We start from the raw sequence: 224640 nt of genomic DNA, 5'->3' as shown, positions 1-224640 counted from the left end.
AGAAGTCGGTAAAGGCAATCCGCAGCAACGCCGAAAGCGCACTCAAACATTCGCGCAGCCTGCTGAGCGACGCCTACGAGGAAGTGAAGACCCGCACCCGCCAGACAGGCATCGCCACCCGTGACTACGCCCAGGAGCACCCCATCACCACCGCCGGAGTGGCCGTGGGTGCGTTGGGCCTGTTGGCGGCATGGCTGCTGTACAAGCGCAACTAAGCAATCTGCAGCTGCAATTCCTGGCGCAGCCATTGCGCCAGTTGCTCGGCGCGCCCATCTGCGGCGCGCCGGGGCACCCACAACGCCAGTGCCGCATGCGTGGGTGAGAACCCCCAAGGTGCCGCCAGCCGCCCAGCCCGCAGATCGTCCGCCACCAGCTGTTGTGGCGCAATCGCCACGCCCAGCCCAGCCACTGCGGCCTCCAGCAGGTAGTACAGGTGCTCGAATGCCTGGCCGAACGGCAATGCCGCAGAATCCAGCCCCTGCTGCGCCGCCCAGGCAGGCCACGCCTGCGGGCGTGAGGTGGTGTGCAGCAACGCTTCGCCCAGCAAGGCCTGGGGCGGCGCACCGCGCAAACGCTCGAACCCGGCAAAGTGGGGGCTCAGTACAGGCCCGATGCGTTCTTCGGCCAGCACGTGCACCTGCATGTCCGCTGGCCACGGCGGCTCGGCAAACACCAGCAAGGCGTCCAGGCCGGGGCGCCGTGGGTCCAGGTCACCTTCCCCGGCTGACAGGTGCAGGCGCAGCTCCGGCAGGTCGGCCTTGAGCCGCCCAAGCCGGGGGATGAACCAACGCGCCAGCAGGCTCCCAGAACAACCGAGGACGAAGGGTGCCTCGCTGACATCCCGGCTCAACTCGGCGCACACGCCACGCAACCGGTCGAATGCCTCGCCACTGGCATCACGCAGGCGCACACCGGCATCTGTGAGTTTGATGCCACGCCCGTCCTTGACGAACAGCGCGATACCCAGGTGCTCTTCAAGTACCTTGATCTGCCGGCTGACTGCCCCGTGGGTCACATGCAGCGCTTCGGCAGCCTGACTGACACTGTTTAACCGGGCAGTGGCCTCGAAGGCCCTGAGGGCATTGAGCGGGGGAAGGTCCTGAGCCATTGTCTTGTGAGTTTTCCTGACAGGTTTGCGCAATCTTATCGGTTTTCAGCCGGGCGTTGCGTGGTTAGAGTAAAGCCCATCACTCATTCATTACGCCTTGGAGCGCCCCATGACCCAGACTCAATACCGCCCTGGCCCAGACGCCAACGGCCTGTTCGGCTCGTTCGGCGGCCGCTACGTGGCAGAAACCCTGATGCCACTGGTGCTGGACCTGGCCCGCGAATACGAAGCCGCCAAGGCTGACCCAAAGTTTCTCGAAGAGCTGGCCTACTTCCAGCGCGACTACATCGGCCGCCCGAACCCGCTGTATTTCGCCGAGCGCCTGACCGAGCACTGTGGCGGGGCAAAAATCTTCTTCAAGCGTGAAGAGCTCAACCACACCGGCGCGCACAAGGTGAACAACTGCATCGGCCAGGTGTTGCTGGCCAAACGCATGGGCAAAAAACGCCTGATCGCCGAAACCGGTGCCGGCATGCACGGCGTGGCCACCGCCACCGTGGCTGCCCGCTTCGGCCTGCCTTGCGTGATCTACATGGGCGCCACCGACATCGAGCGCCAGCAGGCCAACGTGTTCCGCATGAAGCTGCTGGGCGCCGAAATTGTCCCGGTCACCGCCGGCACCGGCACCCTGAAAGACGCCATGAACGAAGCCCTGCGCGACTGGGTCACCAACGTCGAAGACACCTTCTACCTGATCGGCACCGTGGCGGGCCCGCACCCGTACCCGGCGATGGTCCGCGACTTCCAGTCGATCATCGGCAAGGAAACCCGTGCTCAACTGCAAGAGAAGGAAGGGCGCCTGCCCGACAGCCTGGTCGCCTGCGTCGGCGGCGGCTCCAACGCCATGGGCCTGTTCCACGAATTCCTTGAAGAGCCAAGCGTACAGATCATCGGCGTCGAAGCTGGCGGCCACGGCGTGCACACCGACAAACACGCCGCCAGCCTGAACGGCGGCGTGCCGGGTGTACTGCACGGCAACCGCACCTACCTGCTGCAGGACGCTGACGGCCAGATCACCGACGCCCACTCGATTTCCGCCGGCCTCGACTACCCGGGCATCGGCCCGGAACACGCCTACCTGCACGAAGTGAAGCGTGTCGAGTACGTCAGCATCACCGATGACGAAGCCCTCGATGCGTTCCACGCCACCTGCCGCCTGGAAGGCATCATCCCGGCCCTGGAAAGCTCCCACGCCCTGGCCGAAGCGATCAAGCGCGCACCGAACCTGCCCAAGGACCACTTGATGGTCGTGTGCCTGTCCGGGCGCGGCGACAAAGACATGCAAACCGTGATGAACCACATGGCCGCCCAGGAGAAACAGGCATGAGCCGTCTTGAACAACGCTTCGCCGAACTGAAGGCCGAAGGCCGTTCGGCACTGGTCACCTTCGTTACCGCGGGCGACCCGGGCTATGACGCTTCGCTGCGCATCCTCAAGGGCTTGCCAGAGGCCGGCGCCGACGTGATCGAGCTGGGCATGCCGTTCACCGACCCGATGGCCGATGGCGTGGCCATTCAGCTGGCGACCCTGCGTGCTTTGGAAGCGGGCCAGACCTTGGCCAAGACCCTGCAGATGGTTCGCGAATTCCGCGTGGGCAACCAGGCCACGCCAATCGTACTGATGGGTTACTACAACCCGATCCACCGCTTTGGCGTGGAAAAGTTCGTCGCAGAAGCCAAGGAAGCCGGCGTCGATGGCTTGATCATCGTCGACCTGCCGCCAGAGCATGACGCCGAGCTGGCCACCCCGGCCCAGGCTTCGGGCATCGACTTCATCCGCCTGACCACCCCGACCACCGACGATGCACGCCTGCCGCGTGTACTGGAGCGCAGCTCCGGGTTCGTCTATTACGTGTCCGTCGCCGGTGTGACCGGTGCTGGCTCGGCCACCACCGAGCACGTGACCGAAGCCATCGCCCGCCTGCGTCGGCATACCGACCTGCCGATCAGCGTTGGGTTTGGCATTCGCACGCCGGAGCAGGCCGCGGCGATTGCCCGCCTGGCCGATGGTGTGGTGGTGGGGTCGGCGCTGGTCGACAAGATCGCTCACGCCAAGGATGCCGATCAGGCGGTTAACGATGTGCTGAGCCTGTGCTCGGCGCTGGCTGAAGGGGTGCGCGGCGCTCGACGCTGATTGGCGTTGCATTCTTCGCGGGGCAAGCCCGCTCCCACAGGTTCACTGCAATCTGTCAGAAAGCACTCGACCTGTGGGAGCGGGCTTGCCCCGCGAATGGCCGCATAGCGGCCCCATCTACCCGCCAAAAATCGACAGCTTCAGCGGCCGCACAGCCCCCATCCAGATCGCATGGTCGCGGTGATCCGCCAGCTCATCCCCGGTCAGCGGGTGCAGAAACACCACCAACCCCTTGCGGTACAGCGCCAGCCACGGCAACACCACCCCCACCACCTCAGGCCCGAAAGCCAGCTGGCAGCTCCAGTCCGGATGCGGCCCGACCGGCTGCTGGTGCATGCGCCCCATGGTCACGGGGAACAGCCGCGCGGCCTCTTCGCACAATTCACGCGCCTGCTCGATGGTCGATGCGTCGTAGTACACGTGGGCGTGATACCCCTTGATCCTCTGCACGATAACTCCTGATTGCGGTCAAACCATCACCACCTGCAAAGGGAGTGATGCAGTGAAAAATGCCGAAACCCCAGTGTTCAAGCTGGTCCTGTTCGGGGGCGAGTGCGCCCTTGGCAGTGCGCTGATGGCCGAGCTGCTGTCACGCCAGCACGAAGTGACTGCCGTGGTCGAAGACCTCAACCGCCATGCGCCACGCCCCGGCCTGCATTTCAAGATAGGCGGGCTGAAGAGTGCCGACCAGGCGGAGCAGGGGGCTGCGGGCGGCTCGGCGGTGGTTGCCTTGCTGTCAGCGCTGGCACCGGCTGACCTGCCCACGCAATGGCGAATGAGCGAGGCGCTGGTGACCGGGCTTGCGCGTACGACTATACGCCGGCTGTTGCTGGTGGGCGATTTCGATGTGCTGGACAGGCCCGGTGATTACACCGATGCAGAGCGCGAGGGCGTGGACCAGGTTGTCGATGGGCTGCAGCGCAGTGCGCTGCACTGGACGTTGATCAATGCCCCCCAGGCATTGGCCGACCCGGCGAGCGTGGCGGCGGGGATGGTCGATATGCTCGACCTGGGTTTGCATCGGGGCGAGCATTTGAACTTCGTATCCTGAGGCCTCTTCGCGGGGCAAGCCCGCTCCCACAAGTACTGCACAGCTGTCCAATCCTGTGGTGTACCGGTGGGAGCAACTGTCTTCTTGTGGAAGCTGGCCTTGCCGGCGATGGGGCGCGTAGCGCCCCAGGCCCGGCTGTGCCGGGCATCGCCAGCAAGGCTTGCTCCTACGAATGAGCTATTTGCTCCTTCCAGGGCGTTCCGGTCTTGAGCATCGCATTTAGCCTCACTATCAATACTCGCATACACGCCACCACCGATACTTTCGCGCACTTCCCTTGGGCTCGCAGTGCTTTGTAGCGCTCGCAGAAGTCCTTGTTGTGCCGTATCACCACCCAGCAGGCCATATAGAGCGCCCGCCTGACTTGTGAGCGCCCCCCCCAGATTGAACGCTTGCCCGACTGCTTGCCGCTGTCCTGGTTGAACGGCGCAACACCGACCAAGGCGGCAATTTCCTTCTTATCCACCTGGCCCAGCTCTGGCAGCAAGGCCATCAGCTTTCCGGCAGTAATCAGACCAATTCCTTTGACTTGAGTGAGCTGTTTAACCCGGTCATCAGGCAAAGCTGCTGCCTGCTGTGCGATCTCTTGTTCCAGCGCTCGAATTTCACCCTTCAGATAGGCGATGTGTTGTTCCAACCGCAAACAAACACTGGGAGCCCGCGCCTGCTTCAGGCGCCGCTTGTCATCGTCGCGCTGTTGGACGAAGCGATCCCGCTGCATAAGCAGTTCGCGCAGCAAGGCCCGCTCGGGTGTCATCACCTGGCAAGGCCGTGGGGGCATAACTTCAGCCAGGTGAGCCAAAACCGCTGCGTCAATGGGATCGGTCTTGGCGCGTTTACCCATCGACTTGGCAAAGTCCCGGGCACGACTGGGATTGATCCGGCAAACCGGAAAATCGGCATCCTGCAGCGCTTTGAGGACATTGCACTCGTAGCCACCGGTAGCTTCGAGCAAGACCATTGAAACTGCATACCCGCCAAGCTTTTCGACGAGCAGTTGGAATCCCTTCAAGTCATTGGAAACACTGAAGTTCACCCCCTCAGGGCGGATGTGAACAGCAAGTGTGGCACTGGAAACATCGATGCCGACAGAGGAAGACATGGCCAAACCCTCTTAAACTCAAGGAGTGAGAGCGCTTTGGCTTGGCCCACGCTTGTGATTCGAGATTACGCCCCTCATCCAACTGTTCGGGCTCTCGCCAAAGTGGAACGGTGAATGGCAGCTTTTGCTCCCACACGTGCTCTGGGCACCTCGGGCTATCAGCTTGCCATTCACCGCTCTCACTTCAGATTCTATTCCCTCTCCAAGACACAAGCGGGCTTGCCCCGCGAAGAGGCCCTCAAGCCTCACGCTCATTTTCCAGCCAATCAACAAACCGCTCGATCAACGCCCCCCGCCGCTTGCGCGGCGGCAGCACCACGTAATACCCCCGCGTCGACCGCAAACTGCCCTCCAACGGCCGGCACAGCAGCCCCTGTTCAACCAGCCCATCCACAAGGTGCCCCCAGCCAATCGCCACCCCTTGCCCGGCAATCGCTGCCTGGATCAACAAGGTGTAGTTATCAAAGCGCAATTGCCCCGGCGGCGGTGGGCTGTCTACGCCAAACCCCCGAAACACCCCCGCCCAATCAAACCAGCGGCTGGCCTGTTCACCCCGCAGGTGAAGCAACGGCAAACGCTGCAAAGCCACGGCTGACAAGGGTTTGCCATGAATAAACCGTGGGCTGCAAACCGGAAATACCTCTTCATCGAACAGCCACCGACTTTCGCCTTGATGAAAGCGCCCATCACCAAACAGCACCGCCACATCAATATCCGGCCGCAGCATCGCCTGACTGCGCTCACCCGTCACCAGGCTCACATCCACCTGTGGATAAGCCTCATGAAAGCGTTGCAAGCGGGGCATCAGCCAGAACGACGCGAAGGCAAAGTCGGTCGCCACCTGAAGCACCTCGCGCTGGCCCCGACCACTGGCCAGGGCCAGCCCATCGTCCATGGCCTGCAGCCCTTGGTGCACCTGCTCGAACAGCAACTGGCCGGCCTCGGTCAGCGCAATGCCCCGGTAGATCCGGTCGAACAGCCGGGTACCCAGCTGGGCCTCCAGGCGCTTTACCTGCTGGCTCACGGCGGGCTGGGTGGTCCCCAGCTCAAGCGCCGCAGCAGTAAAGCCCCGCAACCGTGCAGCGGCCTCGAACACGCGCAGGGTATCGAGCGACAGCTCGGCAAGGCGCTCAAACATAAGCTCAGCTAATCCCAGTCATTGCCCGGCATGGGCTTTACCCATGTTATCCACAGTCGCATCTTGGTAGGCAAGCGGTTCGCATAACCTTCAACGATGGAAGCCAACCATGACACGCCCCAATATCCTGTTCATCATGGCCGACCAGATGGCCGCGCCCATGCTGCCAATCTATGCCCCTTCGCCCATCCACATGCCCAACCTCGCCCGCCTCGCCGAGCAGGCCGTGGTGTTCGACTCTGCCTACTGCAACAGCCCGCTGTGCGCACCGTCGCGCTTCACCCTGGTCAGCGGCCAGTTGCCCAGCCGCATCGGCGCCTACGACAACGCCGCCGACTTCCCCGCTGATGTGCCGACTTATGCTCATTACCTGCGCCGTCTCGGCTACCGCACCGCGCTGTCGGGCAAGATGCACTTCTGCGGCCCGGACCAGTTGCACGGCTACGAGGAACGGCTGACCAGCGACATCTACCCCGCCGATTACGGCTGGGCCGTGAACTGGGACGCCCCCGACGAGCGCCCGAGCTGGTACCACAACATGTCGTCGGTGCTGCAGGCCGGCCCCTGCGTGCGCACCAATCAACTGGATTTCGACGAGGAGGTGGTGTTCAAGGCCCGCCAGTATCTCTACGACCACGTGCGCGAAGACGATGGCCGGCCGTTTTGCCTGACCGTGTCGATGACCCACCCCCACGACCCGTACACCATCCCCAAACGCTATTGGGATCGCTACGAAGGTGTGGATATCCCCATGCCCCGCGCCGAGTTCAGCCAGCACGAGCAAGACCCCCATTCGCAGCGTTTGCTCAAAGTCTACGACCTGTGGAACAAGCCCCTGCCTGTGGACAAGATCCGCGACGCCCGCCGCGCCTACTTCGGCGCCTGCAGCTACATCGACGACAACATTGGCCAATTGCTGCAAACCCTTGAAGAGTGCGGCCTGGCGGAAGATACCTTGATCGTGTTTTCAGGCGATCACGGCGACATGCTTGGCGAGCGCGGCCTTTGGTACAAAATGCACTGGTTCGAAATGTCGGCGCGCGTGCCACTGCTGGTCCACGCACCCAAACGCTTTGCCGCCGCACGCGTGAGCGCCTCGGTATCCACCTGCGACTTGCTGCCGACTCTGGTCGAACTGGCCGGCGGCACTGTGGACAAATCCCTGCACCTGGACGGCCGCTCGCTGCTGGGCCACCTGCAAGGGCAGGGTGGCCACGACGAAGTGATCGGCGAATACATGGCCGAAGGCACGGTCGGCCCGCTGATGATGATCCGCCGTGGGCCATACAAGTTCGTGTACAGCGAAGACGACCCATGGCTACTCTATGACCTGAGCCGCGACCCGCACGAGCGGGAGAACCTCGCCAGCAGCCCGGACCATCAGGCGCTGCTGCAGGCATTTGCCGATGAAGCCCGGCAGCGTTGGGACATCCCCACCCTGCGCCAGCAGGTGCTGGCCAGCCAGCGCCGCCGCCGCCTAGTGGCCGAGGCCCTGGCCATCGGCAAACTGAAAAGCTGGGACCACCAACCGCTGGTGGACGCCAGCCAACAGTACATGCGCAACCACATCAATCTCGACGACCTCGAGCGCAAGGCCCGTTATCCACAGCCCGCCCCTCTGGATTGAGAAGAGAGTTCGCCATGCAAAAGTTCTCCATCGCCGTGCTCGCCCTGGCCCTGAGCCTGGGCGCTGTCACAGCTCACGCCGAAGACGCGCAATGCAGCACCGTGAAGATGGCCGACCCCGGTTGGAGCGATATCGCCACCACCAACGCCATCGCCCGCCTGCTTCTGGAAAGCCTCGGTTACCAGGTAAAGGTCGACAGCCTGGCAGTGCCGATCATCTACGGCGGCCTCAAGGACGGGCGCGTCGATGCCTTCCTCGGTAACTGGATGCCGGCGCACCAGGGGTTTCATGACAAGTTCATCGCCAATGGCGATGTGCAGCAGCTGTCGCGCAACCTCGAAGGCACCGAGTTCACCCTCGCGGTGCCCGACTATGTGTGGAACGCCGGGGTAAAAGACTTCGCCGACCTGCAAAAGCATGCCGACCAGTTCGACAAGAAGCTGTATGGGATCGGCTCTGGCGCGCCCGCCAACCTGTCGCTCAAAGCGATCATCGACAAAAATGAGTTCGATCTCGGCCAGTGGAAGCTGGTCGAATCGAGTGAGCAGGCGATGCTCGCGCAAGTAGACCGCGCCGTGAAGAAGAACCAGTTCATCACCTTCCTCGGCTGGACACCGCACCCGATGAACGTGAAGCTGAAAATGCATTACCTGACTGGCGGTGAAAAATGGTTCGGCAGCAAGGGCGAGGTCTATACCCTAACCCGCAAAGGTTATGCACAAGCATGCCCGAATACGGCGAAGCTGCTGGGCAACCTGAGATTTACCCTGGGCATGGAAAACAGCATCATGGCCGAGGTTGTGGATAAAAAGGTGAGCTTCGATGATGCGGCCAAGGCGTGGGTGAAGGCGCATCCCGAGGTACTGCCAGGGTGGTTGGCTGGGGTCAGCACCAAGGCCGGTGGGGATGCCCTCGCGGCCGTCAAAGACAAACTCTGATTAACTGCACACTGCAATCCCCTGTGGGAGCGGGCTTGCCCGCGAATACCGGCAAAGCCGGTGCCATGCACCACGGTGGCTTCTTCGCGGGCAAGCCCGCTCCCACAGGCGGACAGCGCAACTTCAGGAATATGGATAACCCATGCACCGCCTCATCCAGCTACTGCCTTTCCTTGCCTGGCTCCCCCGTCAATCGGGCCGCAGTCTGCGCCAGGACCTGCTGGTCGGCCTGAGCGGTGCCATCCTTGCCCTGCCGCAATCCATCGCCTACGCCCTGATCGCCGGCCTGCCCGCCGAATATGGCCTGTTCGCCGCCATCGTCCCGGTGCTCATCGCCTGCTTGTGGGGGTCTTCCTGGCACCTGATCTGCGGCCCGACTGCAGCCATCTCGATCGTCCTTTACGCCAGCGTCAGCCCACTGGCGGTGCCGGGCAGCGCCGACTACGTCACGCTGGTCCTGCTGCTTACCTTTCTCGCGGGCATCTTCCAGCTCTTGCTTGGCCTGCTGCGGTTTGGCGCCGTGGTCAATTTCGTTTCTCACTCGGTGGTGCTCGGCTTCACCCTGGGCGCCGCCATCGTCATCGCCCTTGGCCAGTTGCCCAACCTGCTGGGCATGGACCTGCCGAGCCAGGCCACGGCATTGAAAACAGTCCAAGACCTGGCCAGCCACGCCGGTGAGGTTGACCTGCCATCGCTGATATTGGGGCTAACCACGGTGCTGATCGGCATGGCCTTCAAGCTCTGGCGGCCACGCTGGCCGAGCCTGTTGATAAGCCTGGTTGTGGTCAGTTTGCTGGCCTGGGCACTGCCTGGCTTTTTTGGCCATGTGCCGCGGGTACCGGCCTTTAGCGGCCAGTTGCCCCCGTTGAGCCCGTTGCCGCTGCTGGACGTGGAGCTGATGCTGCGGCTGCTGCCGACAGCGGTGGCAGTGGGCATGCTCGGCCTGGTCACCAGCCTGTCGATTGCCCGCGCGTTGTCTGCGCGCTCCGAACAGCTGATCGACGCTGACCAGGAGATCCGCGCCCAGGGCCTGTCGAACATCGTCGGCGGGTTTTTCTCCGGTTACCTGTCATCAGGCTCTTTCACCCGCTCGGGCCTGAGCTACGACGCAGGCGCCCGCTCCCCCCTGGCAGGGGTGTTCTCGGCCCTGTGGGTCGCGCTGTTTGCCGTTGCCGGGGCAGGGCTGATCGCTCACCTGCCGATCCCGGCCATGGCAGGCAGTATCTTGCTGATCTGTTGGGGGTTGGTGGATCACCGTGGCATTCGGGCGCTGTTCAGGGTCAGCCGCTCGGAGTTTCTGGTCATGGCCCTGACCGCCGCCGCGACCTTGCTGCTGGAGCTACAGACCGCGATCTACGCCGGGGTGCTGGCTTCGCTGTTCTTCTACCTTAAGCGCACTTCACGGCCACGGGTGCAGCAGAGCCGCGAAGGGCAGGCCGATGTACTGCGGGTGGGCGGGTCGATTTTCTTTGGCGCGGCGCATTACCTGCAAGTGCGCTTGCAGCGCTGCCAGGGGCCACATGTGGTGATCGATGCGCGGCAGGTGAATTTTATCGATTATTCGGGTGTGGATATGTTGCACAGGGAGGCACGGCGGTTGCGGCGAGCGGGGGGGAGTTTGACCTTGCAGCGGGCGCGGCCGCAGGTGGTCGAGGAATTGCAGAAGCTGGAAGGGGTGGAGTTGTGTCCGATCAGGTTTGAGGATTGAGGTTGGGTTGAGATCTTGGGGCTGCTTTGCAGCCCATCGCTGGCGAGCCAGCTCCTACAGGGATATCACAAGGCCCGAGGTCGGCGCTGTACTTGTAGGAGCTGGCTTGTCGGTGCGCCGAACCGCTGCGATGGGCCGCGAAGCGGCCCCGACGGCGTCAACCCCGAGCGAGCTGCCGGCGCAGTTCAGCCAACACCGGCGTCGTATCCGGCCTCACGCCACGCCAGATAAAGAAGGCTTCAGCCGCCTGCTCAGCCAGCATCCCCAGCCCATCCAACACCTTGGCCGCGCCAAGGTTGGTAGCCCACTGGCAAAACGGCGTCGGTTCCTTGCCATACATCATGTCGTAGCAAATCGTGCGCCCAGGCTCGACCAAGCTGTCGGCAATCGGCGGCATTTCGCCCGCCAGGCTCGCCGAGGTGGCATTGATGATCACGTCCACCGGCTCTTGCAACCAAGCAAAGCCGCTGGCCACCACCGGCCCCATGTCATCGAATTCTCGCGCCAGCTGCTCGGCCTTCTCCACGGTGCGGTTGGCGATCACCAACGACTGCGGATCGTGCGCCAGGATCGGCTCCAGCACCCCACGCACCGCGCCACCGGCGCCCAGGATGAGGATACGCTTGCCCGCCAACTCCACCCCCGCGTTCACGGTCAGGTCGCGCACCAGCCCAGCACCGTCGGTGTTGTCCCCCTGCAGCGTGCCGTCGGCCAGCTTGCTCAAGGTATTCACCGCCCCCGCCCGCTGGGCACGCGGGGTCAGGCTGTCGCACAGGCGGTAGGCTTCTTCCTTGAATGGCACGGTGACATTGCCGCCACTGCCCTGCTTGAAGAAGCCACGGGCGCAATCGCTGAACTCGTCCAACGGCGCCAGCAGGGTGGTGTATTCCAGGTCCTGGCCGGTCTGTTCGGCGAACAGGCGATGGATCAGCGGCGACTTGCTGTGGCCGATGGGGTTACCGAAAACGACGTACTGGTCCATTGGGGGCTCCTCGGTTATCCACAGGCTTTACTGGGCGAGCCAGTCGCGATCTTGCAGGAAGTACTCGGTCAGGCGCGCTTCTTCGCTGCCGGGCGCGGCCTTCCAATCGTACCCCCAGCGTACCTGCGGTGGCAGCGACATGAGGATCGACTCGGTACGGCCACCCGATTGCAGGCCGAACAAGGTGCCACGGTCATAGACCAGGTTGAACTCCACGTAGCGGCCGCGACGGTACTCTTGGAACTCGCGCTGCTCGGCGGTGTAGGGCGTGTCCTTGCGGCGCTGGACGATCGGCAGGTAGGCCTGGACATAGGCATCGCCAATGGCACGGATGAAGGCGAAGCAGGTGTCGAAGTCCCACTCGTTCAGGTCGTCGAAGAACAACCCGCCGATGCCGCGAGGCTCGCCACGGTGCTTGAGGTGGAAGTATCGGTCGCACCAGGCTTTGTAGCGCGGGTACACATCGGCGCCGAACGGCGCGCAGGCCTGCTCGGCCACGCGGTGCCAGTGGATGCAGTCTTCTTCATTGCCGTAGTACGGGGTCAGGTCGAAGCCGCCGCCGAACCACCACACCGCCTCTTCGCCCTCTTTTTCGGCGATGAAGAAGCGCACATTGGCGTGGGAGGTTGGTACATGTGGGTTGTGCGGGTGGATCACCAGCGACACACCCAGGGCCTCGAAGCCACGGCCCGCCAGTTCGGGTCGGTGGGCACTGGCCGAGGGCGGCAGGCCGGCGCCGAACACGTGGGAGAAGTTGACCCCACCTTTTTCGATCACCTTGCCCTCTCCGATCACCCGCGTACGCCCCCCGCCACCGGCTTCACGCGTCCAGGCGTCCTCGACGAAGCGGGCGCCGCCGTCCTCGGTTTCAAGGGCGGAGCAGATGCGGTCTTGCAGGTCGAGCAGGTAGGCTTTCACGGCCTCGGTGCGGCTGGTCATCGGGTCACCTGGAGCGGGCAGAGAAGAATTCGCCGCGTAGCATACCACCGGCGGCTGACGCGTCGCAGTTGACGGCGATCAAGCAAAGGCGTCCGATAGAGGGCTGTTACCAATCCCGACAACAGGAGTGCGAGATGGCCAAGCGTATCCAGTTCAGCCAGCATGGCGGCCCAGAAGTGCTGCAGCTTGTAGAGTTCGAACCCGCCCCGCCTGGGCCTCAGCAAGTTCGCGTGCGTAACCATGCGATCGGCCTGAACTTCATCGACACCTATTTCCGCAGCGGCTTGTACGCACCGCCGTCCTTGCCCTCCGGGCTGGGCACCGAGGCCGCTGGTGTGGTCGAAGCGGTGGGCGAGGGCGTCACGCGCCTGAAGGTTGGTGACCGCGTTGCCCATGCCGGCGGCCCGCTGGGTGCCTACAGCGAGGTGCACACGCTGCCCGAGGCCAACCTGGTCAAGCTGCCTGACAACATCAGCTACGAACAGGCGGCGGCGGTTATGCTCAAAGGCCTGACCGTGCAGTACCTGCTCAAGCAGACCTACGCGGTGCAGCCGGGCGACGTGATCCTGTTCCATGCCGCTGCCGGTGGCGTGGGTTCGCTGGCCTGCCAATGGGCCAAGGCGCTGGGTGCAAAGTTGATCGGTACCGTCAGCTCCGCTGAGAAGGCCGAGCGGGCGAAGGCGCTGGGGGCGTGGGAAACCATCGACTACAGCCGCGAAGACGTGGCCAAGCGTGTGCTGGAGCTGACCGACGGCAAAAAGTGCCCGGTGGTATATGACGGTGTGGGCGCCGATACCTGGCTGACCTCGCTGGATTGCCTGCAGCCGCGCGGGTTGATGGTGAGCTTTGGCAATGCTTCAGGCGCGGTGAGCGGGGTTAACCTGGGGATTCTGGCGCAGAAGGGCTCGCTGTATGTCACCCGGCCGACCCTGGCGAGTTATGCCAACAATGCCGAGAACACCCAGGTCATGGCCGATGACCTGTTTGCGATGATTGCCAGCGGCAAGCTGATTGTGGATATCCAGCAGCGGTATCCGCTGAGTGAGGCGGCCAAGGCACAGGCTGAGTTGTCGGCGCGGCGGACGGTGGGGTCGACTGTTTTGTTGCCTTGATGTAGGCACGGGATTGCATCAGGGCGGCCAGGTGCTTGCCTTGAGAGTTTCAGCGCCTGTGAAATCGAGCGCCGCCCGCGCGGCGCTCGATTTCACAGGCGCTAGAACCCTCAAGGCAGACACCTGTCAGCCCTCACACTTTCTTCTGCGGCTGTGGGGTCGACTCGATGCCATCGAGTATCGCCTCAATCACACCCTCTGCCATTTCAATCGCATGCAGGTTCGACCAGAACATGCCACGGCCTTCTTCGCGCATGTAGTCCAGGGCTTTGTAGCCGGTTTCGTAGGCGCTGCGCAGGTACAGGGCTACGTGGACAAGAGCGTCCTCGGCGGAAATGTTCGGGTTGACGGTGAAGAGCGGGTCATGGCCGGCGTCGCAGCGGCCGAAGGAGCGGGTGGAGGTGCAGGGTAGGGGTGGATCTGGAACAATTTTATTCATCATTAGATCTCGCTTCATGGCCCCACCCAGTCGTTACCACACGAATGGGTGGCAGCTGTACGCAGGGTGGTAAACCGGGTGAGAGATCTAAAACCCAGCAGGCACGAAGCCTCCTGCGAACAGCCGCCATGGACTGCCAAGATCACTCTGAACCCGGGTTACCACACCCGATCGCCAAGTTATTCGGCGACGGATGAAGCCTAAGGGCAGAGGTTCCCACTGAGAAGGTGATGGCAGGCGACGCGACTCGTAAGATATTTCCCAAGCCGCAGACTGAACAGCCGTTCGCGGAAAAATCAGAAAACCCCGACGCCGGTGCTTCTGAAGACTAGCCGACTCACCACGACGAAAATTTTGTCTCGGGACGTTTGAGGCAGTGGGCAGCGCCGCATGTCATGCAAACAAGCACCAGCTTGACCCACTAGATTCGCAAGCGTAGCCTTCACTACGAGGTTGTGCTGGTGCGCCGGTTGAGTTTCAAGTTATCCGGGCGAGCGCATCCTTACCCTTTGGCCGCGTAAGCGGCCTTTATTTTTTGGGCTTGTTTCTATCTCCTTTGGGGACAATGGAATAGAGCTCTGCCTTGGGCTTACGAGCCGTCAGTTCAAAAATCGCCTCATCAAAGACTTCATTGCCATAGCCATCGTTTCGGCCAATTGTGCTGCGAAGGGCGGTCATGTGCGTGGCGCTTTTCCAGATTGATGTCGCCGCCAGTGCTGCCTTGATTTGCAGAACCATGTCATCAATGGTGTATCCATCTCGCACCACCCGGGAACGGTACGCATGGCTGCCAATAAAGACGATGCCCGGCTCCTTCAGCAAGGGCAAATCCTGCCCTTCTTTCTGCCTGTTGATCGCTTCGAACTGAGCTGCGGTAAACCTACCTATTTCCACCACTCGGACCCGATGGTTGGACGCAAGCTGCTCCAGATTCGCCCTTATCAGGTATTCGGCATTCTCGAATAGCGGCATTCTTCCCAATGCTCCCGCCGATGTGCGACGTCTCTTCCTGGCGAGACGAACCCGCGCCGCCCATGCGACGCATACCGAGCAAGCTAGAGGCAGGGGTTCCTGCAGGGAAGGTGACGGATTAGGTCGGGAGGAGTAGGAGGTTTCCCAAATGGAGGAAGGGTCAGCCATTTGGGTAAGGATCAGAGAAATTCCAGGCGACTCATCCAACTGTGGGAGCGGGCTTGCCCCGCGAACCAGGGCGAAGCCCTGGCCATACACACTGGCCGCCTGGGCTGGCCTCTTCGCGGGGCAAGCCCGCTCCCACAAGGAGGGGTATCGGCGCTTGGCAATTTAGCCCGGGCGAACGACTTCGCCAGTCGCCAGGTTGCGAATCACACTCGGGTTCTTCCGCCCGCCCAACGCCCCACCCAGCACCATATCCAACTGCCCATGGAAGTACTGCTCCACCCGTAACCGGGTCTTGGCAGCCGGGCGGCCGCCTGGGTTGCAGGAGGTGGAAATCAGCGGCCCGACCAGCGCGCACAGTTCACGCACCTGTGGATGGTCACTGACCCGCAGCGCCACCGTGTCGTGCTGCCCCGTCACCCACTCCGGCAACAAGTCCTGGTGCGGCACCAGCCAGGTATTCGGCCCCGGCCAGGTGCTGCCCATGCGGTCGATCCAGTCTTCAGGAAAATCCTCGAACAAAAAGTCGAACTGGCGGATATTGTCGGCGATCAGGATCAGCCCTTTATCCACAGGCCGCGACTTGAGCGCCAGCAGGCGATACACCGCGTCCTCGTTCCACGGGTCGCAGCCCAGGCCCCAGACCGCTTCCGTCGGGTAGGCGATCACCGCACCCGCCCGGATCTCACGTGCGGCTTGTTGCACACGAAAACTGCTCACCATTGCTGTCTCTCCACCTATAAACCTTGCTTGTGAGCAGTGTACTTAGCCCGCGCGGGCAAACCAACGCCCGGCTTCATTGCTGACCCGCCCTTCGAGCTCCAGTTCGGTGAGCTGCGCCATCACCTGGGCCAATGGCTGTTCGCTGCAGTGGGCCAGGCTCTCGGTCGTCTGTGGCGCGGCATGCAGCAAGGCGAGCAGGGGATGATCGAGCGTTTCCACCACGGCCGGAGGCAAATTCTGCCAGCCCCGCAGGCTTTCCAGTATCTGCCCCACGCTCTCCACCAGTAGCGCCCCGTCACGGATCAGTTGATGACAGCCTTTGGCGCCTGGGTGGTGGATGGAGCCAGGGATGGCATACACCTCGCGGCCCTGCTCGGCCGCCAGGCGCGCCGTGATCAACGAGCCACTGGCCAGGCTCGCCTCGACCACCAGCACGCCCAGCGACAAGCCACTGATGATGCGATTACGCCGTGGGAAGTTGCCCGGCAGCGGCCCGGCATCCAGGGGGTACTCGGAAACCAGCGCGCTACCGCTGTCGATCATAGCCTGGGCAAGCTCGCGATGGCGCTGTGGATAAAGTTTTTGCAACCCCGTTCCAAGCACCCCAATCGTGCTCCCTCCAGCCTGCAGAGCGGCCCGATGAGCGGCACCGTCGATACCCAGAGCAAGACCACTGGTGATGGTGAAACCGGCCTGCGTCAGGTAGCGGGAAAATGCCCTGGCGGTGTCGAGCGCGGGGGGTGAAGCACGCCTGCTGCCCACAATTGCCAGCTGTGGCTTTTCAAGCAACGCGGGGTCGCCGGCGACGAAAAGCAGCGGCGGTGGGTCGTCGATTTCTGCCAGCAGAGCAGGGTAGCCAGGGCTGTCCCACATCAGTAAATGCTGGCCGGGACGCTCTAACCAGGCCATCGCAGCCAATGCGCCGTCACGCACTTCGGCACTGCGCCGGGCATCGATGCTGGCCTGTGGTAAGCCCAGTGCCCGCCAGGCGGCGGCTGGCGCGCTGAGCGCCGATGACGCGCTGCCAAAGGCTTGCAGCAGGCTGTGAAAACGGCGCAATCCTGTCTCCGGCAGGCGGTGCAGGCGCAACCGCGCTTCCAGTTCGGCAGGCGCACAAGGCGACGAATGGTGCATTGGCATAAAGATCATCCTTGATCGAAACAGGGCCATCGACGTGGCACAACCTGTGGATAACTGTGTTGATAACGCTTTGACAACCTGTCCATCAAATGGGTGATAAGCCGTCCGTTAAAACCCTAGCCGAGCTTTGCCAGGTGCCGAATCCCCCGATTACCTTTATTATGTGTGCTCAGTTTTCAACCGAACGCACAGTGACTGCCCGACCTTATGGCCATCTTGAACATTCTCGAATTCCCGGACCCGCGCCTGCGCACCCTCGCCAAACCGGTGACGGTGTTCGACGACGCCCTGAGCCAGCTGATCGACGACATGTTTGAAACCATGTATGAAGCGCCTGGCATCGGCCTGGCGGCGACCCAGGTCAACGTCCACAAGCAGGTTGTGGTGATGGACCTGAGCGAAGACCGCAGCGAGCCACGGGTCTTCATCAACCCCGTCGTCGAGGAACTGACCCACGACATGGGCCAGTACCAGGAAGGTTGCCTGTCGGTACCTGGCTTCTACGAAAACGTCGACCGCCCACTGCGGGTGCGCGTCAAAGCCCAGGACCGCGACGGCAAGCCGTTCGAGCTCGAAGCCGAAGGCCTGCTGGCCGTGTGCGTGCAGCACGAATTCGATCACCTCAACGGCAAGCTGTTCGTCGACTACCTGTCCACGCTCAAACGCGACCGGATCAAGAAGAAGCTGGAAAAGCAGCACCGCCAGCAAGCCTGATCCCCACCTTCCAGAAGGCTTGCTCCGGCAAGCCTTTTTCTTTTTTGCAGCGAGAACTCCATGCGCATCGTCTTCGCAGGCACTCCAGAGTTTGCCGCCGAACACCTCAAGGCACTGCTCGACAGCCCCTATGAGATCGTGGCCGTCTACACCCAGCCGGACCGCCCAGCAGGCCGTGGCCAGAAGCTGATGCCAAGTGCGGTCAAAGCACTGGCCGTGGCCCATGACATCCCGGTGTTCCAGCCGCAAACCCTGCGTAACGCCGATGCCCAGGCCGAACTGGCCGCGCTGAAGCCGGACCTGATGGTGGTGGTCGCCTATGGCCTGATCCTGCCGCAGGTGGTGCTGGATATCCCGCGTCTGGGCTGCATCAACAGCCACGCCTCGCTGCTGCCACGCTGGCGCGGTGCAGCGCCGATCCAGCGCGCCGTGGAAGCCGGCGACGCCGAGAGCGGCGTGACCGTGATGCGCATGGAAGCAGGCCTGGACACCGGCCCGATGCTGCTCAAGGTAGTCACCCCAATCAGCGCCGAAGACACCGGCGGCACCCTGCACGACCGCCTCGCCGAAATGGGCCCACCTGCGGTCATACAGGCCATCGCCGGCCTTGCCGACGGCTCGCTGCAGGGTGAAATCCAGGACGACGCCCTGGCCACCTATGCTCACAAGCTGAACAAAGACGAAGCGCGCATCGACTGGAGCCGCCCAGCGGTAGAGCTGGAGCGCCTGGTCCGTGCCTTCAACCCGTGGCCGGTGTGCCACAGCACCCTGGACGGCGAAAGCGTGAAGGTGCTGGCCGCCAAGTTGTCCACAGGCAACGGCGCCCCTGGCGAAATCCTGTCTGCCAGCAAGGAGGGCCTGGTGGTCGCCTGCGGTGACCAGGCATTGAGCCTGACCCGCCTGCAACTGCCGGGCGGCAAGGCCCTGAACTTCAGCGACCTGTTCAACAGCCGCCGCGAGAAGTTCGCCAACGGCAAGGTGCTCGGCCAATGAACCCACGCCTGGCCGCCGCCCGTGCCTTGGCCGCTGTGCTCAGCGGCAAGGCCTCGCTGAACAGCTCGTTGCCGGCGCAACTGGACAAGGTCGACGAACGCGACCGTGGCCTGACCCAGGACCTGGCCTTCGGCACCGCCCGCTGGCAGCCGCGCCTCGACCTGCTCGCCGCGCAGTTGCTGCAAAAGCCGTTCAAAGCCGCCGATGCCGATGTGCAAGCGCTGCTGCTGGTCGGCCTGTACCAGCTGTTCTACACGCGCATCCCGGCGCACGCCGCCATCGGCGAAACCGTTGGCTGTGCCGATAAACTGAAAAAGTCGTGGGCCAAGGGCTTGCTCAATGCCGTGCTGCGTCGCGCCCAACGCGAAGGCGAAGCGCTGCTCGCCGGCATGGAGCGCGACCCGGTGGTGCGCACTGCCCACCCGCGCTGGCTGCAAAAATCGCTGAAGGCCTTCTGGCCCGAGCAATGGGAAGCCATCTGCGCCGCCAACAACGCCCACCCGCCAATGATTTTGCGGGTCAACCGCCGCCGCCACAGCCGCGAGGCCTACCTGGCCTTGCTGGCTGAGGCCGGCGTTGGCGCCAGCGCTTGCCAGTACAGCCGTGACGGCATCGTGCTGAATGAGGCCTGCGATGTGCGCAGCCTGCCTGGCTTTGCCGAGGGTTGGGTGAGCGTGCAGGACGAAGCCGCGCAGCTTTGCGCCGACCTGCTCGACCTGGCCCCCGGCCAACGCGTGCTCGACGCCTGCTGCGCCCCAGGTGGCAAGACCTGCCACCTGCTCGAAGCCGAGGCCGGCCTGGCGCATGTGGTGGCCATTGACCTTGAGGCCAAGCGCCTGACCCGCGTGCGCGAGAACCTCGATCGCCTGCAACTGGACGCCGAACTGATCGCCTGCGATGCACGCGACACCGCCAGCTGGTGGGACGGCAAAACGTTCCAACGCATCCTGCTCGACGCCCCGTGCTCGGCCACCGGTGTGATCCGCCGCCACCCGGACATCAAGCTGACCCGTCAGGCCGACGACATCCCGGCCCTGGCCACGCTGCAAGGCGAGTTGCTCGATGCCCTGTGGCCGACCCTGGAAGTGGGCGGCATGCTGCTGTATGCCACCTGTTCCAGCTTGCCGACCGAGAACACCGAGGTGATCGAGGCCTTCCTCGCCCGCACCCCGGGCGCCCGTGAGCTGGACCTGGCCACCGAGGCCGGCCTGCGCCAGCCACATGGCCGCCAGTTGCTGGCCCAGGAAGGCGGCCACGACGGTTTCTACTATGCCAAGCTGATCAAGATCGCCGCGTCACGCGGATAAGCACAACGGTTAGGGAGTAGCGGATGAAGATCATCATCCTCGGCGCAGGGCAGGTGGGCGGTACGCTGGCAGAACACCTGGCCAGCGAGGCCAACGACATCACCGTGGTCGACACCGACGGCGAGCGCCTGCGCGACCTCGGCGACCGCCTGGACATCCGCACGGTGCAAGGCCGCGGCTCGCTGCCAACGGTGCTGCGCCAGGCCGGCGCCGATGACGCCGACATGCTGGTGGCGGTGACCAACAGTGACGAGACCAATATGGTGGCCTGCCAGGTCGCCTACTCACTGTTCCACACCCCGACCAAGATCGCCCGGGTACGTGAATCGGCCTACCTCACCCGCGAAGAGCTGTTCCACAACGACCACATCCCGGTGGACGTGCTGATCAGCCCCGAACAGGTGGTGACCAACTACATCAAGCGCCTGATCGAGCACCCAGGCTCACTGCAGGTGATCGACTTCGCCGAAGGCAAGGCGCAGCTGGTGGCGGTCAAGGCGTACTACGGCGGCCCGCTGGTGGGCCAGCAACTGCGCCAGATTCGCGCGCACATGCCCAACGTCGATACCCGCGTGGCAGCAATTTTCCGCCGTGATCGGCCGATCACCCCACGCGGCGACACCGTGATCGAAGCCGATGACGAAGTGTTTTTCATCGCCGCGAAAAAAGACATTCGCGCCGTGATGGGCGAGCTGCGGCGCATCGACGAGACCAACAAACGCGTGGTCATCGCCGGTGGCGGGCAGATCGGCGAGCGCCTGGCGGAGGCCATCGAAAGCCGCTATCAGGTGAAGATCATCGAGATGAACCCGGCGCGTTGCCGTCACCTCTCCGATACCCTGGAAAGCACCGTGGTGCTGCAGGGCAGTGCGTCGGACAAGGACTTGATGCTCGAAGAGAACATCGCCGACGCCGACATTTTCCTGGCCCTGACCAACGACGATGAGGCCAACATCATGTCGTCGCTGTTGGCCAAGCGCCTGGGCGCACGCAAGGTGATGACCATCATCAACAACCCGGCCTATGTCGACCTGGTGCAGGGTGGTGAAATCGACATCGCCATCAGCCCCCAGTTGGCCACCATCGGCACGTTGCTGGCCCACGTGCGACGTGGCGATATCGTCAGCGTCCACTCCCTGCGCCGCGGCGCCGCCGAGGCTATCGAGGCCGTGGCGCACGGCGATTCGAAGTCGAGCAAGGTAGTTGGCAAGGCCATCGAAGACATTGCCCTGCCGCCAGGCACCACCATCGGCGCGATCATTCGCGACGAAGAGGTGATGATTGCCCACGACGACACGATGATCGCGTCGGGTGACCACGTGATTCTGTTCGTTGTGGATAAAAAGCACATTCGGGATGTGGAGAAGCTGTTCCACGTCGGCTTGAGTTTCTTCTAGGGGAAGAGGGCATGCGCGAATCGCTGGAGAAGATGCTGGCCAAGGGTGTGGATAACCCGCTGCTGAGGTTCGGCCTGGGCAAGGCTTGGCTGGACGAGGGCAATGGCGCTGAAGCGGCGGTGCACCTGGCGCGCTGCGTGGAGCAGGATCCGAAGTATTCGGCGGCTTGGAAGTTGCTGGGTAAGGCGTATCAGTTGCAGGGTGATGTGGCGGCGGCGCGCCAGGCCTGGGAGGACGGGATCGTGGCGGCGCAGGCCCATGGGGACAAGCAGGCCGAGAAAGAGATGGCGGTGTTCCTCAAGAAGCTCAACAAAACTTCAAGCTGACGCCGCCCCTGTGGGAGCGGGCTTGCCCGCGAACACCGGCAAAGCCGGTGCCATGTTCCGCGGTGCCTTCTTCGCGGGCAAGCCCGCTCCCACAGGGAAATGGTGAAAGACTCAGTACCAGCGCGCTTCGCCGGCGGGCCGCTTCTTGAAGCGCTTCATGCTCCACATGTACTGGCTCGGGTACTCGCGCACATACCGCTCGACCACCTTGCTCATGGCCGCCGCCGACTCAGTCACATCCGTGCTGTACATCGCCTCCGGCGCCGCCTCCAGAATCACCCGGAACCCAGACCCATCCGGCAGCCGCAGGGCATGCAGGAACACCCCCACCGCCTTGCCACCGGCCAACATGTTCGGCACGAACTTGCTGGTCAGCGCCTGGGTCCCCAGAAACGGCACGAACACCCCGGCCGACTCTGCCGGCTCCGGGTCGGCAGGAATCCCCACCTGGCCACCGCGGCGCACTTCCTTGATCACACTGAGGATGCCTTCCTTGGTCGAAGGCGCCACCCGGTTGCCCATCTGCACGCGCTGTTCACGCAGCAAATCATCCACAGCTTTCAGCTTCGGCGGACGGTAGAAGATGATCGGTTTGCACTGGTTGCAATAGAAGTGGTTAAGCACCTCCCAATTACCCAGGTGGCTAGTGATACCCACTACGCCCTTGCCCGAGGCCAGGGCCTGCTCCAGCACTTCCAGGCCGTGCACTTCCTTGACCAGCTCCAGCGAACGCTGCGGCGGCCAGATCCAGGCACAGGCACTCTCGACAAAGGACTTGCCGATATCTCTCAGCGCGTGGCCGACCAATTGCTCACGCTCGGCCGGGTCCATCTCCGGGAAGCACTTGGCCAGGTTGATACGCACGACGTTGCGCGAACCGTTGGGGATTTTCCACATCAGCCAGCCGATCCCGGCACCGACGCGCTGCACCGCGCCCCAGGGCAGCTTGGCGAACAGTCGAAGCACCCCGACCATCAGGGCGCCCTTGAACTTTTCCACAGGCGAATTCCTTATTTCAGCAAGGCGCGCATTGTAACCCTTCAACGCGCCAAGGCGGCGTAGCGATCACAATCGGTGGTGTGGTCCATGACCATGCCGGTGGCCTGCATGAAGGCGTAGCAGATGGTCGGGCCAACAAAGGTGAAGCCGGCTTTTTGCAGGGCTTTGCTCATCGCCTTGGCCTCATCGGTGACCGCCGGCACATCGCTGCGGCCCGTGAAATGGTTGACCTTGGGCGCGCCGCCCACGAACGACCAGAGCCACTCGGCCGGGTTATCCACAGCCAGCCAGGCCTGGGCGTTGCGCCGGGCAGCCTTGAGCTTAAGGCGGTTACGGATAATGCCGGCGTCGAGCATCAATTCTTCGATCCGTTCATCGCTCATCTGCGCCAATTTCACCGGATCGAAGCCGTGCATGACCTCGCGATAACGCTCGCGTTTACGCAAAACCGTGATCCATGAAAGTCCCGCTTGGAACCCTTCGAGCAAAAGCATCTCGAACAGCAACGCCGGATCACGCTGCGGTGCTCCCCATTCCTGGTCATGGTAGGCCTGGTACAACGGATCGTCGGTACACCAAAAGCAGCGTGGCATAAGGCTCCAATGAGTAGAGGGCGAGGCGAATCAGGTTATACTCCCGCTCTTTACATCCGCATCCCCAGATACAGGTGAATTTCGTGAGCCAGCCTACGCCAGCCGTGCGTACCTTCCAAGACCTGATCCTCGCCCTGCAGAACTACTGGGCAGCTCAAGGTTGTGTGGTGCTTCAGCCCTACGATATGGAAGTAGGCGCCGGCACTTTCCATACCGCCACGTTCCTGCGCGCCGTCGGCCCAGAGACCTGGAACGCCGCCTACGTGCAGCCTAGCCGTCGCCCTGCCGACGGGCGGTATGGCGAAAACCCAAACCGCCTGCAGCACTACTACCAGTTCCAGGTAGTGCTCAAGCCGAACCCGGCCAACTTCCAGGAGCTGTACCTCGGCTCGCTGAAAGCCATTGGCCTGGATCCGCTGGTCCACGATATCCGTTTCGTCGAAGACAACTGGGAATCGCCGACCCTTGGCGCCTGGGGCCTGGGCTGGGAAATCTGGCTCAACGGCATGGAGGTGACCCAGTTCACCTACTTCCAGCAAGTGGGCGGCATCGAGTGCTACCCGGTCACCGGTGAAATCACCTATGGCCTGGAGCGCCTGGCCATGTACATCCAGGGTGTCGACTCGGTCTACGACCTGGTCTGGGCCGATGGCCCGTTCGGCAAGGTTACCTACGGCGATGTGTTCCACCAGAACGAAGTGGAGCAGTCGACCTACAACTTCGAGCACGCCAACGTCGAGAAACTGTTCGAGCTGTTCGACTTCTACGAAAGCGAAGCCAACCGCCTGATCAAGCTGGACCTGCCGCTGCCGACTTACGAAATGGTCCTGAAGGCCTCGCACACCTTCAACCTGCTCGACGCGCGCCGCGCTATTTCGGTGACCGAGCGCCAGCGTTACATCCTGCGCGTACGTACCCTGGCCCGGGACGTGGCGCAAAGCTATCTGCAAGCCCGCGCACGCCTGGGCTTCCCGATGGCCACCCCTGAACTGCGTGACGAAGTGTTGGCTAAGCTGGAGGCTGCACAATGAGTGCTCAAGATTTCCTGGTAGAACTGGGCACCGAAGAGCTGCCACCCAAGGCCCTCGCCAGCCTGGGCGACGCCTTCCTGGCTGGTATCGAGAAAGGCCTGCAGGCCGCTGGCCTGAACTACGCCAGCAAGTCGGTATACGCCGCACCGCGTCGCCTGGCGGTACTGATTCGCCAGCTCGACGTGCAGCAGCCTGACCGCAGCATCAACATCGACGGCCCGCCCTTGCAGGCTGCTTTCAAAGACGGTGAGCCGACCCAAGCTGCCTTGGGCTTTGCCAAGAAGTGCGGTGTAGAGCTGTCGGAAATCGACCAGAGCGGCGCCAAGCTGCGTTTCTCCCAGCACATCCCGGGCAAGTCCACTACCAGCCTGCTGCCGACCATCGTCGAAGACTCGCTCAACGACCTGCCGATCCCCAAGCGCATGCGCTGGGGCGCCAGCCGCGAAGAGTTCGTGCGCCCGACCCAGTGGCTGGTGATGCTGCTCGGCGACCAGGTCGTCGATTGCACCATCCTCGCCCAGCAGGCTGGCCGTGAGTCCCGTGGCCACCGCTTCCATCACCCGGAGAACGTGGTCATCACCACCCCGGCCAACTACGTCGAAGACCTGCGCAAAGCCTACGTGCTGGCCGACTTCGCCGAGCGCCGTGAGCTGATCGCCAAACGCACCGCAGAACTGGCCCTGCAGCAGGAAGGCAGTGCCATCGTGCCGCCGGCGTTGCTGGACGAAGTGACCGCCCTGGTCGAATGGCCGGTGCCGCTGGTGTGCTCGTTCGAGGAGCGTTTCCTCGACGTGCCGCAAGAAGCCCTGATCACCACCATGCAGGACAACCAGAAGTACTTCTGCCTGCTGGACAGCGAAGGCAAGTTGCTGCCGCGCTTCATCACCGTGGCCAACGTCGAAAGCCGTGACCCGAAGCAGATCATCGAAGGCAACGAAAAGGTCGTGCGCCCACGCCTGACCGACGCCGAGTTCTTCTTCAAGCAAGACAAGAAGCAGCCGCTGGAAACCTTCAACGAGCGCCTCAAGAACGTGGTGTTCCAGGCTCAACTGGGCACCGTCTACGACAAGGCCGAGCGCGTTTCCAGGCTGGCCGCGTTCATTGCCCCGCTGATTGGCGGCGACGCCCAGCGCGCCGCGCGTGCCGGCCTGCTGTCCAAGTGCGACCTGGCCACCGAGATGGTCGGCGAATTCCCTGAAATGCAGGGCGTTGCCGGTTACTACTACGCGCTCAACGATGGCGAGCCGCAAGACGTCGCCATGGCCCTGAACGAGCAGTACATGCCACGCGGCGCTGGCGCTGAGTTGCCAGAGACCGTTACCGGTGCTGCCGTGGCGATCGCCGACAAGCTCGACACCCTGGTCGGCATCTTCGGCATCGGCATGCTGCCTACCGGCAGCAAAGACCCGTACGCCCTGCGCCGCGCCGCGCTCGGCATTCTGCGCATCCTGATCGAGAAGCAACTGGACCTGGACCTGACCGGTGCCGCCGAGTTCGCGGTCAAACAGTTCGGTGCCAAGGTCAAGGCCCCTGGCCTTGCCGAGCAGGTGCTGGAGTTCATCTTCGATCGCCTGCGTGCGCGCTACGAAGACGAAGGCATCGACGTTGCCACCTACCTGTCGGTGCGTGCCCTGAAGCCGGGTTCTGCCCTGGACTTCGACCAGCGCGTGCAGGCGGTGCAGGCCTTCCGCAAACTGCCGGAAGCCGAAGCCCTGGCTGCGGTGAACAAGCGTGTGTCGAACCTGTTGAGCAAAGCCGAAGGCGCCATCGCCGAACAGGTCGAGCCCAAGTACTTCGACAACGCCAACGAGTTCTCCCTGTACTCGGCCATCCAGCAGGCCGACCAGGCCGTGCAACCGATGGCCGCTGCACGTCAGTACAGCGAGTCGCTGGCCCGCCTGGCGGCCCTGCGTGACCCGGTCGACGCCTTCTTCGAGGCGGTGATGGTCAATGCCGAGGACGCCAAGGTCCGCGCCAACCGTTATGCCCTGCTCAGCCGCCTGCGCGGTCTGTTCCTGGGTGTGGCCGACATCTCGCTGCTGGGGTAAGCCTTGAAACTGCTGATTCTCGATCGTGACGGGGTGATCAACTACGACTCCGACGCCTACATCAAGTCGCTGGAGGAGTGGGTCCCCATTCCCGGCTCGGTCGAGGCCATCGCGCAGTTGAGCAAGGCGGGCTGGACGGTGGCCGTGGCCACCAACCAGTCCGGCATCGCCCGCGGCTATTACTCGCTGGATACCCTCGAGGCCATGCACGCGCGCCTGCGTGCGTTGGTGGCCGAGCAGGGCGGCGAAGTGGGCCATATCGTGTATTGCCCGCATGGGCCGGACGAGGGCTGCGCTTGCCGCAAGCCCAAGCCAGGCATGCTGCAGGCAATTGCCGACCATTACCACGCCGACCTGAGCGGCGTATGGTTCGTCGGCGACAGCCAAGGGGACCTTCAGGCCGCCCTGGCCGTCGGTGCACAGCCCGTGCTGGTCAAAACCGGCAAGGGCGAGCGGACCCTGGAAAAAGGCGTCCCTGAAACTACACTGATTTTCGACGATCTGGCAGCTATCGCCAGAGAACTAATTTAAACGGTGCGCCTTCGGGCGCATTTTCTGAGGCGGGCAAGCCCCGCAACGGTACATGCCACTATGTCGATCCTGCAGGCGATCAGAATCTTTCTTTTTTACCTGCTGCTGGGCACCAGTTCGCTGCTGTGGTGCTCCCTGAGCTTCTTTGTCGCGCCATTCTTGTCGTTCCCCAAGCGTTACACGTTCATCAACGTGTACTGGTGCCGTTGCGCGTTATTTTTGACCCGCACCATCCTGGGCATCAATTACAAGATCACCGGCGCCGAGAACGTGCCGAGTGAGCCGTGCGTGATCCTGTCCAACCATCAGAGCACCTGGGAGACCTTCTTCCTTTCCCAGTACTTCTCGCCGCTCAGCCAGGTGCTCAAGCGCGAGCTGCTGTACGTGCCGTTCTTCGGTTGGGCCATGGCCATGCTGCGGCCCATCGCAATCAACCGCGACAACCCCAAGGAAGCCCTGCGCCATGTGGCCAGCAAGGGTGACGAGCTGCTCAAGCAGGGTGTGTGGGTGCTGATCTTCCCGGAAGGTACGCGTGTGCCGTTTGGGACGGTCGGCAAGTTCTCCCGCGGTGGTACCGCATTGGCGGTGAACGCCGGGCTGCCGGTGCTGCCGATCGCGCACAACGCCGGCAAGTTCTGGCCCAAGGCTGGCTGGGGCAAGCGTGCGGGCACCATCGAGGTGGTGATCGGTGAACCGATGTATGCCAACGGCACCGGTCCTCGTGCAATTGCCGAGCTCAATGACCGCGCCGCCGCCTGGAACGAGGCCACGCAAAGGGCCCTGGGTTCGCTGCCGCCGGTGGACGAAAAACCGCAGGAGCAGATTGCCTGACGATCTGTGGATAACTTGTGAGCAATTTTTCCGACACCTGTTTGAAGTATGCAGTAAGTGATTGAATTAGCTGTTTATTTCTTCACATGACAGATTTGCGAAAAACGTGCATAAGTTTTTCAGAGGCATAAAAAAACCGGCGCTTAAGCCGGTTTTTTTGTGGGTGAGCCTAGGGCTCGTCAGACCTTGTCGATATCCACATCCTTGGTTTCTTTCAGGCAGAAGATACCCACTACCAAGCTGATGCCGGTGACCAGCACCGGGTACCACAGCCCATAGAAAATATCCCCGGTATACACCACCAGCGCGAACGACACCGTCGGCAGGAAGCCCCCAAACCAGCCGTTGCCGATGTGATAGGGCAGGGACATCGAGGTATAGCGGATACGGGTCGGGAACAGCTCGACCATCACCGCTGCCAGCGGGCCATACGTCATGGTCGCGATCAGGATCATGGCCACGATCAGCACCACCACCATCACTTGGTTGACCTGCCCAGGGTCAGCCTTGGCTGGGTACCCCGCCTGCTCGATCGCCGAGCGCATGGCAGCCTCGTCGAAGCCATTGATGCTCTTGTCGCCGATGTTGACCACCACCTCGCTGCCCGCCACGCTCACCGAGCTGTAAGGCAGCCCCTGCTTGACCAGGAACGTCTTAACCTTGTCGCACGGGCTGTCGAAACGCGCCTTGCCAACCGGGTCGAACTGGAAGGTGCAGCCCTGCGGGTCGGCGGTCACAACGATCGGCGCCTGGCGGCTGGCTGCGTCGATCTGCGGGTTGGCGTAATGGCTGAGCGCCTTGAACAGCGGGAAGTACAGCACGGTCGCCAGCAGCAGGCCGACCATCAAAATCGGCTTACGCCCGATGCGGTCCGACAGCCAACCGAAGAACACGAAGAACGGCGCGCCGATCACCACACTGATGATCAGCAACGTGTTGGCCTGGGCGGGGTCCATCTTGAGCATCTGGGTCATGAAGAACAGCACGTAGAACTGCGCGGTGTAGAAGGTTACGGCCTGGCCGGCGTTGATGCTGAACAGGGCAGTGAGCACCACCTTGAGGTTCGGCCAGGAGGTGAACGATTCACGGATCGGCGATTTGCTGATCTTGCCCTGAGCCTTCATTTTCACGAAGGCCGGCGACTCGTGCATGCTCATGCGGATCCAGGTGGAGATCGCCAGCAAGAAGATCGACAGCAGGAACGGCAGGCGCCAGCCCCAGGTTTCGAACTGGTCACCACTGATGTAACGGCTACCCAACACGACCAGCAACGACAGCAGCAGCCCGAGCGTGGCGGTGGATTGAATGAAACCGGTATGGAACCCGCGCTTACCGGGTGGCGCATGCTCGGCCACGTAGGTTGCCGCGCCGCCGTACTCGCCCCCCAGCGCCAAGCCTTGCAGCATGCGCAGGATCACCAGGATGATCGGCGCCGCGATACCAATGCTGGCATACGTGGGCAGCAGGCCAACGGCAAAGGTCGAAAGGCCCATCAGCACGATGGTCACCAGGAAGGTGTACTTGCGCCCGATCATGTCGCCTAACCGGCCAAACACCAGCGCACCAAAAGGGCGGACCAAAAAGCCCGCAGCGAAGGCCATCAGCGCAAAGATGAAGGCCGTGGTGTCGTTGACCCCAGCAAAGAACTGCTTGCTGATGACCGCCGCCAGCGCGCCATAGAGAAAAAAGTCATACCACTCGAAAACTGTCCCGAGGGATGACGCGAAAATGATCTTTCGTTCTTCACGACGGCTGGAGCTGCTGGCCGTCGCACCCTGCTCTTGGATGTAATCCGACATCGTTGCTGTCCTCGGCCCACAGGCCACAGTGATTATTCTTTTTGTTCCACTGTCGGCAGCCTCCGACCGCAAGCTGCCGGTGTTGCACGCACCCGGGTCAGGGCGTCGGTATTGCGTCTTCGTTTAGGTAGGTCTGGGTTGCAGCTCCTCTGAGGATAAGTTGCGCGGCCTTCTCGGCGATCATCAGCGTGGGTGAACAGGTATTGCCGGAGGTGATCTGCGGCATGATCGAGGCATCCGCCACCCGCAGGCCGGGTATGCCATGCACCCGCAGTTGGTTATCCACAACATCCAGCGGGCCACTGCCCATGCGGCAGGTACCCACAGGGTGGAAGATGGTGGTGCCGATCTTGCCTGCAGCCTCGAACAAGTCTTCTTCGCTTTGCAGGGCAGCGCCCGGCAGGTATTCCTGTGGGGCGAAAGCCGCAAGGGCAGGGGCCTGGACAATGCGCCGGGTCATACGGATGGCGTCGGCGGCGACACGCAAGTCCTGTGGGTCGCTGAGGTAGTTGGGGTCGATCAGTGGGGCGCTGTGCATATCTGCAGCGCGGATATCGATGCGCCCGCGGCTGACCGGGCGCAGGTTGCACACCGATGCGGTGAATGCCGGGAAGCGGTGCAACGGCTCGCCGAACCGCTCCAGCGACAAGGGCTGCACGTGGTACTGCAGGTTGGCGGTGGCATGCTCGGGGCTGGAGCGCACAAAGGCGCCCAGCTGGCTCGGCGCCATGGCCAGCGGGCCGCTGCGGTCATAGAGATAACGCAGGCCCATGCCCATCTTGCCCCACAGGCTGTTGGCCATCTGGTTAAGGGTGCGAGTGTTGCGAATCTGGTAGATCAGGCGCAATTGCAGGTGGTCCTGCAGGTTGCCGCCGACGCCGGGCATGTCATGCCGTACGCCAATCCCCAGGTCTTCCAGCAGCTTGCGTGGGCCGATGCCCGAACGTTGGAGGATGCCCGGCGAGCCTACGGCACCCGCGCACAGAATAATCTCGCGACGTGCAGCGAACTCATGCCAGGCACCTTGCCAGCGGGCTTTTACCGCACGGGCACGGGTGTTGTTGAGCAACACCTGATCGACTTCCACGCCGGTCAGCACGGTCAGGTTCGGCCGGCTGAGCACGGGCCGCAGAAACGCCTTGGAGGCATTCCAGCGCACACCGCTGCGCTGGTTGACCTGAAAGTATCCACAGCCCTGGTTGTCACCGGTGTTGAAGTCGTCGACCTTGGCGATGCCACTTTGCTCGGCCGCATCGCGGAACGCGTCGAGAATCGGCCAGCTGTAACGCTGGCGCTCGACCCGCCATTCACCGGCAGCGCCATGGTGCTCGCTGTCACCGGCAAAGTGGTTTTCGCTGGCTTTGAACAGTGGCAGTACGTCCTTCCAGGCCCAGCCTGGGTTACCTTGCTCGGCCCAGTGGTCATAGTCGGCCGCCTGGCCGCGCATGTAGATCATGCCGTTGATCGAGGAACAACCGCCAAGCACCTTGCCCCGTGGATAACCCAGGCTACGCCCGCCCAGGCCATGTTGCGCCTCGGTCTTGAAGCACCAGTCGGTGCGCGGGTTGCCAATGCAGTAGAGGTAGCCGACGGGGATGTGGATCCAGGGATAGTTGTCACGGCCACCCGCTTCCAGCAGCAGCACGCGGCAGGAAGGGTCGGCGGACAAGCGATTGGCCAGCAGGCACCCGGCGGGACCGGCGCCTACGACCACGTAGTCGAAGACAGAATCGGCTGATGGCATGTGCAACCTCGCGCCTGATTATTGTTCTTGTCCCGCCCCATCTTATTGATTAATTTCGCTGTGGAAACACGAGATTTCGCGCAGCCGCTGTGCGTTTTAGCACAGCGGCCACCATGGGAAATACACGCGCCTACACAAGGACCGCGTAATCGGGATGCACAGGGATCAGCATGTTCGACTGGAACGATCTGCGGTTTTTCCTAGAGTTGCAGCGCAGCGGCCGCCTGCTAACTGCTGCCAAGCGCCTCAACACCACCCACAGCACGGTCGCCCGGCATATCGAGAGCATCGAGAAAAGCCTGGGCACGCCACTGTTCGTACAGCACGCCCAAGGCTACGACCTGACCCCGTCCGGGCAGGCCCTGCTCAAGCACGCCGAAGCCATGGAAAACGTCGCCTTGCTGGCGCAGGAAGAAATCACCCAGGCCATCACCCCGCTGGGCAAAATCCGCCTTGGCGTGACCGAAGGCATTGGCATCATGTTCTTCACCCCACGCATGAATGCGCTGTTCGAGCGCTACCCAGGCCTTGAGGTGGAACTGGTGGCCGTGCCGCGTTTCGTCAGCATCCTCAACCGCGAGGCCGAAATCAGCATCCACCTGGAGCGGCCCAACGCCGACCTGCTGATCACTCGCAAACTCACTGACTATCGCCTGGCGCTCTACGCAAGCCAAGCTTACCTCGACCGCGCGCCGCCGCTGCGCAACCGCGAAGACCTGGCCCGGCACAGCTGGATCGGCTACGTCGATGACCTGCTGTTCAGCCAGGAGCTGCTGTTTCTCAACAGCTTCTGCCGCGCCCCTAATGTGGCGTTTCGCAGCACCAGCGTGATCGCCCAGCAACAGGCCGCTCGTGCAGGCCTCGGCATTGCCGTGCTGCCCAACTTCATGGCACGCCATGACCCGACGCTGGTGCGTGTGCTGCCCAGCGAAACCATCCAGCGCAGCTATTGGATCTGCACCCGGCGTGAGCTGCACAAGTCGGTGCGCCTGCGGGTAGTGTGGGACTACCTGCTGGCGCTGTGTGCCGCTGAACAGGGCGAATTGCTAGCTCCATAGTGCCTTGCCGGCCAGCAGTAGGGCAGCCAGCCAACCCGCCACGGCAAACATCTGTTGCACGCGCGGCCCTGCCAGCCTGGCCGCCAGGGGCCGCGCCAGCAGCAGGCCGATCACCGCCCCAGCAGCAAAAGGTGCGCCGACCTGCCAGTGCATGACGCCTGCCAGGCTAGCGCTGACCACGCTACCGGTGGATACCAGCGCAATCACCGCCAGCGAGGTGGAGACGATGCTGGCCATGCGCAAATTGGTGTAGCGGTTCAAGGCTGGAATGATCACGAAACCACCGCCCACCCCCAGCAGGCCGGACAACAAACCCGACAGTGCACCGGTCATTGCCAAAGCACGTGCGCAGGGTAGCGTCCAACGCAAGCGCCCTTGCAAGGGGTTGAGCACGCACGGTTCGATGTACCGGTGAGCGTCGTTGGCTGCGCCGCGCAGCTCCCTGGCCGCCTTGCGCCAGATGCGCAGGCAGGCATAGACCAGCACGCCGGCGAATACCAATTGCAGCGGCGTATTAGGCACGCGATGCGCCAGCATCAACCCCAAGGGCGCGACCGCTACGCCGATCAGGGCAATGAACAACGCCGCACGATAGCGCACCAACCCCTGGCGCAACCCCAGCACGGCACCTACGGCTGCAGCCAGGCCCACCGCCAACAGGCCGACCGGCGCCGCTTCGACCATCGACAGGCCAAGGCCGAACACCAGCAGCGGCACCGCGAGAATACCGCCCCCTGCGCCGGTCAATGCCAGCACAGCCCCGATGATCGCCCCCAGCACCGCGCCCAACAGTTGATGTTCGATCACTTCCCAGCCTCGGCTACCAACGGCTGCGGCCGCGCCATCCATTCACGCCCCTTGAGCATGCCTTTCCAGTACAAGGGCGGCAGCACCCGCGCCTTGAGCAGCCAGGCCAGACGCGTCGGCTGTCGGCCATCGAGCAACCAGCGCGGGAAGCTCGGCGCCACCTTACCGCCATACGTGAACTCGGCCAGCACGATCTTGCCGCGCTCGACAGTCAGCGGGCAGGAGCCATAGCCATCGTACATGGCGAGGGTAGGGAGCCTGCCCAACGCCACCAGCACATTGTTGGCCACCACCGGCGCCTGCTTGCGCGCGGCTGCAGCAGTCTTGGCATTGCTGGTGTTGGCCACGTCGCCCAAGGCATGGATGTTGGTGAACTTTCGGTGGCGCAAGGTCTGCGGGTCGACATCGACCCAGCCAGCGGCATCCGCCAGCGGGCTTTCGCGAATGAACTCGGGCGCCACCTGCGGCGGCACCACATGCAGCATGTCGAAGGCCTCGATGCGGGTTTCAGTACTGCCATCGGCCAATGTACGCACGAACGTCGCACGCTTGCCGGGGCCGTCCACCGCCGCCAGGCGGTGGGCGTAGTTGAGGTCTACAGCGTACTTGTCGATATAAGCCATCAGCGCAGGGACGTAGTCGGCCACGCCAAACAGCACGGCACCGGCGTTGAAGAAGCTGGCTTTTACCTGCCCTAGATGACCGTGACGCAACCAATGGTCGCAAGACAGGTAAAGCGCTTTCTGCGGCGCACCGGCGCACTTGATCGGCATCGGCGGCTGGGTGAACAGGGCACGGCCTTGCTTGAGCTTCTGCACCAGTTGCCAGGTGTAAGGGGCCAGGTCGTAGCGGTAGTTGGAGGTCACGCCGTTGCGGCCCAAGGTCTCGCTCAGGCCATCGATAGCCTGCCAGTCGAGTTTCAGGCCTGGGCAAACCACCAGTTGCTCGTAGCTGATGGTGCGGCCACCTTCGAGGACAACGAGCTGGCCCAAGGGGTCGAAGCCCTGCACCCGCGCCTTGATCCACTGCACGCCCCGGGGAATGGTCGAGGCCATGGTGCGCGCCGTGCTCGGCGCCTTGAACACACCTGCGCCGACCATGGTCCAGCCGGGCTGGTAGTAATGCACTTCGGCAGGGTCGATCAGCGCAATATCCAGCGATGGATCACGGCTGATCAGGCTGGACGCCGTGGCGATACCGGCGGCGCCGGCACCGACGATGACCACTTTGTGGTGGTCGCAATTGGAAGCGTTGGTAGGGGACAGCAAGGCAGGCATGGCGGTATTTCCTGGAAATCTCGTTATGGGAAAAGCGATCACAACTTGTTCAGTGGAATCTTCAGGTAGCTCACGCCATTGGCCTCGGGCTTCGGAAAGTGGCCGCTGCGCATGTTGACCTGCACCGATGGCAGGATCAGCACTGGCATGTCGAGGGTCTTGTCGCGGGCTTCGCGCATGGCCACGAAGCTGTCTTCGTCGATGCCGTGGTGGATGTGAATATTGCTGCTGCGCTGCTCGGCCACGGTCGTGACGTACTGCATGTCGCGCCCGCCCGGCAGGTAGTCGTGGCACATGAACAACCGGGTCTGGTCGGGGTAGGCCAGCAGGCGGCGGATCGAGCGGTACAGGGTACGCGCGTCAGCACCGGGGAAGTCGCAGCGGGCCGTGCCGTAGTCAGGCATGAACAGCGTGTCACCGACGAACACCGCCGTTTCACCGCCATCCACCACCACATAGCTCATGCATGCCGGTGTGTGCCCCGGCGTGTGCAAGGCACGGGCATGCAGGTTGCCGATGCGAAAACCTTCTTCGTCCTCAAGCAGGGCATCGAACTGGCTACCATCTCGGGCAAAGCCGGGTTCGGCATTGAACAGCGCGCCGAAGACTTTTTGTACCTGAGTGATGTGCGCTCCGATGGCTGTGTGGCCGCCGAGCTTTTGCTTGAGGTAGGCCGCTGCCGAAAGGTGATCTGCGTGAACATGGGTTTCCAGAATCCACTGCACCTGCGCACCCAGCGCCTCCACCCTGGCGATCAACCGGTCTGCCGAGGCGGTGCAGGTACGCCCTGACTTGGGGTCGTAATCGAGGACGCTGTCGATCAACGCGCACTTGCGCGTCTCGCCGTCCATGAGCAGGTAGCTGATGGTCGAGGTCGCCTCATCGAAGAAGGCTTCCACGTGAAGGTTGTTACCGATGATCATCACGTTCTCCAAAGTTTCCTCCACCCCTAGTAGAGGCGTAGGCAGTGACCGGAGGTTTATCAAGATGCATGCCAGGGTTTTTCACAGGTCTTGGCCAATGAATGCGGGCCTGACTGGCGCTTGCCCGGCAACATGGCAGTGACACTGGCAGTCGACTGTCAGCCAATGGCAGTGTTTGGCAGTCCTTGCTACCCTGCGCCGGGTTATCACATCGGTGCCCTCATGCCTCAAGCCCATCCCATCATCCTAGCGCTGGTTTCCTACCTCGAACACGATGCGCTGCCTACCATCGTGCTGGATACCGACTACAACATCCTCGCCGCCAACGCGGCCTATCGCCGTCAGTTCGGCCGAGACGACCAAGCGCCGCTGGGTGAAAAGTGCCACAAGGTCTCGCACCACTATGCCGTGCCTTGCGACCAGGCCGGTGAGCATTGCCCGATGCGCAAGGCATGGGACAGCAAGGTTCCGGAGCGTGTGCTGCACATTCATCACACGCCACGAGGCCCTGAGCATGTAGATGTCGAACTGCGGCCGATCCTGGATGAGCAGGGCAGGGTGGTGGCCTTCGTCGAGCGCCTCACCACGATCACACTCGCCTCGGCGCAGCCTCAGGAGCAAGGGTTGGTAGGGCGGGCGCCAGCATTCAAGACGGCACTGGCCAGCCTGCAGCGCGCGGCGCCCGCGCAGATCCCGGTTTTACTTCAAGGCGAATCGGGTACCGGTAAAGAGCTGTTCGCCCGCGCCATCCACATGGGCAGCCCGCGCGCCAACGGGCCGCTGGTGGTGGTCGACTGCACCGGCCTGACCGAGTCGCTGTTCGAGAGCGAGTTGTTCGGCTACGAAAAGGGCGCGTTCACCGGCGCCAACCAGCGCAAGATCGGCCTGGCCGAAGCGGCGCATGGCGGCACGCTGTTCCTCGACGAAATCGGTGAAGTGCCGATGGCGATGCAGGTCAAACTGCTGCGCCTGATCGAGTCTGGCAGCTTCCGGCCAGTGGGCAGCCTGCGCACCGTGCACTCGGATTTCCGTTTGGTTTCGGCCACACACAAGCCGCTCAAGAAAATGGTTGCCGAGGGGACGTTCCGAGAGGATCTGTATTACCGCATCAGCGGTTTTCCTATCCGGCTGCCCGCACTGCGTGAGCGTGTGGACGATCTGCCGTTGCTCGTCGAAAGCCTCCTTCAGCGCATGGGGGGCAAGCCAACGCCACGCTTGACCGATGAGGCACTGCAACAGCTTGGCTTGCATCCGTTCCCAGGCAATATCCGCGAGTTGCGTAACATCCTGGAAAGGGCTCGGCTGTTTGCCGATGACGGGCTGATCCGTCCCGAACACCTACCAGAAGACATCGGCCCGCCGACCTCACCCGGCTTGGCCAGGGGCCGAAGCCATAGCGCCCTGGGTGAGCTGGCGCAGGCGCTGGAGCAGTTTCAGGGGCCACGCAGTGAACTGGCGCGCCACCTGGGCATGAGTGAGCGCACCCTCTATCGACGCTTGAAGGCACTGGGCTTGGGTTCTGAATGAGCCTCACCTTATCTCGGGCTGGCAAAACCGCTGGCTCAATTTTCAGCGGCTACTGAGGACGCCGATTCGCACACACAAAAAAGCCCGCTTTCGCGGGCTTTTCCATGGCGGTCAATCTACACCGGATCAGAAGTCCAGGTTCGATACCGACAGCGCGTTGCTTTCGATGAACTCGCGGCGAGGTTCCACCGCGTCACCCATCAGGGTGTTGAAGATCTGATCGGCAGCGATCGCGTCTTCGATGGTGACCTTGAGCATGCGGCGCACGGTCGGGTCCATGGTGGTTTCCCACAGCTGGTCCGGGTTCATCTCACCCAGCCCTTTGTATCGCTGGATGGTATGGCGCTTGGTGCTTTCGTTCATCAGCCAGTCCAAGCCTTCCTTGAACTCGACGATCGCCTTGCGACGCTCGCCACGCTGCACATAGGCACCTTCGCCCAGCAGGCTGGACAGCTTGGAACCGATGTTGACCACGGTGCGGTAGTCGTTGCTGCCGAAGAAATCGCGGTTGAACGTCACGTAGCTGGCCAGGCCGTGCGAGGTGATTTCCACTTCCGGCAGCCAGACATTGCGCTCTTTGTCTTCGCGAAGGCTGGCTTGATAAGCCAGGCCCGACTTCTGGCTGTTGCTCAGACGTTCCTGGAACTTGGCCAGCCACGCCTGCATCACAGCGTGGTCGCCCAGTTGTTCCAGGGTGACTTCCGGCAGGTAGATGAAGTGCTCGGTCAGCTCCTGTGGGTACAGGCGCGACAAACGCTTGAGGGTCTTCATCACGCCACGGAACTCGTTCACCAGGTTTTCCAGCTGTACACCGGAAACCGCTGGCGCCGACTCGTCCAGGTGTAGGCTGGCATCTTCCAGGGCCGATTGGGTCATGTATTCTTCCATGGCCTCGTCGTCCTTGATGTACTGCTCCTGCTTGCCTTTCTTCACCTTGTACAGCGGTGGCTGGGCAATGTAGATGTAGCCACGCTCGACCAGCTCTGGCAGCTGACGGAAGAAGAAGGTCAGCAGCAGGGTACGGATGTGCGAACCGTCAACGTCAGCATCGGTCATGATGATGATGTTGTGATAACGCAGCTTGTCGATGTTGTACTCTTCGCGACCGATACCGCAGCCCAGCGCGGTGATCAGCGTGCCGACCTCCTGGGACGAAATCATCTTGTCGAAGCGAGCCTTCTCGACGTTGAGGATCTTGCCCTTCAGCGGCAGGATCGCCTGGGTGCGACGGTTACGACCTTGCTTGGCCGAGCCACCTGCGGAGTCACCCTCCACCAGGTACAGTTCGGAAAGGGCAGGGTCCTTCTCCTGACAGTCGGCCAACTTGCCTGGCAAGCCAGCGATGTCCAGTGCACCTTTACGGCGAGTCATCTCACGCGCTTTACGCGCGGCTTCACGCGCACGGGCAGCGTCGATCATCTTGCCGACAACGGCTTTGGCTTCGTTCGGGTTCTCCAGCAGGAAGTCCGAGAAGTACTTGTTCATCTCCTGTTCCACGGCGGTTTTCACTTCCGAGGAAACCAGCTTGTCCTTGGTCTGGGAGCTGAACTTGGGGTCGGGGACTTTGACCGAGATGATCGCGGTCAGGCCTTCACGGGCGTCGTCGCCCGTGGTCGCGACCTTGTTCTTCTTGGCCAGGCCTTCCTGCTCGATGTAGCTGTTCAGGCTACGGGTCAGCGAAGAGCGGAAGCCTACCAGGTGAGTGCCGCCATCGCGCTGCGGAATGTTGTTGGTGAAGCACAGCAAGTTCTCGTTGAAGCTGTCGTTCCACTGCAGAGCGACTTCAACGCCCACACCATCATCACGCTGGACGTTGAAGTGGAACACCTGGTTGTTCACGGGGGTCTTGTTGGTGTTCAGGTACTCGACGAAAGCCCGCAGGCCGCCTTCGTACTTGAAGAACTCTTCCTTACCGCTGCGTTCATCCTTGAGCAGAATGCCGACGCCCGAGTTAAGGAACGACAGCTCACGGATCCGCTTGGCCAGGATGTCCCAGCTGAAGTGGATGTTCTTGAACGTTTCAGCCGAAGGCTTGAAGTGGATGTGGGTACCCGTCGTTTCGCTGTCACCTACAATCGCCATCGGCGCTTGAGGGACACCATGAACGTAGGTCTGCTCCCAGATCTTGCCGCTACGACGTACTGTCAGCACCAGCTTTTCGGACAGGGCGTTCACCACGGAAACACCAACACCGTGCAGGCCGCCGGATACTTTGTACGAGTTGTCGTCGAACTTACCGCCGGCGTGCAGCACGGTCATGATGACCTCGGCTGCGGATACGCCTTCTTCTTTGTGCACGTCAACCGGAATGCCGCGACCGTTGTCGCGCACGCTGATGGATTCATCCGTGTGGATGATGACGGTGATGTCATCGCAATGACCGGCGAGGGCTTCGTCGATCGAGTTGTCGACCACTTCGAAGACCATGTGGTGCAGGCCGCTACCATCATCGGTGTCGCCAATGTACATGCCGGGACGCTTGCGTACGGCATCCAAACCTTTCAGCACTTTGATGCTGGAGGAGTCGTACGTTTGATTTTCGCTCATGCCTTCACTCCCGATGGTCGTGGGTCTGGGTGATACGGCCCTGTTCCACGTGGAACAAAGCAACTGGCGTTTCCGTCTGCCAGCCTTCCCTCAGTAATTCGTGATCTACACAGGTGATGAACACCTGGCAGCGTAATTCTTCTAGCAAGCGGCACAATGCGCGGCGGTGTTGCTCGTCCAGTTCTGACGGCAAGTCATCCACGAGATAAATACAGTGACCGCGGCGAGCCTGACTGACGAGGTGCCCTTGGGCAATGCGTAGCGCGCACACCACAAGTTTCTGCTGCCCTCGCGACAGAATGTCGGCTGCATTATTGGCAGCCAATCGAAGACGCAGATCAGCACGCTGCGGACCGGCCTGGGTATGTCCCATCTGCTGATCGCGAAGAAGAGAGGAGGCGAGTACTTCGTTGAGTTCCCGGTCCTTGTCCCAGCCTCGGTAATAGCTCAGGGTCAACCCGTCAAGCTCGACCAGTTCGCTCAGGGTTCGCTCGAAGACGGGCTTCAAGGCCTTGATGTAGTTGCGACGGTATTCATCTATTTCCGCGCTGGCCAGGCACAATTCCCGGTCCCAGGCGGCTTGCGAAGCTGGGTCAAGTGTACCATGCCGCAACCACGAGTTCCGCTGCCGGAGCGCCTTCTGCAGACGTTGCCAAGCAGGCAGGAATCGAGGTTCCACGTGGAACACTCCCCAATCCAGGAACTGGCGGCGAATTTTCGGAGCGCCTTCCAGCAGCCGGAAACTGTCCGGGTTGATCAGTTGCAGCGGTAACAGTTCGGCCAACTGCGCAGCACTTTTGGCATTCTGCCCGTCAATACGGATGGTGAAATCACCATGCCGTTCACGGGATACCCCAAGGTTGCTGGTGCCTCCCGACGTCAACTCAACCTCGCCGAACACCGTGCAAGCCGGCTGCTCGTACTGAATAACCGGGTTCAGTCGTGTACTGCGGAACGAACGCGCCAAACCAAGCAAATGCACAGCTTCGAGCACGCTGGTTTTGCCGCTGCCGTTATCACCGTAGAGGATGTTGATGCGGGGAGAAGGTGAGAGGGTCACCGGGTGCAGGTTGCGCACCGCGGTGACCATGATACGTCGAAGGGACATTCGGCCTGCTACAGGTTACAGACGCATAGGCATGACAACGTAGGAAGAGTCATCATTGCCAGCCTCCTGCAGCAGCGCACTGCTGTTGGAGTCGGACAGAATCAGACGCACCTGCTCGGTCGTCATGACGCCCAGCACATCCAGCAGATAGCTGACGTTGAAGCCGATTTCCAGCGCACTGCCGTTGTAGTCGACGCTGATTTCTTCCTCAGCTTCTTCCTGTTCCGGGTTATTGGCCTGGATCTTCAATTGGCCGGCGGCCAGTTGCAGGCGAATACCGCGGTACTTTTCGTTGGACAGAATCGCGGTACGGCTGAATGCCTCACGCAGTGCCTGACGATCACCCACCACCAGTTTGTCGCCACCTTTGGGCAACACACGCTCGTAATCCGGGAACTTGCCATCCACCAGTTTAGAGGTGAAGGTAAATTCGCCAGTGGTCGCGCGGATATGGTGCTGCCCGAGGACGATGCTGACCATGCCCTCTGGGTCGGTCAGCAGGCGCGCCAGCTCCAGGATACCTTTGCGCGGCACGATCACTTGATGGCGATCATCCTGCTCGATTGGCGCGCTCATGGAGCACAGCGCCAAGCGGTGACCATCGGTAGACACTGCACGCAGGGTGTTACGCGACACCTCCAGCAGCATGCCGTTGAGGTAGTAGCGAACATCTTGCTGGGCCATGGCGAAGCTGGTGCGCTCGATCAGACGGCGCAGCTTGCTCTGTTCCAGGTTGCAGGTCAGCGAACCCGGGCCTTCTTCCACAGTCGGGAAGTCATTGGCGGGCAGGGTCGACAGGGTGAAGCGGCTGCGGCCGGCCTTGACCAACAGTTTTTGCTCGTCGACCTTGATATCGATCAGGACGTCGTTCGGCAGGCTTTTGCAGATGTCCATCAGCTTGCGAGCCGGGACAGTGATTTCGCCAGGCTCAGCTGGCTCTTCCAGTTGCACGCGGCCTACCAGTTCGACTTCCAGGTCGGTACCGGTCAACGACAGCTGCTGGCCTTGCACAACCAGCAATACGTTGGACAGGACCGGCAAGGTCTGACGGCGCTCGACGACACCGGCGACCAGTTGCAGGGGTTTCAACAGGGCTTCGCGTTGAATGGTGAAATGCATGGTCTAGTCCCTTGCCTTCAATTAGCTGCGCAGACGGCCATCAGGTCGTCAGCGTCCGCAGCAGGTTCTTGTAGTCCTCGCGGATGTCCGCGTCGGATTCCTTCAGTTCGTTGATTTTGCGGCAGGCGTGCAGCACGGTCGTGTGGTCGCGACCACCAAACATGTCGCCGATTTCCGGCAGACTGTGGTTGGTCAGCTCCTTCGACAGGGCCATGGCCACCTGGCGCGGGCGCGCGACAGAGCGCGAACGACGCTTGGACAACAGATCGGAGATCTTGATCTTGTAGTACTCGGCCACGGTGCGCTGGATGTTATCCACACTGACCAGCTTGTCCTGCAGCGCCAGCAAATCCTTGAGCGACTCACGAATCAGTTCGATGGTGATGTCGCGGCCCATGAAGTGCGAGTGGGCGATTACCCGCTTCAATGCACCTTCCAGTTCGCGGACGTTGGAACGGATGCGCTGGGCAATGAAGAAGGCTGCGTCATGCGGCAGCTCAACTTTGGCCTGGTCGGCCTTCTTCATCAGAATCGCTACACGGGTTTCCAGCTCTGGCGGTTCTACGGCAACGGTCAGGCCCCAGCCGAAGCGGGATTTCAGACGTTCTTCCAGGCCTTCGATTTCTTTCGGGTAACGGTCAGAGGTAAGGATCACCTGCTGGCCGCCCTCGAGCAGGGCGTTGAAGGTGTGGAAAAACTCCTCCTGCGAACGCTCCTTACGGGCGAAGAACTGGATGTCGTCGATCAGCAGCGCATCGACCGAGCGATAGAAGCGCTTGAACTCGTTGATGGCATTGAGCTGCAGCGCCTTGACCATGTCGGCGACGAAACGCTCCGAATGCAGGTAGACCACCTTGGCATTCGGGTTTTTCTTCAGCAGATGGTTACCCACAGCATGCATCAAGTGGGTTTTACCCAGGCCAACACCGCCATAAAGGAAGAGCGGGTTATAGCCATGCTTGGGGTTATCGGCGACCTGCCAGGCAGCAGCACGCGCCAGCTGGTTCGACTTACCTTCGACGAAAGTGTCGAAGGTGAACGTGCGGTTCAGGTAACTGGTGTGCTTGAGCGCACCTTCGACCTGAACGGTGCGTTGCTCGGTGCGGGTACTGGTAGCCGGCACCGGCGCGGGCTCGGCCATGGCATCAAAGCTGTCGCGCGAAGACGGCTCGGCCACCTCGTTGATCAGCACCGTCTCTACAGGCGCAGCAGCGGGTTCCGCTGACACAGCAGCGGGGGCGGCTTTCTGTACCTGGGTGTGCGCCAGCGAAGCTGCCACGGCGGCACTGACAGGCGCATTGGGAGCGGCGCGCGGAGCCGAACTGCGACGGCTGCCTATTAATAAGGAAAGGGCAGGTGCGATGCCGCTGCCATTTTCACCCAACAGCTCGAGCAGACGACCCAGGTACTTTTCATTGACCCAATCGAGAACGAAACGGTTAGGCGCATAGACGCGCAACTCGTCGCCTTCGGCTTCGACCTGTAGCGGACGGATCCAAGTGTTGAATTGCTGGGCAGGCAGTTCATCGCGCAGAAGCTCCACGCACTGCTGCCAAAGTTCCACTGACACGGATATCCCCTGAGTTTGAAAGCCGGATGAGGCAAAAGCAAACCGCCATTGTACCGGTCGAGCGGTCAGTTATCCACATGTGGATACGTTCGGATCCGTGACAAAACAGCCATTTATCGACCAAAACGTCTTCATCACGCTGTGCATAAGCCCTGTGGATAACCGCACCTGAGGGCTATGCACAACCCTGGGTTGAGATCTGTTGATAACTCACCTGTGGATAATGAGCATTTTAATCCACAGATTCTGCGCAGGCGGAGCACAAGCGCAGCACCGGATACCGACAGGGTTTCAAAACTCTGTACAGCATGAATTTACTGGCCTGCAGAGGTTTATCCACAGAAAGTTATCCACTTAAGATTTATAAGTTCTTTAAAAAAGCTTTTTAAATGTCTCTTCTTTTTTTTCATGTTATCCACGATCGCGTTTCCCGAACAGGTCGCGTCTGGGCAACCTTAGCGCGGGCAAATCCAGCACGCCTTCTATAAGGAATGATTGGTTGGAAATTGACCTATTGCCTTGCTTTCTCTAGAATCGCCGGTCTCTTAAAAAGGGGGCCATCCCGGCCGTCGTCGACAAACCCAGGTAACACGCCATGAAACGTACTTTCCAACCAAGCACCATCAAGCGCGCGCGCACTCACGGTTTCCGTGCCCGTATGGCTACCAAGAACGGCCGCGCTGTTCTGTCGCGTCGTCGTGCCAAAGGCCGTAAGCGTCTGGCCATTTGATTTTTCGGCACAGGTGGTGAGTCAGGACTTCAGTCGGGAAAAGCGACTGCTTACACCCCGACATTTCAAAGCGGTCTTCGACTCCCCAACCGGCAAGGTTCCAGGGAAAAACCTGCTGATCCTTGCTCGCGAGAACGGCCTCGATCATCCACGCCTTGGCCTGGTGATCGGCAAGAAGAGCGTCAAGCTCGCCGTTCAACGCAATCGCCTCAAGCGCTTGATGCGCGATTCCTTTCGTCTGAACCAGCAGATGCTCGCTGGCCTGGACATCGTGATCGTCGCGCGCAAGGGATTGGGTGAGGTAGAAAACCCGGAATTGCATCAACACTTTGGCAAGCTCTGGAAACGCCTGGCGCGCAGCCGGCCTTCTCCAGCGGTTAGCGCCGATTCCGCAGGGGTAGACAGCCAAGATGCGTAAACTGGCACTCGTTCCGATCCAGTTTTACCGTTATGCCATCAGTCCTCTGATGGCCAATCACTGTCGTTTCTTCCCCAGCTGCTCCTGTTACGCTTACGAAGCCATCGAAAACCATGGCTTATGGCGTGGTGGGTGGCTGGCCGTTCGTCGCCTGGGGCGTTGTCATCCGTGGAACGACGGCGGTTTCGACCCCGTTCCACCCGCTCCTTCCTCCCGAACTTCTTCGATAGCCGAGTAATCATGGATATTAAACGCACGATCCTGATCGCCGCGCTGGCAGTCGTGTCCTACGTCATGGTCCTGAAGTGGAACGATGACTACGGCCAAGCTGCCCTGCCGACTCAGAATACTGCTGCCAGCACTGTTGCTCCGGGCTTGCCCGATGGCGTGCCGGCCGGTAACAACGGTGCCAGCGCCGATGTACCGAGCGCCAACGCCGAATCGAGCCCTGCCGAACTGGCACCGGTCGCACTCAGCAAGGATCTGGTCCGGGTCAAGACCGATGTTCTGGAACTGGCTATCGACCCGGTTGGTGGTGACATCGTCCAGCTGAACCTGCCGAAGTACCCACGCCGTCAGGACCACCCGAACATTCCGTTCCAGCTGTTCGACAACGGTGGCGAGCGTGTGTACCTGGCCCAGAGCGGCCTGACCGGCGCCAACGGCCCGGACGCACGTTCCACGGGTCGTCCGCTGTACGCAGCCGAGCAGCGCAACTACCAGCTGGCCGATGGCCAGGAACAACTGGTGGTCGACCTGAAGTTCAGCGACAACGGTGTGAACTACATCAAGCGCTTCAGCTTGAAGCGTGGTGAGTACGACCTGACCGTCAGCTACCTGATCGACAACCAGAGCGCGCAGGCCTGGAGCGGCAACATGTTTGCCCAGCTCAAGCGTGACGCCAGTGGCGATCCGTCTTCGAGCACTGCCACCGGCACCGCTACTTACCTGGGCGCCGCCCTGTGGACAGCTGCCGAGCCGTACAAGAAAGTGTCGATGAAGGACATCGACAAAGGTAGTTTGAAAGAAAATGTGTCCGGCGGCTGGGTCGCCTGGCTGCAGCACTACTTCGTCACTGCCTGGATCCCTGCCAAGTCGGACAACAACGTTGTTCAAACCCGCAAGGACAGCCAAGGCAACTACATCATCGGTTACACCGGCCCTACCCTCAGCGTACCTGCTGGCGGCAAGGTCGAAACCAGCGCCATGCTGTACGCCGGTCCGAAGATCCAGTCCAAGCTCAAAGAGTTGTCCCCAGGCCTGGAACTGACCGTCGACTACGGCTTCCTGTGGTTCATTGCTCAGCCGATCTTCTGGCTGCTGCAACATATCCACAGCCTGCTGGGTAACTGGGGCTGGTCGATCATCGTGCTGACCATGCTGATCAAAGGCCTGTTCTTCCCGCTGTCGGCTGCCAGCTACCGCTCGATGGCGCGTATGCGTGCCGTGGCGCCGAAGCTCGCCGCGCTGAAGGAACGCTTCGGTGACGATCGCCAGAAGATGTCCCAGGCGATGATGGAGCTGTACAAGAAAGAGAAGATCAACCCGCTGGGTGGCTGCCTGCCGATCCTGGTTCAGATGCCGGTATTCCTGGCCCTGTACTGGGTACTGCTGGAAAGCGTCGAGATGCGCCAGGCCCCATGGATGCTGTGGATCACTGACCTGTCGATCAAGGATCCGTTCTTCATCCTGCCGATCATCATGGGCGCCACCATGTTCATTCAGCAGCGTCTGAACCCGACGCCGCCGGATCCGATGCAGGCCAAGGTCATGAAAATGATGCCAATCATCTTCACCTTCTTCTTCCTGTGGTTCCCGGCTGGTCTGGTGCTGTACTGGGTTGTGAACAACTGCCTGTCGATTTCGCAGCAGTGGTACATCACCCGCCGTATCGAAGCAGCGGCTAAAAAAGCTGCTGCTTGACGGGCTGCTAGTCTGTGAATAAAAACGCCCCCTAGTGGGGCGTTTTTGCTATCTGTCGTTTTTGTCGTAGAGGCTTTCGAGCATGAACACTGTGCGTGAGACCATCGCTGCCATCGCTACCGCCCAGGGCCGCGGAGGCGTGGGTATTGTCAGGTTGTCCGGCCCGTTAGCGGCCAAGGCTGGCCAGCTCATCACCGGCCGCACCCTGACGCCGCGCCACGCGCACTACGGCCCCTTCCGTGATGAGCAGGGCCTGGTCCTGGACGAAGGCATTGCGTTGTACTTCCCTGGGCCTAACTCGTTCACGGGCGAGGATGTGCTTGAGCTACAGGGGCATGGCGGGCCGGTGGTCCTGGACATGCTGCTGCAACGCTGTGTGCAACTGGGTTGCCGCCTGGCCCGTCCGGGTGAGTTCAGCGAGCGAGCATTCCTCAACGACAAGCTCGACCTGGCGCAAGCCGAGGCAATCGCCGACCTCATCGAGGCCAGCTCCAGCCAGGCTGCGCGTAATGCCCTACGCTCGCTGCAGGGGGAGTTTTCCAAGCGTGTGCACAGCCTCACCGAGGCGCTGATTGCTTTGCGCATCTATGTCGAGGCAGCGATCGACTTCCCGGAGGAGGAGATCGACTTCCTGGCCGATGGCCACGTGCTGTCGATGCTCGATGCGGTGCGCGGCGAGTTGTCCACAGTGCAACGCGAAGCCGGGCAGGGTGCATTGCTGCGTGACGGCATGACAGTGGTCATCGCCGGTCGTCCGAATGCGGGTAAATCCAGCCTGCTGAATCGCCTTGCCGGCCGCGAAGCCGCCATCGTCACCGACATCGCCGGCACCACCCGGGACATTCTGCGGGAACATATCCACATCGACGGCATGCCGTTGCACGTGGTCGACACTGCGGGCCTGCGCGATACCGATGACCATGTGGAAAAAATAGGCGTCGAGCGGGCGCTCAAGGCCATTGGCGAGGCCGATCGGGTGTTGCTGGTGGTCGACTCCACGGCACCTGAGGCCATTGACCCGTTTGCCCTCTGGCCGGAATTCCTCGATCAGCGGCCGGACCCGGGCAAAGTCACCCTGATCCGTAACAAGGCTGACCTCAGTGGTGAGGTCGTGGGCTTGGAACAGTGTGATGACGGCCATGTGACCATCACCCTCAGTGCCAAGGATGACGCCAGTGGGCTGCAGTTGCTGCGTGACCACCTCAAGGCCTGCATGGGTTATGAACAGACCGCCGAGAGCGGTTTCAGCGCCCGCAGGCGCCATCTGGATGCCCTGCGCCAAGCGAGCGATCACTTGGAGCATGGTCGGGCGCAGCTGACCCTGGCGGGCGCCGGAGAACTGCTGGCAGAGGACCTGCGCCAGGCTCAGCACGCCTTGGGAGAGATCACAGGGGCGTTCAGCTCGGATGACCTGCTGGGGCGGATCTTCTCCAGTTTCTGCATCGGTAAGTAATCCACAGGCCCTCAAAAGGCCACTCGCTATACCAGGCCGCTCCTCAGGGAGCGGCTTTTTTTGTCCGGCGATTAGCGAGGAGGGCCTGTGAATGCCAAAAGGGTCGTTGCAGACATGCTTTTTTTCATCCACAGGTGGAAAAAGCCCAGCCTGTACCCTGTGGAAAACCATCCATCAGCTCTCTTGATAACCCCCTCTTTTTCTTGAGGAAAAAACCGCCTGTGTATAAATAGGCATTTAATCCACAGGCTAAAGGGCGTTATCCAGAGCCCTTATGGCACTTGAATAACAGGGTTTAATTTCTCTGTACACAGCGCACAATAAGGGCTACAGAACCTTATCCACAGAAAGGTGTGTGCATAAGAATAAACATAAAAACAAAGCTTTATTAAATTTCTCTTCTTTGATTTTGTTGTCTGCCACTCATCCACAGCCTGATCAAATTTTGCGCAAGCGGTTCCTTTGCAAGGGGGTAAGTCCCTATACTTGTCCGCTTACCTTCTCTATTCGCAAAAACAGGCACGAGGTGCGTGGTGGATTTCCCTTCCCGTTTTGAAGTGATCGTCATCGGCGGCGGCCATGCCGGTACCGAGGCTGCGCTTGCGTCTGCACGCATGGGTGTCAAAACCCTGCTGTTGACCCATAACGTGGAAACCCTCGGTCACATGAGCTGCAACCCCGCGATTGGCGGTATTGGCAAAAGCCATCTGGTCAAAGAGATCGATGCGCTCGGCGGTGCCATGGCATTGGCCACCGACAAGAGCGGCATCCAGTTCCGCGTTTTGAACAACCGCAAAGGCCCGGCCGTACGCGCCACCCGAGCGCAAGCTGACCGCGCCATCTACAAGGCAGTGGTTCGCGAAATCCTGGAAAACCAGCCCAACCTGTGGATATTCCAGCAGTCCTGTGACGACCTGATCGTCGAGCAGGACCAGGTCAAAGGTGTGGTGACCCAGATGGGCCTGCGGTTCTTCGCCGAATCCGTGGTGCTGACTACTGGTACCTTCCTCGGTGGCCTTATCCACATTGGCCTGCAAAACCATTCCGGCGGTCGCGCCGGCGATCCACCTTCGATTGCCCTGGCGCACCGCATGCGTGAACTGCCGCTGCGCGTGGGCCGTTTGAAAACCGGGACCCCGCCGCGTATCGATGGCCGGTCGGTGGACTTCTCGGTCATGACCGAACAACCGGGCGACACTCCGATCCCGGTAATGTCGTTCATGGGCAATGCCCAGATGCATCCGCGCCAGGTGAGCTGCTGGATTACCCACACCAACGCCCGCACCCATGAAATCATCGCGTCGAACCTCGACCGTTCGCCGATGTACTCGGGTGTGATCGAAGGCGTAGGCCCGCGCTACTGCCCGTCGATCGAAGACAAGATCCACCGCTTCGCCGACAAGGAAAGCCACCAGGTGTTCATCGAGCCAGAAGGCCTGACCACCCATGAGCTATACCCCAACGGTATTTCGACTTCGCTGCCGTTCGACGTGCAGCTGGAGCTCGTGCGTTCGATCCGCGGCATGGAAAACGCACATATCGTGCGCCCAGGCTATGCCATCGAATACGACTACTTCGACCCGCGTGACCTGAAGTACAGCCTCGAGACCAAAGTCATCGGCGGCCTGTTCTTCGCTGGCCAGATCAACGGCACCACCGGTTACGAAGAGGCCGGTGCACAAGGCCTGTTGGCCGGTACCAACGCCGCACTGCGTGCGCAAGGCCGCGAAAGCTGGTGCCCGCGCCGCGACGAGGCGTACATCGGGGTACTGGTCGACGACCTGATCACCCTGGGTACCCAGGAGCCGTACCGCATGTTCACTTCGCGCGCCGAATACCGGCTGATCCTCCGTGAGGACAACGCCGATCTGCGTCTGACCGAGAAAGGCCGTGAGCTGGGTTTGATCGATGACGACCGCTGGGCCGCGTTCTGCGCCAAGCGCGACGGTATCGAACGTGAGGAACAGCGGCTGAAATCGACCTGGGTGCGCCCGAACACGCCCCAAGGCCAGGCCGTTGTGGATAAGTTCGGTACCCCCCTGAGCCATGAATACAGCCTGCTCAACCTGCTGGCGCGTCCAGAAATCGACTACGCCGGGTTGATCGAAGCGACAGGCGGTGAGGAAATCGATCCACAGGTAGCCGAGCAGGTCGAAATCAAGACCAAGTACGCCGGATACATCGACCGTCAACAGGATGAGATCGCTCGCCTGCGCGCCAGCGAAGACACCCGCCTGCCTGTGGATATCGACTACACCACGATTTCTGGCCTGTCCAAGGAAATCCAGGGCAAGCTCGGCCAGACCCGTCCCGAGACGCTGGGCCAGGCTTCGCGTATTCCTGGTGTGACACCGGCGGCCATTTCGCTGCTGCTGATTCATCTGAAAAAACGCGGCGCAGGCCGCGAATTGGAGCAAAGCGCTTGAGTTCCCAGGTCACCCCGCAACACGCCGAAGAATTATCCACAGGCGCGCGCCAGCTCGGCATCGAGCTGAGCGCGCAGCAGCACGAAATGCTGCTGGGCTACCTGGCCCTGTTGATCAAATGGAACAAGGCCTACAACCTCACTGCCGTGCGCGATCCGGACGAGATGGTTTCCCGGCATCTGCTCGACAGCCTCAGTGTCATGTCGTTTATCCACAGCGAGCGCGATAACTGGCTGGATGTCGGCAGTGGGGGTGGCATGCCGGGTATTCCCTTGGCTATCCTGCACCCACACAAGCAAGTGACGGTTCTGGACAGCAATGGCAAGAAGACCCGCTTCCTGACCCAGGTGAAACTGGAGCTCAAGCTGGACAACCTGCAGGTTATCCACAGCCGGGTCGAGGAATTCAAACCGGCGCAACCGTTCAGCGGAATCATCTCGCGTGCCTTCAGCAGCATGGAGAACTTCACCAACTGGACCCGCCATCTGGGCGACACCGGGACGCAATGGCTTGCAATGAAGGGGCTGCATCCTGCCGATGAACTGGTAGCATTGCCCGCAGACTTCACAGTGGAAAGCGAGCAGGCCCTGACCGTTCCAGGTTGCCAGGGCCAGCGCCATCTGCTGATACTGCGCCGCAAGGCATGACTGGGAACACGCGCATCAATGGCTAAGGTATTCGCAATCGCGAACCAGAAAGGTGGTGTGGGCAAGACCACCACCTGTATCAATCTCGCCGCTTCGCTGGCCGCGACCAAACGTCGTGTGCTGCTGATCGACCTCGATCCGCAAGGCAACGCCACCATGGGCAGCGGTGTCGACAAGCACGAGCTCGAGCACTCGGTATACGACTTGCTGATCGGGGAATGCGACCTGGCCCAGGCCATGCATTACTCCGAGCACGGTGGTTTCCAGCTGTTGCCGGCCAACCGTGACCTGACCGCCGCCGAAGTGGTGCTGCTGGAAATGCAGGTCAAGGAAAGCCGCCTTCGCAACGCCTTGGCGCCGATCCGCGAGAACTACGATTTCATTCTCATCGACTGTCCGCCATCGTTGTCGATGCTGACGCTCAACGCGTTGGTCGCCTCCGATGGGGTGATTATCCCGATGCAGTGCGAGTACTACGCACTGGAAGGTCTCAGCGACCTTGTGGATAACATCAAGCGCATCGCCGCCCGGTTGAATCCGGAGCTGAAAATCGAAGGCCTGTTGCGGACCATGTTCGACCCGCGCCTGAGCCTGAACAACGATGTTTCGGCCCAGCTCAAGGAACACTTCGGCGAGCAGCTGTACGACACGGTCATCCCGCGCAACATTCGCCTGGCCGAGGCCCCGAGCTTCGGCATGCCGGCCCTGGCCTACGACAAGCAATCGCGTGGCGCGCTGGCTTATCTGGCCCTGGCTGGGGAACTGGTGCGCCGTCAGCGCCGTCCATCCCGCACTGCACAAACAACTTAAGGAATCCGTATGGCCGTTAAGAAACGGGGTCTCGGACGTGGGTTGGATGCACTGCTCAGTGGTCCTTCCGTCAGCGCGCTCGAAGAGCAGGCTGTCAAGATCGACCAGAAGGAACTGCAACACCTGCCGGTCGAGCTGATTCAGCGTGGCAAGTACCAGCCGCGTCGCGACATGGACCCGGTGGCGCTGGAAGAGCTCGCGCACTCGATTCGCACCCATGGCGTGATGCAGCCCATCGTGGTGCGCCCAGTGGGCGACAACCGCTACGAGATCATCGCCGGTGAGCGCCGTTGGCGCGCCACCCAGCAGGCTGGCCTGGACACCGTCCCGGCCATGGTCCGCGAAGTGCCTGACGAAACGGCCATCGCCATGGCGCTGATCGAGAACATCCAGCGCGAAGACCTCAACCCCCTGGAAGAGGCCCTCGCCCTGCAGCGCCTGCAGCAGGAGTTCGAACTGACCCAGCAGCAGGTGGCGGATGCCGTGGGCAAGTCGCGGGTTACCGTGGCCAACCTGTTGCGCCTGATCACGCTGCCCGAAGCGATCAAGACCATGCTCGCCCATGGCGACCTGGAAATGGGTCATGCCCGTGCTTTGCTCGGCCTTGAAGAGAATCGTCAGGAGGAGGGGGCGCGTCATGTTGTCGCACGTGGCCTCACCGTGCGCCAAACCGAAGCACTGGTGCGTCAGTGGCTCAGCGACAAGCCTGATCCGGTCGAACCGAGCACACCTGATCCGGATATCGCACGCCTTGAACAGCGGCTCGCAGAGCGCCTGGGCTCGGCCGTGCAGATCCGTCATGGCAACAAGGGCAAAGGGCAGTTGGTTATTCGCTATAACTCGCTTGACGAGTTGCAAGGCGTCCTTGCTCACATCCGCTGAAACAATTCCTGTTGTAGCGCGCAGTCGGAAATCACTACCGAAGAGTTGAATAGGGGTTAATCCACCCCTATACTCTGCGCGCATTTTGTCGGCACAAATTATGCCAAGTCATAGCTGACTGGTTGGTCGACTTCCGAGGAGCAGTTGTGATGGAAATCCGCACGCCAAACCGCTTGCCTTTCCATCGCTGGGCGGTTTTTCCGGTACTGCTCACTCAATGTGTAGTACTTCTGCTGGCAACCTTGGTGTTGTGGCAGTGGAAAGGGACGGTCAGTGGATACTCAGGTCTCTGCGGAGGTTTGATTGCCTGGCTACCCAATGTGTACTTCGCCTGGAAGGCATTTCGCTTCAGCGGAGCCCGGGCAGCGCAGGCCATCGTCAAGTCGTTCTACGCTGGCGAGGCAGGCAAAATGATTTTGACGGCAGTGTTGTTTGCACTGACCTTCGCAGGAGTGAAGCCATTGGCGCCGTTAGCAGTATTCGGCGTCTTCCTGCTGACCCTAATGGTCAGCTGGTTCGCGCCACTGCTAATGAATAAAAGACTTTCGAGACCTTAGGGCGTTTGAGGCAACCATGGCAGCAGAAACCGCTTCGGGCTATATCCAGCACCACTTGCAGAACCTGACCTACGGTCAACTACCAGACGGCAGCTGGGGCTTCGCCCATTCGGCTGCAGAAGCCAAGGCAATGGGCTTCTGGGCGTTCCACCTGGACACCCTGGGCTGGTCCGTTGCGCTGGGTCTGATCTTCCTGTTCATCTTCCGCATGGCGGCGAAGAAGGCGACCTCCGGCCAACCCGGCGGTCTGCAGAACTTCGTCGAAGTGATGGTCGACTTCGTCAACGGCAGCGTGAAGGACTCCTTCCACGGCCGTAGCCCGGTGATCGCCCCGCTGGCGCTGACCATCTTCGTCTGGGTATTCCTGATGAACGCCGTCGACCTGGTACCGGTCGACTGGATTCCTCAGCTGGCCATCCTGATCTCCGGTGATCCGCACATTCCGTTCCGCGCCGTGTCGACCACCGACCCGAACGCGACCCTGGCCATGGCCTTCAGCGTCTTCGCCCTGATCATCTTCTACAGCATCAAGGTCAAGGGCCTGGGCGGCTTCATCGGCGAGCTGACCCTGCACCCGTTCGGCAGCAAGAACATCTTTGTTCAGGCCCTGCTGATCCCGGTGAACTTCCTGCTGGAATTCGTCACCCTGATCGCTAAGCCGATCTCGCTGGCCCTGCGTCTGTTCGGCAACATGTATGCCGGCGAGCTGGTGTTCATCCTGATCGCCGTCATGTTCGGCTCCGGCCTGCTGTGGCTGAGCGGCCTGGGTGTGGTGCTGCAATGGGCGTGGGCTGTGTTCCACATCCTGATCATCACCCTGCAAGCTTTCATCTTCATGATGCTGACCATCGTCTACCTGTCGATGGCGCACGAAGATAACCATTAAGACCGCCTGGCGTGTCTGATAGCCTTCCCCGCCTGTTCGGGGGGAGGGCTTAAAAAGTCCGCAAGGGCAGCTGTACTCACGATTTGTTTTACCGCTTCAAACTAAAAACCTAACCAATACGACGTAAAAGTCGGGAGGAAAGATGGAAACTGTAGTTGGTCTGACCGCTATCGCTGTTGCTCTGCTGATCGGCCTGGGTGCTCTGGGTACCGCCATTGGTTTCGGCCTGCTGGGCGGCAAATTCCTGGAAGGCGCTGCGCGTCAACCAGAAATGGTTCCGATGCTGCAGGTTAAAATGTTCATCGTTGCCGGTCTGCTCGACGCCGTAACCATGATCGGTGTTGGTATCGCTCTGTTCTTCACCTTCGCGAATCCGTTCGTTGGTCAGATCGCCGGCTAATCACTCGTCACTACGAGTTGATTTGCTGTATGAATTAAGACCGAGCGAGGTGTTGGCGTGAACATTAATGCAACCCTGATTGGCCAATCCGTTGCTTTCCTGATTTTTGTACTCTTCTGCATGAAGTACGTATGGCCTCCGGTCATCACTGCTCTGCAAGAGCGCCAAAAGAAGATTGCCGATGGCTTGGACGCTGCCAACCGCGCAGCTCGCGACCTGGAGCTGGCCCAAGAGAAAGCGGGTCAGCAACTGCGTGAAGCTAAAGCGCAGGCAGCCGAAATCATTGAGCAAAGCAAGAAACGCGCTGCTCAGCTTGTCGAGGAAGCCCGTGACCAGGCCCGCGTCGAAGCTGACCGTGTGAAGGCTCAGGCTCTGGCCGAGATCGAACAGGAACTGAACAGCGCTAAAGACGCTCTGCGTGCCCAAGTGGGTGCTCTGGCCGTTGGCGGTGCTGAAAAGATCCTTGGCGCCACAATCGATCAAAACGCGCATGCGGAGCTGGTTAACAAACTGGCCGCTGAAATTTAAGCGAGGGCGATCATGGCAGAACTGACCACGTTGGCCCGACCTTACGCTAAGGCTGCCTTTGAGCATGCCCAGGCCCATCAGCAACTGGCCAATTGGTCAGCCATGCTCGGCCTGGCTGCTGCGGTGTCGCAAGACGACACCATGCAGCGCCTGCTCAAGGCCCCGCGACTGACGAGCGCAGAAAAGGCCGCCACGTTCATTGACGTGTGCGGTGACAAGTTCAATGCACAGGCACAGAATTTCCTTCATGTTGCCGCGGAAAACGACCGTCTCCTGCTTCTGCCGGAGATTGCCGCTCTGTTCGACCTGTACAAGGCCGAGCAAGAGAAATCCGTGGACGTGGAAGTCACCAGTGCCTTCGCGTTGAACCAAGAACAGCAAGACAAACTCGCCAAGGTTCTCAGTGCACGGTTAGGCCAGGAAGTGCGCCTGCACGCGTCGGAGGATGCCAGCCTGATTGGCGGCGTCGTCATCCGCGCTGGTGACCTGGTAATCGATGGCTCTGTTCGCGGCAAAATCGCGAAACTGGCCGAAGCATTGAAATCTTGAGTTTGAAGGGGCAGCAGAGCAATGCAGCAACTCAATCCTTCCGAAATTAGTGAAATCATCAAGGGCCGCATCGACAACCTCGATGTGAGCTCCCAAGCCCGTAACGAAGGTACCGTTGTTTCGGTTTCCGACGGTATCGTGCGGATCCACGGTCTGGCCGACGTCATGTACGGCGAAATGATCGAGTTCCCTGGCGGCGTCTACGGCATGGCCCTGAACCTGGAGCAAGACTCCGTAGGTGCAGTGATCCTGGGTGCCTATGACACCCTCGCCGAAGGCATGAGCGCCAAGTGCACCGGCCGCATCCTGGAAGTTCCAGTTGGTAAGGAACTGCTGGGTCGCGTCGTCGACGCGCTGGGCAACCCGATCGACGGCAAAGGTCCTCTGGGCAACACCCAGACCGACGCGGTCGAGAAAGTAGCTCCAGGCGTGATCTGGCGTAAGTCGGTAGACCAGCCTGTACAGACTGGCTACAAATCCGTCGACGCCATGATCCCTGTCGGCCGTGGCCAGCGTGAGCTGATCATCGGTGACCGTCAGATCGGCAAGACCGCCATGGCCATCGACGCCATCATCAACCAGAAAGACTCCGGTATTTTCTGCGTTTATGTTGCTGTCGGCCAGAAGCGTTCCACCGTTGCCAACATCGTTCGCAAGCTGGAAGAAAACGGCGCCCTGGCCAACACCATCGTGGTGGTTGCCAGTGCTTCGGAATCCGCCGCACTGCAATTCCTGGCGCCATACGCCGGTTGCACCATGGGCGAGTTCTTCCGTGACCGCGGTGAAGACGCACTGATCGTTTACGATGACCTGTCCAAGCAGGCCGTTGCCTACCGTCAGATCTCCCTGCTGCTGCGCCGTCCACCAGGACGTGAAGCGTACCCAGGCGACGTGTTCTATCTCCACTCCCGTCTGCTGGAGCGTGCATCGCGCGTTTCGGAAGAGTACGTCGAGAAGTTCACCAACGGTGCTGTCACTGGCAAAACCGGTTCCCTGACCGCGCTGCCGATCATCGAAACCCAGGCTGGCGACGTTTCCGCGTTCGTTCCGACCAACGTGATCTCGATCACCGACGGTCAGATCTTCCTGGAATCGGCCATGTTCAACTCGGGCATCCGCCCTGCAGTGAACGCTGGTGTTTCGGTATCCCGCGTAGGTGGTGCCGCTCAGACCAAGATCATCAAGAAGCTGTCCGGTGGTATTCGTACCGCGCTGGCTCAGTACCGTGAACTGGCTGCATTCGCCCAGTTCGCGTCCGATCTGGACGAAGCGACCCGCAAGCAGCTGGAGCATGGTCAGCGCGTTACCGAGCTGATGAAGCAGAAGCAGTACGCGCCGATGTCCATCGCGGACATGGCCCTGTCGCTGTACGCCGCTGAGCGTGGCTTCCTGACTGACGTAGAAGTCTCCAAGATCGGCAGCTTCGAGCAAGCACTGATCGCCTTCTTCAACCGTGATCACGCTGAACTGATGGCGAAGATCAACGTGAAGGGTGACTTCAACGACGAAATCGATGCAGGCCTGAAAGCCGGTATCGAGAAGTTCAAGGCCACCCAGACCTGGTAAGCCGCAGCGGGGGCTCAGGCCCCCGCTTGCTAACCTGATAGGTGATACATGGCAGGCGCAAAAGAGATTCGCAGTAAGATTGCGAGCATCAAAAGCACGCAAAAAATTACCAGCGCCATGGAGAAAGTGGCGGTAAGCAAAATGCGCAGAGCACAAATGCGCATGGCTGCTAGCCGTCCTTACGCGGAGCGTATCCGCCAGGTGATCGGTCATCTGGCCAACGCCAACCCGGAATACCGCCACCCGTTTATGATCGAGCGCCCTGTAAAGCGCGCCGGTTATATCGTGGTGAGCAGTGACCGTGGTCTGTGCGGTGGCTTGAACACCAACCTGTTCAAGGCCCTGGTCAAGGACATGAGCGCAAACCGCGAACAGGGCGTGGAAATCGACCTGTGCGTGATTGGCAGCAAGGGTGCGACTTTCTTCCGCATCTTTGGCGGCAACGTCGTAGCCGCGATCAGCCACTTGGGCGAAGAGCCATCGATCAACGATCTGATCGGCTCCGTCAAAGTGATGCTGGACGCCTACCTGGACGGCCGTATCGATCGCCTCTCCGTGGTTTCGAACAAGTTCATCAACACCATGACCCAGAAGCCAACGGTCGAGCAATTGGTACCGTTGGTGGCAACCCCGGATCAGGATCTCAAGCATCACTGGGATTACCTGTACGAACCCGACGCAAAAGAGCTGCTGGACGGCTTGATGGTGCGTTACGTGGAGTCGCAGGTTTACCAGGCGGTGGTCGAGAACAACGCTGCTGAACAAGCGGCCCGGATGATCGCGATGAAGAACGCCACAGACAACGCCGGTGATTTGATCAAAGAGCTTCAGTTGATCTACAACAAGGCGCGTCAGGCTGCGATCACCCAGGAGATCTCGGAAATCGTCGGCGGCGCTGCCGCGGTTTAACGGTTCACATATTCAGAGGATCCAGCTATGAGTAGCGGACGTATCGTTCAAATCATCGGCGCCGTCATCGACGTGGAATTCCCACGTGACGTCGTGCCGAGTGTATACAACGCGCTGAAAGTACAAGGCGCGGAAACCACCCTCGAAGTCCAGCAGCAGCTGGGCGACGGCGTGGTTCGTACCATTGCGATGGGCTCCACCGAAGGCTTGAAGCGCGGTCTGGATGTCGTCGACACCGGTGCTGCCATTTCCGTTCCAGTTGGTAAGGCCACTCTGGGCCGTATCATGGACGTACTGGGCAACCCAATCGACGAAGCCGGCCCGATCGGTGAAGAAGAGCGTCGCGGTATCCACCAGCCAGCGCCTTCGTTCGCTGACCAGGCAGGCGGCAACGACCTGCTGGAAACCGGCATCAAGGTTATCGACCTGGTTTGCCCGTTTGCCAAGGGTGGTAAGGTTGGTCTGTTCGGTGGTGCCGGTGTCGGCAAGACCGTAAACATGATGGAACTGATCCGTAACATCGCCATGGAACACAGCGGTTACTCCGTGTTCGCTGGTGTGGGTGAGCGTACTCGTGAGGGTAACGACTTCTACCACGAGATGAAGGACTCCAACGTTCTCGACAAAGTAGCCTTGGTCTACGGTCAGATGAACGAGCCACCAGGAAACCGTCTGCGCGTAGCGCTGACCGGCCTGACCATGGCTGAGAAGTTCCGTGACGAAGGTAACGACGTTCTGCTGTTCGTCGACAACATCTATCGTTACACCCTGGCCGGTACCGAAGTATCCGCACTGCTGGGCCGTATGCCTTCGGCAGTAGGTTACCAGCCGACCCTGGCTGAAGAGATGGGCGTTCTGCAAGAGCGCATCACCTCCACCAAGGAAGGTTCGATCACCTCCGTTCAGGCCGTATACGTACCTGCGGACGACTTGACCGACCCGTCGCCAGCGACCACCTTCGCCCACTTGGACGCCACCGTCGTTCTGTCCCGTGACATCGCCTCCCTGGGTATCTACCCAGCGGTCGACCCACTGGACTCGACTTCGCGCCAGCTGGACCCGAACGTGATCGGCAATGAGCACTACGACACCGCTCGTGGCGTTCAGTATGTTCTGCAGCGCTACAAAGAGCTGAAGGACATCATTGCGATCCTGGGTATGGACGAACTGTCCGAGACCGACAAGCAACTGGTAGCCCGCGCTCGTAAGATCCAGCGCTTCCTGTCGCAGCCGTTCTTCGTGGCCGAAGTCTTCACCGGTTCGCCAGGCAAGTACGTTTCTCTGAAAGACACCATCGCTGGCTTCAGCGGCATCCTCAAAGGTGACTACGACCACCTGCCAGAACAAGCGTTCTACATGGTCGGCAGCATCGACGAAGCGATCGAGAAAGCCAAGAAACTGTAATTCCTGCGCCCCGCAAGGGGCGCTATCAGGTTGAGGCAAGCAGATGGCTATGACAGTCCATTGCGATATCGTCAGCGCGGAAGGAGAGATTTTCTCCGGTCTGGTCGAGATGGTGGTTGCGCACGGTAACCTGGGTGATCTTGGTATCGCTCCAGGCCACGCGCCGCTGATCACCAATCTGAAGCCAGGTCCGATTACGCTGACCAAGCAGGGTGGCGCCCAAGAGGTGTTCTACATCTCTGGTGGTTTCCTCGAGGTTCAGCCGAACATGGTCAAGGTGCTTGCCGATACCGTGCAACGTGCTGCAGACCTGGATGAAGCTCAGGCTCAGGAAGCCCTCAAGGCTGCCGAGAACGCCCTGAATCTGAAAGGCGCGGACTTCGACTACGGCGCCGCCGCCGCACGTCTGGCCGAGGCCGCAGCTCAGCTGCGTACCGTCCAGCAAATGCGCAAAGGCAAGTAATCGGCCCCGGCTGATGACTTCTGTTGCGATTGAGTAAAAGGGTAGCCTCGGCTACCCTTTTTCTTTTTTCGATTTTCTCCGGTCATTTCACTGACCGCCCAGGATTGGTAGCCAGTAATGTCACTCGATATCGTTATTCTCGCCGCCGGCCAAGGCACCCGCATGCGCTCGGCGTTGCCCAAGGTGCTGCACCCGGTTGCCGGCAATTCCATGCTCGGCCATGTTATCCACAGCGCTCGCCAGCTCCAGCCGCAAGGTATCCACGTGGTCATTGGCCATGGTGCCGAGCAGGTGCGTGAGCGCCTGGCAGCAGACGACCTGAACTTCGTCATGCAGGACAAGCAGCTGGGCACAGGCCACGCCGTGGCCCAGGCGCTGCCGGCATTGAGCGCCGACACCGTGCTTGTACTGTACGGCGATGTGCCGTTGATCGAAGTCGAAACCCTGCAGCGTTTGTTGGCCAAGGCCAACGACCAGCAGTTGGGCCTGCTCACTGTCACCCTCGAAGACCCGACCGGCTACGGCCGTATCGTGCGTGACGAGCAGGGCAAGGTAACGGCCATCGTTGAGCACAAGGATGCCAACGATGCACAGAAAGCGATCAAGGAAGGCAACACCGGCATTCTGGCCCTGCCAGCCGCGCGTCTGGCGGACTGGATGAGCCGTTTGTCGAACAACAACGCCCAGGGCGAGTACTACCTGACCGATGTCATCGCCATGGCGGTATCCGACGGCCTGGTGGTTGCCACCGAGCAGCCTCATGACCCGATGGAAGTGCAGGGCGCCAACGATCGTCGCCAGCTGTCCGAGCTTGAGCGCCACTATCAGCTGCGTGCTGGCCGCCGCCTGATGGCCCAGGGTGTCACCCTGCGTGATCCGGCGCGGTTCGATGTGCGCGGTGAAGTGACCGTTGGTCGTGACGTGCTGATCGACATCAACGTGATCCTCGAAGGCAAGGTGGTCATCGAGGACGATGTTCAGATCGGCCCTAACTGCGTCATCAAGAACACCACCCTGCGCAAAGGCGCGGTGGTCAAGGCCAACAGCCACCTCGAAGGCGCCGTGATGGGCGAGGGCAGCGATGCCGGCCCGTTCGCCCGCCTGCGCCCAGGCAGCGTGCTGGACGCCAAGGCCCATGTGGGTAACTTCGTCGAGCTGAAAAATGCCCACCTGGGTGAAGGCGCCAAAGCGGGTCACCTGAGCTACCTGGGTGATGCCGAAATCGGCGCACGCACCAACATCGGCGCTGGCACCATCACCTGCAACTATGATGGCGCCAACAAGTTCAAGACCGTGATGGGTGAGGACGTGTTCATCGGTTCCAACAACTCGTTGGTGGCCCCTGTGGATATCCAGTCCGGCGCCACCACTGCTGCCGGTTCGACGATCACCCAGACAGTAGAAGCGAGCCAGCTTGCTGTAGGCCGTGCGCGCCAGCGCAATATCGAAGGCTGGAAGCGGCCGGAGAAGATCACGAAGAGCTGAGTTATACACAGTTGTTTCGATCGAAAGCCGACCTGTGTGAATGGGTCGGCTTTTTTTTGGCTGTAATATGACCGCGCGTAGCGGGCCCTAGGGAGTTATCCACACCACGTCAGGCTTGACGAAATCACTGTCTTAGGTTTTGATTGCACCTATTATCTTTCGAATCGAAACTTAAGCACTCATGTCGAAACGTAACACGCCTCAACGCCGCCACAATATCCTGGCCCTGCTCAGCGAGCAGGGTGAGGTCAGTGTGGACGCGTTGGCCAAGCGCTTCGAAACCTCGGAAGTCACTATTCGCAAAGACCTCGCCGCCCTGGAAACCAATGGCCTGCTGCTGCGTCGCTACGGCGGTGCGGTGCCGGTGCCACAAGAGTTGCTTGGCGAACCTACCCAGCCTGTGTCCGCCTACAAGAAGGCCATTGCGCGCGCTGCGGTAGGGCGTATCCGCGAACATGCGCGGATCATCATCGACAGCGGCAGCACGACAGCGGCCATGATTCCTGAGCTGGGCCGGCAGCCTGGCTTGGTGGTGATGACCAACTCATTGAACGTGGCCCGTGCCATCAGCGAGCTGGAGCATGAGCCGGTGTTGCTGATGACCGGTGGTACCTGGGACCCACACTCCGAGTCGTTCCAGGGCCAAGTGGCCGAGCAGGTGCTGCGTTCATACGATTTCGATCAGCTGTTCATCGGTGCCGATGGCATCGACCTCAACCGGGGTACCACCACCTTCAATGAACTGCTTGGGCTCAGCCGGGTCATGGCCGAGGTGGCCCGAGAAGTGATCGTGATGGTCGAGTCCGACAAGGTGGGGCGCAAGATCCCTAACCTCGAGCTGCCCTGGGGCAGTGTGAATACCCTAATTACAGATGAACGCCTGCCCGCAGCGGCACGCGAACACATTCAAGCCCGCGGCATCAACCTGATTTGCGCCGCGATCAGCCAGGAGCAATAAACATGTGTGGAATCGTTGGTGCCGTAGCCGAGCGTAATATCACAGCCATTCTGATCGAAGGCCTCAAGCGCCTCGAATACCGCGGGTACGACAGTGCCGGCCTGGCCGTTTACAGCCAGCAGGGTGAACTGGAGCGTCGCCGCCGTATCGGTAAGGTCAGCGAGCTGGAAGCCGCCGTTGCTGCTGAGCCGCTCGTCGGCCAGCTGGGTATCGCCCACACCCGTTGGGCTACTCATGGCGCGCCGACCGAAGGCAACGCTCACCCACACTTCTCGGGCAGTGATGTGGCGGTTGTGCACAACGGCATCATCGAGAACCACGAAGAGCTGCGTGAAGAGCTCAAAGACCTGGGCTACGTGTTCACGTCGCAGACCGATACCGAAGTCATCGTCCACCTGATCCACCACACGCTCAAGACTGTTCCAGACCTGACCGACGCGCTCAAGTCCGCAGTCAAGCGCCTGCATGGCGCCTATGGCCTGTCGGTGATCAGCGCTAAACAGCCTGACCGCCTGGTAGCTGCTCGCAGCGGCAGCCCACTGGTGATCGGCCTGGGCCTTGGCGAAAACTTCCTGGCCTCGGACCAATTGGCTCTGCGCCAGGTCACCGACCGCTTCATGTACCTGGAAGAAGGCGACATCGCTGAAATCCGCCGTGACCAGGTCAGCATCTGGGACCAGGCCGGCAATAAGGTCCAGCGTGAAACCGTGCAGTACCACGAAGGCGCTGAAGCGGCGGACAAGGGTACCTACCGCCACTTCATGCTCAAGGAAATCCACGAGCAGCCAAGCGTGGTCCAGCGTACGTTGGAAGGCCGCCTGGGCAAGGACAACGTGCTGGTCCAGGCCTTCGGCCCGAACGCCGCCGAACTGTTCGCCAAGGTTCGCAACGTGCAGATCGTCGCGTGCGGTACCAGCTACCACGCCGGCATGGTTGCCCGTTACTGGCTCGAAGGCCTGGCTGGCATCCCATGCCAGGTCGAAGTGGCCAGCGAGTTCCGTTACCGCAAGGTAGTGGTGCAGCCCGACACCCTGTTCGTCTCGATTTCGCAATCCGGTGAAACCGCCGATACCCTGGCTGCCCTGCGCAACGCCAAGGAGCTGGGCTTCCTCGGCAGCCTGGCCATCTGCAACGTCGGCATCAGCTCGCTGGTGCGTGAATCCGACCTCACCCTGCTGACCCTGGCCGGCCCAGAGATCGGCGTTGCCTCGACCAAAGCGTTCACCACCCAGCTGGTTTCGCTGATGCTGCTGACCCTGGCATTGGGCCAGGTGCGCGGCACCCTCGAAGCCGGTGTGGAAGCCGAGCTGGTTGAAGAGTTGCGTCGCCTGCCGGCCCGTCTGGGCGAGGCACTGGCCATGGACGCGACCGTCGAGAAGATCGCCGAGCTGTTCGCTGACAAGCACCACACCCTGTTCCTGGGTCGTGGCGCCCAGTACCCGGTGGCGATGGAAGGTGCGCTCAAGCTCAAGGAGATCTCCTACATCCACGCCGAAGCCTACCCGGCAGGCGAGCTGAAGCACGGCCCGCTGGCGCTTGTGGATAACGACATGCCGGTGGTTACCGTGGCGCCGAACAACGAACTGCTGGAGAAGCTCAAGTCCAACCTGCAGGAAGTGCGTGCCCGTGGTGGTGAGCTGGTGGTGTTCGCCGACGAACAGGCTGGCATGACCAACGGTGAAGGGACCCACGTGATCAAGGTGCCGCACATTTCTGACGCCCTGGCACCGATCCTGTACACCATTCCGCTGCAGCTGCTGTCGTACTACGTGGCCGTGCTCAAGGGCACCGACGTTGACCAGCCGCGCAACCTGGCGAAATCGGTGACGGTGGAATAACCAACGGGCAACACTTGAAGAGCACCAGCCCCTGCTGTGGACAACAGCAGGCGCTGGTGCTTTTTTGCGCAAAAAAAATGTTTTTTGGTATAACTTTTGGCCGGTTCAAGGGATTGAACACATTCAAACGCGCCTCAATGGAATGACTGATGCCTGCTGTTCCCCCTTCTTTGTTCGCTACCGCCGTTGTCCTGACGGGTAGTACACGATCATCCGCAAGTCAGCCCAAAGCCTAGCCATCACTACTTGGCCACGCCTGCAACAGCGCGCGGGGCGCGTATGCAACGCTCTGAAACCTCCCTAGTCAGCGTTTGCTCAAGGCCAAAGCACTTCTTCAATCATCTGTAAGGTTGTCCATATGAAAGCTCTTCGTATCCCTCAAGAACGCGACGTTTTAAGGGGGGGACGGCTGCGGCGCTCTTGTCTGCACAGCGCTGCGGCACAGGCCTGCCTGGTGACCGGGCGACCCCTGCCACCATCAGTCGGCATATCGGCGAGCCTTTGTAACCTGCTCTATATTCACTAGCGCGGCACAGGCAATGAGCCAAGCCGTCTAGCCGATGACAGGGAGGTCGTCTCATGGCGCGCCAGGCTAATGCACCCCTGCCAGCATGGGTGCGCGACACCTGCAATGACCCGCTCAAGTGTGCGTTATGGGCTGCCAGCCTCGTGGCATTTGTGTTGATGGCGCTCAGTGACGACAGCCACCACGATCTTGAATCGTTTTGTATTTCCGGCTCGCCTTCGATGCTCACCGAGGGATGGCTGAACGTGCGCCTCTATTACTCCAGCATGGACATCGCCGTCTTCACCGGTGCGGTGGGGCTGATGCTGGTCGCAATGATGCTCCCCGCGCTGCAGGGGCCATTGGCGCATCTGTGGCGTCAATCAAGCCCCTACCAACGTGGGCCTGCTGTCACGGCATTCCTGCTGGGGTATTTTTGCGTGTGGCTGGCGGGCAGTGCACTGCTGCTCATCGTTGCGTTGTTACTGGTTTCCTTCACAGGCTCGCAACTCGTGGCAGGGTTGCTGGCGCTGATCGGGGCAGGGGGGTGGCAGTTGTGCACGATCAGGGCACGTTGCCTTGCGCGCTGCCATCGGCGCGACAGGGTCGCCAACCCACTGGCAATGGGGGCGATGCATGGGGTGTGGTGCTGCGCCACCTGCTGGCCGTTGATGCTGATTGCGTTTTGCCTGCCGGCTGTTCATCTGCCCGTGATGATCGCCGGGGCAATCATCATTGCCCATGAGCGCAGGGCCGCCCACCCGGGTCAGATAGACCGAACGTGCTCAAGCGCCTGAGCGCAGCGCCCGAAACCAGGCTTCGGGCGCTGCGCCGGCGGTGGTTCAGTAGGTCTCCAGTTTGAACGGCCCGTCTGTGGCAGCGGCGTTGCTGCTGTTGAGCCTTGTCCCCTGTGGCTGCTTCAGGACGGTGTCACGGGTCTGCACTTGCACCTCGATAGTGCTTTCATCAATCGCCGAGTTATCAGCGTTGAGTGGCAGCTTGAAGGTGGCGGTGGCTTCCAGATGGGTCTGGCAGTTCATGCAGCCTTCCACGTGCCAACGGCTGAGAATCGGCCGGGTACCCAGGTACTCACGCTTGCCATCGACCTTGGCGTAGGCGCTGATCAGGAACGATCCGCGGATCTTGCCCCGGTTGATACGGCTCACCCGCAAGGTCTTGCCGGCGGGCTGCACGGCCTCGGCTTTGAACAGCAGCTGCTGGGTGGGTTGGACGTAGGCGTCCAGGGAACCTTTGCCGTAGCCATAGCCCAGCTGGGTCTCGATGTTGAAGCAGTCCCGTGTGGTGAAGGGGCTACCGTCGGCTTTCACGAACGGGTCGAGCGTGGTGTCCAGGCTAAGAATAGCGTTCGGGTCCAGGCCTGCGGCCCCTGCTGGCGGTTGCACGTCAGCGGGTTTGTAATAGCTGGCGCCAGGGTCGCTGGCATCGATGCTGAATTCATCGGTCGCGCCTTGCCGGCGTTGCCAGGTCCAGAACACATAGTCGATGAAGCAGTGGTGGAAGAAGAAGATCGGGTCCAGGCCCGCGGTCTCATTCTCGCCCATGTCGCCGTTGGCACCCGGGATCGCCGAACTGTTGCCCTGGCCTGGGTAATCGAAGCCACCGACTGCCAGGTGCATGAAGTTATGCGGCTCTTCCAGGGATACATGGTGAGGGCCTGCGGGGTCGGATTTGTTTTTCGCGGCGGCCGAGGTGGTATTGGAGAACAGGGTGTAGGTCGGGGCATCCAGGCAGTTTTCGAAGCGGGTGAACACCTCACCACGCCACTTGCCACCGATCTTGATCTTGCCGTTCAGCCAGGTACTGATGTTGTCATTGAGGTACCCGATGTTCTGCTCAGCGTCAGGGAATTGCGCATTGTGTGCGTCGGTCTTGGCGCGGTCCTCATCAGTACCGACCAAGCCGGACAGCGGGTAACGCACCGTCTCATAGCCTTCCGGCTTGCTGTAGATGATCGGGGTGTCCTTGACCTCGTCGGTAATGGCTTGGGGGAACACGAATGAGCGCAGGGGGTTTTCGATCTTGTGGCCGTCGAGCACGAAGTGCTCTTGGGTCAGGGCCGAAGGGATGCCTTTTTCCCGTGATTGCTCACTGCATTCATCCCAGAATGGCAAGGTCACGTCGTTACAGCCGGGGATACTGCGCAACGCTTCTTCCAGGCGCCAGAGGTAGGCGCGGTGCCAGCTTGGGAACAGCACCGTCCCGTGCTGGCAGTAGCCACCCCACCAGTTGGGGTCGGTCTTGCCTTGGTCACGGAAGGGCTCGCCGTGCAGGCCACCGAGGGTGAAGAATGAGTTGGGGTCATTAGCGGGGAGATCCTTGATGCCCTTCCAGGCACGGATCAGGTTTTCAAGTTCTGCTTTATTGCCTTGGTCGTAGTCGGCCTGGATATCGCTGAGCGAACGACGGACACGCGGGGTGGATGACATGGTGAACCTCCTTGTTGCCACTGGTCCCGAAAACTCGGGGGTTTACTGCTCCATCGTCCAGCATATCCGGGTTGTAAAAATCTGCCTGGGCGGGCGCCAGACGGTTGATCCTGTGGTGAGGGGAGCTAGCGTAGGCGCCCTTTGAGTACGGTTTTGCTGCCCTGCGGTGAGGGTCCATTCAACCCCAAGCCAGCTCCCACAACGCCTTCATCTTGGCCCCTATGAGCGTGCCGCCACCTTGATAGCGCCTGCCTTGACTTGCTTGGCATCATCCAACCCGGCTGCATGCCGGGCCACTCGCCAACCAAATACAATGGCAGGCCCCAGGGTGGTACCTGGGCCTGGGTAGGTGCCGCGAAAGATCGAGGTCAGGTCATTACCGCAGGCGTATAGCCCCTCAATCACCTGGCCTTGAGTATCCAGCACCTGGCCGTCGGAGTTGCCGCTCAAGCCTGCGCTGCAGGCGAGGTCGGCTGGTTGCACGGTGACTGCATAGTAGGGCCCCTCGCCCAGCGGGCGCACGCAGGGATTGGGTGTTTGCTGTGGGTCGCCGTTGTGACGGTTCATGGGGCTGCTGCCACGGTTGAACGCGGGGTCTTCACCGTGTGCGGCCGCGGCGTTGTAGGTGCTTACCGTGTTCGCGAGGCCCGCGGCATCGATCTTGAGCTTGCTGGCAAGCTCGGCCAGCGTGCTGCCTTTGACCAGGTAGCCGGCCTTCACGAAGCGGGCGATGTTGGCGGCGGTGCGCAGTGGCATCACCAGGCCCAGGCCATAGCGGCGCAAGAAGGCCTCGTCGCAGATCAGGTGAGCGGTAGGGCTGCCATCGGCGAGCATGCCCATGACAAAGTCGTGGTACGAGTCCGACTCATTGACGAAGCGCAAGCCCCGGCGGTTGACAGCGATCAGCCCTGGCTTGGCGCGGTCTAGCAGGATGTGTGGCCAGACGGCCTGATATCCATCCTTGGTTGTGTGTATCGAGCAGGGCATCCATAGACCGGGGCTGTCGTGGCCGTTGTCGAGCTGGGCGTTGGCCTTCAGCGCGCGATCGATGCCGTCGCCGGTATGGGTCAAGGGCGCCAGTGAAAGGGGCTGGGCCGCAGCCGGGAACAACTGCTTACGTAAGGTCGGGTGGCGGGTTACGCCGCCGGTGGCCATTACCACGCCCCGGCGGGCTCGGATACGCTGGAGCTGACCGTTGTGCAGGACTACCGCGCCCACCACCTGGCCGTTTTCCTGGATCAAGTCGTGCAAAGGTGTTTCAAAACGAATGCTGACGTTGCGCTGGCGCAGGCTGTAGAACAAGCGGGCAACCAAGGCGTTGCCCATCACCAGGTTCGTGCCACGGGGGTGGCTCAGGCGGTCGATGCAATAGCGGCCGACCACACTCAGGGTACGGCTCAGGTTTTTCAACGAGGCAAATGGCGACAGCAGCGCGTCCAGGTCGGCGCGGGGCACCATCATGCCGCCCAGCCCCATGAACTCCGGGCGTGGTGGCCGCACGCGGGCGAAGTCTTTGCCCAGTAGCCTGCCGTCGAACGCGAGCGGTGCCAGGGCCCGGCCACCGAATGCAGCCCCTGGCCCGCTGACGTAATCGGGGTGGGCGGAGGCAGCCACGAATTTGACTTCGCTGATGCGCTCCAACTCGTCGATTGCCTGCGGCCCGCTGGCTAGAAAGGCTTCGCGTAGGGTTTCACCACCGCGCTCACCAACCACCGCCTTAAGAAAGGTTGCAGCATCTGCCACGTTGTCCGCTACCCCGGCGCGCTGGCTCTGGGTGGTGCCGGGCACCCATGTCGTGCCGCCCGAAGTCGCACTGATGCCGCCCACGACCGCAGTTTTTTCACACAGCAGCACGTCCAACCCGTGGTGGCTGGCCATCAACGCGGTTGTCATACCTGCGGTGCCTGCGCCGAACACCAACAGGTCGACTTCCTGGTCCCAGTGTGGAGGGAGGGGGGTGATGGAGCTCATCATAGGTTCTCCTGAGTGGTAAGGGAGGAGGTCTTGGAAGCTAACGACATGGAGGATCCTGAGGATTAAGGCCTGTAGTCCGGGCGCTATTCGTAGGCTGTGGCGCCAGCCAGGTGGCGCCCGGCGATATAGCCAAACGTGGCGGCCGGCCCCAGGTTGATTCCGCCGGCCGGGTAATGCCCGCCCATGATGCTGGCCATATCGGACCCCGCCGAATACAGGCCTGCGATCGGCTGCCCTTCAGTGTTGAGGACTTGCGCATGGGCGTTGGTCTTGAGGCCCGCGAAGGTGCCGAAGCAGCCTGCCTCGACTTTCACCGCATAAAATGGGCCCTGCTCGATTGGCGCAACGCAAGGGTTTGGCGTGTGCTGCGCATCACCCTGCTTGCGGTTGTAGGGCGTAGTGCCGCGACCGAACTGCGGGTCTTCACCATTGCGGGCGTGGCGGTTGTATTCGGTCACAGTCTGGCTCAGCCCTACGGGGTCAATCCCGCACGCCAACGCCAAGGCCTCGATGGAATGGCCGGTCTTCAGGTAGCCGGAGCGAATGAACGGCTCAACCGGTAGAGGGAAAGGCCGGGATGCTCCCAGCCCATAACGCCGCTGAAACGCGTGCGTGCAGATCAGCCAGGAGGCAACCTCGGTGCCGGGCGCGACCGCAACCATGGCTGCAACATAGTCATAGTAGCCATTGGCTTCGTTGACGAACCGTTGGCCGTTGGCGAGGACGCCGATGATGCCTGGCTTGCCGCGTTCGATGATGTGCGGGAAGTGCCCGTAGCTGCCGTCCTTGTAAGGCACGCGAGACACGGGTGCCCAAGCGGCAGCACTGGCCAGGTCATCGGCGACTTGGCCGCCGACGCTTTCGCCCAGGCGCAAACCATCGCCATTGACGCCCAGAGGCGGCAGCGCCAGATGCTCATGGCCGGTTGGCGTGCGCGGGAACAGTGCCTTGCGTCGTTCAATGTCATTGGCAAAGCCACCCGCAGCTAACACCACACCTTTGCGTGCCCGAATGGCAATGCGGCCCTTTGCAGTTTCAACCACGGCACCGGTTACCCGGTCGTGTTCATGTATCAGCTCGGTGGCTGGCGCCGACTCCCAGAGCTGTACGCCAAGGTCTTCGGCTGACTTGGCCAGACGGGCGATCAAGGCGACGCCGTTGACCAAGTGCATGGCGCGCCCCTTGAGCGCCAAGTCGATCACGTGCTTGCCGAAGCGCTTGGTCACGTGCAGCAGCGAACGCCAGGAACGCGTCAGGGTAAGGAAAGCCGTCAGGTCATGGCCGGCCATGATCGGCATGCCCATGAACGAGGTTTCGCGCATTGTCTTGCGCAGCCGCTTCAGCAGTACGCCTACCTCGTAGGCGTTGTAGGGTGCAGCGATCACCGATCGACCGCCGGTTCCGGCGCCTGGCGTGTCTCCGTGAATGTCAGCAATTGCGTTACCGTCGGCGAATTGCAAAGCGGTATGGCGCTCAAAAAAGGAGACCATATTGGGCGCGGCTTCCAGAAAGGCATCGATCATGGTCGGGTCGAAGTGCTTACCCAATACATGTTCAAGGTAGGTGCGCGGCAGCGAGCGGTCCTCAACGATCCCGGCGCGCTGAGCCAACGGATTGCCGGGGACCCACATCCAGCCACCCGACCACGCCGTGGCACCGCCGAACACTTCATCTTTCTCGATCACGATCACCCGCTGGCCATGCCATGCGGCAGTCACGGCTGCGCTGAGCCCGGCTGCGCCAGAGCCGATGATCAGGACATCGCAGTCAACTGTGGTGTGCAAGGAAGTGTCGGCAAGCATCAAGAGGTCTCCTGGTGTGGTGGGCGTGGTCAAGCGTCAATGATTTACAGCGGCTCAATGATTGCCTTGGCTGCCGCCAACGCCTCTCGGGCCCAAGCCTCCACCCCCACCTGCGCTACCCTTCGGTTATTCGGGATCTCGACACTGACCGGAACCGCGGCGGTCAGGCTGCGCCAGATCCTGGCCAGATCAATGTCACCTTCCCCAGGCAACAAACGCTCACAGCGCGCCGCCTGGATCAGCCCCTCGTGGGTGTCGGGTCGCATCGCAGGGCCGTCGCAAATTTGTGCGTAGTGCAGCCACTGCGCCGGGATTCGTTGTAAATCCTCGAAGCGGCTGTCTGAACGATCAAAATGCAGGGCGTCCACCAGGACGCCCCCGTTGGCGCGATCGGCCTGCTCCACAATATGCAGCGCGCTGGCCAGGTCACTGACGGCCGTCCAAGGCATGAATTCGAGGTCTGCTGAGAGGCCGAAGGGTTGCATGGCGTCGCATAGCCGAGCGTAGTGCTCTATAAGTCGGCCTTGCTCCGGATCGTCGCCGGCTACCAGTACAGCTTTGGCCCCCAGCTGGGCACCGACCTCAAAAAAAGGCAGGTAACGTTGCAGGTCGAATTGCCCATCAAGACGAATCAGTTCCAGATCGAAGACCTTCACGCCGGTGTCGTTCATCCGCGCGAGCGTTTCACGCAGCATGGGGGCGTCATCCATCAACGAATAGGCGATGGCCCCTGGCGCGACAGGTAACAAGCGCATGCCAGCTTGGTCATAGCCGGTGCGGGCAGCCAATTCGATGATTTGCGGCGGGCTGAAATCGAGAGCGGTCAGTTGGGCGATGGAATAGCTGGCTTGCATGGCAGATCTCCGTTAGGGGTAAAAGCGCGCTGGAATTCAATTGACTGGGCTAGGAATCGCCGACGTTCTGCGCTTACGGCCTTTGATCCATAGCGCCGTGACCCCGATCAAGGAAGGGATGGCGAGGAATAGGAAGACCTGACTGAAGTCCCATTGGGCGGCCAACATGAGCGCGCCGATCCCGGCGCCGCTGATAGCGCCCAGACGACCGATGCCGGTCGCCCAACACACCCCAGTGGCACGGATCTGGGTTGGGTAGAAAGATGCCGCCAATGCATAGCCACCGACGTTGACGCCGTTGAGGAAGTAGCCCAGCAACAGGATCAGCGGGCAGAGGACTTGCATCGTCGGCTGCTGCAGCGCGATGAGTACTGCGCAGGCGCCACCGCAGAACACCGTCATGCCGACCACTTTATGGTGGTCCCAGCGATCCATTTTCATGCCGACGGTGAAGTTGCCCAGCATCCCGCCGAGTTGCAGCAACGAGCCCAACAGTGCCGCCTCGCCCATGCTAAGACCCGCATCGCGGCTAAGCAGCGGCAGCCAGCTCGATAGCAGGTACATGGTCAGCAGGCCCATGAACAGCGTGATCCAGATCATGCAGGTACCGAGGCTATAACCGGACGCGAACAACGCGCTGACCTTGCCAGCCTTTTCGACCGACGCTTCGCTGCTAAGAAACCGGGTACGGGCGTTGGCCAAGCCAGGGGCAACTCTGTTGATCTCCTTGATCAGACGTTCCTTCAAAGCACTGTTCTGGGCCAAGAAGCGGATCGACTCTGGAAGGCTGAAAAGCAGCAGAAGCGCAAAGGCAATGGGCAGCACACCGCCGACCACCAATACCGATCGCCAGCCAAAATGTTCGATCAGCCACTCGCTCCCCAAGCCGCCCAGCGCCGCGCCAAAGGCGAAACCGCAGTAGACGAAAGAGACCATATGAGAGCGGTAACGCTTGGGTGCAAACTCGGAAATCAGTGTTGCGGTATTAGGCATTGATGCACCTAGACCGACCCCGGTCAGAAACCGCAGCACGGTCAGGCTGACGACCCCGGTGGCCCAGGCTGAAGCGAGGCTCCAGAGACCGAACAGCAGCACAGAACCGATGATTACCGGCCTGCGGCCAAACCGATCAGCCAACGGGCCCGCAGTCAATGAACCGAAGGCCAGCCCAAGCAGGCCGCTCATCATCACGGGGCCAAGGTCTTGTCGCTGCAAACCCCAGTCGTCGACCAGCGCGGGTGCAATGAAGCCAATCGCCGTCGTATCGAACCCATCAAACACAAGCACCATGAAGCCCAGGAACAGCACCAGCCATTGCCTGCCGCTCATCTTTCGAGCGTCCATAAAGGTGCTGACATCGAGGTTGGGAGAATTCGACATAGATGACTCCTGCTTTTTGTTTTTATGAGAACGCTTTTTCTAGCCGTGGCGTTTCTTGGAAAACACCAGGGCATGTTCAGAGGGGCGGTAATGACACTATCACAAATGGAAAGCTATTCCAAAAGTAAAATGCATTCCATATGATTTTTGAAAAACGCGAATCTGACCCTAGTCGTTAAGCACTAGGCAGAGCTTCAGGAGGGGAGGCGGCCAGCTCGGGACGACAGGCCGCGTTGTTCAGGTCCGATCAGTCGGTATGTTCGGTGACTCGGGAGGTCATCATCGACAGCTTGGGAAGACTGTCCAGACTGATTGCGGTGATTTCTTCGGCGGCCTCGAACAGTGCCGCTTTGAGGGTTTGCATACGCTCTGGGGTCAGCCGAACGCTTGGGCCGGCGATGCTGATCACGCCGATGACTTGTTGCTGTGAATCGCGGATTGCTGTCGCCATTGCCGCCGCGCCAATTTCAAAACTTTCGTCAACGGACGCATAGCTTTGATCACGTGCAAGCTGCAGATGTTTAAGAAGCTGATCGATCGTGGTCGCCGCGTTGGGCCCATATTCACCCGATTTGGCCAGGCCTTGGCGATAGACCAGCTCTAGTGCGCGTTCGTTGCTCAGGCAGCTCAGCCAGGCAAGCCCCGACGCTGTGCAACAGAGTTTGGCTTCGGCACCGGCATCTGGATCGTAGCGAAGCCCGGAGCGCGTGCCTTGCGCCTTGGATATCCAGACCAGATTGTCGCCATCGACAATGCTCAAACGCACCAGTTCGCCAGACACACGGGCGAGGCGTTCAAGTACCGGTTTGGCGAGGTCGACGATGTCGCTCTGGGACAGGTGCTTTAGCGCAAGCGATACCACCTTCAGGGCGAGAACATAATTACCGTGCTGAGGGTCTTGGCGTACAAAACCCTGTTCAACCAAGCAATTAAGCATGCGATGAGTGGCGCTCGGCGGAATGTCCAACGCTTCAGCGACTTGCGCAAGCGGTAGCCCCGTGCTTTTTCCGGCCAGTAGCTCAATAGCGTGCAGGCCGCGTTCCAATGCATTGCTCATGGTTGTTCCTTGATTTGCGAGGGATGAGCTCCCGCAGAAAAATGCGATGGAATAGTATTCCACTCACTGGCAGGCTACAAATGAAGCGGCCCTCCCGCTCTAGCGTTAAGGTCTCAGATCTTGAAAAACTGCCTGTAGCAGCCTAATTGCTCACTGAGCATGTGGCTGCCTGGGTGCACAGGATGCCCCGCAGCTTGCGCCACGCGCAGTAGGCGAGTCTCCACGGGTTGCATGATGATGTCTGCCACCAGTGTTCCGGGGGACAGGGCGGTAAGGTCAACAGGAAGTGGATCTTCGTCTGAGAGACCCAACGGCGTTGCGTTGATCACGACATCGGCTAACCCGAGGTGTTGCGGCTGGGCAGCCTCGCATCGCCCCGGCCAATGTTGCTCCAGCCTGGCGAGCAGCGCTTGAGCTTTGACGGCATCCGGCTCTTGCAGATACAGCTGGCCAATGCCTGCTTGCAGTAATGCGACAGCAATCGAACTGCCTGCACCACCGCCTCCGGCCAGTACGACACGTTTCCCCGCCAGCTCGTACCCCTTGCGCTGCAGGCCCAGGGTAAACCCTAGCCCATCGAAGTTGTCAGCTTCCCACACGCCTTGTTCGTTGCGCCGCAATGCGTTGGTGCTGCCGGAGACCTGGACAGCCAGGCTCACCTTATCCGCGAATTCACGAGCAGCAAATTTGTACGGAATGGTGATCAGCATTCCCGAGAAGTTTTCCATCGCTTGCAGGCCGCGTATTACCGTCGCGAGCTGTTCAGGTCGGGCATGCACTGCAATCATCACCGCGTCCACAGCGTGCTCAGTAAACACCTGGTTGAGTAGCTGTGGAGCCTTCACTTGCTTTACCGGGTCACCTACAACCGCATAGATTCGGGTATTGCCTGTAGGACTAGGTATCAACAATTGAGACATCGAGTTCTCCTTGGGTGCGATTGAGGCAGACAAAAGGCGGCTGCGGTACAAACCTACCATAGAGAAATCGGAATTTCATTCCATTTGAGAAGCTCGTTCCTGTAGTGATGTTGGTGGGGATTGGGCTGCGTGGCAGCCCAACGTTTCCATCAAATCTGCATCGCCATCCCATCCACATTCATCGCCGCCTGACGCAACGCCTCGGAGCGGGTCGGGTGCGGGTGGCAGGTGAGGGCGATGTCTTCTGCCGAAGCCGAGAACTCCATGGCTACACAGAACTCACCGATCATCTCGCTGACACTCGGGCCCACCAGGTGTACGCCCAGTACTTCGTCGGTGTTGGCATCGGCAAGGACCTTGGCGAAACCTTCGGTCTCATGGTTGATCTTGGCGCGGCTGTTGGCGGTGAAGGGGAACTTGCCGACCTTGTAGGCGCGGCCTTCGGCTTTGAGCTGTTCTTCGGTCTTGCCGACGGTGGCCAGTTCCGGGCGGGTATAGATGACGCCGGGGATAAGGTTGTAGTTGACCTCATGGGCCTTGCCGGCAATGCGCTCGATGCACGATACCGCTTCATCCTCGGCCTTGTGCGCGAGCATCGGGCCAGAGGTGACGTCGCCGATTACCCAGATGCCGGGCACCGAACTGCGGTGGTGATCGTTGCCCAGCATGCCGCGCTTGTCGGTCGCCAGGCCCACGCTTTCCAGGTTCAAGCCCTGGGTGTAAGGGCGACGACCGATGGCTACCAGCACGTAGTCGGCCTGCAAGGTTTGTGCGTCGCCACCGGCGGCAGGCTCCAGGGTCAGGCTGACGCCGTCGGCTGAAGGCGTGGCTTGTGTCACTTTGCTGCCGAGCTTGAAGCTCATACCTTGCTTGGCCAGGGCCTTCTGCAGGGTTTTGGCGGTTTCTTCATCGGTGCCCGGGCAAATGCGGTCGAGGTATTCGATGACGGTAACCTGGCTGCCCAGGCGCCGCCATACCGAGCCCAGCTCCAGGCCGATGACGCCGGCACCGATGACGATCAGGTGCTTGGGTACCTGGGGCAGCGACAGTGCACCGGTCGAGTCGATGATGCGTTGATTGTCGATGGTCACGCCTGGCAGGGGAGTGGGCTCGGAGCCGGTGGCAATCACGATGTCCTTGGCCTCAAGGGTGGTTTCGCTGCCATCCTCGGCCTTGACCACCACCTTGCCCACGCCATCCAGACGGCCCCAGCCCTTGACCCAGTCAACCTTGTTCTTACGGAACAGGTACTCGATGCCCTTGGTCAGGCCGGTCACGCTCTCGTCCTTTTGTTTCATCATCTGGGCGAGATTCAAGGTCGGCTTCACTTCGATACCGAGCTGGGCGAACGCTTCGCCGCTGGCGGCCTCGTACAGCTCGGATGCATGCAGCAGCGCCTTGGATGGCATGCAGCCAACATTGAGGCAGGTGCCGCCCAGGGTCGAGCGGCCTTCCACACAGGCAACGCTCAGGCCCAACTGGCCGGCACGGATTGCCGCGTTATAGCCGCCAGGGCCACCGCCGATGATCACCACGTCGTAGGATTTCATGGGTTCAACTCCAGGATGAAGAAGCGCGAGAGGGGCACAAGGTTAGTCTGTGCGTTTAAAGTTGTATACAATCTGCGTGTTTTTCATGTCGGTTGGTTCTAGACCATCGTCGTGTAAAGCCCAAAAACCGCACCAATGAACTACCCTGATCCGGTGGCGTCCGAAATTATGAGGCGTGACGCCCCGCTACCTGAAGGGAGGGTCATTGATGCTTGCGCAACTTCCACCTGCGTTGCAGAGCCTGCACTTACCTTTGCGTCTGAAGTTGTGGGACGGCAACCACTTCGATCTTGGGCCGAGCCCGCAAGTCACGATCCTGATCAAGGAGCCTCAGCTCATTAGCCAGCTGACCCACCCGAGCCTGCACGAACTCGGTGAGGCCTTCGTTGAAGGCAAGCTTGAGCTTGAAGGTGATATCGGGGAGGTCATCCGTGTTTGCGACGAACTCAGCGAAGCCCTGATGAGTGACGACGGGGACACTACCCCGCAGCGTATCGCCCATGACAAGGACACCGACGCTGAAGCCATTTCCTATCACTATGACCTGTCCAACGCGTTCTACCAGTTGTGGCTGGACCCGGACATGGCCTACTCCTGTGGTTACTTCCGGGAGCCAGACAACACACTGGCCCAGGCCCAGCAGGACAAGTTCGATCACCTGTGCCGCAAGCTGCGCCTGCAGGCGGGCGACTACCTGCTGGATGTAGGCTGTGGCTGGGGCGGGCTGTCACGCTTTGCTGCGCGCGAATATGGCGCCAAGGTATTTGGCATTACCCTGAGCAAGGAGCAGCTCAAGCTGGGCCGTCAGCGGGTGAAGGAGGAGGGGCTGGCCGGGCAGGTCGACCTGCATATCCTAGACTACCGTGACCTGCCCCAGGATGGCCGTTTCGACAAGGTGGTCAGCGTCGGCATGTTCGAACATGTGGGCCATGCCAACCTGCCGTTGTATTGCCAGAAGCTGTTCGGTGCCGTGCGCGAAGGCGGCCTAGTGATGAACCACGGCATCACCGCCAAGCATGTGGATGGCCGGCCGGTAGGGCGGGGGGCGGGCGAATTTATCGACCGTTATGTGTTCCCCCACGGCGAGCTACCCCACCTGTCGATGATCAGCGCGAGCATCTGTGAAACGGGCCTTGAAGTCGTCGATGTAGAAAGCCTTCGCCTGCATTACGCCAAGACCTTGCATCACTGGAGCGAGAACCTGGAGAACCAGCTGCACCGGGCCGCAGCGATGGTGCCGGAAAAGACCCTGCGCATCTGGCGGTTGTACCTGGCCGGTTGTGCCTATGCCTTCGAGAAGGGCTGGATCAACCTGCACCAGATCCTGGCTGTGAAACCTTATGCCGACGGTCACCATGACCTGCCCTGGACCCGCGAGGACCTCTACCGCTAGCCTTCGCGTACGGTCCCTTGTAGTAGCGGCCTTGCCGGTGCGCCGGACAGGCAAGGCCGCTCCTACAACGGCGGTGATCAGCTATCGACTCAAAGAATCGGCGAGATCAACCTGGCAATTCGCATCCCAAGCTGTTGCAGCCGATGGGTATCGAGACTGTCCTCGGGTGTGATTTCCCGCGCTTGCTCAAAGTCATGCAGCAACATCTGCTCGACCTGGTCGGCAAAGGCGCGATCGACCGTCAGCAAGGTAATCTCGAAGTTCAGGCGGAACGAACGGTTATCCAGGTTCGCGCTGCCGATCGCGCTAACCTCGTCATCCACCAGCACCACCTTCTGATGCAGAAAGCCCGGCACGTAACGGAACATGCGCACACCGGCACGCACTGCCTCGAAGGCGAACAGGCTGGAGGCGGCGTAAACAATACGGTGGTCGGGCCGTGACGGAATCAGCACGCGTACATCCACCCCCCGCAGTACGGCCAAACGTAATGCGGCGAACACCGCCTCATCCGGGATGAAGTAGGGGCTGGTGATCCACACCCGGCGTGTCGCGGAATGGATCGCTTCGAGGAAGAACAGCGAGCAGGTTTCCTGCGGGTCCGCCGGCCCGCTGGCAAGCGCCTGGCACAGTACGCCGTTCTCAGGGTAGGTGTCGGGCAGGATCAACGGCGGCAACTGGCGCGTTGCCCAGTACCAGTCTTCAGCGAACGACTCCTGCAAGCAGGCCAGCACGGGCCCACCGATCTGCACATGGGTATCACGCCAGGGCGACAGCTGGGGGTGACCACCCAGGTACTCATCACCCACATTGTGCCCGCCAATAAATCCGAGCAGGCCATCCACCACCACGATCTTGCGGTGATTGCGGAAGTTCACCTGGAAGCGGTTGAACCAGCCGCGGCGCGTGGCGAAGGCATGAATCTCCACACCGCCTTCTCGCAGCACCTGGCTGTAGCTCGCAGGCAAGGCATGGCTGCCAACACGGTCGTAGAGGACGAAGACCTTCACCCCTTCGGCCGCTTTGCGCAACAGCAACTGCTGCAGTGCCCTGCCCAGGGTGTCATCGTGAATGATGAAGAACTGCACCAGGACCACTTCGCGGGCTTGATCGATCGCGGCGAAAATGGCGTCGAAGGTCGCTTTACCGTCGATCAACAGCTTCACCTGATTGTTCGCCAGGCACGGCATTCGACCCAGTTTTGGCATGGCGCGCAGGGCCGCGTAGCTCTCCGACTCGCGGGCGGTGAGTGCCTCTTCAACCCAGGGGCGCCAGTTCAGGTTGGCCATGGCCACGTGCATCTCCTGGTTGGCCTGGCGCCTTGCCTTGATGTAGGCATAGAAGGAGCGGGCGCCGAAGATCAAGTAGGGGATCAAGGTCAGGTAGGGGATGAAGACCAGTGGCATGGCCCAGGCGATCGCACCTTGGGCGGTGCGCACGGTGAACACTGCATGCAGTGCGGCGATGATGCCCAACAGGTGAATCAGGCCGAGCACATAACCGAAAAAGTAGGGGCTGTGGTAATCCATATGCATCCTGCTTGCCGAGTACACTGTGGGTAACAGAACACGTTCCCGGTCCAGCTTGCAACCTGCAGGTGGATTTGGCGTCTAAGGCTCAGCCCGGCCCGTTGGCCGGTTTATTCCAGGAGCGTTCGTCCATGAAGATTCGTCTGCCACTGTTGGCGCTGGCCTTTGGCCTGAGCAGCCCGCTGGTGCATGCACAGATGTTGCAGCCCGGCTTGTGGGAGCTGACCACCAGCAACATGCAGGTCGATGGCAAGCCGTTACCCGACATGGAGTTCATGCTCGGCCAGTTGAAAAATCTACCACCGGAACAGCGCGCCATGATGGAAGGCGTGTTGGCTAAGCAAGGCGTAACAGTGGGTGGCAAGGGCGTGCGGTCGTGTCTGACGCCAGAGCAGGTGGCAACCAACGATATCCCGCTGCAGGACCCGAAATCAGGGTGCACCCAGAAGATCACCGACCGCAGCGGCAATGTCTGGAAGTTCCAGTTCAGCTGCCCTAAGGCTCAGGGTACAGGGCAGGCTACCTTCCTGAGTGACAGAGAGTTCACCACCCAGGTCAACGGCACGTTCAACGCATCCGGTGTGCAGCAGCAAGGCAGCATGAACACCCGTGCGGTCTGGTTGGGCAATGACTGTGGGGCGGTCAAACCGCGTAGCTGAAATCCCACTGCCATTGGCTGGTGGCGACTGCGTCGTGGGCATGCAGGCTTTCTGCATGTTCCACGCGTAGCTTGAATGCAGTCGCCCATTCCATTTGTCGTAACGATTGGTGCAGCCGTCGTGCGGCGTCTTCGCAGAACATCAGGTTCTGCCCATTGGCTAAAGCGAAAGCCTGTTCGTCCGCGCGCTTAACGGCAGTTTGCACGGCCGTTCCCAGGCTGGCCTCCACACGGTTGATCAACTCAGTGATCGGAAGCTCCAATAAGTTGCGCTTCAAACGCACGTGAATCTGCGCGCTGCTGCGCTGGCTATGAGGCGTCGCTACGATCCCCTGGCTGCTGCCCAGCCACTCAAGCACCGTGGCTTTATCTAATGGCAGCTCTGCAAAATCCGCTTCGAATTGCTGCTGAATCAGCTGCCTTGCAAGGGCGGCCGAGCAGGGGCATGTGGACGAGTAAGGCACAGAAACAAATAGTTCCACGTGGAACATTTCACTTTCGATCCGCGCGTCGATCGTAATTGGATAACTTTTCCAGCCCGCCAATGGGCTGATCAGGGCCGGTCGTTTCAGCAAATGATCGAAGGAGAGGCGCAGATAAGCGGCCGTAGAGAGCCCCTCATGGCTACTCAGAAAGTCAGCCAGTAGCTGACGCATCGCGAGCGGTGTGAGTGGCTGACCTTCGAGTGATTCCAATGCCAGGTAAAGGCGTGACATGTGGATGCCGCGTGAGCTGCCGTCCACCAGGCTGACACCTGCGTCCACACGCGCCGCCGCTGTACGCCCCTCGAATAGCACGGGCAAGGCAATCCCGCACATGCCTACCCAGTTCAAGGGTAAGGCGTGCTGCTGGGCTTGGGCGGCGATATCGGGAAGCTTGAGCTGGGTCATGTGTAATTCCAAACAGAAGGTGGTTCAGCGGCAACCGCCAATCAAGCTGCAGTGCAGGTTGAAGCGCTGCCCGCTGGAACTTGAAACACGGTTCAAGGTGGTCCAGCCGATGCGACGGCTATAGCCCACCCAAGCTTCGCCATCGCTGGCCAAGCCTGTGTAGAACGTCAACGAACCATAGCGGCTGTTGGTTTGCGCCCATAAACGCCGGCTCGTGTGCTCATACCCACGCAGATAGAACGTGCTGCCTTCGGTGCGCACACTGTAGTAACTGCCCTTGCCATCCTGGCAGGCCAACAGGGTTGCACTGCGCGTGCACAGTGCCAACGCGTTGTTCTGTGGCATGGCTAACAGGGTTGAGGGCACGGCCATCAACAGCAACATCACCGCGCGCTGCAGCTTCATTTTCATTTCCGGTGATCACTCTGCGACGAGAACAGCTTGGCGAAATTGTATTGTTACTTTATAACATTATGCAATGCATCGTTTCGAATGCGTCTGCCTGAAGAGGTTTCGCCATGCCCACCCGTCTCCCCGTTACCGTGCTGTCTGGCTTCCTTGGCGCCGGCAAGAGCACCCTGCTCAATCACGTGCTGCGTAACCGCGACAACCTGCGCGTCGCAGTGATCGTCAACGACATGAGTGAAATCAACATTGATGCCAGCGAGGTCCAGCGCAACGTGAGCCTCAACCGCGCTGAAGAAAAGCTGGTGGAGATGAGCAACGGTTGCATCTGCTGCACCCTGCGCGAAGACCTGCTTGAAGAAGTTGCGCGGCTGGCTGAGGAGGGGCGCTTCGATTACCTGTTGATCGAGTCCACCGGGATCTCGGAGCCGCTGCCGGTGGCCGAGACGTTTACCTTTCGCGATGAGCAAGGTCGCAGCCTCAGCGACATGGCACGCCTCGATACCATGGTCACCGTGGTCGATGGCCTGAACTTTCTTCGCGATTACCAGGCGGCAGACAGCCTGGCGAGCCGTGGCGAGACACTGGGTGAGGACGATGAGCGTTCGATCAGCGACCTGCTGATCGAGCAGGTCGAGTTCGCCGATGTGCTGTTGTTGAGCAAGATCGACCTGATCAGCCAGCACGAACGGGAAGAGCTGACCGCCATTCTGCGCAGCCTCAACGCCAGGGCTCAGATCGTGCCCATGGTCATGGGCGAGGTGCCGCTGGCGCGTATCCTCGACACCGGCCTGTTCGACTTCGACCAAGCCGCGCAGGCACCCGGTTGGCTGCAGGAATTACGCGGCGAGCATGTACCGGAAACCGAAGAGTACGGCATCGCCGCCAGCACCTGGCAGGCCCGGCGTCCGCTTCATCCACAGCGCTTTTTTGACTTTATCCACAAGCCCTGGACTAACGGCCGGCTGCTGCGTTCGAAGGGGTTTTTCTGGTTGGCCAGCAAGTATCAAGAAGCCGGTAGCTGGTCGCAGGCAGGGGGCATGATGCGGCATGGCATGGCCGGTCGCTGGTGGCGATTCGTGCCACGTGAACATTGGCCGCAGGATGTGGATAACTCCGAGGCGATATTGAAGCGCTGGACCGTCGAGACGGGTGACTGCCGCCAGGAGCTGGTGTTCATCGGGCAGAATATCGACTTCGAAAAGTTATCCACAGAGCTTGAGGCGTGCCTGTTGACGGATGAAGAAATGGACCTTGGGCCGATGGGCTGGCTACGCCTGGACGATCCATTCGGACCCTGGCACGAGGAGGCGGCAGCATGAACCTCGCCCCCAGGCCTGTGGATATCTTTCAGGTGTTTGGTGATTCGCCGCAGGTGCTGACCGACGTTCTGCAGGACGGTGTGAACCTGGCGGTATGGCGTCGGCGCTTGCCGGCGCAGTTGGAAGATTTTGCACAGTTGGTCATCAGCCTCGGCCAGCCTTTGGCTGACCAGCGCGTGATCGATGTGGACGAGCAGCAGATGCCGGTGTTTACCGACCTGCTGCGCGAAGCTGCCGACCTGCAGGGCTATGAAAGCTTCGTCGCCGATGTGGCCTGGCTGGTAGCCGCCTATACCTGCCTGCTCGGCGCACGCCGGGTGGGCTTGCGCCTGCGTGTGCTGCAAGGGCCGATGTGCCCAAGGTTCCATGTGGACCACGTGCCGCTGCGCCTGCTCACCAGCTATGCGGGCCCCGGCAGCGAATGGCTGGAAGAAGGCGCGCTAGATCGGCGCGAATTGCACCAGGCCACCCCCCCTGTGGATAACATCCGGCGCCTGCAGGCGGGGGAAGTGGCCGTGCTCAAAGGCGAAAAGTGGCAGGGCAACGAGGGTACCGGGCTGGTGCATCGCTCGCCATCCGGGCGGCAAGGGCGCTTGTTGCTGAGCCTTGACTGGTTGGCGTGACGGCGCATAGTGAGGCTCACATCCAGCCTGAAGTCATGCCATGTTGCAGAACATTCCTACCCACGTGATCGCCGGCCCACTGGGGGCCGGCAAGACCACGCTGATCCGTCATTTGCTGGCGCAGCGCCCCGCAGACGAACGGTGGGCCGTGTTGATCAATGAGTTCGGCCTGGTAGGGCTCGACGCCGCGTTGCTAAGCCGCGACGAGGACGGTATCGCTATCGGCGAGGTTGCAGGGGGGTGCCTGTGCTGTGTCAACGGCATGCCGTTTCAGGTTGGCCTGGGGCGGCTGCTGCGCAAGGCACGGCCTGACCGGCTGTTCATCGAGCCATCCGGCCTTGGTCATCCGTTGCAGTTGCTCACTCAACTCAAGCAGGCCCCATGGGCTGGAGTGCTGACAATCCAGCCACTTCTTATGGTTGTGGACGCTCAGAAAATGGTACGGGGAGAGGCACTTCCAGAGGCTCAATTGCAGGCTTTTGATGCGTCTGAGACGGTAGTTTTCAACAAATCAGAGCGTGTGGATGAATATCATAGGTTGTTGATAACTAAGAAATTTCAAAAAAAAGTTATCCTCTGGACGAGTCAGGGAATGTTGCCCCTTTCGCAGCTTCCAATTTCATCCACAGGGGGTATTTCGTCCCCAGATGTGGATAACAGGATTGTCGACAATCTTGGAATTGCGCCTGCAACCCTATGGAATAAGCCTGATGAGCCAATCTGCAGTGCGCAGCAAGGGGAGGGTGGTTGGAGTATTGGCTGGCGCTGGCATCCCAGTCAGCAATTTTATCCACAACGCTTATTAGCGTTTTTGCACGCCTGGCCGTGGCGCCGTGCGAAGGGAGTTATCCACACAGGCCAAGGCTGGCAGTCTTTCAATGGGCTGGACGGGGTGTTACCGGACTGGCAGCCGAGCGACTGGCGCAGGGATACGCGCATCGAGTTGATTTTTGATCAAGCTCAACCGCGACCGGCCCTGGAGGCCGGTTTGAAGGAATGCCTTATTCGCTGATCAGTTGCGCCAGCGGTTGTGCTCCTGACGCCACTGCTGCATCTCGATCACATTGTCGGTGCGTGGGGGCGTCTTGATCTCGAACGGGTAGGGCGCCAGTTCGATCTGCACGCTGTGGGCACCGAACTGGGTGACGGTGCCTGGGTGGCGCTGCTCACCCGTCACGGTGAACTCGAAGGCATAGATGCGCGCCAGGCGCTTTTTGCCGTTGGCGTCACGCACAAAGGCGATGCGCTTGAGGGCGACGGCATCGTCCAGCAGTTCGAGGTCGAGCTTGGCGCAATGCTGCTTGACCCGCTCCAGGGCTTTCTCGCGCAACCCATGGTTGTGCCACAACCAAGCGCCTGCCGTGGCTACCAGCATCAGGACGAAGAGATTCTCCAGGGTCAACATTTGCGTATGCTCCAAACAGGTCGAACCAGCTTAACTGCGTCCCTGGCCTGTCGTACAGGTGGCAATCGAGTTCATACTGCGCTGCGCACAATCCTTGAAACAGCTTTGGAAATCTCCCGCATGAAACGTACCCCGCACCTGCTCGCCATCCAGTCACATGTGGTGTTCGGCCACGCCGGAAACAGCGCCGCGGTGTTTCCCATGCAGCGTATTGGGGTCAATGTCTGGCCGCTCAATACCGTGCAGTTCTCCAATCACACTCAGTATGGCCAGTGGGCAGGCGAAGTGCTTGCTCCAGCGCAAATTCCTGCGTTGGTGGAAGGCATTTCCAACATCGGCGAGTTGGGCCACTGCGATGCGGTGCTGTCTGGCTACCTGGGCAGTGCTGAACAAGGGCGGGCGATTCTGGCTGGGGTCGAACGCATCAAGGCGGTAAACCCCAAGGCGTTGTACCTGTGCGATCCGGTCATGGGCCATCCGGAGAAAGGCTGCATCGTGCCGCAGGAGGTCAGCGAGTTTCTGCTCGACGAAGCGGCTGCCAGGGCTGACATCCTCTGCCCTAATCAGTTGGAGCTGGACAGCTTCTGCGGCCGCCGCGCGCAGTCGCTGGAAGATTGCGTGCAGATGGCGCGTAGCTTGCTCGAACGCGGGCCGCAGGTAGTGTTGGTCAAGCACCTGGCCTACCCCGGGCGTGCCGATGACCAGTTCGAGATGCTGCTGGTGAGCGCGGAACAAAGCTGGCACCTGCGCCGCCCACTGCTGGCGTTTCCGCGTCAACCGGTGGGGGTGGGTGACCTGACGTCGGGCCTGTTCCTGGCCCGCGTACTGCTTGGGGACAACTGGCTGCAGGCGTTCGAGTTTACCGCCGCGGCGGTGCATGAAGTGCTGCTCGAAACCCAGGCCAGCGCCAGCTACGAATTGCAGCTGGTACGGGCCCAGGATCGCATCGCCCACCCGCGCGTGCGCTTCGAGGCGCAGCGCCTGGCGTTTTAAATGGCGTCGGTTTTCAGGTCCTGGTAGCGCTTTTCCAGCTCTTGGCGAATTTGCCTGCGTTGCTGGCCCTGCAGGAACCGGCGCTTCTCCTCGCTGCTGTGCGGCTGGCGCGGCGGCACCGCCACCGGGCGGCGGTTGTCATCGACCGCCACCATGGTGAAGAAGCAGCTGTTGGAGTGACGCACGGAACGCTCCCGGATGTTCTCCGTCACCACCTTGATGCCCACCTCCATCGAGGTGTTGCCGGTGTAGTTGACCGATGCGAGGAATGTCACCAGTTCGCCGACGTGCACGGGTTCGCGGAAGATTACCTGGTCGACCGACAGGGTCACCACGTAACTGCCGGCGTAACGGCTTGCGCACGCATAGGCGACTTCATCCAGGTATTTGAGCAGGGTGCCGCCATGCACGTTGCCGGAGAAGTTGGCCATGTCCGGGGTCATCAGGACGGTCATGCTCAGCTGGGCGTTTCCAGGTTCCATAGTGTGCTCACGGTGAGGTTGCGCTGAATCGGGGCGGGTATCTGCAGACACTTCTGTTTCCCCTTTTTGAGTTTGCCTTCCTGGTACGGGACGTTGGCTGACGCTCCATCGTCACGCTGATCACGCCATCGGCAGCGGTTAACCTGCCGATCTGTTTCTACATATTGCACCGACGTTACGCGGCGGGGTGCGATGTTAACCTGAGTACGCCCATGCAACATGGGCTTTCCTGCATTCAATACAGTATGTACTTGCTGCTCGCTCGGTTTGCCTTGGCAGAGGAGCGGTCTGCCCGGGCATCGAGAAAAGGAGTATCGCGCCATGCATGCCATCAGCTTCATCCAGGACCTGGCAGTGATCATGCTGGTTGCCGGGGTGGTCACGATTCTCTTCCACCGCCTCAAGCAGCCCGTCGTGTTGGGCTACATCGTCGCCGGCTTCATCATTGGCCCGCACACCCCGCCGTTTGGCCTGATCCACGATGAAGACACCATCAAGACCCTGGCTGAGCTGGGGGTGATATTCCTGATGTTCTGCCTGGGGCTTGAGTTCAGCTTGCGCAAGCTGTTCAAGGTCGGCGCCACAGCGTTCATCGCGGCGTTCCTGGAAATCGTGCTGATGATCTGGATCGGTTTCGAGATCGGTCGCTGGTTCGGTTGGAACACCATGGATTCGCTGTTCCTCGGCGCCATCCTGGCGATCTCCTCGACCACCATCATCGTCAAAGCGCTCAACGACCTGAAGATGAAGAACGAGCGCTTTGCCCAGCTGATTTTCGGCGTGCTGATCGTCGAGGATATTCTCGGTATCGGCATCATTGCCTTGCTGTCCGGCATCGCTGTCAGCGGCACGGTCAGCTCTGGCGAAGTGTTTTCCACGGTCGGCAAGCTGTCGCTGTTCATGATCGTCGCGCTGGTCATTGGCATCTTGCTGGTGCCGCGGCTGTTGGCCTATGTGGCCAAATTCGAGAGCAACGAGATGTTGCTGATCACCGTGCTGGGCCTGTGTTTCGGGTTCTGCCTGCTGGTGGTGAAGCTGGAATACAGCATGGTCCTGGGCGCCTTCCTGATTGGCGCAATCATGGCCGAGTCGCGCCAGTTGCTGAAGATCGAGCAACTGATCGAGCCCGTACGCGACCTGTTCAGCGCCATTTTCTTTGTCGCCATCGGCCTGATGATCGACCCTCAGGTACTGATCGACTACGCCTGGCCGATCGTGGTCATCACCTTGGCCGTGGTGCTGGGCAAGATGCTGTCCTGTGGCATGGGGGCGTTCATCGCGGGCAATGATGGCCGCACTTCGCTGCGTGTCGGCATGGGGCTTTCCCAGATCGGCGAGTTCTCGTTCATCATCGCCGCGCTGGGCATGACCCTGCAGGTCACCAGTGATTTCCTCTATCCGGTGGCTGTGGCTGTTTCGGCAATCACCACACTGCTGACGCCTTATCTGATCCGCGCGGCCGACCCCCTGTCGTTGAAGCTGGGCAAGGTGGTGCCAAGCCGTCTGGCGCGTGTGCTGTCGCTGTATGGCGAGTGGCTGCGCAACATCCAGCCGCAGGGTGAGGGGGCCATGCTGGCGGCAATGATCCGGCGCATCCTGTTGCAGGTTGGCGTGAATCTGGCGCTGGTGATCGCCATCTTCTTCAGCGGTGGTTACTTCGCTGGGCGCATTGGCAACTGGCTCAGTGAGTGGGTCACCGATGTCAGCCAGCAGAAGGCTGTGATCTGGGGGGCGGCACTGCTGCTGTCACTGCCGTTCCTGATTGCGGCGTATCGCAAGCTCAAGGCGCTGTCGATGCTGCTGGCGGAAATGGGCGTGAAGCCTGAAATGGCGGGGCGTCACACCCAGCGTGTGCGCCGAGTGATTGCCGAGGTGATCCCGCTGCTGTCGCTGCTGGTGATCTTCCTGCTGCTGTCGGCGCTGTCGGCGAGCATCCTGCCCACCAGTGAGCTGCTATTGGTGATTGCAGTGGTGGCGGCGGTGGTGGTGGCTGTGCTGTGGCGATGGTTCATCCGCGTGCATACACGCATGCAGATTGCCTTGCTGGAGACGTTGGAGAACAGCCGCGAGAACACGCACTGAGGAGGTAATGCCTCCTGCGCAAGATTTCACCGTCGTCCGAGGGGATGGAGCGGTAGCGATGTCGCCAGGCGCAGAAAGCCTGGCGATTTTAATCGCATTAATGGCTTTGAGCCATTATTTTACCTGTCGATATTTTGCAGCTTTGTAGGAACGATCAGCTTTCCAGCCAGACGTCCCGCGCCCAGTGCCATACCGATTCCCAGCTGTCTTCACCGACGATTTCATCTTCGGCATCCCACAGCACTACCGTGCCGTCTTCCTCGACGCAGTAATAATTATCACCGTCCTGGCAAATCGGGATGAGGTCGCGTGGCACGCCGGCATCCCAGGCATTGGATGCTACGTCCGGCAGGTAGGTATGCGATTGCGGGTCGGTGATCGTGACAGGTTCCAGGGAGCCGTAGACCACATCACTGACGGTCAGCAGGAACTCCTTGAACACGAAGGGAATGTTGATGAACAGCTGTTCTTCCACTTCTACCAGCTGATCTTCATCGGGAAGCTCCAAGGGTACCGGTACCGGCTCATTGGCTTCACGGAGTTGTTCGATCACTTCTTCCACGGTTCACTTCCTCTGACCTTGATGACAACGCTGCGCGTTATACCCTAGTAGGGCACTGTGGCAAAAGCAAAAACCCCGGGACAGAGCCCGGGGTTTTTTGTGCAGCGCGTGTTGGTTAACCGTTTTGACGGATACCGGCGACCAGCCAAGGCTGATTCTCGCCCTGGGCGCGAACCATGTGCCAGCTTTCGCTGAACACTTCGCCCTGGTCGAAGCGCGAAGTCTTCGACACGCCACGGAAGGTCAGGGTGGCGTCGGTGCGGTCGGCGCGATCATCGACGCCGTCCAGCTGCACTTCGAGGTTGTCGATGTAGGTGGCTTGGAAGCCATCACCCAACTCGGCGCGCTCGCGCTTGAGGAACTCGAGCATTTGCGGCGTGACGAACTCGGCGATCTTGTCCATCTCGTTGGCATCCCAGTGCTGCTGCAGCGACTGGAAGTGGCTTTGCGCGGCGGCCAGGAAGCTCTTCTCGTTGAACCAGGCCGGTGCGTTGATCACCGGAGCGGCAGCGGCGGCAGGCGCGGCCGAGCCACCGAATACCGACGGCTGGGCAGGCTGGCCGTGCGCTTCGCGCTGGAACGGCGCGTGGCCAGGTGCGGCCATTTGCGGCTGCTGTTGGCGGCGACGCGCGGCGATGAAGCGGAACACCAGGAACGCGATCAGGCCCATGATCAGGAAGTCCATGATCTGCATGCCCTGGAAGCCATCACCCATGAACATGGAGGCCAGCAGGCCACCGGCGGCGAGGCCGGCCAGTGGGCCCAGCCAGCGCGAAGCACCGCTGGCGGCGGCCGGCGCGCGGCCAGGCGCGGTTGGCGCGGCGGCAGGCGTGGCTGGCGTGGCCTGGCGGGTCTGGTGAATAGGCGCGGAGCCCGAGCTCTTGCCGCCGCCGAAACGCTTGGCGCTGGCGTCCAGGCTCAGCGTCAAGCCGACGCAGAGCGCCAGTGCGATGCTAAGAAAACGTTGCATAAGTGGGATATCCCCTGTTGTGGATTGCACGCGCGCCATGGTGCACAGGTTCCCGGGCACATGACCAGCGACATAATGTTTCGAGCTTTTGCCTGAATGTTACAAGCCTATGCCTATAGGGCTTCGAGCTTGGCGTACCCCAGCATCAGCCACTTGCTGCCTTCGGCAAAGTTCACCTGCACCCGTGCCTGGGCACCAGACCCCTCGAAGTTGAGGATCACCCCCTCGCCGAACACCGCATGCTGCACTCGCTGGCCGAGGTTGAAGGCGGTCTGCGGAATATTGGCATTGGCGAACAGGTTGCTGGTGGTGGCCTTCGCCCCGCCGAACGGCCGGCTGACGCTGTTGGACAAGCGCACTTCCTGAACCAGGCCTGCCGGAATCTCGCGTACGAAACGTGACACTTTATTGTAGGTTTCGCTGCCATACAGGCGACGTGTCTCGGCATAGGTCATGACCAGCTGGCGCATGGCACGGGTAATGCCCACGTAAGCCAGGCGACGTTCCTCTTCAAGGCGGCCAGGCTCTTCCAGGCTCATCTTGTGCGGGAACAGCCCTTCTTCCATGCCCACCAGGAACACATAGGGGAACTCCAGGCCTTTGGCGCTGTGCAAGGTCATCAGCTGAATGCTGTCTTCATGCTCGTCGGCCTGGGTGTCGCCCGCCTCAAGCGAGGCGTGGCCAAGGAAGGCCGAGAGCGGCGAGAGTTCGGCGTCTTCGTCGCTGGCCTCGAAGTTGCGCGCTGCGCTGACCAGTTCCTCAAGGTTTTCCACCCGTGCCTGGCCCTTCTCACCCTTTTCTTCCTGGTGATAAATGATCAGGCCGGACTGCTCGATGGTGGTCTGGGTCATGGTATGCAGCGGCATGTCCACAACCTTGGCGGCCAAGCCCTCGATCAGTTCGATGAAGGCACCCAGCGCGCTGGCGGCACGGCCCTTGAGGGCTTTGGCGGCGAGCAGCTGGCACATGGCTTCCCACATCGACAGCTGGCTGTGGCGGGCGTGATCGCGAATGGCTTCGACGGTTTTTTCGCCGATACCGCGCGGCGGTACGTTGATTACCCGCTCCAGCGCCGCATCGTTGCCACGGCCTTCGAGCAGGCGCAGGTAAGCCATGGCGTTCTTGATTTCGGCACGTTCGAAGAAGCGCTGGCCGCCATAGATGCGGTACGGAATGCGTTCGCGCAGCAGGGCCTCTTCCAGTACCCGCGATTGGGCGTTGGAGCGGTACAGGATGGCGATTTCGTTACGCGCATTGCCTTGCTTGATCAGGCTCTCGATGGTTTCCACCACGTAGCGCGCTTCATCGTGTTCGTTGTAGGCCGCGTACAGGGTCAGGGGCTCGCCTTCGCCCATGTCGGTCCACAATTCTTTGCCCAGGCGCCCGCTGTTGTTGGCGATCAGGGCGTTGGCCGCCTTGAGGATGCCACCGGTGGAGCGGTAGTTCTGCTCCAGGCGGATCATCTCGGCGTCGGGGAAGTCGGCCGTGTACTGGTGGATGTTCTCGATCTTGGCGCCGCGCCAGCCGTAGATCGACTGGTCGTCATCACCCACCGCCATCAGGCTGTCGCCGCCACGTGCGAGCAGGCGCAACCAGGCGTACTGCACGGCGTTGGTGTCCTGGAACTCGTCCACCAGCACGTGGCGGAAGCGCCGCTGGTAATGCTCCAGCAGGCCAGGGTGATCGCGCCACAGGTCGAGGGCGCGCAGCAGCAGTTCGGAGAAGTCGATGACCCCGGCGCGCTCACAGGCCTGTTCGTAAGCGGTATAGACGTCGCGCATGGTCGCCAGGAACAGGTCACCCCCGGCCTGGATATGCTGAGGGCGCAGGCCTTCGTCTTTCTGGCCGTTGATGAACCATTGTGCCTGGCGTGCCGGCCACTTCTGCTCATCCAGGCCGAGCTCGCGCATCACCCGCTTGATCAGGCGCTGCTGGTCGTCGCTGTCGAGAATCTGGAAGTTCTGCACCAGCCGGGCTTCCTGCCAGTGCGCGCGCAGCAGGCGGTGGGCCAGGCCGTGGAACGTGCCCACCCACATGCCCGCCGGGTTTATCTCCAGCAGCTGCTCGATCCGCTGGCGCATTTCTGCCGCGGCCTTGTTGGTGAAGGTCACCGACAAGATCGAGTGCGGCGATGCCTGCTCGACCTGGATCAGCCAGGCGATGCGGTGCACCAGCACGCGGGTTTTACCGGAACCGGCGCCGGCAAGCACCAGTTGGCGCCCGCGCGAGGCGGCTACGGCCTGGCGTTGGGCGTCATTGAGAGAGTTCAGCAGGAGGGAGAGGTCGTCTGTGCGCATCGGGCCATTCTAGGGCCGCGCAGGGGGGAGGGGCAAACGCCGCTTGGCAAAATACCACTCGACGGGGCTACAGCGCAGGGTGCTGAAGCCACCTGGTGCCCTGGAGCAGCCGGGCGGCTCGGGTGTTACTCGATGGTCACGATCATCAGGCGGCCTTCGCAGCCCTGGATCTCCAGCATTTTCCAAGAGGTTGCACCCGGTCGCTCAAAGACAACAGGTCGCTGCGCCTCGACCGCTAGGTTTGGCCCCTCATGCTGAACCAGATCCAGTGTAAGTACTTCCCAACCGCCTTTATGCCTGATTTTGGGTTGGGTGAGCACAGGCTCCAGGCCTGGGTGGGCAACCGTTACTGTTCCGAATACCCGAAAGCATTCTTTGCCAGGCCGTGTATCGTTGATGGCGGTAAAGCTATTGATGTCGATAGTCATGGTTCGAGACCTCTGTTGTAGAGTGGGTGCCTTGCGGCGTGAACCACTCTGGTCTCTGGAGGGCAGGACAGGGAGCGGGAAAACCTTCAGCTGTGCCAAGCCCTACCTTGATGCGCCAGCAGGCTGTTGGCCTGCTCCGGCCCGTTGCTGCCGGCAGCGTAGGGGCGCGGCGCCTGGAAGTGCTCTTCCCAGCCCTTGATGATCGGGTCGATCCAGGCCCAGGCCGCTTCGACCTCATCGCGGCGCATGAACAGCGTCGAGTCGCCCTCCAGCACGTCCAGCAGCAGGCGCTCATAGGCTTCCCAGCGGCGGGCCTGGCCGAATACCTGAGCCAGGTTCAAGTCCAGGTCGACTGGCTCCAGGCGCATGCCCTTGCCTGGGCTTTTGGTCATCATGCGCAGGCTGATGCGTTCTTCAGGCTGCAACTGGATCAGCAACTGGTTGACCTGGCCGCCGTTGAACAGCTCGTGGGGCACCGGCTTGAACTGGATGACGATCTGCGACGAGCGTCGCGCCATGCGTTTGCCGGTGCGCAGGTAAAAGGGCACGCCGGCCCAGCGCCAATTGTCGATCTGGGCCTGCACGGCGACGAAGGTCTCGGTGTCGCTGTCGTTGTCCACGTCTTTTTCGAAGTAGTACGCCGGCACTTCCTGACCACCGATGCGTCCGGCGCCATACTGGCCGCGCACGGTCTTGTCCTGCACGTCCTGGCCGGCAATGGGCTTGAGGGCACGCAGAATCTTCACTTTCTCGTCCCGCACGGCTTCGGCCTCGAACTGCGCCGGCGGCTCCATGGCCACCAGGCACAGCAGCTGCAGCAGGTGGTTCTGCAACATGTCGCGGGTCGCGCCGGCGCGGTCATAGTAGCCTCCGCGGTTCTCTACACCCAGGGTTTCGCAGACGCTGATCTGCACGTGGTCGACCTGGCTGTTGCGCCATACCGGCTCCAGCAGGGCGTTGGCGAAGCGCAGGGCCATCAGGTTCTGCACGGTCTCCTTGCCCAGGTAGTGGTCGATACGGAACACCTGGGCTTCCTCGAACACCGCACCAATTGCCTCGTTGATGGCGGTGGCGGATGCCAGTGAATGGCCGATGGGCTTTTCCAGCACGATGCGGGCTTCGGGGTCGGCCAGGCCTGCGATGCGCAGGTGGTTGGCGATGGGCACGAACAGGTTGGGGGCGGTGGCCAGGTAGAAGACCCGGGTCAGCCCGCCGGGCTCGCCCAGGTAGCGCGCCAGGCGGCCGAAATCGGCACTCTGCGCGGCGTCCATGGCGAAGTAGTCGAGCCGGGCGGAGAACCGCTGCCAGACCTCTTCGTCGAAGTCGTTACGCGCGATCTGCGCCCGACAGTGGCGCTCGGCGAGCTTCAGGTAGTCGTTACGCGGCAGGTTGCGCCGCGCCAGGGCAATGATCCGCACGGCGTTGTTCAGACGACCCTCGCGAAACAGGTGGTAGAGCGCCGGAAGCAATTTGTGCAGGGCCAGATCGCCGGTGCCACCGAAGACCAGAATGTCGCAAGGAATAGTCAAACCACCACGCTCCACGTTCGTTTAACTGGGCGGGTTGGCGCCCATGTAGTATAACTACAAGAAAGCTACATCCCGGCAAGCCGATCATAACCGAGTCCAGCCCGTGAATCTGTTGCAACATATCGCCCAATCGCGCCACCTGCTGCGCAAATCGGAACTGAAAGTGGCCGACCACGTGCTGCTAGACCCGGCTGCCGTCATGCACAGCTCGATGGCCGACCTGGCGCACAACGTGGGTATCAGTGAACCGACCATCGTGCGTTTTTGCCGGGCGATCGGCTGTTCAGGCTTCCAGGACCTCAAGCTGAAACTGGCACAGAGCCTGGCCGCCGGGGCCAGTTTTGGCCAGTTCGCGATCCATGAAGACGATTCGGTAGCCGATTACAGCCTGAAGATCTTCGACACCACGTTGCACACGCTGATGGAAGTGCGCGAGCACCTCGATCCTCACGCGCTGCAGCAGGCGGTGAGCGCGATGGCCCAGGCGCAGCGCGTGGAGTTCTATGGCTTTGGCGCGTCCGGCGCGGTGGCTGCCGATGCCCAGCACAAGTTCTTCCGGCTGTTGCTCAGCGCGGCGGCTTATTCCGACCCGCACATGCAAGCCATGTCGGCGGTCACGTTGAAGCCGGGCGATGTTGCGGTCTGTATTTCCCAATCGGGCCGTTCCAAAGACCTGCTGATCACCGCCAACCTCGTGCGTGAGAGTGGTGCCAACCTCATCACCCTGTGCCCGAGCGCCACCCCATTGGCGGAGCTTTCGACCGTCAACCTGGCGATCGATGTGCATGAAGATACCGAGATCTATACCCCGCTGACCTCCCGTATCGCGCACCTGGTGGTGATCGATGTGCTGGCCATGGGCGTTGCCATGGCGCGTGGGCCGAGCCTGGTCAACCACCTCAAGAGCGTGAAACGCAGCTTGCGTAGCCTGCGCTTGTCGCCAAAATCGATCAAGGCTACCGACGACTGAAGCGTCCTGTCGGCGATTGGGCGGCTACAAGCGGCCAAAATTCATGATTTTGTAACCGCCCCAACGCAAAACCGTAAACCCTCGAAGCCAGTCTGAAACTCCCGCATCCTAACTGGGAGACAGGCAATGGCTCGTGACTTCGACGGTACGTACCAACCCAACGCCAAGGCTCGCAAGCAGCAGGAAAAGGATCAGCGCCGGATGGAGTACCGCCGCGCTATCGAAAGCTACTGCGACCAGCGCCAATTGCTCCGTGATTTGGTTGACTACCCTGAGCTACAAGAACTCACGGTGTGGCAGACCTCGGCAGCGACTTCCCCGAAAAACGCTCCACAATTGCGCTGATAAGCACACGTTCGCTGCGGATGAACGCTAAAAATGCCAGGGCCACCGGTGACTGCCGCTTGGCCTTGGCCTGTACCACACACCAGCTGCGGTACAGCGGCAGTTCCTCCACCGGCAACTCTTTCAGCACGCCCGTGGCCAGCTCCATGTTCAAGGCATGGCGGGTCAGCAGGGCGATGCCCAGGCCCGCGATCACGCACTCGCGCTGGGCATCGGCCGAGGCCACCTCAAGGGTCTGGGTGAAGTGCACGCGTTTGTCCTTGAAGTACTCCTCGCACGCCTTGCGCGTGCCCGAGCCTTGTTCGCGGACCAGCAGGGTATGAGGCTCAAGGTCCTGCAGGCGCAGGTGCTCCAGCTTGCACAGTGGGTGGTCCGGCGGGGCCACGGCGACGATCGGGTTGTTCAGAAACGGCAGAAACTCCAGGCCCATGTCCTGCGGGACCATGGACATGATGATCAGGTCGTCACGGTTGTCCGAAAGGCGCCGGATCGCCTGGGCGCGGTTGACCACCGTGAGCGTCAGGTTGACCTCCGGGTGTCGCTGCTTGAAGGCGGCGAACAGGTGTGGCACGAAGTACTTGGCACTGGATTCGATCGCCAGCTTCAGCTGCCCTTGCAGTGAACCCTGCAGATCCGACAGCTGCATGTCGAGGCTTTCCAGCCGACCGAAGATATCGCGGCTGGCGCGTTGCAGCGCTTCGGCCGCTTCGGTCAGGTAGAGCTTCTTGCCGACGTACTCGAACAATGGCTGGCCGATCAGTTCTTCGAGCTGACGGATCTGTAGACTAACGGCGGGTTGCGTAAGCGCCATTTCCTCGGCCGCACGGCTGTACGAGCGCAAATCGCACACCTCGTTGAAGATCTGCAATTGGCGCAATGTCATACGCATCAAGGACTTACGCATTTTTATCCAGGCTCCGGCAAAACCTTGTTACGGCACTATAAGCTTTTGCTAATACTGCCCCTAACAAATATTGATTTTTGTTTATCGTCCTACAGCGCTAGGGTGAATGTGCGACTGGCCAGCAACGTCTGGTCACGCGCCGACCGGTAGAACCGGCTCGACTGTTCCTACGGCTTTGGGAAGACTCCAGTGATAAAAAAAATCCTGATCGCCAACCGAGGTGAAATCGCAGTTCGGATCGTGCGTGCCTGCGCCGAGATGGGCATTCGCTCGGTAGCGATCTATTCCGACGCCGACCGTCATGCGCTGCACGTAAAGCGCGCTGACGAGGCCCACAGCATCGGTGCCGAGCCGCTGGCCGGGTACCTGAACCCGCGCAAGCTGGTGAACCTCGCTGTCGAAACCGGTTGTGATGCCCTGCACCCGGGTTACGGTTTCTTGTCGGAAAACGCTGAACTGGCAGAGATCTGCGCCGAGCGCGGGATCAAGTTCATCGGCCCGGCTGCCGAAGTCATTCGTCGCATGGGCGACAAGACCGAAGCACGCCGCACCATGATCAAGGCCGGCGTCCCGGTGACGCCGGGCACCGAAGGCAACGTTGCCGATATCCATGAAGCCCTGAGTGAAGGTGACCGCATCGGTTATCCGGTCATGCTCAAGGCGACCTCCGGCGGTGGCGGCCGCGGCATTCGCCGTTGCAACAGCCGTGAAGAACTGGAACAGAATTTCCCCCGCGTGATCTCCGAGGCCACCAAGGCCTTCGGCTCGGCAGAAGTGTTTCTGGAAAAGTGCATCGTCAACCCCAAGCACATCGAGGCGCAGATCCTCGGTGACAGCTTCGGCAACGTGGTGCACCTGTTCGAGCGCGATTGCTCGATCCAGCGCCGCAACCAGAAGCTCATCGAAATCGCCCCGAGCCCTCAGCTGACCCCCGAGCAGCGCGCCTACATCGGCGACCTCGCGGTGCGTGCAGCCAAGGCTGTGGATTACGAGAACGCCGGTACCGTGGAGTTCCTGCTCGCCGATGGCGAGGTGTACTTCATGGAAATGAACACCCGGGTGCAGGTAGAACACACCATCACCGAAGAAATCACCGGTATCGACATCGTTCGTGAGCAGATCCGCATCGCTTCGGGCCTGCCGCTGTCGGTCAAGCAGGAAGACATCCAGCACCGCGGTTACGCGCTGCAGTTCCGGATCAACGCCGAAGACCCGAAAAACAACTTCCTGCCCAGCTTCGGCAAGATCACCCGTTACTACGCACCCGGCGGCCCAGGCGTGCGCACCGACACGGCGATCTACACCGGCTACACCATTCCGCCGTACTACGACTCCATGTGCCTGAAACTGGTGGTCTGGGCATTGACCTGGGAAGAAGCCATGGACCGCGGCCTGCGGGCCCTGGACGACATGCGCGTGCAGGGGGTGAAGACCACCGCCGCGTATTACCAGGAAATCCTGCGCAACCCGGAATTCCGTAGCGGCCAGTTCAACACCAGCTTCGTCGAAAGCCACCCAGAACTGACCAACTACTCGATCAAGCGCAAACCCGAAGAGCTGGCCCTGGCCATCGCCGCCGCCATCGCCGCCCACGCAGGCCTGTGAGGAAACTTATAATGTCCAAGAAAATCCACGTAACCGACACGATCCTGCGCGACGCTCACCAGTCCCTGCTGGCCACCCGCATGCGTACCGAAGACATGCTGCCGATCTGCGACAAGCTCGACAAAGTCGGCTACTGGTCGCTGGAAGTCTGGGGCGGTGCAACCTTTGATGCCTGTGTGCGCTTCCTCAAGGAAGACCCGTGGGAGCGCCTGCGCAAACTGCGCGCCGCGCTGCCCAACACGCGCCTGCAAATGCTGCTGCGCGGGCAGAACCTGCTGGGCTACCGCCATTACAGCGATGACGTGGTCAAAGCCTTTGTCGCCAAGGCCGCCGTCAACGGCATTGACGTGTTCCGCATCTTCGACGCCATGAACGATGTGCGTAACCTGCGCGTGGCCATTGAAGCGGTCAAGGCCGCCGGCAAGCACGCCCAGGGCACTATCGCCTACACCACCAGCCCTGTGCACACCATCGAAGCCTTCGTGAACCAGGCCAAGCAGATGGAAGCCATGGGTTGCGACTCGGTGGCGATCAAGGACATGGCCGGCCTGCTGACCCCGTATGCCACCGGCGAGCTGGTCAAGGCACTGAAGGCCGAGCAGTCGCTGCCGGTGTTCATCCACTCCCACGACACCGCCGGCCTGGCCGCCATGTGCCAGCTCAAGGCTGTGGAAAACGGCGCCGATCACATCGACACCGCGATCTCCAGCTTCGCCTGGGGCACCAGCCACCCAGGCACCGAGTCGATGGTCGCGGCCCTCAAGGGCAGCGAGTTCGACACCGGCCTGGACCTGGAGCTGCTGCAGGAAATCGGCCTGTACTTCTATGCCGTGCGCAAGAAGTACCACCAGTTCGAAAGCGAATTCACCGCAGTGGATACCCGGGTACAGGTCAACCAGGTACCCGGCGGCATGATTTCCAACTTGGCCAACCAGCTCAAGGAGCAGGGCGCCCTCAACCGCATGAGCGAAGTGCTGGCGGAAATCCCGCGTGTGCGTGAAGACCTCGGCTTCCCGCCGCTGGTGACCCCGACCTCGCAGATCGTCGGTACCCAGGCGTTCTTCAACGTGCTGGCAGGCGAACGTTACAAGACCATCACCAACGAGGTGAAGCTGTACCTGCAAGGCGGTTACGGCAAGGCCCCGGGTGTGGTCAACGAACAGCTGCGCCGTCAGGCCATCGGCAGCGAAGAAGTGATCGACGTGCGCCCGGCCGACCTGCTAAAGCCAGAAATGACCAAGCTGCGTAACGACATCGGCGCCCTGGCTCGTTGCGAAGAAGACGTGCTGACCTTCGCCATGTTCCCAGACATCGGGCGCAAGTTCCTCGAAGAGCGCGAAGCCGGCACCCTGACCCCGGAAGCCCTGTTGCCGATCCCGGAAGCCGGCGCGATTGCCGCACCTGGCGGCGAAGGTGTGCCGACCGAGTTCGTCATCGACGTGCACGGCGAAACCTACCGCGTCGACATCACCGGTGTGGGCGTGAAGGCTGAGGGCAAGCGCCACTTCTACCTGTCGATCGACGGCATGCCAGAAGAAGTGGTGTTCGAACCGCTCAACGAGTTTGTTGGCGGCGGCGGCAGCAAGCGCAAGCAGGCCACCGACCCAGGCCATGTCAGCACCACCATGCCAGGCAACATCGTCGATGTGCTGGTCAAGGAAGGCGACATGGTCAAAGCCGGCCAGGCCGTGCTGATCACCGAAGCCATGAAGATGGAGACCGAAGTGCAGGCGGATATCGCCGGCAAGGTCGTGGCCATCCACGTGGCCAAGGGCGATCGCGTGACGCCGGGCGAGATCCTGATCGAGATCGAAGGTTGATAGAAACCTTCATCTAAAAAACGGTTTACCTCTGGGGAGCGGATGCTCCCCTTTTTTATGCATTAAATTGCATATTCCGAGCGCTAAGCGTTGAAAATATGCAATTTAATGCATATTTTTTGAGTTTCGAGATGAAGAATATGCACTATATTGCAGCGCCCATGGTGTTGGATGCCGAAGGTGTCACCCGCACGACCAAATGGTCAACCGATATTGAGCGTGCTGGAGAAGTCGACTGGCGCAAGGCGTGTGAGAGCCTGTCGCCACTGATCAGACCCGAGCAGGCGTTCGAACAATTGCGCCAGGATGCGGTGCTGCTGCTGGCGCTTCCAGATCTGCTCCGTGAATCAGGCTTGCCGGAGGTGGTGATGAATCATCCTGCTGTCGCGCTAAGACAGCTTGAGCAACGGATGAACGCGTGGGGCCTGCTATGAGCCTGTCCCCCGAACAACGAGCCAAAGTCATCGATGATGTGCAGCAATGGATCGCTGACGGCACATGCGATATGGGTACGGCAGTGCGGCATTTGCGCGTGACCGTGGCAGGCCTTCAACAGTCCCAGTTTGCTCGTATGTGCAAGGTATCCTTACGCACGCTTATCCAGATCGAGCGGGGCGAGGGGAACCCTACCCTCAAGTCAATGAATGCCGTACTGCGCCCGTTTGGTCTTCAGATAGGTGTGGTCAGGCGCCAGCGTCAGATCACCTGACCCCGGCTTCACTGTTGATAGCCCTTGCCAAAATGCCGCTCCAGCTTGGCCTGTACCAGCTCCAGCAGAATCGACAGCACCCAGTAGATCACCGCTGCGGTCGTCAGCATCTCCAGATAGCGGTAGCTGGAACGGCCATAGGACTGGGCCAGGAACATCACTTCCCACACGCCCATCACCGAAATCAGCGACGAGTCCTTGAGCATCGAAATGAACTGGTTGGCGCTTGGCGGGATGATGGTGCGCATGGCTTGCGGCAGTGTGACGTGCCAGAAGATTTGCGCAGGGCCGAGGCCCAGTGCCATCGCCGCCTGGCGTTGCCCGGGCGCCACGCCAAGAATGCCAGCACGGAAGATTTCGCTGAGGTAGGCGCCATAGTTCAGCGACAGGGCGATGATGCCGGCGCTGATGGCCCCAGGGACCACGCCCAGTTGCGGCAAGCCCAGGTAGATCAGCAGGATCTGGATCAGCAGCGGAGTACCACGGAAAAACGACGTGTAGAAGCTGGCGATGCCCAGCAGCACCGCGCTGCTCGACAGGCGTGCCAACGCGGCGGCGAAGCCCAGTGCTACCGAAACGACAATTGAGCACAGGCACAGGAACAAGGTCAGTGCCGCGCCTTGCAAAAAGCCATTCGGCCCCAGCTTGAACCCAGCCAGGTAGGGGAATTTCTCGACAATGATCGAAAACTTCAGGTCAAAGCTGAGGAAAAACGCGGCAAACAGCACAAACAGCCCCACCCAGGTCAGGTAGAGGCGTGTGCGGAAACCGAACAGCTGGGCGCCCGTGGTTTTGACGGCGGGACGAGGGGCAGGTTGATGAGCACTCATTTACTGATATCGGCGCCGATCCATTTCTGTGACAGCTTGGCCAATGTACCGTCGGCCTTGAGCTCGGCGAATACCTGGCGCAGTTTTGCATCCCACTCAGGGTCGCCTTTTTCGATGGCCACCGAGTTGGGTTCTTCATACAGCGGCGCGCCGGCCAGTTTGAAACGTTTGTCCTGGTCCAGACGGGGTTGGGCGGTGACCAGGTTGGTCAGGATCGCGTCCAGGCGCACGCCTGCACCCAGGCCCAGGTCCTGGAAGGCGACGTTATCGGTGTCATAGGGCGCGATTTGCACCATTTCGAAGGGGTAATCGATCTTTTTGTCTTCGTCGCCTTCGATGACCAGGTTCTTGTTCAGGTAGCTCTCGTAGCTCGATGCGCTGGTCAAGCCGACCTTGAGGCCGTCGAGGTCTTTGGCTGAGTGAATACGATCATCCTTGGCGTTGACCACGATCACCGCAGGCGAGGCGTAGTACTCGACCGGGAAATCAAACACCTCGGCGCGCGCCTTGCTCGGCGTCATGGAGCACACACAAAGGTCGTAACGGCCGCTCCAGCGCCCCGCTGCGATCACATCCCAGGACGGCGTCTCCAGGCGCAGCTTGACGCCCAGCTTGTCGGCGACTGCCTTGGCCACATCCACGTCAAAGCCATCGAGCTGGTTCTGCTCGTTCAGGAACGAGAACGGCGGGTAGCTTTCCATCAGCACGTTGACCACTTCATTGCGCGCTTGTACTCGGTCCAGCGTGGCGCCTGCGAGGGCTTGAGTGGTGGCACACAGGGCGATAAGGCCGGTGCCGAGCAAGGGAAGCAAGCGCATGGAGGTACCTGAAAAAGTTGTTGGACAATCGGTGTCAGGTATTTAATAGTTATAACAAGTTACGTACTAATGAATTTTATTCATAAACATATAAGTGATAGTCATATGGGCGAACAATCGCTGGTAATTCTGGATGGCGGTATGGGGCGAGAGCTGCAGCGTCGTGGTGCGCCGTTTCGGCAGCCCGAATGGTCAGCGTTGGCATTGAGCGAAGCGCCTGAAGCCGTGCTGGCAGTCCATGCGGCCTACATCGAGGCCGGGGCCCAGGTCATCACCAGCAACAGCTACGCGGTGGTGCCTTTCCATATTGGGGAGGAGCGGTTCGCCAAAGAAGGACGCGCATTGGCCGCAACGGCGGGGCAATTGGCCCGTGCCGCAGCCGATGCGGCTGCCGTACCTGTTCGCGTGGCCGGCTCGCTGCCACCGTTGTTCGGCTCCTATCGCCCGGACCTGTATCAGCCGCAGCGCGTCGCCGAAGTGCTGACCCCCTTGCTGGCTGGCCTGTCGCCCTACGTGGACCTTTGGTTGGCAGAAACCCAAAGCTCGATCGAGGAAGTCCGGGCCATTAGCGCGCAACTGCCGCAGGACGGTAGACCGTTCTGGGTATCGTTCACACTGCAGGACGAAGGTGCCATCGACGTGCCTCGGCTGCGTTCCGGGCAAACGGTCGCCGAGGCGGCCGAAGCGATTGCTGGGCTGGGTGTCAGTACACTGTTGTTCAACTGCAGCCAGCCCGAGGTGATCGGCGCGGCGTTGGATGTGGCGCGTGAGACGTTCGAGCGCCTGGGCGTGGAGATCGCCATCGGCGCCTATGCCAATGCCTTCCCGCCGCAGCCCAAGGACGCCACTGCCAACGATGGCCTCGATGAGCTGCGCGAAGACCTCGACCCACCGGGCTACCTGAGCTGGGCCAGCAACTGGCGGCAACGTGGCGCGAGCCTGCTCGGTGGTTGCTGTGGTATCGGCCCGGAGCATATCGCAGAGCTCAGGGCCAACCTGGCCTGATCAGGCGTTGCGGCAGGCTTCCAGCGCCCTGACTTGCCCCTCAGGGCGCTGGTTGTCGGCACTCAACCAGCGCTCGAACCCCGCCGCCACCTGTGGCCACTCATCATCGGTAATCGAATACCACGCGGTATCCCGGTTGTGGTCCTTGACCACCAGGTGCTTGCGGAAAACGCCTTCGTAGACAAAGCCAAAGCGCTCTGCCGCACGCTTGGAGCGGGCGTTGGCGTTGTTGCACTTCCATTCCAGGCGGCGATTGCCCAGCTCGAAACCCAGTTTGCCTAGCAAGTACACCGCCTCGGTCCCCTTTGGCGTGCGCTGCATGGCGGCGCCGAAGGCGATGTGGCCGATCTCGATGCGGCCATGGTCGGGCACGATCGACATCAGGCTGAGAATGCCCTGAGCCTGGCCGGTGGGGCGGTCGATAACGGTATAGAACAAGGGGTCCGCGCTGGCGGCATTGCCTTGCAGCCAACGGTCGAAAGCGCCCCGCTCGGGGAATGGGCCATAAGGCAGGTAATCCCACAGAACCGGGTCGGAATCCGGGCCCTGCAGCACCTCCCAGAGATTGTCGCCATGCCGTGCCGGGTCGAGTGGCTCCAGGCGAATGAAGCGGCCCTCGATGGGGCCTGGCGTGGGCGCCTTGGCGGGTTTCCAGTTCAGTACGTCAGTCATGGCGTGCCTACACCCCTTTGCGAAATTGAATGAAGCCCGACCGCTCGGCAACCTGCTGGTACAGGCTGATGGCGGTGGCGTTGGTTTCGTGGGTCAGCCAGTGCACCTTGGTGCAGCCGGCTGCCTTGGCGGTGGCGTAGACCTGTTCGATCAGTTGGCGACCGATGCCCAGGCCGCGCTGTGTGTTATCCACATAGAGGTCCTGCAGGTAACACGCGTTCTCGATGCTCCAGTTGGAACGATGATAGATCCAGTTGACCATGCCGACCGCCTTGCCATCGACCCAGGCCAGGGCGGAGTGGGTGGGCTCGTTGGCGTCCAGCAGGCGCTGCCAGGTGCTGGTGCTGACGGCTTCGGTCAATTCGGACTCATAGAAGCGCAAGTAAGCCTGCCACAGGGCTAGCCAGGCTGAATGGTCGTTGGCGCTGACGGGGCGCAGAGTGACGCTGGACATGGGGCTTTTCCTTCAGAGTTGGCGCATGTGCGCCGCGAGTTGGTTGTCCTGGTGGTCGGTGCTGTCGCTCAGGCCTTCACGCACCCCAGCGATGTCTTCGGCCGAACGGTTCTGGCTGAGTTTGCGTGCCCCTTGCAGGCGTGTGATCGGCATGCGAATACCGACAATGGCGCGGAGCATGCCTTCAAGGTAGTCGCGGGGGGCGTCGGAGGCTTTCCAGGGCTCACTGCGGCCCTGCTCGTGACGGTCGGTCAGGCGGCTGACGATTTGCAGCAGGGGTTCGGCCTCGTGGATGACTTCGACCGCGCCGTAGGCGTGCACTGCCAGGTAGTTCCAGGTGGGGACCACCTTGGGGTTTTCGGCCTTGCTGGGGTAGTAGCTTGGGCTGACATAGGCGTCGGCACCGGGGAACACCAGCAGCGCTTCAGCGCCTTGCTGCAGGTCTTGCCACTGAGTGTTCGCCCGGGCCAGGTGCGCATAGACCGTGCCAGACACGCCTTCTTGAGTGTCGATGAGGACGGGCAGATGGGTCGCCAGCAGGCCGTGTTCACCGTGGCTGATCAGCACGGCGAGGCGGGTATCGGCCATGTGCTGGTGCAGGCGCTCAAGGTCGTGTTCCTGGTGGGGCTTGCTGTTGTACATGGCGGGTTCCTTGTTGAATGGCTCCATCCTAGGCAGGCTATTGGTTCGGTGTAAGATCCATTTATGACTGATTTGATAGGTCCAATACGGTGAACAAGCGCCCCTTCAATTTGCCCTTCGACCCTGCGGGTATCGTGCTTGACCGCCGGCGCGGGCTCAGCCAGCAGCTTTATCAGGCCCTGCGTGCTCGGGTACTGGATGGGCGCCTGAGCAGCGGTACGCGCTTACCGGCCAGCCGCGACTTGGCGGCGATACTCGCGTTGTCGCGCAACAGCGTGGTGCGTGCCTACGACCAGTTGTATGCCGAGGGGTACATCGAAAGCCGGGTGGGGGACGGCACCTATGTCACCCAGCTCAATAAACTATCCACACAACTATCCACAGGGTTATCCCTGGGGTTATCAACAAGGTTATCCACATTTTCTTCAGAAAAGACTGAGGATTTATCCAGCTGTGAGCGATCCAGTGAACCGTTGGAGCGTCTGAAAAGTAACCATTTGCCCCCACCTAGAAGCGGCGCGCCACGCGCATTCAGGGTCGGCATCCCCGCCTTCGATTTGTTCCCATTTGACGTGTGGGCCAAGCTGCAAGCGGGTTTCTGGCGTAACCCGGACCCTGCACAGCTGGGTTATGGTGACCCCGCAGGTGAGCTTCAGCTGCGGGAGCTGATTGCGGCCTACCTGCGTCGTTCGCGGGGCCTTTCGTGCACGGCTGAACAAATTGTGATCACCAGTGGTGCACAGCAGGCCATCAGCCTTTGTGCACAGTTGCTGTTGCAGCCTGGCGATGGCGTAGCTGTGGAAAACCCGGGTTACCGGGCTGCCGGGCATACCTTCGCGGTGGCGGGGGGCAAGGTGGTGGGCGTGCCGGTGGATGAAGAGGGCATGGACTGCCAGCGGCTCGTGCAATTGGCGGATTGCCGCCTGGCCTACGTGACGCCGGCTCACCAGTACCCGACCGGGGTCACCATGAGCCTGGCACGGCGCCTGGCATTGCTGGCCTGGGCCGAGCGCAGCGATGGCTGGATCATTGAAGACGATTACGACGGCGAGTACCGCTACAGCGGTGCGCCATTGGCACCGCTGGCGGCACTGGATCGGCAGGGGCGGGTGCTGTACGTCGGCACGTTCGGCAAGATTGCCTTTCCCGCATTACGTCTGGGCTACCTGGTGCTGCCTGCGCGTCTGGTGCAGGCGTTCAGCCAGGGGCGAGCGCTGGCCATGCGGCATTCGGAGGTGAGCAGCCAGTGCGTGATGGCCGAGTTCATGGCCCAGGGGCATTTCCAGCGCCACATCCGGCGTATGCGCCGGGCTGCGTTGAGCCGACGCAATGTGCTCAAGGCGGGTTGGCCGATGGATGTGCCGGGGTTGGGCGGCATGCCGGAAGTCGCGGCCGGGCTGCATGTGAAGGTCGATGTGGATAACTTTGCGCGAGAGCAAGCGCTGGTCGCCAGGGCCGAAGCGGTTGGGGTGGAGGTGAATCCGCTGAGTGGTTACTGGTGGGAGGACAGCGAGGTGCCTGTGGATAACCGCGCAGGGCTGGTACTGGGCTTCGCGGCGGTGCCAGAGGCGGACATTGCCAGTGCACTGATGCGGTTGCGCAATGCCTGGCGCAAATGAATGGGGCTGCAACGCAGCCCCCTTCTAGCTCAGGTGCCGGACTTGATCCGCGTCCAGGCCCGCGTCCTTGCCCGTTCGGCATCGCGCGGCAACGGCTTGAGGGTATACAGCTTGGCCATCGCCTCGGCGGTCGGATACAGGTTGGGGTTATTGCGAATCGCCGGGCTCACCTTGTCGGTCGCGTCTTTGTTCGGGTTCGGGTACCCGACAAAGTCGCTGATCGGCGCAATCACCTCGGGGCGCAGCAGATAGTTGATAAAGGTGTGGGCATCTTCCGGGTTGGCGGCGTTTTTCGGAATCGCCAGCATGTCGAACCAGATCGGCGCACCTTCCTTGGGCAGGCGCATGTCCACCACCACGCCATTGTTCGCATCGCGGGCCCGGTTGGCCGCCTGCGAGAAGCTGCCGCTGTAGCCCACTGCCACGCAGATGTCACCGTTGGCGATGTCGGCCATGTACTTGGAGGAATGGAAGTACGTGACGTGCGGGCGGATCTTCAGCAGCAGGTCCTCGGCCTTTTTGTAGTCGGCCGGCTTCTCGCTGTTAGGCGGCAAGCCGAGGTATTGCAGGGCCAGCGGCAGAATCTCGGAAGGCGAATCGAGCAGGGCGACGCCACACTGCTTGAGCTTGGCGATGTTCTCTTCCTTGAAGATCAGGTCCCAGCTGTCCACAGGCGCGTTTTCACCCAGTGCAGCCTTGACCTTGGCGGGGTTGAAGCCGATCAGCACGGTACCGTACATGTAGGGCACGGCAAACTTGTTGCCTGGGTCGTTGGCCTCGATCAGCTTCATCAGGGCGGGGTCCAGATGCTGCCAGTTCGGCAGCTTGCTGCGGTCCAGTGGCTGGAACACGCCAGCTTCGATCTGCTTGGCAAGAAACACGTTGGACGGCACCACCACGTCATAGCCGGAGTTGCCGGTCAGCAGTTTGGCTTCCAGTGCCTCGTTGGTATCGAAAATGTCGTAGATCAGCTTTACGCCGCTGTCTTTCTGGAAGTCGACCAAGGTTTGTGGGGTGATGTAGTCGAACCAGTTGTAGACCCGCAAGGTACCTTGTGCGGCCTGGGCCTGCAGGGCACCCGTGCACAGGGTGGCAGCGATTAAGGGGGCGAGCAGACGCTTGAGTCGGGCCATTACCGGGCTCCTGGCTGGGCGCGCTGGAAGCCTTCCAGCACATTGACCGCGTTGATGCCGATTTCTTCCACAGCGTAGCCGCCTTCCATCACGAACAGGGTCGGTTTGCCGAGCTGGGCGATGCGTTTGCCCATTTCCAGGTAGTCCGGGCTGTCCAGCTTGAACTGGGAGATTGGGTCGTCCTTGAAGGTGTCCACGCCGAGTGAGATCACCAGCACATCGGCGTCGTAGTCGGCGATTCGCTGGCAGGCGTCTTCCAGTGCGGCGCTCCAGGCTGCCCAGTCACTGCCGGCTGGCAACGGATAGTTGATGTTGCAGCCTTCACCTGCCCCTTCGCCCGTCTCGTCGGCATAGCCGAGGAAGAACGGGAACTCGGCCTGCGGGTCGCCGTGAATCGAGGCGAAGAACACATCGTTGCGGCTGTAGAAGATGTCTTGGGTGCCGTTGCCGTGGTGATAGTCGACGTCAAGGATGGCGACTTTGCGGCGGCCCTGGTCAAGGAAGGCCTGGGCGGCGATGGCCGCGTTGTTCAGGTAGCAGTAACCGCCCATCACTTCGCCTGCGGCATGGTGCCCTGGTGGGCGGCACAAGGCGAAAGCTGAATGGGCGCCTTGCTGGATGGCCGCTTGGGCAGTGAGTGCGACTTGGGCGGCGCTGTAGGCAGCCTGCCAGGTACCGGCGGTAATCGGCGCGCCGGCGTCGAAGCTGTAGTAACCAAGCTCGCCATGCAGGCCGGTGGGTTTGACCTGGCGCAGGGTGCGGGCTGGCCAGGTGAAAGGCAGCAGGTCGCCTTCGTGGCCCAAAGCGGCCCAGCGCGCCCAGGCGCCTTCAAAGAAGTCCAGGTAGTCGGCGCTGTGGATGCGCAGCAGCGGCGCGCGGCCGAAGTCGGTCGGGCCCTGCACGTCGCCCAGCTGGCGTTTGTTCACTTGATCGAGCACGTGGTCGGCGCGCGAAGGCATTTCGAAGCAGGGCATCAGCTTGCCGTCGATCAGCTCGCAGCGGCCGTGGTGCAGGCGGTGGTCATCGGAATAGATCGTCAGCATTGTTGTTCTCCGGTTGGACTGGCGTGAGCCCATTTTCAGGGTAGACCTGGTACCGGAGAACGACGCAAACGGCCAAAAGGGGATCGATGTGGCCAAGCTCGCTGGCCAGGTTTTGATGCGCCGGCCTCTTCGCGGGCAAGCCCGCTCCCACAGGATCTCCACAACTCTCGGATACTGTGGTGTACCTGTGGGAGCGGGCTTGCCCGCGAAGAGGCCGGACCAGGTCAGCCGCGAAAATGGCTGGGCGCCACACCACTCCAGCGTTGGAAGGCATGGCGGAAGCTGGCCGTTTCGCTGAACCCCAAGGTTTCGGCAATTCGGTAAATCGGCATCTGCTCATCGGCCAACAACTGCTTGGCCCGCTCGAAACGCAGCTCATCGAGCAGTTGTTGATAACTGCTGCCCAACGCCTGCAGGTGCCGGCGCAAAGTCCGCGATGAGCAGTTCATCTGCCGTGCCAAACCCTCAAGGCCGGGCGCTGCGTCCAGCTGTTGAGCCAGCAGCTGGCGGATCCGCCCCAGCCAGGCCTGGCGCCCTGTGAACTCAAGGTTAAGGCGGCGGCAGCGCTCGCTCATGGCGTTGTGGGTGATGGGGTCGGCCAGCGGTAGCGGTGTGTCTAGCCAGCGCCGTTCGAAGGCAAACGCGTTGTCCTCGGCAGCGAAGCTGATTGGGCACTGGAAGGCACCGGTATAGAGGCTGTGGTAACCAGGCCGGGCATGCTCGAAACGGGCGCCGAGCAGGGGCAGTGGGCGGCCCAGCAGGTCGTCACAGATGACTTTCAGCGAGACCAGGCAGAACTCGGCATTGAAGGCCGTCAGGGCCGGGCTGTCGCGGTAATCGCTGGCGCTAAGCCAGACGCGCTGGCCATCGTCGATCAGGCGCAGCTGGAAGACTGTTCCCAGCAGTGCCGGAAAGCGCAACGCCAGGCGCAAGGCGTCACCCAAAGTGGCACTGGAGAGCAGGGCGTAACCCAGCATGCCATAGCACGACACATGCATGCGCTGGCCCAGTTCCAGGCCGATGTCTTCACGCCGGGCAACGGCATTGGCGCAGACCTGCAGCTCCTGCTGGGTGGTGATGCGTGCGTCGGCATGCCCCAGGTCCGCCGGGCCGATGCCACTGCCGGCCAGCAAGGCCGAAGCCTCGCAACCCTCTGCCTGGAAGACGTTGAGGATCAGCGAAACCGCGTTGAGGGTGGTGAGGTGGCTATGCAGCATGCTCGGTATCCCGTTGGGTGGGATGCATTATGGAGCAAGTTGTGTGCCGCAAGCCTGTGGCAACGCAGCAGCGCCAGACCTTGCAGGCAAAAAAAAGGCCCGAAGCATGCGCCCGGGCCTTTGAAAGGTTGAGAGGTGTCTAGTCCCTCGACCTGGTGAGACGGTTGAAGCGGTCGGTTACGCCTTCAGCGGAACCAGACGCGGTGCAATCATGTTTTCCGGACGCAGGATGTCGTTGAGCATCTCTTCGTCCAGCAGCTTCTCTTCGCGCACCAGTTCCAGCACACCGCGGCCTGTTTCCAGGGCAACACGGGCGATACGGGTGGCGTTTTCGTAGCCGATGTACGGGTTCAGGGCGGTGACCAGGCCGATCGAGTGCTCGACCAGTTCACGGCAGCGCTGTTCGTTGGCAGTGATGCCGACGATGCAGTGCTCGCGCAGCATGTCCATGGCGCGCTGGAGCAGGCGGATCGAGTCGAAGATCTTGTAGGCGATCAGCGGCTCCATCACGTTCAGCTGCAGCTGGCCACCTTCGGCGGCGACGGTCAGGGCCAGGTCGTTGCCCATGATGGCGAAGGCCACCTGGTTGACGGCTTCCGGGATAACCGGGTTGACCTTGCCTGGCATGATCGAGCTGCCTGGCTGACGCGCTGGCAGGTTGATCTCGTTGATGCCGGTGCGTGGGCCGCTGGACAGCAGGCGCAGGTCGTTGCAGATCTTCGACAGCTTGACCGCAGTACGCTTGAGCATGCCGGAGAACAGCACGAAGGCGCCCATGTCGGAGGTGGCTTCGATCAGGTCGGCAGCCGGTACCAGCGGCTGGCCGCTGATGGTTGCCAGGCGCTGTACGGCGAGCATCTGGTAGCCTGGGTCGGCGTTGATGCCGGTACCGATAGCAGTACCACCCAGGTTGATTTCAGTCAGCAGCTCAGGCGCCAACGAACGCAGACGGTTGAGGTCTTCGGTCATGGTAGTGGCGAAGGCGCGGAATTCTTGGCCCAGGGTCATCGGCACGGCGTCCTGCAGCTGGGTACGGCCCATCTTCAGTACGTGGTCGAACTCTTTACCTTTGGCGGCGAAGGCCTGGATCAGGCTATCGAGGCTGGCGAGCAGGGCGTCATGACCCAGCAGCAGACCCAGACGGATCGCGGTCGGGTAGGCGTCGTTGGTCGACTGCGCCATGTTCACATCGTTGTTCGGGTGCAGGTACTGGTACTCACCCTTCTGGTGGCCCATGGCCTCCAGCGCGATGTTGGCGATGACTTCGTTGGCGTTCATGTTGGTAGAAGTACCAGCACCGCCTTGAATCATGTCCACCACGAACTGCTCGTGGTAGTCGCCTTTGATCAGTCGGCCGCAAGCAGCGCTGATGGCGGCGTGCTTGGCATCGCTCAAGTGCCCCAGCTCCCGGTTGGCGTCAGCAGCTGCCTGCTTGACCATCGCCAGGCCCACTACCAGTTTCGGGTAGTGCGACAGCGGAACACCGGAGAGGTGGAAGTTGTTGGCAGCGCGCAGGGTCTGGATGCCGTAGTAGGCATCAGCAGGAACTTCAAGGGTACCCAGCAGATCTTTTTCGACGCGGAACGATGCAGCGGAAGACATGATGTATATCATCTCGAATTTGACCCGGCACATGCCGGAATGGCGCTAATCCTAGGCCTGAAGAGGATTTTGCGGCCAATGCTGTTGCACGCTAACCTATGCACAAACGGCATAGTGTTTCATGTGACGCCAATTGACATTCGAGCGTGTTCCATTTTGGTGCACGCCGGGAGATGTGCTTCGTGAACCTGGAAAGCAAATGGCTGGAAGACTTCAGCGCCCTGGCCGCCACTCGCAGTTTTTCCCAAGCGGCAGAACGGCGTTTCGTCACGCAACCGGCCTTCAGTCGACGTATTCGCAGCCTCGAAGCAGCGTTGGGCCTGCAGCTGGTGAATCGTTCCCGCACACCGATTGAGCTGACCGAGGCCGGGCAGCTATTTCTCGTCACAGCGCGCACCGTTGTCGACCAGTTGAGCGAAATTTTGCGCCATTTGCACCACCTTGAAGGTGGCCAGGGCGAGGTCGTCCAGGTGTCGGCGGCGCACTCCCTGGCGTCGGGGTTTTTCCCACGTTGGGTTGCCCAGTTGCGCAACGACGGGTTGAACATCGCGACCCGTCTGGTAGCCACCAACGTTGGTGATGCGGTGCATGCCCTGCGTGAGGGTGGGTGCGACCTCATGCTGGCCTTCTATGACCCCGACGCCGCGCTGCAGATGGACGCCGAGATCTTCCCGTCGCTGCACATGGGCAACACCGAAATGTTGCCGGTGTGCGCCGTCGATGCCGATGGCCAACCCTTGTTCGACCTGGAAGGCGAGGGCAGTGTGCCGCTGTTGGCCTACACCGCCGGTGCGTTCCTCGGCCGTTCGGTCAACCTGCTGCTGCGCCAACGCAACCTGCGCTATACCACCGTTTATGAAACCGCCATGGCCGACAGCCTCAAGAGCATGGCGCTGGAAGGCATGGGCATCGCCTGGGTGCCGCGCCTGTCCATGCGCGGCGAGCTGGAGCGGGGCGAGTTGGCGATCTGCGGTGGCAGCCAATGGCATGTGCCCCTGGAAATCCGCTTGTACCGCTGCGCCCTGGTGCGCAAGGCCAACGTGCGCTTGTTGTGGCGCAAGCTCGAAGGTGCGGCGGGGGTTGACCCAAAAGTCAGCCAAAGCCCCGAAAAATAAGGCCGACAGTTGGTCGCCGGGGGTGCCAGCATCGCCTTGGGTTACGGTATACTGCGCGGCCTTTCGACCGGATAGATCCGGTCCTGATCAGCAAACAAGCCACGCCGGTCGTCCCGCGTGGCTTGTTGTTTTTTGACGCGCCCAAGGGCGCACAAGCGAAGAGGCTCGACGATGAGTGCACTGGTTGGCGTGATCATGGGCTCCAAGTCCGATTGGTCCACCCTTAGCCACACCGCCGATATGCTGGAAAAACTCGGCATTCCCTACGAAGTGAAGGTGGTTTCCGCCCACCGCACCCCGGATCTGCTGTTCCAGTATGCCGAAGAGGCCGAAGGCCGTGGCATCGAGGTGATCATCGCCGGTGCCGGTGGCGCAGCCCACCTGCCAGGCATGTGCGCCGCCAAGACCCACCTGCCGGTGCTGGGCGTGCCGGTGCAGTCGTCGATGCTGTCGGGCGTCGATTCGCTGCTGTCGATCGTGCAGATGCCTGCAGGCGTTCCGGTCGCGACCCTGGCCATCGGCCGGGCTGGCGCGATCAACGCCGCACTGCTGTCGGCGAGCATCCTGGGCGCCAAGTACCCGCAGTACCACGCGGCGCTCAAGCAGTTCCGCACAGAACAGACCGACACCGTGCTGGACAATCCAGACCCGCGCCAGGCTTGAGGCTGACCCCATGAAGATCGGTGTAATCGGTGGTGGCCAGCTCGGCCGCATGCTGGCCCTGGCGGGTACTCCGCTGGGCATGAACTTCGCCTTCCTCGACCCGGCTCCAGATGCCTGCGCCGCGCCCCTGGGCGAGCACCTGCGTGCCGACTACGGTGACCAGGACCATCTGCGCCAGTTGGCCGACGAAGTCGACCTGGTAACCTTCGAGTTCGAAAGCGTCCCGGCCGAGACTGTGGCGTTCCTCTCGCAGTTCGTCCCGGTCTACCCGAGCGCCGAGGCACTGCGCATTGCCCGTGACCGGCTGTTCGAGAAGAGCATGTTCCGCGACCTGGGGATCCCCACCCCGGCCTTCGCCGACATTCTCTCCCAGGCTGACCTGGACGCGGCGGTTGCCAGCATCGGCCTGCCGGCCGTGCTCAAGACCCGTACCCTGGGCTACGACGGCAAGGGTCAGAAGGTGCTGCGCAGCCCTGAGGATGTGGTCGATACCTTCGCCGAGCTGGGCAGCGTACCGTGCCTGCTGGAAGGCTTCGTGCCGTTCACCGGCGAAGTCTCGCTGGTGGCCGTGCGTGCCCGCGACGGTGAAACCCGCTTCTATCCGTTGGTGCACAACACCCACGAGAGCGGCATCCTGCGTCTGTCGGTGGCAAGCGCAGCACACCCGCTGCAGGCCCTGGCCGAAGACTACGTTGGGCGCGTGCTGCAGAAGCTGGACTATGTGGGTGTAATGGCCTTCGAGTTCTTCGAAGTCGACGGTGGCCTCAAGGCCAACGAAATTGCCCCCCGTGTGCACAACTCCGGGCACTGGACCATCGAAGGCGCCGAGTGCAGCCAGTTCGAGAACCACCTGCGTGCGGTTGCTGGCCTGCCGTTGGGCTCGACCGCCAAGGTCGGTGAGAGCGCCATGCTCAACTTCATCGGCGAAGTGCCGGCGGTGGACAAGGTGGTTGCCATCAATGACTGCCACCTGCATCACTACGGCAAGGCCTTCAAGGTCGGGCGCAAGGTTGGCCATGCCACCCTGCGCTGCCATGACATGGTCACCCTCGAGCGCAAGATCGCCGAGGTAGAGGCTTTGATCGCCGGCTGATCGAACTTCTGCGTGCCGCAAGCCCTCTGAAATGGCAACAAGTCAAAGCGCTGTCTAGGCTTTGGCTTGTTCCATCTTCACTGCAGAGGGATTGCCATGGGCATCATCGGGACCATTTTCATCGGCCTTATCGTCGGGCTGCTGGCGCGCTTCATCAAGCCAGGGGACGACAGCATGGGCTGGATCATGACCATTCTGCTGGGTATTGCCGGCTCCTTGATCGCCACGTATGGCGGACAGGCGCTGGGGATCTATCAGGCTGGGCAGGCCGCAGGATTCTTCGGTGCACTGGTGGGGGCCGTCGTCCTTCTGGTGATCTACGGATTCATCAAGAAACGCTGAATACTGGTTAGAATGCCCGGCAATTCATCCGAGTTGCCGAGCATTGCCATGCGTGCCTTATTCCTCATCCCTTTGCTTCTGGCCAGCACCCTGGCCCGTGCCGAGCTGCCTGAAACCGACTGGCTGGCGCTGATGCCCAAGTCGGACCAGAAGGCCCTTGAGCAGATGCCTGAAATCGACCACAACTCGCCGGAGGCCATGGGCACCTTCACCGACAAGGGCGGCCTCAAGCAGAGCAAAGGCTTGCCGGCGGTGATGTATTCGACCAAGACCGTGGCGGCGATGAACGGCAAGCAGATCCGCCTGGGCGGTTACCCGGTGCCGCTGGAGAGTGATGCCAAGGGCAACAGCACACTGTTTTTCCTGGTGCCGTACCCAGGTGCCTGCATCCACGTGCCGCCCCCGCCACCGAACCAGCTGGTACTGGTGCGTTATCCGAAGGGGCTGAAGATCGACGACATCTACACGCCGCTGTGGGTCAGCGGGGCGCTGAAGGTGGAGAAGGTCAACAACGACCTGGCGGATGCGGCTTATGCGCTGGATGCGCAGAAGGTGAGGGTGGTGGAGGACGCTGACCTCTGAGTGGGTCTGTGCCGGCCTCTTCGCGGGGCAAGCCCGCTCCCACAGGTCCTGTAATGCTCGGGACCTATGATGATCCTGTGGGAGCGGGCTTGCCCCGCGAAGAGGCCGGCAAAGTCACTGCAAGGCTCAGATCACTTCACTGCCGATACTCCCACAGTTCTGAGCATTGCGTAGTCACTGTGGGAGCGGGCTTGCCCCGCGAAGAGGCCGGCAAAGTCACTGCAAGGCTCAGATCACTTCACTGCCGATACTCCCACAGTTCTGAGCATTGCGTAGTCACTGTGGGAGCGGGCTTGCCCCGCGAAGAGGCCGGCAAAGTCACCGTAAGGCTCAGATCACTTCACTGCCGATACTGACACTCAGCGAGCAAGTCGCCCCAGGCCTCAGCTCCACCACGTCATCCCACACATTCGCGGTCTCGATGCAGAGCATCCGTTGCCAGCCGTCATCCGCCATGTCCGGCAACTCCTTGGCCCGCTCGGTCCAAGGGTTCCAGATCACCGCCGAGCGCGACCCACTGCTGGTCAAGGTAATCCGCCGCGCCCAATGCGGGTCGACAATGCTCAGGGTTTGCGGGGTAGCAAGGTAGATCCGGTCGGTCTCCCCGGCAAATTCCAGTGCCCCTTTCTGCTTGCGCTGTTCCCAGTCGGCCAGGGTCTCGATGTAGCTCAACCCGTCCACACCCTCGACCCGCGCCTGGCGCACATCGCTGACAGCAAAATAACTGTGCAGGGCCTGGCTGATGGTCACGTTGTCGCTGCCCAGGTTGTAGCTGGTCAGCGTCACCTTCAGCTGTTCGCCCAACTCGATCAGCAGCTTCAGCTCGACCTCATGCGGCCAGCCGGGCAAGTCACCTTGAGCCGCGGGCAGCTCGAACTCGATCTGAATGGCATCGCCAACCTGTTCGGCCCCGTTCAACTGCCAGTCGCAGCCACGCACCAGCCCATGAGCGGGCGCTTGTTCACCGTGGTACATGGCCTGCACGGCCTCGGGGTTACGCTGCAGATTGCCAAACCACGGCCAGCACACCGGTACCCCGGCGCGCACGGATTTACCCTGGCGGAAAATGGCTTGATCGCTCAGCCACAACAGCGGCGGCTCGCCCACACGCTGGTAGCTGAGGATCTGCGCGCCCTGTTGGGCGATCAGTAGTTCGGCATGCTCGCTGGTGATGCGCCAGCAGTTGAGTTCGCCGTGTTGCTCGGTGTCGACCTTGAAGGTAGCCATTGCGTTCGTCTCATTGATTGCCTATGGGCCTTGGACCCGGGCACATGCAATGAGTTTACCGCTGGCGAGGCCTAGCGACGAGGCACGGAGCGGGTGCGGCCACTGCCATCGATGGCAACGAAGACGAAGACCGCTTCGGTCACCTTGCGCCATTCGCTGGACAGCGGATCGTCGCTCCAGACTTCGACCATCATCTGAATCGAGCTACGACCGATTTCCAGGGTTTGGGTATAGAACGAAAGCTGTGCGCCCACGGCTACCGGGACCAGAAAGGCCATGCGATCGATGGCTACCGTGGCCACTCGCCCGCCCGCGACACGGCTGGCCATGGCGGTACCGGCCAGGTCCATCTGGGCGACCAGCCAGCCGCCAAAAATGTCACCAAAACCATTGGTCTCACGAGGGAGTGCGGTGATCTGCAAGGCCAGGTCGCCTTGCGGGATTGGATCTTCTTGTTCGAGCTCAATCATGCGATGGGGCCTCTGACCCGTGACGCTTTCGTTGGTGTGGCGCAAAGGCCGGGTAAACGATTCAGCTGGAAACATACTACGCCGATTTCGTTTCACTGGGCGGCCGTAGGGAAACTCTGCGAAACCGCCTGACATGCAGACCGGCGTTTTCGCACAACATCCCACGCTAGGAGCAACCTTTTCCTACGAATGCTCAGTATATAGAGCATAACGGCCAGCGACGACCGCGCTTTCATGAATATCTGTATGGTTTTTGTATCGCTTTCGGCGTGGCTCGGCAATTTGCTATCTTCGCTCGTCTACCAATCCAGAAGTCGCACGCCAAGCGGCCTGCATGACCTACAAGAGAAAGATCGATGACCTCCGTGCCGAGCAGTATCGAGCAGCCTTCGCGGCCGCTGACCCGCAGCGACTACAAGACTCTTTCACTGTCCGCGCTGGGCGGTGCCCTGGAGTTCTACGACTTCATCATCTTCGTGTTCTTCGCCACGGTGGTCGGCAAGCTGTTTTTCCCGGCCGACATGCCTGAATGGCTGCGCCTGATGCAAACCTTCGGCATCTTCGCCGCCGGCTACCTGGCGCGGCCGCTGGGCGGCATCGTCATGGCGCACTTCGGCGACCTGCTTGGGCGCAAGAAGATGTTTACCCTGAGCATTTTCATGATGGCGCTGCCGACCTTGATCATGGGCCTGCTGCCGACCTACGCGCAGATTGGCCTGTGGGCGCCTGTGCTGCTGTTGCTGATGCGCGTGATCCAGGGCGCGGCGATTGGTGGTGAGGTGCCGGGTGCCTGGGTGTTCGTCTCCGAGCACGTACCGGCGCGCAACACGGGCTACGCCTGCGGCACCCTGACTGCTGGCCTGACCTCGGGCATTTTGCTCGGGTCGCTGGTGGCGACCCTGATCAACAGCGTTTATACCCCCGGTGAAGTTGCCGATTACGCCTGGCGTATCCCGTTCTTGCTGGGCGGTGTGTTCGGCTTGTTCTCGGTCTACCTGCGCCGCTGGTTGCACGAAACCCCGGTGTTCGCCGAGATGCAGCAACGCAAGGCCCTGGCCGAAGAGTTGCCGCTGCGTGCGGTGCTGCGTGACCACCGTGGCGCGATCGTCCTGTCGATGCTGCTGACCTGGCTGCTGTCGGCCGGCATCGTGGTGGTGATCCTGATGACCCCGGCGCTGTTGCAGAGCTTCTACCAGATCAGCCCGACCGACTCGCTCAAGGCCAACAGCCTCGCCATCGTCCTGCTCAGCTTCGGCTGCATCGTTGCGGGCAGCCTGGCCGACCGCTTTGGCGCCGGGCGCGTGTTCATCGTCGGCAGCCTGCTGCTGCTGGCCAGCTCCTGGACCTTCTACCACAGCCTGCCGACCCGCCCCGACCTGCTGTTTCCGCTGTATGCGCTGACCGGTTTGTGCGTGGGTATCGTCGGTGCCGTGCCTTATGTGATGGTCAAGGCGTTCCCGCCGGTGGTGCGCTTCAGCGGCCTGTCGTTCTCCTACAACTTGGCTTACGCCATCTTCGGCGGGTTGACGCCGATGGTGGTGACCGCACTGCTGAAGGTCAGCCCGATGGCGCCGGCTTATTATGTGGCGGGGCTGTGTGCCGTCGGTCTGCTCGTGGGCCTTTATCTGTTCGCCAAGAAGCGCTGATCGGCTGGCTTCAATTGGCGCCTCGCGGGCGTGCCTGCGAAGAGACCTGACCTATTAACCCACGCCTCTGCAACATCTTGAAAAGGCCATCCCGGGCGACCGGTGATGGCCTTTCATCCAATTGTCACATTGAAGTCATATCGTATTCATGCGGCCTGCAGATACTTGGGCCCGATCCATCCAACACCCCAAATATTCCTGCTAGGAGCAAGGCATGAAACTGAAGCGTTTGATGGCGGCCCTTACCTTTGCCGCCGCTGGCGTTGCCACCGCCAATGCGGTAGCCGCTGTCGACCCAGCAATCCCGACCTACACCAAGACCACCGGTGTTTCGGGCAACCTCTCCAGCGTCGGTTCGGACACCCTCGCCAACCTGATGACTCTGTGGGCCGAGGCCTACAAGAAGGAATATCCGAACGTAAACATCCAGATCCAGGCCGCCGGCTCCTCCACCGCGCCACCCGCGCTGACCGAAGGCACCGCCAACCTGGGCCCGATGAGCCGCAAGATGAAGGACGTCGAGCTGCAGGCCTTCGAGCAGAAGTACGGCTACAAGCCGACTGCCATCCCGGTCGCCGTTGACGCCCTGGCTGTATTCGTCCACAAGGACAACCCGATCAAGGGCCTGACCATGGCTCAGGTCGATGCGATCTTCTCGTCCACTCGCCTGTGCGGCGCCAAGGCCGATGTCAAAACCTGGGGCGACCTGGGCGTGACCGGCGACCTGGCCAACAAGCCAGTGCAGCTGTTCGGCCGTAACTCGGTATCGGGCACCTACGGCTACTTCAAGGAAGAAGCCCTGTGCAAAGGCGACTTCAAGCCTAACGTCAACGAACAGCCTGGCTCGGCTTCGGTCGTGCAGTCGATCAGCTCCTCGCTGAACGGCATCGGCTACTCGGGCATCGGCTACAAGACCGCCAGCGTCAAGACCGTACCCCTGGCCAAGAAAGACGGCGGCGAGTTCATCGAAGACAACGAAGAAAACGCCCTGAACGGCAAGTACCCGCTGTCCCGCTTCCTGTACGTCTACGTCAACAAAGCCCCGAACAAGCCTCTGGCCCCGCTGGACGCCGAGTTCATCAAGCTGGTGCTGTCGCAAGCTGGCCAGCAGGTCGTGGTGAAGGATGGCTACATCCCGCTGCCGGCCAAAGTGGTCGACAAGACCCTGGCTGACCTGGGCCTGTCCCACGCCGGTAACGTCGCAAAGAAGTAAGTAACTGAGGAAGCGGCCGGTGCCGATGCCCCGGCCTCTTCCACGAATTCTCAGTCCGAAGCCAGGAGCCCTGAGCGTCGGGCTTTCTTGCGTCACTGCATTGTCATGTTTTTGTCATACGGGACCGCTAGGGTGTGCGCATGAATGATCTGGCCAACTCCACCATGACCCAAAATTCCCAACCCGTGCGGATTGATTTCAATACGCCCGAGTTGCAACGCAAGCGCCGCATACGTGCGCTCAAGGACCGCCTGACCCGCTGGTATGTACTGGTGGGCGGGCTTGCCGTATTGGCGGCAATTACCCTGATTTTCTTCTACCTGGCCTACGTGGTGGTGCCGCTGTTCCAGGGCGCCGAGCTGACCAGCAAGAAGGCCCTGCAGCCAACCTGGCTGCAACAGGATGCCGGCAAGCCGCTGATGATCGCGCTTGAAGAGCAAAACCTGGTGGGCATGCGGGTTTCCGACAAGGGGCAGGCACTGTTCTTCGACACCAAGACCGGTGCCGAGCTGCAGCGCGTCGACCTGCCGCTGCCGGCCGGTACCCAGGTAAGTTCGATCAGCACCGATCAGCCGGGTAGCCCGCTGGTTGTGCTGGGTCTGTCCAACGGTCAGGCGTTGGTGTTCCACCACACCTACAAGATCACCTACCCGGACAACAAGAAGACCATCACCCCAGGCATCGACTACCCCTACGGCAAGGACGCGTTCGTGCTTGACGACGAGGGTCGCGCCCTGGAGCACGTGAGTGTCAACGTCAACGGCGAAACCCTGCTGCTGGCGGGTTCCACCGGTTCGCACCTGCAGGTCACCCAGTTGACCCGCGAAGAGAACATGATGACCGGCGAGGTCACCAGCGAGCAGAACCGTATCGACCTGCCGCAGATGACCGAGCCGGTCAAGGCCATCTATGTCGACCCGCGTCAGCAATGGCTGTACGTGGTCAACGGCCGTGCCACCGCCGACGTCTTCAACCTGCGTGACAAAAGCCTCAACGGCCGCTACAAGCTGCTGGAAGATGGCAATGCCGAGATCACTGCCAGCGGCCAGCTGGTTGGCGGTATCTCGCTGATCTTCGGTGACTCCAAAGGTGGCTTGAACCAGTGGTTCATGGCCCGTGATCCCGATGGCGAGTCGCGTTTCAAGTTGATCCGCAGCTTCCAGATGGCCAATGCGCCGATCGTCCAGATCGATGCCGAAGAGCGCCGCAAGGGCTTCATCGCCCTGGACGCCGAAGGCAAGCTTGGTGTGTTCCACAGCACCGCGCACCGCACCCTGTTGGTCGAGCCGGCAGCAGAAGGCGCTGGCATCCTGGCCCTGTCGCCGCGTGCCAACCGCATCATCATCGAAGAAGGCGGCAAGCTGTTGCCGCTGAGCCTGAAGAACCCGCACCCGGAAGTCTCCTTCAGCGCGCTGTGGGGCAAGGTCTGGTACGAGAACTATGACGAGCCCAAGTACGTCTGGCAGTCGACCGCTTCCAACACCGACTTCGAGCCCAAGCTGAGCCTGTCGCCGCTGACCTTCGGTACCCTGAAGGCTGCGTTCTACGCGATGATCCTGGCAGCCCCGCTGGCCATTGCCGCCGCCATCTACACCGCCTACTTCATGGCCCCTGGCATGCGCCGCAAGGTCAAGCCGGTGATCGAATTGATGGAAGCGATGCCGACGGTGATCCTCGGCTTCTTCGCCGGCCTGTTCCTGGCGCCGTACCTGGAAGGCCACCTGCCCGGTGTGTTCAGCCTGTTCCTGCTGATGCCGTTTGGCATCCTGCTGGCTGGCTTCGTCTGGAGCCGCCTGCCGGAGTCGATCCGCCTGCGCGTGCCGGATGGCTGGGAAGCGGCGATCCTGATCCCGGTGATCCTGTTCACCGGCTGGTTCGCCCTGACCATGAGCCCTTACCTGGAAACCTGGTTCTTCGGCGGCGACATGCGCCTGTGGATCTCCAATGACCTGGGCATCACCTACGACCAGCGCAACGCTCTGGTAGTCGGTATCGCCATGGGCTTTGCGGTCATCCCGAACATCTACTCGATTGCCGAAGACGCCGTGTTCAGCGTGCCACGCAGCCTGACCCTGGGCTCCCTGGCCCTGGGTGCAACGCCGTGGCAGACCCTGACCCGCGTGGTCATCCTCACCGCCAGCCCCGGTATCTTCTCGGCGCTGATGATCGGCATGGGCCGAGCGGTGGGCGAGACCATGATCGTGCTCATGGCCACCGGCAACACCCCGGTGATGGAGATGAACCTGTTCGAAGGCATGCGCACCCTGGCCGCCAACGTGGCGGTGGAGATGCCGGAGTCGGAAGTCGGTGGCAGCCACTATCGCGTGCTGTTCCTGGCGGCTCTCGTACTGCTGATGTTCACCTTCATCATGAACACCTTGGCCGAGCTGATTCGCCAGCGTCTGCGCAAGAAATACTCGTCGCTTTGATAGAAAGGTAGAGATCCGTGAAAAAGGATTCCCTCAAAGGCTGGTTCAAGAGCGGCGCCCCAGGTGTCTGGATCAGCGGTGGCGCGGTTGCCATGGCGGTGATCATGACCATCGGTCTGCTGTCGGTCATCGCCGTGCGCGGCCTGGGCCACTTCTGGCCGGCCGACCTGGTCCAGGCCACCTACAAGGTGCCGGGCCAGGCTGATCACATCGTCGTCGGCGAAGTGGTGCAAAAAGAAGAAGTGCCCCGTGCCCGCCTCAAAGGTGCCGGCTTGCCGGTACCTGAGCAAGGCCCGGAGTTCATGACCCGTGAGCTGATCAAGGTCGGTAACCGCGACCTCAACGGCAGCGACTTCACCTGGGTAGTGGGCGACTGGCTGGTCGACGAACAACGCCCGGCCGACCTGATGGCGCTGGAGCGCCGCGAGTGGGGCAACTTCTACGGCTACCTGGTCAGCGTCAAGGAAGAAGGCCGCGTGGTTGCCGAAGGCCCTGCCGCCTGGAACGAACTGCAGGCCCGCCTCAAGCGCGCCAACCAGCTCAACGGCGAGCTGCAGCAACTTGAGAAGAAAGACATCGGCGCCATCAACCATGGCCTTGAGCGCCTGCGTCTGCACAGCCGCAAGCTGGAACTGAACGGCAAGCTCGACGCCGCCGCCCAGGCCGACATGGACGCCGAACGGGCCGAGTTGAACAGCCGCTACAAAGCCATCGAAGACCGCCTCAGCGGCCTGCATCAGGCGTTCTCCCGTGACAGCCTGGTGGCCCGCGACGGCAATGGCCGCGAAGTGGAGATCAACCTGAGCAAGGTGGTGCACGCCATCCAGCCGAACGGCATGTCCGGCTTGACCAAGATGGGCACCTACTTCGCCAAGGTCTGGGAGTTCCTCAGCGACGACCCGCGTGAAGCCAACACCGAGGGCGGTATTTTCCCGGCTATCTTCGGTACCGTGATGATGACCCTGATCATGGCCGTGATCGTGACCCCGTTCGGCGTGCTGGCTGCAGTCTACCTGCGCGAATACGCCAAACAGGGCCCGGTGACCCGCCTGATCCGCATCGCGGTGAACAACCTGGCGGGTGTACCGGCGATCGTCTACGGCGTATTTGGCCTGGGCTTCTTCGTCTATGTACTGGGCGGCTCGATCGACCGGTTGTTCTTCCCCGAGTCACTGCCGGCACCGACCCTGGGTACCCCGGGCCTGCTGTGGGCCTCGCTGACCCTGGCGCTGCTGGCGGTGCCGGTGGTGATCGTGGCCACCGAAGAAGGTCTGGCGCGTATTCCACGCACCGTGCGTGAGGGCTCCCTGGCCCTGGGCGCGACCAAGGCCGAGACCCTGTGGAAGATTGTTTTGCCGATGGCCAGCCCGGCCATGATGACCGGCATGATCCTCGCCGTGGCCCGCGCCGCGGGTGAAGTGGCGCCGCTGATGCTGGTGGGTGTGGTGAAGCTGGCACCGTCGTTGCCACTCGATGGCAACTACCCGTACCTGCACCTGGACCAGAAGATCATGCACCTGGGCTTCCACATCTATGATGTCGGCTTCCAGAGCCCTAACGTCGAGGCCGCACGGCCGCTGGTGTACGCCACCGCGCTGCTGCTGGTGCTGGTGATCGCCACCCTCAACCTCTCGGCGGTGTGGATCCGTAACCACCTGCGCGAGAAGTACAAGGCCCTCGACCACTGATCCTGATGACAAGCGTGCCGCCTGCCAGCCGGGCGGCCCTTTGAAACGAATTGATAGCGTATGGAGTTGACCATGCAGCACGAATCCCATACCCACGGCATCGACATGGCTGCCCTGGGCCGCGACAAGCAGAGCCTGCGCCTGGCCGAAGAGACCGTGGCCATTGAAGTACCGGGCCTGAGCCTGTTCTACGGCGACAAGCAAGCCTTGTTCGACGTCAGCATGAATATCCCCAAGCAGCGCGTGACCGCCTTCATCGGCCCGTCCGGCTGCGGCAAGTCGACCCTGCTGCGTACCTTCAATCGCATGAACGACCTGGTTGACGGTTGCCGCGTCGATGGCGCCATCAACCTGTATGGCACCAACATCTACCGCAAGGGCGAGGACGTGGCCGAGCTGCGCCGTCGCGTGGGCATGGTGTTCCAGAAGCCGAACCCGTTCCCCAAGACCATTTACGAGAACGTCGTCTACGGCCTGCGCATTCAGGGCATCAACAAAAAGCGCACCCTCGACGAAGCGGTCGAATGGGCACTGAAGGGCGCGGCCCTGTGGGACGAGGTCAAAGACCGCCTGCACGATTCGGCCCTGGGCCTGTCCGGTGGCCAGCAGCAGCGTCTGGTGATTGCCCGTACCATCGCCGTGGAGCCAGAAGTATTGCTGCTCGACGAACCGTGCTCGGCACTGGACCCGATCTCGACGCTGAAGGTCGAAGAGCTGATCTACGAATTGAAATCCAAGTACACCATCGTCATCGTGACCCACAACATGCAACAGGCGGCGCGCGTCTCGGACTACACCGCGTTCATGTACATGGGCAAACTGGTCGAATTCGGGGATACCGATACCCTGTTCACCAACCCGGCGAAGAAGCAGACCGAAGATTACATCACCGGTCGCTACGGCTAGTCGGTCTGCCAGCCGCAGGCCCGGGGCCAAGGGATAACACGAACGACTTGAAGCTTGCGGCTTGAGGCTTGCAGCTTTTTCGCGGAGCGAAACGATGATCAACAAAGAAAGCCTTACGCATCACATCTCCCAGCAGTTCAACGCCGAGCTCGAAGAGGTGCGCAGCCACCTCCTGGCCATGGGCGGCCTGGTCGAGAAACAGGTCAACGACGCGGTTACCGCGCTGATCGAGGCCGACTCGGGCCTGGCCCAGCAAGTGCGCGAGGTCGATGAGCAGATCAACCAGATGGAGCGCAACATCGACGAGGAATGCGTACGCATCCTCGCCCGCCGCCAGCCAGCGGCGTCCGACCTGCGGCTGATCATCAGCATCTCCAAGTCGGTGATCGACCTGGAGCGCATCGGCGACGAGTCGACCAAGATCGCCCGCCGTGCCATCCAGCTGTGCGAAGAAGGCGAGTCGCCACGCGGCTATGTCGAAGTGCGCCACATCGGCGACCAGGTGCGCAACATGGTCCGTGATGCGCTGGACGCCTTTGCCCGCTTCGATGCCGACCTGGCGCTGTCGGTGGCGCAGTACGACAAGACCATCGACCGCGAGTACAAGACCGCCCTGCGCGAGCTGGTGACCTACATGATGGAAGACCCGCGTTCGATCTCGCGGGTGTTGAGCGTCATCTGGGCCCTGCGTTCGCTGGAGCGTATCGGTGACCACGCGCGCAACATTTCCGAGCTGGTGATCTACCTGGTGCGCGGCACCGACGTGCGCCACCTGGGCCTCAAGCGCATGAAAGAAGAAGTGCAGGGCACCGCCGGCATCGATGCTGAAACCGCTAATGTTCCGGCTGAACCGGACGATAAATAGTACTGCTCCCGAGCATCAACGCCCGGCCTAGGCCGGGCGTTTTCGTTTGCGGTCGAGCAGCCACCAGGCACCCGCGAACGGTGTGAAGAAGTCCCGCTACACGCGCAGTTATGGCAAGTAGCCATTACTTGCCGGTAGGCTAGTCGGGATTCAAGAGGAGTATCGATGAGTAAAGTCAATGTACTGGTCGTGGATGACGCCCCGTTCATCCGTGATCTGGTCAGGAAGTGCCTGCGCAATGCCTTTCCGGGCATGGTCATCGACGATGCGGTCAACGGTCGCAAGGCCATGGCCATGTTGGGCAAGGAGCCGTTCGATCTGGTCCTGTGCGACTGGGAAATGCCGGAGATGTCGGGCCTGGAGCTGCTCAGCTGGTGCCGTCAGCAGCCTGCGCTGAAGAGCCTGCAGTTCATCATGGTGACCAGCCGTGGCGACAAGGAGAACGTGATCCAGGCCATCCAGGCCGGTGTTTCCGACTTCGTCGGCAAGCCGTTCACCAATGAGCAGCTGTTGACCAAGGTGAAGAAGGCCCTGACCAAGATCGGCAAGCTCGACAGCCTGATGGCCACTGGGCCTGCGCGGGTGAATTCGGCGTTTGCCAACGATTCGCTGAGTGCGCTGACTGGCGGCAAGCCTGAAGCCGCCAAGGTCGCGGCGCCCGCTGCCGCGCCGGTCAAGCCGTTGCTCAATGCACCGGTACCGCCCGCTGCCGCCCCCTCTGGCCGTGGCCAAGGCCAGTTGCGCCTGTCCAGCGGGCCACAGCCTTGCGTGATCAAGGCGTTGAGCCTGAAGGAAGCGTTGCTGGTGGTCCGTCGCAGTGAGGCGTTGCCGCAAGTGCTGGAGGGCGCGGTACTGGACCTGGAGCAAGGCGAAAACGCCGAAGTCGCGCGCCTGAACGGTTACTTGCATGCCGTTGCGGCGCTGGAGCCCAAGCCAGACAGCGACTGGCTGCAACTGACGTTCAAGTTCGTCGATCAGGATGCGCAGAAGCTCGACTACCTGTCGCGGCTGATTGCCCGCGGCACGGCGCAGAAACACTTCACACCTGGCGCCTGATAGTCAGCCAGGCGCGGTTCCTGTAGAAGCAGCACAAGGCTGCTTCTACAGGATGCGTACTCACCATCCGACCAACTGTCATATCCCCCGCTAAACCGGCTGCTAGGCTTCGACAGATCATAACTGTCAAAAAGCCACTATCATGCCCGCCCGCCTGCTGCTGTTTTGTGCATTGCTCATGGCCTCGGCGTCGAGCCTGGGCGTGACCCTCTACAAGATCACCGATGCCTCCGGGGTGGTCTCTTATTCCGATCGGCCAGGCCCAGGCGCCAAGCCCTTGGTGTTGCGCGAGCCGATGGTCGAGCAGCAGGATGGCCAGGTGCGCCTGAACGCGAAAACCTTCGACGGTGGTGTGAGCTTCTCTGCACGCAATGAGCTGCACGTGGCGGTGGAAGTCGAGTTACACCTGGACAAGCTGATCAACGCGCAGGGCGGCGATGCGCCGCGTATCGTGCGCAGATTGCTGCCGGCGCATTCAACGCAAATGCTCAGCGTGCTCAGGGGCAGGCCCGGCACCATGCTTGGTTACCGCTCGACGCTGCTGCAAGCCATGGGTGATCCAGGGCAGCGGCCGCTGGGTTTTCGCTACGCCTTCCCGTGGCTTGGCGGGCCGTTTCGGGTGAGCCAGGGGCCCAATGGCCGCTTCAGCCATTTTGGCCCCAAAGGGCGCTACGCCATGGATATCGCCATGCCCGAAGGCACGACCATCATCGCGGCACGCGAAGGCGTGGTGGTGAGGGCAGAGAACAACCAGACCGGACGCGGCAGCAACCCATCGGGCAATTTCGTCAGGATTTTACACGCGGACGGCACCATGGGCGTGTATCTGCACCTGATGCGCGGTTCGGTGGTGGTGGGCGAGGGGCAACGCGTGAAGCAGGGGCAGGTGCTGGCCAAGTCGGGCAACACCGGCAACAGCAGCGGGCCGCACCTGCATTTTGTGGTGCAGCGCAACGTGGGGTTGGCGCTGGAGTCGATTCCGTATCAATTCGACCGGCCGATCAGCGGGCTGCCTGACTTTACCGCAGGCAACCCCTGAACGATGGGGCACAGGGTCAATCCAGCTTCAGCACCTTGGCCAGCACGATCTTCGGCCCTTTCATCTTCTTGATGATGATGCGCAGGCCTTCGACTTCCAGCACTTCCTCTTCCTCAGGAACGCGCTTGAGCGTTTCATAGACCAACCCAGCCAGGGTTTCTGCCTCGATGTGGTCCAGGTCGATACCCAGCAGGCGCTCGACCTTGAACAGCGGCGTGTCACCGCGCACCAGCAGCTTGCCCGGCTGGTAGGCGAGGATGCCGCGCTCGGTCTTGCGGTGTTCATCCTGAATGTCGCCGACCAGCACTTCCAGCACGTCTTCCATGGTCAGGTAGCCGATCACCTTGCCATCGGCTTCCTCGACCAGCACGAAATGCGCGCCACCCTTGCGGAACTGCTCAAGCAATTGCGACAGCGGCATATGCCGGGAAACCCGCTCCAACGGCCGGGCCAGGTCTTCGAGGTCGATGGTCTCGGGCAGGTGGTCGAGTTCGGCCAGCTCCAGCAACAAGTCCTTGATGTGCAGCAAGCCGGTGAACTCTTCGCGCTCGGCGTCGTAGACCGGGTAACGGCTGAACTTGTGGCGGCGCAGCAGTGCCAGGATCTGCTTCAGCGGGGCGTGCGCGTCGATGCTGACCATGTCCTCGCGGGAGTTGGCCCAGTCGACCACTTCCAGCTCGCCCATCTCCACCGCCGAGGCCAGCACGCGCATGCCCTGGTCGCTCGGGTCCTGGCCGCGGCTGGAGTGCAGGATCAGCTTGAGCTCTTCGCGGCTGTAGTGATGCTCGTGGTGCGGGCCAGGCTCGCCCTGGCCGGCAATGCGCAGGATGGTGTTGGCGCTGGCATTGAGCAGGTAGATGGCCGGGTACATCGCCCAGTAGAACAGGTACAGCGGCACTGCGGTCCACAGCGACAGCAGCTCGGGTTTGCGGATCGCCCACGACTTGGGTGCCAGCTCACCGACCACGATGTGCAGGTAAGAGATGACGAAGAAGGCGACGAAGAACGAAATGCCTTTGATCAGCTCCGGCGTGTCCACGCCCATATAGGCCAGCAGCGGCTCCAGCAGGTGGGCGAAGGCCGGCTCACCGACCCAGCCCAGGCCTAGGGAGGCGAGGGTGATGCCCAGCTGGCAGGCGGACAGGTAGGCGTCGAGCTGGTTGTGCACCTTGCGCAGGATGCTGCCACGCCAGCCGTGCAGTTCGGCGATGGAGTCGACGCGGGTTGAGCGCAGCTTGACCATGGCGAACTCGGCGGCAACGAAGAAGCCGTTGAGCAGCACCAGGAGCAAGGCAAAGATGATCATGCCGAAATCGGCGAATAACGAGGTGAGGCTGATACCAGGGGAAGGGTCCATGATGGATTTTTTACGGGGTCCGTCTTTGAGAAATGGAGAAAAAAAGTGCCAGCACAGGCTGGCACAGGGGATCCAATGTAGCGGTTGAAGCTGCAAAAGCAAAGGGTGATGGCTTTGAAGGGGCTGCTGCGCAGCCTTCTCAACCCTTGCCGTTAGCCAATTGTGTCGGCGCAAAATGGCAGGTGAAGGTACTCCCATGCCCCGGCACACTGCTGATCTCCAAGCGCCCGCGATGGCGCAGCAGCACGTGCTTGACGATCGCCAGGCCCAACCCCGTCCCCCCGGTATTGGACGCCCGGCTGGAATCGACCCGGTAGAACCGCTCGGTCAATCGCGGCAAATGCTTGGCATCGATGCCAATACCCGAGTCCTGCACGCTCAGGTGCGCACCCTGGGCATCGGCCCACCAGCGGATACGGATGCTGCCAGCGTCCGGGGTGTATTTGACCGCGTTGAACACCAGGTTGGAGAACGCACTGCGCAGTTCTGCTTCACTGCCCTTTAAGCACACGCCGGGCGCAGCTTCCAGGCTGATGCGCTGGTTGCGCGGCCCGGACAGCGCCTGGGCGTCGCCCTTGATCGATTGCAGCAGGGCATCAACGGGCACCGGCAGGTTGTCGGACGGGTAGTCGGTGGCTTCCAGCTTGGCCAGCAGCAACAGGTCGTTGAGCAGGGTTTGCATGCGTGAACCTTGCTGGCTCATCTGCTGCAGGGCCCGGGTCCAGCGCGGGTTCACGTCCTCGACGTTGTCGAGCAAGGTTTCCAGGTAGCCGGTAATCACCGTCAGCGGCGTACGCAGCTCGTGGGAAACGTTGGCGACGAAGTCTTTGCGCATCTGTTCGAGCTGGTGGATGCGGGTAACGTCGCGCACCAGCATCAGGTGCTCGTTGTTGCCGTAGCGGGTGATGTGCAACTGCACGCGCAGGCGGTCATTGATCGGCGAGGGGATTTCCAGCGGTTCGACGTAGTTCTCCGCTTCGAAGTACTCCTTGAAGCGAGGGTGGCGTACCAGGTTGGTCACCTGCTGGCCGCCGTCTTGCGGGGTCTTGAAACCCAGCAGGGTTTCGGCGGCGCGGTTCCACCATTCCAGGTTGCCGTCGCTGTCGAGCATGATCACCGCGTCGCGCAGCGCAGCGGTGGACTCCTGCACCCGGTCGATCACCGCCTGCAGGCGACCGCGCACGCGTTGGTCGCGACGTTGCAGGTGATAGATGCTGTCGAACACTTCGCCCCACAGGCCGTAGCCGTCCGGGGGGGCCTCGTCGGGTTGATGATTGCGCAGCCAGTCATGCAGGCGCAGCAGCTGCTTGAGGGTCCAACCCAGGTACAGTGCCAGGCCGATGGCCAGGCTCCAGCCGTAGTAACCGCTGACCAGCCCGCCGACCAGGCAGACAGTGATCAGCAGCAGCAGGTGGCGAATCAGGGTCGCGTGCCAGTTCTGGTTCAATTGACGGTCCTTGTACAACGACGTGCAGCCAGGCGTGCAGGCGTGTCAGCTCTTGGTCGAGAAGCGGTAGCCCGTGCCCCGGACGGTTTGTACCAGATTTTCGTAGGCTTCACCCAGCGCCTTGCGCAGGCGGCGGATGTGCACGTCGACGGTACGCTCCTCGACATAGACGTTGCCGCCCCAAACCTGGTCGAGCAGCTGGCCACGGGTGTAGGCGCGCTCCTGGTGGGTCATGAAGAACTGCAGCAGGCGGTATTCGGTGGGGCCCATCTCGGCGGGCTTGCCGTCAATGGTCACGCGGTGGCTGATCGGGTCAAGCAGCAGGCCGCCGACTTCGATTGGCGCCTCGCTGTCGCTCGGGCCGGTGCGACGCAGCACGGCTTTCAGGCGGGCGACCAGTTCGCGGGGCGAGAACGGCTTGGTGATGTAGTCATCGGCGCCCACCTCCAGGCCCTGGATCTTGTTGTCCTCTTCACCCTTGGCGGTGAGCATGATGATCGGGATATCCCCGGTCAACTCGTCACGCTTGAGGCGGCGGGCCAGTTCGATGCCTGAGGTGCCCGGGAGCATCCAGTCGAGCAGGATCAGGTCAGGCTTGCGGTCGACGATGATCGCGTGGGCCTGCTGGGAGTTCTCCGCTTCCAGGCAGTCGTAGCCGGCCATTTCCAATGCAACGGCGATCATCTCGCGAATAGGCGCTTCGTCGTCGACGATCAGAATGTTCCTGCCAACCATGCTCAAAACCTCTCCTGGAAAATCGTGTCTGGCCCGCATTAGATAACGGAATTATTGCAGCTGTGTGACAGGACATTGGCTGTTCTGGCGACATTCCATGACTGAACTAGGCTTCAAGGGGCCGCTGCGGCGGCAATCCGAACTCATTTCCCCCGTAACAATGGTGAATCCAATGACACGACATACGCTGAGCTGGATGGCCCTTTTCGCTGCGCTGGCGCTTCCGGGGGTGGCCTCAGCCCACCATGCGATGGAAAAGAACGGCATGTGGGTCGATCATGCCGGCATGACGCTGTACACCTTTGACAAAGACGCCGGTGGCAAGTCGATGTGCAATGGCGAGTGTGCGACCAACTGGCCGCCATTGAAGGTGATGGATGGTGAAAAGGCCGATGGCAAGTGGACGCAGATCAAGCGTGACGACGGCTCGATGCAGTGGGCCTATGACGGCAAGCCGCTGTACACCTTCATCAAGGACAAGAAGGCCGGCGACACGACCGGTGACGGCATGAAAGACGTCTGGCACGTCGCCAAGCCTTGAGATAGGCGGGGCCGCTTCCACATTGATCGGCGTATGCAGGACCATGTGGGAGCGGCCTTGTGCCGCGATGGGCTGCAAAGCAGCCCCAGAAGAGTCAGCGCAATGCGTAATCCAGTACCACCCCAATAAACACCAGCAACCCCGCCCAGTGATTGTGCAAAAACGCCTTGAAGCATGACTCCCGGTCAAGCTTGCGCGTCGACCAGAACTCCCAGGCAAAGCACAAGGCAGCCCCCAGCAGCCCCAGATGGAACCAGCCGCCCAGCTCGAAGCGGCTGCCCGCCAGCAGCAGGCAACCCAACGACAGCAACTGCAAGGTCAGGATGATGGCCCGGTCGGCCTCGCCGAACAGGATGGCGGTCGATTTAACACCAATCTTCAGGTCATCGTCCCGGTCGACCATGGCGTAGTAGGTGTCATAGCCCACGGTCCACAGCAGGTTGGCGATGTACAGCAGCCAGGCACTGGCCGGCAGTTCGCCCCCGGCAGCAGTGAAGGCCATGGGAATCCCCCAGGAGTACGCGGCGCCCAGCACCACCTGCGGGTAATAGGTGTAGCGCTTCATGAAGGGGTAGCAGAACGCCAGGGCGACCGCGCCAAACGACAGCCAGACAGTCCGGCTGTTGGTGCACAGCACCAGCAGGAAGCTCACCCCGACCAGGATCGCGAACAGCGCCAGTGCCTCGCGGGGTTTGACCCGGCCGCTGGCCAAGGGGCGGTCGGCGGTGCGTTTGACGTGGCCATCGACCTTGCGGTCGGCGAAGTCATTGATGCAGCAGCCGGCGGCGCGCATCAGCACCACGCCAAGGCCGAAAATCAGCACGTTGGCCACGGTCGGCGACCCTTGCCCGGCAATCCACACGGCCGACAGGGTCGGCCACAGCAGCAGGTAGATACCGATGGGGCGGTCCATGCGGGTGAGCTGAACAAAGTCCCAGGCGCGCGGGTGCAGGCGGTTGAGCGACTTGAGCAGTTGCAGGTACATCAGCGGTTTTCCTCCTTGGCCGCTTGCCACAATGCTGGCAGGAATACCTCGGCCACCAGCAGGTCCAGGCCGTCCCGCTCGAAGCGTGAGCGTCGGCCCCACAGCGCATCATGCTGGGCCTCTGCCGGCAACCAGGCCTGTGGATAACGGCACACTTCGAGCGGGTGGCGAATGAACGCCTGATCACAGAACAGCAACTCGCCCAGCGAGCGGCTGCCCAGGGTTTCGAGGTCCAGGCCGCCGCGCTCAAGGGCACTGCGGCTGGCCACGCTGCGGGCGAACACCCAGGGTTGGCCATGGCCACGCAGGTACACCTCGCGTACCCAGCCTTGCGCCCCAGGCGCGATGCCCAGGGCCAGGCACTCGTCATCGCGCAGGGGCTGCCAGCCTTCCAGCAGCGGGGTGACGGAAAAGTGGTCATGGGACAGGTGGGTCAGGCGGCGCGTCAGCGAGCCCTCGTCGAACAGCCAGTCCAGGGTCGGCTGGTCGATGTCGGTCGCCAGCTGTGAATACGGCAGCCACGCGACAGCGGCTGCTTGCGGGGATTCGTACGACACGTCGGTATGCTTGTTACAGCCAGAGAGGCGGCGAGCTTAGCATGATTGCCCCGACTGCTTGCATACTGCTGGCAGGGCCAGTAAAAAGCCCCCAAAGATTGCGCGGCGGACCCTTTGCGGGCCATCAGCAGCAACATCAAGCCCGAGCCTGAAACGAGGAATCCGCACCCATGAAAAAATGGCAATGTATTGTCTGTGGCCTGATCTACGACGAAGCCGAAGGCTGGCCCGACGACGGCATCACCCCCGGCACCCGGTGGGAAGACGTGCCTGAAGACTGGCTGTGCCCTGACTGCGGCGTTGGCAAGAGCGACTTCGAAATGATCGCCATCGGCTGATCGCAACCCTGTTCCCACTGAGGAAAGCACGACATGACGTCCCCTGTAGTCATCATCGGTACTGGCCTGGCCGGCTACAACCTGGCCCGTGAATTTCGCAAGCTCGATGGCGAGACGCCGCTGCTGTTGATTACCGCCGACGATGGTCGTTCCTACTCCAAGCCCATGCTCTCCATGGGTTTTGCCAAGCTCAAGGATGCCGATGGGTTGTGCATGGCCGAGCCAGGCGCGATGGCCGAGCAGCTCAAAGCGGAAATCCGCACCCACACCCGCATCAGCGGCATCGACCCCGGCCACAAGCGCTTATGGATCGGCGAAGAAGCCGTGGCCTATCGCGACCTGGTGCTGGCCTGGGGCGCCCAGACCGTGCAGGTGCCGATCGAGGGCGACGCTGGCGGGCAGGTCTTCCCGATCAACGACCTGGAGGACTACGCACGCTTTCGCGCCGCCGCTGCCGGCAAGCAGCGCGTGCTGATTCTGGGCGCCGGGCTGATCGGCTGCGAATTTGCCAATGACCTGAGCCTGGGCGGGTTCCAGGTCGATGTGGTGGCCCCTTGCGAACAGGTCATGCCGACCCTGTTGCATCCCGCTGCCGCCGCTGCCGTGCAGGCCGGGCTCGAAGGCCTGGGCGTGCGCTTTCACCTGGGCCCCGTGTTGACGCGTCTGCAGCGTACGGCACAGGGCCTTGAAGCGCACCTGTCCGACGGCAGCGTGATCGCCTGTGACCTGGTGGTTTCAGCCATCGGCTTGCGCCCCCGCACCGATCTGGCCGCTGCCGCCGGCCTGCAGATCAACCGCGGCGTGGCAGTGGACCGCCAGTTGCGCACCTCCCACAGCAATATCTACGCCCTTGGCGACTGTGCCGAGGTCGATGGCATCAACTTGCTTTATGTGATGCCGCTGATGAGCTGCGCCCGGGCCTTGGCGCAGACCCTGGCCGGCAACCCCACGGCCGTCAGCTACGGGCCGATGCCGATCACCGTGAAGACGCCTGCGTGTCCGCTGGTTGTATCGCCGCCACCGCACGGGCATGACGGCGACTGGCAGGTAGAAGGGCAGGGCAGCGACCTCAAGGTGCTCTGTCACGATGCCGACGGCAAGCTGCTGGGCTATGCCCTGACCGGTGCGGCTGTAATGGAAAAGCTGGCCCTGAATCGTCAACTACCCCCGGTAATGGCGTAAATAGAGGGCGTTCTGTCGGATTTATCCTGTTGTTGCTCGCACAATGGCCGCCCTGATACTGGCGCGGCCTCGGTGGGCGTGCCATTCTCACTCCCGTCTGCCGCAGATTAGAGCCTGCGGTGCCTTGAGCGCTGCTCCCAGAGGCAGCACGGCATAACAACAAGAAATTCCGTCAATGAGGCTTCACTATGCGCAAACCAGAACTCGCCGCTGTCATCGCCGAAAAGGCCGATCTGACTAAGGAAAAGGCCAACGTGGTGCTGAACGCGATTCTCGACAGCATCACCGGTGCCCTGGACAAGGACACCGTGACCCTGGTCGGTTTCGGTACCTTTGAAAAACGTCATCGTGGTGCGCGCACCGGCAAGAACCCGCAGACCGGCGAGCCGGTGAAGATCAAGGCCAGCAACACCGTGGCCTTCAAGCCAGGCAAGAACCTGCGCGACAGCGTCAACGTGCCTGCAAAGCCTGCCAAGAAAGGCAAGTGATCCACACCTGACAACCCCCAGTGTCAGTCAAGCGGGCGCCCTAGGGCGCCCGTTGTGCTTTCTGTAGGGATATGTTGCGAACTTGCATAAATAGTTCTGGAAGAGGATAAACTGCGCAGCTCAGTCATTTTTTATTCGAGGCGCGTTGATGAAGTTCCGCTTTCTTCTCTGGGCCATGGGGCTGTTGATGGCCAGGGCCAGCCGTAACAACCCGGCGTTCAAGCAGCAGCTCAAGGACAAGAATCTGGTTTTCCAGATGCAGACCCTGGACGGCAAAATCGCCCGCCACTTCATCGTCAGCGACGAGCGCATCAGCAGCAAAGGGGGCGCACACCCGCAGCCCGCCTTCGCCATTGCGTTCAAGGATGCCGCTTACGGGTTTGCCACGCTGCAGGCGGGCAACAAGCAGTTGGCCTTCATGCAGGGGATCCAGGACAAAAACATCCAGATCAAGGGCAATCCGGCGCTGGTGATGTGGTTCCAGGGCTTGATGAAGTACCTAAAACCGAAGAAAAAGCGCTGATATGTCACTGTAGGAGCAGCCGTGTGCTGCTCCTCCCAGGGTTGCGCATGACGTTTCAGGCTATCAATGCGGGGCGTGAAACTGCGATGCCAGTTCCCGCAGCAAGGTCTCTGCCTCCAGCACCTTGTTCACCACATCCTCGGCCTTCTCCCGAGTCACCCCCAGCCGCTCCAGCAGCTCATCGGGGATATCTTCCTGTGGCCCCGAGCCAATCCCGCGTAAACGCAGCAAGCGAGTCGCCAGGCACACCAGGTTGGCGAACGCCGCGTAGTCGCCGTCATAGGACGGATCGTGCTGGAAGCGCAGCGCAGTCGAGAGTTCTTCCGGCATATCCCACAGCTTCATCAGCCAAGCGCCGATCTGTTCGCGGTTGATACCCAGCAGGTGTTGTTCCACGTAGGTGTGGCACAGGTGCGGGTTGACTTCCAGGTGACGGCAGATCAGCGAGAAGTGGGGTGGGAACACGTGCGCCAGCAGCAGATAGCCGAAGTTATGCAGGAGCCCGGCCAGATAGGTCAGGCCGGCTTCCGGGCGCTCTGCCCGTGGCATGGCGCGGGTCAGGCCTTCGATGATGGCGGCGGTGTAGATCGACTGCTGCCAGTACGGTGTGGCCTGCTGCGGGTGGTCTTTGGGCAGGCTCAGGGTCTTGCCCAGGGCCAGCCCAAGGGCGAGGTTGATGACCAGGTCGAAGCCCAGCACGCGCACGATGGCGTCTTCCACCGAGCGGATCTTGCCTGGCGAGGCGTAGTAGGGCGATGCCGCCCAACTGACCACCTGGGCAGCCAGTGCCGGGTCGGTCTCGACCACGCCAGTAATGTCATCGATGCTGGCGTTGGGGTCTACCCGCAGCTTGATGATCTTCTGCGCCGTGTCGGCCAGTGGCGGGATTTCGATGGTTTCTTCCAGGCGTTTCTGGATGCGTCGCGCCGTGAAGGCCTGGACCGCCTGGGTGATTTCGTCGGAGTCGTCATGGGGCCGGTCGAGGTTTGGGCTGATGGCCTCGACCTCTTGCCCAAAGCTGCTGGCGCTGGACTTGGCGAGCAAGCGCTTGAAGTTCGCGCGGTCGATTTCCAGCAGCAGGCCGGCTTCACCGGACTGAATCAGCACTTTCTCACAGTCGAGCAGGCTTTTTTCGTATTGGCACGGCGAGCTGGTCAGCGCCGGAATGCCCGGCAGGCGCTTGAGGTGATGCTTGTCGAGCATCTGCTTGAGGCGGGGCATGGACACCGCTGTCAGCTTGCGGCCAGTCAGTTCGGTCAGGCGATTGAGGTCAAGCAGCTGGCTGTGCGGGAACAACACCATCAGGGCGCCGATCTCGTCGTCGAGAAGGACCGCCTGCACCCGCGAGGCGGCAGGCAACTGCGGATGTTCGAGCACCTCGCGGTAGGCTACGCCCACCTTATCGAGCAACAGCCTGATGACAGAGGGTGCGTGTGGGGCTGCGGTTTCCAGGGCAACTTCAGTCATGGTCCGTATCCACTCGTTCTTTTAAACGCGAAGTATAACCAGTCCCGCCGCGAATCTGGATCCATTCTGGGACTGGCGTCACACTTGGCCATATTGCTGGCCATGCCGCAGCCAGCGGTCGAGCAGCGGGCTGACATGGCCCGGCCAGCGAGCGATCAGGGCTTGGGCGGCATCACGCACGGCCGGCAGCAGGTCGGCATCACGCATCAGGTCCGCGACTTTGAACTGTAGCAGGCCGGTCTGGCGTGTTCCCAGCATCTCGCCGGGGCCGCGCAGTTCCAGGTCTTTTTCGGCGATGATGAAGCCATCGTTGGTTTCACGCATGATCCCCAGGCGTTCGCGGCCAATCTGCGACAGCGGCGGGTGATACAGCAACACGCAATGGCTCACCGCGCTGCCCCGGCCAACCCGGCCGCGCAGCTGGTGCAGTTGGGCCAGGCCAAGGCGTTCGGGGTTCTCGATGATCATCAGGCTGGCATTGGGCACGTCCACGCCCACCTCGATGACCGTGGTCGCCACCAGCAGTTGCAGCTCCCCAGCCTTGAACTGGGCCATGATCTCGGCCTTTTCCGCAGGCTTCATGCGCCCGTGGATAAGGCCGACGCGTAGCTCGCCCAGGGCGCTGCCAAGGTCCTCGTAGGTGCTTTCGGCTGCCTGGCAGGTCAGTTCTTCAGATTCCTCGATCAGGGTGCACACCCAATAGGCCTGGCGCCCTTCAGCGCAGGCCGCGCGTACCCGCTCGACCACCTCGAAGCGGCGGCTGTCGGCCACCAGCACGGTATTCACGGGCGTACGCCCCGGCGGCAGCTCGTCCAGGACCGAGGTGTCGAGGTCGGCATAGGCGCTCATCGCCAAGGTCCGCGGGATCGGCGTGGCCGTCATGATCAGCTGGTGCGGGCACAGTTCGCCGGCTACGCCTTTCTTGCGCAGGGCCAGGCGTTGCTGCACGCCGAAACGGTGCTGTTCATCGATGATCGCCAAGGCCAGGTGCTTGAATTTGACCTCTTCCTGAAACAGCGCATGGGTACCCACCACCATCGGTGCACCGTTGGCGATCTGCTCCAGCGAGCTGGCCCGGGCCTTGCCCTTGAGCTTGCCAGCCAGCCATGCTACCTCGATGCCCAGCGGTTCGAGCCAGCGCTTGAAGGTGATGAAGTGCTGTTCGGCGAGAATCTCGGTGGGTGCCATCAACGCCACCTGGTAACCAGCCTCCAGGGCTTGCAGTGCCGCCAGTGCGGCGACCACTGTCTTGCCGGCGCCGACATCGCCCTGGACCAGGCGCATCATTGGCTCGGCCTGGGCGAGGTCGTAGGCGATCTCGTTGGCCACACGCTGCTGAGCACCGGTCGGCTTGAAACCCAGGTTGCCCAGGTACTGCGCCGGCAGCCGAGTGGCCTTGGGCAGGACGGGGGCGCGCAGGCTGCGCAGGCTCTCGCGCAGCCGTTGTTGTGACAGCTGATGGGTCAGTAACTCTTCAAAGGCCAGGCGGTGTTGAGCCCAATGCTGGCCTTCGGCAAGCTCGTCGAGGTCGGCGTCGGCCGGCGGGTTGTGCAAATAGCGGATAGCGTCGTCCAGCGGCGCCAGCTGGTAGTCCCGAGCCAGCTCGTCGGGCAGCCAGTCTGGCAGGCTGCGCGGGCCGAGCATGCCCAGGCTCTGCTGGCAGAGCAGGCGCAGGCGTTGCTGGGTAAGGCCTTCGGTGGTCGGGTAGATCGGCGTCAGGGTCTGTTCTACCGGGGGCGCTGGCTCGTCGCCGTTGAGCGCCCGGTACTCTGGGTGGTAGATCTCCAGGCCAGAGGCGCCGGGGCGGGCTTCGCCATAGCAGCGCAGGTGCGTGCCGCGTTTGAGGCCTTCTTTTTGCGCATTGCTGAAGTGATAGAAGCGCAGGCTCAACACCCCGCTGCCGTCACCCAGGCGCACCACCAGGCTGCGGCGCTTGCCCATGGTCACGTCAGCACCACTGACCACCCCTTCGATCACGGCATCCTGCCCCGGGCGCAACTCGCCAATGGGCACTACGCGGGTGCGGTCCTGGTAGCGCAGGGGCAGGTGGAACAGGATGTCCTGCAGGTTCTCCAGGCCAACCTTGGCGAGTTTTTCCGCCATGGCATCGCCCACCCCTTTGAGCACCGTGACCGGGACCTTCGACAGCTCACTCATGACTCAGGCCGGCTGTTCCACAGGGGGTTTGGCGACCGAGCAGAGGCGGATCGAGTCGGCGAGGATCTCGATGGCCTTGGGCCGCGGGAAACTGGCACGCCAGGCAATGGCCACGGTGCGGAACGGTGCCGGCGCGGTCAGCGGGCGCACTTCGATGACGCCTGGCGCGTAGTGGTGGCTGTGCACCGCCGACAGCGGCAGGATCGAAACGCCCAGGCCCGAGGCAACCATGTGGCGGATGGTCTCCAGGGAGCTGGACTCCACCGTGGTGTGGCGGGAGCCTTCGCCGCCCTTGTTCAGGGTGGGGCAGGCTTCCAGCACCTGGTCGCGGAAACAGTGGCCTTCACCGAGCAGCAGCAGGCTCTTGTCGTTGAGCATGGCGGTGTCGATGGTCTTTTTTGCCGTCCACGGGTGGTCGGCGGGCATCAAGGCGCAGAATGGCTCATCGTACAGCGGCAGGGTCAGCACGTCGGCTTCGTTGAACGGCAGGGCGATGATCACTGCGTCGAGTTCGCCGTTGCGCAGTTTTTCGCGCAGTACGTGGGTGAAGTTCTCTTCGATGTACAGCGGCATCTGCGGCGCCACGCGGTGCAGCTGCGGGATCAGGTGCGGGAACAGATAAGGGCCGACGGTATAGATGGCACCGACCTTGAGCGGGGCGGTCAGCTGGTTCTTGCCGGCCTGGGCCAGCTCGCGGATACCCTGGGCTTGTTCCAGTACCTTTTGTGCCTGGGCAACGATGCTTTCGCCGACCGGGGTCAGGCGCACCGCGCTCTTGCTGCGCTCGAAGATCAGCACGCCAAGCTCGTCCTCGAGCTTCTTCACACCGACCGACAGGGTCGGCTGGCTCACGTGGCAACGCTCGGCCGCATGGCCGAAATGCTGTTCCTGGGCGAGTGTGACGATGTAGCGTAATTCTGTGAGGGTCATAACGTGCGTCCATGAAGTTGCGAGCCCAGCATAGCGGCTGCAATTGATAGACGCACGTTATCAGACTTGCCGATGTGTGACAGAAACAAAAGTCTCAGCGGCGGTCCAGGGAGTAGACGAACGGCGCCACGACTTCGATCGTGCCGTTGTTCAGCAACTCCGGTGGCGGCTTGGGTACCGTGCCGGCCCGACGGATCATTTCCAGAGTCGCACGGTCCAGTGCTGCGCTACCCGAACCCCCTGCCATGGCGTACGACACCACCTTGCCTTCGGCATCGACCACGAAACGCAGGCGGTTGATGCCCTGCAGGCCGCGACGACGTGCGTCTTCCGGATAACGCTTGTACTTGGCCAGGTGGCGCAGCAGGTCACTCTGCCAGGTCGGCAGGGCGTTGCTGTTGGACGCGATGCTCGGTGCCGGTGCCGCGGACTTCTGCGGCGGCGTGTTGCTTGGCGGTGCGTCTACCACGCTCTCGGTCGGCGGCGCGTCCTTCGGCGGCTCAGGCTTTTTCTCAGGCTTGGGCGGCTGGGGCTTGGCCTTCGGCTTGGGCGGCTTGGCGATGGCGATCTTGGGTTTAGGGGCTTCCACCAGCTTGGGCAACGGCAGTTCTTCGACCGGTGCCGGCGGCTGTGGGACGGCTTTTGGAGGAGGTGGTGGCGCAGGCTCCGGCAGCGGTGCCAGCTCGACCACCATGGCTGCCGGTGGCAGCTCGATGGCCTGAGGCACCGACCAATTGAGCGTGAGCAGCACAGCGACGGCATGGACACCCAGCACAAGTGCCAGGCTGCCGCTGTAACGCGCCAGATTGTGCCGCGTCTTCGTCATTTCTTGGCTGCCGTCTCGAGACCTACCAGACCGACTTTGAGGTAGCCGGCCGCGCGCATGGTGTTCATCACTTCCATCAGGTCACCGTAATCCACGCCCTTGTCGGCCTGGAAGAAGATGGTGGTTTCCTTGTCGCCCTTGGTCTTGGCGTCGAGCATCGGGCCAAGCTGGTCGGGCGCAGGCACCTGATCGTCACCGACATACAGCTTCTGGTCGGCCTTGACGCTGACGAACACGGGTTTCTCGGGCCTCGGTGCCGGTTTGGCAGTCGAGGCTGGCAGGTCGACCTTGATGTCGACCGTTGCCAAGGGAGCAGCCACCATGAAGATGATCAGCAGTACCAGCATCACGTCGATAAACGGCGTAACGTTGATTTCGTGGTTTTCGGCGAGGTCGTCGCCACCTTCGTTGAGATGCAGGCCCATGGCTTACCCCACTTTCACCATGTGCGGGGCGGCGCGCTCGCTGCCTTGGTGGTCCAGATCACGGCTGACCAGCAGCAGGACCTGGGCGGAGGCGTCGGACACCTGCGCCTTGTAGCCAGCAATGGAGCGGGCGAAGACGTTATAGATGACCACGGCCGGGATTGCGGCAACCAGGCCCAAGGCTGTTGCCAGCAGAGCTTCGGCGATGCCTGGGGCAACCACTGCCAGGTTGGTGGTCTGGGTTTTGGCGATGCCGATGAAGCTGTTCATGATGCCCCACACGGTGCCGAACAAGCCGACGAAGGGTGCGGTGGAGCCGATGGTGGCGAGTACGCCGGTACCGTTGCTCATGTTGCGACCGCTGGCGGCGACCAGACGCTCCAGGCGGAAGGCGACGCGTTCCTTGATGCCTTCTTTTTCACGCGCATTGGCCGACAGGCGCATCTCTTCGAGGGCATCGTGGACCAAGGTGTGGGCCAGGGTGCCTTCCTTGTTGGAGACATCGCTGGCTTCTTTGAGGCTGGCGGACTTCTTCAGTTGTGCGATCTCGCCGCGCAGACGTCGCTTGGCGCCCAGCAGCTCGAAGCCTTTGGCGATCCAGATGGTCCAGGTGATGATCGAGGCGATGGCCAGGCCGATCATGACGATCTTCACCACGATGTCGGCGTTCTTGTACATGCCCCATGGCGACAGGTCGTGGGCCATGCCCAGGGTAGTATCCTCGACCAGTGCTTCGACGCCTGGGTCTACGGCGACAGGCGCATCGACTGGAGCTGCGGCTGGCGCGGCGGCAACAGGTGCCGAGCCATCGGCGACTGGGGCCGGGCTGGCGACGGGTGTGGCCGGGGCAGCAGCGGCAGCAGGGGTGCTGGCGTTGGCGGTAGGCTCATCGGCCATGGCCACTGGGGCCAGCACCAGGCTGAACATCAGCGCAGCGATGGCGCGCCAGGCGCGCGACGGGGTTGGCGAAGCGGAGGGTTGAGTACGTGTCATGCTGGCCGGACCTGATGAAGAAAAAGAGTGAACGTTCTTCAAGGCCTCGAGATAGGCCGAGAACAGATAGGGGCGCCATTATTGCAAGTAATTCTTGTTAACAAAAGTAATCTTGTTGCTTTTTTCGCCTAGGGTCTAGCCGCCCATCGTGTAGCGTGGCTGGTCTGATCAACTGGTCTAGGGAGTTTTGAGATGTCAGACCTTTCAGTAATGGTCGTAGGTTGTGGTGATGTAGGCGGCCGTCTTGCCCGGCAATTGCTCGCCCGTGGCTGGCATGTGAGCGGCCTGCGCCGCTCGATCGAGCAACTGCCCGAGGGCGTTGCGCCGGTGGCTGCCGACCTGTCCGAAGCCGCTATTCCAGCGGCGTGGCCGCAGCGTGCGCCGGATTACCTGGTGTATTGCGTGGCGGCCAGCCAGCACGACGAGGCGGGGTATCAGGCGGCTTATGTCGAGGGCCTGCGGCATGTGCTGGCCTGGCTGGGTGAGCGTGGCCAGCACCCGCGGCGCCTGCTGTTCGTGTCCAGCAGCAGCGTGTTTGCGCAAAAAGAAGGTGAGTGGATCGATGAGACGGCGGCCACTGAGCCTGAAGGGTATTCCGGCCGGGTAATGCTCGACGCCGAGCGCTTGGCCCTGGCCAGTGGTATCCCGGCAAGCGTGGTGCGTTTGACCGGCATCTACGGGCCGGGCCGAGAGTGGCTACTGAGCCAGGTGCGCCAGGGCTATCGTGTGGCCGAGGAGCCGCCGCTGTATGGCAACCGGATTCATGCCGAGGATGCCGCAAGCCTGCTGGCTTATCTGCTGCAGGCCGATGCCGACGGCGTGAAGCTGGACGATTGCTATATAGGTGTCGATGACGACCCGGCGCCGCTGGCCGACGTGGTGGCCTGGTTGCGCGGTTATCTGGGCGTTACCGAATGGTCGGATGAGCAGCGGGTACGGCGTACGGGCAGCAAGCGCTGCAGCAATGCCCGCGCGCGGGCGTTGGGCTGGGTGCCAGAGTACCCAAGTTACAAAGAAGGGTATGCAGCGATTCTGAAAGGGAAAAGCTGACGGGCTGGCTTTCGCGGCCCTTGTAGGAGCGGCCTTGCGTCGCGAAAGGGCCGCAAGGCCGCTCCTACAGGCCGCGAATAGCTTTTAGTCTTTCTCCAGCACCCATTGCCGTGCACCGGCAGCCAATACCGGCATCTCATCCGGCTGCGCGCGGTTTACGGCCTGGAAAATCTCCAGCTTGTCGCCATCACGCTTGATGATAAACGGCGCGCCGCGCTGTTTGCGCTCCAGCCACAGGCTGTCGTTGCTGCCGCCCATGGTCGCGCAATCGCCCGCCAGGCACAGGGCAAAACGGTCCGGGCCAGGCAGGCCGCTGACGTTGCCGGTGTCGCTGAAGCGTACGGCGGTGCCTTTGCCTTGGCCGTCGATGATTTTCCAGTCACCGCCCAGGTAGGCTTGATACAGCGCCTTCTCGAAGCTACCGCCCAGGGGCGAACTGCCGGGTTGCTTGACGCGCACGAAGGTTTGCTGGACCCCAGACTGGGTGGTGGTTTTCAGCTCGTCGCCATCCAGCGCCAGCTGCTCGGTCTGGCCGTCCTGGAAGCTGGCCTGCCAGTCCTTCTCGTTGGCGCTCAACTGGCCATCGGCAGCCTCGAAGCCATTGCTGAAGCTGGCCTGCTGGTGGGCCACATCGAGTTTCCATTCGAAAACAGGGCCGTGTTCAGTCAATGCCTGACGCAGGCTGCCACCCTTGACGGCGGCTTTGATGGCGTCCTGGTTGATCCAGGTGCCGTTGAAGTCTTCGGGTTTATGGCTGGCGCAACCGCTCAAAAGCAGGGCTGCCAGCGCGAGGGGCAGTGCTTGACGCATGGTGGGTAACCTTGGGGGAGAGAAGGTGGCGGGCAGAGCGCCCGCCACCGGGGGCATCACTCGATGACCAGGATCGCGTCCATTTCGACCTGGGAGCCTTTCGGCAGCGCGGCAACGCCGATGGCGGCGCGTGCTGGGTAAGGCTGTTCGAAGTAGCGGCCCATGACCTCGTTGACCTTGGCGAAGTGGCTCAGGTCGGTGAGGAAGATGTTCAGCTTGACGATGTCCTTGAACGAGCCACCAGCGGCTTCAGCCACGGCCTTGAGGTTCTCGAAGACCTGCACGGTCTGGGCCTCGAAGCCTTCGACCAGCTCCATGGTCTTGGGGTCCAGTGGGATCTGGCCCGACATGTAAACGGTGTTGCCGGCCTTGATGGCCTGGGAGTAGGTGCCGATGGCGGCAGGGGCCTTGTCGCTGGTGATGACGGACTTGCTCATGATGACTCCTTGCGGTTGGCGGACTACGTACGCATGCGGGTGATGCGGACCACACCGGTCAAGGTACGCAGCTTCTTGATCACACGCGCCAGGTGCACACGGTCGTGCACGCTGACCACCAGTTGGACCACGCTGATACGGCCGTCGCGTTCGTCCATGCTGATCTTCTCGATGTTGCCGTCGGCGGCATTGACGCTGCTGGCCAGCAGCGCGATCAGGCCGCGCTGGTGTTCCAGCTCGACGCGCAGCTCGACATTGAATTCGCCGGCGATGTCCTTGGCCCAGGAGAGCTGCACGCACTTCTCCGGGTTGTGGCGAATTTCGCTGATGTTGCGGCAGTTCTCCAGGTGCACGACCATGCCCTTGCCCGCCGACAGGTGGCCGACGATCGGGTCGCCGGGGATCGGGGTGCAGCACTTGGCGTAGCTGAGCACCAGGCCTTCGGTGCCGCGGATCGCCAGCGGGCCTTCCGGCGCCGGCAGTTGCTCACCTTCGGCTGACAGCAGGCGACGGGCGACCACATAGGCCATGCGGTTGCCCAGGCCGATGTCTTCGAGCAGGTCTTCGATCAGCTCCAGGCGGTACTCGGCGAGAATTGCCTGAATGCGCTCCTGGGGGATTTTTTCGAGGCTGCTGTCGAAACCGGTCAGTACCTTGTTCAGCAGGCGCTCGCCGAGGCTGATGGACTCGGAACGGCGCTGCTGCTTGAGCGCGTGGCGGATGTGCGTGCGCGCCTTGCCGGTGACCACGAAGTTGAGCCAGGCCGGGTTTGGCCGGGCGCCCGGCGCACTGACGATTTCGACCGTCGAGCCGCTTTGCAGCGGCTCGGACAGCGGCGCCAGGCGGCGGTTAATGCGGCAGGCGATGCAGCTGTTGCCCACGTCGGTGTGCACCGCGTAGGCGAAGTCGACGGCCGTGGAGCCTTTGGGCAGCTCCATGATCCGGCCCTTGGGCGTGAACACGTAGACCTCGTCCGGGAACAGGTCGATCTTCACGCTCTCGATGAATTCCAGCGAGTTGCCTGCACGCTGCTGCAGTTCGAGGATGCCCTTGACCCACTGGCGGGCACGCGCGTGGCTGCCTTTTGGCTGTTCGTCGTCGTTGGACTTGTACAGCCAGTGCGCGGCGATGCCGTTGTTGGCCATCTCTTCCATTTCGCGGGTGCGGATCTGGATTTCGATGGGCACGCCGTGCATGCCGAACAGCGTGGTGTGCAACGACTGGTAGCCGTTGGCCTTGGGGATCGCGATGTAATCCTTGAAGCGACCGGGCAGTGGCTTGTACAGGTTGTGCACGGCGCCGAGCACGCGGTAGCAGGTGTCGACCTTGTCGACGATGATGCGGAAGGCGTACACGTCCATGATTTCGTTGAAGGCACGGCGCTTGCCGCGCATCTTCTTGTAGATGCCATAGAGGTGTTTCTGCCGGCCGCTGACCTCGCCCTCGATACCATCGGCAGCCAGGCAGTTGGCCAGCGAGTGCTCGATCTTGGCGACGATCTCTTTGCGGTTGCCGCGGGCGCTCTTGACCGCCCGGTGAATCAGCGACGAGCGCATCGGGTGCATGGCCTTGAAGCCAAGGTCTTCGAATTCGACGCGCACAGTGTGCATGCCCAGCCGGTTGGCGATGGGTGCGTAGATTTCGAGGGTTTCCTTGGCGATGCGCCGGCGTTTTTCGCCAGACAGCACTTCCAGCGTGCGCATGTTGTGCAGGCGGTCGGCCAGCTTGACCAGGATCACGCGGATATCGCGGGCCATGGCCATGGCCATCTTCTGGAAGTTCTCGGCCTGCGCCTCGGCCTTGGTCTCGAAGTTCATCTGGGTCAGCTTGCTGACCCCATCGACCAGTTCGGCGACCGTCTCGCCAAATTGCTGGCTGAGGGCTTCCTTGGCGATGCCGGTGTCTTCGATCACATCGTGCAGCATGGCCGCCATCAGGCTCTGATGGTCCATGTGCATGTCGGCGAGGATGCTGGCCACGGCCAGCGGGTGGGTCACGTAGGGCTCGCCGCTGCGGCGGCGCTGCCCATCGTGGGCCTGTTCGGCGTAGAAATAGGCGCGGCGAACCAGGTTGACCTGTTCGGGGCCCAGGTAGGTCGACAGCCGTTCGGCTAAGGCTTCTATACCCGGCATGGGTTCACCTCTTGCAGAGGAAGAGGGCCTTGTGCCGCGCGACGTCGACCTGGCATCAATCAGACAGCCTCGTTGGACTCGTCCTCGAACGCGGCGAAGACCGGATCCTCGGTGACGATCTCTTCAGCGGCGATGAACTCGTTGGTGACGATGCCTTCGGCGATTTCACGCAGGGCAACAACGGTCGGCTTGTCGTTTTCCCACGCTACGCGTGGCTCTTTGCCGCCGGTCGCCAGCTGACGGGCGCGCTTGGTCGAGAGCATGACCAGCTCAAAGCGGTTATCCACGTGTTCCAGGCAGTCTTCAACAGTTACGCGGGCCATGGTCTTCCTCAGTAGCAATTGCGGTGGGCGTGCAGCCCAATATGGGCAGGCGGACTCGATAGTTTAAAAAATCACCAGCCAATAGGGAAGCGCTGTTTTGCCGCGCGCGGATCAGGCCGCTCCCTGTGGGGGCGGGGTTGCTCGCGAAAGGGCCGCAACAGACACCCTCCTCTTGTATCTCACAACATCGCGTCGCGCAACCGTGGGGTCAGTTCCTCGAACAATGTCTGCACCGAGCGCAACGCCCGGCAATCTGGCCGGGTCAGCAGCCACAGCTGGGTATCGCAACCGGGCAGCGGGCCGCTCAGCGCATCAACGCCGGGCAAGGCATGCACCATGTAATCGGGCAGCGCCGCCACGCCCAGCCCGGTGCTGACCAGTTGCGCGATGGTCGACATGCCGCTGCATTGGTAGCGCGGGCTCAGCCCGGGGTACTGCTGGTTGCGCCAGACCACGGTGGGGTGGTCCTGCATTGAATCGTCCGGGGCAATCCACGGCACGCTGCCGGCAGCCTCGTCCAGCCGTTCACGCCACTGCGGCTGGCCACAGATCACATAGGAGGTCGAGCCCAGGCAACGCCCCACCAGGTGCTCCGGTGGCGTGTTGGTCAGGCGCAGGGCGATGTCGGCATCGCGCCGGCTGAGGTTGGCGAAAGTGTTGGAGGTGCCCATTTCCAGCGACAAGGCCGGGTAATTGGGCATGAAGTCGGCCAGCGCCGGCAGCAGCAGGCTGTGCATCACGGCCTCGGTACAGGTCAGCCGCACCGTGCCGCTGACCACCTGTTCGCCGCTGGTCATGGCGATGCGCGCGGCCTCCAGGGCCTGCTCGGCGCGCTCGGCCTGCTCCGCCAGGGCCTGGGCGGTGTCGGTGGGCAGGTAGCCCTTGCGGCTTTTGACGAACAGCGCGGTGCCCAGCGCGGATTCGAGACGACGGATCGAACGGAACACCGTCGAAACGTCGACCTTGAGCAATTCGGCAGCCTTCGCCAGCGAGCGGCCACGTTCCAGGGCCAGGACCAGGGAGAGGTCGGCGTGGGTAATCTGATATTGCATTGGTGCACGCTCTGCTTGCCGAAATGCCAATGTCTGTTGCGTTGAGGCCATTTTATAGTGGAACCGCCCCTGGGAATCAATGCGCCCGGTCGGGCAACCAATCCCCACGATGGGAAAGTGAAAAAAACAACAGCTGCAACCATCGTCGCCCGTGAGGCGCCAGCCGTATCCCCACATCGCCGCAGCACATCAAAGGATGTACACCATGACGTCGGTCACCCCGTGCGCCAGTTCTTCCAGCGAGATGAATGACTTCCTCCAGGCCCATCCGGATACGCAGTATGTCGATCTGCTGATCTCCGACATGAACGGCGTGGTACGCGGCAAGCGCATCGAGCGGGCCAGCCTGCACAAGGTGTACGAGAAAGGCATCAACCTGCCGGCGTCACTGTTTGCCCTCGACATCAACGGCTCGACCGTCGAGAGTACCGGCCTGGGCCTGGACATCGGCGATGCCGACCGCATCTGCTACCCAATCCCCGGCACGCTGTGCAACGAGCCGTGGCAAAAACGCCCCACCGCTCAGCTGCTGATGACCATGCATGAGATCGAAGGCCAGCCCTTCTTCGCCGACCCGCGCGAAGTGCTGCGCCAGGTGGTGAGCAAGTTCGACGACCTGGGCCTGGATATCTGCGCCGCATTCGAGCTCGAGTTCTACCTGATCGACCAGGACAACCTCAACGGCCGCCCGCAACCGCCGCGTTCGCCCATTTCTGGCAAGCGCCCGCAGTCGACCCAGGTGTACCTGATCGACGACCTCGACGAATACGCCGACTGCCTGCAGGACATGCTCGAAGCGGCCAAGGAGCAGGGCCTGCCAGCCGATGCCATCGTCAAAGAAAGTGCCCCGGCGCAGTTCGAGGTCAACCTGCACCACGTTGCCGACCCGCTGAAGGCCTGCGACTACGCGATCTTGCTCAAGCGCTTGGTCAAGAACGTCGCCTACGACCATGAAATGGACACCACGTTCATGGCCAAGCCCTACCCGGGCCAGGCGGGCAATGGCCTTCATGTGCACATCTCGCTGTTGGACAAGAAAACTGGCAAGAACATCTTCGCCAATAGCGACCCGCTGCAAAGCGACGCGCTGCGCCACGCCATCGGTGGCGTGCTGGAGACCATGCCAGCGTCGATGGCCTTCCTGTGCCCGAACATCAACTCCTACCGCCGCTTCGGTGCGCAGTTCTACGTCCCCAATGCGCCGAGCTGGGGCCTGGACAACCGTACCGTGGCGGTTCGCGTGCCGACCGACAGCAGCGAAAACGTGCGCATCGAGCACCGTGTGGCCGGCGCCGACGCCAACCCGTACCTGATGCTCGCGGCCATTCTCGCGGGCATTCACCACGGCCTTACCAGCAAGGTCGAGCCGGGTGAGCCCATTGAAGGCAACTCGTACGAGCAGCTGGAACAGAGCCTGCCGAACAACCTGCGTGACGCCCTGCGCGCGCTGGATGACAGCGAAGTGCTCAATCAATACATCAGCCCGGACTACATCGATATCTTCGTCGCCTGCAAGGAAAGCGAGCTGGCCGAGTTTGAAGTGTCGATCTCCGACCTTGAGTACAACTGGTACCTGCACACGGTGTAAGCCCATGAGCGCAAATGCGGTCCCCTTGATCGGTATCAGCGCCTGCCGCCAGCAGGTGGGGAAGAACTCGTCGCACACGGTGGGCGACAAGTATGTCGAGGCGGCCGGCTTTGCCGGGCTGCCGCTGATTTTGCCGGCGCGAGACGGGGGCAGTGATACCCCGGCGCTGCTGGCCCAGCTCGACGGCATTCTTTTTACCGGCTCGCCTTCAAATATCGAACCGCATCATTACAATGGCGCCCCCAGCACGGAGGGTACCCGGCATGATCGCGCGCGCGATCGCCTGACCCTGCCGCTGCTGCAGGCGGCCATTGCCGCCGGTGTGCCGGTGTTGTGCATCTGCCGTGGGTTTCAGGAATTGAATGTGGCCCTTGGCGGCACCTTGCACCAGCGTGTGCAGGAGCTGCCTGGCTACCTTGACCACCGCGAACCTGAGGACGCACCCCTGGAGGTGCAATACGGCCCTCGCCACCCTGTCGGCATCGAGCCTGGCGGGTTGTTCGAGCGCCTGGGCCTGGCTGCGCAATTCGAGGTCAACTCGTTGCACAGCCAGGGCATCGATCGCCTGGCCCCTGGGCTGCGCGTCGAAGCACGGGCCCCGGATGGCCTGATCGAAGCGGTGTCGATGCCGGATGCGCCGGGCTTCGTGCTTGGCGTGCAGTGGCACCCAGAATGGCGTTTCGCCGAAAACCCGGTCTCCCGGCGCCTTTTCCAGGCATTCCGTGAGGCCTGTATTGCCCATGCTGCACGGGAGGGTACGCGCCAGAAGGCATTCTGACGTCACCCGAAAGTCTCGGATGACGCACCCCCTGTTGCAAGCTTTCAATGAGTGAAAGCGGGCCTTGTACGCAAGGCCCGCGAAAACAATTCCAAAATTTACGGCAAATACTCATGAGCGATTACACAGAAGCCGGCCGCCCACCCGATGTGGCGGCCGACGCGGACAACACCCAGCGCAGCAAGGGCTTGGCCAAAGGCCGCCTGGGTTTGCTGGCCAGCGTGGTGCTGGGCATTTCCACCATCGCCCCGGTCTATACCCTGACTGGCGCGCTTGGCCCTACCGTGCGAGAGGTCGGTGCCCACCTGCCTGCGGTGTTTATCGTCGGCTTCCTGCCGATGCTGCTGGTCGCCCTTGGCTATCGCGAGCTGAATTCGGCGGAGCCGGACAGCGGCACCTCGTTCACCTGGTCGGCGCGTGCCTTCGGCCCGATGATCGGCTGGATCGGGGGCTGGGGGCTGGTGGTCGCCACCACCATCGTGCTGTCGAACCTGGCCGGTGTGGCGGTCGATTTCTTCTACCTGTTCCTCGGCCAGATCACCGGTAACCATGGCCTGGCGGCCTTGGCGGATAACCTGGTGATCAACATCGCCACCTGTTGCGTGTTCATCGCCCTGGCGGTGTGGATCTGCTGTCGCGGCATCGCCACCACCATGACGGTGCAGTATGGCCTGGTGGCCTTGCAGTTGCTGGTGCTGATCGGCTTTGCCTTCGCCGCCTTCGGTGGTACCACTGCGCCGCCACCGCTGGAGTTCGATTTTGCCTGGTTCAACCCGTTCGGTGTCGAGTCGTTCTCGGCCTTTGCCGCGGGGTTGTCGCTGTCGATCTTCATCTTCTGGGGTTGGGACACGTGCCTGACTGTGAGCGAAGAGTCGGTGGGCAGCGAAGAGGTGCCCGGCAAGGCCGCCACCTGGACCGTGATGTTGATCCTTGGCCTGTACCTGTTCACCGCTATCGCCACCCTGCAGTTTGCCGGTATCAGTGAAACGGGCCTGGGCCTGAACAACCCGCGCATCCAGGAGAACGTCTTTGCCCACCTGGCCGGCCCGGTCATGGGGCCGCTGGCGATCCTGATGTCCATCGCCGTGCTGGCCAGCACCGCAGCGTCGCTGCAGTCGACCTTCGTGGCACCGGCGCGCACCCTGTTGGCCATGGGTTATTACGGTGCGGTACCGCAGAAGTTCGCCAGCGTCTGCCCGCGTTCGCAAACCCCGCGCTACGCCACCATCTGCGCCGGCCTGGCGGCAGGCCTGTTCTACGTGACCATGCGTACCCTGAGCGAGAACGTGCTGGCCGATACCATCACCGCGCTGGGCATGATGATCTGCTTCTACTACTCGCTGACCGCGTTTGCCTGCGTCTGGTATTTCCGCCACAGCCTGTTCGACAGCCTGCGCCACTTCGTCATGCGCGGCCTGTGCCCGCTGGTAGGCGGGGCGATCTTGTCGGTGATCTTCGCGCGTACCGCCATCGACAGCGCCTCGCCAGACTTCGGCAGCGGCTCGCATGTGGGCGGGTTGGGGCTGGTGTTCGTGATTGCCGCGATCATTTCGGTGCTTGGCATCGGGCTGATGCTGCTGTCGCGCATGCGTGCGCCGGCGTACTTCCTGGGGGCTACCCTGCGTCAGCAGGCGACCCTGCCGCTGGCGGAGTAATTGGAAGGGGCTGCCCTGCAGCCCATTCGCGGGCCAAGCCCGTTCCCACAAGATCACCGCTGCCGTCAATGTCGGCGCAGTATTTGTGGGAGCTGGCTTGACCGCGAAGGGGCCTCGAAGAGGCCCCATCGATCTTCAGCCGATCATTTGCTTCAGCAACGCCGCATGACGCTGTTGCTGCTTCTTCAGCACCAGGCGATTCGAGCGGAACACCGCCTTCAAGTCTTCCAGCGCCACGTCGAAATCATCATTGATGATCAGGTAGTCATACTCGTCGTAGTGCACCATCTCGCTGACCGCTTCCTTCATGCGCCCGGCGATGATCTCTTCGCTGTCCTGCCCACGGCCGTCCAGGCGCTGACGAAGCGCTTCCTGGCTTGGCGGCAGGATGAACACCGACAACGCCTGCGGCATCAGTTTGCGCACCTGCTGGGCACCTTGCCAGTCGATTTCCAGGATCAGGTCGAAGCCTTGGTCGAGGGTCTGCTGCAGTGCGCTACGCGAGGTGCCGTAGAAGTTGCCGAACACTTCGGCATGCTCCAGGAAGTCGCCTTGCTGGATCAGTGCCTTGAACTCCTCGTGCACGACGAAGTGGTAGTTCACCCCGTGCTGCTCACCCGGGCGCATGGTGCGGGTGGTGTGCGAGACCGAAACGCGGATTTGCGTGTCGTCCTGGGTCAGGGCGTTGACCAGGCTGGTCTTGCCGGCACCCGAGGGTGCCGAAACGATGTAGAGGGTGCCGCTGCTGTGATTCATGGTCGGGGTGGCCTTACTCGATGTTCTGTACTTGTTCACGCATCTGTTCGATCAATACCTTGAGGTTGACCGCCGCTTGCGTACTGCGCGGGTCGAAGGCCTTGGAGCCTAGGGTGTTCGCTTCGCGGTTGAGTTCCTGCATCAGGAAGTCCAGGCGCCGGCCAGCGGCACCGCCTGACTTGAGCACGCGGCGCACTTCGGTGACGTGGGTGGCGAGGCGGTCGAGCTCTTCGGCGACGTCGCTTTTTTGCGCCAGCAGCACCATCTCCTGCTCCAGGCGTTGCGGGTCGAGTTCGGCCTGCATGTCGCCGAAGCGGTCGAGGATTTTCTGCCGCTGGGCCGCCAGCATCTGCGGCACCAGAGCGCGCAGCGTGGTGACCTCGGTGGTCATGTTGTCCAGGCGCTCGTTGATCAGCCGGGCCAGCTCCTGGCCTTCACGCAGGCGCCCGGCCTTGAGCTCGGCCAGCGCTTCGTCGAACAGCGCCAAGGCCTCGGCGTTCAGCGCCTGCGGGTCGCTGGCATCGGCGACCAGCACGCCCGGCCACGACAGCACTTCCAGGGGGTTCAGCGGGGCCGGCTGCTTGATCAGGCCGGCCACCTCTTCGGCGGCGGCGACCAGCTGTGCGGCGCGCTCACGGTCCACTTTCAGTGGTTTGCCGGTGCTGTCTTCGTTGAGGCGCAGGGTGCACTCGACCTTGCCGCGCGACAGCCCCTGGCGCAGGCCTTCACGTACCGCGCCTTCCAGGTCGCGCAGGGCCTCGGCCAGGCGCAGGTGCGGCTCCAGGTAGCGGTGGTTGACCGAGCGCAGCTCCCAGACCAGGGTGCCTTGGCTGCCGGCGCGCTCGACACGAGCAAAAGCGGTCATGCTGTGCACCATGGGGAGTACCTCGCGTAGATGAATGAACAGGGAAGCCTCTCGGCTGCAAGGCGCAGGATTGTAGCGCAGTGGCGCCTCGGCGCCCAATCCAGCCATGTTACAGAGCGCGAAATGAGCAGTGGGAAAAGGCGACAGGCTGTCAGGGGCGCGACAATAGGCATGTCCTCCCGAGGCCGCGAGCTCTATAATGCTCGGCAGATTCAAGTCCCAGTACAGGTATCCCAGATGAAACGTCCAAGTGGTCGCGCCGCCGATCAGCTCCGCTCGATCCGCATCACCCGCAACTACACCAAGCACGCCGAAGGGTCGGTACTGGTCGAGTTCGGTGACACCAAGGTCATCTGCACGGTCAGCGTTGAAAACGGCGTGCCGCGCTTCCTCAAAGGCCAGGGCCAAGGCTGGCTGACGGCCGAGTACGGCATGCTGCCGCGCTCCACCGGCGAGCGTAACCAGCGCGAAGCCAGCCGTGGCAAGCAGGGTGGTCGCACCCTGGAAATCCAGCGCCTGATCGGCCGCTCGCTGCGCGCCGCGCTGGACATGAGCAAGCTGGGTGACATCACCCTGTACATCGACTGCGATGTGATCCAGGCCGACGGTGGTACCCGTACCGCGTCGATCACCGGTGCGATGGTCGCGCTGTGTGACGCGCTGGCCGTGATCAAGAAGCGTGGCGGCCTCAAGGCCGGCAACCCGCTCAAGCACATGATCGCTGCGGTTTCCGTGGGCATGTATCAGGGCGAGGCAGTGCTTGACCTGGACTACCTGGAAGACTCCGCCGCCGAGACCGACCTGAACGTGGTCATGACCAGCGCCGGTGGTTTCATCGAGGTGCAGGGCACCGCCGAAGGCGCGCCGTTCCAGCCTGAAGACTTGAGTGCCATGCTCGCTGTGGCGCAGAAGGGCATGAACGAGATCTTCGAACTGCAGCAGGCCGCGCTGGCCGACTGACGTTTCTGTAGATACGAAAAAGCCGACATCAATGTCGGCTTTTTCGTATCTGGATGACACTCAGATGGTCAACGTCCAGTCATAGTCCACGATCAGCGGCGCATGCTGCGAGAAGCGCGGCTGACGCGGCAGGCGAGCGTTACGCACGAAGCGGCGCAGGCCTGGGGTGAGGATCTGGTAGTCGAACCGGTAGCCCAGGTTGAGCATCTCGGCCTGTTCGTTGTCCGGCCACCAGCTGTACTGGTCGCCTTCACGGCTGACTTCGCGCAGGGCATCCACGTAGCCCATCTCGCCGGTGATCGCATCCATCCAGGCGCGTTCCGGCGCCAGGAAGCCAGGCGATTGCTGGCTGTCGCGCCAGTTCTTGATGTCGAGCTTCTGCTGCGCCACGTAGAACGAGCCGCAATAGATGTATTCGCGGCGCTTGCGGCGCTGCTTGTCCAGGTACTTGGCGAAATCGTCCATCAACTTGAATTTCTGGTTCAAGTCTTCGTCGCCGTTCATGCCCGAAGGCAGCAGCAGGCTGGCAATACTGACTTTGTCGAAATCTGCTTGCAGATAACGCCCGTAGCGGTCGGCTGTCTCGAAGCCCAGGCCGGTGATGACTGCCTTGGGCTGCATGCGCGAGTACAGTGCCACGCCACCTTGGGCGGGTACCTCCGCGTCGCAGGCATAAAGGAAATAGCCATCGAGCTGGAAAGCTGGGTCGTCGAGTTCAAAGGCCGAGGCGCGGGTATCCTGAAGGCAGATGACGTCGGCATTCTGGGCTTGTAACCAGCTGAGCAATCCACGCTCGGCCGCAGCCTGAATGCCATTTACGTTCACACTGATGATCCGCATAAATGGCCCCAAAAATCTCGTGCGTGTATGATACCCGAGCTCAACCCATTTAGCTAAATCCGTGGTGTCCGGGACTTTCCATGCAGCCGTATCAGCGCGACTTTATCCGTTTTGCCATCGATCGCGGCGTTCTGCGCTTCGGTGAATTCACCCTGAAATCGGGGCGTACCAGCCCGTACTTCTTCAATGCCGGCCTGTTCAACACAGGTTCCGCCCTAGCAGAGCTGGGGCGTTGCTACGCGGCGGCCATCGTCGACAGCAAGATCCCCTTCGACGTGCTGTTCGGCCCGGCCTACAAGGGTATCCCCCTGGCGGCGACCACCGCCGTGGCCCTGGCCGATCAGCATCAGCTCGACGTGCCGTGGTGCTTCAACCGTAAAGAAGCCAAGGATCACGGCGAAGGTGGCAGCCTGGTCGGTGCGCCTTTGGCCGGTGACGTGCTGATCATCGACGACGTGATCACGGCCGGCACTGCCATCCGCGAGGTCATGCAGATCATCAATGCCCAGCAGGCCAAGGCCGCTGGCGTGCTGATCGCGCTGAACCGCGAAGAGCGCGGCAATGGCGAGCTGTCGGCGATCCAGGAAGTGGAGCGTGACTTCGGTATTCCGGTGGTCAGCATCGTTTCGCTGACCCAAGTGCTGGAGTTTTTGGCGGATGATCCGCAGCTCAAGCAGCATCTGCCGGCCGTTGAGGCGTATCGGGCGCAGTACGGGATTTGATCTCGGCCCGGTATTAAAAAAGGCGACCTTCGGATGAAGGTCGCCTTTTTTGTGTCGCCTGTCCTGGCCTCTTCGCGGGCAAGCCCGCTCCCACAGGTTCTGCGCCAACTTCAAGTCTGGCGCTGCACCTGTGGGAGCGGGCTTGCCCGCGAAGAGGCCGGAACAGGCTAACTAATCACTCAGCGCGGCTTGCGGTTGGTGATCAGGGTACCCACACCGCTGTCGGTGAAGATCTCCAGCAGCACCGCATTCGGCACGCGGCCATCGATGATGTGCGAGCTGTTCACGCCACCCTGGACCGCATCCAGCGCGCACTTGATCTTCGGCAGCATGCCGCCGTAGATGGTGCCGTCGGCGATCAGTTCGTTGACTTGCTCGGTGGTCAGGCCGGTCAGGACCTGGCCTTGCTTGTCCATCAGGCCAGCGATGTTGGTCAGCAACATCAGCTTCTCGGCTTTCAGGGCCTCGGCTACCTTGCCCGCCACCAGGTCGGCGTTGATGTTGTACGACTCACCGTTGGCACCCACGCCGATCGGCGCGATGACCGGGATGAAGTCACCCTTGACCAGCATGTTCAACAGGTCGGTGTTCACGCTCACGACCTCGCCAACGTGGCCGATGTCGATGATTTCCGGGGTGGTCATCTCCGGCGTCTGGCGGCTGACGGTCAGCTTCTTGGCGCGGATCAGTTCCGCATCCTTGCCGGTCAGGCCGATGGCGCTGCCGCCGTGGCGGTTGATCAGGTTGACGATGTCCTTGTTGACCTGGCCACCGAGGACCATCTCCACCACATCCATGGTCGCCGAGTCGGTGACGCGCATGCCGTCGATGAAGTGGCTTTCGATCGACAGGCGCTTGAGCAGGTCGCCGATCTGCGGGCCACCACCGTGGACCACCACCGGGTTGATGCCCACCGCCTTCATCAGCACGATGTCACGGGCGAAGCCGGTCTTGAGCTCCTCGCTCTCCATCGCGTTGCCGCCGTACTTGATCACCAGTGTCTTGCCGACAAAGCGGCGGATGTAAGGCAGTGCTTCGGACAAAACTTCGGCTACATGGGAAGCGGCATCGCGATCGAGGGTCATGCAGGGCTCCTGTAAGGAACAGATAGTCGGTCAGAACGGCAGTTGCAGCTCAGGGGCAACCCGCAGCAACTGGGCGCGGAAAACATCCTTGATACGTTGCAATTCGGCGTCGCTGTCGGCCTCGAAGCGCAGCACCAGCACCGGGGTGGTGTTGGAGGCGCGTACCAGGCCCCAGCCGTGGGTGTAGTCGACCCGCACACCGTCGATGGTGGTCAGGTTGGCTGCGCCCCAGTCGGCGTCGCGTTGCAGTGCATCAATGATGCTGAATTTACCCTCGTCGGTCACATCAATATTGATTTCCGGCGTGGAAATATCGTTCGGGAACGCCGCGAACAAGCTTTCGGCGTCCTGGTCGGCCTTGCTGAGGATCTCCAGCAGGCGCGCGGCACTGTAGATGCCGTCATCGAAACCGTACCAGCGTTCCTTGATGAAGATGTGCCCGCTCATCTCGCCGGCCAGCAAGGAGCCGGTCTGCTTCATCTTCTTCTTGATCAACGAATGGCCGGTCTTCCACATCAAGGCTCGGCCGCCGTGCTGTTCGATCAGCGGGGTCAGGCGACGGGTGCATTTGACGTCGAAGATGATCTCGGCGCCCGGATTACGCGACAGCACGTCCTGGGCAAACAGCATCAACAGGCGGTCGGGGTAGACGATGGTGCCGGTGTTGCTCACCACACCTACACGGTCGCCGTCGCCATCGAAGGCCAGGCCGATGTCGGCACCGGTTTGCTTGACCTTGGCGATCAGGTCTTCGAGGTTTTCCGGCTTGCCCGGGTCCGGGTGGTGGTTGGGGAAGTTGCCATCCACCTCGCAGAACAGCGGGATGACCTCGCAGCCGAGGGCTTCGATCAACTGCGGGGCGATGACGCCGGCAGCGCCGTTGCCGCAATCCACCACGACCTTGAGCTTTTTCGCAAGCTTCACGTCACGGGTGATCTGCTGGAAGTAGCGCTCGAGGATCTCGACCTTTTCCACTCGGCCTTCGCCACGGGTCAGGTCATTGGTCTTGAGGCGGGTTAGCAGGGCCTGGATCTGTTCGTTGGCCAGGGTGTCGCCAGCAATGACGATCTTGAAACCGTTGTAGTCCGACGGGTTGTGGCTGCCGGTGAGCATCACCCCCGACTTGCCGGCCAGCACGTTGGCGGCGTAATACAGCGCCGGGGTCGGCACCAGGCCCACGTCGCTCACCTGGCAGCCCGCGTCGGCCAGGCCTTTGATCAGCTGCTCGACCAGCATCGGGCCGGACAGGCGGCCATCGCGGCCCACGGAGATCTGTGGCTCGCCCTGGGCGAGGGTCTGGGCGCCGATGGCGCGGCCGATCCAGTAGGCGGTTTCGGCATGGAGGGTCTTGCCGACCACGCCGCGGATGTCATAAGCGCGGAAAATGCTGTCCGGCAGTGCGGGGACCAGCTGGGCCATTTCGTTCATCTCTGGAAGCTCCATTAGTCAAAGGCTGTCTGGGCAGGCGCAAACTGAACGCTTGGACGGTGGTTTCGCCAGAGAGTTCGCCATCCTTGGCCTGAACGGTCAGCTGTCGGCTCAGTGGCTGCCTGAGTGGCCGAAACCGCCAGTGCCACGCTGGCTTTCATCAAAGGTTTCGACGATGTCGAAATGCGCCTGTACCACCGGCACCAGCACCAACTGGGCGATGCGCTCGCCAATGGCGATGGTGAACGGGGTGTTGCCGCGGTTCCAGCACGACACCATCAGCTCGCCCTGGTAGTCCGAGTCGATCAGGCCGACCAGGTTGCCCAGCACGATGCCGTGCTTATGGCCCAGGCCCGAGCGCGGCAGGATCATGGCCGCCAGGCCCGGGTCGCCGATGTAGATCGACAGACCGGTGGGGATCAGCAGGGTCTGGCCCGGCTCAAGGACGGTGTCCTCCTTGAGCAGGGCGCGCAGGTCCAGCCCGGCGGAGCCAGGGGTGGCGTACTGCGGCAGGGGGAATTCGGTGCCCAGGCGTGGGTCGAGGATCTTGGCTTGAAGAGCGTGCATGTAACTTATTGAACCTGGTTGAGCCGTTCGGCGATGAAGGCGACCAGTTGCCGGGCAATCTTGCCCTTGCTGGTCTGCGCAAAGAGGGTCTGGTGCTGCTGGCGGTCGATCACGGTCAGGGCGTTCTCTTCGCTGTTGAAGCCGATGCTGGGGTTGGCCACATCATTGGCGACGATCAGGTCGAGGTTCTTGTCCTTGAGCTTGCGTGTGGCGTAATCGAGCAGGTGTTCGGTCTCGGCGGCGAAGCCGACACTGAACGGGCGGTCGCCACGGCCAGCAATGGTCGCAAGGATATCGGGATTGCGCACCATCTGCAGCAGCATGCCGTCGCCGGTCGTAGGATCTTTCTTGAGTTTTTGCGTGGCGACGACCTCTGGGCGGTAGTCCGCGACCGCTGCCGAGGCAATGAACAGGTCGCAGGGCATGGCCGCTTCACAGGCCGCGAGCATGTCACGCGCGCTGACCACGTCGATCCGGTTGACCCGGTCGGGCGTGGGCAGGTGCACCGGGCCGGTGACGAGGGTCACCCGAGCACCGGCTTCGGCGGCCGCTTCGGCCAGGGCGAAGCCCATCTTCCCAGAGCTATGATTGGTGATGTAGCGCACCGGGTCGATGTTTTCCTGGGTCGGGCCGGCGGTAATCAGCACGTGCTTGCCGGTCAGCGTCTGGCGCTTGAAGCTTTCGGCAGCGCACCAGGCCAGGTCGGTGGCTTCGAGCATGCGGCCAAGGCCAACGTCGCCACAGGCCTGGCTGCCGGACGCCGGGCCGAAGACCTGAATGCCGCGGCTCTTGAGCAGGTCGAGGTTGGCCTGGGTAGCCGGGTCGCGCCACATCGCCTGGTTCATGGCCGGGGCCACGGCAACGGTGGCGTCGGTGGCCAGAATCAGGGTGGTCAGCAGGTCGTCGGCCATGCCTTGGGCCATGCGCGCCATGAGGTCGGCAGTGGCAGGGGCGATGAGCACCAGGTCGGCCCACTTGGCCAGCTCGATATGGCCCATGGCCGCTTCGGCGGCGGGGTCGAGCAGGTCCATGTGCACCGGGTGGCCGGACAGCGCCTGCAGGGTCAGCGGGGTGATGAATTCTGCACCGCCACGGGTCATGACGACGCGCACCTGCGCGCCGTGCTCCAGGAGTCGGCGGATCAGCTCGGCGCTTTTGTAGGCGGCAATGCCGCCACCGACGCCGAGAACGATGCGTTTGTGATACAGCCGCTGCATAGGCTTTTGCCTTTTTCCAGTGAAAGCGGGCGGCGACAAGAACTGCCTGCGGCAGAACGTCGCATGTACGAGGCGAAATAGATTAACACAGGGCCCAAACGTGCCGCAGCAGGACCAAGGAGTGGGGATGAGTATCAGGGAATGGCCGGCTGAAGAGCGGCCGAGGGAGAAGTTGTTGTTGCGGGGGGCGAGCAGCCTTTCAGATGCTGAGTTGCTGGCCGTGTTTCTCGGGTCTGGCGTGCGCGGTCGCAATGTCGTAGAGCTGGCGCGAGGGTTGCTGGTGAAGTTCGGCGGGTTGCGCCAACTGCTGGAAGCCGACAGGGAGGCCTTTGTGGGGGAGCTTGGGCTTGGGCCGGTGAAGTACAGCCAATTGCAGGCATTATTGGAAATCGGGCGCAGGAACCTTGCAACCTGCATTGAGCGTGATTCCGCCATGGATAACCCAGCGGCCGTTCGCAGGTACCTCAAGGCCATGCTGCGCCATGAGGCCAGTGAAGTATTTGGTTGCCTGTTTCTGGATACCAAGCACCGGCCGCTGGCGTTCGAGATCCTGTTCAGGGGGACGATCGACCGGGCCAGTATCTACCCGCGGGAGGTGGTGCGCCGTGCCTTGCTGCATAACGCGGCGGCGTTGATCCTGTGCCATAACCACCCGTCGGGTATCAGCGAGCCAAGCCAGGACGATGTGCACATGACGCTGGCGCTCAAGCATGCGCTAGGGCTGATCGATGTGCGGGTGCTCGACCACATCATCGTGGGTGATGGGGAGCCGTTGTCGATGGTGGAGGAGGGGTGGATCGTTGCCTAGGTTTTGCAGTGCCTGGGCCGGCCTCTTCGCGGGCAAGCCCGCTCCCACATGTGTATCACTGCCCTTGAGAGCAGTGGGGTATCTGTGGGAGCGGGCTTGCCCGCGAAGAGGCCGGTTCAGGCGCCTACAAGTTCAGCGGCTCACCGAAACCTTGCTGAAATCCAGCCGCCCAAACGGGCTCACCTGGTACCCCTCCACCCCTTGGCGCAGCAGGGTCGCCGCCGTCGGATGCGCCAGCGGCACCCACAGCGCCTGCTGCTGGATCAGCGTTTGCGCCTGTTGGTACAGCCGGCTGCGCACGCTCTGGTCATTGGTGGTGCGCCCTGCGTTGATCAACTGGTCGAGGCGGCTGTCGCAGAACCGCGCGAAGTTGGTCCCCGACTTCACCGCGGCACAGGCAAACTGTGGGCTGAGGAAGTTGTCTGGGTCACCGTTGTCACCCGCCCAACCCATGAACAGCAAATCATGCTCGCCGGCCTTGGCACGACGGATCAGCTCGCCCCACTCGATCACGCGGATCTCGGCCTTGATGCCGATCTTGCCCAGGTCAGCCTGGAGCATCTGTGCGCCAAGGCTTGGGTTAGGGTTGAGCAGGCTGCCCGAGGGGCGGGTCCAGATCGTGGTGCTGAAGCCCTCTGGCAGGCCCGCCTTGGTCAGCAGGGCCTTGGCCTTCTTCACGTCCAGCGGGTAGCCGGGCAAGTCTTTGGCGTAACTCCAGGTGTTGGGCGGGTAGGGGCCGTTGGCGGCCGTCGCGGTGCCTTCGAACACCGCCTTGAGGTAGGCCTGCTTGTCGAAGGCCAGGTTGATGGCCTGGCGTACTTCGGGCTTGTCCAGCGGCGGGTGTTCACTGTTGATGGCGACAAAAGCGGTCATGAAGGCCGGCGTGCTGGCTACCTTGAGGTTGCCCTCCTTGCTGGCTTGCGCGATATCCAACGGCTTGGGCGACAGGGCGATCTGGCATTCGTTGCGCTTGAGTTTTTGCAGGCGCACGTTGGCGTCGGTGGTGATGGCGAAGATCAGCGGGTCCACCGCAGGCTTGCCGGCGAAGTAGTCGGGGTTGGCGCGGTAGCGCACCACGGCGTCCTTCTGGAAGCGCTGGAAGACGAACGGCCCGGTGCCAATCGGCTGGCTGTTGAGCTTGTCCGGGGTGCCCGCCTTGAGCAGCTTGTCGGCATACTCGGCGGAGTAGATCGAGGCGAAGCCCATGCTCAGGGTGGCCAGGAATGTGGCATCCGGGTGAGACAGGGTGAAACGTACGCTGTTCGGCTCCGGCGCCTCGATCGACTTGATCAGGCTGCCCAGTTGCAACGATTGTGCATGTGGGTAGCCGCCCGGCGCGGTCTTGTGCCAGGCGTGGGCCGGGTAAAGCATGCGCTGGAAGCTGAACAGCACGTCGTCGGCGTTCAGCTCGCGGGTGGGCTTGAAGTACGCCGTGCTGTGGAATTTGACACCGTCACGCAGCTTGAAGTCGTAGTTCAGGCCGTCAGCCGACACCGTCCAGCTTTGCGCCAGGCTGGGTACAACCTTGCCTTGAGCAGCGTCGAACTCGACCAGGCGGTTCATCAGCACGTCGGCCGAGGCATTGGTGGTGGTCAGCGAGTTGTACTGGACCACGTCGAAGCCTTCGGGGCTGGCTTCGCTGCAGACACTCAGCGGGGCTGCCTGGGCGATGCCGGCGGCAAACAGGGAGGTGAACAATAAGGAAAAGGCGGCAGCACGCATCGTGACTCCTTGGCTGTCAGTGGCCCATCTGCCAGTGCAGTCTGGAAACGTCCTACCCTAGTGTGCGCATAAGCAAATGACCACCCTCTTTTTCTGTCGGTTGGCGACGAGTGGTCGACAGCGCGCCGCGCTAGTCGCTATGCTGCTCGCGCACGATTTGTCTCAGCTAGATGCTCATCATCTGTTGTTGCAACGCAGTCTTTCTGGTATAAAGCAGCGCTCTTTTCTAGGGGCTCGGCCTGTCGCATCAGCGGATCCGGTCGATAAGACCTCCAGAATCACGGCGCCTGGCGCCAAAGACTGAGAGATTAAGCGGCCAACCCATGCCGGGTTGGGCATGTGGTTTTAGAGGGCTGAGTCATGTCGAGAGTCTGTCAAGTTACTGGTAAGGGTCCAGTAACCGGGAACAACATTTCCCACGCAAACAACAAAACCCGTCGTCGTTTCCTGCCGAACCTGCAGCACCACCGTTTCTGGGTTGAATCCGAGAAGCGTTTCGTGCGTCTGCGCGTTTCCGCCAAGGGCATGCGTATCATCGACAAGCGCGGCATCGACGCCGTTCTGGTTGACATCCGTAAAGCTGGCGCCAAGGTTTAAGGGAGAACATCATGCGTGAATTGATCCGTCTGGTTTCGAGTGCCGGTACCGGCCACTTCTACACCACCGACAAGAACAAGCGCACCACCCCGGACAAAATCGAGATCAAGAAATATGATCCGGTTGTTCGCAAGCACGTGGTGTACAAGGAAGCCAAGATCAAGTAATTGATCGGCGACCTGAAAAAAAACCCGCATCCGAAAGGACGCGGGTTTTTTTTGCCTGCGGTAAAGGCGGCGCTTATTTCTGCTCGAACATCACATAGATCTTGCGGCACGGCTCCAGCACCTCCCAGGTGCCCTTGAAGCCGGCCGGAATGACGAAGCGATCACCGGCGCGCAAGGTCTTGGCGCCGCCCTCCTGGTCGCGCAGCACCGAAACGCCCAGCACGATCTCGCAATATTCGTGCTCGGTATAGTTCACGGTCCATTGCCCGACTTCGCCTTCCCAGACGCCTGCAGCGAACTGGCCGCATGGGCTTGAGTAGTGGTTGAAGACGGCCTGGTCTGGCTCGCCTTTGAGGATTTTCTCTGCCGCCGGGCGGTAGCGTTCAGCCTCGGTCAGAACCTGGGCGAAGTCGATGATGCTGGCGATGCTCATGGTGCGGCTCCTGTTGTTGTTTAATAAAATGCACATCAGTAGGCTTTTAGGCCTTTCGTGTCAAATATATTGATAGTTTACACGGCCTGGTTTAGGGTATCGCTTGCCCGTGTGCGCTCGTCGCCCGGCCAGAATTCTGACAACGCCTATGAGTCCTCAGTGCGGCGTTGCACCTAAACAAGAGGAGGAGTTTCGTATGACCACCCTGACTCGTGCGGACTGGGAACAACGTGCCCAGCAACTGAAGATCGAAGGCCGTGCCTTCATCAACGGCGAATACACCGACGCCGCATCCGGTGAGACCTTCGAGTGCCTGAGCCCGGTCGACGGACGCTTCCTGGCCAAGGTCGCCAGCTGCGACCTGGCAGACGCCAACCGTGCTGTCGAGAACGCCCGCGCCACCTTTGACTCCGGCGTCTGGTCGCGCCTGGCTCCAGCCAAACGCAAAGCCAAGCTGATCCGCTTCGCCGACCTGCTGCGCAAGAACGTCGAAGAGCTGGCGCTGCTCGAAACCTTGGACATGGGCAAGCCGATTGGCGACTCCTCGAGCATCGACGTCCCAGGCGCGGCACAAGCCCTGCACTGGAATGCCGAAGCCATCGACAAGGTCTACGACGAAGTCGCACCGACCCCGCATGACCAGCTCGGCCTGGTTACCCGCGAGCCGGTGGGTGTCGTCGGCGCCATCGTGCCGTGGAACTTCCCGCTGCTGATGGCCTGCTGGAAGCTCGGCCCGGCCCTGGCCACCGGTAACTCGGTCGTGCTCAAGCCGTCCGAAAAATCGCCACTGACCGCCATCCGCATCGCCCAACTGGCCATCGAAGCCGGCATCCCGGCTGGCGTGCTGAACGTGCTGCCAGGTTACGGCCACACCGTCGGCAAGGCCCTGGCCCTGCACATGGACGTCGACACCCTGGTGTTCACAGGTTCGACCAAGATCGCCAAGCAACTGATGATCTACGCCGGCGAATCGAACATGAAGCGCATCTGGCTGGAAGCCGGCGGCAAGAGCCCGAACATCGTCTTTGCCGACGCACCAGACTTGCAAGCCGCTGCCGAGGCCGCTGCCAGCGCCATCGCCTTCAACCAGGGCGAAGTCTGCACCGCGGGTTCGCGCCTGCTGGTCGAGCGCTCGATCAAGGACACATTCCTGCCGCTGGTGGTCGAGGCCCTCAAGGCCTGGAAGCCGGGCAACCCGCTGGACCCGGCGACCACCGTCGGCGCGCTGGTGGATACCCAGCAGATGAACACCGTGCTGTCGTATATCGACGCCGGCCACAAGGACGGCGCCAAACTGCTGGCCGGTGGCAAGCGCATCCTCGAAGAGACTGGCGGCACCTATGTCGAGCCAACCATCTTCGACGGCGTGACCAACGCCATGACGATCGCCCAGGAAGAGATCTTTGGCCCAGTACTGTCGGTGATTACCTTCGACACTGCCGAAGAAGCCATCGCCATTGCCAACGACACGCCGTATGGCCTGGCCGCTGGCATCTGGACCTCGGACATTTCCAAGGCTCACAAGACCGCCCGTGCCGTGCGCGCTGGCAGTGTCTGGGTCAACCAGTACGACGGCGGCGACATGACCGCGCCGTTCGGCGGCTTCAAGCAGTCGGGCAACGGCCGAGACAAGTCGCTGCATGCGCTGGAGAAGTACACCGAGCTGAAAGCGACCTGGATCAAGCTGTAAATCGCTGGGGCCGCGTTGCGGCCCATTCGCGGGACAAGCCCGCTCCCACACGTTCATCGCTGATTTCAGAATAGCGGAGTACCTGTGGGAGCGGGCTTGTCCCGCGAATGGGCCCAAGAAAATCCAACAGGGGGAGCACATGCGCTGGGGCACCTACTTCGCCGTACTGGCATCCGTACTCAGTGTCGGCTTGGCGCTGGGCGTGAGCATGCCGCTGGTGTCCCTGCGCCTGGAGGGGTGGGGCTACGGCAGCTTCGCCATTGGCGTAATGGCAGCGATGCCAGCCCTGGGCGTGCTGCTGGGCGCCAGCCTTGCCAGCCGCCTGGCCGGTTGGGTCGGCGTGCCTTCGGCCATGCGCCTGTGCCTCTGGGGCGGCGCGCTGTCGATCGGCCTGGTGGCGGTGCTGCCCAGCTACCCGCTATGGCTGGCCCTGCGCCTGCTGATCGGCATGTCCCTGACCGTGGTGTTCATCCTTGGCGAAAGCTGGATCAACCAACTGGTGGTCGAGCAATGGCGTGGCCGGCTGGTGGCGCTGTATGGCAGCAGTTACGCCTTGAGCCAGCTGGCCGGGCCATTGGTATTGGGCTTTCTCGGCTCGGACGACGACTTCGGGTTCTGGGCCGCGACTGGCTTGCTGCTGCTGGCACCGCTGGTGCTGTTGGGACGTGGCGGGGCGCCGACCACTGAAGCTTACAGTGTCACCTTCCGTGACCTGATCGCCTTCTGCCGACGCCTGCCGGTGATCGCTTGGGCGATCGCCTTGTTCGCCTCGTTCGAAGCGATGATCCTGACCTTGCTGCCGGTTTACAGCTTGCAGCAAGGGTTCAGCACCGAGATTGCGCTGTTCATGGTCAGCACGGTGGTGGTGGGCGATGCGGTGCTGCAACTGCCCATCGGTGCGCTGGCCGACCACATGTCGCGGCGCACCTTGTTCAGTGGCTGTGCGGTGACCTTGATGTGTTCAAGCCTGGCGATACCGCTGTTGCTGCACACGCCGGTGATATGGCCGCTGTGGGTGCTGTTCGGGGCCAGTGCTGGGGGGTTGTTCACCCTGTCGCTGGTATTGATTGGCGAGCGTTATCGGGATGATGCGCTGGTGCGGGCCAATGCTCACGTGGCGCAGCTGTGGGGCATTGGTTGCCTGCTTGGGCCGCTGCTGGCCGGGGCAGGGAGCCAGTGGATCAGTGGGCATGCATTGCCGTTGCTGATGGCTCTCGGGGCCGCGGGGCTGGTGGTGCTGATCAGGCGGCGCGGGGCTTTCGAGCCGGCTTCTGCCTAAGAGAGTTTGGGCCGCTTTGCGGCCCTTTCGCGACGCAAGGCCGCTCCTACAGGTACAGCGCTCAGCGCCGGCCCCTAGAGATCACAGCATCTTTTCCAGCCCGACCGCTTTGCTGACCCAGGCATTGAACCGCCGCCACATGCCGCCAGGCTCGGACGTCAGCATCCGCCGCTTACCATCATCCTCGGTCACCCACACCAGCTTGTCGCCCACCAGTTTCGGCTGGTAACTCAGCGCCGGCGCCATGCCCTGGACCGCCAGATCGCGCGTGTATTCAGCCAGTTCCGGGCTATCCACTAGTACCCCGACTTCGGTATTCCACAGCACCGAACGCGGGTCGAAGTTGAACGAGCCAATGAACGTCTTGCGCCGGTCGAACACGATCGCCTTGCTGTGCAGGCTTGAATCCGAACTGCCGTGGAAGCTCAGCCCATGCCGGGCACTGGGGGCGCCAGGCTGGCGGCGCAGCTCGAACAGTTGCACGCCATGTTCGAGCAGCGCCCGTCGATACGGCGCATAGCCGCCGTGCACCGCGGGCACGTCGGTGGCCTCCAGCGAGTTGGTCAACAGTTTGACCGAGATGCCGGCATCGGCGCTGTGGGTCAAGTACACAAGGCCGGATTCGCCGGGCACGAAGTACGCCGACACCAGGATCAGCTCGTGGTGCACGTTGTTCAGGTCAGGGGCCAATTGCTGGGTCAGCAGCAGTTGAGGGTCCGGCTCGTCATGGGCCAGGACTTTGCTCGGCGCATCCCACAGGGCCTGGCTGTGCGCCCAGATCAGCTCGTTGCGCCAGACATCCAGGCGCGGCTGAGACTGATAGGCCATCAAGCGGTCATACAAGGCCTTGCGCCGCGTCCGCGCCTCGGCCAGGGACACCTCCAGGCGATGGCGGCTGGCGCGCAGGTCAGCGGCATCCGGCAGGCGCCAGAGGAAGTCGCCGATGGGCCGGCTCAGGGCGCTGTTCCAGTACTGGTCGAAACTGTGACCCAGTTGTTCGGCCACCGGGCCCACGCCCAGTAGGTCGATGTCGGTGAAGTTGAGGTTGGGCTCCGCGTCGAAGTATTCGTCGCCCAGGTTGCGCCCGCCGACGATGGCCATGCTGTTGTCCACCAGAAACAGCTTGTTGTGCATGCGCCGGTGCTGGCGCGACAGGTTGAACAGGCGGCCCACCGCGCGCGTCACGCCGGTACTGCGGCCCAGGTGCAGTGGGTTGAAGACGCGGATGTGGATGTTCGGGTGGGCATCGAGGGTGCCCATGATGGTGTCCAGGCCATCGCTGGTGGTGTCGTCGAGCAGGATGCGCACGCGCACGCCACGGTCGGCGGCGCGCAACAGCTCATGGACCAGCGCGCGGGTGCTGAGGCCGTCGTGGACGATGTAGTACTGCAGGTCGATGCTGGCCTGGGCGTTGCGGATCAGCTCGGCCCGGGCGCGAAACGCCTCGTTGCTGTTGGGTAACAGGCGAAAGCCCGAGCGGCCCTCGTAGGGCGCTGCCTGGCGCAGCACCGAGCGGCCGAAGGCGGAGTCGTTGGCCGGCAGTGCCTGGCTGACTTCTCGGGGAGTGCCGACGCTGGCACAGCCTGCGAGGCCGAGCAGTAGCGTCAGCAGAAGCGGCAGAGCTCGCTGCAATCTCAAGGTAAGCGTGTCCTGTACAGCAAAGGCCTATGGAGTTGGACCGTGGGGGGCGGCGCAAAGTTACGCGCAGGCTTCGTCCTGATCCAGTAGACGAAGGGCGGTTTCACCCACGTTGCGCACGGCTGCCTCGATTGCCGGCGTAGGCTGGGCGGCGAAGTTCATGCGCAGGCAGTGTCGGAACTTGCCCGAAGCCGAAAAAATGCTGCCCACGGCGACTTGCACCCCCTGCTCCAGTAAAGCGCGGTTCAGCCGCAGCGTGTCGAAATGTTCAGGCAGTTCCACCCACAGCATGAAGCCGCCCTGGGGCCGGCTGACGCGGGTGCCCGGCGGGAAGTAACGGGTCACCCAGTCACTCATCAGGTCGCGGCTGCGTTGGTATTGGCTGCGCATGCGCCGCACGTGGGGCTGGTAATGGCCGGCTTTGATGAAGTCGGCAATGGCCAGCTGGGGTTGGCTGGCGGTACTGCCAGTGCTGATGTATTTCATGTGCAGCACCCGCTCCAGGTAACGGCCCGGCGCGACCCAGCCGATGCGCAAGCCGGGTGCCAAGGTTTTGGAGAACGAGCTGCACAGCAACACGCGGCCGTCGTCGTCGAACGACTTGAGGGTGCGCGGGCGCGGGTAGGTGTAGGCCAGGTCGCCGTACACATCGTCTTCGAGTATGGCCACGTCATAGCGCTGGGCCAGGCTCAGCAAAGCCTTCTTGCGCGCCTCGGGCATGATGTAGCCCAGCGGGTTGTTGCAGCTTGGGGTGATCTGAATGAGCTTGATCGGCCACTGCTCCAGGGCCAGCTCAAGCGCTTCGAGGCTGATGCCGGTGACCGGGTCGGTGGGAATTTCCAGCGCCTTCATGCCCAGGCCCTTGAGGGTTTGCATGGCGCCATGAAAGCTTGGGGAATCGACCGCGACGATAGCGCCCGGCTCGCACACGGCGCGGATGCTGCAGGACAGCGCCTCATGGCAGCCGGTGGTCACCACCAGGTCGGCCGGGCCCAGGCGGCAGCCGGAGTCCAGCATCAAGCGGGCGATCTGTTCACGCAGGGCGAGGTTGCCATGGATGTTGTCGTAGTACAGGCCTGGCATGTCCTGGCGCCGGCTTAGCTGGGCGAGGCTGCGCAGCAGCGGTTTGAGGGTCGGGCTATTGACGTCGGGCATGCCGCGCCCTAGCTGCATCACATCCTGGCGCGGGGTACTGCGGACCAGTTCCAGCACCTGTTCCCACTGGGATATGTCTACCGGGCGCTGGGCTGGGCGGCTGACGGCGGGCAGGGCAGGGAGGTGGCGGTGTTCGCTGACAAAATAGCCAGACTTTGGCCGGGGCGAGACCATGCCGCTGTCTTCGAGCGTGCGGTAGGCCTGTTGCACGGTGCTCAGGCTGACGCCGTGCTCCACGCTCAAGGCGCGCACCGAGGGCAGGCGCTGGCCGGGGCGATACAGGCCTTGTTCGATACGAGCGCCGAGCAACTCGGCGAGATTGAGGTAAAGCGTCACGGCATACTCCAGCGTCGCCGGCCTGCGGCGACCAGTACAGTTGCGCTGAAAATACAGCATTCACCCGTCGATTCGCCAATTCTGTATGGGAATAATAAGCGGTGAGTGGATCTGTATTGTCACCATTGCCGACGCGCATGCTTTCTCCACGGTATCAACTGAATGGGAGAACGCAGCGATGGGTGGCATGAGCGATGTGCGCTTGCAACTGATGGCCAAGGAGCTGGAAACCGGGCAGCAGGCCAAGGTCTTCAACGCGCCGGCAGGCCTGAACCGTTGGGGGCTGATGGTGCATCGCTGGCATACTCGCAGGGCGCTGCTGCAACTGACAGACGATGAGTTGCGCGATGTCGGACTGAGCTGGGAGCAGGCCCGTGAAGAAGGGCGTAAGCCATTTTGGAAAGACTGACGCCGCTCCCACAAGGAGGGCGGTGTAAGCTTTTAGGTCAGCTCTTTGAGTCGGTGCCAGAGCATCCCCAGTGCCAGCAGCGGCGAGCGCAGGTGCTTGCCGCCGGGGAAGGTGATGTGTGGCACCTTGGCGAACAGGTCGAAGCGCCCGCTCTGCTGGCCGCTGATGGCCTCGCCCAGCAGGCGCCCGGCCAGGTGGGTAGCGTTGAGCCCATGGCCAGAGTACGCCTGGGCGTAATAGACGTTCGGCTGGCTGGCCAAACGCCCGATCTGTGGCAGACGGTTGGCGCCGATGCCGATCATGCCGCCCCACTGGAATTCGATGCGCACATCGGCCAGGTGCGGGAAAACCTTGAGCATTTTCGGCCGCATGTAGGCGGCGATGTCTTGCGGGTCGCGGCCGGAATAGTGGCAAGCACCGCCGAACAGCAGCCGGTGGTCCGCAGACAGGCGATAGTAGTCCAGCGCTACGCGCTGGTCGCACACGGCCATGTTCTGCGGCAACAGCGAGCGCGCGCGTTCTTCACCCAGTGGCTCGGTGGCGATGATGTAGCTGCCGGCGGGCAGCACCTTGCCGCCCAGCTCGCGGTTGAGGTCGTTGTGGTAGGCATTGCAGCACAGGACGAGGGTCTTGGCGCGGACCCGGCCCTGAGCGGTGTGTACCTTGACCTCAGGGCCATACTCGATGCGGGTGACTTCCGACTGCTCATACAGGCGCACGCCAAGGCGGCTGGCTACGGCCGCCTCGCCAAGGGCCAGGTTGAGCGGGTGCAGGTGGCCAGAACCCATGTCGATCAGGCCGCCGACATAGCAATCGGCGCCGACCACGCTGTGGATATCGTCTTTGCCGACCAGGCGCAGCTCATGTTCGTAGCCCAGGCTGCGCAGTTCTTCAGCGTCCTCGGCAAAGCCCAGCAGCTCAGCAGGTTTATTGGCCAGGTCGCAATAGCCCCAGGTCAGGTCGCAGGCGATGGCGTGGCGCTCAACCCGCTCGCGGACGATCTCCACGGCTTCCAGGCCCATCAGCTTCATGCTGCGCACGCCTTCTTCGCCGATGACCGGGAGGAACTGATCCAGGCCATGGCCAACCCCGCGGATGAGTTGCCCACCGTTGCGCCCGCTGGCGCCCCAGCCGAGCTTACGGGCTTCCAGCAGGATGACCGAGAGGCCACGCTCGGCCAGTTCGATGGCGGTGTTAATGCCCGAATAGCCACCCCCGACGATGCACACGTCGGCGCTGTGCTCGCCTTGCAGGAACGCGTGGTCGGGGTGGGGCGCGCTGCTGGCGGCGTAGTAAGAGGCGGCGTGCTGCGCGCTGTGGATCATCGGTGGTGTCCTGGCAGTGAGACGAAAGGGCGAGGATAAGCCGGGGCCGGGAGGTGGGCAACATGGCGAGGGCTGCGGGTTCAGCTGTGAATAGGCCTATAATCCAACCTGAATTCTTGCCCTGTACCCCGCCATGTCCTGCAACCGCCACAAAATCCACTTCCTGCGCGAGCTCATCCCTGCCTTCGAGTGCGAGCCCGGCTGCCACGACTGCTGTGGCCCGGTCACTACGTCAGCCGAAGAAATGGCCCGCCTGCCGCGCAAGTCCGAGGCCGAGCAGGCCGCTGCGCTGGAGCACCTGGACTGCGTGCACCTGGGGCCCAACGGTTGCACGGTGTATGAAGAGCGGCCGATGATCTGCCGTCTGTTCGGTACCACCCCGCGCATGGCCTGCCCGCGCGGTCGAGGCCCGGAACAGATGATCGAGCCCGAGGCCGAGCAGCTCGTTCACCAGTTCATTGCCACCACCCGCCAGGTGCTGGTCTAGCCTCAGTCCGGAATCGGCAGGCAGAGGCTCTCCTTCACCTCTTCCATGACGATGTAGCTCTTCGACTCGCGCACATGCGGCAGCTTCAGCAGGATGTCGCCCAGCAGCTTGCGGTACGAGGCCATCTCCGAAATACGCGCTTTGACCAGGTAGTCGAAATCGCCCGAAACCAGGTGGCACTCCAGCACATGGGGCAGCTTGAGCACCGCGCGGCGAAACTCCTCGAAGGTGTCGCCAGACTTGTAGTCAAGGCTGATTTCGACGAACACCAGCAGGCTGCCCTTCAAGTGCTGTGGGTTGAGCCGGGCGTTGTAGCCCATGATGATGCCCTCGCGCTCCAGGCGGCGGACGCGCTCGGTGCACGGGGTGGTGGAAAGCCCAACTTTCTCGCCCAGTTCGGTGAAGGAAATACGCCCGTCATTCTGCAGGATCCGCAGTATGTTGCGGTCGATCTTGTCCAGTTCACGCTTGCTCTGGTGCTGGGTTCTCATAGGGGATGCCCCTCCGTGAAAGGCGATATTGCCGAGAATTCTCGCCAAATATAGGCTTTTATATAGTGAATTGCACTGGTCTGTAATTTTTATACTGCGCGCATCCATGCCAATTCAACAAAAGACTGCGGTGCGCCGCGTGCGAGGGATCAACAATGCGAGTTCTGGTACTTGGTAGCGGTGTAATCGGAACCGCCAGTGCCTATTATCTGGCCCGGCAAGGTTTCGAAGTGACAGTGGTCGACCGCCAGCCGGCGGCAGCCATGGAAACCAGCTTCGCCAACGCAGGCCAGATCTCGCCCGGCTATGCCTCACCCTGGGCTGCCCCGGGCGTGCCGCTCAAAGCGATCAAGTGGCTGCTCGAACGCCACGCGCCGCTGGCCATCAAGCTCACCGGCGACGTCGACCAGTACCTGTGGATGGCACAGATGCTGCGCAACTGCACCGCCAACCGGTATGCGGTGAACAAGGAGCGCATGGTGCGTCTGTCCGAGTACAGCCGCGATTGCCTCGACGAGCTGCGTGCTGAAACCGGCATCGCTTACGAAGCCCGCACCCTGGGCACTACCCAGTTGTTCCGCACCCAGGCTCAGGTCGATGCCGCTGCCAAGGACATCGCCGTGCTTGAGCAGTCCGGTGTGCCGTATGAGCTGCTCGACCGCGATGGCATTGCCCGCGTCGAGCCGGCCCTGGCCGGGGTGAAAGACATTCTCGCCGGTGCACTGCGCCTGCCCAACGACCAGACCGGCGACTGCCAGCTGTTCACCACCAAGCTTGCCGACATGGCGCAGAAGCTGGGCGTGGAGTTCCGCTTCGGCCAGGACATCCAGCGCCTGGACTTTGCCGGCGATCGCATCAATGGCGTGTGGATCGACGGCAAGCTGGAAACCGCCGACCGCTACGTGCTGGCCCTGGGCAGCTACTCGCCGCAGATGCTCAAGCCACTGGGCATCAAGGCGCCGGTCTACCCGCTCAAGGGTTACTCGCTGACCGTGCCGATCACCAACGCCGAGATGGCGCCGACGTCGACCATTCTCGACGAGACCTACAAGGTCGCCATCACCCGTTTCGACAACCGCATCCGCGTTGGCGGCATGGCTGAGATCGCCGGTTTTGACCTGTCGCTCAACCCACGTCGACGCGAAACGCTGGAGATGATCGTCAACGACCTTTATCCTCGCGGCGGTGACCTGAGCCAAGCCAGTTTCTGGACCGGCCTGCGCCCGGCCACCCCGGACGGTACGCCGATCGTGGGCGCCACTGCGTTCCGTAACCTGTTCCTCAACACCGGTCACGGGACCTTGGGCTGGACCATGGCGTGCGGCTCCGGTCGCCTGCTGGCCGACCTGATTGCGCGCAAAAAGCCGCAGATCAGTGCCGAAGGGCTGGATATTTCCCGGTATGGCAACAGCCGGGAAGTGGCCAAGCAAGGCCAGACCGCGCCGGTTCACCAGCAGTAAGTTCACCTGTACCGGCCTCTTCGCGGGCAAGCCCGCTCCCACAGGTACTGCACAGTGTTCGATAGCTGTGCCGACCTTGTGGGAGCGGGCTTGCCCCGCGAAGAAGCAAACACTGTTCTTAAACTGAACCACCATAAGGCATGCCGCTATGCGTCCCGCCCGCGCCCTGATCGACCTCCAGGCCCTGCGCCACAACTACCGCCTCGCCCGTGAACTGACCGGCGCCAAAGCCCTTGCCGTGATCAAGGCCGATGCCTACGGCCACGGCGCGGTGCGTTGCGCCCTGGCGCTGGAGGCCGAAGCCGATGGCTTTGCCGTGGCCTGCATCGAAGAAGCGCTGGAACTGCGCGCCGCTGGCATCAAAGCCCCGGTGCTGCTGCTCGAAGGCTTTTTCGAGGCCAGCGAGCTGGCGCTGATGGCCGAGCACGACCTCTGGTGCGTGGTGCATTCGCTGTGGCAACTCGAAGCGATCGAAAAGACCCACGTGCACAAGCCACTGACCCTCTGGCTGAAACTCGACAGCGGCATGCACCGCGTCGGCTTGCACCCCAAGGATTACCACGCGGCGTATGAGCGCCTGCTGGCCACTGGCAAGGTTGCGCGCATTGTCTTGATGAGCCACTTCGCCCGTGCCGACGAACTGGACGCCGACGCCACCGCCGAGCAGATCGCGGTGTTCGAGGCCGCGCGCCAGGGCCTGGCCGCCGAGTGCAGCCTGCGCAATTCGCCCGCAGTGCTGGCATGGCCGCAGGCCGGCGGCGACTGGGTGCGCCCAGGCCTGATGCTGTATGGCGCTACGCCGTTTGAAGTGGCCCAGGCCGAGGCGCAACGCCTGCAACCGGTGATGACCCTGCAATCGCGGGTCATCAGCGTGCGCGAACTGCCGGCCGGCGAGCCGGTGGGCTATGGCGCCAAGTTCATCAGCCCGCGGCCGACCCGGGTCGGTGTGGTCGCCATGGGCTATGCCGATGGCTACCCGCGCCAGGCGCCCAACGGCACCCCGGTGATGGTTGCCGGCAAGCGCACCCAGCTGATTGGCCGGGTGTCGATGGACATGCTCTGCATCGACCTGACCGATGTCCCTGAGGCTACCGTCGGCAGCCCGGTGGAGCTGTGGGGCAAGCAGGTGCTGGCCAGCGAAGTGGCTGCGCATGCCGGTACCATTCCCTATCAGATCTTCTGCAACCTGAAGCGGGTGCCGAAGGACTACTGCGGTGAGTAAGTGCGACGAATAAGACGCTGAAGCGGACAGCGTGAGGGGTGGTGTGTTGTAAATACTGAACGGCATTGCCATGATATCGTTCACATCCACCCCCCATTTCTACCCGTTTCAGGAGGCTCCAGCTTTGGACGTCGGCGAACGACTGCAAGCCATCCGCAAGCTCAAGGGCCTGTCACAACGTGAACTCGCCAAGCGCGCGGGCGTAACCAACAGCACCATCTCGATGATCGAGAAGAACAGCGTCAGCCCTTCGATCAGTTCGCTGCGCAAGGTGTTGAGTGGCATTCCGATGTCCATGGTGGAATTCTTTTCGGTCGAATTGGCCGCTGAAAGCCCAACGCAGGTCGTCTACAAGGCCCACGAGCTGATCGATATCTCGGACGGTGCGGTGACCATGAAGCTGGTGGGCAAGTCGCACCCCAACCGCGCCATCGCGTTTCTCACCGAGGTCTACCCACCGGGTGCCGACACTGGCGCCGAGATGCTCACCCACGACGGCGAAGAGACCGGCATCCTGCTCGAAGGCCGGCTTGAGCTGGTGGTCGGCAACGAGATCTTCATCCTTGAGGAAGGCGACAGCTACTACTTCGAAAGCACCCGCCCGCACCGCTTTCGCAACCCCTTCGATGAACCCGCCCGGCTGATCAGCGCTGCAACGCCTTCAAACTTTTGATCCAGCGCAGTGCATTGATTCGGCAATACCCCTTTCCTGTGTGGGGTCGTTTCACGGTCTCTGGGTTCCCGCTATACTTTTCAACGCTCGCCGACCCGTGGCCGCGAGCGTGATTAGCCACCATGAGGGTGTACGCGTGAACCAAATCAAGAAGATGCTGGCCGTACCAGCAGCCGTATTCGCCCTCTGGGCAATGAGCGCAACCGCTGCGACCAATGACGATATCGCCAAGCGCCTCGAGCCGGTTGGCCAGGTGTGCGTCCAGGGCCAGGAGTGCAAGGGCATGGAAGTGGCTGTTGCAGCAGGGGGCGGGGGTGCCAAGACGCCCGATGAGATCATCGCCAAGCACTGCAATGCCTGCCATGGCACCGGGCTGCTTGGTGCGCCTAAAGTGGGCGACACCGCCGCGTGGAAAGAACGCGCCGACCACCAGGGCGGCCTGGATGGCATCCTGGCCAAGGCCATTACCGGCATCAATGCCATGCCGCCCAAAGGCACCTGCGCGGACTGCTCGGATGACGACCTGAAAGGGGCGATCAAGAAAATGTCCGGGCTGTAAGACACAGCTGAATCGCACGAGGCCCGCCGTTGATGGCGGGCTTTGTATTTGTGCTGCCTGTACCGGCCTCTTCGCGGGCAAGCCCGCTTGTGTCTTGGAGAGGGAATAGAATCTGAAGTGAGAGCGGTGAATGGCAAGCTGATAGCCCGAGGTGCCCAGAGCACGTGTGGGAGCAAAAGCTGCCATTCACCGTTCCACTTTGGCGAGAGCCCGAACAGTTGGATGAGGGGCGTAATCTCGAATCACAAGCGTGGGCCAAGCCAAAGCGCTCTCACTCCTTGAGTTTAAGAGGGTTTGGCCATGTCTTCCTCTGTCGGCATCGATGTTTCCAGTGCCACACTTGCTGTTCACATCCGCCCTGAGGGGGTGAACTTCAGTGTTTCCAATGACTTGAAGGGATTCCAACTGCTCGTCGAAAAGCTTGGCGGGTATGCAGTTTCAATGGTCTTGCTCGAAGCTACCGGTGGCTACGAGTGCAATGTCCTCAAAGCGCTGCAGGATGCCGATTTTCCGGTTTGCCGGATCAATCCCAGTCGTGCCCGGGACTTTGCCAAGTCGATGGGTAAACGCGCCAAGACCGATCCCATTGACGCAGCGGTTTTGGCTCACCTGGCTGAAGTTATGCCCCCACGGCCTTGCCAGGTGATGACACCCGAGCGGGCCTTGCTGCGCGAACTGCTTATGCAGCGGGATCGCTTCGTCCAACAGCGCGACGATGACAAGCGGCGCCTGAAGCAGGCGCGGGCTCCCAGTGTTTGTTTGCGGTTGGAACAACACATCGGCTATCTGAAGGGTGAAATTCGAGCGCTGGAACAAGAGATCGCACAGCAGGCAGCAGCTTTGCCTGATGACCGGGTTAAACAGCTCACTCAAGTCAAAGGAATTGGTCTGATTACTGCCGGAAAGCTGATGGCCTTGCTGCCAGAGCTGGGCCAGGTGGATAAGAAGGAAATTGCCGCCTTGGTCGGTGTTGCGCCGTTCAACCAGGACAGCGGCAAGCAGTCGGGCAAGCGTTCAATCTGGGGGGGGCGCTCACAAGTCAGGCGGGCGCTCTATATGGCCTGCTGGGTGGTGATACGGCACAACAAGGACTTCTGCGAGCGCTACAAAGCACTGCGAGCCCAAGGGAAGTGCGCGAAAGTATCGGTGGTGGCGTGTATGCGAGTATTGATAGTGAGGCTAAATGCGATGCTCAAGACCGGAACGCCCTGGAAGGAGCAAATAGCTCATTCGTAGGAGCAAGCCTTGCTGGCGATGCCCGGCACAGCCGGGCCTGGGGCGCTACGCGCCCCATCGCCGGCAAGCCCGCTCCCACACGGACCTCACAGTCTTTGAATGCTGCGCTGTACCTGTGGGAGCGGGCTTGCCCGCGAAGGGGCCCGCACAGGCAACCAACCCGCCATACCCCATGTCCAACCCCTGAACCCACGGAAGACTCAGGAGGCCAAGATGCACCTCTGCGCCATCGATCAGGCCGTCGAGCAAGTCCTGTCGCGCCTGCCGGCCCATATCCACATGGGCCTGCCACTGGGCCTTGGCAAACCCAACGCCTTCGTCAACGCCTTGTACGCCCGAGTGCGCGAACTGCCCGAGCGGCGCCTGACGATCTACACCGCCTTGTCCCTTGGCCGTCCTCCCTTGGGCGATGGCCTGCAGCGGCGCTTCCTCGAGCCTTTCGTCGAACGTGTGTTCGCTGACTACGAAGAGCTCACCTACCTCGCCGACCTGCGCCACGACCAGCTGCCACCGAACATCCGCGTCGAGCAGTTCTTCATGCAGCCTGGCAGCCTGCTGCACAGCGAGGCCGCCCAACAGGACTACATCAGCAGCAACTACAGCCATGCCGCCCGCGACATCAACGCCAAGGGCTTGAACCTGATTGCCCAGCTGGTGGCTGCCACGCCAGAAAAGCCCGTGCACCTGAGCCTGGCCTGCAACCCCGACATCACCCTCGACCTGTTGCCGATGATCGCCAAGCGCCGTGCGGCCGGTGAGACCATTCTCATGCTCGGGCAGGTTCATGCCGAACTGCCCTACATGCCGGGCGATTCGGAGCTGAGCATCGACGCCTTCGACCTGCTGATCGACCAGGTGGAGCAACGCCGGCTGTTCTCCACGCCGAACATGCCAGTCAACACCCAGGACCATTGCATCGGCCTGCACGCCAGCACCCTGGTGCGCGACGGCGGCACTTTGCAGATCGGCATCGGCGCCATGGGCGATGCCGTAGCTGCCGCGCTGCTGGCGCGCCAGGGTGACAACGTGGGTTACCGGGCGCTGATGGAGGAACTCGACGTTGGTCCCTGGCAGGCCTTGATCGAGCGGGAAGGGGGGGTGGAGCCTTTCGCCCAAGGCCTTTACGGCTGTAGCGAAATGTTCGTCAACGGCCTGCTGGCGCTGGCCGAGGCGGGCGTGGTGCGGCGCCCGGCGGACGAGCAGGGCGTGCTGGTGCACGGCGGGTTTTTCCTTGGCCCGAGGGCGTTCTACCAACGCTTGCGCGAAATGCCACTGGAGCAGCGCACACGCTTTGCCATGACGCGGATCAGCTACATCAACGAGCTGTATGGCCAGGAAGACCTGAAGCGCCGCCAGCGTCGGGATGCCCGCTTCATCAACACCGTGTTCACCATGACCTTGCTCGGCGCGGGGGTTGCCGACCAGTTGGAGGATGGCCGTGTGCTCAGCGGCGTGGGCGGGCAGTACAACTTCGTCGCCCAAGGCCACACGCTGGAGGGCGGGCGCTCGATTTTGCTGCTGCGTAGCTGGCGCGAGGCGGGTGGGCAGGTGACGTCCAACCTGCTCTGGCAGTATGGCCACTGCACCATCCCTCGGCATTTGCGCGACATTGTGGTGACCGAATACGGCATCGCTGATTTGCGTGGGCAGACTGACAGTGAGGTGATTGCGCGGCTGCTGGCGGTCAGTGACTCCAGGTTCCAAGGTGAGCTGATGGAGCAGGCCAAGAACGCCGGCAAGCTGGCCAAGGATTTCGAGCTGGATGCACGCTTTACAGGCAATACGCCGGAGCGCCTTGAGGCCATCCGGGCACGGCATGCAGGGTTGTTTCCGGAGTATCCGCTGGGGACTGATTTCACGGCAGAGGAGCGGGATTTGCTGCGGGCGCTGAACTGGTTGAAGAGCAAGTTCAAGTTGAGCGAGGTGCTGGAGCTGGGCAAGGCCGCGCTGGATGCGCCGGGGCCGGAGGGCTATGAGGGGCACCTGAAGCGGATGGGGCTGGACGCTCCGCAGGGATTGAAGGAAGAGTTGTATCAGCGGCTTTTGCTGGCAGGGTTGGCGGCGTCCTGAAGATAGCCGGGGCTGCTTTGCAGCCCATCGCCGGCAAGCCAGCTCCCACAGGTACTTCACGAGGCCGAGCCTTGTGCAGTACCTGTGGGAGCTGGCTTGCCGGCGATGGGGCCGGTACAGGCTTACTCGATGAAGCTGACCACACCACCTTCCAGCGATTTCACCCGAGCCAGCGATTCAACGCGGTAGCCCTGGCTGTCCAGCTCGGCACGGCCGCCCTGGAACGACTTCTCGATGACGATACCCAGGCCAGCCACAGTGGCGCCGGCCTGCTTGATGATCGAGATCAGTGCCTGCGACGCCTTGCCGTTGGCCAGGAAGTCATCGATTACCAGCACGCGGTCGCTGCTGTTGAGATGGCGCGGCGAGATGGCCACGGTGTTCTCGGTCTGCTTGGTGAAGGAATACACCGAGGCGGTCAGCAGGTTTTCGGTCAGGGTCAGCGACTGGTGCTTGCGTGCGAAGATCACCGGCACGCCCAGCTTCAGGCCAGTCATCACCGCAGGGGCAATGCCCGAGGCTTCGATGGTGACGATCTTGGTCACGCCGGCATCGGCGTAAAGGCGGGCGAACTCGTCACCGATCAACTGCATCAGCGCAGGGTCGATCTGGTGGTTGAGAAACGCGTCGACTTTAAGTACCTGATCGGAAAGCACGATGCCTTCTTCGCGAATCTTCTGATGCAGTGCTTCCACTGTGGTTTTCCTCGATGTAGCAAAGGTGGCCGCAACAGCGGCAACGGTTAAAGAGTAAGGGTTGATCAGCGTTTGAGCATTGCCCGAATATCGGCCAGTGCGTTGTTGCCACGCGCGGCTTTGACTTCGACTGGCGCATCGTCCAGGCCTTCCCAGGCCAGGTCGTCCGGCGGCAGTTCGTCGAGGAACCGGCTCGGAGTGCAGTCGATGATCTCGCCGTACTGCTTGCGCTTGGCCGCAAAGGTGAAGGCCAGGGTCTGGCGTGCGCGGGTAATGCCCACGTAGGCCAGGCGGCGTTCTTCTTCGATGGTGTCGGCTTCGATGCTGGAGCGGTGCGGAAGGATCTCTTCTTCCATGCCCATGATGAACACGTAAGGGAATTCCAGGCCCTTGGAGGCATGCAGGGTCATCATCTGCACACCTTCGGCGTTTTCTTCCTCTTCCTGCTGGCGTTCGAGCATGTCGCGCAGCACCAACTTGCCGATGGCGTCTTCGATGGTCATGTCACCCTCTTCGTCCTTCTCGAGGGTGTTTTTCAGCGCTTCGACCAGGAACCAGACGTTGCTGATGCGAAACTCCGCGGCCTTGTCGCTGGCGGTTTGCTGGCGGATCCAGTTCTCGTAGTCGATGTCGCGGATCATCTCGTGCAGCGCGGCGATCGGGTCATCCAGCGCCACCTTGTGGCGCACCCCGTCCAGCCAGTGCTTGAAGCGCTGCAGGCGCTCGGTGTAACGGGCGTCCAGGTGCTCGCCCAGGCCCAGTTCTTCACTGGCGGCGTACATCGAGATACCGCGTTCGGTCGAGTAGTTGCCGAGCTTTTCCAGGGTCGTGGAACCGATTTCCCGGCGCGGCACGTTGATGACTCGCAGGTAGGCGTTGTCGTCGTCCGGGTTCACCAGCAGACGCAGGTAGGCCATGAGGTCCTTGACCTCCTGGCGGCCGAAGAAGCTGTTACCGCCCGAAAGGCGGTACGGCACCTGGTGGTGCTGCAGCTTCAGTTCGATCAGCTTGGCCTGGTAGTTGCCACGGTAGAGGATGGCAAAGTCGCTGTACGGGCGGTTGGTGCGCAGGTGCAGGGTGAGGATTTCCATGGCCACGCGTTCGGCCTCGGCTTCCTCGTTCTTGCAGCGAATCACACGGATCTCGTCGCCCACGCCCATCTCGCTCCACAACTGCTTTTCGAACGCGTGCGGGTTGTTGGCGATCAGCACGTTGGCGCAGCGCAGGATGCGGCTGGTGGAGCGGTAGTTCTGCTCCAGCATGACGATTTTCAGGGAGGGGTAATCCTCCTTGAGCAGCATCAGGTTCTCGGGGCGCGCGCCACGCCAGGCGTAGATCGACTGGTCGTCGTCGCCCACCACGGTGAATTGGTTGCGCATGCCGATCAGCATCTTCACCAGCAGGTACTGGCTGGCGTTGGTGTCCTGGTACTCGTCCACCAGCAGGTAGCGCACGCGGTTCTGCCAGCGCTCCAGCACCTCGGGGTGCTCCTGGAACAGCTTGACTGGCTGCAGGATCAGGTCGTCGAAGTCCACTGCGTTGAACGCCTTGAGCGTGCGCTGGTAGTGGGTGTAGACAATGGCGGCGGTCTGCTCGCGCGGGTTGCGGGCCTTTTCCAGCGCCTCGGGAGGGAGGATCAGGTCGTTCTTCCAGGCACCGATCATGTTCTTGATCTCGTCGATGCCGTCGTCGCCGGAATACTCTTTCTGCATGATGTCCGACAGCAACGCCTTGATGTCGGACTCGTCGAAGATCGAGAAGCCTGGCTTGTAGCCCAGCTTGTCGTGCTCCTTGCGGATGATGTTCAAGCCCAGGTTGTGGAAGGTGCATACCGTCAGGCCACGGCCTTCCCCCGGTCGCAGCAGGGTGGCGACCCGCTCCTTCATCTCGCGTGCGGCCTTGTTGGTGAAGGTCATCGCCACGATGTACTGGGCACGGATGCCGCAGTTCTGGATCAGGTGGGCAATCTTGCGGGTAATGACGCTGGTCTTGCCGGAACCTGCACCGGCGAGCACCAAAAGAGGGCCGCCGACGTAGTCACGGGCTTCCTGTTGCCTGGGATTGAGTCGGGACATGCTAGAAACCGGGGGTCGCCAGAAAATAGCCGCGCATTCTAACAGGCATGGGCCGGTTGTGGCGCGACCGTCTGACGTCTGAGTCAGACTTTTGTCTGCGCATAAGCATTAGTCAGGCTCATGCTATTCCCTTAAAAAATCGTATTTGCCGCTTTGCTTGGTTTCGCGCAGGATGCACGACGAAATACGTCGTTGCCTACCTGTATAAAAACGTAAATCATTTCCATTCATGCAGTGGCATACTTCGCTTCTGCCGTTGTACCCCGCCCAAGCCCTAAGGAGCCCGCTTGTCCACGCCTGTCGAACCTTTGCGTTTGCTGCTGTTGGCTGATGAGCCGCAATGGGCGGTGCTGTTGCGTGAGTGCGTGCAGGCACTGGGCGGCAGCGCAGTGCTGCTGACCGCACCTGACTGGGAGTCGGTCGACAGCCTGTTCAGCCATGAGCGTCAGGCCGTGATCCTGGCCACCCCGGCCTTGCAGCCGGCCCCTGGGCGCTGCGAGTTGCCCACCATCTTGCTGCTCGACCACGAGCCAGAGGTCGCGCCCAGCGGGGTCAGCGACTGGCTGGTGCGCGACCATCTGAATGTCGATGCCTTGCGCCGGTCATTGCGCCATGTGCGCGAGCGCGGCGTGCTGGTCGCCACCTTGCAGCGCCTGGCCGAGCAGGACCCGCTGACCGGCATTGCCAACCGCCAGGGTTTTCAGGCCTTGCTGACGGCGCGTCTGGCCGAAAGTGACGGCCGTGGCCTGGCCCTCGGCCACCTGGACCTGGACAACTTCCGCCACGTCAACGATGCCCTCGGCCACCAGAGTGGCGACCGCCTTATCCTGCAGGTGGTGGCTCGGCTCAAGCAGCAGTTGGAAGCCGGTGACCAGCTGGCGCGCCTGGGCAGCGACGAGTTTGCCCTGTTGATCGATACCCGCCGTGACCCAAACCGTGCCGAGTGGATGGCCGAACGCATTATCGAGGCCTTGGCCGAACCCTACTGGATCGACGGCGAAAGCCTGCTGCTCGGCTGCAGCCTGGGCCTGGCGCATGCCCGCGCGCAGAGCGGCGCTGACCCGCTGATGTGGCATGCGCACATCGCCATGCGTCAGGCCAAGGGCAGCCAGGGCTGTACCTTTCATGTGTTCAATGAACGGATCAACCGCAACGCGCGCAGCCTCGCCGACCTGGAAAGCGAGCTGCGCCGGGCGCTACGCCGTGACGAGCTGGAGCTTCACTACCAGCCACGGCTGAACCTGGCCGACGGGCGCATCGTGGGCCTTGAGGCGCTGGTGCGCTGGCGCCATGCCGAGCGCGGCCTGTTGCCACCGAGCGAGTTCGTGCCGCTGGCCGAGCAGAGCGGGCTGATCGTGCCGCTGGGCTACTGGGTCATATCGCGCGCGCTGCGCGACATGCAGGCGCTGTGCGAACAAGGCTTCGCGCCGCTGCACATGGCGGTGAACCTTAGCTTTCGCCAGTTTCAGGACAGCCAGCTACTGACGACCCTGAGCCGGTTGATCATCGAGCACGGTGTCGATGCCCGCTGGTTGGAGTTCGAGCTGACCGAGACGGCGGTCATGCGCCGCAACGAGCTGGTGCGCCAGACCATGGATGCCCTGGGGCGCCTGGGCGTGCGTTTTTCCCTCGATGACTTTGGTACCGGGTTCTCGTCGTTCGTGCACCTGAACAGCCTGCCGATTGCCTTGCTCAAGGTTGATCGCAGCTTTGTCGCCGAGATGGAAATGCGCGAAGAGAACCGCAAGCTGGTGCACGCCATGATCAACCTGGCGCACAACCTCAACCTCGAAGTGGTCGCCGAGGGCGTGGAGACCGAGGCACAGATGGCCCTGCTGCGTGAGTTCGGCTGTGACCAGGTACAGGGTTTTTTGGTCAGCAAGCCGCTACCGGTGGGGGAACTGATGACGTTTTTGCAGGAAAGTGACAGGCCGCACCTGGTTAGCTTGTAACACTGCAGGGGCGCAAAGCGCCCCCCCGGCCGTCAGGCCGACACCGCCTTTTTGCCAGCCAGCCCCGCCTTGCCCAGAAGCCGCTTCATCCGCCATTCAAAGCCAAAGGTCAGTGCCACTGCCGCACAGGCCAGCCCCAACGCCAGCCCCCACCAGATCCCGACCGCACCGCCACCCAGGGTGAAGGCGAACAGCCAGGCGCTGGGTGCGCCCACCAACCAATAACAGCAAAGCCCGATCAGGAAGGTGGTCTTGGCATCCTTCAACCCGCGGATCGAACCCATGGCGATGGTTTGCATGCCGTCGAACAATTCGAACCACGCTGCCACCATCACCAGCTGTACGGCCAACAGATAGATGGCCGCGAACGCGGGGTCGTTGCGGTCGATGAACAGACCCACCAGCGCATCCGGCAACAGCCAGAACAGCGCCGCGAAGGCGAACATGATCATCCCCCCGAAACCGATCCCCACCCGGCCTGCGCTGCGGGCGGCGAGCAGGTTGCCGCCGCCGTAGTACAAGCCCACGCGCATGGTCACGGCATAGGACAGCCCGGTGGGCACCATGAATGCCGTGGAAACAATCTGCAGCGCGATCTGGTGCGCCGCCAGTTCGGTACTGCCGAGCACGCCCATGCACAGCGCAGCAAAGGCGAACAGGCCGACCTCCACCATGTACGTGCCGCCAATCGGCAGGCCCAACCGCCACAGCTCGCGCAACGCCGGCAGCGAAGGGCGTGACAGGCCCTTGCGCAGCGGGTAAGGGGCATAGGCCGAATGCCAGCGAATGTACAGGGCCAGGGCAATGGCCATGCCCAGCGACACCACTGCGGTGACCAGGCCGATACCCATCAGGCCCAGCTTGGGTAGGCCGAACATGCCTTCGATCAGCGCGACGTTGAGCAGGTAGTTGAGCACTGTGCCAATCACGCTGATGACCATCACCGGCGTCGAGCGGCCCAGGGCGCTGGTGAAGCCGCGCAAGGCCATGAAGGTCAGGTAGCTGGGCAGGGCCAGCGGCAGCAGGGTGAGGAACTCGGCTGCAGAGGCGACGTTCTCGGGTTGCTGGCCGAACATCAACAACACCGGTTGCAGGTTCCACAACACCAGCGCCGCCACCAGCGCCAGGCCCCAGGCCAGCCACAAGCCGCTCTGCGCCAGGCGGGTGACGCCTTCGATGTCATTGGCACCCTTGCGGATTGCCACCAGCGTGCCGACTGCGGCGATCACGCCCAGGCAGAAAATCGACACGAACGAGTAGGTTGCAGCGCCCAGGCCACCGCCCGCCAAGGCCTGCGGGCTGATACGGGCCATCATCAGGGTGTCGGTCAGCACCATCAGCATGTGCGCCAACTGCGAGGCGATCAGCGGCCCGGCCAGGCGCAGCAAGGCCTTGAGTTCGGTGGTGGGCGCTACATGCATGAGCGGGGTCCTTTTTCCTGTTTCCGTGAGCGGAGAACGATTCTGGGGCTTTGGTCAACTTTGCACAAAAGGATAAAAACGATCATTGGCATGAGTTTGACTCATGTGTTTATGCTGTCATCGAACCGTTCCCCAGCCCGCATGGCAGGTGCCCAATGTCTCGTCAGCTCCCCCCGTTGTATGCCTTGCGCGCATTCGAAGCTGCTGCGCGACTAAGCTCGTTCACCCGTGCCGGCGAAGAGCTTTCGATTACCCAGAGTGCCGTCAGCCGCCATATTCGCACCCTTGAACAACACTTTGCCTGCCGCCTGTTCGTGCGCAGCGGCCGCAGCCTGCAACTGACCGAAGCGGCAAGGGTGTTGCTGCCGGGTGTGCGCGAAGGTTTCACCGCGCTGGAACGGGCCTGCGACACCTTGCGCGGCGAAGATGACATCCTGCGCATGAAAGCGCCCTCTACCCTGACCATGCGCTGGTTGCTGGCGCGCCTGAGCCGCTTTCGTCACCTGCAGCCGGGTAACGAAGTGCAGCTGACCAGCGCCTGGATGGACGTTGACCATGTCGATTTCAACCAGGAGCCCTTCGATTGCGCGGTGTTGCTCAGCGATGGTGTGTTCCCGGCGCATTGGGAGGTGCGTCGGTTGTTTCCTGAACTGCTGATCCCGGTGGGCGCGCCGGACCTGCTCGATGAAGCACCCTGGGACGAACGCCGGCTGGCGTGCATCGAACTGCTGCACCCGACGGTGGACAAGCGCGACTGGCGGGAATGGCTGGAACGCATGGGGCTTAGCGACAAGGTATCGCTCAAGGGCGGCCAGGTGTTCGATACCCTGGAGTTGGGCATGATTGCGGCAGCGCGTGGCTACGGGATATCGATGGGTGACTTGCTGATGGTCGCCGAGGATGTGGCACAAGGGCGTTTGAGCCTGCCATGGCCGACCGCAGTGCCCAGCGGCATGGACTACTACCTGGTGTGGCCGCGCACCCGGCCGGGGGGCGAGCGGTTGCGGCGCTTGAGTGCGTTTTTGCACGATGAGGTGGCGGCAATGGACCTGCCGGATGTGCAGATCCTGCCGGCGATTGGGCCGCAGCGCGACCCAATGCGCCCCTGAGCCTTACATCGACCCCAGGTTCAACGCCTGTGCACACGCCTGCAGCGAACGGCGCTCGCTCTGTGCATACAAGGCCAGTTCATCCTGCACCTTCAGCTGCAGCGCGGCCTCGAAGGCTTCACGGTTGGCGTTGCTGCCGTATTCCGCCTGCGCATCATCACCCAGGTTGGACTGGAAGATCCCCGCCGCGCTCACCGGCAGGAAGTCTTCGTACACCAATGCCTCGAAGTGCACATGCCCGGCGTCGATCAGCCCTTGCAGGGTGGTCGGGCGGTCGCTGTGATCGCGTGCGGCCAGGCCTTTTTCGGTGGCGAAGTAACGGAAGTAGGCCAGGCCCTGCTCACGCATCTGCGCCAGGTCGTCGGGGAACTCGGCAAACTGCGCTTTGAGCAAGCTCATGTAGCGTTCGGCATTGGCCTCCGCCGGGGCGCCACCGAGGGCTGCGCGGGTTGCATCGAGCAGTTTGTCGTACAGCTGGCGGCCCTTCGGCGTCAGCGCTGCACCGCGCTGTTCGATCTCGCCAAAGCGCGCGGTGTGGCTGCCCTCGCTGCCTTGCTGGCCGCTGAAGGCGACTTTCTCTTGCAGCGCCTTGAAGCTGGTCTGGCGCAGCAGGATCGGGTGACGACGCGTGGGCGGGCCTTCGACCACGGCCTTTGGCGGGATGCCCTTGGCCGGCATGCCGACCTGGATGGCGTCGATGTCCAGGGTGCGTGGGGTCAGGTGGTTGATGTGCGGGCCTTTGAAGGCCACCACGTCGGCGATCAAACGGTGTTGGTCGTGCAGTTGCTGGTACTGCTCGGCGGTTACCGTGGCGTCGTGGTGCCAGCGGAAGGTGTGCAGCGCTTCCTGTACGAAGGCCTCGGCATCGGCCGCGCTCAAGCCACCGTCCCGCTCGCACTGGGCGATCAGTTCAAGCACGCGCGGGGTGAAGATCTTGCGTTTGGCCAGGATGCTCTGTGCCAGTTCACGCAACTGCGGGTTGTCGATCAGTTCCAGGCGCAACAGCGAGGTGAATACCCGGAACGGGCTGACATGCAGGGATTGTTCGTGCACGGCGCGGAAGGCGGTGGAATGCACCGGTACGCCCGCCGAGCTGAGGTCGTAGTAGCCGACGGGCTCCATGCCCATCACTGCGAACAGTTTGGCGATGGTGGCCAATTCTTCGGCGGTGCCGACGCGGATGGCGCCGTGGCGTTCCTGGTCCAGGCGCTCGATCTCGCCGGTCCAGCGTAGCGCTTCGGCCACTTCTGGTTGCTGGGTCATCACCTGCTGGTTGATTTCGCTCACCAGCTCCAGCAGCGTGCCATATAGCGGCACTTCCTGTTTGTACATGAGCGACATGGCGGCAGAGAACTGCGCGCGGATGCTGTCTGGGCTGACGAAATCGTGGGCGGGCATCGCTAGCTTCCTGGTTGGGTTCGGACGCTTACATGAAAGCTGGGAATGCACATGGCTCACAAGCGAAAAAAAGTGAGTGTGTCATTCCTTTTTTGATCGACCTTAGGGCCATGGGCCGCAAAGCGGCCCCAGCACTCTCAAGCCTGCAACTGCTCGCGAATCCACTCCACCAACGCCCGCACCTTCGGCACCTCCGCCGCATGCTCGGCATACGCCAGGTAATGCGCCCCGGTACTCTTCATCGCGTGGTTCCAGGCAATGACCAAGCTCCCGTCATTCAGCTCCTTGGCCACCAGGTAGCGCGGCACCAGCGCCACACCACACCCGGCCTGCGCCGCGCTCAAGGCCATGTAGAAGGTATCGAAACGCGGCCCATGGTAGGCGCTGACACTCTGCAGCCCCAGCTCAAGGAACCACTCATGCCACGCCTCAGGCCGCGACGTGCTCTGCAACAGCACCAGCTCGGCCAGCTCACCGGCATCGGCCAGCGTCCGCCCGGCCAACAGCTCCGGTGCGCAGACCGGCACCACCTCTTCGTGGAACAGCTCCACGCAGGTCGCCCCCGGCCAGGTGCCCTGCCCATAGAAGAACACCACGTCCGCCGAGCCTTGCAGCAAGGCGAATGGCTCCATCTCGTTGCGGATGTCCAGGTGGATATTGGTGTGGCGCTTGCCAAACCCTTTGAGGTGAGGAATCAACCAGCGCACGCCAAAACTCGGTTGAGTGGCTACCTTGAGTATCTCGGTCTGCTCGCCATAGGTCAGTACGTAGCGGCTGGACATGTCCACCTGGGTGAGGATCTTGTTGACCTCGGCCAGGTACAGGCTGCCCGCTGGCGTCAGCTGCAGGCGGCGGCGAATGCGCAGGAACAGGTGGTGGCGCAGCATGTCTTCGAGTTGCGCCACTTGCTTGCTGACGGCGCTCTGGGTCAGGTGCAGCTCTTCGGCGGCACGGGTGAAACTTAAATGACGGGCTGCGGCTTCAAAGCACTGCAGGGCGGTCATGGAGGGCACCAGGCGTTTGGACATAGCGGTCTCTGTGGCTCAAATCATTACCTGACGGAATGATATGCGGAATAAAGGTCGTTTGTTGCACCGGTGTGATCGGATTAATACTGATCCACATCATTTTTCCACCCCATCACCGATGTAGGAGATGCACAAATGGTTGCTGGATTGCTCGAGCGCCTTGGCGTTGCCGCCGAGGCTTACACCCAGGGCGACTACCCTGTTCACACGCCGATCGACGGCAGCCAGATCGCCTCGGTGAAATTGCTCGGCAAGGCCGAGACCATCGCCCGCATCGATCAGGCCCAGAGCGCCTTCGAAGCCTGGCGCAGCGTGCCGGCTCCGCGCCGTGGCGAGCTGGTCCGTCTGTTCGGCGAAGTGCTGCGTGAGCACAAGGCCGACCTCGGCGAGCTGGTTTCGATCGAAGCCGGCAAGATTACCCAGGAAGGCCTGGGCGAAGTGCAGGAAATGATCGACATCTGCGACTTCGCCGTCGGCCTGTCGCGTCAGCTGTACGGCCTGACCATCGCCTCCGAGCGCCCTGGCCACCACATGCGTGAATCCTGGCACCCGCTGGGCGTGGTTGGCGTGATCAGCGCCTTCAACTTCCCGGTTGCCGTCTGGGCCTGGAACACCGCCCTGGCCCTGGTGGCCGGTAACTCGGTGGTGTGGAAGCCGTCGGAAAAAACCCCACTGACCGCCCTGGCTTGCCAGGCGCTGTTCGAAAAAGCCCTGAAAGCCTTTGGCGATGCGCCGGCTGGCCTGGCGCAGCTGGTCATCGGTGGCCGTGAAGCGGGCGAAGCGATGGTCGATGACCCGCGTGTGCCGCTGGTCAGCGCCACGGGCAGCACCCGCATGGGCCGTGAAGTCGGCCCACGTGTCGCTGCCCGCTTTGGCCGCAGCATCCTGGAACTGGGCGGCAACAACGCCATGATCCTGGCCCCGAGCGCGGACCTGGACCTGGCTGTGCGTGGCATCCTGTTCTCGGCCGTCGGCACGGCTGGCCAGCGCTGCACCACCCTGCGTCGCCTGATCGTGCACCGCTCGATCAAGGACGAAGTGGTTGCCCGCGTGAAAGCTGCCTACGCCAAGGTGCGTATCGGTGACCCACGCAAAGACAACCTGGTTGGCCCGCTGATCGACAAGCTGTCGTTCGACGCCATGCAGGGCTCGCTGGCCAAAGCCCGCGACGAAGGTGGCCAGGTGTTTGGCGGTGAGCGTCAGCTGGCTGACCAGTACCCGAATGCCTACTACGTATCCCCAGCCATTGCCGAGATGCCGGCCCAAAGCGACGTGGTTCGCCACGAAACCTTCGCGCCGATCCTCTACGTGCTGGCCTACGACGACTTCGAAGAGGCCCTGCGCCTGAACAACGAAGTGCCACAAGGCCTGTCCTCGTGCATCTTCACCACCGACATCCGTGAAGCCGAGCGCTTCCAGAGCGCCTCGGGCAGCGACTGCGGCATCGCCAACGTCAACATCGGCACCAGCGGCGCCGAGATCGGCGGGGCGTTTGGCGGCGAGAAGGAAACCGGCGGTGGCCGTGAGTCCGGCTCGGATGCCTGGAAAGGCTACATGCGTCGCCAGACCAACACCGTCAACTACTCGCGCGAGCTGCCGCTGGCGCAGGGTATCGTGTTCGACTGATGCTGCATGGCCGGGGGCTTCGCCCCCGGTTCGCGGGGCAAGCCCGCTCCCACAGGTTCCCCGCAATCGGCAGTTTAGCGAGGTACTTGTGGGAGCGGGCTTGCCCCGCGAATGGGCCGAAAAGCGGCCCCAACACACCAGATGCACCCGCAATAAGAACAACACTGCTGGAGCCGGCCATGTCCGAACTGCGTCAACAATGCTTGTGGGAATTCGTCAGCAAACCGACCGTCGCCTCCCAGGCCCTGGCCGGTGAGCACAAGGCCGATGTCTGTGTGATCGGCGGCGGCATCACCGGCCTGTCCGCAGCGATCCACCTGCTCGAACAGGGCAAGTCGGTGATCTTGCTGGAAGCCTGGAAGATCGGCCACGGTGGCTCCGGACGTAACGTCGGCCTGGTCAATGCCGGCACCTGGATCCGCCCCGACGACGTTGAGGCGACCCTCGGCCAGAAGCAGGGCAGCCGCCTGAACAAGGTGCTTGGCGAGGCGCCGGGCGAGGTCTTCGCCATGATCGAGCGCCTGGGCATCGACTGCCAGGCCCAGCACAAAGGCACGCTGCACATGGCGCACAACGCCACTGGCATCGCCGACCTTGAAGCACGTCATGAACAGTGGAGCCGCCGTGGCGCTGACGTAGAGCTGCTGACCGGCGCCCAGTGCCAGGAATACTGTGGTACCGACAAGATTTCCGCTGCGCTGCTCGACCGCCGCGCCGGCACCATCAACCCCATGGGATACACCCAAGGTCTGGCCGCTGCGGTCTCGCGCCTGGGTGGCAAAGTGTTCCAGCAGTCCTCGGTCGAGGGCCTGGAGCGCGAGGGCGATGGCTGGCGCGTGAAGACAGCACGCGGCTCGGTGCGCGCCGACAAGGTGGTGATCTCCACCGGCGCCTACACCGAAGGCGACTGGAGCAACCTGCAGAAGCAGTTCTTCCGCGGTTACTACTACCAGGTCGCCTCCAAACCGCTACACGGCGCCGCCGCCGACAAGGTGCTGCCGCATGGCCAGGGCTCCTGGGACACCCGCACGGTGCTCAGCAGCATCCGCCGCGACGACCAGGGCCGCCTGCTGCTGGGCAGCCTGGGCCGGGTCGACAACAAGCCGGCCTGGTTCGTGCGCAGCTGGGCTGACCGTATTCAGAGCCATTACTACCCCGAGCTGGGCAAGGTCGAGTGGGAGATGCACTGGACGGGCTGCATCGACTTCACCCCCGATCACCTGATGCGCCTGTTCGAGCCGGCGCCGGGGCTGGTGGCGGTGACCGGTTACAACGGCCGCGGCAATACCACCGGAACCGTGATCGGGCGAGCCTTTGCCGAGTTCTTGCTCAAGGGTGAAGCGGACAGCCTGCCGATTCCGTTCTCGCCGATGACCGGGGTGAGCGCGCCGTCGCTGCGTACGGCGTTCTACGAGTCCGGGTTCTCGCTGTACCACGCTGGGCAGTGCTTGAGGGTGGTGTTGTAATGACTGGCCCCTTCGCGGGCAAGCCCGCTCCCACAGGGTTTTCACAGCCTTCAGCAACTGTGGATTACCTGTGGGAGCGGGCTTGCCCGCGAAGAGGCCGGTGCATGTTTACTTGTGCAACCAACTGAGGAAGCCGCCTTTCTTGATCAGGGTCGGCTTCTGCAGCAACAACGATTCCCGGCTCTGCCGCCGGAACCGCTGCAACTTGCTCAATGCCGTCTGCACCTCGCCGCGCTGCACCAGGCAGCTTTTCACCTGTTCCTTGTCGATGCGGTAAAGCACGCAGCTGGTCAGCGTGCGGAACTCGGCAAAAGCATCGTCCTCGTCAATGATGCCCTCGATCCCCAGCACCTCCCCTGGCCCCATGCGCCCGGCCTCCAGCAGCTTGTCGCCATCGCGAACTGACGCCGAAACCACCCCGCTGCCAATCACCAGCAAGTGATCCGAACGCTCGCCCACCCCCAGGATCACCTGGTCGGCCAGGTATTCCACGGCCGTCATGCGCTGGCTTAGCGCATCGCGCTCTTCATCGCTCAGCGAGCGGAACACCCGCACTTCGTCCAACACTTCGCGCTGGCGGCTGCGCGGTGGCATGGCCAGGTCGACGTTCCACATCACGCCACTGGCCTCAAGGTGCCGATGGGCCAGGTCGAACAGCTGATTGCGTGCGTCGCCCTTGCCGCCCATGTCGGCAACGAAGCCGCTGGCCTCGTATTCCACCGACTCCAGGGTCGAGGCCTTCACCGTGACTTTCGGTTTGGGCGAGGCGAGTATCGCGCGCGTGCCCTGCAGGGCCTTTTCCAGTGCATCGAACACCCGCTTGGGGCGCACTTTGGCCGGCACCACCACGCTGATCGACACCCCATGCACGTCAGGCGGGCGGCTGTGGTTGAGCAGCTTGGCCTTGGCCGCCACCGAGTTGGGGATTACCGCCAGGCTGCCTGCGCTGGTCAGCAGGCGGGTGGCGCGCCAGTCGATGTCCAGCACCTTGCCTTCCGTGCCATCGATGGAGATCGCATCACCGATCTGATAAGGCCGCGTCGTGTTCAGCACGATGCCGCTGAACACGTCGGCCAAGGTGCTTTGCAATGCCAGGCCGATGACGATGGCCATGACCCCGGAGGTGGCCAGCAGCCCCTTCACCGGCAGTTGCATTACGTAGCCCGCAGCGGCCACCACAGCCGCCAGGAAAATCAGCGCCCCCAGCACATCCTGCAGTAACCGGCCGCCGTGGCTGCCGCGGGCCACCAGCAGTTGCCCGAACACCACGGTCACCGTGCGCGCACCGAACAGCCACCAGCCAATCGTCAGCACTGTTGCCATCAGGTTGCGCGACACGTCGTCGGGCCACGGCGGCGGTTGCAGCGGGCTCATGCCGGCGGCCAGCAGCACCCAGCTGAACAGCAGGAAGATCGTCAGCCGCGCGCCGATACGCCAGGCCCGGCGCTGAATGGGGATAAGTTGCCAGAGAACCAGGTCGAGCAGGATCAGTGAAGTGCCGAGCAACAACGGGGACGACTGGATGAAGGCCAGCATGGTGGTCTCGGGGTGGGGGAGGGCTTCGGGTAGTAATAGAGCAGGTTGCTCAGGCAGGCAATGGGGCTAGCAAATCGTTTGCCACTCCATCGTTCACAAAACAGAACGGTAAAGCCAAAAACCGCTATCTACCGCTCCAAAGGTGATGGTTTTAATCTTCTCCCATCAACGCGAAACACCCCACTGACTGAACATCAAAACCCTTTAGGAGCAACGACCATGGCCCCATTCAAATACAACCGCCTGAACAAAGACGACGCTGCCGTGCTGCTGGTCGACCACCAGGCTGGCCTGCTGTCGCTGGTACGCGATATCGAGCCGGACGCCTTCAAGAACAACGTGCTGGCCCTGGCCGACCTGGCCAAGTTCTTCAACCTGCCGACCATCCTCACCACCAGCTTCGAGCAAGGCCCCAACGGCCCGCTGGTGCCGGAATTGAAAGCCCTGTTCCCGGATGCCCCGTACATCGCCCGCCCAGGCCAGATCAACGCCTGGGACAACGAAGATTTCGTGAAGGCCGTGAAGGCCACTGGCAAGAAACAGCTGATCATCGCCGGTGTGGTCACCGAGGTCTGCGTTGCCTTCCCGGCGCTGGCGGCCCTGGAAGAAGAATTCGAGGTGTTCGTGGTGACCGACGCTTCTGGCACCTTCAACGCGATGACCCGCGACGCTGCCCATGACCGCATGAGCCGTGCCGGTGCGCAGCTGATGACCTGGTTCGGCGTGGCCTGTGAGCTGCACCGCGACTGGCGCAACGACATCGAAGGCCTGGCGGCGCTGTGCTCCAACCACATCCCGGACTACCGCAACCTGATGACCAGCTACAACGCGTTCAACGCCGGCAAGTAACCCGCCGCGCACCGGGCACCGGCAGTCGGTGCCCGGTAAGGGCAGCACACTCATTCAATCTTCCGCCCGTTCGCTGTTGCACAGTGGATGCGGGCCAGCTCATCCCAAGGAACGCCGATGAACACCGCATCCCAAGACAACCGCAACGTGGTCACCCTGGTCATCCAGCACAAGGTTCGCGCCGAGTCGCTGGCAGGCTACGAAGCGTGGCTCAAGCACACAGTCAGCGCCGCGCGCCGTCAACCCGGCCACCTCGACGTCAACGTGATCCGCCCGGAAGACGGCGGCCGCCACTTCACCACCGTGGTGCGTTTCAGCGACGCCGGCCTGCTGCAGGCCTGGGTCAACTCCACCGAGCGCCAGACGCTGGTCAGCCAGGTGCTGCCACTGCTGGAGGAGGGTGACAACACCCAGGTGCACGACGACCCGGAATTCTGGTTCACCCCGCCGAGCACCACCGCGGCACCACCGCCGGGCTGGAAGCAGGCATTGCTGACTTACTTGGTGATCTGCCCGATGACTCTGGTCATCCCGCAATTGCTGGCACCGTTGTTCGCGCGTTTCCCGCAGTTGGGCGGGGCGATCACCGGCAACCTGATCGGCAACCTGTTTGTCATCCTGCCCGTGGTGTTCTACATCATGCCGTGGGTAACCCGCCGCTGCGCCAACTGGCTGCGTGGCTGATCCAGCCTCTTCCCCATAGACTTTCAAGGAGATACCGACATGAGCACTTTCGTAACCCGCGACGGCACTTCGATCTATTTCAAGGACTGGGGCAGCGGCAAGCCCGTGCTGTTCAGCCACGGTTGGCCGCTGGATGCCGACATGTGGGATGCGCAGATGGAGTTTCTGGCCAGTCGTGGCTACCGCGCCATCGCCTTCGACCGCCGTGGCTTCGGCCGGTCGAGCCAGCCGTGGAGCGGTTATGACTACGACACCTTTGCCGATGATATCGCCCAGTTGATCGAGCATCTCGATCTGCGTGAGGTGACCTTGGTGGGCTTCTCCATGGGCGGCGGCGATGTCAGCCGTTATATCGCGCGCCATGGCAACGAGCGGGTAGCCGGGCTTGTGTTGCTGGGTGCGGTGACGCCGGTGTTCGGCAAGCGGGATGACAACCCCGAGGGGGTCGATGCAGCTGTGTTCGAGGGTATTCAGGCGGGGCTGCGTGCCGACCGGGCGCAGTTCATCGCCGATTTCGCCACGCCGTTCTACGGGTTGAACCAAGGGCAGCAGGTGTCCCAGGGGGTGCAGACGCAGACCCTGACCATCGCGCTGCTGGCCTCGATCAAGGGCACGCTGGATTGCGTCACTGCGTTCTCCCAGACCGACTTCCGCCCGGACATGGCCAAGATCGAGGTGCCGACCTTGGTGATCCACGGTGACGCGGACCAGATCGTGCCGTTCGAGACCACGGGCAAGAAGGCCGCCGAGTTGATTCGTGGGGCCGAGCTGAAAGTGTATGAAGGTGCGCCGCATGGGTTTGCTGTGACGCATGCGCAGCAGCTGAATGAAGACCTGTTGGCGTTCTTGGGCCGATGAAAAGCGGGGGTCGGCCGAGGCTGCACAAAAGCTGATCAAGGCTAACCTTCACCCACCCACCGCACATCCATCCAATCCTCAGCCCTGCACGCACCGGCATGCTCCGCAGTTGCGCCTGCCGCTGCCGCACCCAGACGGAGAAGACCATGTCCCAGGACCCCAACGACAAGAGCCGTCGCCAGTTCCTCGCCACCAGCACCGTGCTCGGTGCCGCCGGCGCGCTCTGGTCCGCATTGCCCTTCGCCGGCACCGCCGGTTCCGCCCATGCATCCACCCAAGGAGGCCCCATGACCGCCGACCTCATTCTGTTCAACGGCAAACTGCACACCGTCGACCGTGAGAAGCCCACGGCCACCGCCGTCGCCATCAAGGACGGCCGCTTCATAGCCGTTGGCAGCGACGCCGAAGCCATGGCCCACAAAAGCGCCGCCACGCAGATCATTGACCTCAAGCAGCGCACCGTCATCCCAGGCCTGAACGACTCCCACCTGCATCTGATCCGCGGTGGCCTGAACTACAACCTGGAGCTGCGCTGGGAAGGCGTGCCGTCGGTGGCCGATGCCCTGCGCATGCTCAAGGACCAGGCCGCCCGTACCCCAACCCCGCAGTGGGTGCGTGTGGTCGGTGGCTGGAACGAATTCCAGTTCGCTGAAAAGCGCATGCCGACCCTGGAGGAAATCAACCAGGCCGCGCCTGATACCCCGGTGTTCCTGCTGCACCTGTACGACCGCGCGTTGCTCAACCGCGCCGCGCTCAAAGCCGTCGGTTACACCAAGGACACGCCGAACCCGCCCGGGGGCGAGATCCAGCGCAACAAGTTCGGCGAGCCGACCGGTATGCTTATCGCCCGCCCTAACGCGATGATCCTTTACGCCACCCTGGCCAAAGGGCCGAAGCTGCCGCTGGAATACCAGGTCAACTCGACCCGCCAGTTCATGCGCGAGCTCAACCGCCTGGGCCTGACCAGCGCCATCGATGCCGGCGGTGGCTACCAGAACTTCCCCGACGATTACTCGGTGATCCAGGAGCTGGCAGACAACAACCAGCTGACCGTGCGCATCGCCTACAACCTGTTCACTCAGAAGCCCAAGGAAGAGCTGGACGACTTCAAGAAGTGGACCTCCAGCGTCAAGCTGCACAGCGGCACCGATTTCCTGCGCCATAACGGCGCTGGCGAGATGCTGGTGTTCTCCGCTGCCGACTTCGAGGACTTCCTGGAGCCGCGCCCGGACCTGCCGCAAACCATGGAAGAAGAGCTGGAGCCGGTGGTGCGCCACCTCGTCGAGCAGCGCTGGCCGTTCCGCTTGCACGCCACCTATAACGAATCCATCACGCGCATGCTCGATGTGTTCGAGAAGGTCAATCGCGACATCCCGTTCAATGGCCTGCCGTGGTTTTTCGACCACGCCGAAACCATCACCCCGCAAAACATCGAGCGCGTGCGTGCCCTGGGCGGCGGTATCGCGATCCAGGACCGCATGGCCTTCCAGGGTGAATACTTCGTCGATCGCTACGGCGCCAAGGCGGCCGAACAGACCCCGCCGATCAAGCGCATGCTCGACATGGGTGTGCCTGTCGGGGCCGGTACCGACGCGACCCGCGTCTCTAGCTACAACCCGTGGACTTCGCTGTATTGGCTGGTCAGCGGCAAGACCGTCGGGGGGATGGAACTGTACCCCGAGGGCCTGAGCCGCGACACCGCGCTGCAGTTGTTCACCCAAGGCAGCGCCTGGTTCTCTAGCGAGCAGGGCAAGAAGGGCCAGATCAAGGTTGGCCAGTTGGCGGACCTGGCGGCGTTGTCGCTGGACTTCTTCAGTGTCGATGAAGACGCGATCAAGGGCATCGAGTCGGTGCTGACCGTTGTCGACGGCAAGGTCGTGTATGCCGCCGGCGAGTTCGACAAACTCGGCCCGCCTCAGGTGCCGGTCCTGCCGGAGTGGTCGCCAGTGGCCAAGGTGCCTGGGCACTGGCGTGTGGGTACGCCATCGCTGGCTGCAGCGGTGCACCAGTGCAGCGGGCCGTGTGGGGTGCATGCGCACAGCCATGAGAAGGCGCGGCATTCCAGCGTGCCGGTAAACGACTTCCAAGGGTTCTGGGGGGCGTTGGGTTGCTCGTGCTTTGCGTTTTAAGCTGATGTGAAGAAAGGGGCCTGCAGCGGCCCCTTTTTTGCGCCGCCAGCACGGTATTTGAGCGCAGCGGGTGATCGGCTTGTTTCAAAAGTTGGGGGGGCTCCGGGGTGGATGATCCGGGACTGTGAGGGAAGGATAGGGCCCGTACTAACAGCAACTGATTCAGGCCATGTCGCTGATAGCGAACGCCTCGGCCAGGTGATCGATCAGCGACCGCACCGACGGCAACAACCCGCGTCGTGACGGGAAGATGGCATGGACGATGCCGCAACGCGGGTGCCACTCCGGTAGCAGCTCCACCAACCTACCCTCGGCTAAATCCTCGCGCACCGCGACCCGTGGTAAATGCGCGATGCCCACCCCAGCCACCACGAAATGCCGCAGGGCAAACAGGTCATCGGTGACCATGCGTGGCTTGTGCGGAATCACGATGCTACGGCTCATGTCCTCGCCTTGGAAAAGCTCCCACTGGTACTCACGCTGGGCACTGCCCCAGTGCACGCTGGGCAGCGTACCGAGCAGCTGCGGGTCGAAGCCTTTGGGCAGTTGCTGCAGATACTGCGGATGCCCCACCAGGCACTGGGTGCTGTTGCTCAGCACTTTCATCACCATGTCGGTGTTTTCCAGTGGCGGAAAGCGCACGCGCAGCGCCAAGTCGAAGCCCTCATGCAGCAGATCGACGCGGCGGTTGGTGCTTTCGATGAACAGCTCCACCTGCGGGTACTTGAGCATGTAGCGGGTCAGCATCGGCCCGACCCAGGCGTTGAGCAGGGTGGTCGGGCAACTGATGCGCACCAGGCCGCGAGGCTCGCTGCGGTTGCGTTCGATGATCTCCGCCGCGCCCTCGGCCTCTACGCGCATGGCCAGGCAACGGTTGTAGTAGGCCTGGCCGATTTCGGTCAGCGAGCAGTGCCGGCTGGTGCGGTGCAGCAGGCGCACGCCCAGGCGGTCCTCAAGGTCGGCGACGCGCCGGCTGAGCTTCGACTTGGGCATGTCCAGCGCCCGCCCGGCCGGGGCGAAGCCACCGTGCTCCACGACTTGGGTGAAGTAGTAGAGGGAGTTGAGGTCTTCCAATGATCGTTCTCCAGGTGGAACGCTAAGGGCAGTTTTCGCAGTCTACCGCAGCAAAGGTGATGATTTTAATCTGTGCTCATCAACGCGAAACACCCCAAATTACTGAAAAATTCATAAACCTTAGGAGCACAGACCATGAGCAAATTCACCTACAACCGCCTGAACAAAGACGATGCCGCTGTGCTGCTGGTTGACCACCAGGCTGGCTTGCTGTCCCTGGTGCGCGACATCGAACCGGATAAGTTCAAGAACAACGTGCTGGCCCTGGCTGACCTTGCCAAGTTCTTCAACTTGCCGACGATCCTTACCACCAGCTTCGAGCAAGGCCCCAACGGTCCGTTGGTACCCGAGTTGAAAGCGCTGTTCCCGGACGCGCCCTACATCGCCCGCCCAGGCCAGATCAACGCCTGGGACAACGAAGATTTCGTCAAGGCGGTGAAGGCGACTGGCAAGAAGCAGCTGATCATCGCTGGTGTGGTCACCGAGGTGTGCGTGGCGTTCCCGGCGCTGGCGGCCCTGGAAGAAGAGTTCGAGGTGTTCGTGGTGACCGATGCTTGCGGCACCTTCAACGCGATGACCCGCGATGCCGCTCATGACCGCATGAGCCAGGCCGGTGCGCAATTGATGACCTGGTTCGGCGTGGCCTGTGAGCTGCACCGCGACTGGCGCAACGATGTTGAAGGGCTGGCGGCGCTGTGCTCCAACCACATTCCGGATTATCGGAACTTGATGACCAGCTATAACGCGCTGACTGCTGGTAAGTAATACGAAGTAACTTGAAGGATGGCTTCCGCAAAGTGGCCATCGGTGACTTGATCCAGAAGTGTTGCTAGTGCTTCACCTGAGCGCGAAACCAGCTGCCATTCAGCGGCAATAGCTGGCGTAGGAACTCCGTCGATGGCTGGATCATCAACGTCGGGTGAGACCTCCACACCCTGGCTTGAGGGTGTGTATATGAATATCAAGCATGATTACAGGGCCACTGGTGACAGTGGCCCTTTTCTTTGCTCGACAGCAAACAGTATCGCTTGTAGAGCAGCTTCCCATGACGATGCTTGTTCAGTGCCTTTGCATCGCACTGCATGAAATTCCACAACATCTTGCCGTTGTCTGCTATCAGAGCCGCTGAAGCGGTAGCGACCAAGTGAGCCTATGGAGAAGGGTTTCTGCGGGCTATCAGACGAGGGGGGACCCTTTGTGTAGGGTGTTTCCTCAATTGAGGTGGGCAGTCCTCGGCGTTTCGAGGCCCAAAAAAGAGGGCCTAAGCCCTCCTGTTGTTTCCACGTACCTGCCTCAATCCGCATCCGAATCAAACAGCCGCTCCAACTCCACCCGCGCTTCCTTGGCCGTCTGCATCACCTTGGCCCGGTCATCGCGCACCTGCCCCTGGGCCTCCAGCACTTCTTCGTCATGCTGGGTAAACCGCGCAATACGGTCCGCCGCCTGTGCGTCACTCAGCCCCAACCCCACCAGCGCACGGCGGGTCAGTTCCAGGCTTGAGTAAAACGTCTCGCGAATCGGCTCGGCACCCACGTCCACCAGCTTGTGCACATGCTGGCGGTTACGTGCCCGGGCCAGCACTTTCAGGTGCGGGTACAGGCGCTTGACCCGCTCCGCCGTGCGGGTGGTGACCTCGGGGTCGTCGGTGGTGATCACGAAATACTCCGCTTCGCCCACCTTGGCCGCATGCAGCACTTCAGGGCGCAGCGGGTCGCCGTAGAACACCGGGGCCTGCTCGAACATGCGGGTCATCTCGATGGCGTCCACCGAGGTTTCCAGGGCGATGAAGGGGATCTTCTGGGCACGCAGGATGCGCGACACGATCTGCCCCATGCGGCCCATGCCAACGATTACCACGCGCGGTGCATCGGTCTGGATCTGTTTGTATTGCTCAGGCACTTCACGCTGCGGTTGCGGGCGCTTGAGGGCGCGGGCGCAGCCGAGCATCAGCAGGGGCGTAAGGGCCATCGACAGGGTAATGGTCATCATCAGCAGGTCGTAGGTCTGGGTATCGAACAGGCCCTGGTCCTTGCCCAGCTTGAACACCACGAAGGCGAATTCGCCGCCCGCTGCCAGCACCATCCCCAGGCGCAGGGCGCTGGCGCTGTTGAGGCCACCGGCCAATCGGCCGACCACGATCAGCAAGGTCAGCTTGACCGCGATCAGCAGCAGGGTCAGGCCCAACAACACCAGCGGCATTTCCAGCAGCAGGCTCAGGTTGGCGCCCATGCCGACACTGATGAAGAACAGCCCCAGCAGCAGCCCTTTGAACGGTTCGATCTGCGATTCCATCTCGTGGCGGTACTCCGAGTCGGCCAGCAACAGGCCGGCCAGGAATGCCCCCAAGGCCATGGAGATGCCGGCCTCTTCCATCAGCCAGGCAGTGCCGATCACCACCAGCAGTGCGGTAGCGGTGGACACCTCTGGCAGGCCGGTGCGGGCGACGATGCGAAATACCGGGCGCAGCAGGTAACGGCCACCGACGATGACCACGGCGATGCTGGCGAACACCTTCAGTGCGTGTTCGAGGCTGTCACCGTGGCTGGTATCGGGGCCGCTGGCGGCTAGCAGGGGGACCAGGGCAATCAGCGGAATGGCGGCGATGTCCTGGAACAACAGAATGGCGAACGCCAGGCGACCGTGCGGTGCGTTGAGCTGCTTGCTTTCGGCCAGGCTCTGCAGGCCGAGGGCGGTGGATGACAGCGCCAGGCCGAGCCCCAGCACCAAGGCTGCAGGCAACGACTGGGCAAAGCCGAACAGGGCGATGGCGCCGATCACCGCGCCGGTCAGCAATACCTGCGCCGCGCCCACGCCGAATACCGATTTGCGCATCAGCCACAGACGCTTGGGTGACAGCTCCAGGCCGATGATGAACAGCAGCAGGACAACGCCAAGCTCAGAAATGTGCGCAACGCTTTCGGTGTCGCGGATCAGCCCCAGCGCCTGCGGGCCGATGGCCACGCCGGCCAGCAGGTAGCCGATCACCGCGCCCAGTTGCAGGCGCTTGGCCAGGGGGACGGCAACGACCGCGGCGAGCAGGAAGATCACCGCGGTTTGTAGAAGGCTGCCTTCGTGTGGCATTGGCTCGTACTCCATGAACTGCCGGGGCAGCGTTTAACTGTGTGGAGGACAATTTTGGGCACTGCGGGTCTGTCAGACAATCCGGCTTTGAGGAGAAACATTGTCCCGCGCAGCGAGACAAACAGCAGGGCGCGCCGGAAACCACCGCTGATTGTGTGGGTGTTGCTCAAGCAATGGCCGAATCAACTCCCAGGCCGATACTGCAGCGCCTCGGCCAGGTGAGCCCTGGCAATCGATGCCACACCCTCCAGATCCGCCAGCGTGCGCGCCACTTTCAGCAACCGATGGGCAGCGCGTAGCGACAGGCTCAGGCGCTCGCAGGCAGTTTCCAACCACGCCTGGTCCGCTGCCTGTAGCAGGCAATGGCGGCGCAAGCCATTGAGGTCGAGAAAGGCATTTGCACACCCTTGCCGGCGTTGCTGCAGTTCACGCGCTTCGGCCACCCGCTCGGCGACTGCGGCGCTGGTCTCGCCGCTGGGTTGGTTGTTCAGGGTGGTGGTTTCACGCGCTACGGTCAGGTGCAGGTCGATGCGGTCCAGCAGCGGCCCCGACAGCTTGTTGCGATAACGCTGGATCTGCTCGGTGCTGCAGCGGCAGCGGCCGGTGGGGTCGCCCAGGTAGCCGCAAGGGCAGGGGTTCATTGCCGCCACCAGCTGAAAACGCGCGGGGAAACGCACCTTGTCCCGGGCTCTTGCGATCACGATCTCGCCGGATTCGAGCGGTTCGCGCAATACCTCCAGCACGCGCCGCTCAAATTCGGGCAATTCATCGAGAAACAGCACACCATGGTGCGCCAAGGTGATCTCGCCGGGCTGTGGCCGACTGCTGCTGTAGGCTTTCGAAATAGCTGCGAAAGAGCTACGCTAGAGCCAGTGAAAGCTGGTTGCAATCTGTTGAAATAAATGCAAAAAACTTTCTAAATAGGTGCGACTAGATTGAAAAATGATCGAATTAGCTGCGACCAGCCTAAACAGGTCCGCGCCATCAAGCCGACCCGTCGCAGCGTTTCGGGTTTTCTGCCCTTTAGAACAGCGGGTGGCGTGCCTTTTGAGTCGCTGCTTGAGCGCGATTTTCTCAAGCGCATGAGGTTCTCCCATCGAGTCGAGTCCGTTATCGCGCAGCCGGTACAAATCGAGTTCCTGGATTCGTTGGGACGTGTCCAGATCTACACCCCCGATTTCCTCGTGCATTACCGCCAACCCCGAGACTCCGACTACCAGGACTACATCAAGCCGATGCTTGTCGAGGTGAAGCCTGCTTTTGAATGGCGGAAAAATTGGCGTGCCTGGCTGGGAAAATGGAAAGCAGCGCGCCGCTATGCGCTCAGCCAGGAGTGGACCTTCAGCATTTATGATGAGTCACGTATTCGCGGCCTGCCGCTTGAAAACATCACGTTTCTGGAGAGGTTTGAACGCTTTTCTTTTGATCAAGAAGACGTTGATATGGTGCTCAACACCTTGCGGGGTATGGAGATCGCGCCGGTGCACTATCTGCTCGCACGGCATTTTAAAGGCATCTACCAGGATCGCGGTGTTGCACTGCTCTGGCATTTAATCGCTACGGGTCGGGTCGAGTGCGACATTACCGAACCGCTGGATCAGTACCTTGAGCTCTGGATGGCCAACCCATGAACATCTACGAAATCGATACCGATGAGCATTTCGTACCATTCGAACCGACGAGAGCTCGAGTTCTCGTCGAGGTCGGTGAAATGGTGCGCCGGGACAAGCAAATTTTCCGCATCGTTCAGTTGCTGGATTTCGAAAATGTCATTGGCGTGGAGGTCGAGACAGGACAGACCGCGTCACTTCGGATCTCTGAGCTCAAGCCTGTTGAGCAGGAGAAGGTTGATGGTCTATACGTCAACTATGACATCTCAACCATCGGCGTAGACGATTGGGCCGTGGCTCAGCAGCGTTTTTCGGCTATCAAACCATTGCTGGGCGATTCGGTTCATCCACGGATCAGTGTGGAGAAAAGAGCGCAGGAAATTGGGGTTGATACCGCCACACTCTATCGTTGGCTGGAGCGTTATCAGAATTGGAATGAGGTGCTTGCTCTTGTGCCGCGCAAACGGGGCTGGAAGGCGGGTAGCAGCCGGTTGACCGTCCAAGCGGACAAGCTCATCAGTGACGTCATCGAGCAGCATTACCTGACTACCCAGCGCAATTCCGTTCAATCCACCATTGCTGAGATTGAAAGGCAAGCCAAGTCGCTAGGTATTGCGCCACCTAGTGCATCTGCCATTCGAGGGCGTATCAAACGTATCCCCGAGAAGATTGTGCTGCGCAGACGCGGCTTTGCTGACAAAGCCCGCAACAAGCACACGCCATCGGTTGGCAAATTCCCAGGTGCTGATTATCCGCTAGCAGTCATTCAGATTGACCATACTCCGATCGACCTCATCATCGTCGACGATCGCCATCGCAAACCGATTGGTCGCCTCTGGCTGACCCTGGCGATCGACGTGCACTCGCGCATGATTACCGGCTACTACTTGGCGCTTGAGGAGCCATCTGAGATTTCCGTGGCAATGTGTGTGGCCCATTCCATTCTTCCCAAAGAAGACTGGCTGAACCTGCATGGCGTGCGTGAAGAGTGGCCAGTCTGGGGGTTCCCGCGCGTCATCCATTCGGACAACGGTCCCGATTTCCAGGCTGAGAACTTCCGTCGATCCTGTTCCAACTACAACATCGAAAACCAGTTCCGCCCGGTGAAACGTCCCAAATACGGTGGTCACATCGAACGACTGCTGGGTACCTTCATGCGGGAACTACACGAGTTGCCGGGTACCACCCACAGCAATGTCCCATCGCGCGAAGGGTATGATTCCGACAAGCACGCTGTGCTCACGATGAATGAATTCGAAGAGTGGTTGGTGCGCTCGATCATTCTGTACCACAACAATTTCCACTCTGCGATCTACATGAGCCCAGCCCGGAAATGGCATCTTGGATTCTTCGGGAACCGCGAGATGGAGGCACTAGTGAGCATTCCCCCGCGGCCTGCTGATCGTCTCACTGTACAGCTGGACTTCATGCCATCGTTCCGCCGCACGGTGCAGCATTACGGCGTACAGCTCGACGTATTTTACTACTCAGAAGCCTTGCGGCATTGGATCGGTGCTACGGATCCGAAAACGGGCGAAGCGCGCAAGTTTGTCTTTAGACGGGACCCTCGCGATATCAGCGTCATCTGGTTCTACGACCCCGTAATCAAGCAGTACTTCCGTGTGCCGGTGGCCAACCAAGCATTCCCAGCCGCGACTGTGTGGGAATTCCGGGCAGCAAAAAAACAAGCAGTCGATGAAGGTCGCAAGCACATCGATGAGACACTGATTGGCAGGCTGATTCTAGAGCGTCGCCAGATCGTCGCTGACGCATCGTCGAACACCAAGAAAGCCCGCCGTGACGCACAGAAGAACAAGGTGCACAGCAAAAACTCTACCCCTGCCCAGCCTGTGAAGGTACCGCCAAAGGACATTCCGTTGATCCCTGCAGATGAGGGTTTGCTGCTGGATGACGTTGATCTAATCGGTGATATTCAATGACTGACTACGCACATCTGCACGCAGATTTTAGAGCGGTGCTGCAACTGTCTGACCGTGATCGCATCCGTTTTATGGGCGAGCCCCGCTGGATTGGATATCAGTCTGCCCATCACATCTTGGATAGCCTGGAATGTCTGCTCGATGCGCCTAAGCGAGCACGGATGCCTAATCTGCTGATCGTAGGGGAACCGAACAATGGCAAAACGACGATTATTCAGCATTTCGACAAGACTCATGGCCTAGGCTATACGAACGACAACGCCGAGCCTGTCAGGCCGATCATCGTCGCTGAGGCGCCTCCTTCCGCGGAGGAAAAGGACCTCTACATTGCGATCCTGGATCAGCTGTGGATGCCGTATCGAACCACGGATTCCAAGGTGACTCTTCGTTTTCAGGTCATCCACGCATTGCGCCAACTCAATGTGCGGATGTTGATCATCGATGAGATCCACTCAATGCTTACAGGGTCTGCGACCAAGCAGCGTGAGGTGATGAATGCGATCAAGATGCTGTGTAACACGTTGGTGATCCCGATCGTTGGTGTGGGAACACCTGAGGCCGTGCAGATTCTCCATCTCGATCCTCAGCACGCCAGTCGGTTTGATGTCATTAAGCTGGATACTTGGAAGCTGAATGCCGATTTCCAGCGCCTGCTGAAAGCTTTTGAAGCAGTCCTGCCGCTCAAGAAACCATCTTCTTTGTTCAAGCCTGAGCTGGCACAACTTGTCCATTCGATCTCGGGGGGAAATACTGGCAACCTGCATGGCTTGTTGCTGGAATGCGCGAAGGAAGCCATCACTTCTGGTAAGGAATGTATCGATCGACAACTCATCGAGAGTAAGTCGTGGAAGCGTCCTACACGTGGCATCCGGGAGCGTATTGTCTAAACCAAAGATGGCCGCTCACCCCAGCATTGTTGCCCGACGAGCTTTTCTCATCCTGGTGGGTGAGAACAGCGCATGCTCATGGTTGCACCTTGGATGTTTTGACGCATGCGATCGGAGCTGGGCCAAAGCTAAGGCACCATGATCTTGATCGAGGCGTCAGCGAGCCACATATTGAGGTTCTCTCCAGGCAGGCTGGCATTTCTCCTCAAGCGTTGTCAGCCAGTACCCTTTTTGCTACAGCCCTGGGCTTGCATCCGCTGGATTGGTTACACCGGAGCAGCATCTGGCCCTGGCTGCTTGTCGCCGGCTGCCGCAAAGCGGCTCACGCAGGTGGCCTGCAGTGTTGCCCTGCTTGTATTGGCACAAGCCCGCCGCATTATCAGATCCAAGGTCGCCTAGCCTGGCATACGTGCTGCGTAACCCATCACGTCCAGCTGATTGACCGTTGCCCTAGCTGTTACGCAGCGCTCCACCCAGCTCTGCTCAAGCCCACCATCACCTTGGATCGATGTCACCGATGCCTATCCATGCTTCACGGGTCACCGTCACTTGAAGTCGACCCAGGCGCACTGGCTTTCCAAATTTACGCTGACCGGGCTTTCGGTCGGACAGCATTCTTTGGGGAAGTTGAGCTCACCTTTCGCGACTGGATGTTCGTATCGCGCGTTATGGTTTCCATGGTTCAGGGCTTCTTGCGACATCCCTCTGCCAGCACGAAAGGATTTTGCCATTCGATGGGGCTGGGGGGTGTCGAAAAGCTTCAGCGGTCGACCCTAGGGTTGCCGTTTGAGTACCTGAGCTGTGCCGAGCGCTCTGGGCTGCTCGGGGTGGTTTGGGCGATAATGCAGGCAGGGCCCCAGCAGTTTTTGCTCGCTGCAACCGAAGCATCCCTTCCGCTGTCGTCCCTGCCGTTACCAAGAAGATCGGCACCATTGATTTTGATGGTGTTGTCCACAGCCCTAACCGAGCACACGTTTCATCAATGGCCTCATCATAGAAATGAGACAGGCCTGCATGATGCAGGCAATGTGCTGCGGATCTGGGCGCGTTTGCAGAGAAGGATTCGTAGAGATGGTATCCCCTGAAATACCCCACGATGCGGGATGCCATGGTTGTGGTCGCGCAATGCCTAAGGCCAAGAAAATATACAAAGGACAGCGTTACTGCGGGGCATGCTACTCGCGGCTCTTCAAACGACAAATGTGTCCGGGTTGTGGGAATCATGCTCGACTCCCCGTCAAAAGCCTGAATCCGGCCCAGGATGACCACTGCAGCGCTTGTGAGCGAGCGGCCCCGTGCTTTCGCTGTGGTAAGACGGGATTCGAGGTCGCCCTACGTTCAGCGTACGGGCCGGTATGCAAGGTCTGCGTTCCGTACTTCCGGAATCCAGAAACTTGTGAAGTCTGTGGACAGCTTTCGCAGCGAATCGCGGTCAGTTCAGTTACAGGTCTTCGCAGCTGCCAGAAATGCCGAGAACCCGCAAAAGCCACCTGCCCAAGTTGCCGTCGGCACCGCGTACTAGTCGAAGATTCTGACGGCGAAATGCAATGCAAGCTTTGCCATGAGGAAGGCGAGCGATCGTGCCCTTCCTGTGGAAACCAGATGCCAGCCGGCCGCATCAGTGAATGCGAGCCGTGCTACTGGACTGGACTGCTGTCAAAGCGTGTTGAGATCAACTTGAACGGGCTGAATGCAGTTCTGGGTAAAGCTTTTCTGGCGTTCTCGCTATGGTTACTTGAACGGAGCGGGCCACACAACGCTGCCCTGAGTATCAATGCCCACTACCTCTTCTTTCGTGAGCTGGAGGTGACCTGGGGCAACGTGCCTTCCTATGAGCGGCTTCTCGATCATTTCGGGGCGGCCAAGCTGCGTCGTGCCGAAAACCCAATGCGCTGGCTCGAGAAATCTGGTTATGTCCACGTCTGCGTTGCGAGTCGTGAAAACCATACTGAAAAACGACGGATCGAAGCTGTCCTGGCTGAGTTGGAGGATGGCTGGTCCCAAAAGCTGTTGTCCGGCTACCACGCGGTCTTGTTGTTACGCGTCAATCGACAGGAAACGGATTTACGCTCTGTCCGGCTGGCTTTGAGGGCTGCCACGAATTTCCTCAGAAGTGCGCGGCTGGCTCACGAGGCGAAGCCTGCGATGAAAGCGGTAGAAGCCTTCTGGCGAAATTCTCCGGGTCAGATTGCAGCCCTCACCGGGTTTATTGGCCATCTCAACAGAACCTATGGCCTGCAGCTAGAAGCGAAACCGGACAAGCGCTGGTTACAGAAAGCCAAGAAGGCGAAGGCTGAGCGGGAGCTCGTGGCCTTGCTACGTGATCAGGGCCAGGGAGACTTTGAGGTTCGCTGGATTGCCAAGGCGCTGATCTACTTCCATGATCTGTCTCGCGTTAACCGGAAGGCGCTGGCGTACAGGACCGAACGTTTCGATAACACGGACGGTTTCAGCGTTGAACACGGCACTTCCAGGTTGTGGGTGCCTGCAGCTAGCAGCTTCCTCAGATCACAGGAACTGACGAAGCCCTAGACCAGTTTGATCTTCATCTGTCCGAACGCGTTTATGAACCTCCGGCGGTGAACGAGGGCCTTTCCATGCGGACGGTGTCGGAAAATGATCGTTTCGTTGGGAAACAGGCCGAGAAGGTCCCAGAAATTGCCCAAAGCCCGGCGTGTCGCTTTGCACACCCGGTTGATGAACTCCTCCATCTCAATCAGATCGGTGATGCTGCAAGGCATCAATACTCCCGAGTAACCGACAGGCTTCTTGTTCTTTTCGTCCGGTTCAGCACGCTGTATCTCAAAACAGAGATAAGCCTGGCCATCCACTATGATGCGCAGCACCATCATCCCTCGGCGTTCGGTACATTCTGCATCGAGGTAGATCCAGCGAAGGGCTTTACCTTGATCAGGCGTCAGCCCCTCGGCATTGAACAGCATGATCCTCGGCGTAGTGCCCGTGTGGAATTTTGGGGGTGTGTACCAGCTCACATCAGTTACACGCTTGGGGTTATCTTTCTTGATCGATATAAATGCATGCCATACGTCGTTCAAGAACCCAAACGACTCCACTTCGGCATCAGGGACGTTATCCGCCACATGCTCTGATTTGCCCACGCCTTTCCCACGGCCGAACCCCGTACCACTCGCGTGCGTGTCTGGTTTCGGAGGCCGCGGTCCCAGCCGCCCTCGATCTGTTTGCGTAACATTCCTAATGGTTTTGACTTCGCGTGCTCTAAGCGCTCCAACGAAACGCGCATTGAATCCGGAAGACCCTCAAAAGGCTCTTTTCTGCGATATTCGGCGATCCAGCCGTCGACCAAGGCTCGGTGGTCCGCCACACCATTTTGGTCCTCGCCACCTGTCATGATGCTGTGCCGAATTCTGCAAGCGATATCGTAAGCCGTGCGGTCGGTAACGCCTGCTGTCTTAGCCAGGTCGCAGACTTCTGACCATGTCGGCTGGCAAAATTTTATCGCGGCGCGAATGTCCCTGGCGAATCGATGCACTTGAACTGCAGAAACCACGTCTTCAATCAGCTTCGGGAGCATCGCGCAGCCCCCAATGGCAATGGTACCTACGAGCACCGTTAAGAAAATATCAGCATGCGACATGCAGGCGAGCCCACTCCAGAAAAGTACCTATGATGAGGGCGCGTAAGTTACCTCATCCAACTGTCACTCGCACCCCTAGCCGCTCTGGGGCGCATTCTTGCAGCCATCGGCGTCTCCTAGATCACTCCTGCTAGGCTTAGAAACAAGTACCCGATCAGCAGGCAGGCTGCGGGTATGCCAGAGACCACGGTTGGGGCGAGAAAAACGATTCATACCTTCTGCGAGCGCGCGCTGAAGTTCTGGTGCATATCGCGACACCAGCGTTCCCAATCGCTGTCAATTCCGTACTCTCGATTCTCAGACGCACGCAAACAGCTTTTACAGTCGCATCTATTTCGAATATTTCGCACTTAATTCGAAAACCTACAGCTGCCGCCTACCAGTGCAGGGCCAGAGGCGGAGTGGTGCGGGTGGCGGAAGGGGCGTTGCGGCCAGCTGTTTAGCGGCGCATGGCCGCTGACCGACTGAATGGCCGCCACCTCCAGTGCTTCGCGCTCATCCAGCGGCGGCAGAAGCCCTGGCAGGCGGCTGGCAAGCAGTGTCTTGCCGGTACCGGGCGGGCCGGTAAACAGCAGGTTATGGGCCCCGGCTGCGGCCAGCAGCAAGGCGCGCTTGGCCGCCACCTGGCCCTGTACCTCGCTGAGATCGGGGTAGGGCCGGCTGTTCAAGACCAGGCCATTAGCGGCATAGGGCGGCAGGGGCACTTGGCCGTTCAGGTGGGCGACCAGTTCCAGCAGGTGCCCGACGGCATACACCACAAGCCCGCCTGCAAGGCTTGCTTCCTCGGCGTTTTCCCGTGGTACTACCAGGGCGCGGCCCGCTTCTCTTGCCGCCAGAGCCGCCGGCAGCACACCCTGCACGGGGCGCAGTTGGCCGGACAGCGCCAGTTCGCCCAGGCACTCGATGTCACAAAGGGTAGCCACCGGGACCTGCCCACTGGCGGCGAGAATGCCCAGGGCAATGGCCAGGTCATAGCGCCCGCCATCCTTGGGCAGGTCGGCAGGTGCCAGGTTCTGCGTGATGCGCCTGGCGGGGTAATCCAGGCTGGAATTGACGATGGCACTGCGTACCCGGTCTTTGCTTTCCTTGACCGTGGTTTCGGGCAGGCCGACCAGGGTCAGGTGGGGGAGCCCGTTGGCCAGATGTGTTTCGACGCTGACCGCCGGTGCCTGCACGCCAACCTGGGCGCGGCTGTGGACGAGGGCAAGTGACATGGACGCTCCATTGTCGCGGAATGGGGCCGCTTCCTGCGGCTTGGGCAAGCTTAGCGGCGTCAGCCACGAACAGCGCAAGAAGTGTGCGTCCGGGTTTTTCAGGCTTGAACTATGAAGCTGACACGTCGCTGCGATTCAGACGGCAGGATGCTCAGATCAACAGTTCGTAATTCGAGAGTTGCTTGACGATCTCTGGGAGTCGCTGCTTGAGGAGCGTATCGAGTAGCTCGCGGGGTGTATAAACAGGGTTCTTCAGCGCCACGCGCTGCTTCTTGACGGCCTCGAGCACGGCTGCTTGGTCAAGGTCCCAAATGTCGGAAAGGAACACATCGGGATGCAATGCTTCGATCTCAAAACGTTTCAAGATCGTGGGCGGGAAATCTTTGAGGTTGTATGTGACGATCACTGTGGCGCCACATTTGATGGCTGCCGCCAAGACGTGTCTATCGTCTTCGTCAGGAAGGTCTAGCCCTTGTATCAACGGCTCGTAGTCGCTCACCAAGGAGTCAGCAACAGCCTGATTCATGAATGCGACTGTGCGAGCAAGTTGTGCAGCCGCTATGTCAGGGCGGTTTTTCAACACGTTTCGCGTCCATTCATCGTGAATTTGCTCGGACCAGCGCGCGCGATACACGCCTGTCAGAGCCAGATGCATCAGTAGATCACGCAAGGGCGCGGGATACAGCACGCAGGCATCATAGACAACGGTAAAGGGTGACTGCCTCATCAATACCCCATATTGAGTTCTTGGGCTTGTGCAGCCAGTGCTTCCATGGCGGCCTGGCTCGCTTTATCACGCTCAGCCTTGTAAGCCATCAGGTCGGTGAATTTTATGCGGCGGTGGCTGCCGGTTTTGGTATGTGGGATTAGCCCCTCGTCTAGAAGCTTGACCAGGTGAGGGCGCGAGACGTTGAGCATGTCTGCGCCTTCTTGAGTGGTCAGTTCTGCATGAATAGGCACCACCTTTACGGTGTTGCCCAAGGCCAGTTCGTTGAGTATGTCGCCGAGCAGTCTGAGCGCGAACGTTGGCAGTTCAACGGTCTGACGTTGCTGGGCTTCATCAACGAGCTCAATGCGCTGAGTATCCAGCTTCGTCGAGAGGAAAGCGGCAATCTGGCGGCTTGACTCAATAGCCGCAGCGATCGCTTTTTCATCGGGGAGGATGGTTTGAGCTAGATCGGCGGTGGTCATGGGTGTTCTCCAGCAGCTAATTGGAATTCCTGACGCCTGGTACGACAGGTAGCTAATTTTTATTCGAAACAAACGAAACAAGCAATAGTCGAAATAAACGAAACAAGAGATGGCGCTGGAGTTGCGCTGCAGTTGGCCGTCGGTGCCTGTGCGCGGCTTGGGCAAGCTTAACGGCGTCAGCCACGAACAGCGCAAGAAGTGTGCGTCCTGGTTTTTCAGCTCAGGGGTTTTCCCTGGGTTTTCACACTATTTGACAAAAATGGATCCAATTGGCTTTGCGCAGGTCCAGGGTATGGCTTAGTGTTGAAGTGCTACTGCGATTGCCATGGGATGGCAACGCGACTTCCTTCAAATGGACTTGAGGTATTGCCCCGTGCAAACGCTCACTCGTACTCGCCAGACCATTCGTGAACTGGTGCAGGCCAGTGCATTCGTTGAACTCAACCGCTTCTTCGACATCCTTGAAGTGCGCTGGCGGCAGTCGCTCCCCGGTGAGTTTCCTGCCTATCTGGAGGCGGTCGAAGGGCACATGCTGGTCGATTGGGACAGCCAGGGCGACAAGGCCCTGACGCAGATTCTCAAAGCCTGGATCGATGCCTGCCCCAGGGCCTATCACCCTCAGGTGGTGATGGGTTTCCACTGTTTCAGCCGGGCCTGTCATATCCGCAGTAAGGCCGCGGCAGACGCCATTAGCGCCGAGTCCAGGCTGGCGGCCGATCAGGTTTGCGAACTAGGCGCCGCCCACTTGTTGCGTGCCATGGGCCGTTCGGCGCAGCCGGTGGCGGCGGCTATTGGCATGCTGCGGATCAGCGCGCACTTTGCCGAGCCCGGCTGGTTGCTTGAACTGTTCAACGGCCAGCCGGCGCGCTTCAGCCCGAGTGCTCATGCCGATGTGGAGGTGCAGGAGGCTGCCGCGCCGCTTCTGGTGAAATACGGCCTGCTGCCACTGGCCGAGCTGCCACAAGCCTTGCCAGCGTGCCTGGGCGAACGTGCCGAGCAAGGGCGAGAAGATGCCCAGCATTATTGGCTGCGCCATGCCCTTGGCGCATTCCCCGGCTGTTTTGAAGCGCTCCAGGCCCGTGCTGCCTACCTGTTACCCCGTTGGGGAGGCAGTTACGCGGCGATTGAGCAATTGGCCAGTGGCCCGCTGTGCGAACGCTGGAGCGAAGAGCAGCGCAATGCGCTGCGCTGGCTGGCTATCGAGGACCAGCTCGAACTGCCGCATGCCGGCCAATCGCAGTCGATTGCGGCCTGGCAGCAGGTCTTCATGGCGTGGTCGCTTCGTCCGCTCAGGCCCAGGGAGCGCGCTACCTTGTTGGCATGGCGTGGCGCTTTGCGTTGTGGTGCTCAGCACGACTACGCGGGCGGCCTGCGCGATTTTGTCGTCTGTGTGAATCTTTACCCTGACCTGGGGTTCGCCCCGGCCATCGGCCAGCCCTTCCGTAGTTTTGTCTGCCTCATGCTGTTCCATGGTGTGAAGGATGACCAGCAGGCATTTCGTATCGCCATCGAGCGCCTTTGCGAGAGCCACTCGCACCCCGCCGCTTGCGCGCTGCGGGCGGTGGGGCATTGGTTTGGTCTGTGGGGTTTTCAGTGTTCGAACGAGCAGGCACGTGTTTGGTCGCAGGCTGCGGTTAAACGCCAATGTGGCCGTCAAGGGCCGGGTTTGGACGTGCTGGAAGTGGCACGCCTGCTCTGGGCTGCCAACCTGCACGAGGCCGCCTTCTACCTTTATGAACGGTCTGCCGAGCTGAGCCTGCCAGAGGCTGCCCTCAGCCTCCATGACCTGCACCGTGGTGCGCTGACCAACACCCCAGAGCAGTACCTGGATACCCGTGCCGCCGAGTATTGGTTGCTGCGCGCGGTAGAGACCGGTTGCAAGCAGGCCAAATACGCCCTGGCATGCCGACGCATGCAAAGCGCAGAAGCCTTGAATGAGCGCAGTGCCATGCTGGCAGTCAGGCGCTTGCTGAGCGATGCGTTGGGCAACGTGCAGACCGCTGCCAGTGCGCGTCTACAACTGGGTATTCTGCTGCGTCAGTTCGGTGAGCCGCAGGAGCAGGCCGAAGCCGTCGAATACTTGCTTGGCCTGGTCGAGCACCCGGACGACTGGATTGCCGCCCGCGCCAGCGCGGAGCTGGGGCTGGCCTGGATGCAAGGGCAGGGCACGCGCAAGCAAAGCCGCTTCGCGGCCATCGAGTGGATCAACCGCGCGGTTGCGTTGCAGCCGGCTGACAACGACATCGAGCATATCCAGGCCGAAATACTCAACTCGCACAACCGGGTAAAAACGCTGTTCACTTTGTGCGGTGCGACGCTGTTCCGTGGCACATTGCACCCCAGCGAGTTACCACCGAAGCGAGCGAGCGCTCAGGCCTGGGCATGAACCCAGGCCTGTGGCTGTCAATGGGTCAGGGCCTTGCGCCGAGGATGATGTGCGAGGCCTTGATCAGCGCAGTGGCGCTTACACCGGGGGCAAGGCCAAGCTCTTGAACGGCTTCGCGGGTGACGATGGCGAAAACCTCGGTCCCCCCCGCCAGCTTCAGCACGACTTCTGCGTTGACCGCGCCGTCGCCGACTCGCACCACTTCACCTTCCAGGGCATTGCGCGCCGAGAGGCGGTAGCCGTCGGCATCGGTCATCAGCACGACCCATGGCGCCTTCACCAACGCTACGGCTTGTTTGCCGACGTTGATGCCAAGGTTATGCAAGCTGGTCATGGTGACCACGGCCACCAGTTTTTCGCCGCCGGCCAGGGTCAGTTCGACCTCGGCATTGACCGCACCGGGCTGAACCGCGCTGACGGTACCTTCGAAGACATTGCGGGCACTGACTTTCATGCTGAAGCACTCCGTGTCGATTGTGATTCCTGGGTGGGTGGCGCCATCCGCGCTTCCAGCTCGGCGACCTGCTTTTCCAGCGCTTCCAGGCGAGCACGGGTACGGGCCAGGACGACCATCTGGCTGTCGAATTCTTCGCGGCTGACCAGGTCCAGCTTACTGAAGGCACCCTGCATCAGCACCTTGAACTGGCTTTCGAGTTCGGCGCGGGGCTGGGCGGTATCGCTGCTGAAAAGGCGCGAGGCCTGGTCGCTCAGGGCATCGAGGAGGGCTTTGGGCGCGAGCATGTTCGGCTGTCCACTGAAACTGAAAAAATGACCTGCAGTGTAGCACGCACCAAAACCCGCTTTTGCAGGGGTTGTGCGCTGCACATTTTTCGAGCAAGCCGCCTGGCCGTGATGCACCGAAGTTGTGCATCTTTTTGATGCTGGCGACTGGCCAACCGCGGCTGTTTCAGGCAACTCGCTGTTTTTTGAGGCTTTAGTGGAACTGGCAAGGTTTCTGCAATGACCTGTACGAGCCATGCACTGATGCAGTTCCTTGTGACCAGGCAGTGCGCACGCGGAGCCGGATGCCGACGACGCGTTACAAAGCTAACCGCTGCGCTTAGACTTGAGACGGGTTTGTTTTCCTGGGGCAAGTCCACCAAATCGGGAGAGAGTTTCATGAAGCTAGTCACAGCCATCATCAAGCCGTTCAAGCTGGACGACGTACGCGAGTCGCTGTCGGAAATCGGCGTGCAGGGCATCACCGTCACTGAAGTCAAAGGCTTCGGTCGGCAGAAGGGCCACACCGAGCTGTATCGCGGTGCTGAATACGTGGTCGACTTCCTGCCCAAGGTGAAGATCGACGTCGCCATCGACGACAAGGACCTTGATCGGGTGATCGAAGCCATCACCAAGGCAGCCAACACCGGCAAGATCGGTGACGGCAAGATCTTCGTGGTGAATCTGGAGCAGGCGATCCGCATCCGTACCGGCGAAACCGATACCGACGCGATCTAAGTAACAAAAAAGCCTCACCAAACCCAACGCCCCAGGAGAAAACAACATGACTCTGCGTAAGATCGCAGGGCTAGGAGCCCTATTGTCCCTCGTAATGCCCGGGCTTGCCCTGGCAGAGGAAGCTGCCCCAGCGCTGAACTCCGGCGACACCGCCTGGATGTTGACCGCTACGGCGCTGGTGCTGTTCATGACCATCCCGGGCCTGGCCCTGTTCTATGGCGGCATGGTGCGTTCCAAGAACGTGCTTTCGGTGATGATGCAGTGCTTCGCGATCACCGGTCTGATGAGCATTCTCTGGGTCGTCTACGGCTACAGCATGGCCTTCGATACCACCGGTATGGAAAAGGGCGTGCTCAACTTCAATTCCTTCGTCGGTGGCTTCTCCAAGGCCTTTCTCAGTGGCGTCACGCCCGACAGCCTGACCTCGGCCGCCGCGTTGTTCCCTGAGGCGGTGTTCATCACCTTCCAGATGACCTTCGCCATCATCACCCCGGCGCTGATCGTCGGTGCCTTCGCCGAACGTATGAAGTTTTCCGCGATGCTGGTGTTCATGGGCATCTGGTTCACCCTGGTGTATGCACCGATCGCACACATGGTGTGGAGCGGCGATGGCGCGCTGATGTGGGACTGGGGCGTACTGGACTTCGCTGGCGGCACCGTGGTGCACATCAACGCAGGTATCGCAGGCCTTGTGTGCTGCCTGGTACTGGGTAAGCGCAAGGGCTACCCGACCACGCCGATGGCCCCGCACAACCTGGGCTACACCCTGATGGGCGCGGCCATGCTGTGGATCGGCTGGTTTGGCTTCAACGCAGGTTCCGCCGCTGCCGCCAACGGCACCGCCGGGATGGCCATGCTGGTGACCCAGATCGCTACCGCTGCTGCTGCCCTGGGTTGGATGTTCGCCGAATGGCTTGGCCACGGTAAACCGAGCGCACTGGGCATCGCCTCGGGTGTGGTCGCCGGCCTGGTCGCCATCACGCCTGCCGCAGGCACCGTGGGCCCGATGGGGGCCCTGGTGATCGGCCTGTCCTCGGGTGTGATCTGCTACTTCTGCGCCACCAGCCTCAAGCGCAAGCTGGGCTATGACGACTCGCTGGACGCCTTCGGTGTGCACGGCATCGGCGGTATCGTCGGCGCCATTCTGACCGGTGTGTTCGCGGCACCGGCCCTGGGCGGGTTCGGCGCTGTCACCGATATCGGCATGCAGGTCTGGATCCAGGCCAAGGGCGTGATATTCACCGTGGTCTACACCGCCATCGTTACCTACGTGATCCTCAAGGTACTGGACGTGGTGATGGGGCTGCGGGTCAACGAAGAAGAAGAGTCGGTCGGCCTCGACCTGGCTCAGCACAACGAACGCGGCTACAACCTGTAACCGCGACGCAGGAAAAACTTGCCCGGTTCGCCGGGCATTTTTTCGTCTGATTTTTGCCATTTCCCGCACGGCAAACGGTTTATCCCTCACGTTCGCGACGTAGGCGGAAAACTTACAAGATGACGGGTGTTTATGGAGCTTTGCTTTTTCCACGGGCGCGCTAGAATGCGCGCCGAAGGGTGTTGGACAAGCAGTCCGCATGCTTCCCCAGCCTTTGCTAGGCTTGCCATGAGTGCGTGGCCGGCAAGTGGCTCAAGAATTTCGTCAGGCCCTGCCAGGAGCAGGGCCTGCAGGGTACAAACCCTCCCATCAGGAGGTGGATGCCCAGGGCAGTGGCCAACCCACGGCCAGTTGAATTTTCACTGGTGGCTGCCGGTCTACGGCTGCACTGGTCTATAACTAACCTGCTTTTCGCAAGTCATGAGGTAGAACATGAGCGACGATGATCTGGAAAACGACGACCTCGAAGTAGGCGACGATGATGAGGCTGATGAAGGTCTAGAAGCAGCGGCTGATGACGTTGCGGAAGACTCCGGCGAAGACGATAGCCCCGCGCCCACTGCCAAAGGCAAGTCCAAGGCCGCTGTCTCGGTAGACGAGATGCCGAGCATGGAAGCCAAGCAGAAGGAGCGCGATGCCCTGGCCAAGGCGATGGAAGAGTTCCTTTCGCGCGGTGGCAAGGTGCAGGAAGTGGAGGCCAACGTGGTCGCCGACCCGCCCAAGAAGCCGGACAACAAATACGGTAGCCGCCCTATCTGAGTGGTTGCACACAAAAGAGCCCGCCGTCGCTGCGGGCTTTTTTGTGGGCTGGGGCTTATCGCTGCCTGTGCTGGCCCATTCGCGGGCAAGCCCGTTCCCACCGGTAGCAACACGTCTGTGGGAGCGGGCTTGCCCCGCGAATGGGCCGCAAAGCGGCCCCTGTCAGCGCCAGCGCGCGATCACCTCAGGCAACTGCGAAAGCCGCTGAATTTGGGCATCTGGCGCCCGCTCTCCGGCCCAGACCTTGCCTTGCGGGTTGAACCACACGGCGCGCAACCCGGCCCGCTGGGCACCGGCGATGTCATCGCCAGGATGGTCGCCAACATGCACCGCCGCACTGGCTTCCACCTCGCCACGTTTCAACGCCTCCAGGAAGGGTGCTGGGTCCGGCTTGCCGATCCCCAGATCTTCGGCGCACAAGGCGAAGCGGAAGTAGTCCGCCAAGCCCAGCCTGCTCACATCGGCGTTGCCGTTGGTGACCACCCCCAGGGTGTATTGGTGGCGCAGAATTTCCAGCACCGGCTGCACCTCAGGGAAGATCTCCACCTGGTGCCGTGCATGCAGGAACACTTCAAAGCCTTCATTGGCCAACGCCTGTGCGTGCTTCTCGCTGTAGCCGACTTCTTCCAGCGCATGGCACAGCACCCGCCGACGCAAGGCGCTGATACGGTGCTTGAGGCCGGGTTCGGCCTGCACCAGGCGCTCGCGGATGGCGAACAGGTGTTCGACCGGTACGCCGCCGAGGATCGGTGCATTGGCTTCGAGCCAGTCGCGCAGGACGACTTCAGCGCTGGCAATCACCGGCGCGGTGTCCCACAGGGTGTCATCGAGGTCGAAGGTGATCAGCTTGATGCTCATGAGTCAGTGCCTTTGCTGCGTTTGGCCCGAGGGTGGGCGCTGTCGTACACCGCGGCCAGGTGCTGGAAGTCCAGGTGGGTGTAGATCTGCGTGGTGCTGATGTCGGCATGGCCGAGCATCTCCTGCACCGCACGCAGGTCCTGGGACGATTCCAGCACATGGCTGGCGAAGGAATGGCGAAGCATGTGCGGGTGCAGGTGCTGGCCCAGCTCGCGCTCGCCGGCGGCCTTTACGCGCATCTGGATAGCCCGCGGGCTCAGGCGGTTTCCCTGGCGGGTGATGAACACGGCGCTGTCGCGTGGGCCGCCGATGCCGCGCAGGCGCAACCATGCCTGCAGCGCTTCGCGGGCCTTGCGGCCCACAGGCAGTACGCGAGCCTTGCCACCTTTGCCGAGCACCTGCACCAGCCCGCCGGCAAGGTCGAGGTATTCAAGGTCCAGACCCGTCAACTCGGACAGGCGCAGGCCTGACGAATAGAACAGTTCGAGGATGGCTTGGTCACGTCGGGCAATGAAGTCGTCGTCGACACCGCCATCGAGCAGTTGCAGGGCGCGGTCGGTGTCCAGCGTCTTGGGCAGGCGACGCTCGCCCTTGGGCGCTGAAAGGCCGCTGGCCGGGTCGTGCTGGCACAGCCCTTCACGGTTCAGGTAGCGGTACAGGCCGCGCACGGCTGAAAGCAAGCGCGCCAGGCTGCGCGAGGACTGGCCCTGATGGTGCTGGCGGGCGATCAACTGGCGCAGCTGCTGGATTTGCAGCGCTGGCCAGCCGGCAATACCCTGATCGTTGCAGTAGGCGATGACCTTGTCGAGGTCGCGGCGATAGGCCAGCAGGGTGTGCTCGGATACCTGGCGCTCATTGCGCAGGTGTGCGCAATAAGCTTCCAGCTGGCGTTCCATCAGCGCACCGGACGCAGGGTCTGGGTAACGCGCGGCACGACACGGCCCAGCACCTCGGCAATGTAGCCGAGGAACAGGGTGCCGACGCTGCTCTTGTAGTGTTGCGGGTCGCGGCTGCCAATCGCCAGAACGCCGTGCAGCCCTTGGTATTCGAGAGCTGCAACGGCGCTGGAGCCGACTTCCAGACGCTGATCTTCACCGAACAGGAACGCCAGCTCATGGTCGCGCAGGTTGCCGCTGACCGTCTTGCCGCCCCCCAGCAGGCCGCCGATGGCCTGGTTCGCCTCGGCGTTGCTGACCCAACGGCCCACCGGCGCGACGTTATCGCCGAACAGGATCAGGCTGACGAAGGGCACCTGGAATTCCTGGCGCAGGCTGTCTTCGACCGCCATCACCACTTCTTCCAGGCTGCCGGCATCGAGCAGGTCGAGGATCAGCCGGCGGGTCTTGTCGAACAGCCGGTCGTTGTCGCGCGCCACGTCCATCAGTTGCGACAGGCGATGGCGCATCTCGATGTTGCGGTCGCGCAGCAGCTTGAGCTGGCGCTCCACCAGCGACACGCTGTCGCCACGCTGGTGGGGGATGCGCTGTTCGAGCAGCAGCTCGTCGTGCTCGGCGAAGAAGGTGGGGTGGGCGCGCAGGTACGCGACCACCGCCTCGGCATCGAGGTCAGTGGACTGCTGGGGTACAACCTTGGGCTGATCGGTCATGGCGGTTACTCGTTTAGAGACGAACCTGTCCTTCGTAGACGCGTACGGCCGGGCCGGTCATCAACACGGGCTTGCCGGGGCCGGCCCATTCGATGTGCAGGCGGCCACCCGGCAGGTCGAGGCTCACCGGTGAGTCCATCCAGCCCTGGCTGATAGCCGCCACGGCCGCGGCGCAGGCGCCGGTGCCGCAGGCCTGGGTCTCGCCCGCACCGCGTTCCCACACCCGCAGGTTGGCACGGTGACGGTCGATGACCTGGATGAAGCCGGCGTTGACCCGCTGCGGGAAGCGCGGATGGTTTTCGATCTTCGGGCCCAGCGCATGCACGGGTGCGGTATGCACGTCATCGACACGCAACACGGCATGTGGGTTGCCCATGGACACGGCGGCGATCGCGTGAACTTCACCGTCGACTTCCAGTGGGTAACTCAGTGCCTGCTCGTCGGCGACGAAGGGGATTTCGGCCGGGACCAGGCGCGGCGGGCCCATGTCGACACTCACCTGGCCGTCGTTCTGCACGTCCAGCTCGATGATGCCGCTTTTGGTTTCGACGCGGATGCGCTTTTTCGCGGTCAGGCGCTTGTCCAGCACAAAGCGGGCAAAGCAGCGCGCACCGTTGCCGCACTGTTCGACTTCGGAGCCGTCGGCGTTGAAGATCCGGTAGCGGAAGTCCACTTCCGGATTATTCGGCGCCTCGACGATCAGTAGCTGGTCGAAGCCGATGCCGGTGTGGCGGTCGCCCCATTGCTTGGCATGCTTGGGCTGGATATGTGCGTGCTGGCTGACCAGGTCGAGGACCATGAAGTCATTGCCCAGCCCATGCATCTTGGTGAAACGCAGCAGCATGGGCTCACTCCGGCAGCAGGCTTTCGCCGGCATACAGTTCGGCGATGGTCTCGCGGCGGCGCACTTCGAATGCCTGATCACCATCGACCAGGATTTCGGCGCAGCGGCCACGGGTGTTGTAGTTCGAGCTCATGACAAAACCATAGGCGCCGGCAGACTGCACGGCCAGCAGATCGCCTTCGGCCAGGTTCAGTTCGCGCTCCTTGGCGATGAAGTCGCCGGTTTCGCAGATCGGCCCGACCAGGTCATAGGCACGGCCTTGGCCTTCGCGTGGGGTGACCGCGCTGACGCCCATCCAGGCCTGGTACAGGGCCGGGCGGATCAGGTCGTTCATCGCAGCATCGATGATGGCGAAGTCCTTGTGTTCGGTGTGCTTGAGGTATTCGACGCGGGTCAGCAGGACACCGGCGTTGGCCACGATGTAGCGACCCGGCTCGAACACCAGGGCCAGGTCGCGGTCGCCGACGCGCTCGCGGATGGCCTTGATGTAGTCGGCCACCAGGGGCGGCTCTTCATCGCGGTAGCGCACGCCAACGCCGCCACCCAGGTCCAGGTGACGCAGGTGGATGCCGCAGTCGGCCAGGCGGTCGACCAGGTCCAGCAGGCGGTCGAGGGCATCGAGGAACGGCTCGACGGTGGTCAGCTGCGAGCCGATGTGGCAGTCGACACCGACCACGTCCAGGTTCGGCAACTGCGCGGCGCGTACGTAGATGGCCTCGGCGTCGGCGATGGCGATGCCGAACTTGTTTTCTTTGAGGCCGGTGGAGATGTACGGGTGGGTACCGGCATCAACGTCCGGGTT

At 61.7% G+C, this 224640-nt stretch carries 208 protein-coding genes and 4 pseudogenes (2 of these 212 cut by a window edge); 111 read left to right on the top strand and 101 right to left on the bottom strand.

Going from position 1 to position 224640, the window contains the following annotated elements; genetic code table 11:
- On the top strand, positions 1-215 hold the 3' portion of the coding sequence (locus ACSSU5_RS10925; protein ID WP_027592031.1) for an ElaB/YgaM/YqjD family protein. The gene continues 109 nt to the left of window position 1, outside the view; 215 of the gene's 324 nt are visible here — the last part of the coding sequence; its start codon lies off the left edge, out of view; the stop codon is at positions 213-215.
- On the opposite strand, the gene ACSSU5_RS10920 is transcribed toward ACSSU5_RS10925, so the two are convergent.
- A complete protein-coding gene (locus ACSSU5_RS10920) occupies positions 212-1108 on the bottom strand; it encodes a LysR family transcriptional regulator (protein ID WP_492561147.1) in 897 nt (298 codons plus the stop codon). The genes ACSSU5_RS10925 and ACSSU5_RS10920 overlap by 4 nt on opposite strands.
- Before the next feature lie 109 nt (positions 1109-1217).
- Between ACSSU5_RS10920 and trpB the strand changes: the two genes are divergently transcribed.
- Both trpB and trpA read left to right on the top strand, forming a co-directional pair.
- Complete coding sequence (gene trpB / locus ACSSU5_RS10915) at positions 1218-2435, top strand: tryptophan synthase subunit beta (protein WP_027592033.1); 1218 nt, start codon at positions 1218-1220, stop codon at positions 2433-2435.
- Positions 2432-3241 carry a tryptophan synthase subunit alpha gene (gene trpA / locus ACSSU5_RS10910; RefSeq protein WP_264310892.1) on the top strand — a complete coding sequence of 270 codons (810 nt, stop codon included), beginning with the start codon at positions 2432-2434 and terminating at the stop codon, positions 3239-3241. Before trpB ends, trpA begins: the two co-directional genes overlap by 4 nt.
- 117 nt (positions 3242-3358) lie before the next feature.
- Here trpA and ACSSU5_RS10905 read toward each other — a convergent pair whose 3' ends face one another.
- Entirely contained in the window at positions 3359-3691 is a 333-nt protein-coding gene (locus tag ACSSU5_RS10905) for a DOPA 4,5-dioxygenase family protein (protein WP_264310893.1), read from the bottom strand.
- A gap of 52 nt (positions 3692-3743) precedes the next feature.
- Between ACSSU5_RS10905 and ACSSU5_RS10900 the strand changes: the two genes are divergently transcribed.
- Positions 3744-4292, top strand: coding sequence for an NAD(P)-dependent oxidoreductase (locus ACSSU5_RS10900; protein WP_492561146.1), 549 nt, complete (start codon positions 3744-3746; stop codon positions 4290-4292).
- A gap of 166 nt (positions 4293-4458) precedes the next feature.
- Here ACSSU5_RS10900 and ACSSU5_RS10895 read toward each other — a convergent pair whose 3' ends face one another.
- Entirely contained in the window at positions 4459-5394 is a 936-nt protein-coding gene (locus tag ACSSU5_RS10895; protein WP_264309399.1) for an IS110 family transposase, read from the bottom strand.
- A 238-nt stretch (positions 5395-5632) separates the two neighbouring features.
- Positions 5633-6532, bottom strand: coding sequence for a choline sulfate utilization transcriptional regulator (locus ACSSU5_RS10890; protein WP_492561145.1), 900 nt, complete (start codon positions 6530-6532; stop codon positions 5633-5635).
- Positions 6533-6641: 109 nt separating this feature from the next.
- On the opposite strand from ACSSU5_RS10890, the gene betC reads away from it, so the two are divergent.
- The 3 genes from betC (at position 6642) to ACSSU5_RS10875 (ending at position 10805) form a co-directional block, all read left to right on the top strand.
- Positions 6642-8159, top strand: coding sequence for a choline-sulfatase (betC, locus tag ACSSU5_RS10885; protein WP_492561144.1), 1518 nt, complete (start codon positions 6642-6644; stop codon positions 8157-8159).
- Positions 8160-8173: 14 nt separating this feature from the next.
- Positions 8174-9097 (top strand): choline ABC transporter substrate-binding protein, encoded by a 924-nt coding sequence (choX, locus tag ACSSU5_RS10880; protein WP_492561143.1) that lies wholly within the window; start codon positions 8174-8176, stop codon positions 9095-9097.
- A gap of 142 nt (positions 9098-9239) precedes the next feature.
- Positions 9240-10805: a SulP family inorganic anion transporter gene (locus ACSSU5_RS10875; RefSeq protein WP_492561142.1), complete on the top strand. Its 1566-nt coding sequence runs from the start codon at positions 9240-9242 to the stop codon at positions 10803-10805.
- 157 nt (positions 10806-10962) lie between these two features.
- Here the strand turns inward: ACSSU5_RS10875 and aroE are convergent, their stop codons facing one another.
- Both aroE and hemF read right to left on the bottom strand, forming a co-directional pair.
- On the bottom strand, positions 10963-11787 hold the full coding sequence (gene aroE / locus ACSSU5_RS10870) for a shikimate dehydrogenase (protein ID WP_492561141.1): 825 nt from the start codon (positions 11785-11787) through the stop codon (positions 10963-10965).
- 27 nt (positions 11788-11814) lie between these two features.
- Positions 11815-12726, bottom strand: a complete 912-nt coding sequence (hemF, locus tag ACSSU5_RS10865) for an oxygen-dependent coproporphyrinogen oxidase (RefSeq protein WP_264310900.1) — start codon at positions 12724-12726, stop codon at positions 11815-11817.
- Between the two features lie 134 nt (positions 12727-12860).
- Between hemF and ACSSU5_RS10860 the strand changes: the two genes are divergently transcribed.
- On the top strand, positions 12861-13838 hold the full coding sequence (locus tag ACSSU5_RS10860; RefSeq protein ID WP_492561140.1) for an NADPH:quinone reductase: 978 nt from the start codon (positions 12861-12863) through the stop codon (positions 13836-13838).
- 133 nt (positions 13839-13971) lie between these two features.
- On the opposite strand, the gene ACSSU5_RS10855 is transcribed toward ACSSU5_RS10860, so the two are convergent.
- The 4 genes from ACSSU5_RS10855 to dprA form a co-directional block, all read right to left on the bottom strand.
- Positions 13972-14280, bottom strand: coding sequence for a hypothetical protein (locus ACSSU5_RS10855; RefSeq protein ID WP_492561139.1), 309 nt, complete (start codon positions 14278-14280; stop codon positions 13972-13974).
- A 525-nt stretch (positions 14281-14805) separates the two neighbouring features.
- Positions 14806-15249, bottom strand: coding sequence for a hypothetical protein (locus ACSSU5_RS10850; protein WP_238209893.1), 444 nt, complete (start codon positions 15247-15249; stop codon positions 14806-14808).
- Positions 15250-15579: 330 nt separating this feature from the next.
- Positions 15580-16137 carry an L-threonylcarbamoyladenylate synthase type 1 TsaC gene (tsaC, locus tag ACSSU5_RS10845; RefSeq protein WP_043198577.1) on the bottom strand — a complete coding sequence of 186 codons (558 nt, stop codon included), beginning with the start codon at positions 16135-16137 and terminating at the stop codon, positions 15580-15582.
- Positions 16138-16179: 42 nt separating this feature from the next.
- Positions 16180-17277 (bottom strand): DNA-processing protein DprA, encoded by a 1098-nt coding sequence (dprA, locus tag ACSSU5_RS10840; RefSeq protein ID WP_264310905.1) that lies wholly within the window; start codon positions 17275-17277, stop codon positions 16180-16182.
- A 207-nt stretch (positions 17278-17484) separates the two neighbouring features.
- Here dprA and def point away from each other — a divergent pair, with 207 nt between their 5' ends.
- From def to ACSSU5_RS10815, 5 genes are read left to right on the top strand one after another with little or no spacing between them, the layout of a single operon-like run.
- On the top strand, positions 17485-17991 hold the full coding sequence (gene def / locus ACSSU5_RS10835) for a peptide deformylase (RefSeq protein ID WP_027592047.1): 507 nt from the start codon (positions 17485-17487) through the stop codon (positions 17989-17991).
- Between the two features lie 60 nt (positions 17992-18051).
- On the top strand, positions 18052-18984 hold the full coding sequence (fmt, locus tag ACSSU5_RS10830) for a methionyl-tRNA formyltransferase (protein WP_264310906.1): 933 nt from the start codon (positions 18052-18054) through the stop codon (positions 18982-18984).
- On the top strand, positions 18981-20291 hold the full coding sequence (gene rsmB / locus ACSSU5_RS10825) for a 16S rRNA (cytosine(967)-C(5))-methyltransferase RsmB (RefSeq protein WP_492561138.1): 1311 nt from the start codon (positions 18981-18983) through the stop codon (positions 20289-20291). The genes fmt and rsmB overlap by 4 nt, the downstream gene beginning before the upstream one ends.
- A 23-nt stretch (positions 20292-20314) precedes the next feature.
- Complete coding sequence (gene trkA, locus ACSSU5_RS10820; protein ID WP_033702460.1) at positions 20315-21688, top strand: Trk system potassium transporter TrkA; 1374 nt, start codon at positions 20315-20317, stop codon at positions 21686-21688.
- 11 nt (positions 21689-21699) lie between these two features.
- Positions 21700-22014 (top strand): tetratricopeptide repeat protein, encoded by a 315-nt coding sequence (locus ACSSU5_RS10815; RefSeq protein ID WP_492561137.1) that lies wholly within the window; start codon positions 21700-21702, stop codon positions 22012-22014.
- A 111-nt stretch (positions 22015-22125) separates the two neighbouring features.
- Here the strand turns inward: ACSSU5_RS10815 and ACSSU5_RS10810 are convergent, their stop codons facing one another.
- Together ACSSU5_RS10810 and ACSSU5_RS10805 are read right to left on the bottom strand one after the other, a co-directional pair.
- Entirely contained in the window at positions 22126-23013 is an 888-nt protein-coding gene (locus ACSSU5_RS10810) for a lysophospholipid acyltransferase (RefSeq protein WP_492561136.1), read from the bottom strand.
- A 41-nt stretch (positions 23014-23054) separates the two neighbouring features.
- Entirely contained in the window at positions 23055-23606 is a 552-nt protein-coding gene (locus ACSSU5_RS10805) for a DNA-3-methyladenine glycosylase I (RefSeq protein WP_264310910.1), read from the bottom strand.
- A gap of 83 nt (positions 23607-23689) precedes the next feature.
- Between ACSSU5_RS10805 and glyQ the strand changes: the two genes are divergently transcribed.
- From glyQ to ACSSU5_RS10785, 4 genes are read left to right on the top strand one after another with little or no spacing between them, the layout of a single operon-like run.
- Complete coding sequence (glyQ, locus tag ACSSU5_RS10800) at positions 23690-24637, top strand: glycine--tRNA ligase subunit alpha (RefSeq protein WP_012312032.1); 948 nt, start codon at positions 23690-23692, stop codon at positions 24635-24637.
- Positions 24634-26685 carry a glycine--tRNA ligase subunit beta gene (glyS, locus tag ACSSU5_RS10795; RefSeq protein ID WP_492561135.1) on the top strand — a complete coding sequence of 684 codons (2052 nt, stop codon included), beginning with the start codon at positions 24634-24636 and terminating at the stop codon, positions 26683-26685. The genes glyQ and glyS overlap by 4 nt, the downstream gene beginning before the upstream one ends.
- Positions 26686-26688: 3 nt before the next feature.
- A complete protein-coding gene (gene gmhB / locus ACSSU5_RS10790; protein WP_264310912.1) occupies positions 26689-27216 on the top strand; it encodes a D-glycero-beta-D-manno-heptose 1,7-bisphosphate 7-phosphatase in 528 nt (175 codons plus the stop codon).
- A 60-nt stretch (positions 27217-27276) separates the two neighbouring features.
- Complete coding sequence (locus ACSSU5_RS10785; protein ID WP_264310913.1) at positions 27277-28047, top strand: lysophospholipid acyltransferase family protein; 771 nt, start codon at positions 27277-27279, stop codon at positions 28045-28047.
- 179 nt (positions 28048-28226) lie between these two features.
- On the opposite strand, the gene ACSSU5_RS10780 is transcribed toward ACSSU5_RS10785, so the two are convergent.
- On the bottom strand, positions 28227-29846 hold the full coding sequence (locus ACSSU5_RS10780; RefSeq protein WP_264310914.1) for an MFS transporter: 1620 nt from the start codon (positions 29844-29846) through the stop codon (positions 28227-28229).
- A 97-nt stretch (positions 29847-29943) separates the two neighbouring features.
- Entirely contained in the window at positions 29944-31590 is a 1647-nt protein-coding gene (locus ACSSU5_RS10775; protein ID WP_492561134.1) for a GMC family oxidoreductase, read from the bottom strand.
- A gap of 170 nt (positions 31591-31760) precedes the next feature.
- Between ACSSU5_RS10775 and ACSSU5_RS10770 the strand changes: the two genes are divergently transcribed.
- Positions 31761-32648, top strand: a complete 888-nt coding sequence (locus ACSSU5_RS10770; protein WP_264310916.1) for a LysR family transcriptional regulator — start codon at positions 31761-31763, stop codon at positions 32646-32648.
- Here ACSSU5_RS10770 and ACSSU5_RS10765 read toward each other — a convergent pair.
- Genes ACSSU5_RS10765 through ACSSU5_RS10755 form a run of 3 tightly spaced genes read right to left on the bottom strand, consistent with a single transcriptional unit; the run spans position 32637 to position 35655 of the window.
- Entirely contained in the window at positions 32637-33455 is an 819-nt protein-coding gene (locus ACSSU5_RS10765; protein ID WP_264310917.1) for a sulfite exporter TauE/SafE family protein, read from the bottom strand. The two genes, ACSSU5_RS10770 and ACSSU5_RS10765, sit on opposite strands and share 12 nt — an antisense overlap.
- Complete coding sequence (locus ACSSU5_RS10760; protein WP_492561133.1) at positions 33452-34732, bottom strand: NAD(P)/FAD-dependent oxidoreductase; 1281 nt, start codon at positions 34730-34732, stop codon at positions 33452-33454. The genes ACSSU5_RS10765 and ACSSU5_RS10760 overlap by 4 nt, the downstream gene beginning before the upstream one ends.
- Positions 34733-34770: 38 nt before the next feature.
- Positions 34771-35655 (bottom strand): MBL fold metallo-hydrolase, encoded by an 885-nt coding sequence (locus ACSSU5_RS10755; RefSeq protein WP_492561132.1) that lies wholly within the window; start codon positions 35653-35655, stop codon positions 34771-34773.
- 222 nt (positions 35656-35877) lie between these two features.
- On the opposite strand from ACSSU5_RS10755, the gene ACSSU5_RS10750 reads away from it, so the two are divergent.
- Complete coding sequence (locus ACSSU5_RS10750) at positions 35878-37182, top strand: sigma-54 interaction domain-containing protein (protein ID WP_492561131.1); 1305 nt, start codon at positions 35878-35880, stop codon at positions 37180-37182.
- 126 nt (positions 37183-37308) lie between these two features.
- Here ACSSU5_RS10750 and gyrB read toward each other — a convergent pair whose 3' ends face one another.
- Genes gyrB through dnaA form a run of 4 tightly spaced genes read right to left on the bottom strand, consistent with a single transcriptional unit; the run spans position 37309 to position 43526 of the window.
- Positions 37309-39729, bottom strand: coding sequence for a DNA topoisomerase (ATP-hydrolyzing) subunit B (gene gyrB / locus ACSSU5_RS10745; RefSeq protein WP_264310921.1), 2421 nt, complete (start codon positions 39727-39729; stop codon positions 37309-37311).
- 4 nt (positions 39730-39733) lie between these two features.
- Entirely contained in the window at positions 39734-40837 is a 1104-nt protein-coding gene (gene recF, locus ACSSU5_RS10740; protein WP_264310922.1) for a DNA replication/repair protein RecF, read from the bottom strand.
- 15 nt (positions 40838-40852) lie between these two features.
- Complete coding sequence (gene dnaN / locus ACSSU5_RS10735) at positions 40853-41956, bottom strand: DNA polymerase III subunit beta (RefSeq protein WP_027592068.1); 1104 nt, start codon at positions 41954-41956, stop codon at positions 40853-40855.
- A 40-nt stretch (positions 41957-41996) separates the two neighbouring features.
- On the bottom strand, positions 41997-43526 hold the full coding sequence (gene dnaA, locus ACSSU5_RS10730; protein WP_264310923.1) for a chromosomal replication initiator protein DnaA: 1530 nt from the start codon (positions 43524-43526) through the stop codon (positions 41997-41999).
- 595 nt (positions 43527-44121) lie between these two features.
- On the opposite strand from dnaA, the gene rpmH reads away from it, so the two are divergent.
- From rpmH to ACSSU5_RS10620, 22 genes are all read left to right on the top strand, one after another.
- Positions 44122-44256, top strand: coding sequence for a 50S ribosomal protein L34 (rpmH, locus tag ACSSU5_RS10725; protein ID WP_003253163.1), 135 nt, complete (start codon positions 44122-44124; stop codon positions 44254-44256).
- A gap of 13 nt (positions 44257-44269) precedes the next feature.
- A complete protein-coding gene (rnpA, locus tag ACSSU5_RS10720) occupies positions 44270-44674 on the top strand; it encodes a ribonuclease P protein component (protein WP_264313996.1) in 405 nt (134 codons plus the stop codon).
- Positions 44667-44912 (top strand): membrane protein insertion efficiency factor YidD, encoded by a 246-nt coding sequence (gene yidD / locus ACSSU5_RS10715; protein WP_015268406.1) that lies wholly within the window; start codon positions 44667-44669, stop codon positions 44910-44912. The genes rnpA and yidD overlap by 8 nt, the downstream gene beginning before the upstream one ends.
- 2 nt (positions 44913-44914) lie before the next feature.
- Entirely contained in the window at positions 44915-46597 is a 1683-nt protein-coding gene (gene yidC / locus ACSSU5_RS10710) for a membrane protein insertase YidC (protein WP_264310924.1), read from the top strand.
- A gap of 82 nt (positions 46598-46679) precedes the next feature.
- Positions 46680-48050 carry a tRNA uridine-5-carboxymethylaminomethyl(34) synthesis GTPase MnmE gene (gene mnmE, locus ACSSU5_RS10705; protein ID WP_264310925.1) on the top strand — a complete coding sequence of 457 codons (1371 nt, stop codon included), beginning with the start codon at positions 46680-46682 and terminating at the stop codon, positions 48048-48050.
- Positions 48051-48583: 533 nt separating this feature from the next.
- On the top strand, positions 48584-50476 hold the full coding sequence (mnmG, locus tag ACSSU5_RS10700) for a tRNA uridine-5-carboxymethylaminomethyl(34) synthesis enzyme MnmG (protein ID WP_264310926.1): 1893 nt from the start codon (positions 48584-48586) through the stop codon (positions 50474-50476).
- A complete protein-coding gene (gene rsmG / locus ACSSU5_RS10695) occupies positions 50473-51123 on the top strand; it encodes a 16S rRNA (guanine(527)-N(7))-methyltransferase RsmG (protein ID WP_264310927.1) in 651 nt (216 codons plus the stop codon). The genes mnmG and rsmG overlap by 4 nt, the downstream gene beginning before the upstream one ends.
- An 18-nt stretch (positions 51124-51141) precedes the next feature.
- A complete protein-coding gene (locus tag ACSSU5_RS10690) occupies positions 51142-51933 on the top strand; it encodes a ParA family protein (protein WP_027592075.1) in 792 nt (263 codons plus the stop codon).
- Between the two features lie 9 nt (positions 51934-51942).
- Positions 51943-52815, top strand: a complete 873-nt coding sequence (locus ACSSU5_RS10685; protein ID WP_264310928.1) for a ParB/RepB/Spo0J family partition protein — start codon at positions 51943-51945, stop codon at positions 52813-52815.
- 149 nt (positions 52816-52964) lie between these two features.
- Positions 52965-53372: a F0F1 ATP synthase subunit I gene (locus ACSSU5_RS10680; RefSeq protein ID WP_264310929.1), complete on the top strand. Its 408-nt coding sequence runs from the start codon at positions 52965-52967 to the stop codon at positions 53370-53372.
- 16 nt (positions 53373-53388) lie between these two features.
- Positions 53389-54258, top strand: coding sequence for a F0F1 ATP synthase subunit A (gene atpB / locus ACSSU5_RS10675; protein WP_033702435.1), 870 nt, complete (start codon positions 53389-53391; stop codon positions 54256-54258).
- A gap of 142 nt (positions 54259-54400) precedes the next feature.
- A complete protein-coding gene (gene atpE / locus ACSSU5_RS10670) occupies positions 54401-54658 on the top strand; it encodes a F0F1 ATP synthase subunit C (protein ID WP_003097235.1) in 258 nt (85 codons plus the stop codon).
- A 57-nt stretch (positions 54659-54715) separates the two neighbouring features.
- Entirely contained in the window at positions 54716-55186 is a 471-nt protein-coding gene (locus ACSSU5_RS10665) for a F0F1 ATP synthase subunit B (RefSeq protein ID WP_003260032.1), read from the top strand.
- Between the two features lie 12 nt (positions 55187-55198).
- A complete protein-coding gene (locus ACSSU5_RS10660) occupies positions 55199-55735 on the top strand; it encodes a F0F1 ATP synthase subunit delta (protein WP_264310930.1) in 537 nt (178 codons plus the stop codon).
- A 21-nt stretch (positions 55736-55756) separates the two neighbouring features.
- On the top strand, positions 55757-57301 hold the full coding sequence (gene atpA, locus ACSSU5_RS10655; protein ID WP_012274911.1) for a F0F1 ATP synthase subunit alpha: 1545 nt from the start codon (positions 55757-55759) through the stop codon (positions 57299-57301).
- Between the two features lie 48 nt (positions 57302-57349).
- Positions 57350-58210 (top strand): F0F1 ATP synthase subunit gamma, encoded by an 861-nt coding sequence (atpG, locus tag ACSSU5_RS10650; RefSeq protein ID WP_016502295.1) that lies wholly within the window; start codon positions 57350-57352, stop codon positions 58208-58210.
- 27 nt (positions 58211-58237) lie between these two features.
- Complete coding sequence (atpD, locus tag ACSSU5_RS10645; RefSeq protein WP_016489910.1) at positions 58238-59614, top strand: F0F1 ATP synthase subunit beta; 1377 nt, start codon at positions 58238-58240, stop codon at positions 59612-59614.
- Positions 59615-59657: 43 nt separating this feature from the next.
- A complete protein-coding gene (locus ACSSU5_RS10640) occupies positions 59658-60077 on the top strand; it encodes a F0F1 ATP synthase subunit epsilon (protein ID WP_016489909.1) in 420 nt (139 codons plus the stop codon).
- Between the two features lie 117 nt (positions 60078-60194).
- Positions 60195-61562 (top strand): bifunctional UDP-N-acetylglucosamine diphosphorylase/glucosamine-1-phosphate N-acetyltransferase GlmU, encoded by a 1368-nt coding sequence (gene glmU, locus ACSSU5_RS10635; RefSeq protein WP_264310931.1) that lies wholly within the window; start codon positions 60195-60197, stop codon positions 61560-61562.
- A 181-nt stretch (positions 61563-61743) separates the two neighbouring features.
- The gene (locus ACSSU5_RS10630) at positions 61744-62520 is read left to right on the top strand and encodes a DeoR/GlpR family DNA-binding transcription regulator (RefSeq protein WP_264310932.1); all 777 of its coding nucleotides are present in this window, start codon (positions 61744-61746) and stop codon (positions 62518-62520) included.
- 2 nt (positions 62521-62522) lie between these two features.
- A complete protein-coding gene (gene glmS / locus ACSSU5_RS10625) occupies positions 62523-64358 on the top strand; it encodes a glutamine--fructose-6-phosphate transaminase (isomerizing) (RefSeq protein WP_264310933.1) in 1836 nt (611 codons plus the stop codon).
- A 579-nt stretch (positions 64359-64937) separates the two neighbouring features.
- Positions 64938-65660 carry a copper chaperone gene (locus ACSSU5_RS10620; RefSeq protein ID WP_492561130.1) on the top strand — a complete coding sequence of 241 codons (723 nt, stop codon included), beginning with the start codon at positions 64938-64940 and terminating at the stop codon, positions 65658-65660.
- A 45-nt stretch (positions 65661-65705) separates the two neighbouring features.
- Here ACSSU5_RS10620 and ACSSU5_RS10615 read toward each other — a convergent pair whose 3' ends face one another.
- The 8 genes from ACSSU5_RS10615 to lpdA form a co-directional block, all read right to left on the bottom strand.
- Positions 65706-67310: a tyrosinase family protein gene (locus ACSSU5_RS10615; protein ID WP_492561129.1), complete on the bottom strand. Its 1605-nt coding sequence runs from the start codon at positions 67308-67310 to the stop codon at positions 65706-65708.
- Between the two features lie 219 nt (positions 67311-67529).
- On the bottom strand, positions 67530-69281 hold the full coding sequence (locus ACSSU5_RS10610; protein WP_492561128.1) for an FAD-dependent oxidoreductase: 1752 nt from the start codon (positions 69279-69281) through the stop codon (positions 67530-67532).
- A gap of 86 nt (positions 69282-69367) precedes the next feature.
- Entirely contained in the window at positions 69368-71086 is a 1719-nt protein-coding gene (locus tag ACSSU5_RS10605) for an FAD-dependent oxidoreductase (RefSeq protein ID WP_492561127.1), read from the bottom strand.
- Positions 71087-71130: 44 nt separating this feature from the next.
- Positions 71131-71940 carry a sugar phosphate isomerase/epimerase family protein gene (locus tag ACSSU5_RS10600; RefSeq protein WP_264310944.1) on the bottom strand — a complete coding sequence of 270 codons (810 nt, stop codon included), beginning with the start codon at positions 71938-71940 and terminating at the stop codon, positions 71131-71133.
- Positions 71941-71976: 36 nt separating this feature from the next.
- On the bottom strand, positions 71977-73320 hold the full coding sequence (locus ACSSU5_RS10595; protein WP_492561126.1) for an MFS transporter: 1344 nt from the start codon (positions 73318-73320) through the stop codon (positions 71977-71979).
- A 247-nt stretch (positions 73321-73567) separates the two neighbouring features.
- Positions 73568-74377, bottom strand: coding sequence for an IclR family transcriptional regulator (locus ACSSU5_RS10590; protein ID WP_264310946.1), 810 nt, complete (start codon positions 74375-74377; stop codon positions 73568-73570).
- 113 nt (positions 74378-74490) lie between these two features.
- Entirely contained in the window at positions 74491-75297 is an 807-nt protein-coding gene (locus tag ACSSU5_RS10585) for a shikimate dehydrogenase family protein (protein ID WP_492561125.1), read from the bottom strand.
- A gap of 149 nt (positions 75298-75446) precedes the next feature.
- Positions 75447-76847, bottom strand: coding sequence for a dihydrolipoyl dehydrogenase (gene lpdA / locus ACSSU5_RS10580; protein WP_492561124.1), 1401 nt, complete (start codon positions 76845-76847; stop codon positions 75447-75449).
- A gap of 208 nt (positions 76848-77055) precedes the next feature.
- Between lpdA and cfaB the strand changes: the two genes are divergently transcribed.
- Complete coding sequence (gene cfaB / locus ACSSU5_RS10575) at positions 77056-78240, top strand: C17 cyclopropane fatty acid synthase CfaB (protein WP_264310949.1); 1185 nt, start codon at positions 77056-77058, stop codon at positions 78238-78240.
- 89 nt (positions 78241-78329) lie between these two features.
- Here cfaB and cls read toward each other — a convergent pair whose 3' ends face one another.
- A complete protein-coding gene (gene cls, locus ACSSU5_RS10570) occupies positions 78330-79769 on the bottom strand; it encodes a cardiolipin synthase (protein WP_264310950.1) in 1440 nt (479 codons plus the stop codon).
- A 131-nt stretch (positions 79770-79900) separates the two neighbouring features.
- Between cls and ACSSU5_RS10565 the strand changes: the two genes are divergently transcribed.
- Positions 79901-80428, top strand: a complete 528-nt coding sequence (locus ACSSU5_RS10565) for a DUF3617 domain-containing protein (RefSeq protein ID WP_264310951.1) — start codon at positions 79901-79903, stop codon at positions 80426-80428.
- Here ACSSU5_RS10565 and folE2 read toward each other — a convergent pair.
- Together folE2 and ACSSU5_RS10555 are read right to left on the bottom strand one after the other, a co-directional pair.
- Entirely contained in the window at positions 80412-81317 is a 906-nt protein-coding gene (gene folE2, locus ACSSU5_RS10560) for a GTP cyclohydrolase FolE2 (protein WP_264310952.1), read from the bottom strand. The two genes, ACSSU5_RS10565 and folE2, sit on opposite strands and share 17 nt — an antisense overlap.
- Positions 81318-81341: 24 nt before the next feature.
- Entirely contained in the window at positions 81342-81722 is a 381-nt protein-coding gene (locus ACSSU5_RS10555) for a glutamine synthetase (RefSeq protein WP_492561123.1), read from the bottom strand.
- Positions 81723-81835: 113 nt separating this feature from the next.
- Between ACSSU5_RS10555 and zigA the strand changes: the two genes are divergently transcribed.
- From zigA to ACSSU5_RS10540, 3 genes are read left to right on the top strand one after another with little or no spacing between them, the layout of a single operon-like run.
- Positions 81836-83044, top strand: a complete 1209-nt coding sequence (gene zigA / locus ACSSU5_RS10550) for a zinc metallochaperone GTPase ZigA (protein ID WP_492561122.1) — start codon at positions 81836-81838, stop codon at positions 83042-83044.
- A complete protein-coding gene (locus ACSSU5_RS10545; RefSeq protein WP_492561121.1) occupies positions 83041-83667 on the top strand; it encodes a DUF1826 domain-containing protein in 627 nt (208 codons plus the stop codon). Before zigA ends, ACSSU5_RS10545 begins: the two co-directional genes overlap by 4 nt.
- Positions 83668-83707: 40 nt before the next feature.
- The gene (locus ACSSU5_RS10540; protein ID WP_492561120.1) at positions 83708-84679 is read left to right on the top strand and encodes a CobW family GTP-binding protein; all 972 of its coding nucleotides are present in this window, start codon (positions 83708-83710) and stop codon (positions 84677-84679) included.
- On the opposite strand, the gene ACSSU5_RS10535 is transcribed toward ACSSU5_RS10540, so the two are convergent.
- Positions 84680-85072, bottom strand: a complete 393-nt coding sequence (locus ACSSU5_RS10535) for a DUF3301 domain-containing protein (RefSeq protein WP_264310957.1) — start codon at positions 85070-85072, stop codon at positions 84680-84682.
- A gap of 120 nt (positions 85073-85192) precedes the next feature.
- Here ACSSU5_RS10535 and pdxY point away from each other — a divergent pair, with 120 nt between their 5' ends.
- A complete protein-coding gene (pdxY, locus tag ACSSU5_RS10530; RefSeq protein ID WP_264310958.1) occupies positions 85193-86065 on the top strand; it encodes a pyridoxal kinase PdxY in 873 nt (290 codons plus the stop codon).
- Here pdxY and ACSSU5_RS10525 read toward each other — a convergent pair.
- A complete protein-coding gene (locus ACSSU5_RS10525; RefSeq protein WP_264310959.1) occupies positions 86062-86547 on the bottom strand; it encodes an acyl-CoA thioesterase in 486 nt (161 codons plus the stop codon). The genes pdxY and ACSSU5_RS10525 overlap by 4 nt on opposite strands.
- A 321-nt stretch (positions 86548-86868) precedes the next feature.
- Here ACSSU5_RS10525 and ACSSU5_RS10520 point away from each other — a divergent pair, with 321 nt between their 5' ends.
- A complete protein-coding gene (locus ACSSU5_RS10520) occupies positions 86869-88629 on the top strand; it encodes a cation:proton antiporter (RefSeq protein ID WP_492561119.1) in 1761 nt (586 codons plus the stop codon).
- A gap of 154 nt (positions 88630-88783) precedes the next feature.
- Here ACSSU5_RS10520 and ACSSU5_RS10515 read toward each other — a convergent pair whose 3' ends face one another.
- The 5 genes from ACSSU5_RS10515 to zwf form a co-directional block, all read right to left on the bottom strand.
- Complete coding sequence (locus ACSSU5_RS10515) at positions 88784-89191, bottom strand: SMI1/KNR4 family protein (protein WP_033702408.1); 408 nt, start codon at positions 89189-89191, stop codon at positions 88784-88786.
- 115 nt (positions 89192-89306) lie between these two features.
- Positions 89307-90161 (bottom strand): Tim44 domain-containing protein, encoded by an 855-nt coding sequence (locus ACSSU5_RS10510; protein WP_264310961.1) that lies wholly within the window; start codon positions 90159-90161, stop codon positions 89307-89309.
- A gap of 113 nt (positions 90162-90274) precedes the next feature.
- Positions 90275-92458, bottom strand: coding sequence for a DNA helicase II (uvrD, locus tag ACSSU5_RS10505; RefSeq protein WP_264310962.1), 2184 nt, complete (start codon positions 92456-92458; stop codon positions 90275-90277).
- Between the two features lie 125 nt (positions 92459-92583).
- Positions 92584-92886, bottom strand: coding sequence for a hypothetical protein (locus ACSSU5_RS10500; protein ID WP_492561118.1), 303 nt, complete (start codon positions 92884-92886; stop codon positions 92584-92586).
- An 86-nt stretch (positions 92887-92972) separates the two neighbouring features.
- Positions 92973-94415, bottom strand: coding sequence for a glucose-6-phosphate dehydrogenase (gene zwf / locus ACSSU5_RS10495; protein WP_492561117.1), 1443 nt, complete (start codon positions 94413-94415; stop codon positions 92973-92975).
- A gap of 103 nt (positions 94416-94518) precedes the next feature.
- On the opposite strand from zwf, the gene hexR reads away from it, so the two are divergent.
- Positions 94519-95385: a transcriptional regulator HexR gene (hexR, locus tag ACSSU5_RS10490; RefSeq protein WP_264310965.1), complete on the top strand. Its 867-nt coding sequence runs from the start codon at positions 94519-94521 to the stop codon at positions 95383-95385.
- A 126-nt stretch (positions 95386-95511) separates the two neighbouring features.
- A complete protein-coding gene (locus ACSSU5_RS10485; RefSeq protein WP_492561116.1) occupies positions 95512-95730 on the top strand; it encodes a PA3496 family putative envelope integrity protein in 219 nt (72 codons plus the stop codon).
- Here the strand turns inward: ACSSU5_RS10485 and ACSSU5_RS10480 are convergent.
- Positions 95672-96634 (bottom strand): LysR family transcriptional regulator, encoded by a 963-nt coding sequence (locus ACSSU5_RS10480; protein WP_492561115.1) that lies wholly within the window; start codon positions 96632-96634, stop codon positions 95672-95674. The genes ACSSU5_RS10485 and ACSSU5_RS10480 overlap by 59 nt on opposite strands.
- 189 nt (positions 96635-96823) lie before the next feature.
- On the opposite strand from ACSSU5_RS10480, the gene ACSSU5_RS10475 reads away from it, so the two are divergent.
- From ACSSU5_RS10475 to ACSSU5_RS10460, 4 genes and pseudogenes are all read left to right on the top strand, one after another.
- Positions 96824-98239: an acetyl-CoA carboxylase biotin carboxylase subunit gene (locus tag ACSSU5_RS10475; protein WP_264310967.1), complete on the top strand. Its 1416-nt coding sequence runs from the start codon at positions 96824-96826 to the stop codon at positions 98237-98239.
- A gap of 11 nt (positions 98240-98250) precedes the next feature.
- Positions 98251-100059 carry a sodium-extruding oxaloacetate decarboxylase subunit alpha gene (gene oadA, locus ACSSU5_RS10470; protein ID WP_264310968.1) on the top strand — a complete coding sequence of 603 codons (1809 nt, stop codon included), beginning with the start codon at positions 98251-98253 and terminating at the stop codon, positions 100057-100059.
- Positions 100060-100205: 146 nt separating this feature from the next.
- Positions 100206-100493: pseudogene (locus tag ACSSU5_RS10465) on the top strand (type II toxin-antitoxin system HipA family toxin); the annotation flags it as partial.
- Positions 100490-100768: a helix-turn-helix transcriptional regulator gene (locus tag ACSSU5_RS10460; RefSeq protein ID WP_492561114.1), complete on the top strand. Its 279-nt coding sequence runs from the start codon at positions 100490-100492 to the stop codon at positions 100766-100768. The pseudogene ACSSU5_RS10465 and the gene ACSSU5_RS10460, both read left to right, overlap by 4 nt.
- A gap of 8 nt (positions 100769-100776) precedes the next feature.
- On the opposite strand, the gene ACSSU5_RS10455 is transcribed toward ACSSU5_RS10460, so the two are convergent.
- Together ACSSU5_RS10455 and ACSSU5_RS10450 are read right to left on the bottom strand one after the other, a co-directional pair.
- Positions 100777-101598: an amino acid ABC transporter permease gene (locus ACSSU5_RS10455; RefSeq protein WP_264310971.1), complete on the bottom strand. Its 822-nt coding sequence runs from the start codon at positions 101596-101598 to the stop codon at positions 100777-100779.
- The gene (locus tag ACSSU5_RS10450) at positions 101595-102416 is read right to left on the bottom strand and encodes an ABC transporter substrate-binding protein (protein ID WP_492561113.1); all 822 of its coding nucleotides are present in this window, start codon (positions 102414-102416) and stop codon (positions 101595-101597) included. Before ACSSU5_RS10450 ends, ACSSU5_RS10455 begins: the two co-directional genes overlap by 4 nt.
- Positions 102417-102521: 105 nt before the next feature.
- Between ACSSU5_RS10450 and ACSSU5_RS10445 the strand changes: the two genes are divergently transcribed.
- A complete protein-coding gene (locus ACSSU5_RS10445) occupies positions 102522-103421 on the top strand; it encodes a homocysteine S-methyltransferase family protein (protein ID WP_492561112.1) in 900 nt (299 codons plus the stop codon).
- On the opposite strand, the gene ACSSU5_RS10440 is transcribed toward ACSSU5_RS10445, so the two are convergent.
- Genes ACSSU5_RS10440 through ACSSU5_RS10430 form a run of 3 tightly spaced genes read right to left on the bottom strand, consistent with a single transcriptional unit; the run spans position 103422 to position 105189 of the window.
- On the bottom strand, positions 103422-104093 hold the full coding sequence (locus ACSSU5_RS10440; RefSeq protein WP_492561111.1) for a GNAT family N-acetyltransferase: 672 nt from the start codon (positions 104091-104093) through the stop codon (positions 103422-103424). It abuts the gene before it with no gap.
- Between the two features lie 7 nt (positions 104094-104100).
- Positions 104101-104547, bottom strand: coding sequence for a GNAT family N-acetyltransferase (locus tag ACSSU5_RS10435; protein ID WP_492561110.1), 447 nt, complete (start codon positions 104545-104547; stop codon positions 104101-104103).
- Between the two features lie 12 nt (positions 104548-104559).
- Positions 104560-105189, bottom strand: a complete 630-nt coding sequence (locus ACSSU5_RS10430) for an FMN-binding negative transcriptional regulator (RefSeq protein WP_264310976.1) — start codon at positions 105187-105189, stop codon at positions 104560-104562.
- Positions 105190-105278: 89 nt separating this feature from the next.
- Here ACSSU5_RS10430 and pdxR point away from each other — a divergent pair, with 89 nt between their 5' ends.
- The gene (pdxR, locus tag ACSSU5_RS10425) at positions 105279-106808 is read left to right on the top strand and encodes a MocR-like pyridoxine biosynthesis transcription factor PdxR (RefSeq protein ID WP_492561109.1); all 1530 of its coding nucleotides are present in this window, start codon (positions 105279-105281) and stop codon (positions 106806-106808) included.
- A gap of 29 nt (positions 106809-106837) precedes the next feature.
- On the opposite strand, the gene ACSSU5_RS10420 is transcribed toward pdxR, so the two are convergent.
- The 4 genes from ACSSU5_RS10420 to aspA form a co-directional block, all read right to left on the bottom strand.
- Positions 106838-107941, bottom strand: a complete 1104-nt coding sequence (locus ACSSU5_RS10420; protein WP_492561108.1) for a polyamine ABC transporter substrate-binding protein — start codon at positions 107939-107941, stop codon at positions 106838-106840.
- Positions 107941-108984 (bottom strand): histone deacetylase family protein, encoded by a 1044-nt coding sequence (locus ACSSU5_RS10415; RefSeq protein ID WP_264310979.1) that lies wholly within the window; start codon positions 108982-108984, stop codon positions 107941-107943. The genes ACSSU5_RS10420 and ACSSU5_RS10415 overlap by 1 nt, the downstream gene beginning before the upstream one ends.
- Positions 108985-109208: 224 nt before the next feature.
- Positions 109209-110201 carry an AraC family transcriptional regulator gene (locus ACSSU5_RS10410; protein WP_264310980.1) on the bottom strand — a complete coding sequence of 331 codons (993 nt, stop codon included), beginning with the start codon at positions 110199-110201 and terminating at the stop codon, positions 109209-109211.
- Between the two features lie 177 nt (positions 110202-110378).
- The gene (gene aspA, locus ACSSU5_RS10405) at positions 110379-111803 is read right to left on the bottom strand and encodes an aspartate ammonia-lyase (RefSeq protein WP_033702596.1); all 1425 of its coding nucleotides are present in this window, start codon (positions 111801-111803) and stop codon (positions 110379-110381) included.
- Between the two features lie 182 nt (positions 111804-111985).
- Between aspA and ACSSU5_RS10400 the strand changes: the two genes are divergently transcribed.
- The 5 genes from ACSSU5_RS10400 to ACSSU5_RS10380 all read left to right on the top strand — a co-directional run bounded on the left by ACSSU5_RS10400 (position 111986) and on the right by ACSSU5_RS10380 (position 115598).
- The gene (locus ACSSU5_RS10400; protein WP_492561107.1) at positions 111986-112918 is read left to right on the top strand and encodes a LysR substrate-binding domain-containing protein; all 933 of its coding nucleotides are present in this window, start codon (positions 111986-111988) and stop codon (positions 112916-112918) included.
- A 171-nt stretch (positions 112919-113089) separates the two neighbouring features.
- On the top strand, positions 113090-113581 hold the full coding sequence (gene purE, locus ACSSU5_RS10395; RefSeq protein WP_016489856.1) for a 5-(carboxyamino)imidazole ribonucleotide mutase: 492 nt from the start codon (positions 113090-113092) through the stop codon (positions 113579-113581).
- A gap of 10 nt (positions 113582-113591) precedes the next feature.
- Complete coding sequence (locus tag ACSSU5_RS10390) at positions 113592-114674, top strand: 5-(carboxyamino)imidazole ribonucleotide synthase (RefSeq protein WP_264310982.1); 1083 nt, start codon at positions 113592-113594, stop codon at positions 114672-114674.
- A gap of 96 nt (positions 114675-114770) precedes the next feature.
- Positions 114771-115016, top strand: coding sequence for a GlsB/YeaQ/YmgE family stress response membrane protein (locus ACSSU5_RS10385; RefSeq protein ID WP_264310983.1), 246 nt, complete (start codon positions 114771-114773; stop codon positions 115014-115016).
- 12 nt (positions 115017-115028) lie between these two features.
- Positions 115029-115598, top strand: coding sequence for a DUF3299 domain-containing protein (locus tag ACSSU5_RS10380; RefSeq protein WP_264310984.1), 570 nt, complete (start codon positions 115029-115031; stop codon positions 115596-115598).
- Between the two features lie 330 nt (positions 115599-115928).
- Here the strand turns inward: ACSSU5_RS10380 and ACSSU5_RS10375 are convergent, their stop codons facing one another.
- Entirely contained in the window at positions 115929-116825 is an 897-nt protein-coding gene (locus ACSSU5_RS10375; RefSeq protein WP_492561106.1) for a D-hexose-6-phosphate mutarotase, read from the bottom strand.
- A 71-nt stretch (positions 116826-116896) separates the two neighbouring features.
- The gene (locus ACSSU5_RS10370; RefSeq protein ID WP_003253317.1) at positions 116897-117295 is read right to left on the bottom strand and encodes an acyl-CoA thioesterase; all 399 of its coding nucleotides are present in this window, start codon (positions 117293-117295) and stop codon (positions 116897-116899) included.
- A 356-nt stretch (positions 117296-117651) separates the two neighbouring features.
- Between ACSSU5_RS10370 and ACSSU5_RS10365 the strand changes: the two genes are divergently transcribed.
- The 8 genes from ACSSU5_RS10365 (at position 117652) to ACSSU5_RS10330 (ending at position 128137) form a co-directional block, all read left to right on the top strand.
- Positions 117652-118941 (top strand): MFS transporter, encoded by a 1290-nt coding sequence (locus tag ACSSU5_RS10365; protein WP_264310986.1) that lies wholly within the window; start codon positions 117652-117654, stop codon positions 118939-118941.
- Positions 118942-119155: 214 nt separating this feature from the next.
- Entirely contained in the window at positions 119156-120154 is a 999-nt protein-coding gene (locus tag ACSSU5_RS10360; protein ID WP_264310987.1) for a phosphate ABC transporter substrate-binding protein PstS, read from the top strand.
- A gap of 140 nt (positions 120155-120294) precedes the next feature.
- Positions 120295-122583, top strand: a complete 2289-nt coding sequence (locus ACSSU5_RS10355; protein WP_492561105.1) for an ABC transporter permease subunit — start codon at positions 120295-120297, stop codon at positions 122581-122583.
- 17 nt (positions 122584-122600) lie between these two features.
- The gene (pstA, locus tag ACSSU5_RS10350; protein ID WP_264310989.1) at positions 122601-124271 is read left to right on the top strand and encodes a phosphate ABC transporter permease PstA; all 1671 of its coding nucleotides are present in this window, start codon (positions 122601-122603) and stop codon (positions 124269-124271) included.
- Between the two features lie 72 nt (positions 124272-124343).
- The gene (gene pstB / locus ACSSU5_RS10345) at positions 124344-125177 is read left to right on the top strand and encodes a phosphate ABC transporter ATP-binding protein PstB (RefSeq protein WP_264310990.1); all 834 of its coding nucleotides are present in this window, start codon (positions 124344-124346) and stop codon (positions 125175-125177) included.
- 94 nt (positions 125178-125271) lie between these two features.
- Complete coding sequence (gene phoU, locus ACSSU5_RS10340; protein ID WP_264310991.1) at positions 125272-126042, top strand: phosphate signaling complex protein PhoU; 771 nt, start codon at positions 125272-125274, stop codon at positions 126040-126042.
- 165 nt (positions 126043-126207) lie between these two features.
- Positions 126208-127098 (top strand): response regulator, encoded by an 891-nt coding sequence (locus tag ACSSU5_RS10335; protein ID WP_264310992.1) that lies wholly within the window; start codon positions 126208-126210, stop codon positions 127096-127098.
- 142 nt (positions 127099-127240) lie between these two features.
- Positions 127241-128137: a peptidoglycan DD-metalloendopeptidase family protein gene (locus ACSSU5_RS10330; RefSeq protein ID WP_264310993.1), complete on the top strand. Its 897-nt coding sequence runs from the start codon at positions 127241-127243 to the stop codon at positions 128135-128137.
- Positions 128138-128153: 16 nt separating this feature from the next.
- Here the strand turns inward: ACSSU5_RS10330 and ACSSU5_RS10325 are convergent, their stop codons facing one another.
- The 3 genes from ACSSU5_RS10325 to phoB form a co-directional block, all read right to left on the bottom strand.
- A complete protein-coding gene (locus ACSSU5_RS10325) occupies positions 128154-129494 on the bottom strand; it encodes a hemolysin family protein (RefSeq protein WP_027592132.1) in 1341 nt (446 codons plus the stop codon).
- Positions 129495-129633: 139 nt separating this feature from the next.
- Positions 129634-130941 carry a phosphate regulon sensor histidine kinase PhoR gene (phoR, locus tag ACSSU5_RS10320; RefSeq protein ID WP_264310995.1) on the bottom strand — a complete coding sequence of 436 codons (1308 nt, stop codon included), beginning with the start codon at positions 130939-130941 and terminating at the stop codon, positions 129634-129636.
- A gap of 45 nt (positions 130942-130986) precedes the next feature.
- Positions 130987-131676, bottom strand: coding sequence for a phosphate regulon transcriptional regulator PhoB (gene phoB, locus ACSSU5_RS10315; RefSeq protein WP_003253341.1), 690 nt, complete (start codon positions 131674-131676; stop codon positions 130987-130989).
- Between the two features lie 172 nt (positions 131677-131848).
- Between phoB and ACSSU5_RS10310 the strand changes: the two genes are divergently transcribed.
- Positions 131849-132217 carry a COG4315 family predicted lipoprotein gene (locus tag ACSSU5_RS10310; protein WP_264310996.1) on the top strand — a complete coding sequence of 123 codons (369 nt, stop codon included), beginning with the start codon at positions 131849-131851 and terminating at the stop codon, positions 132215-132217.
- A 94-nt stretch (positions 132218-132311) separates the two neighbouring features.
- Here the strand turns inward: ACSSU5_RS10310 and ubiA are convergent, their stop codons facing one another.
- A complete protein-coding gene (gene ubiA / locus ACSSU5_RS10305) occupies positions 132312-133202 on the bottom strand; it encodes a 4-hydroxybenzoate octaprenyltransferase (RefSeq protein ID WP_264310997.1) in 891 nt (296 codons plus the stop codon).
- Positions 133202-133759: a chorismate--pyruvate lyase family protein gene (locus ACSSU5_RS10300; RefSeq protein ID WP_264310998.1), complete on the bottom strand. Its 558-nt coding sequence runs from the start codon at positions 133757-133759 to the stop codon at positions 133202-133204. Before ACSSU5_RS10300 ends, ubiA begins: the two co-directional genes overlap by 1 nt.
- A 170-nt stretch (positions 133760-133929) precedes the next feature.
- Between ACSSU5_RS10300 and ACSSU5_RS10295 the strand changes: the two genes are divergently transcribed.
- From ACSSU5_RS10295 to ACSSU5_RS10280, 4 genes are all read left to right on the top strand, one after another.
- Entirely contained in the window at positions 133930-134097 is a 168-nt protein-coding gene (locus ACSSU5_RS10295; RefSeq protein WP_264310999.1) for a rubredoxin, read from the top strand.
- Between the two features lie 33 nt (positions 134098-134130).
- A complete protein-coding gene (locus ACSSU5_RS10290) occupies positions 134131-135279 on the top strand; it encodes an NAD(P)/FAD-dependent oxidoreductase (RefSeq protein WP_264311000.1) in 1149 nt (382 codons plus the stop codon).
- Positions 135280-135467: 188 nt separating this feature from the next.
- Positions 135468-135767: an HU family DNA-binding protein gene (locus tag ACSSU5_RS10285; protein ID WP_027592139.1), complete on the top strand. Its 300-nt coding sequence runs from the start codon at positions 135468-135470 to the stop codon at positions 135765-135767.
- A gap of 148 nt (positions 135768-135915) precedes the next feature.
- The gene (locus tag ACSSU5_RS10280) at positions 135916-136290 is read left to right on the top strand and encodes a helicase (protein ID WP_264311001.1); all 375 of its coding nucleotides are present in this window, start codon (positions 135916-135918) and stop codon (positions 136288-136290) included.
- 63 nt (positions 136291-136353) lie between these two features.
- Here ACSSU5_RS10280 and ACSSU5_RS10275 read toward each other — a convergent pair whose 3' ends face one another.
- The 6 genes from ACSSU5_RS10275 to exbB all read right to left on the bottom strand — a co-directional run bounded on the left by ACSSU5_RS10275 (position 136354) and on the right by exbB (position 143088).
- On the bottom strand, positions 136354-137757 hold the full coding sequence (locus tag ACSSU5_RS10275; RefSeq protein WP_264311002.1) for an aminoacyl-tRNA deacylase and HDOD domain-containing protein: 1404 nt from the start codon (positions 137755-137757) through the stop codon (positions 136354-136356).
- 78 nt (positions 137758-137835) lie between these two features.
- Positions 137836-139914 (bottom strand): ATP-dependent DNA helicase RecG, encoded by a 2079-nt coding sequence (gene recG, locus ACSSU5_RS10270; protein ID WP_264311003.1) that lies wholly within the window; start codon positions 139912-139914, stop codon positions 137836-137838.
- A gap of 3 nt (positions 139915-139917) precedes the next feature.
- A complete protein-coding gene (locus ACSSU5_RS10265) occupies positions 139918-140844 on the bottom strand; it encodes a hydrogen peroxide-inducible genes activator (protein ID WP_264311004.1) in 927 nt (308 codons plus the stop codon).
- Positions 140845-140938: 94 nt separating this feature from the next.
- A complete protein-coding gene (locus ACSSU5_RS10260) occupies positions 140939-141670 on the bottom strand; it encodes an energy transducer TonB (RefSeq protein ID WP_264311005.1) in 732 nt (243 codons plus the stop codon).
- A complete protein-coding gene (gene exbD / locus ACSSU5_RS10255; protein ID WP_264311006.1) occupies positions 141667-142095 on the bottom strand; it encodes a TonB system transport protein ExbD in 429 nt (142 codons plus the stop codon). Before exbD ends, ACSSU5_RS10260 begins: the two co-directional genes overlap by 4 nt.
- Positions 142096-142098: 3 nt before the next feature.
- Entirely contained in the window at positions 142099-143088 is a 990-nt protein-coding gene (exbB, locus tag ACSSU5_RS10250) for a tonB-system energizer ExbB (protein WP_492561104.1), read from the bottom strand.
- A gap of 192 nt (positions 143089-143280) precedes the next feature.
- Between exbB and ACSSU5_RS10245 the strand changes: the two genes are divergently transcribed.
- Entirely contained in the window at positions 143281-144138 is an 858-nt protein-coding gene (locus ACSSU5_RS10245) for an SDR family oxidoreductase (RefSeq protein ID WP_264311008.1), read from the top strand.
- A gap of 84 nt (positions 144139-144222) precedes the next feature.
- On the opposite strand, the gene ACSSU5_RS10240 is transcribed toward ACSSU5_RS10245, so the two are convergent.
- The 5 genes from ACSSU5_RS10240 to ACSSU5_RS10220 form a co-directional block, all read right to left on the bottom strand.
- A complete protein-coding gene (locus tag ACSSU5_RS10240) occupies positions 144223-144948 on the bottom strand; it encodes a hypothetical protein (RefSeq protein WP_492561103.1) in 726 nt (241 codons plus the stop codon).
- Positions 144949-145004: 56 nt separating this feature from the next.
- On the bottom strand, positions 145005-145385 hold the full coding sequence (locus ACSSU5_RS10235; RefSeq protein ID WP_033702322.1) for a RidA family protein: 381 nt from the start codon (positions 145383-145385) through the stop codon (positions 145005-145007).
- 23 nt (positions 145386-145408) lie between these two features.
- On the bottom strand, positions 145409-147517 hold the full coding sequence (spoT, locus tag ACSSU5_RS10230) for a bifunctional GTP diphosphokinase/guanosine-3',5'-bis pyrophosphate 3'-pyrophosphohydrolase (protein WP_264311010.1): 2109 nt from the start codon (positions 147515-147517) through the stop codon (positions 145409-145411).
- 59 nt (positions 147518-147576) lie between these two features.
- Positions 147577-147840 (bottom strand): DNA-directed RNA polymerase subunit omega, encoded by a 264-nt coding sequence (rpoZ, locus tag ACSSU5_RS10225; RefSeq protein WP_012312123.1) that lies wholly within the window; start codon positions 147838-147840, stop codon positions 147577-147579.
- Between the two features lie 179 nt (positions 147841-148019).
- Complete coding sequence (locus ACSSU5_RS10220; RefSeq protein WP_264311011.1) at positions 148020-148892, bottom strand: LysR family transcriptional regulator; 873 nt, start codon at positions 148890-148892, stop codon at positions 148020-148022.
- A gap of 205 nt (positions 148893-149097) precedes the next feature.
- Here ACSSU5_RS10220 and ACSSU5_RS10215 point away from each other — a divergent pair, with 205 nt between their 5' ends.
- The 3 genes from ACSSU5_RS10215 (at position 149098) to ACSSU5_RS10205 (ending at position 152913) form a co-directional block, all read left to right on the top strand.
- Complete coding sequence (locus ACSSU5_RS10215) at positions 149098-150480, top strand: glutamine synthetase family protein (RefSeq protein ID WP_264311012.1); 1383 nt, start codon at positions 149098-149100, stop codon at positions 150478-150480.
- 4 nt (positions 150481-150484) lie between these two features.
- On the top strand, positions 150485-151258 hold the full coding sequence (locus ACSSU5_RS10210; protein ID WP_264311013.1) for a gamma-glutamyl-gamma-aminobutyrate hydrolase family protein: 774 nt from the start codon (positions 150485-150487) through the stop codon (positions 151256-151258).
- Positions 151259-151371: 113 nt separating this feature from the next.
- Positions 151372-152913, top strand: a complete 1542-nt coding sequence (locus ACSSU5_RS10205; protein ID WP_492561102.1) for an APC family permease — start codon at positions 151372-151374, stop codon at positions 152911-152913.
- Between the two features lie 135 nt (positions 152914-153048).
- On the opposite strand, the gene gmk is transcribed toward ACSSU5_RS10205, so the two are convergent.
- On the bottom strand, positions 153049-153669 hold the full coding sequence (gene gmk, locus ACSSU5_RS10200) for a guanylate kinase (protein WP_492561101.1): 621 nt from the start codon (positions 153667-153669) through the stop codon (positions 153049-153051).
- Positions 153670-153682: 13 nt separating this feature from the next.
- On the bottom strand, positions 153683-154546 hold the full coding sequence (locus ACSSU5_RS10195) for a YicC/YloC family endoribonuclease (protein ID WP_264311016.1): 864 nt from the start codon (positions 154544-154546) through the stop codon (positions 153683-153685).
- A 225-nt stretch (positions 154547-154771) separates the two neighbouring features.
- Between ACSSU5_RS10195 and rph the strand changes: the two genes are divergently transcribed.
- The gene (rph, locus tag ACSSU5_RS10190; RefSeq protein ID WP_264311017.1) at positions 154772-155494 is read left to right on the top strand and encodes a ribonuclease PH; all 723 of its coding nucleotides are present in this window, start codon (positions 154772-154774) and stop codon (positions 155492-155494) included.
- A gap of 60 nt (positions 155495-155554) precedes the next feature.
- Here the strand turns inward: rph and crc are convergent, their stop codons facing one another.
- Positions 155555-156334, bottom strand: a complete 780-nt coding sequence (crc, locus tag ACSSU5_RS10185) for a catabolite repression control protein Crc (RefSeq protein ID WP_003253401.1) — start codon at positions 156332-156334, stop codon at positions 155555-155557.
- Between the two features lie 80 nt (positions 156335-156414).
- On the opposite strand from crc, the gene pyrE reads away from it, so the two are divergent.
- Entirely contained in the window at positions 156415-157056 is a 642-nt protein-coding gene (pyrE, locus tag ACSSU5_RS10180; RefSeq protein WP_003253405.1) for an orotate phosphoribosyltransferase, read from the top strand.
- 179 nt (positions 157057-157235) lie between these two features.
- Here the strand turns inward: pyrE and argB are convergent, their stop codons facing one another.
- The 4 genes and pseudogenes from argB to coaBC all read right to left on the bottom strand — a co-directional run bounded on the left by argB (position 157236) and on the right by coaBC (position 161353).
- On the bottom strand, positions 157236-158141 hold the full coding sequence (gene argB / locus ACSSU5_RS10175) for an acetylglutamate kinase (protein WP_027592158.1): 906 nt from the start codon (positions 158139-158141) through the stop codon (positions 157236-157238).
- A gap of 30 nt (positions 158142-158171) precedes the next feature.
- Positions 158172-159545, bottom strand: a pseudogene (locus ACSSU5_RS10170) (phosphomannomutase/phosphoglucomutase); the annotation flags it as partial.
- Positions 159546-159680: 135 nt separating this feature from the next.
- Entirely contained in the window at positions 159681-160136 is a 456-nt protein-coding gene (gene dut / locus ACSSU5_RS10165) for a dUTP diphosphatase (RefSeq protein WP_264311018.1), read from the bottom strand.
- Between the two features lie 5 nt (positions 160137-160141).
- Positions 160142-161353, bottom strand: coding sequence for a bifunctional phosphopantothenoylcysteine decarboxylase/phosphopantothenate--cysteine ligase CoaBC (gene coaBC, locus ACSSU5_RS10160; protein ID WP_027592161.1), 1212 nt, complete (start codon positions 161351-161353; stop codon positions 160142-160144).
- A gap of 127 nt (positions 161354-161480) precedes the next feature.
- Between coaBC and radC the strand changes: the two genes are divergently transcribed.
- Entirely contained in the window at positions 161481-162161 is a 681-nt protein-coding gene (gene radC, locus ACSSU5_RS10155; RefSeq protein ID WP_264311019.1) for a RadC family protein, read from the top strand.
- A gap of 132 nt (positions 162162-162293) precedes the next feature.
- Here radC and ACSSU5_RS10150 read toward each other — a convergent pair whose 3' ends face one another.
- Positions 162294-163883 carry an ABC transporter substrate-binding protein gene (locus ACSSU5_RS10150; protein WP_492561100.1) on the bottom strand — a complete coding sequence of 530 codons (1590 nt, stop codon included), beginning with the start codon at positions 163881-163883 and terminating at the stop codon, positions 162294-162296.
- Positions 163884-164243: 360 nt separating this feature from the next.
- Between ACSSU5_RS10150 and rpmB the strand changes: the two genes are divergently transcribed.
- Positions 164244-164480: a 50S ribosomal protein L28 gene (rpmB, locus tag ACSSU5_RS10145; RefSeq protein WP_003253504.1), complete on the top strand. Its 237-nt coding sequence runs from the start codon at positions 164244-164246 to the stop codon at positions 164478-164480.
- Positions 164481-164491: 11 nt separating this feature from the next.
- Positions 164492-164647, top strand: a complete 156-nt coding sequence (rpmG, locus tag ACSSU5_RS10140) for a 50S ribosomal protein L33 (RefSeq protein ID WP_003253507.1) — start codon at positions 164492-164494, stop codon at positions 164645-164647.
- A gap of 73 nt (positions 164648-164720) precedes the next feature.
- Here rpmG and ACSSU5_RS10135 read toward each other — a convergent pair whose 3' ends face one another.
- Positions 164721-165080, bottom strand: a complete 360-nt coding sequence (locus ACSSU5_RS10135; RefSeq protein ID WP_264311021.1) for a cupin domain-containing protein — start codon at positions 165078-165080, stop codon at positions 164721-164723.
- 196 nt (positions 165081-165276) lie between these two features.
- Between ACSSU5_RS10135 and ACSSU5_RS10130 the strand changes: the two genes are divergently transcribed.
- Together ACSSU5_RS10130 and ACSSU5_RS10125 are read left to right on the top strand one after the other, a co-directional pair.
- Positions 165277-166770 (top strand): aldehyde dehydrogenase, encoded by a 1494-nt coding sequence (locus ACSSU5_RS10130; protein ID WP_264311022.1) that lies wholly within the window; start codon positions 165277-165279, stop codon positions 166768-166770.
- 139 nt (positions 166771-166909) lie between these two features.
- Entirely contained in the window at positions 166910-168049 is a 1140-nt protein-coding gene (locus tag ACSSU5_RS10125) for an MFS transporter (RefSeq protein WP_264311023.1), read from the top strand.
- A gap of 81 nt (positions 168050-168130) precedes the next feature.
- On the opposite strand, the gene ACSSU5_RS10120 is transcribed toward ACSSU5_RS10125, so the two are convergent.
- Positions 168131-169687 (bottom strand): phospholipase D family protein, encoded by a 1557-nt coding sequence (locus tag ACSSU5_RS10120; RefSeq protein ID WP_264311024.1) that lies wholly within the window; start codon positions 169685-169687, stop codon positions 168131-168133.
- A gap of 60 nt (positions 169688-169747) precedes the next feature.
- Entirely contained in the window at positions 169748-171178 is a 1431-nt protein-coding gene (locus tag ACSSU5_RS10115) for an aminotransferase-like domain-containing protein (RefSeq protein WP_492561099.1), read from the bottom strand.
- 178 nt (positions 171179-171356) lie between these two features.
- Between ACSSU5_RS10115 and ACSSU5_RS10110 the strand changes: the two genes are divergently transcribed.
- Positions 171357-171587, top strand: a complete 231-nt coding sequence (locus ACSSU5_RS10110; protein ID WP_264311026.1) for a DUF1127 domain-containing protein — start codon at positions 171357-171359, stop codon at positions 171585-171587.
- Between the two features lie 32 nt (positions 171588-171619).
- Here ACSSU5_RS10110 and ACSSU5_RS10105 read toward each other — a convergent pair whose 3' ends face one another.
- On the bottom strand, positions 171620-172912 hold the full coding sequence (locus tag ACSSU5_RS10105; protein WP_264311027.1) for an NAD(P)/FAD-dependent oxidoreductase: 1293 nt from the start codon (positions 172910-172912) through the stop codon (positions 171620-171622).
- A 133-nt stretch (positions 172913-173045) separates the two neighbouring features.
- Between ACSSU5_RS10105 and ACSSU5_RS10100 the strand changes: the two genes are divergently transcribed.
- Complete coding sequence (locus ACSSU5_RS10100; protein WP_264311028.1) at positions 173046-173399, top strand: YkgJ family cysteine cluster protein; 354 nt, start codon at positions 173046-173048, stop codon at positions 173397-173399.
- A gap of 2 nt (positions 173400-173401) precedes the next feature.
- Here ACSSU5_RS10100 and dadR read toward each other — a convergent pair whose 3' ends face one another.
- On the bottom strand, positions 173402-173890 hold the full coding sequence (gene dadR / locus ACSSU5_RS10095) for a transcriptional regulator DadR (protein WP_003258963.1): 489 nt from the start codon (positions 173888-173890) through the stop codon (positions 173402-173404).
- A gap of 155 nt (positions 173891-174045) precedes the next feature.
- Between dadR and dadA the strand changes: the two genes are divergently transcribed.
- The 6 genes from dadA (at position 174046) to ACSSU5_RS10065 (ending at position 181110) form a co-directional block, all read left to right on the top strand.
- Positions 174046-175350, top strand: a complete 1305-nt coding sequence (dadA, locus tag ACSSU5_RS10090) for a D-amino acid dehydrogenase (protein ID WP_264311029.1) — start codon at positions 174046-174048, stop codon at positions 175348-175350.
- Between the two features lie 148 nt (positions 175351-175498).
- On the top strand, positions 175499-176572 hold the full coding sequence (gene alr, locus ACSSU5_RS10085; RefSeq protein ID WP_264311030.1) for an alanine racemase: 1074 nt from the start codon (positions 175499-175501) through the stop codon (positions 176570-176572).
- Positions 176573-176696: 124 nt separating this feature from the next.
- Complete coding sequence (locus ACSSU5_RS10080) at positions 176697-177245, top strand: cupin domain-containing protein (protein ID WP_264311031.1); 549 nt, start codon at positions 176697-176699, stop codon at positions 177243-177245.
- A 154-nt stretch (positions 177246-177399) separates the two neighbouring features.
- On the top strand, positions 177400-177804 hold the full coding sequence (locus tag ACSSU5_RS10075) for a c-type cytochrome (RefSeq protein WP_033692624.1): 405 nt from the start codon (positions 177400-177402) through the stop codon (positions 177802-177804).
- Positions 177805-178104: 300 nt separating this feature from the next.
- Complete coding sequence (locus ACSSU5_RS10070; protein WP_492560428.1) at positions 178105-179040, top strand: IS110 family transposase; 936 nt, start codon at positions 178105-178107, stop codon at positions 179038-179040.
- A 213-nt stretch (positions 179041-179253) separates the two neighbouring features.
- Complete coding sequence (locus tag ACSSU5_RS10065) at positions 179254-181110, top strand: acetyl-CoA hydrolase/transferase C-terminal domain-containing protein (protein WP_492561098.1); 1857 nt, start codon at positions 179254-179256, stop codon at positions 181108-181110.
- A 122-nt stretch (positions 181111-181232) separates the two neighbouring features.
- Here the strand turns inward: ACSSU5_RS10065 and ACSSU5_RS10060 are convergent, their stop codons facing one another.
- Both ACSSU5_RS10060 and rep read right to left on the bottom strand, forming a co-directional pair.
- The gene (locus ACSSU5_RS10060; protein WP_264311033.1) at positions 181233-181805 is read right to left on the bottom strand and encodes a xanthine phosphoribosyltransferase; all 573 of its coding nucleotides are present in this window, start codon (positions 181803-181805) and stop codon (positions 181233-181235) included.
- 65 nt (positions 181806-181870) lie between these two features.
- A complete protein-coding gene (gene rep, locus ACSSU5_RS10055) occupies positions 181871-183880 on the bottom strand; it encodes a DNA helicase Rep (RefSeq protein ID WP_099430788.1) in 2010 nt (669 codons plus the stop codon).
- Between the two features lie 287 nt (positions 183881-184167).
- Between rep and ACSSU5_RS10050 the strand changes: the two genes are divergently transcribed.
- A complete protein-coding gene (locus tag ACSSU5_RS10050) occupies positions 184168-185832 on the top strand; it encodes a putative bifunctional diguanylate cyclase/phosphodiesterase (protein ID WP_492561097.1) in 1665 nt (554 codons plus the stop codon).
- Positions 185833-185864: 32 nt separating this feature from the next.
- Here the strand turns inward: ACSSU5_RS10050 and ACSSU5_RS10045 are convergent, their stop codons facing one another.
- Positions 185865-187253 carry a NorM family multidrug efflux MATE transporter gene (locus ACSSU5_RS10045; RefSeq protein WP_264311035.1) on the bottom strand — a complete coding sequence of 463 codons (1389 nt, stop codon included), beginning with the start codon at positions 187251-187253 and terminating at the stop codon, positions 185865-185867.
- A gap of 155 nt (positions 187254-187408) precedes the next feature.
- Between ACSSU5_RS10045 and ACSSU5_RS10040 the strand changes: the two genes are divergently transcribed.
- Complete coding sequence (locus tag ACSSU5_RS10040) at positions 187409-188362, top strand: LysR substrate-binding domain-containing protein (RefSeq protein ID WP_264311036.1); 954 nt, start codon at positions 187409-187411, stop codon at positions 188360-188362.
- Between the two features lie 3 nt (positions 188363-188365).
- On the opposite strand, the gene hglS is transcribed toward ACSSU5_RS10040, so the two are convergent.
- Together hglS and ACSSU5_RS10030 are read right to left on the bottom strand one after the other, a co-directional pair.
- Entirely contained in the window at positions 188366-189760 is a 1395-nt protein-coding gene (gene hglS / locus ACSSU5_RS10035; RefSeq protein WP_492561096.1) for a 2-oxoadipate dioxygenase/decarboxylase HglS, read from the bottom strand.
- Between the two features lie 137 nt (positions 189761-189897).
- Positions 189898-190788, bottom strand: a complete 891-nt coding sequence (locus ACSSU5_RS10030; protein ID WP_492561095.1) for a LysR family transcriptional regulator — start codon at positions 190786-190788, stop codon at positions 189898-189900.
- Between the two features lie 135 nt (positions 190789-190923).
- Between ACSSU5_RS10030 and amaB the strand changes: the two genes are divergently transcribed.
- Entirely contained in the window at positions 190924-192414 is a 1491-nt protein-coding gene (gene amaB, locus ACSSU5_RS10025; RefSeq protein ID WP_319026009.1) for an L-piperidine-6-carboxylate dehydrogenase, read from the top strand.
- Positions 192415-192593: 179 nt separating this feature from the next.
- The gene (gene amaA, locus ACSSU5_RS10020; protein WP_264311039.1) at positions 192594-193880 is read left to right on the top strand and encodes an L-pipecolate oxidase; all 1287 of its coding nucleotides are present in this window, start codon (positions 192594-192596) and stop codon (positions 193878-193880) included.
- A gap of 108 nt (positions 193881-193988) precedes the next feature.
- Here the strand turns inward: amaA and ACSSU5_RS10015 are convergent, their stop codons facing one another.
- Entirely contained in the window at positions 193989-195416 is a 1428-nt protein-coding gene (locus ACSSU5_RS10015; protein ID WP_264311040.1) for a mechanosensitive ion channel family protein, read from the bottom strand.
- A gap of 219 nt (positions 195417-195635) precedes the next feature.
- On the opposite strand from ACSSU5_RS10015, the gene ycaC (ACSSU5_RS10010) reads away from it, so the two are divergent.
- The 4 genes from ycaC (ACSSU5_RS10010) to ACSSU5_RS09995 all read left to right on the top strand — a co-directional run bounded on the left by ycaC (ACSSU5_RS10010) (position 195636) and on the right by ACSSU5_RS09995 (position 199936).
- Positions 195636-196265: an isochorismate family cysteine hydrolase YcaC gene (ycaC, locus tag ACSSU5_RS10010; RefSeq protein ID WP_264311041.1), complete on the top strand. Its 630-nt coding sequence runs from the start codon at positions 195636-195638 to the stop codon at positions 196263-196265.
- 117 nt (positions 196266-196382) lie between these two features.
- A complete protein-coding gene (locus ACSSU5_RS10005; RefSeq protein ID WP_492561094.1) occupies positions 196383-196949 on the top strand; it encodes an antibiotic biosynthesis monooxygenase in 567 nt (188 codons plus the stop codon).
- A 39-nt stretch (positions 196950-196988) separates the two neighbouring features.
- Positions 196989-197807, top strand: coding sequence for an alpha/beta fold hydrolase (locus ACSSU5_RS10000; protein WP_492561093.1), 819 nt, complete (start codon positions 196989-196991; stop codon positions 197805-197807).
- Between the two features lie 287 nt (positions 197808-198094).
- The gene (locus ACSSU5_RS09995) at positions 198095-199936 is read left to right on the top strand and encodes an amidohydrolase (protein WP_264313998.1); all 1842 of its coding nucleotides are present in this window, start codon (positions 198095-198097) and stop codon (positions 199934-199936) included.
- Positions 199937-200098: 162 nt separating this feature from the next.
- On the opposite strand, the gene ACSSU5_RS09990 is transcribed toward ACSSU5_RS09995, so the two are convergent.
- On the bottom strand, positions 200099-201010 hold the full coding sequence (locus ACSSU5_RS09990; RefSeq protein WP_264311044.1) for a LysR substrate-binding domain-containing protein: 912 nt from the start codon (positions 201008-201010) through the stop codon (positions 200099-200101).
- 135 nt (positions 201011-201145) lie between these two features.
- Here ACSSU5_RS09990 and ycaC (ACSSU5_RS09985) point away from each other — a divergent pair, with 135 nt between their 5' ends.
- Positions 201146-201775, top strand: a complete 630-nt coding sequence (gene ycaC / locus ACSSU5_RS09985) for an isochorismate family cysteine hydrolase YcaC (protein ID WP_492561092.1) — start codon at positions 201146-201148, stop codon at positions 201773-201775.
- A gap of 528 nt (positions 201776-202303) precedes the next feature.
- On the opposite strand, the gene ACSSU5_RS09980 is transcribed toward ycaC (ACSSU5_RS09985), so the two are convergent.
- Complete coding sequence (locus ACSSU5_RS09980; protein ID WP_492561091.1) at positions 202304-204091, bottom strand: monovalent cation:proton antiporter-2 (CPA2) family protein; 1788 nt, start codon at positions 204089-204091, stop codon at positions 202304-202306.
- Between the two features lie 182 nt (positions 204092-204273).
- Positions 204274-204915, bottom strand: a pseudogene (locus ACSSU5_RS09975) (ATP-binding protein); the annotation flags it as partial.
- Between the two features lie 258 nt (positions 204916-205173).
- On the opposite strand from ACSSU5_RS09975, the gene ACSSU5_RS09970 reads away from it, so the two are divergent.
- The 5 genes from ACSSU5_RS09970 to ACSSU5_RS09950 all read left to right on the top strand — a co-directional run bounded on the left by ACSSU5_RS09970 (position 205174) and on the right by ACSSU5_RS09950 (position 211060).
- The gene (locus tag ACSSU5_RS09970; RefSeq protein ID WP_492561311.1) at positions 205174-205722 is read left to right on the top strand and encodes a TnsA endonuclease N-terminal domain-containing protein; all 549 of its coding nucleotides are present in this window, start codon (positions 205174-205176) and stop codon (positions 205720-205722) included.
- Complete coding sequence (locus ACSSU5_RS09965; protein ID WP_492561090.1) at positions 205719-207641, top strand: transposase; 1923 nt, start codon at positions 205719-205721, stop codon at positions 207639-207641. The genes ACSSU5_RS09970 and ACSSU5_RS09965 overlap by 4 nt, the downstream gene beginning before the upstream one ends.
- On the top strand, positions 207638-208528 hold the full coding sequence (locus ACSSU5_RS09960) for a TniB family NTP-binding protein (protein WP_492561089.1): 891 nt from the start codon (positions 207638-207640) through the stop codon (positions 208526-208528). Before ACSSU5_RS09965 ends, ACSSU5_RS09960 begins: the two co-directional genes overlap by 4 nt.
- Positions 208486-209613 (top strand): TniQ family protein, encoded by a 1128-nt coding sequence (locus tag ACSSU5_RS09955; protein WP_492561088.1) that lies wholly within the window; start codon positions 208486-208488, stop codon positions 209611-209613. The genes ACSSU5_RS09960 and ACSSU5_RS09955 overlap by 43 nt, the downstream gene beginning before the upstream one ends.
- A gap of 517 nt (positions 209614-210130) precedes the next feature.
- The gene (locus ACSSU5_RS09950) at positions 210131-211060 is read left to right on the top strand and encodes a hypothetical protein (protein WP_492561087.1); all 930 of its coding nucleotides are present in this window, start codon (positions 210131-210133) and stop codon (positions 211058-211060) included.
- On the opposite strand, the gene ACSSU5_RS09945 is transcribed toward ACSSU5_RS09950, so the two are convergent.
- From ACSSU5_RS09945 to ACSSU5_RS09925, 5 genes and pseudogenes are all read right to left on the bottom strand, one after another.
- Positions 211057-211584 (bottom strand): hypothetical protein, encoded by a 528-nt coding sequence (locus ACSSU5_RS09945; RefSeq protein ID WP_492561086.1) that lies wholly within the window; start codon positions 211582-211584, stop codon positions 211057-211059. The two genes, ACSSU5_RS09950 and ACSSU5_RS09945, sit on opposite strands and share 4 nt — an antisense overlap.
- On the bottom strand, positions 211581-212144 hold the full coding sequence (locus tag ACSSU5_RS09940; protein WP_492561085.1) for a ferritin family protein: 564 nt from the start codon (positions 212142-212144) through the stop codon (positions 211581-211583). Before ACSSU5_RS09940 ends, ACSSU5_RS09945 begins: the two co-directional genes overlap by 4 nt.
- A 362-nt stretch (positions 212145-212506) precedes the next feature.
- Positions 212507-213358, bottom strand: a pseudogene (locus tag ACSSU5_RS09935) (magnesium chelatase domain-containing protein); the annotation flags it as partial.
- A 151-nt stretch (positions 213359-213509) separates the two neighbouring features.
- Positions 213510-214085: a PIN domain-containing protein gene (locus ACSSU5_RS09930; protein ID WP_264311048.1), complete on the bottom strand. Its 576-nt coding sequence runs from the start codon at positions 214083-214085 to the stop codon at positions 213510-213512.
- Entirely contained in the window at positions 214085-214549 is a 465-nt protein-coding gene (locus ACSSU5_RS09925) for a helix-turn-helix domain-containing protein (RefSeq protein ID WP_264311049.1), read from the bottom strand. Before ACSSU5_RS09925 ends, ACSSU5_RS09930 begins: the two co-directional genes overlap by 1 nt.
- Positions 214550-214922: 373 nt before the next feature.
- Between ACSSU5_RS09925 and ACSSU5_RS09920 the strand changes: the two genes are divergently transcribed.
- A complete protein-coding gene (locus ACSSU5_RS09920) occupies positions 214923-216935 on the top strand; it encodes a DUF4034 domain-containing protein (RefSeq protein ID WP_492561084.1) in 2013 nt (670 codons plus the stop codon).
- A 25-nt stretch (positions 216936-216960) separates the two neighbouring features.
- Here ACSSU5_RS09920 and ACSSU5_RS09915 read toward each other — a convergent pair whose 3' ends face one another.
- Together ACSSU5_RS09915 and ACSSU5_RS09910 are read right to left on the bottom strand one after the other, a co-directional pair.
- On the bottom strand, positions 216961-217389 hold the full coding sequence (locus ACSSU5_RS09915; protein WP_264311051.1) for a TOBE domain-containing protein: 429 nt from the start codon (positions 217387-217389) through the stop codon (positions 216961-216963).
- Complete coding sequence (locus ACSSU5_RS09910; protein WP_492561083.1) at positions 217386-217676, bottom strand: accessory factor UbiK family protein; 291 nt, start codon at positions 217674-217676, stop codon at positions 217386-217388. The genes ACSSU5_RS09915 and ACSSU5_RS09910 overlap by 4 nt, the downstream gene beginning before the upstream one ends.
- Before the next feature lie 378 nt (positions 217677-218054).
- On the opposite strand from ACSSU5_RS09910, the gene glnK reads away from it, so the two are divergent.
- The 3 genes from glnK (at position 218055) to sutA (ending at position 220530) form a co-directional block, all read left to right on the top strand.
- A complete protein-coding gene (gene glnK, locus ACSSU5_RS09905; RefSeq protein ID WP_002555808.1) occupies positions 218055-218393 on the top strand; it encodes a P-II family nitrogen regulator in 339 nt (112 codons plus the stop codon).
- A gap of 46 nt (positions 218394-218439) precedes the next feature.
- The gene (locus tag ACSSU5_RS09900) at positions 218440-219771 is read left to right on the top strand and encodes an ammonium transporter (RefSeq protein WP_264311053.1); all 1332 of its coding nucleotides are present in this window, start codon (positions 218440-218442) and stop codon (positions 219769-219771) included.
- A gap of 432 nt (positions 219772-220203) precedes the next feature.
- Entirely contained in the window at positions 220204-220530 is a 327-nt protein-coding gene (gene sutA, locus ACSSU5_RS09895; RefSeq protein ID WP_264311054.1) for a dormancy-specific transcriptional regulator SutA, read from the top strand.
- A 162-nt stretch (positions 220531-220692) separates the two neighbouring features.
- On the opposite strand, the gene ACSSU5_RS09890 is transcribed toward sutA, so the two are convergent.
- The 5 genes in view from ACSSU5_RS09890 to lysA are tightly spaced (at most 13 nt apart) and all read right to left on the bottom strand, a layout consistent with a single transcriptional unit that may run on beyond the window.
- Entirely contained in the window at positions 220693-221388 is a 696-nt protein-coding gene (locus tag ACSSU5_RS09890; protein WP_264311056.1) for an HAD family hydrolase, read from the bottom strand.
- Complete coding sequence (gene xerC / locus ACSSU5_RS09885; RefSeq protein ID WP_264311057.1) at positions 221385-222284, bottom strand: tyrosine recombinase XerC; 900 nt, start codon at positions 222282-222284, stop codon at positions 221385-221387. Before xerC ends, ACSSU5_RS09890 begins: the two co-directional genes overlap by 4 nt.
- The gene (locus ACSSU5_RS09880; protein WP_264311058.1) at positions 222284-222994 is read right to left on the bottom strand and encodes a DUF484 family protein; all 711 of its coding nucleotides are present in this window, start codon (positions 222992-222994) and stop codon (positions 222284-222286) included. Before ACSSU5_RS09880 ends, xerC begins: the two co-directional genes overlap by 1 nt.
- A 13-nt stretch (positions 222995-223007) precedes the next feature.
- On the bottom strand, positions 223008-223838 hold the full coding sequence (gene dapF, locus ACSSU5_RS09875; protein WP_264311059.1) for a diaminopimelate epimerase: 831 nt from the start codon (positions 223836-223838) through the stop codon (positions 223008-223010).
- Positions 223839-223842: 4 nt separating this feature from the next.
- A protein-coding gene (lysA, locus tag ACSSU5_RS09870; RefSeq protein ID WP_264311060.1) for a diaminopimelate decarboxylase crosses the window boundary here: on the bottom strand, positions 223843-224640 show its 3' portion. The gene runs 450 nt beyond the window's last position; only the last 798 of its 1248 coding nucleotides appear in the window; its start codon lies off the right edge, out of view; its stop codon occupies positions 223843-223845.

This window comes from Pseudomonas sp. E1MeOHC2 (genome assembly GCF_058745025.1).
This window is presented reverse-complemented; position numbering and strand designations above follow the sequence as displayed.

Excerpts from the sequence above, each read along its gene's own strand:
- ACSSU5_RS10370 (WP_003253317.1), bottom strand. The coding sequence starts at position 117,295 with ATGATTGAGCTCGAACAAGAAGATCCAATCCCGCAAGGCGACCTGGCC.
- ACSSU5_RS10755 (WP_492561132.1), bottom strand. The coding sequence starts at position 35,655 with ATGATCATCGGTAACAACCTTCACGTGGAAGCCTTCTTCGATGAGGCG.
- alr (WP_264311030.1), top strand. The coding sequence starts at position 175,499 with ATGCGTCCCGCCCGCGCCCTGATCGACCTCCAGGCCCTGCGCCACAAC.
- cls (WP_264310950.1), bottom strand. The coding sequence starts at position 79,769 with ATGGATTACCACAGCCCCTACTTTTTCGGTTATGTGCTCGGCCTGATT.
- ACSSU5_RS10875 (WP_492561142.1), top strand. The coding sequence starts at position 9,240 with ATGCACCGCCTCATCCAGCTACTGCCTTTCCTTGCCTGGCTCCCCCGT.
- amaA (WP_264311039.1), top strand. The coding sequence starts at position 192,594 with ATGTCCGAACTGCGTCAACAATGCTTGTGGGAATTCGTCAGCAAACCG.
- glmS (WP_264310933.1), top strand. The coding sequence starts at position 62,523 with ATGTGTGGAATCGTTGGTGCCGTAGCCGAGCGTAATATCACAGCCATT.
- yidD (WP_015268406.1), top strand. The coding sequence starts at position 44,667 with ATGCGTAAACTGGCACTCGTTCCGATCCAGTTTTACCGTTATGCCATC.
- ACSSU5_RS10210 (WP_264311013.1), top strand. The coding sequence starts at position 150,485 with ATGAGCGCAAATGCGGTCCCCTTGATCGGTATCAGCGCCTGCCGCCAG.
- ACSSU5_RS09940 (WP_492561085.1), bottom strand. The coding sequence starts at position 212,144 with ATGTCGCATGCTGATATTTTCTTAACGGTGCTCGTAGGTACCATTGCC.
- ACSSU5_RS10355 (WP_492561105.1), top strand. The coding sequence starts at position 120,295 with ATGAATGATCTGGCCAACTCCACCATGACCCAAAATTCCCAACCCGTG.
- ACSSU5_RS10215 (WP_264311012.1), top strand. The coding sequence starts at position 149,098 with ATGACGTCGGTCACCCCGTGCGCCAGTTCTTCCAGCGAGATGAATGAC.
- atpD (WP_016489910.1), top strand. The coding sequence starts at position 58,238 with ATGAGTAGCGGACGTATCGTTCAAATCATCGGCGCCGTCATCGACGTG.
- ACSSU5_RS10760 (WP_492561133.1), bottom strand. The coding sequence starts at position 34,732 with ATGCCTGCCTTGCTGTCCCCTACCAACGCTTCCAATTGCGACCACCAC.
- ACSSU5_RS10000 (WP_492561093.1), top strand. The coding sequence starts at position 196,989 with ATGAGCACTTTCGTAACCCGCGACGGCACTTCGATCTATTTCAAGGAC.
- dadA (WP_264311029.1), top strand. The coding sequence starts at position 174,046 with ATGCGAGTTCTGGTACTTGGTAGCGGTGTAATCGGAACCGCCAGTGCC.
- aspA (WP_033702596.1), bottom strand. The coding sequence starts at position 111,803 with ATGTCTTCCGCTGCATCGTTCCGCGTCGAAAAAGATCTGCTGGGTACC.
- ACSSU5_RS10075 (WP_033692624.1), top strand. The coding sequence starts at position 177,400 with ATGCTGGCCGTACCAGCAGCCGTATTCGCCCTCTGGGCAATGAGCGCA.
- ACSSU5_RS10195 (WP_264311016.1), bottom strand. The coding sequence starts at position 154,546 with ATGGTGCACAGCATGACCGCTTTTGCTCGTGTCGAGCGCGCCGGCAGC.
- trpB (WP_027592033.1), top strand. The coding sequence starts at position 1,218 with ATGACCCAGACTCAATACCGCCCTGGCCCAGACGCCAACGGCCTGTTC.
- ACSSU5_RS10535 (WP_264310957.1), bottom strand. The coding sequence starts at position 85,072 with ATGTTGACCCTGGAGAATCTCTTCGTCCTGATGCTGGTAGCCACGGCA.
- ubiA (WP_264310997.1), bottom strand. The coding sequence starts at position 133,202 with ATGTACCTGCAACTGCTCAAGTCGCTCAACCGCCTGCACCCGCGCGCC.
- ACSSU5_RS10265 (WP_264311004.1), bottom strand. The coding sequence starts at position 140,844 with ATGACCCTCACAGAATTACGCTACATCGTCACACTCGCCCAGGAACAG.
- ACSSU5_RS10860 (WP_492561140.1), top strand. The coding sequence starts at position 12,861 with ATGGCCAAGCGTATCCAGTTCAGCCAGCATGGCGGCCCAGAAGTGCTG.
- ACSSU5_RS09900 (WP_264311053.1), top strand. The coding sequence starts at position 218,440 with ATGACTCTGCGTAAGATCGCAGGGCTAGGAGCCCTATTGTCCCTCGTA.
- ACSSU5_RS09970 (WP_492561311.1), top strand. The coding sequence starts at position 205,174 with ATGAGGTTCTCCCATCGAGTCGAGTCCGTTATCGCGCAGCCGGTACAA.
- ycaC (WP_492561092.1), top strand. The coding sequence starts at position 201,146 with ATGAGCAAATTCACCTACAACCGCCTGAACAAAGACGATGCCGCTGTG.
- recF (WP_264310922.1), bottom strand. The coding sequence starts at position 40,837 with ATGTCCCTTCGACGTATCATGGTCACCGCGGTGCGCAACCTGCACCCG.
- cfaB (WP_264310949.1), top strand. The coding sequence starts at position 77,056 with ATGCTTGCGCAACTTCCACCTGCGTTGCAGAGCCTGCACTTACCTTTG.
- ACSSU5_RS10630 (WP_264310932.1), top strand. The coding sequence starts at position 61,744 with ATGTCGAAACGTAACACGCCTCAACGCCGCCACAATATCCTGGCCCTG.
- ACSSU5_RS09950 (WP_492561087.1), top strand. The coding sequence starts at position 210,131 with ATGCCAGCCGGCCGCATCAGTGAATGCGAGCCGTGCTACTGGACTGGA.
- ACSSU5_RS10600 (WP_264310944.1), bottom strand. The coding sequence starts at position 71,940 with ATGCAAGCCAGCTATTCCATCGCCCAACTGACCGCTCTCGATTTCAGC.
- rep (WP_099430788.1), bottom strand. The coding sequence starts at position 183,880 with ATGTCCCGACTCAATCCCAGGCAACAGGAAGCCCGTGACTACGTCGGC.
- ACSSU5_RS10450 (WP_492561113.1), bottom strand. The coding sequence starts at position 102,416 with ATGCGCTTGCTTCCCTTGCTCGGCACCGGCCTTATCGCCCTGTGTGCC.
- trkA (WP_033702460.1), top strand. The coding sequence starts at position 20,315 with ATGAAGATCATCATCCTCGGCGCAGGGCAGGTGGGCGGTACGCTGGCA.
- ACSSU5_RS10205 (WP_492561102.1), top strand. The coding sequence starts at position 151,372 with ATGAGCGATTACACAGAAGCCGGCCGCCCACCCGATGTGGCGGCCGAC.
- ACSSU5_RS10455 (WP_264310971.1), bottom strand. The coding sequence starts at position 101,598 with ATGAGTGCTCATCAACCTGCCCCTCGTCCCGCCGTCAAAACCACGGGC.
- glmU (WP_264310931.1), top strand. The coding sequence starts at position 60,195 with ATGTCACTCGATATCGTTATTCTCGCCGCCGGCCAAGGCACCCGCATG.
- rph (WP_264311017.1), top strand. The coding sequence starts at position 154,772 with ATGAAACGTCCAAGTGGTCGCGCCGCCGATCAGCTCCGCTCGATCCGC.
- gyrB (WP_264310921.1), bottom strand. The coding sequence starts at position 39,729 with ATGAGCGAAAATCAAACGTACGACTCCTCCAGCATCAAAGTGCTGAAA.
- atpG (WP_016502295.1), top strand. The coding sequence starts at position 57,350 with ATGGCAGGCGCAAAAGAGATTCGCAGTAAGATTGCGAGCATCAAAAGC.
- ACSSU5_RS10135 (WP_264311021.1), bottom strand. The coding sequence starts at position 165,080 with ATGAGCATCGCCAGCATCATCGACTTCGCCCAGGTTCTGACCGAGGCT.
- ACSSU5_RS10815 (WP_492561137.1), top strand. The coding sequence starts at position 21,700 with ATGCGCGAATCGCTGGAGAAGATGCTGGCCAAGGGTGTGGATAACCCG.
- ACSSU5_RS10525 (WP_264310959.1), bottom strand. The coding sequence starts at position 86,547 with ATGGAACCTGGAAACGCCCAGCTGAGCATGACCGTCCTGATGACCCCG.
- ACSSU5_RS10780 (WP_264310914.1), bottom strand. The coding sequence starts at position 29,846 with ATGTCGGATTACATCCAAGAGCAGGGTGCGACGGCCAGCAGCTCCAGC.
- ACSSU5_RS09995 (WP_264313998.1), top strand. The coding sequence starts at position 198,095 with ATGACCGCCGACCTCATTCTGTTCAACGGCAAACTGCACACCGTCGAC.
- folE2 (WP_264310952.1), bottom strand. The coding sequence starts at position 81,317 with ATGACCCAGCTCAAGCTTCCCGATATCGCCGCCCAAGCCCAGCAGCAC.
- ACSSU5_RS09910 (WP_492561083.1), bottom strand. The coding sequence starts at position 217,676 with ATGCTCGCGCCCAAAGCCCTCCTCGATGCCCTGAGCGACCAGGCCTCG.
- coaBC (WP_027592161.1), bottom strand. The coding sequence starts at position 161,353 with ATGCAGCGGCTGTATCACAAACGCATCGTTCTCGGCGTCGGTGGCGGC.
- ACSSU5_RS10040 (WP_264311036.1), top strand. The coding sequence starts at position 187,409 with ATGTCTCGTCAGCTCCCCCCGTTGTATGCCTTGCGCGCATTCGAAGCT.
- rpmH (WP_003253163.1), top strand. The coding sequence starts at position 44,122 with ATGAAACGTACTTTCCAACCAAGCACCATCAAGCGCGCGCGCACTCAC.
- ACSSU5_RS10420 (WP_492561108.1), bottom strand. The coding sequence starts at position 107,941 with ATGGCCCGACTCAAGCGTCTGCTCGCCCCCTTAATCGCTGCCACCCTG.
- ACSSU5_RS10585 (WP_492561125.1), bottom strand. The coding sequence starts at position 75,297 with ATGTCTCAATTGTTGATACCTAGTCCTACAGGCAATACCCGAATCTAT.
- pstB (WP_264310990.1), top strand. The coding sequence starts at position 124,344 with ATGCAGCACGAATCCCATACCCACGGCATCGACATGGCTGCCCTGGGC.
- ACSSU5_RS10540 (WP_492561120.1), top strand. The coding sequence starts at position 83,708 with ATGTTGCAGAACATTCCTACCCACGTGATCGCCGGCCCACTGGGGGCC.
- gmk (WP_492561101.1), bottom strand. The coding sequence starts at position 153,669 with ATGAATCACAGCAGCGGCACCCTCTACATCGTTTCGGCACCCTCGGGT.
- ACSSU5_RS10295 (WP_264310999.1), top strand. The coding sequence starts at position 133,930 with ATGAAAAAATGGCAATGTATTGTCTGTGGCCTGATCTACGACGAAGCC.
- exbD (WP_264311006.1), bottom strand. The coding sequence starts at position 142,095 with ATGGGCCTGCATCTCAACGAAGGTGGCGACGACCTCGCCGAAAACCAC.
- choX (WP_492561143.1), top strand. The coding sequence starts at position 8,174 with ATGCAAAAGTTCTCCATCGCCGTGCTCGCCCTGGCCCTGAGCCTGGGC.
- ACSSU5_RS10130 (WP_264311022.1), top strand. The coding sequence starts at position 165,277 with ATGACCACCCTGACTCGTGCGGACTGGGAACAACGTGCCCAGCAACTG.
- dapF (WP_264311059.1), bottom strand. The coding sequence starts at position 223,838 with ATGCTGCTGCGTTTCACCAAGATGCATGGGCTGGGCAATGACTTCATG.
- ACSSU5_RS10105 (WP_264311027.1), bottom strand. The coding sequence starts at position 172,912 with ATGATCCACAGCGCGCAGCACGCCGCCTCTTACTACGCCGCCAGCAGC.
- dadR (WP_003258963.1), bottom strand. The coding sequence starts at position 173,890 with ATGAGAACCCAGCACCAGAGCAAGCGTGAACTGGACAAGATCGACCGC.
- ACSSU5_RS10285 (WP_027592139.1), top strand. The coding sequence starts at position 135,468 with ATGCGCAAACCAGAACTCGCCGCTGTCATCGCCGAAAAGGCCGATCTG.
- ACSSU5_RS10445 (WP_492561112.1), top strand. The coding sequence starts at position 102,522 with ATGGGCGAACAATCGCTGGTAATTCTGGATGGCGGTATGGGGCGAGAG.
- oadA (WP_264310968.1), top strand. The coding sequence starts at position 98,251 with ATGTCCAAGAAAATCCACGTAACCGACACGATCCTGCGCGACGCTCAC.
- ACSSU5_RS09925 (WP_264311049.1), bottom strand. The coding sequence starts at position 214,549 with ATGACCACCGCCGATCTAGCTCAAACCATCCTCCCCGATGAAAAAGCG.
- purE (WP_016489856.1), top strand. The coding sequence starts at position 113,090 with ATGAGTGCACTGGTTGGCGTGATCATGGGCTCCAAGTCCGATTGGTCC.
- betC (WP_492561144.1), top strand. The coding sequence starts at position 6,642 with ATGACACGCCCCAATATCCTGTTCATCATGGCCGACCAGATGGCCGCG.
- ACSSU5_RS10500 (WP_492561118.1), bottom strand. The coding sequence starts at position 92,886 with ATGACTATCGACATCAATAGCTTTACCGCCATCAACGATACACGGCCT.
- ACSSU5_RS10390 (WP_264310982.1), top strand. The coding sequence starts at position 113,592 with ATGAAGATCGGTGTAATCGGTGGTGGCCAGCTCGGCCGCATGCTGGCC.
- ACSSU5_RS10520 (WP_492561119.1), top strand. The coding sequence starts at position 86,869 with ATGCATGCCATCAGCTTCATCCAGGACCTGGCAGTGATCATGCTGGTT.
- ACSSU5_RS10005 (WP_492561094.1), top strand. The coding sequence starts at position 196,383 with ATGAACACCGCATCCCAAGACAACCGCAACGTGGTCACCCTGGTCATC.
- trpA (WP_264310892.1), top strand. The coding sequence starts at position 2,432 with ATGAGCCGTCTTGAACAACGCTTCGCCGAACTGAAGGCCGAAGGCCGT.
- rpmG (WP_003253507.1), top strand. The coding sequence starts at position 164,492 with ATGCGTGAATTGATCCGTCTGGTTTCGAGTGCCGGTACCGGCCACTTC.
- yidC (WP_264310924.1), top strand. The coding sequence starts at position 44,915 with ATGGATATTAAACGCACGATCCTGATCGCCGCGCTGGCAGTCGTGTCC.
- ACSSU5_RS10480 (WP_492561115.1), bottom strand. The coding sequence starts at position 96,634 with ATGCGTAAGTCCTTGATGCGTATGACATTGCGCCAATTGCAGATCTTC.
- fmt (WP_264310906.1), top strand. The coding sequence starts at position 18,052 with ATGCGCATCGTCTTCGCAGGCACTCCAGAGTTTGCCGCCGAACACCTC.
- ACSSU5_RS10440 (WP_492561111.1), bottom strand. The coding sequence starts at position 104,093 with ATGACTGACGTACTGAACTGGAAACCCGCCAAGGCGCCCACGCCAGGC.
- ACSSU5_RS10070 (WP_492560428.1), top strand. The coding sequence starts at position 178,105 with ATGTCTTCCTCTGTCGGCATCGATGTTTCCAGTGCCACACTTGCTGTT.
- ACSSU5_RS09980 (WP_492561091.1), bottom strand. The coding sequence starts at position 204,091 with ATGCCACACGAAGGCAGCCTTCTACAAACCGCGGTGATCTTCCTGCTC.
- crc (WP_003253401.1), bottom strand. The coding sequence starts at position 156,334 with ATGCGGATCATCAGTGTGAACGTAAATGGCATTCAGGCTGCGGCCGAG.
- phoU (WP_264310991.1), top strand. The coding sequence starts at position 125,272 with ATGATCAACAAAGAAAGCCTTACGCATCACATCTCCCAGCAGTTCAAC.
- ACSSU5_RS10895 (WP_264309399.1), bottom strand. The coding sequence starts at position 5,394 with ATGTCTTCCTCTGTCGGCATCGATGTTTCCAGTGCCACACTTGCTGTT.
- ACSSU5_RS10380 (WP_264310984.1), top strand. The coding sequence starts at position 115,029 with ATGCCCGGCAATTCATCCGAGTTGCCGAGCATTGCCATGCGTGCCTTA.
- ACSSU5_RS10685 (WP_264310928.1), top strand. The coding sequence starts at position 51,943 with ATGGCCGTTAAGAAACGGGGTCTCGGACGTGGGTTGGATGCACTGCTC.
- ACSSU5_RS10775 (WP_492561134.1), bottom strand. The coding sequence starts at position 31,590 with ATGCCATCAGCCGATTCTGTCTTCGACTACGTGGTCGTAGGCGCCGGT.
- atpE (WP_003097235.1), top strand. The coding sequence starts at position 54,401 with ATGGAAACTGTAGTTGGTCTGACCGCTATCGCTGTTGCTCTGCTGATC.
- atpB (WP_033702435.1), top strand. The coding sequence starts at position 53,389 with ATGGCAGCAGAAACCGCTTCGGGCTATATCCAGCACCACTTGCAGAAC.
- hemF (WP_264310900.1), bottom strand. The coding sequence starts at position 12,726 with ATGACCAGCCGCACCGAGGCCGTGAAAGCCTACCTGCTCGACCTGCAA.
- ACSSU5_RS10065 (WP_492561098.1), top strand. The coding sequence starts at position 179,254 with ATGCACCTCTGCGCCATCGATCAGGCCGTCGAGCAAGTCCTGTCGCGC.
- ACSSU5_RS10030 (WP_492561095.1), bottom strand. The coding sequence starts at position 190,788 with ATGTCCAAACGCCTGGTGCCCTCCATGACCGCCCTGCAGTGCTTTGAA.
- ACSSU5_RS10260 (WP_264311005.1), bottom strand. The coding sequence starts at position 141,670 with ATGACGAAGACGCGGCACAATCTGGCGCGTTACAGCGGCAGCCTGGCA.
- ACSSU5_RS10410 (WP_264310980.1), bottom strand. The coding sequence starts at position 110,201 with ATGCTGCATAGCCACCTCACCACCCTCAACGCGGTTTCGCTGATCCTC.
- spoT (WP_264311010.1), bottom strand. The coding sequence starts at position 147,517 with ATGCCGGGTATAGAAGCCTTAGCCGAACGGCTGTCGACCTACCTGGGC.
- ACSSU5_RS09915 (WP_264311051.1), bottom strand. The coding sequence starts at position 217,389 with ATGAAAGTCAGTGCCCGCAATGTCTTCGAAGGTACCGTCAGCGCGGTT.
- ACSSU5_RS09930 (WP_264311048.1), bottom strand. The coding sequence starts at position 214,085 with ATGAGGCAGTCACCCTTTACCGTTGTCTATGATGCCTGCGTGCTGTAT.
- ACSSU5_RS10245 (WP_264311008.1), top strand. The coding sequence starts at position 143,281 with ATGTCAGACCTTTCAGTAATGGTCGTAGGTTGTGGTGATGTAGGCGGC.
- ACSSU5_RS10360 (WP_264310987.1), top strand. The coding sequence starts at position 119,156 with ATGAAACTGAAGCGTTTGATGGCGGCCCTTACCTTTGCCGCCGCTGGC.
- ACSSU5_RS10335 (WP_264310992.1), top strand. The coding sequence starts at position 126,208 with ATGAGTAAAGTCAATGTACTGGTCGTGGATGACGCCCCGTTCATCCGT.
- pdxY (WP_264310958.1), top strand. The coding sequence starts at position 85,193 with ATGAAACGTACCCCGCACCTGCTCGCCATCCAGTCACATGTGGTGTTC.
- ACSSU5_RS10430 (WP_264310976.1), bottom strand. The coding sequence starts at position 105,189 with ATGTACAACAGCAAGCCCCACCAGGAACACGACCTTGAGCGCCTGCAC.
- ACSSU5_RS10785 (WP_264310913.1), top strand. The coding sequence starts at position 27,277 with ATGTCGATCCTGCAGGCGATCAGAATCTTTCTTTTTTACCTGCTGCTG.
- ACSSU5_RS09880 (WP_264311058.1), bottom strand. The coding sequence starts at position 222,994 with ATGACCGATCAGCCCAAGGTTGTACCCCAGCAGTCCACTGACCTCGAT.
- ACSSU5_RS10890 (WP_492561145.1), bottom strand. The coding sequence starts at position 6,532 with ATGTTTGAGCGCCTTGCCGAGCTGTCGCTCGATACCCTGCGCGTGTTC.
- ACSSU5_RS10275 (WP_264311002.1), bottom strand. The coding sequence starts at position 137,757 with ATGACTGAAGTTGCCCTGGAAACCGCAGCCCCACACGCACCCTCTGTC.
- ACSSU5_RS10290 (WP_264311000.1), top strand. The coding sequence starts at position 134,131 with ATGACGTCCCCTGTAGTCATCATCGGTACTGGCCTGGCCGGCTACAAC.
- uvrD (WP_264310962.1), bottom strand. The coding sequence starts at position 92,458 with ATGCGCACAGACGACCTCTCCCTCCTGCTGAACTCTCTCAATGACGCC.
- ACSSU5_RS10545 (WP_492561121.1), top strand. The coding sequence starts at position 83,041 with ATGAACCTCGCCCCCAGGCCTGTGGATATCTTTCAGGTGTTTGGTGAT.
- ACSSU5_RS10325 (WP_027592132.1), bottom strand. The coding sequence starts at position 129,494 with ATGGACCCTTCCCCTGGTATCAGCCTCACCTCGTTATTCGCCGATTTC.
- ACSSU5_RS10125 (WP_264311023.1), top strand. The coding sequence starts at position 166,910 with ATGCGCTGGGGCACCTACTTCGCCGTACTGGCATCCGTACTCAGTGTC.
- ACSSU5_RS10640 (WP_016489909.1), top strand. The coding sequence starts at position 59,658 with ATGGCTATGACAGTCCATTGCGATATCGTCAGCGCGGAAGGAGAGATT.
- ACSSU5_RS10770 (WP_264310916.1), top strand. The coding sequence starts at position 31,761 with ATGTTCGACTGGAACGATCTGCGGTTTTTCCTAGAGTTGCAGCGCAGC.
- ACSSU5_RS10620 (WP_492561130.1), top strand. The coding sequence starts at position 64,938 with ATGGCGCGCCAGGCTAATGCACCCCTGCCAGCATGGGTGCGCGACACC.
- dut (WP_264311018.1), bottom strand. The coding sequence starts at position 160,136 with ATGCACGCTCTTCAAGCCAAGATCCTCGACCCACGCCTGGGCACCGAA.
- ACSSU5_RS10045 (WP_264311035.1), bottom strand. The coding sequence starts at position 187,253 with ATGCATGTAGCGCCCACCACCGAACTCAAGGCCTTGCTGCGCCTGGCC.
- ACSSU5_RS10220 (WP_264311011.1), bottom strand. The coding sequence starts at position 148,892 with ATGCAATATCAGATTACCCACGCCGACCTCTCCCTGGTCCTGGCCCTG.
- ycaC (WP_264311041.1), top strand. The coding sequence starts at position 195,636 with ATGGCCCCATTCAAATACAACCGCCTGAACAAAGACGACGCTGCCGTG.
- ACSSU5_RS10110 (WP_264311026.1), top strand. The coding sequence starts at position 171,357 with ATGGGTGGCATGAGCGATGTGCGCTTGCAACTGATGGCCAAGGAGCTG.
- ACSSU5_RS10510 (WP_264310961.1), bottom strand. The coding sequence starts at position 90,161 with ATGCAACGTTTTCTTAGCATCGCACTGGCGCTCTGCGTCGGCTTGACG.
- ACSSU5_RS10435 (WP_492561110.1), bottom strand. The coding sequence starts at position 104,547 with ATGTCCAGCGTCACTCTGCGCCCCGTCAGCGCCAACGACCATTCAGCC.
- ACSSU5_RS10850 (WP_238209893.1), bottom strand. The coding sequence starts at position 15,249 with ATGCCGCTATTCGAGAATGCCGAATACCTGATAAGGGCGAATCTGGAG.
- ACSSU5_RS10365 (WP_264310986.1), top strand. The coding sequence starts at position 117,652 with ATGACCTCCGTGCCGAGCAGTATCGAGCAGCCTTCGCGGCCGCTGACC.
- ACSSU5_RS10485 (WP_492561116.1), top strand. The coding sequence starts at position 95,512 with ATGGCTCGTGACTTCGACGGTACGTACCAACCCAACGCCAAGGCTCGC.
- ACSSU5_RS10330 (WP_264310993.1), top strand. The coding sequence starts at position 127,241 with ATGCCCGCCCGCCTGCTGCTGTTTTGTGCATTGCTCATGGCCTCGGCG.
- ACSSU5_RS10610 (WP_492561128.1), bottom strand. The coding sequence starts at position 69,281 with ATGAGCTCCATCACCCCCCTCCCTCCACACTGGGACCAGGAAGTCGAC.
- ACSSU5_RS10555 (WP_492561123.1), bottom strand. The coding sequence starts at position 81,722 with ATGAAGCTGCAGCGCGCGGTGATGTTGCTGTTGATGGCCGTGCCCTCA.
- ACSSU5_RS10280 (WP_264311001.1), top strand. The coding sequence starts at position 135,916 with ATGAAGTTCCGCTTTCTTCTCTGGGCCATGGGGCTGTTGATGGCCAGG.
- aroE (WP_492561141.1), bottom strand. The coding sequence starts at position 11,787 with ATGGACCAGTACGTCGTTTTCGGTAACCCCATCGGCCACAGCAAGTCG.
- ACSSU5_RS10690 (WP_027592075.1), top strand. The coding sequence starts at position 51,142 with ATGGCTAAGGTATTCGCAATCGCGAACCAGAAAGGTGGTGTGGGCAAG.
- ACSSU5_RS10615 (WP_492561129.1), bottom strand. The coding sequence starts at position 67,310 with ATGTCATCCACCCCGCGTGTCCGTCGTTCGCTCAGCGATATCCAGGCC.
- glyS (WP_492561135.1), top strand. The coding sequence starts at position 24,634 with ATGAGTGCTCAAGATTTCCTGGTAGAACTGGGCACCGAAGAGCTGCCA.
- ACSSU5_RS10590 (WP_264310946.1), bottom strand. The coding sequence starts at position 74,377 with ATGAGCAATGCATTGGAACGCGGCCTGCACGCTATTGAGCTACTGGCC.
- ACSSU5_RS10805 (WP_264310910.1), bottom strand. The coding sequence starts at position 23,606 with ATGCCACGCTGCTTTTGGTGTACCGACGATCCGTTGTACCAGGCCTAC.
- amaB (WP_319026009.1), top strand. The coding sequence starts at position 190,924 with ATGGTTGCTGGATTGCTCGAGCGCCTTGGCGTTGCCGCCGAGGCTTAC.
- zigA (WP_492561122.1), top strand. The coding sequence starts at position 81,836 with ATGCCCACCCGTCTCCCCGTTACCGTGCTGTCTGGCTTCCTTGGCGCC.
- ACSSU5_RS10855 (WP_492561139.1), bottom strand. The coding sequence starts at position 14,280 with ATGATGAATAAAATTGTTCCAGATCCACCCCTACCCTGCACCTCCACC.
- ACSSU5_RS10385 (WP_264310983.1), top strand. The coding sequence starts at position 114,771 with ATGGGCATCATCGGGACCATTTTCATCGGCCTTATCGTCGGGCTGCTG.
- exbB (WP_492561104.1), bottom strand. The coding sequence starts at position 143,088 with ATGACACGTACTCAACCCTCCGCTTCGCCAACCCCGTCGCGCGCCTGG.
- ACSSU5_RS10680 (WP_264310929.1), top strand. The coding sequence starts at position 52,965 with ATGGAAATCCGCACGCCAAACCGCTTGCCTTTCCATCGCTGGGCGGTT.
- ACSSU5_RS09890 (WP_264311056.1), bottom strand. The coding sequence starts at position 221,388 with ATGAGCATCAAGCTGATCACCTTCGACCTCGATGACACCCTGTGGGAC.
- mnmE (WP_264310925.1), top strand. The coding sequence starts at position 46,680 with ATGAACACTGTGCGTGAGACCATCGCTGCCATCGCTACCGCCCAGGGC.
- rsmB (WP_492561138.1), top strand. The coding sequence starts at position 18,981 with ATGAACCCACGCCTGGCCGCCGCCCGTGCCTTGGCCGCTGTGCTCAGC.
- ACSSU5_RS09965 (WP_492561090.1), top strand. The coding sequence starts at position 205,719 with ATGAACATCTACGAAATCGATACCGATGAGCATTTCGTACCATTCGAA.
- dnaN (WP_027592068.1), bottom strand. The coding sequence starts at position 41,956 with ATGCATTTCACCATTCAACGCGAAGCCCTGTTGAAACCCCTGCAACTG.
- ACSSU5_RS10310 (WP_264310996.1), top strand. The coding sequence starts at position 131,849 with ATGACACGACATACGCTGAGCTGGATGGCCCTTTTCGCTGCGCTGGCG.
- ACSSU5_RS10240 (WP_492561103.1), bottom strand. The coding sequence starts at position 144,948 with ATGCGTCAAGCACTGCCCCTCGCGCTGGCAGCCCTGCTTTTGAGCGGT.
- ACSSU5_RS10920 (WP_492561147.1), bottom strand. The coding sequence starts at position 1,108 with ATGGCTCAGGACCTTCCCCCGCTCAATGCCCTCAGGGCCTTCGAGGCC.
- argB (WP_027592158.1), bottom strand. The coding sequence starts at position 158,141 with ATGACCCTCGATCGCGATGCCGCTTCCCATGTAGCCGAAGTTTTGTCC.
- rpoZ (WP_012312123.1), bottom strand. The coding sequence starts at position 147,840 with ATGGCCCGCGTAACTGTTGAAGACTGCCTGGAACACGTGGATAACCGC.
- ACSSU5_RS10235 (WP_033702322.1), bottom strand. The coding sequence starts at position 145,385 with ATGAGCAAGTCCGTCATCACCAGCGACAAGGCCCCTGCCGCCATCGGC.
- rpmB (WP_003253504.1), top strand. The coding sequence starts at position 164,244 with ATGTCGAGAGTCTGTCAAGTTACTGGTAAGGGTCCAGTAACCGGGAAC.
- ACSSU5_RS10375 (WP_492561106.1), bottom strand. The coding sequence starts at position 116,825 with ATGGCTACCTTCAAGGTCGACACCGAGCAACACGGCGAACTCAACTGC.
- dprA (WP_264310905.1), bottom strand. The coding sequence starts at position 17,277 with ATGCCAATGCACCATTCGTCGCCTTGTGCGCCTGCCGAACTGGAAGCG.
- hglS (WP_492561096.1), bottom strand. The coding sequence starts at position 189,760 with ATGCCCGCCCACGATTTCGTCAGCCCAGACAGCATCCGCGCGCAGTTC.
- xerC (WP_264311057.1), bottom strand. The coding sequence starts at position 222,284 with ATGGAACGCCAGCTGGAAGCTTATTGCGCACACCTGCGCAATGAGCGC.
- ACSSU5_RS10015 (WP_264311040.1), bottom strand. The coding sequence starts at position 195,416 with ATGCTGGCCTTCATCCAGTCGTCCCCGTTGTTGCTCGGCACTTCACTG.
- recG (WP_264311003.1), bottom strand. The coding sequence starts at position 139,914 with ATGAGTGAGCTGTCGAAGGTCCCGGTCACGGTGCTCAAAGGGGTGGGC.
- sutA (WP_264311054.1), top strand. The coding sequence starts at position 220,204 with ATGAGCGACGATGATCTGGAAAACGACGACCTCGAAGTAGGCGACGAT.
- ACSSU5_RS10150 (WP_492561100.1), bottom strand. The coding sequence starts at position 163,883 with ATGCGTGCTGCCGCCTTTTCCTTATTGTTCACCTCCCTGTTTGCCGCC.
- ACSSU5_RS10100 (WP_264311028.1), top strand. The coding sequence starts at position 173,046 with ATGTCCTGCAACCGCCACAAAATCCACTTCCTGCGCGAGCTCATCCCT.
- ACSSU5_RS09960 (WP_492561089.1), top strand. The coding sequence starts at position 207,638 with ATGACTGACTACGCACATCTGCACGCAGATTTTAGAGCGGTGCTGCAA.
- ACSSU5_RS10595 (WP_492561126.1), bottom strand. The coding sequence starts at position 73,320 with ATGTCGAATTCTCCCAACCTCGATGTCAGCACCTTTATGGACGCTCGA.
- ACSSU5_RS10660 (WP_264310930.1), top strand. The coding sequence starts at position 55,199 with ATGGCAGAACTGACCACGTTGGCCCGACCTTACGCTAAGGCTGCCTTT.
- ACSSU5_RS10460 (WP_492561114.1), top strand. The coding sequence starts at position 100,490 with ATGAGCCTGTCCCCCGAACAACGAGCCAAAGTCATCGATGATGTGCAG.
- ACSSU5_RS10750 (WP_492561131.1), top strand. The coding sequence starts at position 35,878 with ATGCCTCAAGCCCATCCCATCATCCTAGCGCTGGTTTCCTACCTCGAA.
- radC (WP_264311019.1), top strand. The coding sequence starts at position 161,481 with ATGAGTATCAGGGAATGGCCGGCTGAAGAGCGGCCGAGGGAGAAGTTG.
- pyrE (WP_003253405.1), top strand. The coding sequence starts at position 156,415 with ATGCAGCCGTATCAGCGCGACTTTATCCGTTTTGCCATCGATCGCGGC.
- atpA (WP_012274911.1), top strand. The coding sequence starts at position 55,757 with ATGCAGCAACTCAATCCTTCCGAAATTAGTGAAATCATCAAGGGCCGC.
- ACSSU5_RS10565 (WP_264310951.1), top strand. The coding sequence starts at position 79,901 with ATGAAGATTCGTCTGCCACTGTTGGCGCTGGCCTTTGGCCTGAGCAGC.
- ACSSU5_RS10605 (WP_492561127.1), bottom strand. The coding sequence starts at position 71,086 with ATGCTTGCCGACACTTCCTTGCACACCACAGTTGACTGCGATGTCCTG.
- def (WP_027592047.1), top strand. The coding sequence starts at position 17,485 with ATGGCCATCTTGAACATTCTCGAATTCCCGGACCCGCGCCTGCGCACC.
- ACSSU5_RS10415 (WP_264310979.1), bottom strand. The coding sequence starts at position 108,984 with ATGCTGACGATCTATTCCGATGACCACCGCCTGCACCACGGCCGCTGC.
- glnK (WP_002555808.1), top strand. The coding sequence starts at position 218,055 with ATGAAGCTAGTCACAGCCATCATCAAGCCGTTCAAGCTGGACGACGTA.
- lpdA (WP_492561124.1), bottom strand. The coding sequence starts at position 76,847 with ATGAAATCCTACGACGTGGTGATCATCGGCGGTGGCCCTGGCGGCTAT.
- tsaC (WP_043198577.1), bottom strand. The coding sequence starts at position 16,137 with ATGGTGAGCAGTTTTCGTGTGCAACAAGCCGCACGTGAGATCCGGGCG.
- phoB (WP_003253341.1), bottom strand. The coding sequence starts at position 131,676 with ATGGTTGGCAGGAACATTCTGATCGTCGACGACGAAGCGCCTATTCGC.